Annotated in this window: 215 protein-coding genes, 3 tRNA genes and 4 pseudogenes (1 of these 222 cut by a window edge); 118 read left to right on the top strand and 104 right to left on the bottom strand. The window is 69.8% G+C overall.

The window, feature by feature from the left end:
* Positions 1–754, bottom strand: the 5' portion of a protein-coding gene (locus tag ABT061_RS17880; RefSeq protein WP_350918430.1) for an FAD-dependent oxidoreductase. It extends 569 nt beyond the left edge of the window; the window shows 754 of its 1,323 coding nt (coding positions 1–754); the start codon lies at positions 752–754; its stop codon lies beyond the left edge, outside the window.
* Between the two features lie 49 nt (positions 755–803).
* Entirely contained in the window at positions 804–1,337 is a 534-nt protein-coding gene (locus ABT061_RS17875) for a PadR family transcriptional regulator (protein ID WP_350918427.1), read from the bottom strand.
* A gap of 67 nt (positions 1,338–1,404) precedes the next feature.
* Here ABT061_RS17875 and ABT061_RS17870 point away from each other — a divergent pair, with 67 nt between their 5' ends.
* Positions 1,405–1,890, top strand: coding sequence for a hypothetical protein (locus ABT061_RS17870; RefSeq protein WP_350918424.1), 486 nt, complete (start codon positions 1,405–1,407; stop codon positions 1,888–1,890).
* Between the two features lie 110 nt (positions 1,891–2,000).
* Here the strand turns inward: ABT061_RS17870 and map are convergent, their stop codons facing one another.
* On the bottom strand, positions 2,001–2,783 hold the full coding sequence (gene map, locus ABT061_RS17865; protein ID WP_350918421.1) for a type I methionyl aminopeptidase: 783 nt from the start codon (positions 2,781–2,783) through the stop codon (positions 2,001–2,003).
* 63 nt (positions 2,784–2,846) lie between these two features.
* Between map and ABT061_RS17860 the strand changes: the two genes are divergently transcribed.
* From ABT061_RS17860 to ABT061_RS17845, 4 genes are all read left to right on the top strand, one after another.
* Entirely contained in the window at positions 2,847–3,176 is a 330-nt protein-coding gene (locus ABT061_RS17860; RefSeq protein ID WP_350918418.1) for a helix-turn-helix domain-containing protein, read from the top strand.
* Positions 3,177–3,414: 238 nt separating this feature from the next.
* Positions 3,415–4,050, top strand: a complete 636-nt coding sequence (locus ABT061_RS17855) for a GNAT family N-acetyltransferase (protein WP_350918415.1) — start codon at positions 3,415–3,417, stop codon at positions 4,048–4,050.
* A gap of 64 nt (positions 4,051–4,114) precedes the next feature.
* Positions 4,115–4,693 (top strand): TetR/AcrR family transcriptional regulator, encoded by a 579-nt coding sequence (locus ABT061_RS17850; protein WP_350918412.1) that lies wholly within the window; start codon positions 4,115–4,117, stop codon positions 4,691–4,693.
* A 140-nt stretch (positions 4,694–4,833) separates the two neighbouring features.
* The gene (locus tag ABT061_RS17845) at positions 4,834–5,712 is read left to right on the top strand and encodes an SDR family NAD(P)-dependent oxidoreductase (RefSeq protein ID WP_350918409.1); all 879 of its coding nucleotides are present in this window, start codon (positions 4,834–4,836) and stop codon (positions 5,710–5,712) included.
* Between the two features lie 374 nt (positions 5,713–6,086).
* Here the strand turns inward: ABT061_RS17845 and ABT061_RS17840 are convergent, their stop codons facing one another.
* A complete protein-coding gene (locus tag ABT061_RS17840; protein ID WP_350918406.1) occupies positions 6,087–6,812 on the bottom strand; it encodes a MerR family transcriptional regulator in 726 nt (241 codons plus the stop codon).
* Between the two features lie 62 nt (positions 6,813–6,874).
* Here ABT061_RS17840 and ABT061_RS17835 point away from each other — a divergent pair, with 62 nt between their 5' ends.
* The gene (locus ABT061_RS17835) at positions 6,875–7,537 is read left to right on the top strand and encodes a hypothetical protein (protein WP_350918403.1); all 663 of its coding nucleotides are present in this window, start codon (positions 6,875–6,877) and stop codon (positions 7,535–7,537) included.
* Positions 7,538–8,091: 554 nt separating this feature from the next.
* Here ABT061_RS17835 and ABT061_RS17830 read toward each other — a convergent pair.
* The gene (locus ABT061_RS17830; protein WP_350918400.1) at positions 8,092–8,280 is read right to left on the bottom strand and encodes a hypothetical protein; all 189 of its coding nucleotides are present in this window, start codon (positions 8,278–8,280) and stop codon (positions 8,092–8,094) included.
* 25 nt (positions 8,281–8,305) lie between these two features.
* Between ABT061_RS17830 and ABT061_RS17825 the strand changes: the two genes are divergently transcribed.
* Positions 8,306–8,848: a CGNR zinc finger domain-containing protein gene (locus tag ABT061_RS17825; protein WP_350918397.1), complete on the top strand. Its 543-nt coding sequence runs from the start codon at positions 8,306–8,308 to the stop codon at positions 8,846–8,848.
* Between the two features lie 628 nt (positions 8,849–9,476).
* A complete protein-coding gene (locus ABT061_RS17820; RefSeq protein ID WP_350918394.1) occupies positions 9,477–9,776 on the top strand; it encodes a helix-turn-helix domain-containing protein in 300 nt (99 codons plus the stop codon).
* A 485-nt stretch (positions 9,777–10,261) separates the two neighbouring features.
* On the opposite strand, the gene ABT061_RS17815 is transcribed toward ABT061_RS17820, so the two are convergent.
* The gene (locus ABT061_RS17815) at positions 10,262–10,774 is read right to left on the bottom strand and encodes a hypothetical protein (protein WP_350918391.1); all 513 of its coding nucleotides are present in this window, start codon (positions 10,772–10,774) and stop codon (positions 10,262–10,264) included.
* A 189-nt stretch (positions 10,775–10,963) separates the two neighbouring features.
* On the opposite strand from ABT061_RS17815, the pseudogene ABT061_RS17810 reads away from it, so the two are divergent.
* Both ABT061_RS17810 and ABT061_RS17805 read left to right on the top strand, forming a co-directional pair.
* A pseudogene (locus ABT061_RS17810) lies at positions 10,964–11,365 on the top strand (protein kinase domain-containing protein); the annotation flags it as partial.
* A 106-nt stretch (positions 11,366–11,471) separates the two neighbouring features.
* A complete protein-coding gene (locus ABT061_RS17805) occupies positions 11,472–12,197 on the top strand; it encodes a hypothetical protein (RefSeq protein ID WP_350918696.1) in 726 nt (241 codons plus the stop codon).
* Here the strand turns inward: ABT061_RS17805 and ABT061_RS17800 are convergent.
* Positions 12,116–13,102, bottom strand: coding sequence for an NAD(P)-dependent alcohol dehydrogenase (locus tag ABT061_RS17800; protein ID WP_350918388.1), 987 nt, complete (start codon positions 13,100–13,102; stop codon positions 12,116–12,118). The two genes, ABT061_RS17805 and ABT061_RS17800, sit on opposite strands and share 82 nt — an antisense overlap.
* A 386-nt stretch (positions 13,103–13,488) precedes the next feature.
* Between ABT061_RS17800 and ABT061_RS17795 the strand changes: the two genes are divergently transcribed.
* On the top strand, positions 13,489–14,130 hold the full coding sequence (locus tag ABT061_RS17795) for a DUF2306 domain-containing protein (RefSeq protein WP_350918385.1): 642 nt from the start codon (positions 13,489–13,491) through the stop codon (positions 14,128–14,130).
* A gap of 205 nt (positions 14,131–14,335) precedes the next feature.
* Here ABT061_RS17795 and ABT061_RS17790 read toward each other — a convergent pair whose 3' ends face one another.
* Positions 14,336–14,992 carry a response regulator gene (locus ABT061_RS17790; protein WP_350918382.1) on the bottom strand — a complete coding sequence of 219 codons (657 nt, stop codon included), beginning with the start codon at positions 14,990–14,992 and terminating at the stop codon, positions 14,336–14,338.
* On the bottom strand, positions 14,989–16,128 hold the full coding sequence (locus ABT061_RS17785; protein WP_350918379.1) for a sensor histidine kinase: 1,140 nt from the start codon (positions 16,126–16,128) through the stop codon (positions 14,989–14,991). Before ABT061_RS17785 ends, ABT061_RS17790 begins: the two co-directional genes overlap by 4 nt.
* Before the next feature lie 267 nt (positions 16,129–16,395).
* Between ABT061_RS17785 and ABT061_RS17780 the strand changes: the two genes are divergently transcribed.
* Together ABT061_RS17780 and ABT061_RS17775 are read left to right on the top strand one after the other, a co-directional pair.
* The gene (locus tag ABT061_RS17780; RefSeq protein WP_350918376.1) at positions 16,396–17,088 is read left to right on the top strand and encodes a DUF998 domain-containing protein; all 693 of its coding nucleotides are present in this window, start codon (positions 16,396–16,398) and stop codon (positions 17,086–17,088) included.
* A gap of 56 nt (positions 17,089–17,144) precedes the next feature.
* The gene (locus tag ABT061_RS17775; protein ID WP_350918373.1) at positions 17,145–17,519 is read left to right on the top strand and encodes a YciI family protein; all 375 of its coding nucleotides are present in this window, start codon (positions 17,145–17,147) and stop codon (positions 17,517–17,519) included.
* Between the two features lie 229 nt (positions 17,520–17,748).
* Here ABT061_RS17775 and ABT061_RS17770 read toward each other — a convergent pair whose 3' ends face one another.
* Positions 17,749–18,549: an AfsR/SARP family transcriptional regulator gene (locus tag ABT061_RS17770; RefSeq protein WP_350918370.1), complete on the bottom strand. Its 801-nt coding sequence runs from the start codon at positions 18,547–18,549 to the stop codon at positions 17,749–17,751.
* Positions 18,550–18,754: 205 nt separating this feature from the next.
* Here ABT061_RS17770 and ABT061_RS17765 point away from each other — a divergent pair, with 205 nt between their 5' ends.
* The 4 genes from ABT061_RS17765 to ABT061_RS17750 all read left to right on the top strand — a co-directional run bounded on the left by ABT061_RS17765 (position 18,755) and on the right by ABT061_RS17750 (position 26,377).
* Positions 18,755–20,311, top strand: coding sequence for a hypothetical protein (locus ABT061_RS17765; RefSeq protein WP_350918367.1), 1,557 nt, complete (start codon positions 18,755–18,757; stop codon positions 20,309–20,311).
* Positions 20,312–20,675: 364 nt separating this feature from the next.
* Positions 20,676–22,043 carry a PAS domain-containing protein gene (locus ABT061_RS17760; RefSeq protein ID WP_350918364.1) on the top strand — a complete coding sequence of 456 codons (1,368 nt, stop codon included), beginning with the start codon at positions 20,676–20,678 and terminating at the stop codon, positions 22,041–22,043.
* Between the two features lie 67 nt (positions 22,044–22,110).
* A complete protein-coding gene (locus tag ABT061_RS17755) occupies positions 22,111–25,161 on the top strand; it encodes an AfsR/SARP family transcriptional regulator (protein ID WP_350918361.1) in 3,051 nt (1,016 codons plus the stop codon).
* Positions 25,162–25,213: 52 nt separating this feature from the next.
* Positions 25,214–26,377: an FAD-dependent monooxygenase gene (locus tag ABT061_RS17750; RefSeq protein ID WP_350918358.1), complete on the top strand. Its 1,164-nt coding sequence runs from the start codon at positions 25,214–25,216 to the stop codon at positions 26,375–26,377.
* 39 nt (positions 26,378–26,416) lie between these two features.
* On the opposite strand, the gene ABT061_RS17745 is transcribed toward ABT061_RS17750, so the two are convergent.
* Together ABT061_RS17745 and ABT061_RS17740 are read right to left on the bottom strand one after the other, a co-directional pair.
* On the bottom strand, positions 26,417–27,097 hold the full coding sequence (locus ABT061_RS17745; RefSeq protein ID WP_350918355.1) for a VC0807 family protein: 681 nt from the start codon (positions 27,095–27,097) through the stop codon (positions 26,417–26,419).
* The gene (locus tag ABT061_RS17740; protein WP_350918352.1) at positions 27,094–27,726 is read right to left on the bottom strand and encodes a TetR/AcrR family transcriptional regulator; all 633 of its coding nucleotides are present in this window, start codon (positions 27,724–27,726) and stop codon (positions 27,094–27,096) included. The genes ABT061_RS17745 and ABT061_RS17740 overlap by 4 nt, the downstream gene beginning before the upstream one ends.
* A 198-nt stretch (positions 27,727–27,924) precedes the next feature.
* Here ABT061_RS17740 and ABT061_RS17735 point away from each other — a divergent pair, with 198 nt between their 5' ends.
* Positions 27,925–29,184, top strand: a complete 1,260-nt coding sequence (locus ABT061_RS17735) for an RNA polymerase sigma factor (protein ID WP_350918350.1) — start codon at positions 27,925–27,927, stop codon at positions 29,182–29,184.
* A 236-nt stretch (positions 29,185–29,420) separates the two neighbouring features.
* On the opposite strand, the gene ABT061_RS17730 is transcribed toward ABT061_RS17735, so the two are convergent.
* Positions 29,421–31,967, bottom strand: a complete 2,547-nt coding sequence (locus ABT061_RS17730; RefSeq protein WP_350918348.1) for a pectate lyase-like domain-containing protein — start codon at positions 31,965–31,967, stop codon at positions 29,421–29,423.
* Positions 31,968–32,607: 640 nt separating this feature from the next.
* Positions 32,608–34,008 carry an FAD-binding oxidoreductase gene (locus tag ABT061_RS17725; RefSeq protein WP_350918345.1) on the bottom strand — a complete coding sequence of 467 codons (1,401 nt, stop codon included), beginning with the start codon at positions 34,006–34,008 and terminating at the stop codon, positions 32,608–32,610.
* 219 nt (positions 34,009–34,227) lie between these two features.
* Between ABT061_RS17725 and ABT061_RS17720 the strand changes: the two genes are divergently transcribed.
* Together ABT061_RS17720 and ABT061_RS17715 are read left to right on the top strand one after the other, a co-directional pair.
* The gene (locus ABT061_RS17720) at positions 34,228–34,719 is read left to right on the top strand and encodes a GNAT family N-acetyltransferase (protein WP_350918342.1); all 492 of its coding nucleotides are present in this window, start codon (positions 34,228–34,230) and stop codon (positions 34,717–34,719) included.
* A complete protein-coding gene (locus tag ABT061_RS17715; RefSeq protein WP_350918339.1) occupies positions 34,719–38,264 on the top strand; it encodes an ATP-binding protein in 3,546 nt (1,181 codons plus the stop codon). The genes ABT061_RS17720 and ABT061_RS17715 overlap by 1 nt, the downstream gene beginning before the upstream one ends.
* Before the next feature lie 146 nt (positions 38,265–38,410).
* Here the strand turns inward: ABT061_RS17715 and ABT061_RS17710 are convergent, their stop codons facing one another.
* Positions 38,411–39,040 carry a GNAT family N-acetyltransferase gene (locus ABT061_RS17710; protein WP_350918336.1) on the bottom strand — a complete coding sequence of 210 codons (630 nt, stop codon included), beginning with the start codon at positions 39,038–39,040 and terminating at the stop codon, positions 38,411–38,413.
* 114 nt (positions 39,041–39,154) lie between these two features.
* Here ABT061_RS17710 and ABT061_RS17705 point away from each other — a divergent pair, with 114 nt between their 5' ends.
* The gene (locus ABT061_RS17705; RefSeq protein ID WP_350918333.1) at positions 39,155–39,646 is read left to right on the top strand and encodes a GNAT family N-acetyltransferase; all 492 of its coding nucleotides are present in this window, start codon (positions 39,155–39,157) and stop codon (positions 39,644–39,646) included.
* Between the two features lie 34 nt (positions 39,647–39,680).
* On the opposite strand, the gene ABT061_RS17700 is transcribed toward ABT061_RS17705, so the two are convergent.
* The 3 genes from ABT061_RS17700 to ABT061_RS17690 all read right to left on the bottom strand — a co-directional run bounded on the left by ABT061_RS17700 (position 39,681) and on the right by ABT061_RS17690 (position 42,942).
* A complete protein-coding gene (locus ABT061_RS17700) occupies positions 39,681–40,037 on the bottom strand; it encodes a DUF742 domain-containing protein (RefSeq protein WP_350918330.1) in 357 nt (118 codons plus the stop codon).
* Positions 40,037–42,079 carry a sensor histidine kinase gene (locus ABT061_RS17695; RefSeq protein WP_350918327.1) on the bottom strand — a complete coding sequence of 681 codons (2,043 nt, stop codon included), beginning with the start codon at positions 42,077–42,079 and terminating at the stop codon, positions 40,037–40,039. The genes ABT061_RS17700 and ABT061_RS17695 overlap by 1 nt, the downstream gene beginning before the upstream one ends.
* Before the next feature lie 434 nt (positions 42,080–42,513).
* Positions 42,514–42,942 carry a barstar family protein gene (locus ABT061_RS17690; protein WP_350918324.1) on the bottom strand — a complete coding sequence of 143 codons (429 nt, stop codon included), beginning with the start codon at positions 42,940–42,942 and terminating at the stop codon, positions 42,514–42,516.
* 155 nt (positions 42,943–43,097) lie between these two features.
* Between ABT061_RS17690 and ABT061_RS17685 the strand changes: the two genes are divergently transcribed.
* From ABT061_RS17685 to ABT061_RS17605, 17 genes are all read left to right on the top strand, one after another.
* Positions 43,098–44,012 (top strand): DMT family transporter, encoded by a 915-nt coding sequence (locus ABT061_RS17685; RefSeq protein ID WP_350918321.1) that lies wholly within the window; start codon positions 43,098–43,100, stop codon positions 44,010–44,012.
* Positions 44,009–44,632, top strand: coding sequence for a GntR family transcriptional regulator (locus ABT061_RS17680; RefSeq protein ID WP_350918318.1), 624 nt, complete (start codon positions 44,009–44,011; stop codon positions 44,630–44,632). The genes ABT061_RS17685 and ABT061_RS17680 overlap by 4 nt, the downstream gene beginning before the upstream one ends.
* A gap of 58 nt (positions 44,633–44,690) precedes the next feature.
* Positions 44,691–45,041: a hypothetical protein gene (locus tag ABT061_RS17675; RefSeq protein ID WP_350918315.1), complete on the top strand. Its 351-nt coding sequence runs from the start codon at positions 44,691–44,693 to the stop codon at positions 45,039–45,041.
* A gap of 187 nt (positions 45,042–45,228) precedes the next feature.
* A complete protein-coding gene (locus tag ABT061_RS17670; RefSeq protein ID WP_350918312.1) occupies positions 45,229–46,737 on the top strand; it encodes a sugar transferase in 1,509 nt (502 codons plus the stop codon).
* Positions 46,737–47,804, top strand: a complete 1,068-nt coding sequence (locus tag ABT061_RS17665) for a glucose-1-phosphate thymidylyltransferase (RefSeq protein WP_350918309.1) — start codon at positions 46,737–46,739, stop codon at positions 47,802–47,804. The genes ABT061_RS17670 and ABT061_RS17665 overlap by 1 nt, the downstream gene beginning before the upstream one ends.
* Positions 47,801–49,036, top strand: a complete 1,236-nt coding sequence (locus ABT061_RS17660; protein ID WP_350918306.1) for a class I SAM-dependent methyltransferase — start codon at positions 47,801–47,803, stop codon at positions 49,034–49,036. The genes ABT061_RS17665 and ABT061_RS17660 overlap by 4 nt, the downstream gene beginning before the upstream one ends.
* A complete protein-coding gene (locus ABT061_RS17655; RefSeq protein WP_326634945.1) occupies positions 49,033–49,830 on the top strand; it encodes a sugar phosphate nucleotidyltransferase in 798 nt (265 codons plus the stop codon). Before ABT061_RS17660 ends, ABT061_RS17655 begins: the two co-directional genes overlap by 4 nt.
* Complete coding sequence (locus ABT061_RS17650; RefSeq protein WP_350918303.1) at positions 49,827–50,477, top strand: PIG-L deacetylase family protein; 651 nt, start codon at positions 49,827–49,829, stop codon at positions 50,475–50,477. The genes ABT061_RS17655 and ABT061_RS17650 overlap by 4 nt, the downstream gene beginning before the upstream one ends.
* A 5-nt stretch (positions 50,478–50,482) precedes the next feature.
* Complete coding sequence (locus ABT061_RS17645) at positions 50,483–51,532, top strand: NAD-dependent epimerase/dehydratase family protein (RefSeq protein ID WP_350918300.1); 1,050 nt, start codon at positions 50,483–50,485, stop codon at positions 51,530–51,532.
* Positions 51,522–52,811 (top strand): DUF4910 domain-containing protein, encoded by a 1,290-nt coding sequence (locus ABT061_RS17640; RefSeq protein ID WP_350918297.1) that lies wholly within the window; start codon positions 51,522–51,524, stop codon positions 52,809–52,811. The genes ABT061_RS17645 and ABT061_RS17640 overlap by 11 nt, the downstream gene beginning before the upstream one ends.
* Positions 52,808–53,830 carry a hypothetical protein gene (locus tag ABT061_RS17635; RefSeq protein WP_350918294.1) on the top strand — a complete coding sequence of 341 codons (1,023 nt, stop codon included), beginning with the start codon at positions 52,808–52,810 and terminating at the stop codon, positions 53,828–53,830. The genes ABT061_RS17640 and ABT061_RS17635 overlap by 4 nt, the downstream gene beginning before the upstream one ends.
* Before the next feature lie 34 nt (positions 53,831–53,864).
* A complete protein-coding gene (locus ABT061_RS17630) occupies positions 53,865–55,433 on the top strand; it encodes a lipopolysaccharide biosynthesis protein (protein WP_350918291.1) in 1,569 nt (522 codons plus the stop codon).
* Positions 55,434–55,481: 48 nt separating this feature from the next.
* Positions 55,482–56,393, top strand: a complete 912-nt coding sequence (locus tag ABT061_RS17625; protein WP_350918288.1) for a glycosyltransferase family 2 protein — start codon at positions 55,482–55,484, stop codon at positions 56,391–56,393.
* Positions 56,394–56,414: 21 nt separating this feature from the next.
* Positions 56,415–57,311 (top strand): phytanoyl-CoA dioxygenase family protein, encoded by an 897-nt coding sequence (locus tag ABT061_RS17620; protein ID WP_350918285.1) that lies wholly within the window; start codon positions 56,415–56,417, stop codon positions 57,309–57,311.
* Between the two features lie 115 nt (positions 57,312–57,426).
* A complete protein-coding gene (locus ABT061_RS17615) occupies positions 57,427–58,239 on the top strand; it encodes a YveK family protein (RefSeq protein ID WP_350918283.1) in 813 nt (270 codons plus the stop codon).
* Between the two features lie 125 nt (positions 58,240–58,364).
* A complete protein-coding gene (locus tag ABT061_RS17610) occupies positions 58,365–59,051 on the top strand; it encodes a hypothetical protein (protein WP_350918280.1) in 687 nt (228 codons plus the stop codon).
* Complete coding sequence (locus tag ABT061_RS17605; protein ID WP_350918277.1) at positions 59,048–60,442, top strand: O-antigen ligase family protein; 1,395 nt, start codon at positions 59,048–59,050, stop codon at positions 60,440–60,442. The genes ABT061_RS17610 and ABT061_RS17605 overlap by 4 nt, the downstream gene beginning before the upstream one ends.
* Here ABT061_RS17605 and ABT061_RS17600 read toward each other — a convergent pair.
* Positions 60,381–60,929 (bottom strand): dTDP-4-dehydrorhamnose 3,5-epimerase family protein, encoded by a 549-nt coding sequence (locus tag ABT061_RS17600; protein ID WP_350918274.1) that lies wholly within the window; start codon positions 60,927–60,929, stop codon positions 60,381–60,383. The genes ABT061_RS17605 and ABT061_RS17600 overlap by 62 nt on opposite strands.
* Positions 60,930–61,049: 120 nt before the next feature.
* On the opposite strand from ABT061_RS17600, the gene ABT061_RS17595 reads away from it, so the two are divergent.
* From ABT061_RS17595 to ABT061_RS17585, 3 genes are read left to right on the top strand one after another with little or no spacing between them, the layout of a single operon-like run.
* Positions 61,050–61,874 carry a WecB/TagA/CpsF family glycosyltransferase gene (locus ABT061_RS17595; protein WP_350918271.1) on the top strand — a complete coding sequence of 275 codons (825 nt, stop codon included), beginning with the start codon at positions 61,050–61,052 and terminating at the stop codon, positions 61,872–61,874.
* The gene (locus ABT061_RS17590; RefSeq protein WP_350918268.1) at positions 61,871–64,063 is read left to right on the top strand and encodes a glycosyltransferase; all 2,193 of its coding nucleotides are present in this window, start codon (positions 61,871–61,873) and stop codon (positions 64,061–64,063) included. The genes ABT061_RS17595 and ABT061_RS17590 overlap by 4 nt, the downstream gene beginning before the upstream one ends.
* Positions 64,064–64,100: 37 nt before the next feature.
* Positions 64,101–65,522, top strand: a complete 1,422-nt coding sequence (locus tag ABT061_RS17585) for a hypothetical protein (protein ID WP_350918265.1) — start codon at positions 64,101–64,103, stop codon at positions 65,520–65,522.
* Positions 65,523–65,702: 180 nt separating this feature from the next.
* Here ABT061_RS17585 and ABT061_RS17580 read toward each other — a convergent pair whose 3' ends face one another.
* The 6 genes from ABT061_RS17580 to ABT061_RS17555 form a co-directional block, all read right to left on the bottom strand.
* The gene (locus ABT061_RS17580) at positions 65,703–66,158 is read right to left on the bottom strand and encodes a pyridoxamine 5'-phosphate oxidase family protein (RefSeq protein ID WP_350918262.1); all 456 of its coding nucleotides are present in this window, start codon (positions 66,156–66,158) and stop codon (positions 65,703–65,705) included.
* A 104-nt stretch (positions 66,159–66,262) separates the two neighbouring features.
* On the bottom strand, positions 66,263–66,895 hold the full coding sequence (locus ABT061_RS17575; RefSeq protein ID WP_502991453.1) for a glyoxalase: 633 nt from the start codon (positions 66,893–66,895) through the stop codon (positions 66,263–66,265).
* A complete protein-coding gene (locus tag ABT061_RS17570; RefSeq protein ID WP_350918682.1) occupies positions 66,895–67,359 on the bottom strand; it encodes a helix-turn-helix transcriptional regulator in 465 nt (154 codons plus the stop codon). The genes ABT061_RS17575 and ABT061_RS17570 overlap by 1 nt, the downstream gene beginning before the upstream one ends.
* 179 nt (positions 67,360–67,538) lie before the next feature.
* Positions 67,539–67,949 carry a VOC family protein gene (locus ABT061_RS17565; protein WP_350918256.1) on the bottom strand — a complete coding sequence of 137 codons (411 nt, stop codon included), beginning with the start codon at positions 67,947–67,949 and terminating at the stop codon, positions 67,539–67,541.
* Between the two features lie 156 nt (positions 67,950–68,105).
* Entirely contained in the window at positions 68,106–68,960 is an 855-nt protein-coding gene (locus ABT061_RS17560) for an ATP-binding protein (RefSeq protein WP_350918253.1), read from the bottom strand.
* The gene (locus ABT061_RS17555) at positions 68,957–69,310 is read right to left on the bottom strand and encodes a hypothetical protein (RefSeq protein ID WP_350918250.1); all 354 of its coding nucleotides are present in this window, start codon (positions 69,308–69,310) and stop codon (positions 68,957–68,959) included. The genes ABT061_RS17560 and ABT061_RS17555 overlap by 4 nt, the downstream gene beginning before the upstream one ends.
* Before the next feature lie 638 nt (positions 69,311–69,948).
* Between ABT061_RS17555 and ABT061_RS17550 the strand changes: the two genes are divergently transcribed.
* The 3 genes from ABT061_RS17550 (at position 69,949) to ABT061_RS17540 (ending at position 71,265) form a co-directional block, all read left to right on the top strand.
* Positions 69,949–70,770, top strand: coding sequence for a helix-turn-helix domain-containing protein (locus tag ABT061_RS17550; RefSeq protein ID WP_350918247.1), 822 nt, complete (start codon positions 69,949–69,951; stop codon positions 70,768–70,770).
* The gene (locus ABT061_RS17545) at positions 70,767–70,973 is read left to right on the top strand and encodes a DUF397 domain-containing protein (protein ID WP_350918244.1); all 207 of its coding nucleotides are present in this window, start codon (positions 70,767–70,769) and stop codon (positions 70,971–70,973) included. Before ABT061_RS17550 ends, ABT061_RS17545 begins: the two co-directional genes overlap by 4 nt.
* Positions 70,974–71,052: 79 nt before the next feature.
* A complete protein-coding gene (locus ABT061_RS17540; protein ID WP_350918241.1) occupies positions 71,053–71,265 on the top strand; it encodes a DUF397 domain-containing protein in 213 nt (70 codons plus the stop codon).
* A gap of 63 nt (positions 71,266–71,328) precedes the next feature.
* Here ABT061_RS17540 and ABT061_RS17535 read toward each other — a convergent pair whose 3' ends face one another.
* Together ABT061_RS17535 and ABT061_RS17530 are read right to left on the bottom strand one after the other, a co-directional pair.
* The gene (locus tag ABT061_RS17535) at positions 71,329–71,667 is read right to left on the bottom strand and encodes an XRE family transcriptional regulator (RefSeq protein ID WP_329089275.1); all 339 of its coding nucleotides are present in this window, start codon (positions 71,665–71,667) and stop codon (positions 71,329–71,331) included.
* Positions 71,664–72,023, bottom strand: coding sequence for a type II toxin-antitoxin system RelE/ParE family toxin (locus ABT061_RS17530; RefSeq protein WP_350918239.1), 360 nt, complete (start codon positions 72,021–72,023; stop codon positions 71,664–71,666). The genes ABT061_RS17535 and ABT061_RS17530 overlap by 4 nt, the downstream gene beginning before the upstream one ends.
* A gap of 87 nt (positions 72,024–72,110) precedes the next feature.
* Between ABT061_RS17530 and ABT061_RS17525 the strand changes: the two genes are divergently transcribed.
* Positions 72,111–72,554 carry an HNH endonuclease gene (locus ABT061_RS17525; RefSeq protein ID WP_350918236.1) on the top strand — a complete coding sequence of 148 codons (444 nt, stop codon included), beginning with the start codon at positions 72,111–72,113 and terminating at the stop codon, positions 72,552–72,554.
* 88 nt (positions 72,555–72,642) lie between these two features.
* Entirely contained in the window at positions 72,643–73,005 is a 363-nt protein-coding gene (locus tag ABT061_RS17520; RefSeq protein WP_350918233.1) for a hypothetical protein, read from the top strand.
* 149 nt (positions 73,006–73,154) lie between these two features.
* Here ABT061_RS17520 and ABT061_RS17515 read toward each other — a convergent pair whose 3' ends face one another.
* The 4 genes from ABT061_RS17515 to ABT061_RS17500 all read right to left on the bottom strand — a co-directional run bounded on the left by ABT061_RS17515 (position 73,155) and on the right by ABT061_RS17500 (position 79,006).
* The gene (locus ABT061_RS17515) at positions 73,155–74,099 is read right to left on the bottom strand and encodes an NAD-dependent epimerase/dehydratase family protein (RefSeq protein ID WP_350918230.1); all 945 of its coding nucleotides are present in this window, start codon (positions 74,097–74,099) and stop codon (positions 73,155–73,157) included.
* A gap of 143 nt (positions 74,100–74,242) precedes the next feature.
* Positions 74,243–75,289 (bottom strand): 2-oxoacid:ferredoxin oxidoreductase subunit beta, encoded by a 1,047-nt coding sequence (locus ABT061_RS17510; protein ID WP_350918227.1) that lies wholly within the window; start codon positions 75,287–75,289, stop codon positions 74,243–74,245.
* Between the two features lie 10 nt (positions 75,290–75,299).
* The gene (locus ABT061_RS17505) at positions 75,300–77,153 is read right to left on the bottom strand and encodes a 2-oxoacid:acceptor oxidoreductase subunit alpha (protein ID WP_350918224.1); all 1,854 of its coding nucleotides are present in this window, start codon (positions 77,151–77,153) and stop codon (positions 75,300–75,302) included.
* Positions 77,154–77,530: 377 nt separating this feature from the next.
* Positions 77,531–79,006 (bottom strand): polysaccharide deacetylase family protein, encoded by a 1,476-nt coding sequence (locus ABT061_RS17500; RefSeq protein ID WP_350918222.1) that lies wholly within the window; start codon positions 79,004–79,006, stop codon positions 77,531–77,533.
* A 179-nt stretch (positions 79,007–79,185) separates the two neighbouring features.
* Here ABT061_RS17500 and ABT061_RS17495 point away from each other — a divergent pair, with 179 nt between their 5' ends.
* The 5 genes from ABT061_RS17495 to ABT061_RS17475 all read left to right on the top strand — a co-directional run bounded on the left by ABT061_RS17495 (position 79,186) and on the right by ABT061_RS17475 (position 82,735).
* A complete protein-coding gene (locus tag ABT061_RS17495) occupies positions 79,186–79,557 on the top strand; it encodes an NADH-quinone oxidoreductase subunit A (RefSeq protein WP_350918219.1) in 372 nt (123 codons plus the stop codon).
* A gap of 43 nt (positions 79,558–79,600) precedes the next feature.
* Positions 79,601–80,098 carry an NADH-quinone oxidoreductase subunit B gene (locus ABT061_RS17490; protein ID WP_451934916.1) on the top strand — a complete coding sequence of 166 codons (498 nt, stop codon included), beginning with the start codon at positions 79,601–79,603 and terminating at the stop codon, positions 80,096–80,098.
* The gene (locus tag ABT061_RS17485; protein ID WP_350918216.1) at positions 80,091–80,633 is read left to right on the top strand and encodes an NADH-quinone oxidoreductase subunit C; all 543 of its coding nucleotides are present in this window, start codon (positions 80,091–80,093) and stop codon (positions 80,631–80,633) included. The genes ABT061_RS17490 and ABT061_RS17485 overlap by 8 nt, the downstream gene beginning before the upstream one ends.
* 51 nt (positions 80,634–80,684) lie before the next feature.
* Positions 80,685–81,641 (top strand): NADH-quinone oxidoreductase subunit NuoH, encoded by a 957-nt coding sequence (nuoH, locus tag ABT061_RS17480; protein ID WP_350918213.1) that lies wholly within the window; start codon positions 80,685–80,687, stop codon positions 81,639–81,641.
* Between the two features lie 125 nt (positions 81,642–81,766).
* Positions 81,767–82,735: a hypothetical protein gene (locus tag ABT061_RS17475; protein WP_350918210.1), complete on the top strand. Its 969-nt coding sequence runs from the start codon at positions 81,767–81,769 to the stop codon at positions 82,733–82,735.
* An 18-nt stretch (positions 82,736–82,753) separates the two neighbouring features.
* Here the strand turns inward: ABT061_RS17475 and ABT061_RS17470 are convergent, their stop codons facing one another.
* Positions 82,754–84,181 (bottom strand): serine/threonine-protein kinase, encoded by a 1,428-nt coding sequence (locus ABT061_RS17470; protein ID WP_350918207.1) that lies wholly within the window; start codon positions 84,179–84,181, stop codon positions 82,754–82,756.
* A gap of 247 nt (positions 84,182–84,428) precedes the next feature.
* On the opposite strand from ABT061_RS17470, the gene ABT061_RS17465 reads away from it, so the two are divergent.
* From ABT061_RS17465 to htpX, 7 genes and pseudogenes are all read left to right on the top strand, one after another.
* A complete protein-coding gene (locus ABT061_RS17465) occupies positions 84,429–85,184 on the top strand; it encodes a NuoI/complex I 23 kDa subunit family protein (protein ID WP_350918204.1) in 756 nt (251 codons plus the stop codon).
* Positions 85,181–85,717: an NADH-quinone oxidoreductase subunit J family protein gene (locus ABT061_RS17460; RefSeq protein WP_350918201.1), complete on the top strand. Its 537-nt coding sequence runs from the start codon at positions 85,181–85,183 to the stop codon at positions 85,715–85,717. Before ABT061_RS17465 ends, ABT061_RS17460 begins: the two co-directional genes overlap by 4 nt.
* Positions 85,718–85,719: 2 nt before the next feature.
* Positions 85,720–86,001: pseudogene (gene nuoK / locus ABT061_RS17455) on the top strand (NADH-quinone oxidoreductase subunit NuoK); the annotation flags it as partial.
* 287 nt (positions 86,002–86,288) lie between these two features.
* Positions 86,289–88,247 (top strand): NADH-quinone oxidoreductase subunit 5 family protein, encoded by a 1,959-nt coding sequence (locus ABT061_RS17450; RefSeq protein ID WP_350918198.1) that lies wholly within the window; start codon positions 86,289–86,291, stop codon positions 88,245–88,247.
* A 162-nt stretch (positions 88,248–88,409) separates the two neighbouring features.
* On the top strand, positions 88,410–90,122 hold the full coding sequence (locus ABT061_RS17445; RefSeq protein ID WP_350918195.1) for a complex I subunit 4 family protein: 1,713 nt from the start codon (positions 88,410–88,412) through the stop codon (positions 90,120–90,122).
* Entirely contained in the window at positions 90,119–91,753 is a 1,635-nt protein-coding gene (locus ABT061_RS17440) for an NADH-quinone oxidoreductase subunit N (RefSeq protein ID WP_350918192.1), read from the top strand. The genes ABT061_RS17445 and ABT061_RS17440 overlap by 4 nt, the downstream gene beginning before the upstream one ends.
* A gap of 73 nt (positions 91,754–91,826) precedes the next feature.
* The gene (gene htpX, locus ABT061_RS17435) at positions 91,827–92,678 is read left to right on the top strand and encodes a zinc metalloprotease HtpX (RefSeq protein ID WP_350918189.1); all 852 of its coding nucleotides are present in this window, start codon (positions 91,827–91,829) and stop codon (positions 92,676–92,678) included.
* A gap of 59 nt (positions 92,679–92,737) precedes the next feature.
* On the opposite strand, the gene ABT061_RS17430 is transcribed toward htpX, so the two are convergent.
* The 7 genes from ABT061_RS17430 to ABT061_RS17400 form a co-directional block, all read right to left on the bottom strand.
* Positions 92,738–93,616 (bottom strand): WD40 repeat domain-containing protein, encoded by an 879-nt coding sequence (locus ABT061_RS17430; protein ID WP_350918186.1) that lies wholly within the window; start codon positions 93,614–93,616, stop codon positions 92,738–92,740.
* A gap of 430 nt (positions 93,617–94,046) precedes the next feature.
* Positions 94,047–94,970: an RNA polymerase sigma-70 factor gene (locus tag ABT061_RS17425; RefSeq protein WP_350918183.1), complete on the bottom strand. Its 924-nt coding sequence runs from the start codon at positions 94,968–94,970 to the stop codon at positions 94,047–94,049.
* 147 nt (positions 94,971–95,117) lie between these two features.
* Positions 95,118–95,591, bottom strand: a complete 474-nt coding sequence (locus ABT061_RS17420) for a carboxymuconolactone decarboxylase family protein (protein WP_350918180.1) — start codon at positions 95,589–95,591, stop codon at positions 95,118–95,120.
* A gap of 27 nt (positions 95,592–95,618) precedes the next feature.
* The gene (locus ABT061_RS17415; RefSeq protein ID WP_350918178.1) at positions 95,619–95,882 is read right to left on the bottom strand and encodes a hypothetical protein; all 264 of its coding nucleotides are present in this window, start codon (positions 95,880–95,882) and stop codon (positions 95,619–95,621) included.
* Between the two features lie 187 nt (positions 95,883–96,069).
* A complete protein-coding gene (locus ABT061_RS17410) occupies positions 96,070–96,645 on the bottom strand; it encodes a pyridoxamine 5'-phosphate oxidase family protein (protein ID WP_350918175.1) in 576 nt (191 codons plus the stop codon).
* 21 nt (positions 96,646–96,666) lie between these two features.
* Positions 96,667–97,656, bottom strand: a complete 990-nt coding sequence (locus tag ABT061_RS17405) for a hypothetical protein (protein ID WP_350918173.1) — start codon at positions 97,654–97,656, stop codon at positions 96,667–96,669.
* Between the two features lie 172 nt (positions 97,657–97,828).
* On the bottom strand, positions 97,829–98,437 hold the full coding sequence (locus tag ABT061_RS17400) for a TetR/AcrR family transcriptional regulator (RefSeq protein ID WP_350918170.1): 609 nt from the start codon (positions 98,435–98,437) through the stop codon (positions 97,829–97,831).
* Between the two features lie 332 nt (positions 98,438–98,769).
* On the opposite strand from ABT061_RS17400, the gene ABT061_RS17395 reads away from it, so the two are divergent.
* Positions 98,770–99,432, top strand: coding sequence for an SGNH/GDSL hydrolase family protein (locus ABT061_RS17395; protein WP_350918167.1), 663 nt, complete (start codon positions 98,770–98,772; stop codon positions 99,430–99,432).
* 243 nt (positions 99,433–99,675) lie between these two features.
* Here ABT061_RS17395 and ABT061_RS17390 read toward each other — a convergent pair whose 3' ends face one another.
* Complete coding sequence (locus ABT061_RS17390; protein ID WP_030925087.1) at positions 99,676–100,170, bottom strand: YajQ family cyclic di-GMP-binding protein; 495 nt, start codon at positions 100,168–100,170, stop codon at positions 99,676–99,678.
* A 472-nt stretch (positions 100,171–100,642) separates the two neighbouring features.
* Here ABT061_RS17390 and ABT061_RS17385 point away from each other — a divergent pair.
* Positions 100,643–100,724 (top strand) — tRNA-Tyr (locus ABT061_RS17385).
* A 121-nt stretch (positions 100,725–100,845) separates the two neighbouring features.
* Here the strand turns inward: ABT061_RS17385 and ABT061_RS17380 are convergent.
* Complete coding sequence (locus ABT061_RS17380) at positions 100,846–101,739, bottom strand: tyrosine-type recombinase/integrase (RefSeq protein ID WP_350918164.1); 894 nt, start codon at positions 101,737–101,739, stop codon at positions 100,846–100,848.
* Between ABT061_RS17380 and ABT061_RS17375 the strand changes: the two genes are divergently transcribed.
* Positions 101,690–102,016, top strand: coding sequence for a UTRA domain-containing protein (locus ABT061_RS17375; RefSeq protein ID WP_502991452.1), 327 nt, complete (start codon positions 101,690–101,692; stop codon positions 102,014–102,016). The two genes, ABT061_RS17380 and ABT061_RS17375, sit on opposite strands and share 50 nt — an antisense overlap.
* 103 nt (positions 102,017–102,119) lie before the next feature.
* Complete coding sequence (locus ABT061_RS17370) at positions 102,120–102,656, top strand: hypothetical protein (RefSeq protein WP_350918160.1); 537 nt, start codon at positions 102,120–102,122, stop codon at positions 102,654–102,656.
* 222 nt (positions 102,657–102,878) lie between these two features.
* Here the strand turns inward: ABT061_RS17370 and ABT061_RS17365 are convergent, their stop codons facing one another.
* Both ABT061_RS17365 and ABT061_RS17360 read right to left on the bottom strand, forming a co-directional pair.
* Positions 102,879–103,847 (bottom strand): ankyrin repeat domain-containing protein, encoded by a 969-nt coding sequence (locus ABT061_RS17365; protein WP_350918157.1) that lies wholly within the window; start codon positions 103,845–103,847, stop codon positions 102,879–102,881.
* 694 nt (positions 103,848–104,541) lie between these two features.
* Positions 104,542–105,216 carry an integrase gene (locus tag ABT061_RS17360; protein WP_350918154.1) on the bottom strand — a complete coding sequence of 225 codons (675 nt, stop codon included), beginning with the start codon at positions 105,214–105,216 and terminating at the stop codon, positions 104,542–104,544.
* Positions 105,217–105,436: 220 nt separating this feature from the next.
* Here ABT061_RS17360 and ABT061_RS17355 point away from each other — a divergent pair, with 220 nt between their 5' ends.
* Positions 105,437–105,583 carry a hypothetical protein gene (locus tag ABT061_RS17355; protein WP_350918151.1) on the top strand — a complete coding sequence of 49 codons (147 nt, stop codon included), beginning with the start codon at positions 105,437–105,439 and terminating at the stop codon, positions 105,581–105,583.
* 29 nt (positions 105,584–105,612) lie between these two features.
* On the opposite strand, the gene ABT061_RS17350 is transcribed toward ABT061_RS17355, so the two are convergent.
* Positions 105,613–106,407 carry a hypothetical protein gene (locus ABT061_RS17350; RefSeq protein WP_350918148.1) on the bottom strand — a complete coding sequence of 265 codons (795 nt, stop codon included), beginning with the start codon at positions 106,405–106,407 and terminating at the stop codon, positions 105,613–105,615.
* 166 nt (positions 106,408–106,573) lie between these two features.
* Here ABT061_RS17350 and ABT061_RS17345 point away from each other — a divergent pair, with 166 nt between their 5' ends.
* Positions 106,574–107,353 carry a L,D-transpeptidase gene (locus ABT061_RS17345; protein ID WP_350918145.1) on the top strand — a complete coding sequence of 260 codons (780 nt, stop codon included), beginning with the start codon at positions 106,574–106,576 and terminating at the stop codon, positions 107,351–107,353.
* Here the strand turns inward: ABT061_RS17345 and ABT061_RS17340 are convergent.
* From ABT061_RS17340 to ABT061_RS17330, 3 genes and pseudogenes are all read right to left on the bottom strand, one after another.
* Complete coding sequence (locus ABT061_RS17340) at positions 107,343–107,492, bottom strand: hypothetical protein (protein WP_350918142.1); 150 nt, start codon at positions 107,490–107,492, stop codon at positions 107,343–107,345. The two genes, ABT061_RS17345 and ABT061_RS17340, sit on opposite strands and share 11 nt — an antisense overlap.
* Positions 107,493–107,881: 389 nt before the next feature.
* Positions 107,882–108,016, bottom strand: coding sequence for a hypothetical protein (locus ABT061_RS17335; RefSeq protein WP_350918139.1), 135 nt, complete (start codon positions 108,014–108,016; stop codon positions 107,882–107,884).
* Between the two features lie 98 nt (positions 108,017–108,114).
* A pseudogene (locus ABT061_RS17330) lies at positions 108,115–108,312 on the bottom strand (bifunctional DNA primase/polymerase); the annotation flags it as partial.
* 513 nt (positions 108,313–108,825) lie between these two features.
* On the opposite strand from ABT061_RS17330, the gene ABT061_RS17325 reads away from it, so the two are divergent.
* The 5 genes from ABT061_RS17325 to ABT061_RS17310 all read left to right on the top strand — a co-directional run bounded on the left by ABT061_RS17325 (position 108,826) and on the right by ABT061_RS17310 (position 112,845).
* Complete coding sequence (locus tag ABT061_RS17325; RefSeq protein WP_350918136.1) at positions 108,826–110,817, top strand: WD40 repeat domain-containing protein; 1,992 nt, start codon at positions 108,826–108,828, stop codon at positions 110,815–110,817.
* 613 nt (positions 110,818–111,430) lie between these two features.
* Positions 111,431–111,763: a hypothetical protein gene (locus tag ABT061_RS17320; RefSeq protein WP_350918133.1), complete on the top strand. Its 333-nt coding sequence runs from the start codon at positions 111,431–111,433 to the stop codon at positions 111,761–111,763.
* Positions 111,760–112,212 (top strand): MerR family transcriptional regulator, encoded by a 453-nt coding sequence (locus tag ABT061_RS17315; RefSeq protein WP_350918130.1) that lies wholly within the window; start codon positions 111,760–111,762, stop codon positions 112,210–112,212. The genes ABT061_RS17320 and ABT061_RS17315 overlap by 4 nt, the downstream gene beginning before the upstream one ends.
* Positions 112,190–112,519: a mercuric ion transporter MerT gene (merT, locus tag ABT061_RS48390; RefSeq protein WP_502991451.1), complete on the top strand. Its 330-nt coding sequence runs from the start codon at positions 112,190–112,192 to the stop codon at positions 112,517–112,519. Before ABT061_RS17315 ends, merT begins: the two co-directional genes overlap by 23 nt.
* Positions 112,516–112,845 carry a YnfA family protein gene (locus ABT061_RS17310; protein WP_350918127.1) on the top strand — a complete coding sequence of 110 codons (330 nt, stop codon included), beginning with the start codon at positions 112,516–112,518 and terminating at the stop codon, positions 112,843–112,845. The genes merT and ABT061_RS17310 overlap by 4 nt, the downstream gene beginning before the upstream one ends.
* A gap of 60 nt (positions 112,846–112,905) precedes the next feature.
* Here ABT061_RS17310 and ABT061_RS17305 read toward each other — a convergent pair whose 3' ends face one another.
* Positions 112,906–114,144, bottom strand: a complete 1,239-nt coding sequence (locus ABT061_RS17305; protein ID WP_350918124.1) for an MFS transporter — start codon at positions 114,142–114,144, stop codon at positions 112,906–112,908.
* Positions 114,145–114,418: 274 nt separating this feature from the next.
* Between ABT061_RS17305 and ABT061_RS17300 the strand changes: the two genes are divergently transcribed.
* On the top strand, positions 114,419–115,129 hold the full coding sequence (locus tag ABT061_RS17300; RefSeq protein ID WP_350918121.1) for a hypothetical protein: 711 nt from the start codon (positions 114,419–114,421) through the stop codon (positions 115,127–115,129).
* A 79-nt stretch (positions 115,130–115,208) separates the two neighbouring features.
* On the opposite strand, the gene ABT061_RS17295 is transcribed toward ABT061_RS17300, so the two are convergent.
* Positions 115,209–115,499: a hypothetical protein gene (locus ABT061_RS17295; RefSeq protein WP_350918118.1), complete on the bottom strand. Its 291-nt coding sequence runs from the start codon at positions 115,497–115,499 to the stop codon at positions 115,209–115,211.
* Positions 115,500–116,142: 643 nt separating this feature from the next.
* On the opposite strand from ABT061_RS17295, the gene ABT061_RS17290 reads away from it, so the two are divergent.
* Positions 116,143–116,307: a hypothetical protein gene (locus ABT061_RS17290; RefSeq protein ID WP_350918115.1), complete on the top strand. Its 165-nt coding sequence runs from the start codon at positions 116,143–116,145 to the stop codon at positions 116,305–116,307.
* A gap of 156 nt (positions 116,308–116,463) precedes the next feature.
* Here ABT061_RS17290 and ABT061_RS17285 read toward each other — a convergent pair whose 3' ends face one another.
* A complete protein-coding gene (locus ABT061_RS17285; protein WP_350918112.1) occupies positions 116,464–116,949 on the bottom strand; it encodes a DUF6609 family protein in 486 nt (161 codons plus the stop codon).
* Between the two features lie 163 nt (positions 116,950–117,112).
* On the bottom strand, positions 117,113–117,340 hold the full coding sequence (locus ABT061_RS17280; protein ID WP_350918109.1) for a hypothetical protein: 228 nt from the start codon (positions 117,338–117,340) through the stop codon (positions 117,113–117,115).
* Between ABT061_RS17280 and ABT061_RS17275 the strand changes: the two genes are divergently transcribed.
* Both ABT061_RS17275 and ABT061_RS17270 read left to right on the top strand, forming a co-directional pair.
* Positions 117,323–117,532, top strand: a complete 210-nt coding sequence (locus ABT061_RS17275) for a hypothetical protein (protein WP_350918106.1) — start codon at positions 117,323–117,325, stop codon at positions 117,530–117,532. The genes ABT061_RS17280 and ABT061_RS17275 overlap by 18 nt on opposite strands.
* A 66-nt stretch (positions 117,533–117,598) precedes the next feature.
* Complete coding sequence (locus ABT061_RS17270; RefSeq protein WP_350918104.1) at positions 117,599–117,970, top strand: hypothetical protein; 372 nt, start codon at positions 117,599–117,601, stop codon at positions 117,968–117,970.
* A gap of 335 nt (positions 117,971–118,305) precedes the next feature.
* Here ABT061_RS17270 and tnpA read toward each other — a convergent pair whose 3' ends face one another.
* Positions 118,306–118,734, bottom strand: a complete 429-nt coding sequence (gene tnpA, locus ABT061_RS17265; protein ID WP_350918101.1) for an IS200/IS605 family transposase — start codon at positions 118,732–118,734, stop codon at positions 118,306–118,308.
* A 24-nt stretch (positions 118,735–118,758) separates the two neighbouring features.
* Between tnpA and ABT061_RS17260 the strand changes: the two genes are divergently transcribed.
* Positions 118,759–119,913: an RNA-guided endonuclease InsQ/TnpB family protein gene (locus ABT061_RS17260; RefSeq protein WP_502991450.1), complete on the top strand. Its 1,155-nt coding sequence runs from the start codon at positions 118,759–118,761 to the stop codon at positions 119,911–119,913.
* A gap of 43 nt (positions 119,914–119,956) precedes the next feature.
* On the opposite strand, the gene ABT061_RS17255 is transcribed toward ABT061_RS17260, so the two are convergent.
* From ABT061_RS17255 to ABT061_RS17245, 3 genes are all read right to left on the bottom strand, one after another.
* The gene (locus ABT061_RS17255) at positions 119,957–120,172 is read right to left on the bottom strand and encodes a ferredoxin (RefSeq protein WP_350918095.1); all 216 of its coding nucleotides are present in this window, start codon (positions 120,170–120,172) and stop codon (positions 119,957–119,959) included.
* 73 nt (positions 120,173–120,245) lie between these two features.
* Positions 120,246–121,460: a cytochrome P450 gene (locus ABT061_RS17250; protein WP_350918092.1), complete on the bottom strand. Its 1,215-nt coding sequence runs from the start codon at positions 121,458–121,460 to the stop codon at positions 120,246–120,248.
* A gap of 75 nt (positions 121,461–121,535) precedes the next feature.
* On the bottom strand, positions 121,536–122,711 hold the full coding sequence (locus tag ABT061_RS17245) for an NAD(P)/FAD-dependent oxidoreductase (protein ID WP_350918089.1): 1,176 nt from the start codon (positions 122,709–122,711) through the stop codon (positions 121,536–121,538).
* A gap of 179 nt (positions 122,712–122,890) precedes the next feature.
* Between ABT061_RS17245 and ABT061_RS17240 the strand changes: the two genes are divergently transcribed.
* Entirely contained in the window at positions 122,891–123,442 is a 552-nt protein-coding gene (locus ABT061_RS17240; RefSeq protein ID WP_350918086.1) for a TetR family transcriptional regulator, read from the top strand.
* A gap of 299 nt (positions 123,443–123,741) precedes the next feature.
* Here ABT061_RS17240 and ABT061_RS17235 read toward each other — a convergent pair whose 3' ends face one another.
* Positions 123,742–124,566: a hypothetical protein gene (locus tag ABT061_RS17235; RefSeq protein ID WP_350918083.1), complete on the bottom strand. Its 825-nt coding sequence runs from the start codon at positions 124,564–124,566 to the stop codon at positions 123,742–123,744.
* A 421-nt stretch (positions 124,567–124,987) separates the two neighbouring features.
* Positions 124,988–126,418: an Ig-like domain-containing protein gene (locus tag ABT061_RS17230; RefSeq protein WP_350918080.1), complete on the bottom strand. Its 1,431-nt coding sequence runs from the start codon at positions 126,416–126,418 to the stop codon at positions 124,988–124,990.
* Positions 126,419–126,693: 275 nt separating this feature from the next.
* On the opposite strand from ABT061_RS17230, the gene ABT061_RS17225 reads away from it, so the two are divergent.
* Both ABT061_RS17225 and ABT061_RS17220 read left to right on the top strand, forming a co-directional pair.
* Positions 126,694–127,347 carry a TetR/AcrR family transcriptional regulator gene (locus ABT061_RS17225; RefSeq protein ID WP_350918077.1) on the top strand — a complete coding sequence of 218 codons (654 nt, stop codon included), beginning with the start codon at positions 126,694–126,696 and terminating at the stop codon, positions 127,345–127,347.
* Positions 127,344–127,631 (top strand): DUF6204 family protein, encoded by a 288-nt coding sequence (locus ABT061_RS17220; protein ID WP_350918676.1) that lies wholly within the window; start codon positions 127,344–127,346, stop codon positions 127,629–127,631. The genes ABT061_RS17225 and ABT061_RS17220 overlap by 4 nt, the downstream gene beginning before the upstream one ends.
* A 123-nt stretch (positions 127,632–127,754) precedes the next feature.
* Here the strand turns inward: ABT061_RS17220 and ABT061_RS17215 are convergent, their stop codons facing one another.
* Together ABT061_RS17215 and ABT061_RS17210 are read right to left on the bottom strand one after the other, a co-directional pair.
* Positions 127,755–128,309 (bottom strand): SMI1/KNR4 family protein, encoded by a 555-nt coding sequence (locus ABT061_RS17215; RefSeq protein ID WP_350918074.1) that lies wholly within the window; start codon positions 128,307–128,309, stop codon positions 127,755–127,757.
* Between the two features lie 103 nt (positions 128,310–128,412).
* Positions 128,413–129,705, bottom strand: a complete 1,293-nt coding sequence (locus tag ABT061_RS17210; protein WP_350918071.1) for an MFS transporter — start codon at positions 129,703–129,705, stop codon at positions 128,413–128,415.
* A gap of 69 nt (positions 129,706–129,774) precedes the next feature.
* On the opposite strand from ABT061_RS17210, the gene ABT061_RS17205 reads away from it, so the two are divergent.
* The 3 genes from ABT061_RS17205 (at position 129,775) to ABT061_RS17195 (ending at position 132,386) form a co-directional block, all read left to right on the top strand.
* Positions 129,775–130,737 carry a LysR family transcriptional regulator gene (locus ABT061_RS17205; protein WP_502991449.1) on the top strand — a complete coding sequence of 321 codons (963 nt, stop codon included), beginning with the start codon at positions 129,775–129,777 and terminating at the stop codon, positions 130,735–130,737.
* Between the two features lie 240 nt (positions 130,738–130,977).
* Positions 130,978–132,093 (top strand): WD40/YVTN/BNR-like repeat-containing protein, encoded by a 1,116-nt coding sequence (locus tag ABT061_RS17200; RefSeq protein ID WP_350918065.1) that lies wholly within the window; start codon positions 130,978–130,980, stop codon positions 132,091–132,093.
* The gene (locus ABT061_RS17195; RefSeq protein ID WP_030921820.1) at positions 132,090–132,386 is read left to right on the top strand and encodes a MoaD/ThiS family protein; all 297 of its coding nucleotides are present in this window, start codon (positions 132,090–132,092) and stop codon (positions 132,384–132,386) included. Before ABT061_RS17200 ends, ABT061_RS17195 begins: the two co-directional genes overlap by 4 nt.
* A gap of 225 nt (positions 132,387–132,611) precedes the next feature.
* Here ABT061_RS17195 and ABT061_RS17190 read toward each other — a convergent pair whose 3' ends face one another.
* The 5 genes from ABT061_RS17190 to ABT061_RS17170 all read right to left on the bottom strand — a co-directional run bounded on the left by ABT061_RS17190 (position 132,612) and on the right by ABT061_RS17170 (position 135,497).
* The gene (locus tag ABT061_RS17190; protein ID WP_350918060.1) at positions 132,612–133,460 is read right to left on the bottom strand and encodes a hypothetical protein; all 849 of its coding nucleotides are present in this window, start codon (positions 133,458–133,460) and stop codon (positions 132,612–132,614) included.
* Between the two features lie 108 nt (positions 133,461–133,568).
* Positions 133,569–134,006, bottom strand: a complete 438-nt coding sequence (locus tag ABT061_RS17185) for a DUF8820 family protein (protein ID WP_350918057.1) — start codon at positions 134,004–134,006, stop codon at positions 133,569–133,571.
* A gap of 10 nt (positions 134,007–134,016) precedes the next feature.
* Complete coding sequence (locus tag ABT061_RS17180) at positions 134,017–134,778, bottom strand: DUF6745 domain-containing protein (protein WP_350918054.1); 762 nt, start codon at positions 134,776–134,778, stop codon at positions 134,017–134,019.
* 12 nt (positions 134,779–134,790) lie between these two features.
* On the bottom strand, positions 134,791–135,099 hold the full coding sequence (locus tag ABT061_RS17175) for a hypothetical protein (protein WP_350918051.1): 309 nt from the start codon (positions 135,097–135,099) through the stop codon (positions 134,791–134,793).
* A 134-nt stretch (positions 135,100–135,233) separates the two neighbouring features.
* Positions 135,234–135,497: a hypothetical protein gene (locus ABT061_RS17170; protein WP_350918048.1), complete on the bottom strand. Its 264-nt coding sequence runs from the start codon at positions 135,495–135,497 to the stop codon at positions 135,234–135,236.
* Positions 135,498–135,719: 222 nt separating this feature from the next.
* Here ABT061_RS17170 and ABT061_RS17165 point away from each other — a divergent pair, with 222 nt between their 5' ends.
* A complete protein-coding gene (locus tag ABT061_RS17165) occupies positions 135,720–136,316 on the top strand; it encodes an RDD family protein (protein WP_350918045.1) in 597 nt (198 codons plus the stop codon).
* A 151-nt stretch (positions 136,317–136,467) separates the two neighbouring features.
* On the opposite strand, the gene ABT061_RS17160 is transcribed toward ABT061_RS17165, so the two are convergent.
* The 6 genes from ABT061_RS17160 to ABT061_RS17135 all read right to left on the bottom strand — a co-directional run bounded on the left by ABT061_RS17160 (position 136,468) and on the right by ABT061_RS17135 (position 140,068).
* The gene (locus ABT061_RS17160; RefSeq protein WP_350918042.1) at positions 136,468–136,725 is read right to left on the bottom strand and encodes a hypothetical protein; all 258 of its coding nucleotides are present in this window, start codon (positions 136,723–136,725) and stop codon (positions 136,468–136,470) included.
* A 62-nt stretch (positions 136,726–136,787) separates the two neighbouring features.
* Complete coding sequence (locus ABT061_RS17155) at positions 136,788–137,210, bottom strand: YchJ family protein (RefSeq protein ID WP_350918039.1); 423 nt, start codon at positions 137,208–137,210, stop codon at positions 136,788–136,790.
* Between the two features lie 145 nt (positions 137,211–137,355).
* A complete protein-coding gene (locus ABT061_RS17150) occupies positions 137,356–138,615 on the bottom strand; it encodes an RNA polymerase sigma factor (RefSeq protein WP_350918673.1) in 1,260 nt (419 codons plus the stop codon).
* A 3-nt stretch (positions 138,616–138,618) separates the two neighbouring features.
* Entirely contained in the window at positions 138,619–139,017 is a 399-nt protein-coding gene (locus ABT061_RS17145; RefSeq protein ID WP_350918670.1) for a YciI family protein, read from the bottom strand.
* 228 nt (positions 139,018–139,245) lie between these two features.
* A complete protein-coding gene (locus ABT061_RS17140) occupies positions 139,246–139,494 on the bottom strand; it encodes a hypothetical protein (RefSeq protein ID WP_350918036.1) in 249 nt (82 codons plus the stop codon).
* A gap of 259 nt (positions 139,495–139,753) precedes the next feature.
* The gene (locus ABT061_RS17135) at positions 139,754–140,068 is read right to left on the bottom strand and encodes a hypothetical protein (RefSeq protein WP_343964889.1); all 315 of its coding nucleotides are present in this window, start codon (positions 140,066–140,068) and stop codon (positions 139,754–139,756) included.
* A gap of 55 nt (positions 140,069–140,123) precedes the next feature.
* Here ABT061_RS17135 and ABT061_RS17130 point away from each other — a divergent pair, with 55 nt between their 5' ends.
* The gene (locus ABT061_RS17130; RefSeq protein ID WP_350918033.1) at positions 140,124–143,444 is read left to right on the top strand and encodes an ATP-binding protein; all 3,321 of its coding nucleotides are present in this window, start codon (positions 140,124–140,126) and stop codon (positions 143,442–143,444) included.
* 127 nt (positions 143,445–143,571) lie between these two features.
* Here the strand turns inward: ABT061_RS17130 and ABT061_RS17125 are convergent, their stop codons facing one another.
* Positions 143,572–144,213, bottom strand: coding sequence for a hemerythrin domain-containing protein (locus tag ABT061_RS17125; RefSeq protein ID WP_350918030.1), 642 nt, complete (start codon positions 144,211–144,213; stop codon positions 143,572–143,574).
* 312 nt (positions 144,214–144,525) lie between these two features.
* Between ABT061_RS17125 and ABT061_RS17120 the strand changes: the two genes are divergently transcribed.
* From ABT061_RS17120 to ABT061_RS17085, 8 genes are all read left to right on the top strand, one after another.
* Positions 144,526–144,598: transfer RNA gene (locus ABT061_RS17120), tRNA-Thr, on the top strand.
* A 201-nt stretch (positions 144,599–144,799) separates the two neighbouring features.
* Positions 144,800–144,873, top strand: a tRNA-Met gene (locus ABT061_RS17115).
* A 79-nt stretch (positions 144,874–144,952) separates the two neighbouring features.
* On the top strand, positions 144,953–145,117 hold the full coding sequence (gene rpmG / locus ABT061_RS17110) for a 50S ribosomal protein L33 (protein WP_030921771.1): 165 nt from the start codon (positions 144,953–144,955) through the stop codon (positions 145,115–145,117).
* Between the two features lie 251 nt (positions 145,118–145,368).
* Positions 145,369–145,815: a MaoC family dehydratase N-terminal domain-containing protein gene (locus ABT061_RS17105; RefSeq protein ID WP_350918025.1), complete on the top strand. Its 447-nt coding sequence runs from the start codon at positions 145,369–145,371 to the stop codon at positions 145,813–145,815.
* Between the two features lies 1 nt (position 145,816).
* Positions 145,817–146,245 carry a MaoC family dehydratase gene (locus tag ABT061_RS17100; protein WP_350918022.1) on the top strand — a complete coding sequence of 143 codons (429 nt, stop codon included), beginning with the start codon at positions 145,817–145,819 and terminating at the stop codon, positions 146,243–146,245.
* Between the two features lie 72 nt (positions 146,246–146,317).
* Positions 146,318–147,595, top strand: coding sequence for a CysS/YqeB C-terminal domain-containing protein (locus ABT061_RS17095; RefSeq protein ID WP_350918019.1), 1,278 nt, complete (start codon positions 146,318–146,320; stop codon positions 147,593–147,595).
* 36 nt (positions 147,596–147,631) lie between these two features.
* Positions 147,632–148,669: a UDP-N-acetylmuramate dehydrogenase gene (locus ABT061_RS17090; protein ID WP_350918016.1), complete on the top strand. Its 1,038-nt coding sequence runs from the start codon at positions 147,632–147,634 to the stop codon at positions 148,667–148,669.
* 332 nt (positions 148,670–149,001) lie between these two features.
* Complete coding sequence (locus tag ABT061_RS17085) at positions 149,002–149,571, top strand: TMEM165/GDT1 family protein (protein ID WP_350918013.1); 570 nt, start codon at positions 149,002–149,004, stop codon at positions 149,569–149,571.
* A gap of 31 nt (positions 149,572–149,602) precedes the next feature.
* Here ABT061_RS17085 and ABT061_RS17080 read toward each other — a convergent pair whose 3' ends face one another.
* Positions 149,603–149,839, bottom strand: coding sequence for a glutaredoxin family protein (locus ABT061_RS17080; protein ID WP_030921755.1), 237 nt, complete (start codon positions 149,837–149,839; stop codon positions 149,603–149,605).
* A gap of 127 nt (positions 149,840–149,966) precedes the next feature.
* On the opposite strand from ABT061_RS17080, the gene ABT061_RS17075 reads away from it, so the two are divergent.
* From ABT061_RS17075 to ABT061_RS17055, 5 genes are all read left to right on the top strand, one after another.
* On the top strand, positions 149,967–151,607 hold the full coding sequence (locus ABT061_RS17075; RefSeq protein WP_350918010.1) for an ABC transporter substrate-binding protein: 1,641 nt from the start codon (positions 149,967–149,969) through the stop codon (positions 151,605–151,607).
* Entirely contained in the window at positions 151,604–153,607 is a 2,004-nt protein-coding gene (locus ABT061_RS17070; RefSeq protein ID WP_350918007.1) for an alpha/beta hydrolase family protein, read from the top strand. The genes ABT061_RS17075 and ABT061_RS17070 overlap by 4 nt, the downstream gene beginning before the upstream one ends.
* Complete coding sequence (locus ABT061_RS17065) at positions 153,607–154,569, top strand: ABC transporter permease (RefSeq protein WP_350918004.1); 963 nt, start codon at positions 153,607–153,609, stop codon at positions 154,567–154,569. The genes ABT061_RS17070 and ABT061_RS17065 overlap by 1 nt, the downstream gene beginning before the upstream one ends.
* Before the next feature lie 75 nt (positions 154,570–154,644).
* Positions 154,645–155,484: an ABC transporter permease gene (locus ABT061_RS17060; RefSeq protein WP_350918001.1), complete on the top strand. Its 840-nt coding sequence runs from the start codon at positions 154,645–154,647 to the stop codon at positions 155,482–155,484.
* Position 155,485: 1 nt separating this feature from the next.
* Entirely contained in the window at positions 155,486–157,294 is a 1,809-nt protein-coding gene (locus ABT061_RS17055) for a dipeptide ABC transporter ATP-binding protein (RefSeq protein ID WP_350917998.1), read from the top strand.
* A gap of 41 nt (positions 157,295–157,335) precedes the next feature.
* Here ABT061_RS17055 and ABT061_RS17050 read toward each other — a convergent pair whose 3' ends face one another.
* The 3 genes from ABT061_RS17050 to ABT061_RS17040 all read right to left on the bottom strand — a co-directional run bounded on the left by ABT061_RS17050 (position 157,336) and on the right by ABT061_RS17040 (position 161,124).
* Complete coding sequence (locus ABT061_RS17050) at positions 157,336–157,935, bottom strand: helix-turn-helix domain-containing protein (protein WP_350917995.1); 600 nt, start codon at positions 157,933–157,935, stop codon at positions 157,336–157,338.
* 46 nt (positions 157,936–157,981) lie between these two features.
* Complete coding sequence (locus tag ABT061_RS17045; protein WP_350917992.1) at positions 157,982–160,840, bottom strand: helix-turn-helix transcriptional regulator; 2,859 nt, start codon at positions 160,838–160,840, stop codon at positions 157,982–157,984.
* 122 nt (positions 160,841–160,962) lie between these two features.
* Positions 160,963–161,124 carry a hypothetical protein gene (locus tag ABT061_RS17040; protein WP_350917989.1) on the bottom strand — a complete coding sequence of 54 codons (162 nt, stop codon included), beginning with the start codon at positions 161,122–161,124 and terminating at the stop codon, positions 160,963–160,965.
* Between the two features lie 464 nt (positions 161,125–161,588).
* Between ABT061_RS17040 and deoC the strand changes: the two genes are divergently transcribed.
* From deoC to ABT061_RS17020, 4 genes are read left to right on the top strand one after another with little or no spacing between them, the layout of a single operon-like run.
* Positions 161,589–162,527 (top strand): deoxyribose-phosphate aldolase, encoded by a 939-nt coding sequence (deoC, locus tag ABT061_RS17035; RefSeq protein ID WP_350917986.1) that lies wholly within the window; start codon positions 161,589–161,591, stop codon positions 162,525–162,527.
* Positions 162,528–162,536: 9 nt separating this feature from the next.
* Entirely contained in the window at positions 162,537–163,964 is a 1,428-nt protein-coding gene (locus ABT061_RS17030) for an aldehyde dehydrogenase family protein (protein WP_350917983.1), read from the top strand.
* Positions 163,957–164,154, top strand: a complete 198-nt coding sequence (locus ABT061_RS17025; RefSeq protein ID WP_157594674.1) for a hypothetical protein — start codon at positions 163,957–163,959, stop codon at positions 164,152–164,154. The genes ABT061_RS17030 and ABT061_RS17025 overlap by 8 nt, the downstream gene beginning before the upstream one ends.
* On the top strand, positions 164,147–165,115 hold the full coding sequence (locus tag ABT061_RS17020) for an aldehyde dehydrogenase family protein (protein WP_350917980.1): 969 nt from the start codon (positions 164,147–164,149) through the stop codon (positions 165,113–165,115). The genes ABT061_RS17025 and ABT061_RS17020 overlap by 8 nt, the downstream gene beginning before the upstream one ends.
* A 103-nt stretch (positions 165,116–165,218) precedes the next feature.
* Here the strand turns inward: ABT061_RS17020 and ABT061_RS17015 are convergent, their stop codons facing one another.
* From ABT061_RS17015 to ABT061_RS16990, 6 genes are all read right to left on the bottom strand, one after another.
* The gene (locus ABT061_RS17015) at positions 165,219–166,625 is read right to left on the bottom strand and encodes an amidase (RefSeq protein ID WP_350917977.1); all 1,407 of its coding nucleotides are present in this window, start codon (positions 166,623–166,625) and stop codon (positions 165,219–165,221) included.
* Positions 166,626–166,672: 47 nt separating this feature from the next.
* Positions 166,673–166,870: a type II toxin-antitoxin system antitoxin gene (locus tag ABT061_RS17010; protein WP_326635151.1), complete on the bottom strand. Its 198-nt coding sequence runs from the start codon at positions 166,868–166,870 to the stop codon at positions 166,673–166,675.
* Positions 166,863–167,714: an SPFH domain-containing protein gene (locus ABT061_RS17005; RefSeq protein ID WP_350917973.1), complete on the bottom strand. Its 852-nt coding sequence runs from the start codon at positions 167,712–167,714 to the stop codon at positions 166,863–166,865. The genes ABT061_RS17010 and ABT061_RS17005 overlap by 8 nt, the downstream gene beginning before the upstream one ends.
* 180 nt (positions 167,715–167,894) lie before the next feature.
* Positions 167,895–169,964 carry a sensor histidine kinase gene (locus ABT061_RS17000; protein WP_350917970.1) on the bottom strand — a complete coding sequence of 690 codons (2,070 nt, stop codon included), beginning with the start codon at positions 169,962–169,964 and terminating at the stop codon, positions 167,895–167,897.
* A gap of 235 nt (positions 169,965–170,199) precedes the next feature.
* The gene (gene hrpB, locus ABT061_RS16995; protein WP_350917967.1) at positions 170,200–172,797 is read right to left on the bottom strand and encodes an ATP-dependent helicase HrpB; all 2,598 of its coding nucleotides are present in this window, start codon (positions 172,795–172,797) and stop codon (positions 170,200–170,202) included.
* 182 nt (positions 172,798–172,979) lie between these two features.
* The gene (locus tag ABT061_RS16990; RefSeq protein WP_350917964.1) at positions 172,980–173,609 is read right to left on the bottom strand and encodes a DsbA family protein; all 630 of its coding nucleotides are present in this window, start codon (positions 173,607–173,609) and stop codon (positions 172,980–172,982) included.
* A 166-nt stretch (positions 173,610–173,775) separates the two neighbouring features.
* Between ABT061_RS16990 and ABT061_RS16985 the strand changes: the two genes are divergently transcribed.
* Complete coding sequence (locus tag ABT061_RS16985) at positions 173,776–174,384, top strand: TetR family transcriptional regulator (protein ID WP_350917961.1); 609 nt, start codon at positions 173,776–173,778, stop codon at positions 174,382–174,384.
* A 1-nt stretch (position 174,385) separates the two neighbouring features.
* Positions 174,386–175,348, top strand: coding sequence for a glycoside hydrolase family 113 protein (locus ABT061_RS16980; protein WP_350917958.1), 963 nt, complete (start codon positions 174,386–174,388; stop codon positions 175,346–175,348).
* A 56-nt stretch (positions 175,349–175,404) separates the two neighbouring features.
* On the opposite strand, the gene ABT061_RS16975 is transcribed toward ABT061_RS16980, so the two are convergent.
* The gene (locus tag ABT061_RS16975) at positions 175,405–176,235 is read right to left on the bottom strand and encodes an undecaprenyl-diphosphate phosphatase (protein ID WP_350917956.1); all 831 of its coding nucleotides are present in this window, start codon (positions 176,233–176,235) and stop codon (positions 175,405–175,407) included.
* 327 nt (positions 176,236–176,562) lie between these two features.
* On the opposite strand from ABT061_RS16975, the gene ABT061_RS16970 reads away from it, so the two are divergent.
* The 3 genes from ABT061_RS16970 to ABT061_RS16960 are packed head-to-tail and all read left to right on the top strand — an operon-like array spanning position 176,563 to position 191,848.
* Positions 176,563–180,090, top strand: a complete 3,528-nt coding sequence (locus ABT061_RS16970; protein ID WP_350917953.1) for a non-ribosomal peptide synthetase — start codon at positions 176,563–176,565, stop codon at positions 180,088–180,090.
* Entirely contained in the window at positions 180,087–191,660 is an 11,574-nt protein-coding gene (locus ABT061_RS16965; protein WP_350917950.1) for a non-ribosomal peptide synthetase/type I polyketide synthase, read from the top strand. The genes ABT061_RS16970 and ABT061_RS16965 overlap by 4 nt, the downstream gene beginning before the upstream one ends.
* A complete protein-coding gene (locus ABT061_RS16960; protein WP_350917947.1) occupies positions 191,657–191,848 on the top strand; it encodes an MbtH family protein in 192 nt (63 codons plus the stop codon). Before ABT061_RS16965 ends, ABT061_RS16960 begins: the two co-directional genes overlap by 4 nt.
* 181 nt (positions 191,849–192,029) lie before the next feature.
* Here the strand turns inward: ABT061_RS16960 and ABT061_RS16955 are convergent, their stop codons facing one another.
* Both ABT061_RS16955 and ABT061_RS16950 read right to left on the bottom strand, forming a co-directional pair.
* Positions 192,030–193,535, bottom strand: a complete 1,506-nt coding sequence (locus ABT061_RS16955) for a M28 family peptidase (RefSeq protein ID WP_502991448.1) — start codon at positions 193,533–193,535, stop codon at positions 192,030–192,032.
* Between the two features lie 99 nt (positions 193,536–193,634).
* Positions 193,635–195,167, bottom strand: coding sequence for a M28 family metallopeptidase (locus ABT061_RS16950; protein WP_350917944.1), 1,533 nt, complete (start codon positions 195,165–195,167; stop codon positions 193,635–193,637).
* Between the two features lie 242 nt (positions 195,168–195,409).
* On the opposite strand from ABT061_RS16950, the gene ABT061_RS16945 reads away from it, so the two are divergent.
* On the top strand, positions 195,410–195,595 hold the full coding sequence (locus ABT061_RS16945; RefSeq protein WP_343964802.1) for a PspC domain-containing protein: 186 nt from the start codon (positions 195,410–195,412) through the stop codon (positions 195,593–195,595).
* A 15-nt stretch (positions 195,596–195,610) separates the two neighbouring features.
* Positions 195,611–196,249: a lipoyl(octanoyl) transferase LipB gene (lipB, locus tag ABT061_RS16940; RefSeq protein ID WP_350917940.1), complete on the top strand. Its 639-nt coding sequence runs from the start codon at positions 195,611–195,613 to the stop codon at positions 196,247–196,249.
* A gap of 93 nt (positions 196,250–196,342) precedes the next feature.
* Here the strand turns inward: lipB and ABT061_RS16935 are convergent, their stop codons facing one another.
* Positions 196,343–197,902 (bottom strand): amino acid permease, encoded by a 1,560-nt coding sequence (locus ABT061_RS16935; RefSeq protein ID WP_350917937.1) that lies wholly within the window; start codon positions 197,900–197,902, stop codon positions 196,343–196,345.
* Positions 197,903–197,911: 9 nt separating this feature from the next.
* Positions 197,912–198,850 carry a phosphotransferase gene (locus ABT061_RS16930; RefSeq protein ID WP_350917934.1) on the bottom strand — a complete coding sequence of 313 codons (939 nt, stop codon included), beginning with the start codon at positions 198,848–198,850 and terminating at the stop codon, positions 197,912–197,914.
* Positions 198,851–198,955: 105 nt separating this feature from the next.
* On the opposite strand from ABT061_RS16930, the gene ABT061_RS16925 reads away from it, so the two are divergent.
* On the top strand, positions 198,956–201,490 hold the full coding sequence (locus tag ABT061_RS16925) for a GcvT family protein (protein ID WP_350918665.1): 2,535 nt from the start codon (positions 198,956–198,958) through the stop codon (positions 201,488–201,490).
* A 104-nt stretch (positions 201,491–201,594) separates the two neighbouring features.
* Here the strand turns inward: ABT061_RS16925 and ABT061_RS16920 are convergent, their stop codons facing one another.
* Both ABT061_RS16920 and ABT061_RS16915 read right to left on the bottom strand, forming a co-directional pair.
* Positions 201,595–202,374 carry a hypothetical protein gene (locus ABT061_RS16920; RefSeq protein WP_350917931.1) on the bottom strand — a complete coding sequence of 260 codons (780 nt, stop codon included), beginning with the start codon at positions 202,372–202,374 and terminating at the stop codon, positions 201,595–201,597.
* Positions 202,367–202,885, bottom strand: coding sequence for a SigE family RNA polymerase sigma factor (locus ABT061_RS16915; RefSeq protein ID WP_350917929.1), 519 nt, complete (start codon positions 202,883–202,885; stop codon positions 202,367–202,369). Before ABT061_RS16915 ends, ABT061_RS16920 begins: the two co-directional genes overlap by 8 nt.
* A 218-nt stretch (positions 202,886–203,103) precedes the next feature.
* Here ABT061_RS16915 and ABT061_RS16910 point away from each other — a divergent pair, with 218 nt between their 5' ends.
* On the top strand, positions 203,104–204,093 hold the full coding sequence (locus ABT061_RS16910; RefSeq protein ID WP_350917927.1) for a DUF8832 domain-containing protein: 990 nt from the start codon (positions 203,104–203,106) through the stop codon (positions 204,091–204,093).
* 159 nt (positions 204,094–204,252) lie between these two features.
* Positions 204,253–206,487, top strand: coding sequence for a heavy metal translocating P-type ATPase (locus tag ABT061_RS16905; protein ID WP_350917924.1), 2,235 nt, complete (start codon positions 204,253–204,255; stop codon positions 206,485–206,487).
* A gap of 4 nt (positions 206,488–206,491) precedes the next feature.
* Here ABT061_RS16905 and ABT061_RS16900 read toward each other — a convergent pair whose 3' ends face one another.
* The 3 genes from ABT061_RS16900 to ABT061_RS16890 all read right to left on the bottom strand — a co-directional run bounded on the left by ABT061_RS16900 (position 206,492) and on the right by ABT061_RS16890 (position 208,565).
* The gene (locus tag ABT061_RS16900) at positions 206,492–207,145 is read right to left on the bottom strand and encodes a thymidylate synthase family protein (RefSeq protein ID WP_350917921.1); all 654 of its coding nucleotides are present in this window, start codon (positions 207,143–207,145) and stop codon (positions 206,492–206,494) included.
* Positions 207,146–207,196: 51 nt separating this feature from the next.
* Positions 207,197–207,892, bottom strand: coding sequence for a hypothetical protein (locus ABT061_RS16895; RefSeq protein WP_350917918.1), 696 nt, complete (start codon positions 207,890–207,892; stop codon positions 207,197–207,199).
* A 184-nt stretch (positions 207,893–208,076) separates the two neighbouring features.
* Positions 208,077–208,565, bottom strand: a complete 489-nt coding sequence (locus ABT061_RS16890; RefSeq protein WP_350917915.1) for an STAS domain-containing protein — start codon at positions 208,563–208,565, stop codon at positions 208,077–208,079.
* A 267-nt stretch (positions 208,566–208,832) separates the two neighbouring features.
* Between ABT061_RS16890 and ABT061_RS16885 the strand changes: the two genes are divergently transcribed.
* Complete coding sequence (locus ABT061_RS16885; RefSeq protein ID WP_350917912.1) at positions 208,833–209,315, top strand: MarR family winged helix-turn-helix transcriptional regulator; 483 nt, start codon at positions 208,833–208,835, stop codon at positions 209,313–209,315.
* 180 nt (positions 209,316–209,495) lie between these two features.
* Here ABT061_RS16885 and ABT061_RS16880 read toward each other — a convergent pair whose 3' ends face one another.
* A complete protein-coding gene (locus ABT061_RS16880) occupies positions 209,496–209,780 on the bottom strand; it encodes a YiaA/YiaB family inner membrane protein (RefSeq protein ID WP_350917909.1) in 285 nt (94 codons plus the stop codon).
* 159 nt (positions 209,781–209,939) lie between these two features.
* On the opposite strand from ABT061_RS16880, the gene ABT061_RS16875 reads away from it, so the two are divergent.
* The 4 genes from ABT061_RS16875 (at position 209,940) to ABT061_RS16860 (ending at position 213,385) form a co-directional block, all read left to right on the top strand.
* A complete protein-coding gene (locus tag ABT061_RS16875; RefSeq protein WP_350917906.1) occupies positions 209,940–210,497 on the top strand; it encodes an MFS transporter in 558 nt (185 codons plus the stop codon).
* A 186-nt stretch (positions 210,498–210,683) separates the two neighbouring features.
* Positions 210,684–211,268 (top strand): copper chaperone PCu(A)C, encoded by a 585-nt coding sequence (locus ABT061_RS16870; RefSeq protein WP_350917903.1) that lies wholly within the window; start codon positions 210,684–210,686, stop codon positions 211,266–211,268.
* A gap of 21 nt (positions 211,269–211,289) precedes the next feature.
* A complete protein-coding gene (locus tag ABT061_RS16865; protein WP_350917900.1) occupies positions 211,290–212,504 on the top strand; it encodes a Dyp-type peroxidase in 1,215 nt (404 codons plus the stop codon).
* Between the two features lie 107 nt (positions 212,505–212,611).
* Positions 212,612–213,385 carry an SDR family NAD(P)-dependent oxidoreductase gene (locus ABT061_RS16860; protein WP_350917897.1) on the top strand — a complete coding sequence of 258 codons (774 nt, stop codon included), beginning with the start codon at positions 212,612–212,614 and terminating at the stop codon, positions 213,383–213,385.
* Here the strand turns inward: ABT061_RS16860 and hpnH are convergent.
* From hpnH to ABT061_RS16820, 8 genes are all read right to left on the bottom strand, one after another.
* Positions 213,351–214,355, bottom strand: coding sequence for an adenosyl-hopene transferase HpnH (gene hpnH / locus ABT061_RS16855; protein ID WP_350917894.1), 1,005 nt, complete (start codon positions 214,353–214,355; stop codon positions 213,351–213,353). The genes ABT061_RS16860 and hpnH overlap by 35 nt on opposite strands.
* On the bottom strand, positions 214,258–214,980 hold the full coding sequence (locus ABT061_RS16850) for a phosphorylase family protein (protein ID WP_350917891.1): 723 nt from the start codon (positions 214,978–214,980) through the stop codon (positions 214,258–214,260). Before ABT061_RS16850 ends, hpnH begins: the two co-directional genes overlap by 98 nt.
* Complete coding sequence (shc, locus tag ABT061_RS16845) at positions 214,977–216,878, bottom strand: squalene--hopene cyclase (protein WP_350917888.1); 1,902 nt, start codon at positions 216,876–216,878, stop codon at positions 214,977–214,979. The genes ABT061_RS16850 and shc overlap by 4 nt, the downstream gene beginning before the upstream one ends.
* Before the next feature lies 1 nt (position 216,879).
* Positions 216,880–217,893 carry a polyprenyl synthetase family protein gene (locus tag ABT061_RS16840; protein ID WP_350917885.1) on the bottom strand — a complete coding sequence of 338 codons (1,014 nt, stop codon included), beginning with the start codon at positions 217,891–217,893 and terminating at the stop codon, positions 216,880–216,882.
* Positions 217,890–219,215, bottom strand: coding sequence for a hydroxysqualene dehydroxylase HpnE (hpnE, locus tag ABT061_RS16835; RefSeq protein ID WP_350917882.1), 1,326 nt, complete (start codon positions 219,213–219,215; stop codon positions 217,890–217,892). The genes ABT061_RS16840 and hpnE overlap by 4 nt, the downstream gene beginning before the upstream one ends.
* The gene (gene hpnD, locus ABT061_RS16830; RefSeq protein WP_350917879.1) at positions 219,212–220,099 is read right to left on the bottom strand and encodes a presqualene diphosphate synthase HpnD; all 888 of its coding nucleotides are present in this window, start codon (positions 220,097–220,099) and stop codon (positions 219,212–219,214) included. The genes hpnE and hpnD overlap by 4 nt, the downstream gene beginning before the upstream one ends.
* A complete protein-coding gene (gene hpnC / locus ABT061_RS16825; protein ID WP_350917876.1) occupies positions 220,086–220,913 on the bottom strand; it encodes a squalene synthase HpnC in 828 nt (275 codons plus the stop codon). The genes hpnD and hpnC overlap by 14 nt, the downstream gene beginning before the upstream one ends.
* Positions 220,914–221,149: 236 nt before the next feature.
* The gene (locus ABT061_RS16820; protein ID WP_350917873.1) at positions 221,150–221,899 is read right to left on the bottom strand and encodes a polysaccharide deacetylase family protein; all 750 of its coding nucleotides are present in this window, start codon (positions 221,897–221,899) and stop codon (positions 221,150–221,152) included.
* A 29-nt stretch (positions 221,900–221,928) separates the two neighbouring features.
* Here ABT061_RS16820 and ABT061_RS16815 point away from each other — a divergent pair.
* Positions 221,929–222,399 (top strand): annotated as a pseudogene (locus ABT061_RS16815) (MGDG synthase family glycosyltransferase); the annotation flags it as partial.
* 47 nt (positions 222,400–222,446) lie between these two features.
* Here ABT061_RS16815 and ABT061_RS16810 read toward each other — a convergent pair.
* The gene (locus ABT061_RS16810; protein WP_350917870.1) at positions 222,447–222,794 is read right to left on the bottom strand and encodes a hypothetical protein; all 348 of its coding nucleotides are present in this window, start codon (positions 222,792–222,794) and stop codon (positions 222,447–222,449) included.
* Between the two features lie 208 nt (positions 222,795–223,002).
* Positions 223,003–223,842 (bottom strand): DMT family transporter, encoded by an 840-nt coding sequence (locus ABT061_RS16805; protein WP_350917867.1) that lies wholly within the window; start codon positions 223,840–223,842, stop codon positions 223,003–223,005.
* A 42-nt stretch (positions 223,843–223,884) separates the two neighbouring features.
* On the opposite strand from ABT061_RS16805, the gene ABT061_RS16800 reads away from it, so the two are divergent.
* Together ABT061_RS16800 and ABT061_RS16795 are read left to right on the top strand one after the other, a co-directional pair.
* A complete protein-coding gene (locus tag ABT061_RS16800; RefSeq protein ID WP_350917864.1) occupies positions 223,885–224,055 on the top strand; it encodes a hypothetical protein in 171 nt (56 codons plus the stop codon).
* 280 nt (positions 224,056–224,335) lie between these two features.
* Positions 224,336–224,722 (top strand): nucleoside triphosphate pyrophosphohydrolase family protein, encoded by a 387-nt coding sequence (locus ABT061_RS16795; protein WP_350917861.1) that lies wholly within the window; start codon positions 224,336–224,338, stop codon positions 224,720–224,722.
* Here ABT061_RS16795 and ABT061_RS16790 read toward each other — a convergent pair.
* Positions 224,703–224,927, bottom strand: a complete 225-nt coding sequence (locus ABT061_RS16790; RefSeq protein WP_350917858.1) for a hypothetical protein — start codon at positions 224,925–224,927, stop codon at positions 224,703–224,705. The two genes, ABT061_RS16795 and ABT061_RS16790, sit on opposite strands and share 20 nt — an antisense overlap.
* Positions 224,928–224,998: 71 nt before the next feature.
* Positions 224,999–225,148 carry a hypothetical protein gene (locus ABT061_RS16785; RefSeq protein WP_350917855.1) on the bottom strand — a complete coding sequence of 50 codons (150 nt, stop codon included), beginning with the start codon at positions 225,146–225,148 and terminating at the stop codon, positions 224,999–225,001.
* Positions 225,149–225,470: 322 nt separating this feature from the next.
* On the opposite strand from ABT061_RS16785, the gene ABT061_RS16780 reads away from it, so the two are divergent.
* Complete coding sequence (locus ABT061_RS16780; RefSeq protein ID WP_350917852.1) at positions 225,471–225,836, top strand: iron chaperone; 366 nt, start codon at positions 225,471–225,473, stop codon at positions 225,834–225,836.
* The last annotated feature ends 245 nt before the right edge of the window (positions 225,837–226,081 follow it).

The following is a 226,081-nucleotide window of genomic DNA, read 5'->3' as shown; positions in this document are numbered from 1 at the left end:
GGTCGAGCCCGAGCCCGCGCACCTGATCGCCGAGCCTGGCGATGATCGCTGCGGGGTCCTCGCGCCTGCGGAACACTGCGGTGAACAGGAAGTCCTTGCGCGGCCAGAAGACGTTCTTGCCGGCGAGCAGCCGATGCGGCAGCCATCGGCGGTTCTCCTCGGTGAGGAACAGCTTGCCGGCGACGGCCATGGCCGGTAACGCGGTGCGGCCGAGCGCCGGGTGGAGCTGCGACCACACCCGGGAGTTGGCGCCGTCGGCCGCGACGAGCACGTCGGCGGTCGAGGTGGTGCCGTCGGTGAACTTGGCCGTGACCGTCCCGTCGGTGGCACGGGCGAAGCCGGTGAACTCCTTGCCGAAGCGGACGACGTCGTCCAGCCTGGCGAGCAGCAGTTTGCGCAGGGTGATGCGGCTGACCGCGTGCTCGCCGGTCGCTGGGTCCAGAGGGTCGTGACCGGGGTCGTCCTGGCCGATGTGAATGAGCGGTCGCATCCGCTCGTCGAGGAAGCCGATCCCGGACCCGGCGTCTCCCGCGGTGGCGACCAGCACTTCCCACAGGGCGGGTGGCAGGCAGGCGTGCAGGGCGGTACTTCCGGTCGGTTCGATGTTCAGCCGAAAGCCCTGGAGTCGTGAGTCGGGCGAGAGGTCTCGTTCGTACACGGTGACGTGCACACCGGCGCGGGTCAGGCCTTGGGCAAGGCAGAGCCCGCCGATCCCGCCGCCGATCACGGCGACGTTTAAGAGCCGAGGGGACATGTGAGTTCCACTTTCCGATTGGGGCGCGCCGGCGGGCGAGCCCGTCCCGCTAGGTTTCCGCGAGCACCGCAAGCAGGCGGTCGTGCCAGTTGACCTCTGTCTCCAAGCGCATCAGGGTCTGGTCGAAGGCGACGGCCTCCAGTTTGGTCAGGTGGGGCTCGGCCTCGCCGCGCAGGTTGCGCCAGAAGCCGAGCTGCGCGGCGTAGGAGTCACGCCGCTGCCGGGCCGCCGTGCGCATCTCCTCGGGGCTGATCTCGTCGCAGTGCAGGAGCACGAGCTGGATCGGGTCAGGCCGGAGCGTCGTGTCGGCCAGGACGGACCTGATCGCCGAGAGCAACTCGGCCCGGCCTTTGCCGGTGATCCCGTACACCGTCCGGGCGGGGAGGTTGCCCTCCTGCTCCGTGCGGATGGCCTCGATGGCGCCCTCGTCGGCCATCCGGCGCAGTGCGCCGTACAGCGATCCGGGTTTGATGTCGGCCCACAGCTCGACCCGGTCGACGTGTGCCGAGGATCGGATTTTGTGCCCGTGCATGGGGCCGCCGTCGGCCAGGGCCCCGAGGATGAAGAGGCGGACTGCTCGCATGTGAGTACTCAAACACGAGTACCCGCAAATGTGCAAGAGATGAATCGGCGAAGAACAGGGTGGTGTCGTGACGGAAACAGAGGCCACGGGCTATGACTGCCTGTCGTCTTGCCTGGTTCCGGAGAGCGAGCTGCGGACATTCCTGCTGGACTGTTTTGGGATCGCCGAGTGTGAGTTGTTCGTGGGCCATGACGATCGGGTCGCCGAGCGGTTGCGGGACATCCCGCAGGACGTGGTGTTCTCCGTGTTCTGCACGTACCGGCAGGTCTTCGGCCACTTCGCGATGGGTTTCGACGTCGGCGTCGAGGGCCGGTCGGCCGAGCGAGTCGGCCGCCGGGAGTTCGCCGAACGATTCGCCGCCCACTTCGATACGTACGTGCTGTATGGCGACACCGAACCACCGGGACTGTGGACGGTGATCTTTGCGGACGGTATCCGCCTTCGCGCCGCGATGGATGAGGAAGACAACCGGTATGTGCTCTACGCGGCCACAGCGCCAGTGCCGGGCCTACCCGAGGTCCGCGTGGACGAGGGCCTGTGGCGGCTCCGATAAGCCTTCGCCGGCCGGCGCCTGGATCCGCTGAGAACGCCGCCACAATCCGGTCGGAACCCTCTACCTAGACCAACCTGGCGCTTGTGCTGACCGGGGACGTGGCTCCGACCTCACGAGTGCGCCTGCTTCGGCAGGGTCAGGATTTCGGCTCCATCGTTGGTGATGGCGATCGTGTGCTCACTGTGTGCTGTCCGGCAGCCTGTCGCACTTCGGAGCGTCCACCCGTCGGCATCGGTGACAAGTTCAGCGGTGTCCGCCATGACCCACGGCTCCAGTGCCAGCAGCAGGCCAGGGCGCAGCCTGTATCCACGGCCGGGCCGTCCGGTGTTTGAAACGTGCGGGCCCTGGTGCATCGTTGATCCGATGCCATGACCTCCGAACTCGGTGTTGATCGGGTACCCAGCCTCGCTGAGGACGGAGCCGATGGCATGGGAGATGTCGCCGATGCGAGCTCCGGGTCCGGCAGCGGCTATCCCCGCGCTCAGTGCGCGTTCGGTTGCGCTGATCATCGCGATGCTCTCCGGGGGCTTCGATTCGCCCACGATGAAGCTGATGGCGGAGTCTGCGGCGACTCCGCCTTTGGAGACGGCGAGGTCGAGTGTCAGCAGGTCGCCGTCGGCAAGCGTGTAGTCGTGTGGCATTCCGTGGAGCACGGCGTCGTTGACGGCCGTGCAGATGTAGTGGCCGAACGGCCCGCGCCCGAAGGACGGCTCGTAGTCGACGTAGCAGGACTGCGCTCCGGCCTCGACGATCATGGTCTCGGTCCACCGGTCGATGTCCAGGAGGTTCGTGCCGACCGTGCTACGGCTCTTCAGGGTCTGCAGAATGTCAGCGACCAGGGCGCCTGTGTCCTTTGCTCGGGCCAGTTCGGTGGGGTTCAGGATCTCGATCATGCAGCGTCTTTCTCGCGCAACCAATAACTATCCCGGCCATATTATCCCGGTACACTCGGAGCCATGGTCAGGTTGCCGCTCACTCCCGCAGAGGTCGAGCGCGGACAGCGCCTCGGTGCCCTGTTGCGTCGCGCCAGGGGAGAGCGCTCGATGCTCGAGATCGCGCTCGGTGCACGTGTCTCACCGGAGACCCTCCGAAAGATCGAGTCGGGCCGCGTGGCGACCCCTGCCTTCCCGACCATCGCTGCGATCGCCGATGTCCTCGGTCTCTCCCTCGATGCGGTGTGGGCCGAGATCAACCAGCCCGAACGTGGTGTCGAGCCGACCGGGGCCGGTCGCAACACACGTGAGTGGTCGGCCCGCCAGACGGTCCTGGTTCCGACCGAGGAATAGCTCTTCGGATCTTGCTGTACGGCTCACGCCCACGTCGATCGAAGATGACCAGCAGTGGTTGGGACGGTTACGGCCGGAGAACTACACGTCACATCGGGGTGCCGGCCGAGGTGAACAGGTTGGCCAGGGGCCTCGCCGTCGGGATTATGGAGGAGTGTCGCGGAGTTCCTTGGATCGCGCGTGTCGGCTGTGGGCGAGCTTGGCCCGTGTCCCTGTCACGTTCCCCGTGCGTGGAGACGTGACCGTGGGCGTCTCTCCCGAGTCGTGGTTGTGTCCGCCGGGATGGACGGGCGTCGTCACGTTGGACGGGGCCGCTCTGGTCACGGTGCCCGACGCCGGTTTGATCGAGCCGTTGCGTGACGTCCTGCTCAGCGATCTCCACGAAACCGGCATTGATCTTTCGCGGCTCCCCGCCCGGCTTACGGTCCTCGACGCCCTGGGCCCGGCAACGCTTGCGTACCTCGATGCCGATGACTTCGCTGCGGCCCGCGTCGACGCTGAAGTCGAACGTCTGTCAGCAGGGCATCGCGATATCGACGGCCTGGTGGCCTCGGTGGGCAAGGAGGATGCCGATGAAAGCGGGATGGAGGAGGTCGCTTCGGCGGTCTGGGTGATCCGTGAAGGCCGGAATGTGATCGCCGCCGCCGGGTATCGCCCATGGTTGAATACAGCGGCGCAGCTGTCCGTGTTGACCGCCGCGAAGTATCGCGGCCGTGGCCTGGCTCGCTTGGTGGCCTCGGCGGCGGTGGCTGACGCTCTGGTCAACGGGTTGCTGCCGCAGTGGAGAGCGCGTCCGGAGCCGTCGCGACGAGTCGCCCGAGCTCTCGGTTTCCGGGAGTTCGGCTCGCAGATCAGCCTTCTCATGAAGCACTGACCGCCGGCCCGCGCTCGAATCGGCGCCTCGCGGCTCTTGACCGGCAAGCCGTTAGGCTGTGCCCGTGACACCCAGTGCTGAGCGGGGGACGGCGTTGCGCGCGGACGCCGCACGCAACCGCGCACGGGTGTTGAAGGTCGCCCGCGAGCAGTTGGCCATGGGCGACGACTCGCTCATGCTGAACACCATCGCCCGGCTCGCGGGAGTGGGCGTCGGGACCGTGTACCGGCATTTCCCCAACCGGCACGCGCTGCTGGAGGCGCTGCTGGCGGAACGCTTCCAGCAGCTCGTCGACGAGGCGCAGGCCGCGGCGGCCGACGAGGACGCCCTTTCGGGTCTGCACCGTCTTCTGCGTTTCACTCTCGGACGCATGCTGGACGACGCCGGGTTCGCAGCGGTGCTCGAATCCGCCAGCGACGCCGATGCGCAGACCTCGGCGATGAAGGTCGAGCTGGACCGTGCCGTCGCGGAGCTGCTCGACCGTGCCCGCCGCGCGGGCGCCATCCGGCGGGGCATCGAGGCGGACGATGTCCGTCGTCTGCTCTGCGGCATCGAGCACGCGGTCCGCTCCGGTGGCAACGACGCCGAGCATGCCGAGATCTACCTCGACGTCCTCCTTGAGGGCCTGCGCCCCCCGCGCTGACGGCAGCCTGGAACCCGCAGCTTGGGAGTTCGTTGCCGCACGCCCGCCTCCGCTAAACGGATAGTCATCCGTTTATGCTACGGTGTGAGCCATGAAACGGATGGCTATCCGGTAGCGTTCGACCAGTGGAGGGCGGGACCATGGGCAAACGGGCCGTGGTGACGGCGGGGACCGGAGGAATCGGCCTGGAGACCGCGATGGGGCTGGCGGCGACAGGTCACGCGGTGACCGTGATCGGCCGGAACGCCGAGCGGGGTGCTCGCGCGGTCGAGAGAATCGACGCGGTGGCGACAGGGCAGGGGGCGAGGTTCGTCGCCGCCGACCTCGCATCGCTCGACTCCGTCCGAGGGCTGGCCGCCCGGCTCGCGGGAGAGGGCCCGCTGAACGTCCTGGTCAACAATGTCGGGGCGATGTTCGCAGATCGGCAGCAGACGGTGGACGGGATCGAGGCGTCGTTCGCCGTCAACCACCTTTCCCCGTACCTGCTGACCGAACTGTTGCTGGAGCCGCTCCGGGCCGGAGGACCGAGCCGGATCGTGAATGTCACCTCGGGCGCGGTCCGGACGGCCAAACGCTCCTTCGACACCGTCGAGCCGCCGGGCGGCTACTACGGCTTTCACTGGTACGGCCGAGCGAAGCTCGCCAACCTCGCTTACACGCTGGATCTGGCGGAGCGGCTGCGAGGCACGGGCATCTCGGTTTTCGCGGCCGATCCCGGCGGCGCGGCCACCGCGATGACCGACGGCACCATGCGGTCGCCGAAGATCGTCTCGCCGGGACTGCGGCTGCTTTGGCCGCTGGTCCGGCGTACCTTCGAACGCGCCACGTCCGGCTCCGCGTCACTGGCCGCACGGTCGTCGGTCCTCGCGGCGGCCGACGCCTCACTGGACGGGCGGACCGGCCTGGTCATCGGACCCGAGGCTCGTCCCGTCGCGCCCTTCCGTCCCGTCACCGACTCCCGAATGGCCGAGGCCGTCCTCCGGCTCAGCCGGCGGCTGGCCCCGCTCACCTCGACCTGACCTTCACGCGAGAGGGAACGGCCCAGCCGTGGGATCTGCGGCACCGGCCAGATGAAGGTGAAATCCGCCGCACGGGCCCGTACTCCCGGAGACCCCGGCCTGGTGCCGGTCCTGTGGTTCTGGAGCTCCGCGGGCTCCGGATCCCGCCCTCTGAGGTGCGCGGCCGCGCCCAAGCCCTGAAGGTCACCGCGCCATCGGCGGCACCAACGTCAAGCTGGGTGACCCGTCTCAGTGGGGCGCCTGCCAGACCGGTCTGGTCCCGACCGAGGAGTGGCTCCACAGCGCTCCGCTGTACGGTTCACGCTCAGCTCCTGGGCGTGAGCCGTCCGGTTATCCGGCCCCGGTTCGGTGGGTGGGAGGCGTGTGAGGAGCGGTCAGGCCGAGGGGGTGTGTCGTTGGGGGTGTACGGATACTTCAAGGACGACGGCGTGGGCTCCGTCGGCGTCGACGAGGTGTTCTTCCACGGTGGGGCCGGTGATGGCCAGGTGGTGGCGGTGCAACCAGCCGAACAGGTCCTGCCCGGCGCGGACCACGTCTGTGGAGGGCGGAACGACGGCTCGCACGACGGATCGAGCGGGCAGGGTGAGCTGCTCGCTGTCGCGATCGGTGGTCACCGCCGCCGTGAACCCGCCGGTCGGCTGCCCGCGCAGCCAGGTCAGCAGGGTCGCCGGCGGTGCCGGGCATAGGGCGGCGAGCTCGGATGGATGATCGAGGCGCAAACGGCGTACGCGTAGGCGGCGAGAGCCCAATGTGGTTTCCTGGGGCAGGATCGACATCGGCGTGGCAAGGCGGTCCTCGGCGTGAGCCGCGGCGGCGGCAAGGGCGGCGATGTCCTGCTTGATGCCCGTCACGATCTCGGCCAGGGCCTGTCGCAGCTGTGCCTCGGGGGCGTCCAGCAGATCGGCGATCCGGTGTAACGGCAGGCCCAGGCGCTGTAAGCCGCGGATGCGTTCCAGCCGTGACAGCTCGGCCACGCCGTACCAGCGATAGCCGGTGGATCGGTCCACCGCGGCGGGAGCCAGCAGCCCGATCTTGTCGTAATGGCGCAGGGTCCGTTCGGACACGCCGACCATGTGCGCCAGTTGACCGATCCGCCACACCCTGGCTCCTCTCCCCGGCATGTTGACTTTGCCCCTGCGGCAGGGTCCTACCGTCACCGTCCATGACCGATTCGAACCCTCGGGCCCGGCTTACCGGTGTCCTGCTGTTGACCTCGTTGGTGGCCATGATCGCCGGTGCGGCCATCGTGGTGCCATCGGGGTTGACCCTGAATTCGGCCGACCCTGCCGCCGCGCTGGCCGCGGTGGCTGAGCGGTTCGGACTGCATCTGACCGAGCTGGCATTTGACGTGCTGGGCTGGCTGGCACTGACCGCGGCCGGGCTCGTGATGTCCGCTTGCTCTGCCCAGGCACCCGGATCGCACCTGGAGACGCTGGCCGGCGGGCTGCTGGCTGCCGCCGGGCTTGCGGGCCTGCTTCATGACGCCGGGAACCTGGCACTGACTCAGCTGGCCGCTGACCCCGCCGCCCCGGCGGCCGTCACCGTGGCCTGGGCGGTGCTGCTCACTGCCAAGTGGGCGGTCAACCTGGCCGGGCTGCTGTGGGTCGCCGCCACCGCCGCGGCAGTGGTCGGCGTCCCGATGTCCACCGGGCTCCGCATCACCGGTGCGGTCGCCGCGATCTCAGGTTTGGCCGCGGTCGCGCTTCCGTGGACGACCGGGACCGATGGGCCGACGGTGGCGCTGGAACAGCTCGGGTACGTCCTCCACCTGCCGATCATGATCTGGTACGGGGTGCTGGGCCGGCGGTACCTGCGTAACCGGTGACCGGCGCCCGTGAACTTGTACGCCCTTCTGCCTGGGCGGCTCTGAGCGAGACGCCGGAGATGCCGCCGCGCTATCGGCGGCACCAACGTCAAGCTAGGTGACCCGTCCGAGTGGGGAGCCTGCCAGACTGGCATGCTCCCCACTGAGAAGTAGCTCTTCGCGTGCTGCCCATGGGCTGCGCCGATCTTTATGGCCCGTGAGGATGTGGCGGCACTCGACCTGGAGGAAGCCGTTGATCTCTGGGCGGAGTTTCGCGCGGGGCCACGTTAGCCCGTAGTCGCCGTTCACGGGTTGGAATTGTGCACGGCGAGCGCCATTCGGTGCTGGGTTGCTGCGATATCGGTGGGGCCGGGGTTGCGTGCCCCGTGAGACTGACCTCCGGCGACGCGTAGACCTGCGAAGACAGTCGAAACTTGGCCTAGGTCGGCCCGGTCCATCCGGTGTCGATTTGGGACTGGTGTCGTTTTCGGCGAGGAGTTTCATTACAGGGTTCACCCACCACGCATCGCTCCTACTGCCGGGGGTCCGCGGCCAGGTGGAAAAGAATGCGCCGGTCAGCGGCACGCCTGGCCGGACGGTGAGCTCCGCCGGGCGCTCCACGCCACCACCGCCGCGGCGGGCGGGTTAAGGGCCCCGCACAGCACCCGCCAGGTGCCGCAGCGGCAGGTCTGGTAGCGCACCAGCCCTTCGCTGGTGTGGTGGTGGGAACGGGTGCGCCAGTCATGTCCGTCGTGGTCGTTCATGGGTCCAGCGTGCTGTAATGGCATTGTGCATCTCAACCCTTACGGGGCGGACGCGGTCCTTCTGATGGCGGACCTGGCCAACTTCCCGCCCGCATCCCTCGACGACCTGGTGAAACGGTGCGCGGACGCCGGCCTCGTCATCGACCGCCCCCCGGGGGAGGCGGATCTAGCCGCCGCGCTCAACCTGGCCGAGCAGTGGTGCGAGATCGTCGACATCCGCGACGAGCGCGCACGGGTCGCGCTGCTCAACGACCTGCTGGCCACCTCGGCGGCGTATCCCCGCGTCACTGACCACGCCGGAACCGGCTGGCACCTGCACTATCGCGACGCGGGCCTGTCGCTCGGCGGCGTGCTGCGCGCGCTGGTCGCGGTGGGCACCGCCCTGCATCTGACGGGGCGCGGCATGTCGCGGCTGGCGCGCTGCGCGCGCGACGGCTGCGGGCTGGTTTACGCGGACGTCTCGCGGAGTGGCCGGCAACGCTACTGCTCGCCGCGCTGTGCCAACCGGGACGCGGTGCGGCGGCACCGTGCCCGGCACGCTCCTCCTTCTCCGGTGAATCGACAGTGAACCTCTGCGGGCGGCCACCGACTACTGCGGCCTTAGTGGCACCAACGTCAAGCTAGGTGACCCATCAGGATGGGGCGCCTGCCAGACGGGCCTGCTCCCGACAGAGGAGTAGCCTCCGGGGTCCACTCATACGGCTTCCGCTCATCTTGTGGGCGTGAGCCGTATTCGTTGATCGTCCGGTTTCGCCGTCCTCCTCAGCGAAGATGCTCCTTCGGTAGGCGGCTGTGTTCAGTTGAAAGCAGAGTGCGATGAGGGCGTGGTCCATAGCATCAACGCTATGAGCTGGGGTACCGTAGAACTGGAACCGGAAGTTCAGAAGTGGCTTGAAGGTCTACCTGCGGCATCGTTCGCGAGGGTGGCTTTCTATGTTGACCTGCTTGCGGCGGAAGGGCCCCTGCTGGGGGAGCCCTACACGAAGCAGCTTGATGGCAAGCTAGTGAGCTCCGGTTTCACCTTGACGAGTTCGCCATGCGCATCACCTACTGGATCGCACCTCATCGCCGGATCGTGCTCTTGACCGTGTTTCACAAGACGCGATGCGTGATGACCGTGAGGTTGAGCGGGCTCGGCGAGCCATGCGTCGCTGTGTCGAACTGGCGCACACCGTCGACGAGGAAGAAGAAACAGCATGAGCGAGCAGGGGAGCTGGCGAGAGCTCAGAGATCGTCGGATGACCGAGCCGGGCGCGGCTGAGGCCTATGAGGCCACACGTCTCGCCTACGAACTGGGTAAGACGGTCCGGGGGATGCGTGAGGGGCGAGGCTGGAGTCAGAACGACCTGGCTCGTGCGGCAGGCATGACACAGTCGGCCGTGGCGCGCTTCGAGGCGGGCGGGACCATTCCCACGTTGCCGGTTCTGGAACGTCTGGCGCGTGCCCTGGACGCGGATGTCGAGGTTCGCTTGACACCACGGGCTCCCGCTGCTTGAGCTGAGGCCTCAACGCCGACAGGAAACCTATCGTCATGCTGCCGACACCTCGCGGGTTACTGCAGCGTTGGCGGCACCAACGTCAAGCTGGGTGACCCGTCCGAGTGGGCCGCCTGCCAGACGGGCCTGGTCCCGACCGAGGAGTAGTCTTCATGCTCTGCTCGTGCGGCTCTCGCCTCGTGGGCGTGAGTCGTATTTGCTGACTGTGCGCGCCTCCACCCTCGAACCGTGGAGGCGCTCTCCGACGCTGCGGAACTCGATGTCGATGTCGCCACGCAGGAAGTCATCGCAGGCGGACGGCCGCTCGGATCAAGGCCGACCCCGCGCACCACACCCAGGCCCGTAAGGCCACAGGCGGCGACTTCGGGCCGGTAGAGGTTTCAGCATGAATCCGAAGCGTGGTGACCGGGTCATGGTCCCACCGTGCAGGATGCGCCCCAGCACCACCCGATCCGTAGTCCGGTTGGCGGATCGGATGGCCTGCCCTACTTCCAGATGGCCTGACGGAGGATGGACGACAGGCCAGGCGTCTTCCAGTGGTCGACAACCATTACCTTCTTGGACTTCACGTACCAGACCCGCTGGGTGTAGGAGAGCTTGGTGCCGCACGACACCGTGAACTGGTTGTAGCGCGCGGGCTTCCCGCCGAAGGACACGTTCCGACTGTGGACCAGCTTGGCCCCGCTCTCCAAGTGCTTCTTGTCGGGCACGCACTCCATCACCCCGCTGCTGGGGTGGAAGAGCTGGCCGACCTGGTAGGGGCCGCCCTCGTGGCCGTATTTCACCTGGTCGGAGCCGCCGAGCAGGAAACCCTTGCACTCGGTGGCCTGCTTGGAGCAGGCGCCGGTGATGACACGCAGGCCGGAGCCCTCGGCATTGGTCCGCCAGGTGCTCGGAACCTGGATGGAGAAACCCTGGAAGGACACCGTCTTGACCGAGGTCTGAGCGGGGGCACCGGTCAATAACAGAGACGCGCTGAGCGCGATAGTTATGATCACGGTTGGAGACCATACGGGTCGCCTGCACGGGAGTGTCAACGACTTTCGAGTGTGTACAAAATTACAGCCTTTCGGCAGAACCTATCCGGCGGTCGACGCATCTAAAGTTCCCATGGAAGCTCTGATTTCGGGGGACTCGCAGCGCTTGGGCGGGTATTGGCCGGCCGCTTAGGCGCCAGCGGGCAGGGGGTGGTCTACGAGGCGTACGCCGAGAACGGCACCCGGGTGGCCATCAAGGTCCTGTACGGCGACCAGGCGGCGCAACTGGCCAGGGAGGCGGCGGCAGCTCAGCGGGTCTCCTCGTTCTGCACCGCCCGGGTCATCGAGGCCGAGCTGGACGGGCCGCGACCGTACCTGGTCAGCGAGTACGTCCCGGGTCCCAGTCTGCGCAAGGCCGTCGCCGAGGGCCGCCGCTTCCACGACGGGGACATGTACCGGCTCGCGACCGCGGTGGCCACGGCGCTGACCGCGATCCACGGGGCCGGCGTCGTCCACCGCGACCTCAAACCGGACAACGTGCTGCTTGGGCCCGACGGCCCACGGGTCATCGACTTCGGCATCGCCAGGACGGCCGAGATGTCGCTGACCGCGACCGGGCTGGTCACCGGCACCCCCACCTACATGGCGCCCGAGGTGTTCTCCGGCGGGCGGGCCCGCCCGCCGACGTCTCATCGCGCTGACGGGCGGCGGGCTGGCGGTGTGGCAGGGCAAGGAGGCCGACGCCAAGGCCGAGGAACTGGTGACGGGGTTACGCAACTCGGAGTCGATCCGCCTGGCCGCGCTGGCGGACGCGACCAGGCTCACGGACCCGCGCCTCGGCCTGCTGCTGAGTGTGGCGGCCTGGCGGCTCGCGGGCACGACACAGGCCAGAACGGCGCTGAACGGCGCGCTCGTCCAGCGCGAGCAGGCGATGTTCCGCGACAGCGGTGGCGGGGCGGGCGTGCTGACCTACTTCGCCGCCGACGGGCGCACGCTGGTCAGCCTGCGCGGCGGCCTGGCGCGCCTGCTGGACGTGCGCTCGGGCCGGCAGGTCGCCGCGGTCACAGGGCTCGACCACTGTCTGGGTCGTCTACGCCTCACCTCGTCACCCGAAAGACTCCGACGGCTGAAACCGAGGGCGGGAATCTCATCAGGTGATCTCTCGTCCGAACCGCGACAGCCTCTCGGACCCCAGCGGATACCACGGCCTTGGTGGCACCGGTGTCTCCTGCCCGGTGGGGCTGACGAGTTCTTCGGAGGAGTGACCGAACACGGAGACCCCTTGTGGACGATCAAGGGGTCCTCCGCAGGCGGGACATCGGCCCGGCCGAGCGTCGTGCGTGTGGCGGATCCGGTGGTGCCTCAAACCGTGACGACGACCTTTCCCGGAGCGTGTCCCTCTTCCACATATCCGATGGCCGCCGGGATCTCTTCGAATGGGTAACACCGGTCGATGACCGGAGTGATTTTTCCGCCCTCGATGAGCTCGGTCAGCGTCATCAAGTTCTGTTTGTTCTCCGTGCATCCGACCACGTCCGCCATGATCGTCCTTTGGGACATGAGCCGCGACATGATGAGCGCCGAGAACATGTGGCCAACGGGTTGCAGCCACCGGCCGGCCTGCCCGCCGATGATGACGCGGGCCCCTCTGGGGGCCAACACCCGCCGGCATGCCGACGTCGAGAGGCCTCCCGCGATGTCCAGCAGGAGGTCGTAGCGCTGTCCATTCCGCGTGAAGTCCTCTTTGGTGTAGTCGATGACCTCATCCGCGCCGATCGATCGGACCAGGCCCACGTTCCGCGTACTGCAGACGCCGGTGACCTCCGCGCCGATCGCCCGGGCGATCTGCACGGCGAACGTCCCCACGCCTCCCGATGCGCCGTTGACGAGGACCTTCTGTCCCGGCTGGACTCGTCCCTTGTCGCGCAGGCCCAGCAGGGCGGTGTTGGCGGCCAGCGGTACCGCCGCCGCCTGCTCATACGACAGGTTCTTCGGTTTCGGCGCCAGTTCGGATTCCCGGACGCACACGTATTCGGCGAAGCCGCCCTGCTTGGGCATCGCGAACACCTCGTCGCCGGGGCGGAACTCCGTCACGTCCTTGCCGACCGCCTCGACCTGTCCCGCCATGTCGGCGCCCAGGATGTCGATCCTCGACTTGCGCAGCCCGAGGCCGCCGCTCATCAGCCGCGAGACGTACGGCTCCCCTCTCATGAAGTGCCAGTCATAGGGCTGGACGGAGGTGGCCCGCACCCGGACCAGCACCTCGTCGTCGCCGGGCACGGGCTTGTCGATGTCGGTGAGATCCAGTACGTCGGGTGAGCCGTACGAACGTAGGACGAACGCTTTCATCACATTCTCCTTATCCATCGCGGGTTCGGGTGTCAGCTGTGCCGCAGATTCGTGATCGACGCTGTGGCCCGTATCGATGGGTCGGAGGCATCGCCGGCCGGATGGCGACAAGCGTGTCTCGAGCCACCGAGAATCAGCGTAAAAGGCTGCTACAAAGGGCTCATCGGCCGAAAGTACGCCTGATTGGCGGATGATCGGCTGGCTCAGACCAGGCCGTTCTACCGATGAGCCGCCACTGTCTCAGTCGTCACGATCAGGTCATGACCGATGAGAGCCCGACAGGACACCTTCCGTCTCCACAGTCACCGCGAAACGGCCGGTCGGCGGATGACCGGAACACAGCAGGGACTTCCGCCGTAGCCTTCTCCGCCAGGGCGGACTGGCTCGTGCCCGCCGCGCTGGTCGTGCTCAGCGCTGTTCCGATGGCCGCCGGAGCCGTCCGCCTGACCGAGCTGACGGGCGGCGCGGAAATCACACCGGAGAACGCACGGTTCTTCGCGGCGCCCCTGCCTGTGGTGCTGCACATCCTCAGCGTCGTCCTGTACAGCGTTCTGGGGGCCTTTCAGTTCGCCCCCGGTTTCCGCCGCCGGAGGCCCGCCTGGCACCGCGTCGCCGGGCGGGTTTTGGTCCCATGTGGACTCGTCGCAGCGCTTTCGGGGCTGTGGATGACCCTGTTCTATCCCCGCCCCGTCGGCGACGGCGATCTCCTCGCCGGGTTCCGGCTCGTGTTCGGCACGGCCATGGTCCTGTCCATTCTCCTCGGCCTCGCCGCGATCCGGCGACGGGACGTCGCCAGGCACCGCGCCTGGATGATCCGCGGTTACGCGATCGGTCTGGGCGCGGGCACGCAGGCGCTGACCCATCTGTTCTGGTTCCTGTTCCTCGGCACACCTGGGGAGTTCCCCAGAGCCCTGCTCGTGGGCGCCGGGTGGGTGATCAACCTCGCGGTGGCCGAGTGGTTCATCCGCAGGCGGCCGGTCCGTCCACCCCGTACCCCCGCTCCGCGGGCGGGTCTTACGGGTGGGTGACCGGGACACCTGTGCCCCAGTCGGATTCCCGGGCCGTGGAGGAACGGGGACCCGTCACCGGGAGTAAGGGGGTGTCGTGGAGGCGGTGGGTGAAACCCGGCCCGCGGCCCGCCACGGCGGGAGCGGAGCCGCACCGAGCCGTCGCGGCGAGGGATCCGGCGGCCCGGCCGGTGGTCACGGTACAGGGGGCGTCGCCGTAGCCGGCTCAGTTCCTGACCCGGTTGGTCTCGTAGGCCCACATGGCGATCTCGACGCGGTTGCGGGCGCCCAGCTTGGCCAGCAGGCTGGCGATGTGGGACTTCACCGTGCTGAGAGAGATGTGCAGCTCGTCGGCGATCTCGTTGTTGGTCCGTCCACGTGCCACGGTGGCCAGGATCTGTTCCTCCCGGGCCGTGAGCGCCTCGATGGGGTGTACCGGCGGTGTGGCGGGCACGGTGCGGGCGAAGGTTCCCAGCAGTCGGGCGGTGACGCTCGGGGCGATGAGCGCGTCGCCGTTCGCGGCGGCGTGGACGGCCTGGGAGAGCAGGTCGGCTCCGGCGTTCTTGAGCAGAAAACCCCGGGCACCGGCTCGCAGCGCGGCGTAGACGTACTCGTCGAGGTCGAAGGTGGTGATGACGACGACGGCGAGGGGATCCTCGATGCCCGGCCCGGCGAGGGAGCGGGTGGCTCCGATGCCGTCGAGGCCGGGCATGCGGATGTCGAACAGGCACACGTCAGGGCGTAGGCGCCGCGCGAGCTGGACGGCCCGCCACCCGTCGGCGGCTTCGCCGACGACCTCGATGTCCGGCTGGGCGTCGAGGATCATGGTGAGCCCGGTACGGACGATCTCCTGGTCGTCGGCGACGAGCACCCGGATGCTCATGTCACCGCTCCGGTCCGGGGCAGTACGGCGGTCACGGTCCAGCCCCGATCCGGGGCGGGGCCGGCTTCGCAGGTGCCGCCCAGCAGGTCAGCACGTTCGATCATGCCGATGAGCCCGTATCCCGGTGACCCGGCCGGGCGTACCAGGCCGCTGTCGCCGTCGTCGCTCACCCGCAGGCGCACCGATGTGTCGTCGGCGGCGACGCGAACCTCGATGCGGGTGGCATGACGGGCGTGCCGTCGAGCGTTGGTGACCGACTCCTGGGCGATGCGGTAGATCGCAGCCTCGACCGGCAGGGGAAGGTCACCGATGTCGTCGGAGATCTCCACGTCGACGGACGGGCCGGAGCGGCCTGGGCTCGCGAGCTGTTCGAGGTCGGTGATGCGACGGCCGGGCGCCGACTCCGCGGGTTGGTCCCGGCGCAGGAGGCGGACCAGGGCACGCATCTCGTCGAGGGCGCGTGCCGCCTCGGCCTCGATCACGTGGAGTGCCTCGGTCGCGGAGTTGGGCCGCGACGCCGAGGTGGCGATGCCCGCCTGTGCTCGGATCGCCATCGCCGAGATGTGATGGGCGACGGTGTCGTGCAGGTCGCGGGCCAGCCGTTCGCGTTCGAGCAGCTTGATCTGGTCGAGCTCGCGCATTCTCGCCCCGGCCCGGTAGCGGAACGTCCCGCCCAGGGCGATGGCCGAGAGCGTGACGGCGAACGCGCCGACCGTGTCGCCGGGGGTGAGGCGGCCGAAGAACAGCGAGAGGGAGACCGTGACGAGCATGATCGTCAAACCGATCGCGACCTCGCGTCCCGACCCCCACCGGAACAACGAGTACAGCAGGACCAGCACGTACACCATCGTGTACGTCTCCAGGGCGTCGCCGTCCGTCAGCAGCGGGGCCAGGCTCGTGGTGGCGAAGACGATCACGACCATCAGCAGCGGCCTGGTCCGGCGCCACAACAGCGTGGGCACCAGCCCGACGGTGACGGTCACCGAGACGGCCCGCCATGGAAGATCGGGCCGCAGAACTCCTTCGAGCACCGCGACCGCCACGAGTACTCCCACGAGTGCCCAGTCCCGCCAAGCCCGCGACGGCGGGTTGGGAGGGCGGGGCTCGTCCCACACGGAGCGAAGAAGGGGGAGCACATGACCATGGTACGAAAGCCCACGCGGCTCGGGGCGGCCCAAAGTACAAGACGAACATTTCACTGTCGCGCGGCCCCGACATGTGGGAGCGCGTGTGGCGGTGCGGCCGTACTGCGCCGCTCTGACGAAGCGCCGCACAGTGGCGCTAAAAGATCTTGAAAAAGATTTGAGCGGGCTGTCGAATCGGGGTGGTCTCGTTCGAAGCGTGGTCAGAGGGCCGAGAGGAACACCCGAGAGCCGGCCCGTGACTCGTGAGGAGAACGGCCAATGACCCAGCAGACGACGAGGACCGCGCACCCGGTGACCTGCGACCCGCGTACCAGTGTCACCAGGTCGCTGCTGGGCTACGGGATCATCGCCGGGCCGGTGTACGTCGTGGTGTCCCTGGCCCAGGCGCTGACCCGGGAGGGATTCGACCTCTCCCGCCACGCATGGAGCCTGCTGGCCAACGGCGACCTCGGCTGGATCCAGATCACCAACTTCGTCGCCGCCGGGCTGATGGTCATCGCCTGCGCGGTCGGCCTGGGCCGGGCCCTGGCCGGCGGGCGGGGCGCGACCTGGGCTCCCCGGCTCGTCGGGATGTACGGGGTGAGCCTGATCGGCGCGGGGATCTTCCGGGCGGATCCGGCGATGGGCTTCCCGGTGGGGACGCCGGAGGGGCCCGGGGCGGTGAGCCTGTCCGGGACGCTCCACTTCGCCTGCGGCGCGGTGGGTTTCCTGTGCGTGATCGTGGCCTGCTTCGTCATCGGCCGCAGGTTCGCCGCCGCGGGCCGTACCGGGTGGGTGCTTTACTCTCGGCTCACCGGCGGGTTGTTCCTCGCGGCCTTCGCCGCCATCGCGACCAGTGCGGGTGCCCCGTGGGCCAACCTTGTCTTCGTCTCCGGGGTCGTGATCATCTGGGCCTGGCTCTCGGCCCTGTCCCTGCACCTGTACCGGCACATCACCCCCCAGCACGCCTGAGCGCACCCGATCCCCGCACCACACCGTCAAGAGAACAAGATCGAAGGAGACATCCGATGCGATACATGATCATTCTTAGGGTCACCAACCAGCCCACCACCCCGCCGCCGGCAGAGCTGATGGAGGCCATCGCCAAGCTCGGCGGAGAGGCCACCGCAGCCGGGGCGTTGCTGGACACCGCCGGGCTGGCCCCGAGCGCGCAGGGCGCGCGGGTCGCGATCACCGGGGACAGGCTGAGCGTCACCGACGGCCCGTTCGCCGAGGCGAAGGAGCTGATCAGCTACGCGCTCTACCAGGTCCGCTCGAAGGAGGAGGCCGTCGAGTGGACCTCCCGCTTCCTGAAGATCCACCGGGATCACTGGGCGGGCTGGGAGGGCGAGGCCGACGTGCTGCGCGTCTTCGGCCCCGAGGACTTCGCCGCCCCCGCCTGATCTGATCACCGTGTGTACGGCTCCCGGCCAGAGTTCCTGGCCGGGAGCCGTACACGTTTCCCGGCACTTTCGCATCGAATCGCCTCGGGCCTCATGCCCGGTCGGCCTGATCTCGGATGGTGCGTGGACCTGAGGTTTCAGCCAGGTCCTGGCTCTTGATCGCCCGATGTGTCCGGCGTCGATCTTGAGCCAGAGCCGTTTCCACTGACGAGTATCACCGTGGGGACGGTCACGTCGCTCTGAGTGGGGTTGCCGGAGAGCGCGTCTGCCGTGGGTCCGGTGTCGGCAGCAGGGCCGAGTCGCCGTTGAGTACGGCGGCTTCCATGGCCCGCAGTTCCGGCCCTGGTTCGAGGCCGAGTTCCTTGATCAACACCTGGCGGGCGTTTCGGTAGACCTTGAGTGCCTCAGCTCGTCGGCCGGCGCGGTAGAGGGCGAGCATGAGCTGGGCGTACGGCTTCTCCCGCAGCGGGTTGGCAGTCACCAGATGGCGTAGTTCGCCGACCAGTTCACCGGAGCGGCCAAGGAGAAGCTCGGCCTCTATCCGCGCCTCCGCTACGACCTCGCGTCGCTCGTCGAGCATATTGGCCATCACGCTGACCGCGCCGCGCCGCGGTACCTCCGCAAACGACGCGTCGCCTCGCCACAGCGCCAGTGCGCCGCCGAACAGACGGCTCGCGGCGGCCTGATCGTCGGCGGCACCGGCCACCAGTCCGCGATCGGCCATCTCCCCGAAGTTGTCGGCATCTAGCTCTCCGGACCGGACGTCGAGGGTGTAGCCATACGTGCGCCGGACGATTCTGCCCTCGTCGCCCAGTAGCCGCCGCAGGTGATACACGTAGATCCGGAGGTTGTCGCCGGCCGAGCGGGGTGGGCGATCTCCCCACAGGGCGTCGACGAGGTGGTCGCGTGAGACCGTCTCGTTGGCATGGCACAGCAGTGTCGCGAGAAGCACTCGCTGTTTGGGCGCCGAGATGTCGATGCACCATCCGTCACGCCGTATCTCAAGCCGACCCAGTACGCGAAACTCCACTCCCGGCTCCCCCTGTGAATGTTTCTGCCAGCCCCCCAGCGCCTGGTAATAACGGATTGCTGATAAGAAAAGTTTCCACGGTGAACTTATGCGGGCAATATACGGTTCCCGCAACGGGGTGCGGTCAGCATGAGCATGCGCGGCGATCACAGGGGCGTCTCCGGAGGAACCGGGGGCGGGTCGCAGGCGCTGTTCAGGGGAGAGAATGCTTTTGAAACACTCACGACTACGGGCCGCCCTCGTGGCGCTGATGGCGGTGCTGCCGGTGCTCGTGATCCCGGCGACGGCGGAGGCCGAAGGGGGCACGACCATCCCTCGGTCCCACTGGACCTACGTCTCCTCCAAGCATCAGAACAGGACGCACTGGCAGGAGGACCGGGTCTTCGTCGGTTTCCAGGAGAAGCCCAAGGACATCACCCGGGCGTTCTTCCAGATGGACCTGACTCCGATCGCCGACGTCGAGCGGGTCACCACAGCCTGGTTCGGCGTGGGGCGGGCCAATTCCTGGGAGTGCAGACGCCGAGATGTCGAACTCTGGGAGACCGGGGACATCGACTCCTCGACTAGCTGGAAGAACCAGCCCAAATGGGAGCGACTGCTCCTGGCCGCTCCGGGCGGTACCTGCCTCGATCGGCTGCACTTTCGGATCACCGCGGCTGTCCGGGAAGCGGTGGCCGCCGGAAAAGATCACATCACACTGGGCCTCAAGTCGATCGACGAGACCAACCCGGAGATCAGACACGAACTGTGGAACGACGGCGGCCTGGGGGTCGACCACAATGACCGGCCCGACCTTCCTGCTGAGACCTCGGTGACGTCGGACCATGAATCTTGCCGTACCTTCTCGCAGACCGGGCGGTACGTGAATTCGATCACGCCTTGGCTGGGGGCCAAACTGTCCGACCCGGACAGGAATTCCTATCCGCAGGTCGTAAGGGGTCGTTTCGAGTGGGCGACCCAGGACGGGACCAAACTGGGGGAGAAGGTCACCGACACGGAGTACTCCGGCACCCGGCACTGCGTGATGGTGCCCGCCGGGCAGCTCGTCGCCGACTCGTCGTATCGTTGGCGGGTCCGAGCTGAGGACCCGTACATGGAGGATGGCGAACTGCACTATGACATCGGCGAGTGGGCCCCGTGGCAGGAGTTCACCGTCGACCTGACCGCCCCTGCGCAGCCGCCGCTGGTGTCCTCCACCGACTATCCAAAGGACGTGCCGAGCGGGCACGTCTATCTGCCGGGCGCGTTCACCTTCACACCCAACGGCGCCGATGACATCGTGGCTTACGTATACGGCCTTGACGGAGAGTACAAGCACACGCCGGCGGCCGCGGACGGCTCTGTCACCGTCACGGTGAAACCGACTCGCGACTTCGACAACTGCCTCAAGGTGCGAGGTATCGACCGGGCGGGCAACTTCAGCCCCGATGCCGAATACTGCTTCGAGGTCAACTGGCTGGAGCACCCGCCCACTGTCTCCTCCAGCACATATCCCGAATTCGGTGGCGAGGGCGAGCCGGGTGGCGGCGTCGGGATTCCGGGCGAGTTCGTGTTCGACTCCGGAGATCTGAGGGACATCGTCATGGTCTTCCGTTACTCCTACAACGATGCTCCGACGGAGGAGGCTCCAGTCGAAAACGGGCTGGCAAAGGCGACGATCACTCCCACGACCGACTGGAACACCGTCTACGTCGATGCCCTGGATCGCGACGGCACAGTGGTCTGGACTACCAGCTACTCGTTCGAGGTGAAGACGGGCTGACTCCGTGCGACCCGCGTCCCCGGGACGCGGGTCGCACGGAAAGTCGGCGGATCAGCTCTGGATCCGTGGCGTCCGCCAGCCGACCGTCGCGCCGGGGTCGCCGCAGGCGTCACGGAACTCATCGGCGTGGCGGCCTCCGCCGCGGAGTTCGCCGAGGGCGCCGCGCTGAGTCGACAGCAGGCGCTGACAGCCCTCTCCTGGCTGTCAGCCGGCTGTCTTTCACGGGATTGTCGGCGCCAACGGTGAGTCAGATCGGGCGTCCCCAGAGAAGGAATGCACGGCTCCTCGGGTGGACGGCCGTGACCTTCCTTTGAGGGCCGTGGGGTGCGGTTGGTATCGTCTTCCAAGATCAGAAAGGTGGACGATGGGGTTTGGCGGGTCGATCGTGCCCAATGGATTGGAACAGGTCATCGGTCCGGAGGAGCTCTTCTTCTCCACGACGGATCGGCACGGGTTGATCCGCAGCGGGAACTCCGTCTTCGTCCGGACCTCCCGGTTCTCCCTGGACGAGCTCACCGGGGCATCACACAACATCGTGCGCCACCCCGACATGCCTGCCGGGGTCTTCCGGTTGCTGTGGGACCGCCTGCTCTCCGGGCGTCCGGCGGGAGCCTACGTGCGGAACCTGGCCAAGGACGGCAGCCACTACTGGGTTTTCGCCACCATGACGCCCTCGGCGGAGGGTTTCCTGTCGGTTCGGATGGCGCCGCGGTCCGAGCTGTTCGAGGAGGTCAAGCGCATATACAAGTATGTCGCCGACGTCGAGACCGAGGCGGCCGAGCGCGGTCGGATGAACCGGCGTGACGTGGCGCTGTTCGGTAGGGAACAGATCGAACAGCTGCTGGGAGAGTGCGGATTCGGCTCGCATGACGACTTCCTCACCGAGGCGCTGACCGCCGAGGTCGCGGCGCGCGGCCGGTTGGCTTCCGCGACCTGTGCCCGGCCCTGGGCGCGGGGACCGATCGCGGAGGTGCTGGCCGGGGTCGGAGCGCTGGAAACGCTGCTGACCGGCCTGGTGGAGCGGCTGGAGAGCTATCGGGTGTTCAGCGACCGGCTCATGCGGTCGTCCACCCAGGTGCTCGACGTCGCCCGCCGGCTCGACGAGGTGGTCGCCGGAGCCCAGGTCGCCTCCGAGACGGTCGCCGACACCGTACCGGTGCTGAGCAACGTCGCCCAGGTGATGGCCACGCCGACGCGCACCGCGATGGGCACGCTGGAGCGGCTGGTGCCCAGGCTCGCCGCGCTGCGCTCGTACGTCACGGACCTGCGCTTCCGGATCGTGCTGGCGAGCCTGCACAACGACATGGTCGCCGCGTTCGCCGCCGAGGTCGCGGACGGTCTCGCGCCGCGCACCTCGCTGAGCGAGGTGCCCCAGCTCTGCGATGCCGTGCAGGAGAGCGTGCTGGAGATGTCGGCCAGGGCACAGCAGGTGAACCAGACACTGCGCGAGGTCGTCTCCGAGATCGCCGAGGCGGGCGAGCGGCTCACGGAGTTCCGCTGGTTCCTTGGGAAGTGGCGGATGCTCGTCCTGCGTCACCGGGTCGAGGGCGCACTCGGTGATCTGGTGCGGCCGATCGACGACGAGTTCGCCGCGATCTGGGACGGCCTGGACATGCTGCACGCGCTGGGCAGGGAGTTCGAGGCCTCGGCCGTGCCGTTTGATGTCCGGGAGCTGGAGGCGCAGGTGGACCGGGTCAGGGCCGCGGCCACCGAGTACCGCGACGCGTTCTGAGCCGGGTCCGGCCGCGAGGTTCGCGCTGATCCTCATGAAGTAGGGCGCATAGGCCACAATCGGTCTCGTGCAGTTCGGGATCCTGGGGCCGTTGGAGGTGCGGACGGGGGAGGGGGAACCCGTCTCCGTCGGCGGCCCCCGGTCGCGTGCCCTGCTGGTGCTGCTCCTGCTTGACGCGGGCCGGCTGGTCAGCGTGGACCGGTTGATAGACGGGCAGTACGGTGACGATCCTCCGGCCGGTGCGGCCAACGCGATCCAGGCCCAGGTGTCCCGGCTCCGCCGCGGCCTGCCGCCCGGCCTGATCACGTTTCACCGGGCCGGATACCGGCTCGCGGTCGACCCCGATGACGTCGACGCGCACCGGTTCGAGCGGCTCGCGCGCGAGGGGCACAGGCTGCTGACCGCAGGCCGGCATGAGCATGCCGCGAGGGTGCTCAGCGAAGGACTGGCGCTGTGGCGAGGGCCCGCGCCGGCCGGCATGCCGCAGGCGGCCCGGCTGGAAGAGCTACGGCTGGCGGCGCGGGAGGACCTGGTCGAGGCCGAGCTCGCGCTCCCGGAGGGCACCTCGATAGCCGAGTTGCGGCAGTTGGCGGCCGAGAACCCGTTGCGCGAGCGGCTGTGCGGCCAGCTCATGCGGGCGCTGCACGCCTCCGGGCAGCAGGCCGCGGCGCTGGCCGTCTTCGACGAGGTCAGGCGGCTGCTGGCGGACGAGCTCGGTGCCGACCCGTCGCCGGAACTGGCGGCGCTTCACCTGGCGATCCTGCGCGGCGCGGAGAGGCCCGGGACGGTACGGCATCGGCTGCCCGCGCAGCTCACCGGCTTCGTGGGCCGCGAGGCCGAGCTGGACCGGATCGACTCGCTGCGGGACTCCCGTCTGATCACCCTGACCGGTACGGGCGGCACCGGCAAGACGAGGCTGGCCATCGAGGCGGCCCGCCGCCTGACGCGGGACGTGTGCTTCGTCGATCTGTCCCCGCTCGACGACGGAGGTCAGATCCCCCTGGCGGTGCTCGGCGCGCTCGGTCTGCGCGAGGCAAGGCTGCGGTCACCGGTGCCGGGCCGGCTCGACCCCACGGGCCGGCTCGTGGCGGCTCTGGCAGACCAGGAGCTCCTGCTCGTCCTGGACAACTGCGAGCACGTGATCGCTCCGGCCGCGGCGCTCGTCCGGCGGCTGCTCGACGCCTGCCCGGAACTGGCCGTGCTGGCCACCAGCCGCGAGCCGCTCGGGCTCACCGGCGAGATGCTCGTCCCGCTCTCGCCGCTGGCCGTACCGCCCCCTGGCACGGATCTTGACGACGCACTCGGCTATCCCTCGGTGCGGCTGTTCATGGAGCGAGCCGCCGCCGTACGTCCCGGCTCCGTGATGAGAGCCGAGGTCGCCGAGATCTGCGGCATGCTGGACGGGCTGCCGCTGGCCATCGAGCTGGCGGCGGCGAGGCTGAGGTCGTTCACCGTCAAGGAGATCGTCGCGCGCCTGAGGGAGTACGGCCGGTTCACGCTGCTGTCCCGTGGTGATCGCACCGCGGCGGCACGGCATCGGACGCTGTACGCGGTGGTGGACTGGAGCTGGAGCCTGCTCAGCCCCGAGGAGCAGGCGCTGGCCGCGCGGTTCTCGGTGTTCTCGGGCAGCTCGTCCCTGGAGGCCGTCGAACGGATCTGCGGATCCGGCGAGGTGCTGGCCGGCCTGGTGGACAAGTCGCTCATCGAGGCAGGCGACGGCCGCTACCGGATGCTCGACACGATCCGCCTGTTCTGTGCGGAGCGGCTGGCCGAGGCGGGGGAGCGGGAGCGGGTGCGTGCCGGGCACGCCGCCTACTTCCTGGAGCTGGCACAGCGCGCCGACCCGTGGTTGCGCCGGGCCGAGCAGCTCGAATGGCTGGCCCTGCTCTCCGCCGAGCAGAGCAACCTGCGGGCCGCGCTGGGCCGTGCCGTACCGGATGACCCTGAGACGGCGCTGCGGCTGATCGCGGCCCTGGCGGCGTACCAGTGGCTGAGCGGGCGGCGGGAACAGGCGGTCTCGTCGGCGCGCCGGCTGCTCGAACGGTTCGGCACCGAGCCGCCCGAAGGACTGGAGGAGGAGTACGTCCTGTGCGTGTTGCAGGCCGTACCGCATGTCCTGCCGGCGCAGTGGGCGCGGGCCGAGGAGATCATGCGGTCGCTGGACCGGGAGCTGCGCTACCCCTTCACGTCCGTTCTGTGGGGCATGGTCGCGGGGCCACCGGCTCCCGGGGCCGGCCTGATGCGGGAGCGGCTGCTCGGCTCCGACCCGTGGAGCCGAGCCGTGGTCATGCTCGGGGTGTCCCTGATGCACCTGCTTGACGGCCACGTGGCCGATGCCGAGGGAGAGCTGGAGTCGACACTGGCGAGCTTCCGCTCCGTGGGCGAGCGCTGGGGGATGGCGCAGGGGCTCGAATGGCTGGGAGTGATCGCCGGCTGGCGGGGGGACTGGGCGCGGGCCAGGCGGCTGTGGGGGGAGGCCCTGGATCTGCACGAACAGCTCGGCGCTCTGGACGAGATGGTGGATGTGCTCTGCCGGAGGGCCGACGGGCTGCTGCGCGAGGGCGATGTTCCCGCGGCCCGCGCCGACCTGCGGCGCGCCACCGAGCTGGCGCGCGGGACGAGCGCGTCGCACCGGTCGCCGATCGAGCTGGGCTGGGGTGAACTCGCCCGGCTGTGCCGCGATCACGCACGGGCACGCGAACACTACGCGGCGGCGCTGGACGCCGCCGGCCCAGGCGGTTACGTCACCGAGAGCATCGCGTCGCTCGTGCTCACCGCGCTGGGACGGCTGGCCGAGGCAGAGGGCGACCACACGGAGGCCGGGCGCCGTCACGGCGAGGCGCTCGCGCTGGTGCGCACGTCACCGGCGGTGACGATGGATCTCGCCCAGGTCACCGAGGGGTACGCGGGGCTTGCCCTGCTCGAAGGCGCGGCGGAGCGGGCCGCGTTCCTGCTCGGTGTGGGGGTGGCGTTGCGCGGTGCGGCCGTCACCGGCGACCCTGACGTCGCGAGGGTCGCCGCGGGCGCCACGGAGCTCATCGGCGCGGAGGCCTTCGCCGCGGAGTTCGCCAGGGGCGCCGCGCTGAGCCGGGACGATGCGCTGACAGCCATCTCCTGACTGTCAGCCGGTTGTCACCGGCCTGTCAGCGCTCCCGGTGAGGCTCGGGGACATGAGGAACAGCAACGTCCTGATCTCCGGCGCCAGTATCGGCGGCCCCGCTCTCGCCTACTGGCTCAACCGCTACGGCCACACCGTGACCGTGGTCGAGAAGGCCCCCGCCCTGCGCCTCGGAGGCCAGGCGGTCGACTTCAAAGGCGAGACCCACCTGTCGGTGCTGGAGCGGATGGGCATCCTGGAGGACGTACGGCGGTTGCAGACCGGCGGGAGCGACCAGGAGATCGTTGACGCGAACGGCCGCAGGCTGGCGGTGATGCCCGGCGAGTTCACCGGTGGCGATCTGGAGATCCCGCGCGGGGAGTTGTCCCGGCTGCTGTACGACAGGACGCTCGCCGCCGGGTGCCGGTACGTCTTCGGCGACTCCATCACCTCGCTCACCGAGACCGAGGGCGGCGTCCACGTCACGTTCGAGCACGGTGCTCCGCAGGTCTTCGACCTGGTGGTGGGCGCGGACGGCATCCACTCCAACGTTCGCCGGCTGGCCTTCGGCCCCGAGGCCGACCATGTCCGCTTCCTCGGCCACTACTACGCCCTGGCCGACCTTCCACAGCGCTTCGGGAAGATCGCGAAAATGTACAACGAGCCCGGCAGGCTGGTCGCCATCGGGGGGCCCGGAGCCGATGTCTTCTTCGCCTTCGCCTCGCCGCCGCTCGACTACGACCGCTACGACGTGGAGGCGATGAAGCGGATCGTGATCGACGCCTATGCCGGGATGGGCTGGCAGACCCCCGCGGTCCTCGACGCGGTACGGCAGGCGGACGACTTCTACCTCGACTCGATCAGCCAGGTCCGGATGGAGCGCTACGCCAGGGGCCGCGTCGTGCTGCTCGGTGACGCCGCCTACGGCAACACGCTGGGCGGTTTCGGCACCGGCCTGGCCATGGTCGGCGCGTACGTCCTGGCCGGAGAGCTCGCGGCGGCGGACGGGGACCATCAGGTCGCCTTCCGGCGCTACGAGGAGGGGTTCCGCGGCTACGCCAGGATCGCCAGGAACGGCAACGCCGGTCCCTTCCTCGCCCCCGGCACCCCGGGCCGGATCCGGATGCGCAACTGGATTTTCCGCTACGGATTCCTGCTGAAGCTGATGCTGAGGCTGACCGACAGGTTCGCGACCAACATAACCCTCAAGGACTACCCGTCGATGGTGCGCCGCTGACCCGGCGCGGGTCAGGACGCCGGTCATCGGCGGGCTCCTTCAGGTGGAGGGTGTCGGGGCGCGCTCGCCGTCGAGCGGCGCGTACATCGCGCTCCGCCTGTCGAAGAGCCCCACCGTGACGAAGTAGACGTTGGCGATCACCATGAGCGTGATCGACGTGCCGGCGTACAGAGCGGTGCCGAGCGCGGGGACGGCGTCGACCGGCAGCGTGTAGGCCATGACCACGCGCGCCGCGGAGTCGAGGAGGGTGCCGGCGCCCCACAGGACGGTCGTGACCCGCCAGGCCCTGCGGAAGCGGGGGATCCGCTCCCACAGCACGTCCCACGTCTCGCCGGTGCCGCGGACCGGGAACCTGTGCTCCAGTAGCGGCCGGCTGAACAGGAAGGTGAGCGGCATCCCGACCCGCAGGCTGGCCAGGAACCAGAGCCCGACGGCGGCCGTCAGCCACCCTTCCCTGGCGAGCAGGAACCGCTCGCTGCCGCTGATCAGCGACGCCCCCACGCCCAGCACCATCATGGCCGTCATGAAAACGGAGAGCCCGTCGACCCTGCGCTCCCTGACCAGCGTGTAGGTGCCCATGGCCGCGGGCACCACGCTCGTGACGAGCAGGGACAGGTAGACGCTCATCCCGGCCGAGCGCAGCACGTAGTACAGGGCGGCCGGTACGAGCAGGTCGACCAGCAGGCGCAGCAGCGTGCGCCGCCTGCTCGGGGCGCTCACGGCCCGCTCCTGGTCGCCAGGTCGAACAGCGTCACCAGTTCCTCGGCGCAGGCGGTGAGGTCGAGATCGGGTCTGGCCTCCAGCAGGAACGGCAGGCCGTCCAGGGCGCGCTGTACGGTCGCCGCCATGACGAAGGTGTCGAAGTCGCGGAACTCGCCGCCGCGCTGCCCGTCGCGCAGGATGCGCTGGAGGTGGCCGAGGACCTCGTTCTCGTCGCCCTCGTCGTAGGAGCGGCTCGCTCCGCCCTCGTCGCGGAAGTTGAGGAAGATCTCCATCATCGCCCGCATCCGTGGGCGGTTGTCCGCGATATACGCGACCAGCGCGGTGATGTAGGTGCGCAGCGCGTCACGGGCACAGGTCACGCCGGCCATCCGCCCGGCCATGAACCGTCCGATGTGATCGTAGAACTCGGCGACGGCCGCGCTCATCAGCTCGTCCTTGCCGGCGAAGTGGTACGAGATCAGGCGGGTGCTGCTCAGCCCCGCCCGTTCGGCGATCCTGGCGAAGGACGCCTGGCCGTAGCCGAGCTCGGCGATCGTCTCGATGGTCGCCGCGATGATCTGGGCGCGCCTGGCCGCGCCGGTGAAGGAGCGCTCGGCGGACGTTTCCCTGCCCTGACTTACTTGCATGAGTAAAAAATACGTCATATGAGTAATGCAGGCAAGCGTGCCGGGCCCGGTAAGGCCGGCTGTCCCGTCCGATTCGCGTGCCGCTCGCCGGCCGGTGAGCGGCACGTGGTCCGTGCGCGCCCGCGTCGTGTCCGGGGCCCTCGGGCGACGGGATCGAAAGGTGTCGCGAGTGCGGGCGGGATGGTTGGATCGGGAGGCATGGCGGTTGGTGATCCTCATCGGGTGGTCGAGGCGGTCTGGCGGATCGAGTCCGCGCGGGTGATCGCGGGGCTTGCCCGGATGGTGCGCGATGTCGGCCTGGCCGAGGAACTCGCGCAGGACGCCCTGGTCCTGGCGCTTGAGCAGTGGCCGAAATCCGGCGTACCGGATAATCCAGGAGCCTGGCTCATGCTGACCGCCAAGCACCGGGCGATCGACCTGCTCCGCCGCAGGACCCGCTACGAGCACAAGCTCGAAGAGGTCGGCCGGGACATGGAGATCCGTCAGGAGGCGGCCGAGGCCGAGCTGGACGACGCCCTCGACGACCACATCGGTGACGACGTGCTGCGCCTGCTCTTCACCGCCTGCCATCCGGTGCTGTCCACCGAGGGGCGCCTGGCGCTCACCCTGCGCCTGCTCGGCGGCCTGACCACCGAGGAGATCGCACGTGCCTTCCTGGTGCCGGAACCGACGGTCGGGCAGCGGATCTTCCGGGCCAAGCGCACCCTCGCCGAGAAGCGGGTGCGCATCGAGCTGCCCGCCCCGGCCGAGCTGGGCGAGCGTCTCGCATCGGTGCTGGAGGTCGTCTATCTCATCTTCAACGAGGGCTACTCGGCGACCGCCGGTGACGACTGGATGCGCCCCTCGCTCTGCGAGGAGGCGCTGCGCCTGGGCCGGATCCTGGCGGGTCTGATGCCGCGGGAGGCCGAGGCGCACGGCCTCGTCGCCCTGATGGAGATCCAGGCGTCGCGCCTCCGGGCCAGGACGGGGCCGGACGGTGAGCCGGTCCTGATCCCCGACCAGGACCGGGGGCTGTGGGACCGGCTACTGATCCGCCGGGGGCTGGAGGCGCTCGAACGTGCCGAGGCGCTCGGCACGCTCGGTCCCTACGGCCTGCAGGCCGCGATCGCGGCCTGCCACGCCCGTGCGCGGTCCACCGACGACACCGACTGGGAACGGATGGCCGCCCTCTACCGGGTGCTCGCCCACCTCGCCCCCTCACCCGTGGTGGAGTTGAACCGCGCGGTCGCGGTGAGCAGGGCGTACGGCCCGGCGCGGGGCCTGGAGATCGTGGACGGGCTGGCGGCGGAGCGTGCGCTGAGGGGCTATCCGCAACTGCCCGCCGTACGGGGTGATCTGCTCGTGAGACTGGGCCGTCTCGACGAGGCGCGCGAGGAGTTCGAACGGGCCGCCGAACTCACCCGCAACGAGCGCGAGCGGACCCTCTTCCTCGCCCGGGCGGCCGCCACCCACGGGTGAGCGAAAGCGGCACCCCCGTCGGACGATGTCAGGGGCGGTCCGTGACCTCGAACCCGCTCCTGCCAGGTGGCGAAGGTAGTCGCCGGGCCCTGCTCCGGCCTGACCTCCTCGGCACCGCCGCCCACGCCGAGGCCGTGGGCCTCCCTGCGACAGCGGAGACCCACGGCGTGGGGTGAAACGCCTGATCAGCGAGGAGAGCGCGTTGACCACCGCTGATCAGGCGGGCTCAGAGTGCCTCAGGGGTAGGAGACGAGCTTGGACGGGATCGTGGCCGTGCCGAAGGCGGGGCCGCCGGTGCCGTTGATCACGTGGTTGATCCGCCCGTTGCCGCCGAGGGAGACGGTGAGCAGGCTGTGGAACTTGACGCCGGGCTTCACCGGGGTCTCGAACGCGTTCTCCACCTCGATCGTCGGGTCGACGTTGAAGTAGACGTAGCTGCCGAGGCCCCAGCCCTCATGGGTGTTGACCGCGGGGCCGACCTTGTAGGCGGCCCAGCCCTTGGTGCTGCCGTTCATGTAGGCCGCCTGGTTCGGCGGGTCGTACGCCTTCTCGTTCTGGAAGAAGATCGTCCGGCCGCGCTCGCCGTACCACTCGACGTCGTACTTGCGGTAGTGCTCGACGAACAGGCCGGTCGCCAGGACGTCGTCGCCGTTGACGATCAGGCCGGTCTCGGCGGTGTTGACGTTCCAGCCGATGCCGTCGCCGTGGTCACCGCGCCACAGCCAGGTGTGGTCGATGATCACGTCGTCGCTGTTGACCACCACGCTGGTGGTGGCGTTGCCGGCGAAGGCGCCGCCGATCCGGACGAACACGTCCTGCAGCGTGGTCGGGTTGGCGGCGTGGTCGGCGCTCGACCCCGGCGGGCCGACCTCGATGAGCACGTCGGACTTCTGCGGGCCCGCGTCGACCAGGAAGCCGGCGAGCCGCACGCCGTCCACGTCGGCGACCTTGACCGCGCTGACGCCGCCGTCGGGGATGATCGTGGCCAGGCCGAGACCCAGGACCACGGTGTTCGCCCTGGTCACGTTGATCGGCTGGTTGACGTGGTAGATGCCGGGGGTGAGCAGCAGGTGCAGGCCCTGGCTGAGCGCGGCGTTGATGGTCGCTGCCGTGTCACCGGGCTTGGCGACGTAGAACTGGCTGAGCGGGATCGAGCTTCCGGGGGTGGCGCCGTTCGCCCAGCTCACGCCGCGCGCGTCGGTCCGCTTGGCCGGGACGAACACCCGGTACTCGTTGCCGGAGATGTAGAGGTACGGCTTCTCGCGGCTGATCGGGGTGTTGTCCAGCGTGGTGTAGGACTTGTCGGCGAAGGCGGTGGCGGGAGCGCCCTGCACCCCGGAGAACACCATGTTCCACACGCCGTTGAGCCAGCCGCCGACGGAGCTGTCCCGGGTGTACCACTGCTGCTGCGAGTACGGGCCGACGGCGCCGTCGATCTTGCTGTCGGCGATGTAGCCGCCGCTGGCCCAGCCGTAGCCGGTGGGGGCCAGGTTGAGCGCGCCCTTGATGTGCATGCGACGGAACGGCGCGGCCTGGGAGACGGCCCACTGGTTGGTACCGCCGGGCGGCTGGACCGACAGGTTCTCCGTCGAGCGCCAGAAGTTCTGGGTCGCGTTGCCGCCGAACCAGCCCGCGTCGACGGTCACGCCGTTGACGGTGACGTCGTCGGGGGACTGCCCCAGACCCATGATCGAGGTGTAGAAGCCGACATTGGCGTTCACGTTGTAGGTGCCCGGCTTGAACAGGAAGGCGTGGCGCCCGGTGCCGAACTGGGCCGACTCCTGCTGCTGGAAGACGGTGTCGAGCTGGCCCTGGATGGCGGCGCTGGACATGGACGGGTCGAAGACGTGAACGTTCGGTCCCAGATCCCCGCCGCCGGGGAGCACCGGACCGTCAGACGTGGTGTAAACGGCGAACTCCCACAGTGAGTATCCGTAGCCGGTGGCCCGGGTGGTGCCCTGCATCCGGACGTACCGGGCGGAGCCGCTCACCTCGTGCGACTGAACGCCGCCGGTGGCGCCCGTGACGGTCTTCAGGTCGGTCCAGGTGGTGCCGTTGGTCGACCCCTGGAGCTTGAACGCGCTCGCGTACGCGGCCTCCCAGCGCAGGTCGATCTTGCAGATGGTCTGGGGCGAGCCCAGGTCCACCTGGATCCACTGCGGGTCGCTGGCCGCGCTGGACCAGCGGGTTCCGTTGTTGCCGTCGAAGGCGGCGCTCGCGGGGGTTCCGCCGTTCTCGGTGGACGACGCGGTTGAGGGCTTGTTCAACGCGGCGTTGGTGGTCCCGCACTGGCCCACGGGGTTCGAGCCGCCACCGAAGACCTGGAACTCCCACAGCGAGTATCCGTAGCCGGTGGCCCTCGTGACGCCCTGCATCCGGACATACCGGCCGCTGCCGGTGACGTCCCAGCTGTCGATTCCGCCGTCACCGCCGGTGACGGTCTTCAGGTCCGTCCACGTGGTCCCGTTCTCGGACACCTGGATCTTGTACCCGCTGCCGTACGCGGCCTCCCAGTTCAGCACGACCCTGCTGATGCTGGACGAGGCGCCCAGGTCCACCTGGAGCCACTGGGAGTCGCCGGCCGCGCTGGACCAGCGGGTGCTGGTGTCGCCGTCGACCGCGGCGGCCGGCGGGGTTCCGCCGTTCTCGGTCGAGGAGGCCGTCGCGGTCTTGCCCTGCGACAACAACGTGTCGGCGAAGGCCGGGCTCGACGGTACTGCGAGCAGAGCCGCCACGACTGCCGTGGCAGTCCATAAGGCGGCAGGACGGAACAGACCTCTCATGCTTGTCTCCACAGTGGATCCGGGGGGTGGAAGGTCCGACGGCAGATGAGGCGCGACTACGGCACCCGTAAATCAACGCCTTATTTCTACACTTAATTTAACTCGTCGGAAACATGGGGTCAATAGGTCGTGTGACGCGGATGGGGTGGATCGGGGCCCCGTCCCCGCGTGTGGGAGGCGCCTTGGGCCGCCGGGGTCTGTGCGCCGTCCTCCCGGGGCCCCCCGGGCTCCGCCGGATCCCGCCGCCGTGTCCGATCCCCGCGGACCGGTCTACAAGATCACGTACTGGACGCCGGTCGAGGGCGTCCCGCCGAGCACCCCGCGGTGGCGGACTCCGGGGATGCTGGCTCAATTAATGAGATTAAGCGATATAAGCGCGGATTAATTATTTATCTATGGTAATTCTGATATGCGGAATATTTGTGGTGCTATGAAAGCTTTCGCGTTGTCCACCGCGGCTGTCGCGGTCATCGGCTGCCTGGGGGCCATCGACGTCCGGAGCACCTTCTCCGCCTCCGCCGCGAGTTCCGCCACCGGCGTGGACGGGCAGACGGCCGGGACCGCCGCAACACCGTTTAGGTGGACAGGCGCACGATCGTCACACCGGCAGGCCCCCTCGCCTGCCGGTGAATCGGAGCGTTCAGACGCGGGGCACGACGTGGCCGAAGCGGAACACCCGGGCCGGGTCGTAGTGGTCCTTGAGGGCGTTGAGCCTGCGCAGTGTCGGCTCCGACCAGGCGCGGGCCAGGTCCTCGGGGGCGAGCATCGGCCCGTGGAAGTTGAGCTGCGTCCCGCCGGTCTGCCAGGGAGCCAGGGCGGCGAGCACGGCACCGCCCACGGCCGGGATGACCGTGTCGAGCAGTTCGGGAACGGGGGCGCCGATCACCAGCACGCCGAAGGCGGCGTCCCGCCCGCCCACGGCGTTCGGCCGGCGCGGCTCGCGGCCCAGCGCCCCGCCCAGCTGGCGCACCTCCACGACGGCCAGCGGCACGTCGGCCGTCGGGCCGGCCGCCGCCAGGAGCGCTTCCACGGTCTCCGCGTCGAGCTCGCGCAGCAGGGCACCGCGATCCCAGCTCGGCATGGGGTGCACCGGGTCCTGGTGCACGGAGTCGATCGCGCTGAACGGCATCTGTGCGATCTCGCCGAAGATCGGTTCGGCGACGGCCCGCATCGGGGCGAGGAGGGCCTCCGCCTTGTGGGCGTCGCCGAGGTGGGCGAAGCGCAGGTGGGTCACGAAGCGGCCACGCAGCTGCGGGGGGAGCTCGGGCACCGGGGGCAGGCGCAGCATCGCCACCGAGGTGGTCGTGGCCTCCGGCAGCGTGCCGGCCCAGGTCCGGTAGGCGTGCAGGACGGCGGGGGTGTCCTCGGCGCTGAAGTAGAGGCCGCCCCCGTACAGGGTCGACACCGGGAACAGGTCGATGACCATGGAGGTGACCACGCCGAAGCTGCCCTTGCCACCGCGCAGTCCCCAGAACAGGTCGGGTTCGGTGTCCGGGTCCGTCACCCGGACCATGCCGTCCGCGGTCACCACGGTGATCTCCCGTACGTGGTCGGCGGCGAAGCCGAAGGTCCGTGAGATCGGGCCGATGCCGCCGCCCAGCGTGTAGCCCACCGCCCCCACGCCCGAGGACGAACCGCTCAGGGGCGCCAGGCCGTACGGGGTCGTCTGCGCGATGACGTCCGCCCAGCGGCAGCCCGCGCTGATCCGCGCGGTGCGGCTGGACGAGTCGACGGTGACCTCGCGCATCCTGGAGGTGTTGATCAGCATTGCCCCGTCGGAGGCCTGGACGGCGCCGTGCCCGGTGGCCTGCACGGCGACGGGAAGAGAGTGGTGGACCGCGAAGCGGATCGCCGCCATGACGTCCGCGGTGCGGGTGGCGCCCACGACGACGGCCGGGTGGTGCCGGACCGCGGTGTTGAAACCCGCGGTCTCCTCGTCGTAGCCGTCCTGACCAGGAGACAGGACAGGGCCGGCGACCTGGCCTCGCAGGGCTTCCAGCTCTCCGCCGAGATGCTCGGCCGTGGAAAAGGCGGTACTCATGAGGGTTCTCCCGATGGTGTGAGACGACTCGCGGCGTGGGGCGAGGTCGCAGGGCCTCGATCGGCCCGGTCCTCCAGTTATCGCAGCCGGCACTTGGAGACGGCTGGGTTGTGGCTGCGGGCCGGCGGCCACGGCGATCGGAGTGGTGGCCAGCCGGTCCCGGCCGAGGGCCTAGAGGTCTCCTAGCCGTTTCCTAGACGGCCGTGGGACGCTGCGCGCATGTCTTCGCCACTGGAGTCCCAGCCCTCCAGCACCCTGCTGTTGCGGGAGATCCTGGCATACGCGGGTGTGACGGGTCCCGATCTGCTCGACGAGGCCCTGGCGGAGGCCCTGTCCGAGGTGTCGGTCGCTCGCTGCCGGGCGTACGTGCTGGTCGATCTGGCACGGCCGGTGAACGATCCGCCGGTGGCCGGTGCCCTCGTCGAGGTGGGGCAGCTCGCCCGTGACGCCCGCCTGCGAGCCCTGGTCGTCGCGCTGCCACACCGGGGACGGGGGCTCGGCCGGAGGCTGCTGGGCGACCTGCTGACGGAGATGCGCGCGGACGGCGTCCAACAGGTGCGCTACCGTGTGGCGGCGGCGGATCCGGGAACGTTCTCACTCCTTGGCTCCTCCGGTTTCGTCGCCGCGGACAGAACCCCCATTGCGGCCTGCCGGTACGATGGACCCGCGATCGAGGCATTGGCGGTCGCGTGGCTCGTGCGGGAGTTGTGATGCTCGCGAACGGTGGCGAAGCACCGGATACCGTCCAGGCTGCGGCGTGCCTGGATTTCCGCATTCTCGGACCGGTGGAGGTGGCCGACGGCACCGGTGCGCTCCTCGACCTCGGATCCCGCAAGCAGCGGGCCGTGCTGACGCTCCTGGTGCTCAACGCGCCCCATGTCGCCCCCCTCGACCAGATGATCGACCGGCTCTGGGCCGACGAGCCGCCGTCCAGCGCGACAGGAACGCTCCAGGCGTACATCTCCCAGCTCCGTAGGATCCTCGAACCGCTGCGCAGCCCTCGGTCCCCCGCTCGCGTCCTGCGGACCCGGGAGCCTGGGTACCTGCTGGACATCTCGCCCGATCAGGTGGATGCCAACCGCTTCAGCCGGGCCGTCGAGGAGGCGCAGGCCGCCCTGGCCGATGGGCGGGCGTGGGAGGCCGAGCGATCTCTGGACGCGGCACTCGGCGCCTGGCGAGGTGAGCCGCTCGCCGACTTCTCCGACCGCTCCTTCGTGGGGCCCACCGTGGCCCGCCTCACCGAGGCGCGCCTGTCGGCGCTGTCCACGCGGGCCGAGGCGTGGCTGCTGCTCGGCAGGTTCAGCGAGGCCGCGGTCGAGGCCGGGCATCTGCTCGATCTCGATCCCTACCGGGAGGGGTCCTGGGCGCTGCTCATGCGCGCCCTGTACCGCGACCGCAGGCAGGCCGAGGCGCTGGCCGCCTACCAGCGCTGTCGCACCCTCCTCGGTGACGAACTCGGGCTCGATCCCAGCCTTGAACTGCGCCGTCTCGAACAGGCCATCCTCGACCAGGACGAGTCTCTCGAAGGCTCCTGGCCGTCGATCGCGCGCGGGGAGGAGATCTCGCCCGCGCGCGGGGACGGATCGTCCCGCGGAGAAGACGTCGTGGTTCCCCGGGCGGCAAGGGAGTGGCGCGTCCCCGCTCCGCGTGGGCGCAGGCTCGTGGGCAGGGAGCCCCACCTGCACCGGATCCGGGAGCGGGTGCGGGACACGGCCCGTGGTGCGGGAGGTGTGCTGCTGGTCAGCGGCGAGTCCGGTGTCGGCAAGACCCGTCTGGCGGAGGCCGCGGCCGAGATCGCCGGGGAACTGGGCGTCACCCCGGTGTGGAGCCGGTGCGTCGAAGGGCGTGGCGCGCCCGCGTTCTGGCCGTGGATCCAGGTGCTGACCGCCCTCGAAGAAGAGGCGGAGGCCGGCGCCGGAGGGCTTGAGGCTGTGACCCGGGAGGCAGCGGGGGTCGAGAACGTGATCCGCCGGTTGACGGGCGCGGACGGGGCCTCGGTCGCGGACGATCCCGACACCGCGCGCTTCCTGTTGCACGACGCGGTGGCCAGGGCGCTGTCACGACGGGCGGGCGCGGCACCGGTGCTCATCCTCATGGAGGACGTCCACTGGGCGGACGCCGCATCCCTGAAGCTGCTGACCTTCCTCGGCGGCGACCTGCACCGGGTGCCGTTGCTCGTGCTGGCGACCCTGCGCCCCGAGGCCGCCGAGGCGCGGCCGGCGCTGACGGACGCGCTAGGCGATCTGGTCCGACAGCGCGGTACCGAGCGGATGAACGTCACCGCGTTCACGCGGGAGCAGGTCGCCGACTACCTGGACGACGCGGGCCCTGACGATCCGGGCCGGTCCGGCCGTGCGGACATCGGCCCCGACCCGGCCCTGGCCCGCGCGCTGCACGACCGTACCGGTGGCAACCCCTTCTTCCTCGGCGAGGTGCTCCGCCTGCTGGACAGCGTCTCGCCCCTGGACCAGGTCGCCGCCGCGGACGTCACCTCCCTCTCCGTCCCCGAGGGGGTACGCGACGTCATCACCCAGCGGGTCTCGCGGCTGCCCGAGGACTCCCAGACGCTCCTGCGGGCAGCCGCGGTGATCGGCAGGGACGTCGACGCGGACGTGCTGGAAGCCGCCACCGGGATCGGCGGCGCCCGGATGATGATGCTGCTCGAACCCGCGGTGGCGACCGGCCTGCTCACCGAGGTGGCCGGAGGCTGGGACTATCGCTTCTCGCACGCGCTCGTCCGCGAGGCTCTCTACACGGGGCTGAGCCGGCTGCAGCGGGCGCAGATCCACGGGCGGGTGGGCGAGGCGGTCGAGAATCTTCACCCGGGAAACCTGGAGCCGAGGTTGCCCGTGCTCGCCCACCACTTCGGTATGGCGGCCAGGATCGGCCACTCGGCCAAGGCGACGTCGTACGCCGTCAGGGCGGCGATACAGGCGGCGGCCCGCCTCGCCTATGACGAGGCGGTCATGTTCTGGGAGCAGGCGCTCGCGGCGCTCGATCCGCAGTCCGCAGATTCGGCGTTCAGCCGCGGTGCCCTGCTCATCGAGCTGGGACGGGCGCGCAGGGTGGCCGGCGACGTGATCGCGGCGCACACCGCCCTGGACGAGGCCGTGACCCTCGCCACCCGTATGGGCGACGACGCGGCGGTGATCGAGGCGGCGACGGTCTTCGGCGGGGTGACGCTGTGGAACTGGCGCGCCTACGGCGTGGTGGACACGCGCATGATCGACGTGCTGGAGGACCAGCTGAACCGGCTGCCACCCGGGCGGGAGGCGGTCAGGGCCGAGCTGCTGGGAACCCTCGGGGTGGAGCTCTACTACAGCGAACGGCGGTGGGAGGGAGCGCGTCTCGCGGCCGAGGCGGTCGCGCTCGCCCGGCGGGCCGGTGACCACCGCCTGCTCGCGCGCACGCTCAACAACTTCGTCATCGCCTCATGGACCCCGGAGCACGAGGAGGAGCGCTACCGGGCGACGGAGGAGATCCTGTCCCTCCCCGACCTGCCCCGGGCCGCCGAGATCATCGCCCGCCTGCACCGGATGCCGACCTTCCTGCGCGAGGGAAGGCTGGCCGACTACGACGCCGAGCTGGCCCGCTGCCTGCGCCTGACCGGCGAGGTGCGGATGCCCGAGATCGAGACGCAGGTGACCTACGCCGCGACCGGGCGGGCGATGCTCGACGGCCGCTGGGAGGAGGTGGAGAGGCTTGCCGCGACCGGCGCCGAGAGCTACCGGCGCATCAGCCTCTGGGGCCCGGAGTACATCCATCTCCTCTGCGCCTTCTTCTCGTCCTGGGCACAGGGCCGGCACGGGGTGCTTCTGCCGGAACTGCTTGAGGCCGCCGAGGACGACTCCAACAGCCTGCTGCGCCCCGCCGCCGTACTGGCGGTGATCGAGGCGGGGGACGAGGCGCTCGCCCACCGTCTGATCGACCGGTGGGGCGTCGCCGTCGAGCGTGACTGGGCGTGGCAGTTCGCCACCTGGCAGTGGGGTCTCGTCGCGGCCAGGATCGGCCGTCCCGATCCGTACGGGCTGCTGGAGGAGCTGGAACCCATCGCCGGACAGCTGGTGACGTTGGGAACGGGATGCATCTCCTGGGGGACGGTCCATGATGTGGTCGCCCGGCTGCTCCACAGGATCGGTCGCGCCGAGGACGCCCTGGCGCACGCCGAGCGAGCGCGGGAGACCCACCGCCGCCTCGGGCTGCGGCACCTGGAACACCGCAGCGCCGCGCTGGCCAGGGAGATCCGCGAAAGCTGATCCCTCCGGCCGTCCGTGGCCGAAGCTCTTCCCGGTGAGGTCGCGGCTCTCCGAATCGTCACTTATGGCTGCTGAGTGCCCAGCGGGTTCCAGATCTATCTGGGACTGGACGATTTCCGGACCTCAGAGCGGCGGGCGGGGTCGGGCTACGACTCGCTCGGCGGCGCTGTCCGGTCCGTTCTCCGGCCGAGATAGGTGAGCGGGCCGGAGTCGGCGACCGGGATCTCGTGGAAGCCGAGGCGGTCGTAGAAGGCCCTGGCCGAGGTGTTGACGCTGACCATGCCGAGGTGGACGGCCGGCACCCCCTTGCCGTGCAGCGCGTCGAGGAAGGTGTGCATCAGCGCCCGGCCGTGCCCCCTGCCCTGGTGGTCGGGGAGCAGGTCGATGTGCAGGTGCGCCGGGTACCCGGTCAGCTCCGGCACGACCATGCGCTCGGGACGGTACATCAGGTCGATCATCACCTCGCTCGGCGATGCGGGCGGCCCGTCGAGAGCGGGGAAGCGCTCTCTCATCAGGGGGAGCCACGAGGCCCGGAACGCCCCGGCGAACGCCACGGTGTCCGCGGTGCCGAGGACGTAGCCGACCGCCCGGTCGCCGTCATCGAGGACGAAGGCCAGGTCCGGCTCCAGAAAAACATAGGGAGCTGCGAAGATGCTCGGCATCAGGTCAAGGTCGGGGTAGATGTGCCGGGAGTCGCCGCCCTCGTGAGCGGTCCGCACGCAGATGTCGTAGAGGGCGGCACGGTCGTCGGGATGGTACGGCCGGACAGTCGTCATGGCAGCCATCCTGCCGCGTGTGAAATCGCTCTCACAAGATCTGCCGACGGGGCGGCCCCGTCTCGCCGGTGCCGGCGCATTTCGCGGGACGGTCCCGGGGTTACCCTGCACGGCATGATTGAAGTGGAGTTGCGTGGATGGCGACCCGACGACATGTGGGTCGTGCTCGACGCGTTCAGCTCCCCGGACATGGCCGAGCAGGCGGCCCGGCCCATCGACACGGCTCAGGCGGCGCTGGAGTGGATGGGGGTCTGGGGCTTCCGCGATGACGCGCGGGCGTTCGCCGTGGTGTCCAACGGCGAGGTCGTGGGGAACGTCGCCGTGAGCAACATCGACGCGCACGAGACCGGCTGGGTGTCCTACTGGACGATCCCGCGTGCCAGGGGACGGGGCGTGGCCGTGGCCGCCGCCAGGAAGATGGCCGAGTGGGCCTTCAGGGAACGGGGGCTGTTCCGCCTGGAGCTGGGACACCGGGTCAGCAACGCGGCGTCCTGCGCGGTGGCCACCAGGGCCGGATTCCGGTCCGAGGGGGTCGAGCGGGCCAAGCTGAGTTACCAGGGTGTCCGTTATGACGTGGAGCGGCATGCCCGCCTGGCCACCGACTGAGCGGTGATGTCCGGCGCACCGGTGCAACGCGGGCTCAGAGGGCTTTGAGCCCGGCGAGGAGGTCGCGGAGCAGGTTCTCGCGGGGGATCGCGGCGGGAGCCGCGGGGAGCCGTACGGTGATCAGGTCGTGGTCGCGCAGGTCGCCGAGGAGCACCCGGAGCACTCCGACGGCCAGGCCGGTCTCCCCGGCCAGCTCGGCGACGGAGATCGGCGCGCGGCAGGCGTTCAGGATCGACATGTGCTCGGGCGGCAGGTCCCGGCGCGGGGCCCTGACCGCCACCACCACGGCCATCAGGTCGAAATGAGCCCCCGCGGCCCTGGTCCTGCCGCGGGTCATCGTGTATGGGCGGACGATCGGACCGGCCTCCCGGTCGAGCCAGCGCTCGGTCATCAGGGCCCGCCCTCCTGCCCGGTGCGCCGCCGTTCGTCGCGGAACGACGCGAGCACGCCGCTCGGGACGGCTCTCCTGCTCTCCGGGGCGGCCTCCGCGGGGTCGCCGGAGGCGGCCCGTTCGGCGGGTACGGTCTGGCGCACCCGTTTGGGGAGGCCGTTGCCGGAGGGCAGCCTTTCGACCTCGACCGAGTAGGTGAACCGGGGATCGAGCGGTTCGACCACCAGCTCGCCCGGGAGCAGCACGATCGCCGTGGTGCCGCCGAAGGGGGAGGGGCGCAGGGAGACGCGGATGCCGTGCCGGATGGCGAGCTGCGCGACGACGAACAGGCCGAGCCGGTCGCTGTCGGCCAGGTCGAACTCCGGCGGGTCGGCCAGCCGCGCGTTGAGCCGGGCCATCTCCTCGGCGGGGATGCCGAGCCCCCGATCCTCGACCTCGATGGCGTAGCCCCTGGCGACCGTCTCGCCGTGCACGCGTACCGAGGTGTGCGGGGGAGAGAACATGGCGGCGTTCTCGACCAGCTCGGCGACCAGGTGGATCACGTCGGTGACGACCGCGCCGATCACGGACGGGCCGTGCGGAACGCTGATCGTCACGCGCGGATAGTCCTCGATCTCCTCGACCGCGGCGCGGACCACGTCGTAGATCGTGACCGGGGTCCGCCAGCCCCGTCCGGGGACCGCGCCGGACAGGATGATCAGGCCCTCGGAGTGACGGCGCATCCGGGTGGTCAGGTGGTCCAGGCCGAACAGATCCTCAAGGGTCTCCGGGTCGCGGGCCCGCCCTTCCATGGTCTCCAGCATGGCCAGCTGCCGGTGCAGCAGGGACTGGCTGCGCCTGGCCAGGTTCACGAAGACCTTGTTGACGCCCTTGCGCATCTCGGCCTGCCCGACGGCGGCCTCGACGGCGGTCCGTTGCACGGAGGAGAACGCCTCACCGACCCTGGCGACCTCGGTGGTGCTGCCGACATTGATCTCGGGTGCCTCCGAGCAGACGTCCTCGCCCCGGCGCAGCCGCCGGACCACGTCGGGCAGCCGCCTGTCGGCCAGGTCGAGGGCCGCCTGCTGGAGGTCGACGAGCTCGCCGCCCAGCCGCCGGCCGAACCGTACCGAGACGAAGACGGACAACCCGACTGCGACCAGGCCCAGCCCGCCGGCGAGGCCGATCTGGATCAGGATGCCGGTGGCGAGCGGCGTGGACCGCTCGCTGATGCGTTCGCTGACCTTTCCGGCGCGGCTGTCGAAGTCGTCGGAGAGACGGGTGGCGACCTCGGCCCAGGCGGGGACCGGGACCGCCGACGTGGCGATGGCGTTCTCGATCCCCTCGAACGAGGAGTAGTCGGGGGAGTCGTGCAGGGGGGTGTAGAGGGCCTGGAACTCGGCGTCGAACTGGTCGAAGCCCAGGGAGTAGAGGAGCCTGCGGCCGGTGACCAGCTCGCTGAACCTGGCACGTTCCGAGGGGCTCATGGCCCCCTCGACCACGGCTCCGGAAATCAGGGCGGCCTGCTGGCTGAGGATCTCGCGGCTCCGCCCGACCATGACGACGGCCCGCGCCTGGTCGGTCAACTCGATGTCGGTGGATATCCGCACCTTCTCGTAGACGTCGAAGGCGGCCTCGATGATCCCGGTGTAGGCGTCGAGCGTCTGCAGCCGGGTGTCGGTGCGGGTGTCGACGCCGCTGCGGATCTCGGTGAGCCGGTCCATGGTGCGAAGGAGCCGGTTCAGCTGCTCCCAGGTGCCCGGGACGAGGTCGGAACGGGCCTCGGTGATCAGCCGCTCCAGCTCGGCTCGCGCGGCGTTCGTACGGACGCGCTGGGCGTCCAGTTCCGCACGCGAGACGTCGATGTCTCCCAGGACGGACAGCGACAGCAGCCGTTCGTGCTGGAGCGCGGTGGTCACCTTTCTGGCGGGCAGGACCGCGTACGCGTAGCCGTCGCGGATCTTGAGGAGTTCCTGGCCGCTCTGGACCGTCAGGCTGGCAGCAAACGCCCAAATGGCTACAAGGGATATAATTGGTACCAGAAGTAAGGTAAAAATTTTCACCCTGATTGAGTATTTTCGGCCAGCCATAATACCTCGCACTACTGAGATGCGTGGTTAACAGTCGCCAAACATAGCAATGTGGGTCACTTGGTGCTAGATGTGCATGTGAGTCACGTTGAGATGATTTATCGTGCTGTATCGGTTTGGAACCTTCCATACCTCAGATACGTCTCTTTAGGTAGGAGGGGGCCTTCAATGCAAACGATTGCGGAGCTGGTCAAAGCCGAGGCTGAGCGGGCGGGACAGTCGGCGCGGGCCCAGGGTGGCACGCTGGCGGTGCAGCTGGTCCGTTTCAGCCCGCGGTTGGTGACGGCCGAGGTCGACGAGGGCGCCGCGTGCGTCGAGTTCCGGATCGTCGACGAGACGCTGGACTGGCGCTGCAGCTGTCCCGAGGGTCGTGGCGGTGCCTTCTGCGCGCACTGCGTGGCGACGGCTCAGTCGGTCAGCACGAGAACGGACAGGAAGGACTCTCCGGGCGTGTCATCGGCGACCGCCTCGGTGAGGACGGTCCGGATGGCGTCGTAGGTCTGGCGGTCCTCGCTTCGAAGCGTCGACGGCTCCGACCAGAGCAGCAGGTGCTCGCCCGGTGGCAGCCACGACAGGTCGGTCAGCACGTCATAAAGCGAGTCGAGGGTGTGCCCGAAACGATCGGGCAGGTCGAGGGCCTCGGCGATCGCGTCCATCGCCTCGGCCGAAGTGGTGATCTTCGCGCCGTTCAGCGGGTGCGGCGTCGCGGTGCCGAGCATGGACTCGATCTCCTCCGCCGACCCCTGGCGGAACGTTCCCCTGGGCAACGCGATCATCCCCGCCCGTCGCAGGGGAGGGGCGTGCGGCGGCCGCCGTCCCGGCTCACCGTCGACCACACGCCCTGAGCTGCTGGTTCGCACTGTTTCTCGGACATCTCACCTCGCCGAACTACCCGCGCGCGCCCGCTGGAAAACGGGGCAGCGGCGTGTCTTCCCGCCGCTCGCTGGAATGACATTGTCTGATTGTCAGACAATGTGCCTACAATCGTCCCATGAAACTCGCCGTGATCGGAGCCGCCGTGCTCTGGGGGACCGCGGGAACCGCGGGCCTGCTCGTCGCCGGGGTCGATCCCGTCTCCATGGCCGCCGCGCGCCTGGTGATCGGTGGCCTGGTCCTCGCCGCCGTCACCGGCCCCGCGCGGCTCCTGCGTCTCCCCCGAGGCCCGCTCCCGGCGCGTGGGCGCCGCCTTCCGGCGCACCTCGGCCCGCTCGCGGCGGCCGCGGTGGCCGTGGCGGCGTACCAGTTGTGCTTCTTCGCCGCGGTCAGCAGGACCGGAGTGGCCGTCGGCACGGTGGTCGCCATCGGCAGCGGTCCGGTCTTCACCGGGCTGCTGTCCTGGCTGCTCGACCGCGTGCGGCCCAGCCGCCGCTGGGCGACGGCGACCGCGGTGGCGATCGCCGGCTGTGCCGTACTCACCGGAGGGGGAGGCGAGGTGCGGGCCGACGGGGTCCTGTTCGCGCTGTTCGGCGGCCTGCTGTACGCCTTCTACGCGGTCACCGCCGCGCGGACGATCAGCGCGGGGGCGCCCTCCGACGCGGTGATGGGGCTGATGTTCGGCGGGGCGGCGGTGGTCATGGTGCCCGTCCTGCTGTGGACCGGCACCGGCTGGCTCGCCGAGCCGCGCGGCCTGCTCACCGCCCTCTACCTGGGCTGTGCCACCACCGCGCTGGCCTACCTGCTGTACGGAAGGGGCCTGCGCACCACCCCGGTCGCGACCGCCGCCACCCTCGCGCTGGCCGAGCCCGCGGTGGCGACGCTGCTCGGCGTCGTCGTGCTCGGCGAGCGGCTCGGGCCCGCCTCGGTCACCGGCCTGCTGCTGCTCGGCGCCAGTCTGGTCGCGGTCTCCCTGCCCGAGCGCGTCTCTTCTTCTGGCCGGGACAGAAGGGCAATAGGGTCGTCGGCGTGACCCTCCCGCTCCATCCCGTCTCCGCCGTCGGCGCGCTCGCCGACGCCCTGCGCCGGCGGGTGCTGTCCGGCGAGATCGATCCGGGCACCACGCTGCCGGAACAGGAGCTCTCGGCCCTGTACGGGGTGGCTCGCCCGACGGTCCGCGAGGCGCTCGCCGTGCTCGTGCACGAGGGGCTGCTCAGGCGCGAGCGGCACCGCAGCGCCCAGGTGGCCGAGGTGACCGTGGCCGATCTGGACGACCTGATGTTCGTCCGGCGCCCGCTTGAGGAACTGACGGCCACCGCGCTGGCCGGCCGGCGGGTCGGGGAGGCGGACGCGGCACTGGCGCGGATGGCCGCGCTGCCCGCGGACGCCCCCTGGTCGGACATGGTGGCCGAGCACATGGCGCTGCACCAGGCGCTGGTCGTCGCGGTGGGCAGTCCCCGGCTGGAGCGGCTCTACGGCATGCTGGCCGTGGAGACCAGGCTCGGCCTGGTGAGGCTGCGCGCCGTCTACTCCGACCGGCACGTGCTGGTCGCCGAGCACCGGAACCTGCTTGACGCGATCGGCAGCGGTCCCGCGGAGGCCGCCAGGGAGGCGGTCGCCGCGCATCTCGATCACGGCTGGGGCGATCATTAGGCACTGACTTGCACGGTTCTATTGCACGCGGAGCCCCGGAGTGGTCACAATCGCGCCCATGCACGGCAACTCAGTGCCGGACTCCTACGTGTATGTCACCGAAGAAGGCGTGGCCCGTCACTACGAGGACGGCAGCGTTGACGCCCTCGCGTGGGAGGACGTCGTCGAGGTGCGGGTAGTGGGCGATACGGACTCGGACATCCTGTACATCCTTCTTGATCGAGGGGGCCAGGGGTGCGTGGTGCCCAGTTCGGCGACCGACGCGACCTTCCTCGCCCGTCTCCGGTATCTCCCGGATTTCGATCTCGACCGGCTTGGTGCGGCGGTGGAGGCCGCGCGCGACGACTACGTCGTCGTATGGCGCAGTCCAGAACCACCTTCCGCTCTTCCGGATTTTGAATACGACTAATTTCACATTATTGACAATAATAAGCGGTCAAAGGTACACGTTTGAACCGCTCCGTCAAGATGTCGTCTCCGTTGCGCTTCGGCCAATAGTGGACAGTGGCCGGTATTCCCCTGCCCGATGGTGATCACTAGGATTTCCATGGGTATCCACGCTCCTGATGCATTAGGGAATACTGTCAACTATTGAAATGAGATGCGTGGCACCTTATCCGGACGAGTCGGGGCATCTTGGGTGGGGTGGTATGAGAGTGGGAACTGAGGAGCTCGTCATCGGGCTCCTTAAGAGTCCAGCGCGCACTTCTCCGAGTATTTGGACACGCTCTTATGTCCGTATTCTCCTGGTCGGAGATGTCGCGTGTTCGGTAATCTCCTGCGGGATCGTCCTCGGAGTTCGAATCTGGTTCGGTGCTTTCATTCCCGAGACGGAGGCGCTGCTCGGACTGGGGCTCGCCCTGGTGTGGCCACTGGCCCTGGCCGCGGGGGGCGCCTATCGCAAGCGCACCTACGGTGAGGGAACGGATGAGTTCCGGACGGTCTTCAATGGCGCCGCGGGCCTGACGGCCACCGTCGCGATCGGGGCCTACGTCACGCAGACACCCATTGCCCGCAGCTTCGTCATGGCGATGTTCCCGCTGGCCTTCATCCTCAACGCCGTCTTCCGCCACCGGATGCGCAAGCGGCTCCACCGCAGGCGCATCCGCGGTGACCACATGCGCCAGGTGGTCGCCGTCGGCCACCGGGAGTCGGTGCTCGACCTGGTGATACAGCTGCGCGGGCAGCCGCATCACGGCATGCTCGTCGTCGCCGCGTGCCTGCCCGCGGGCCCCGACATGGTCGATGTCGACGGGATCCCGGTCCTCGGGGGCTTCTCCGACGTCGCCGCGGTGGTGGCCAAGGTCAACGCCGACGCCGTCGCCGTGCTGGCCTGCCCGGAGTTGGACGGCGCTGCGCTGCGCAGGCTCGCCTGGGGTCTGGAGGACGCCCGTACCGACCTGTTCGTGGCACCCGCGCTGATGGACGTGGCCGGCCCGCGCATCAGCATCAGCCCGGTCGCGGGCATGCCGCTCCTGCACGTCGAACACCCCGACTTCCGCGGTGCCAGGAGGCTGGCGAAGAGCCTGTTCGACCGGATGGGGGCGGGCCTGGCCCTCCTGGTGCTGGGCGTGCCCATGCTGGTGATCGCCGCGCTGATCCGCGCGACGAGTCCGGGGCCCGCGCTCTTCCGCCAGGTCAGGGTGGGCAAGGGCGGGATGGAGTTCCAGGTGGTGAAGTTCCGCACGATGGTCGTCGACGCGGAACGGCTCAAGATCGACCTGGAACGTGACAATGAGTTCGACGGTGTCCTGTTCAAGATTAGGAACGATCCAAGGATCACCCGGGTGGGCGCCTTCCTGCGCCGATACTCCATCGACGAGCTGCCACAGCTGCTCAACGTGCTGCGCGGTGAGATGTCCCTGGTCGGCCCTCGGCCGCCACTGCCCGACGAGGTCAGGCAGTACGGCGCCGACGTGCGCCGCCGCCTGGTCGTCCACCCCGGCATGACCGGTCTGTGGCAGGTCAGCGGACGCTCGGACCTGACCTGGGAGGAGTCGGTCCGGCTGGACCTCCGCTACGTGGAGAACTGGTCGCTCTTCCTGGACCTGCAGATCCTCTGGAAGACCTGGAGCGCCGTGATCGGCGGAGAAGGGGCCTACTAGTGAAAGCACTCGTGCTCGCCGGAGGGGCGGGCACCCGGTTGCGGCCGATCACCCACACCTCGGCCAAACAGCTCGTACCGGTGGCCAACAAGCCCGTGCTCTTCTACGGTCTTGAGGCCATCGCCGCCGCGGGCATCCGTGAGATCGGGATCGTGGTGGGCGACACGCACGCCGAGATCGAGGCGGCCGTCGGCGACGGCCGCGCGCTCGGCCTGGAGGTGACCTACATCCGCCAGCGGGCGCCGCTGGGCCTGGCCCACGCGGTGCTCGTCGCCCGTGACTATCTCGGTGCCGACGACTTCGTCATGTATCTCGGCGACAACTTCATCGTCGGCGGCATCAACGGGGTCGTCGAGAGTTTCGCCCGCGAGCGGCCCGCCGCCCACATCATGCTCACCAGGGTCGGCGATCCCCGGCAGTTCGGGGTCGCCGAGCTGGACGAGGCGGGCCGGTTGATCGGGCTTGAGGAGAAGCCACCGGTCCCCAAGAGCGATCTCGCGCTGGTCGGCGTCTACCTGTTCAGCGCCGCGATCCACGAGGCGGTGGCCGAGCTCAAGCCCTCCTGGCGGGGCGAGCTGGAGATCACCGACGCCATCCACTGGCTGATCGCCGACGGGCGGCCGGTCGCCTCCACGGTCATCTCCGGCTACTGGAAGGACACCGGGAACGTCACGGACATGCTGGAGGTCAACCGGCTGGTGCTGGAGTCCCTGGAGCCCCGGGTGGACGGCCTGGTCGACGGCGCCAGCCAGCTGATCGGCCGGGTGGTCGTCGAGGCCGGCGCCGAGATCGAGAGGTCCCGCATCGTCGGGCCGGCGATCATCGGCTCCGGAGCCCGGGTCCGCGACAGCTACATCGGCCCCTTCACCTCGATCGCGACAGGCTGCGCGATCAGCGGCAGCGAGATCGAGTACTCGATCGTCCTGCCCAGGTCCTCGATCGCCGGAGTCTCGCGGATCGAGGCGTCCCTCATCGGCCACGACGTCGAGGTCACCCCCGCCCCCAACACCCCCAGAGCCCACCGCCTCGTGCTGGGCGATCACAGCAAGGTGCAGATCAGCTCATGACAACCTGCAGGCTGTGCGGCTCGACGAGCCTCGCCAGCGTCGTCGACCTCGGGGCGACACCGCCCTGCGAACGATTCCTCACCGAACGGCAGCTGGCGGAGCCGGAGGTCACCTACCCGCTGCACCTGCGGGTCTGCACCGGCTGCTGGCTGGCGCAGATCCCGCCGATGATCACGCCCGAGGAGACCTTCACCGAGTACGCCTACTTCTCCTCGTACTCGACGTCGTGGGTGGAGCACGCGCGGGAGTTCGTGACCGGGGCGGTCGACCGGCTCGGGCTGGGCGATGACTCGTTCGTGGTCGAGGTGGCCAGCAACGACGGGTATCTGCTGCGGCACGTCGTCGAGCGGGGCATCCGCTGCCTGGGCGTCGAGCCTTCCGAGAACGTCGGCCAGGCGGCCAGGGACGCCGGGGTACCGACCCACACGGCCTTCCTCGACGAGCGGACCGGCGCCTCGGTGCGCGCGGAGCACGGGCCGGCCGACCTGGTGGTGGCCAACAACGTCTACGCCCACATCCCGGACGTCATCGGGTTCACCCGGGGGCTGCGCGCCCTGGTGGCCGACGACGGCTGGGTCTCCATCGAGGTCCAGCACCTGCTCACCCTGATGGAGCACAACCAGTACGACACGATCTATCACGAGCACTTCCAGTACTACACGGTCGCCTCCGCGCGGAGTGCCCTGGCGAGCGGCGGCCTCCGTCTCGTGGACGTCGAGTCGCTGCCCACGCACGGCGGCTCGATCCGCCTGTGGGCCCGGCCGGCGGAGATCGCGGGCGAGCCGGGTGAGCGGGTGGCCGCGCTGCTCGCCACGGAGAAGGCCGCGGGCCTGCACGAGCTGTCGGGGTACACCGAGTTCGGCGCGCGGGTGGCGCGGGTGCGAAGGGACCTGCTGACCTTCCTCCTCGACGCCGCCCGCCAGGGCCGGACCGTCGCCGGCTACGGGGCGCCCGGCAAGGGCAACACCCTGCTCAACCACTGCGGGATCCGGCCCGACCTGCTCCCCTTCACCGTCGACCGCAATCCGTACAAGCACGGCAGGTTCACCCCCGGCACCCGCGTACCGGTCCTGCCGCCCGAGCGGCTCGCCGAGGAGCGGCCCGACTACGTGCTGGTCCTGCCGTGGAACCTCCGCGAGGAACTCGTCGAGCAGCTGTCCTTCGTACACGCCTGGGGAGGCCGGCTGGTCTTCCCCATCCCCAACCTGGAGATCGTCGAGGTGAACCCGTGAAGGTCGTCCTCTTCTGCGGCGGATACGGCACCAGGATGCGCACCGGCACCCCCGGTGACGCGCCCAAGCCCATGCAGCTCGTGGGACCTCGGCCGCTCATCTGGCATGTGATGCGCTACTACGCGCACTTCGGGCACACCGAGTTCATCCTCTGCCTCGGCTACGGCGCGCACCACATCAAGGACTTCTTCCTGAACTACCAGGAGACGACCTCCAACGACTTCGTGCTGCGCGGCGGCAGGGTCGAACTGCTGTCCACCGACATCTCCGACTGGTCGATCTCGTTCGTGCAGACCGGGATCGCCTCCCCGATCGGCGAGCGGCTGCGCCGGGTCCGCGACCATCTGGACGGCGAGGAGATGTTCCTGGCCAACTACGCGGACGTGCTCACCGACGCGCCGCTGCCGGAGATCGTCGACCGCTTCACCCTCTCGGGCGCGGGCGCGTCGATGATGGTGGTGCCGCCCTCGGACACCTTCCACTGCATCGAGCTGGGCGAGCGCGGCACGGTCGGCGGGATCACCCCGGTCAGCGAGATGCCGCTCTGGGTCAACGGCGGATACTTCGTGCTCCGCCAGGAGATCTTCGACCACATCCCGGCAGGCGGTGACCTGGTCGCGGACGGCTGCGCCGAGCTGGCCAAGCGCGGCAGGCTGCTGGCCTACCCGCACCGCGGCTACTGGCGGCCGACGGACACGGTCAAGGAGCGGGTCGCCCTCGACGAGGCGTACTCGCGCGGCGACCGCCCCTGGGCGCTCTGGGAGCGCGAGCACCTGGCGGTGCCGGCCACGTGATCCGCTTCAGACCGGCCCAGGCGGGCCGGATCGCGCTGCTCGCCGCGCACTGCGACGACCTCGCCATCGGGGCAGGCGGCAGCCTGCTGACCCTCTGCGCCGCGCGTCCCGGCATCCGGGTGGACGCCCTGGTGCTCTCCGGCGGCGGGACCGAGCGCCAGGACGAGGAGCACGCGGCGCTGACCGCCTTCTGCCCAGGCGCGGACCTGCGGCTCACCGTGCTCAAGCTGCCCGACGGGCGGCTGCCCGCGCGCTGGGAGGAGGCCAAGGAGGCGGTGGAGGAGCTGCGCGCGCGCACCGACCCCGGCCTGCTGTTCGCGCCGCACCCCGCCGACGCCCACCAGGACCACCGGACGCTGGCCGAGCTGGTGCCCACGGCCTTCCGCGACCACCAGGTGCTCGGCTACGAGATCGCCAAATGGGACGGCGACCTCGGGCGCCCCTCGGTCTACCAGCCGCTCGCGCCCGAGGTGGCCGAGGCGAAGGTGAGCCTGCTCCAGCGCCACTACCCCTCGCAGCGCCACCGCCCCTGGTACGACCGCGAGGCGTTCCTCGGGCTGGCCCGCGTCCGCGGGATCGAATGCCACGCCCGCTACGCCGAGGCGTTCCACGTCAACAAGCTGACCCTTGACCTGTCTGGAGGTTGAACCGGATGCGCGTGCTGCTGACCGGGCACCAGGGCTACCTGGGGAGTGTGATGGCCCCGGTGCTCGTCGCCGCGGGCCACGAGGTGACCGGGCTCGACTCCGGGCTCTTCGCCGGATGCCTGCTGGGTCCCGCGCCCGGCGACCCGCCAGGACACGCGGTCGACCTGCGGGACGTCACCCCCGAGCTCCTGGCGGGGGTGGACGCGGTGGTGCACCTCGCCGCGCTCTCCAACGACCCGCTGGGCGCGCTGGCGCCCGAGCTGACCTACGACATCAACCACCGCGCCGCGGTGCGCCTGGCGAGGCTGGCCCGGGACGCGGGCGTGCGCCGGTTCCTGTACGCCTCCACCTGCTCGGTCTACGGCGCCTCAGGCGATGACCTGGTCGACGAGGACGCGCCGCTGCGCCCGGTGACCCCCTACGCCGACTCCAAGGTCAGGGTCGAGAGCGACCTGTTCAAGCTGGCCGACGGGGACTTCAGCCCGGTGTTCCTGCGCAACGCCACCGCCTTCGGGTTCTCGCCCAGGTTGCGCGCGGACATCGTGCTGAACAACCTCGCCGGGCACGCGCTGCTGTCCGGGGAGGTCAGGGTGCTGTCCGACGGCACCCCGTGGCGCCCGCTGGTGCACGCCGCCGACATCGCGAACGCCTTCGCCATGGCGCTGGCCGCCCCGCGCGACGCCGTCCACGCCAGGGCGTTCAACGTCGGCACCGAGGAGAACAACCTGACGGTGGCCCAGATCGCCGCCGAGGTCGCCGAGGCGGTGCCGGAGGCCCGGGTCGTGATCACCGGGGAGACCGGGGCCGACCCGCGCTCCTACCGGGTCGACTTCTCCCGCATCCGCGACGCGCTCCCCGGCTACCAGGCGCTGTGGACGATCAAGGCGGGCGCGCTCCAGCTGGTCGAGGCGTACCGGCGGTTCGGCCTGACGGCGGACGACTTCCAGCGCCGCTTCACCAGGCTGGCCTGGCTGTCCGCCCGGCGCGAGGCGGGCACCGTCGACGGCGCGCTGCGCCCGCGCCAGGTGGCGGGGGCGGTGGACGATGACCGATGACGGCGAGGGGCGCGGGATGCACGCCCTGGTGGAGCGGCTCTATCCGCTCTGCCGGAGCATCACCGGCGACGGCGTGCGCCGCACCCTGGAGATCGTCGCGGAGTCCGTCAGCCTGCAGGTCCACGAGGTGCCGACGGGGACCCAGGTGCTGGACTGGACGGTGCCCAGGGAGTGGAACATCCGCGACGCCTACGTCAAGGACGCCTCCGGTGCCAGGGTCGTCGACTTCGCCGCGTCGAACCTGCACGTGGTCGGCTACAGCGTCCCGGTGTCGGCCACCATGACCCTGGACGAGCTCCGGCCCCACCTGCACACGCTGCCCGAGCAGCCGGGGCTGATCCCGTACCGGACCGGCTACTACGCACAGACGTGGGGTTTCTGCCTGGCCCACGACACCCTTGCGGGCCTGGCCGGCGGGCGGTACGAGGTCATGATCGACTCCACGCTCGCCGACGGCCACCTGACCTACGGCGAGCACGTGGTGCCGGGCCGGGTCGATGAGGAGGTGCTCGTCTCCTGCCACGTGTGCCACCCCTCGCTGGCCAACGACAACCTGGCGGGCGTCGCCGTGGCGGTCGGGCTCGCGCGGCGGCTGGCCGCGGCCGACCCGTGGTACACCTACCGCTTCCTGTTCGCTCCCGGCACCATCGGCGCGATCACCTGGCTGGCGCGCAACCGGGAACGCGCGGGGCGGATCAGGCACGGCCTGGTGCTGGCCTGCGCGGGGGATCGCGGCCCGCTGACCTACAAGCGCAGCAGGCGGGGCGACGCCGAGATCGACCGCGCCGTGCGGCACGTCCTGCGGACCTCGGGGCGTGACCACACGGTCGTGGACTTCTCCCCCTACGGCTACGACGAGCGGCAGTTCTGCTCGCCGGGCTTCGACCTGCCCGTCGGCTCGCTCACCAGGACCCCCTACGCGGGCTACCCGGAATATCACACCTCCGCCGACAATCCGGACTTCGTCTCCCCGGAGGCGATGGCCGACACCCTGCAGACCTGCTGGGAGGTCACCCGGGTGCTTGAGGGCAACCGCGCCTATCTCAACCTCAGCCCCCACGGAGAGCCGCAGCTGGGCAGGCGTGGCCTGTACGGGGCGCTGGGCGGGCGCAGCGACACGCAGGAGGCCCAGATGGCGATGTTGTGGGTGCTGAACCTCTCCGACGGGGAGCACAGCCTCCTGGACATCGCGGAACGATCCGATCTGCCCTTCGCCGCGGTGGCCGACGCGGCACGGGCACTGTGCGGCGCGGGACTGCTCAAGGAGTGCGGGAAATGACACTGCAACGGGCCGGGATGGGTTCTGGAACGCTCAACCTCCGGGTCGGCGAGACGGTGGAGGTGCTCGGCGAGGCCGAGATCATGGCCACCCTGGACGAGCGGGGAGAGCTGGACGCGCTGCCCTTCATGCCGGAGATGCTGGCCTTCTGCGGGCGGCGGCTCACCGTGCACAAGGTGGCGCACAAGCTCTGCGACACGATCAGCGGCAGCGGCATGCGGCGGATGGAACGGGCGGTCCACCTGACCGGGGCCCGCTGCGACGGGCAGGCGCACGGCGGCTGCCAGACGGCCTGCCAGTTCTACTGGAAGGAGTCCTGGCTCAAGCGGGTGGATCCGGACTCCCCCCTCACCCCGGTCACCGAGCACGACCTCGCAGCGGGCCGGCCCCTGCTGCCGATCCTGCAGGCCGCGACCAGGAAGGAGCCGGGGCCGGGCGGGGAGGAGCGCTTCTCCTGCCAGGCGACCGAACTGCTCCGCGCCGCGCCCACCTGCCTGCCGTTCAAGGACGTCGGGCAGTACGTCGCCGACGTGCGGACCGGGAACGTGGGCGTGCCCTGGATGCTGCGCTCGTTCCTCGTCGGGCTGTTCAACCGCTTCCAGCAGGCCAGCAGGCGGGTCCTGCCCAGGTGGCTGTGGATCAGGGGCGGGCTGCGCTGGGGGTTCGTCAGGGGCAAGGCCGGACCCACCACTCCGACGCGGACCCTGGACCTGCGTCCGGGGGAGCTGGTCCGGGTCAGGTCCAAGGAGGAGATCCTCCAGACGCTCAACGACGACCTGCTCAACCGTGGCATGGGGTTCGAGGAGGAGATGTCGCGGTACTGCGGGCACGTCGCGCGGGTGAGCGCCCGCGTCGAGCGGTGCCTGGACGAGAAGACCGGCCGGATGCTGCACATGAAGAACCCCTGCATCGTCCTGGACGGCGTCATCTGCGCGGGCGCGTACAACGTCAGCTGCCCGCGCGAGTTCGTGCCGTTCTGGCGGGAGATCTGGCTCGAACGCGTCGAGGAGCCCAGCTGAGCCGATCACCCCACGAGACAGGCGGAAGGCACGGATGAACCAGCGACAGGGCGGGGACGCCGGTGACCGCGGTGAGACCGGCGCGGTCGGCACGGCCGACGAGACCGGTGCGGACGACGCGACCGACGCGACCGGAACGGCCGGTGAGCAGGTCGGGGCGATCGGCAGGAAGGCCGGCCGCGGGTTGCGCTGGAGTCTGCTGGGCAACCTGGGGACCAAGGTGACGACCTTCGTCATGGGGCTGGTGCTCGCCAGGCTGCTCGTGCCGGAGGACTTCGGCCTCTACGCCATCGCGCTCGCCGCGACCACCTTCGTCATGCACGTCAACGACGTCGGCATCATCGCCGCCACCGTGCAGTGGCGGGGCAGGGTCGAGGAGATGGCGCCGACGGCGACGGTCATGGCCCTGGCGTTCAGCACCGGGATATACGGGATCTTCTGGGTGGTGGCTCCGTACTTCGCGGAGCTGGCGGGCAGCGCGGAGGCCACCCCGGTGGTCCGGCTGCTCACCGCGATCATCCTCATCGACGGTGCCACCGCGGTGCGGGCCGGCTCGCTGATGCGCGGGTTCGGGCACGACAGGCTGACCAAGGCCAACATCGCGGGCTCGCTGGTCAACGCGGCGGTGGCCGTCACGCTCGCCGCGAACGGCGCCGGAGCCTACAGCTTCGCCTGCGGGCAGGTCGCGGCCAACGCGGTCACCGGCGCGCTGGTGCTCGCCTGGGCGGGGCTGCCGTTCCGCCTCGGCTTCGACCGGGAGGTCGCGGCCAGGCTACTGCGGTTCGGCGCGCCGCTGGCCCTGGGCCTCGGCATCGAGGCGGTGCTGATGAACGCCGACTACGTCATCGTCGGCGCCGTGCTCGGCCCCGCCGCGCTCGGCTTCTACCTGCTGGCCTTCAACGTCTCCAGCTGGGTGCCCAGCGTGATCGGGACCGCCCTGCGCTACGTCACGGTGCCCAGCTTCTCCCGGCTGGCCGAGCAGCGGCCCGAGTCGCTCTCGCTGGGGGTGCAGCGCTCGGTGCCGCTGCTGGTCGCGTTCGTGCTCCCGGTCGCCGTCGTGACGGCCACGCTGGCGCCGGAGATCGTGGCGTTCCTCTACGGCGAGAAATGGGCACCGGCCGCCGGGGTCCTGGCGCTGCTCGCGGTCCTGCTGGTCGTGCGGATGCTCACCTCCCTCGCCTTCGACATCCTCACCTCGGCGGGTGCGACCAGGGCCACCGTGTGGATGAACCTCGGCTGGGCCGTGGCGCTGGTGCCCGCGCTGTGGGCGGGGACGCACTGGTACGGCATCCGCGGCGCGGCGATCGGTCACGCGCTGGCGGGCCTCCTGGTCGCCCTGCCGATGGCGGTGCTGATGCTGAGCCGCGCGGGGGTGCGTCTGGCGCCGGTGCTTCCGGCCCTGGTCCGCCCGCTGCTGGGCGCCGTGCTCGCGGCGGCGGTGACCGTGGCGCTCGCCGTGCTGGTCGGCGGACTGACGGCCGCCCCGCTCGTCCGGCTCTGCGTGGCCGGCGCCGGGGGACTGCTCGCCTACGTCCTGCTCGCCGTACCCGCGGCGCGGCTCAGAGAGCTCGGCGCGCGGGCCGTTCCCGCCCGTGCCCGCTGAACCGCCGACCAGAGCCCGCCGAACCATCACCGAGAGGGAGAAGACCGGATGCCGAACTCCGACACGCTGGTGTCCATCGTGCTTCCCGTGCGCGACGGCGCCGGGCGGATCGAGGGCGCGGTCCGCTCGGTCCTCGGCCAGGACCACGAGCGCCTCCAGCTGGTGATCTCCGACAACGCGTCCACGGACGGCACCGAGGAGATCTGCCGTGACCTGGCCGCGGCCGACAGCCGGATCGTCTACCGCAGGCATCCGGAGAACGTGGGCCTGTTCGACAACTTCGTCCGTACCGTCGAGCTGGTCGAGGGCGAGTTCTTCCGCTGGGTCGGCGACGACGACCGGCTGGAGCCCGCGTGCGTCTCCCGCTCCCTGAGGGCCTTCGCCGAGGACGACCGGCTCGTCCTGGTCACCACGCAGGTCGCCTACACCGGGCCCGACGGGATGGCCGCGACCGCACCCCTGGAGGGCTCGGGGCTGGCCTCGGACGACCCGGTCGAGCGGTTCGCCGAGATGCTGCGGCTGCTCAATGAGAGCCACCTGCTCATCGACCCGCTGTACGGCCTGCTGCGGCGCGAGCCGCTGGCGCGAATCCCCCGGCGGAACATGCTCCGCGAGGACGAGGTGTTCGCGGCGAAGCTGGCGCTGGCCGGACCGTGGGGGCACGTTCCCGAGGTCCTCGCCCACCGCAACTGGAAGCACGACACCCTGTCCGCGATCGCCCGCCGCCTCGACGTGCCGCCCTGGCGGGCCCGCTGCTCCACCCTCCTGCAGTGCCGGGAGCTGCTGGGCTGGCTGCGAGGGGCCGGCCTCACCGGCGAGCAGCACCGTCGCGCCCGCGCGGCGGTCCTCGGTATGTACGCGCGCCGCCAGCGGCTCACCGCGGCCCGCCGGGGCCGCAGGCTCGCCCTGATCGCCTCGGGGCTGGTCCCCGGCATCCGCTCCAGTGACCCGCTTCAGTGACTCACAGAAAGGCGAACCACCGTGACCACCGTCTTCTCCAACAGCGTGGTGGACGACGACACTCGCAGGGAACTGCTCTACCAGGGGCAGGTCTTCGTCTACTCGGCGACGCCCGCCTCCACCCTGCTGGCGGCCTTCGCCCGGGAGATGACCGCCGAGGCGTTCGGCGGGCGCGACCCGGAGACCGCACAGTTCGACATGCCGGTCGAGGAGTTCGCCGACCTGCTGGCCCGGCTCAAGCCACGGTTCATCCACCATCCCCGGTGCAAGGAACTGCTGCCCGCGGTGCTGCGGGAGCTGGGCTGCGACCTGGACCGGACCTACTTCGACGTGCCCCGGCTGCGCACCTCCACCTCCCACGACTACCTCACCTCCGGGATCTCCTACGCCTTCCACCCCCATCGGGACTGCTGGTACTCGGCCCCTTTCAACCAGCTCAACTGGTGGATCCCGGTCTACGAGGTGGTCCCGGAGAACGTGATGGCCTTCCATCCCCAGTACTTCGGCAGCCCGGTGCGCAACGGCAGCGCGCGCTACGACTACGCCGAGTGGAACAGGACAAGCCGGCTCACCGCGGCCCGGCACGTGCGCGGCGACACCAGGGAGCAGCCCAGGCCGGAGGAGAGCGTCGTGCTCGACCCGCAGGTGCGGGTGGTGCCCGAGCCGGGGGGCGTCATGGTGTTCTCCGGCGCCCAGCTGCACTCCACGGTGCCCAACACCTCGGGCAGGACCCGCTTCAGCATCGACTTCCGCACCGTGCACATCGACGACGTGCGCGCCCGCCGCGGCGCGCGCAACGTGGACGCGGCGTGCACCGGCACCACCCTGCGCGACTTCGTGCGCTGCGCCGACCTCGACCCGATGCCGGAGGAACTGGCGCTGGAGTACGAGGCGGAGGCGCTGGCCAGGGTCGGGTGAGCGGCGGACTCCCGGCCACCGACACACCGCAGTAGTGACAAGGAGTTCGTGTGCCGCGACCAATACGCATCGTGTCCCGGGCGTCCGGCGCGCTCGGGAGAGCGGGGAAGACGTAGTGGAGTTCTGGAGGACCATTCTCGACCTCGCCAGAAGGAAGCGGGTCGGGCTTCCACTGGTCGGCCTGGCGCTGCTCGGCGCCGCGGCCGTCTTCTTCCTGGTGCCCCCGCGCTACCTGGCGAGCACCTCCATGGTGCTGACCACGCCCCCCGCGGGAGGGACGACGGAACCGGACAAGCCACTGGGGCGGAGCAACCCGCTGCTGCAGTTCAGCGACGGTCTCCGGACCACGGCGGGCATCCTCATCCTGTCCATGAACACCGAGGCGGTCGCGGCCGAGCTGGGCGTCGTGAAGGACGGCCCCATCGAGCTGACGATCAACGACGGGCGGACCAACCCCGGCATGCTGGGCATCCTCATGAACGGCCCGTTCGTGTACGTGGAGGTGCGGAGCGACTCCGCCGACCTCTCCCGTGCCGTCATGGCCAGGACCCAGTCCCGCCTGCGGGCCGAGCTGATCCGCAGGCAGGAGACGCTCGGCGCCCCTGTCTCCACCTTCATCGGGCTCGTCGAGGTGGTGCCGCCCGCCTATCCCGTGGTGGACCGGAGCGGCACCTGGAAGGCCATGGGCGGGGCGGCGTTCCTCGTCGTCGTCCTCGGCCTCGGCGCCGCGTACGCCGTGGAGCGCCGCAGGGTGTTCCGGCAGAGGTCCGGTGGCGGGCGGTCGGAGGAGCCGTCCCCGGCCACGGTGGAGATCCCGGCCGGCCGGGACGGCGGGGCGGACCGCGATGACCACGGCGACCACGGCGAGCGCGGGGGAGAGCCCGAGAGCGGTGAGGGGTGCGAGGGGCGGGAGGAGCAGACGGTGTGAGAAGCGGGCGAGGCAAGCGGTAGAGGACCTGGTCACCGGCCGGGGAACCGTGCGGTTCTCCGGCCAGGCGGCCTCCATCCGGCCAGGAAGGGAAAGGCGTGGACTTCTGGGGGACAGTGCTCATCGTGTTGAGGCGCTGGTACGTCGCCCTGCCGGCGTTCCTGCTCTCCATAGGGGCCGCGGCGGGCGTCTACTCGTCGATTCCGACGCTCTACGTCTCGAACGCGGTGCTCGTGCTGACCATCCCGCCCACCGGCGGAAGCCTGCCGAGCGATCCCGGTCGCCCCAACGGGCTGACCAACCCCCTGCTGAACTTCGACTGGGGCCTGAGCATGTCCGCCTCGATCCTCGTCCAGGTGATCAGCGCGCCGGAGACCGTGGAGTCGCTCGGCGTGCGGCCCGAGGGCGACACCACCTTCACGGTCACCAACGGCAGCACCAACCCGGAGTCGCTGGACGGCGGGCCCTTCGTGTACATCGAGGGCACGAGCAGGTCGCCGTCCGGGGCCCGGGACATCGTGACGCGGGTCAGGGACCGGGCGAGGATCGAGCTGGCCGCTCGCCAGCGGCAGTTGAACGCGCCCCCGGCGACCTACATCACGATGAACGAGATGGTGCCGCCGACGGAGCCGCAACCCCAGCGCACCGGGAAGACCCGGGGGGCCGCCGCGGCCCTGCTGCTCGGGGTGCTCGCCGGCCTCGCCGCGGTGTTCTCCCTGGAGAGCTTCCTCGACGCCCGGAGGCGAAGAAGCCGGGTGTCCCCGGCGCCGGCGCCCGGGCTGCCCGCCGAACCCTCCCTGCTGAGACGTTGAGAGCCCCCGTGGTCCCCGCCTCCCTTGACCGCCCCGGTCTGCGCAGCGCCGACGGGGCGACCCTGGCCGCCGCGTTCGTCGTGGTCCTGATGCTGGTTCCGGCGCGGCTGGTCTTCCGCGGCGTGCCCTTCTCGCTCACACCGGCCGACGCGGTCGGCCTGTTCGCCGCGCTCTGGTGGTTCTGCGCGCACCTCACCACCACGCTCGGCGCGGCCAAGGGCCCCAACCCCGTGCGCACCGCGCTGTTCGGGTACGCGGTCGCGATGCTGGTCACCTACGGGTACGCCGGTGCCGGGTACCTGCCGCCCGACGAGCTCAACATGGCCGACCACGGCATCGTCCTCGTGGTGGCGACGGTGGGCATCGGGCTCGGGGCGTGCGACGGCATCCGGGGCCGGGAGCGGCTCGACTTCGTCCTGAAGTGTCTCGTGGTCTGTGGCGCGGCCGTCGGGGTGATCGCGGCGCTCCAGTTCGTGCTCGAATTCGACCTGACCAAATATCTGGCCCTTCCCGGCTTCCGATTCACCGCGGAGCTGCCCGCGATCCTCGAACGGAACACCCTGCGCCGGGTCGCGGGTACCACGGGGCACCCCATCGAGCTCGGGGTCGTCTGCGCGATGATCACTCCCGTCGCGCTGCACTACGCGTTCGGCGCCCGCGATCGGGGCGAGCCCTCCCTGCGCTGGTGGATCTGCTCCGCGCTGATCGGCGCCGGGCTGATGTTCTCCGTGTCGCGGTCGGCGGTCCTCGGGATAGCCGTCGTCGGCGCGGTGCTCCTCGCGGGCTGGCCCGCACGCAGGCGGCTGTGGGCGGCACTGGGCGGCGCCGGATTCCTGGTGGCGATGAAGGTGGCCGTGCCCGGCCTGCTCAGCGTGTTCCTCGGGTTGTTCACCAGCCTGTCCAGCGATTCGAGCATCCAGTACCGGACCCACGACTACGCGGTGGCGGCCACCGAGATCGGGAACCACCCCTGGGTCGGCAGGGGGCTGGGCACCTGGTACGCGCCGAAGCACCTGATCTTCGACAACCAGTACATCCTGTCGCTGGTGGAGACCGGGATCATCGGCCTGGTCACCTTTTCCGGGATCTTCCTGACCGGTCTCTGGGCGGCGCTGCGGGTCCGCCGCCTCAGCTCCGACCCCGCCGTGCGGGACCTGGGGCTTGCCCTGGCCGCCTGCCTGGTCGTCCCCCTGGTCGGGGCGGCCACGTTCGACCTGCGCTCGTTCGCGACCGTGACCGGCCTGTCGTTCCTGATCATCGGAGCCGCGGGCTCGCTGCTGCGCGGCACGCGGCTGCCCGAGAAGCCCGTCGAGAAGCCCGGTGAGGAGGTCAGCCGACCAGCCGCGCGCGCAGGTCCGCCCAGGAACCCGCGGCCAGATCGCGCTCGCTGATCGCGGTGACCGGCATCGGCCACTGGATGCCGAGATCGGGGTCGTCATAGCGGACCGAGAGGTCCTCGGCGGGGTCGTGCTCCCGGTCGATCCGGTAGCAGACGTCCGCCTGATCGGTCAGTGCCTGATAACCGTGCAACAAGCCAGGAGGAACGTAGAGGTGGACGAACATCTCATCGTCGAGCACCACCGACATGTGGCGGCCGAAGGTCGCCGAGCCCGGCCGGGCGTCGACGAGCACGTCGTGCACGGCGCCCCGGGCGCACCTGACGAGCTTGGCCTCCCCTCGTCCGCTCCGGCCGTGCAGCGCCCGGATCGTTCCCAGGCGGGACCGCGACTGGCTGTCCTGGACGAACTCGGCGGGCCGCAGCCCGTGGGCGGCGGCGAGCGTGGCGTCGAAGGTACGGGTGAACAGCCCGCGGTCGTCCCTGCGCTGGGCCGGGATGAACAACAGGACACCGTCGATCTCGCCTTGTTCCACTCTCATGTGCCCATCTTCCAGATTCCCCCAGCTTCCGGCCATCCAGAAGAGGAAAACGGTGCCGATCGTAATGTGCCGGAGAGCGTACTCTCCGTGGGCGGGCCGTCAGGCTCCGTGGCACCCCCGGTGACACGGGGCCAGAACGGTTCGGCCAAGCCCACGGGCGGCGGCAGGGCCGGGTTCACGCGTGTCAGGGTCGGCGCGGTCGAGGTCATGGCGGTCAGCGAGGCCGAGCTGCTCGACCACGTGGCGGCGGAATGGCGACGGGGACGTGGCGGTGCGATCGTCACCGCGAACGTGGACATCGTCCGCGCCGCCACGCGCGATCCCGGCCTGGCCGACCTGGTCGCCCGCTCCGAGATCGTGGTCGCCGACGGCATGCCGGTGGTCTGGGCCGCCGGGCTCGCCGGACCGGCCCTGCCCTGCCGGATCACCGGGGCCTCGCTCGTGCACTCCCTGGCCGGGCGCGCCGCGCGCGAGAACCGCTCGGTCTACCTGCTCGGTGGAGAGCCCGGCGTACCGGAGGCCGCGGCCCGAGTCCTCGCCGGACGCTGCCCCGGACTGCGCGTGGCGGGCACCTGCTCGCCGCCCTTCGGGTTCGACTCCTCGCCGGAGGGGGTGCGTGAGGTGGTCGCCGAGGTGGTCGCCGCCGCACCGGACCTCGTCCTCGCCGGACTGGGCTTCCCCAAGCAGGAGAGGATCATCGCAGCCCTCCGCACCGAGCTGCCCGACGCCTGGTACCTCGGCTGCGGAGCCGGCATCCCGATGGCGGCCGGGCGGTTTCGCCGCGCCCCGGGGCCGGTCCAGCGGGTGGGCGCCGAGTGGCTGTACCGGCTCGCCCTGGAACCGCGCCGGCTGGCCCGCCGCTACCTGCGGGACGACGCGCCGTTCGCGGTCGCCCTCCTCATCGGTGCCCTGCGCACCCGCCTGACATCGAGGCACCGCGCATGACCGGCGCGACCATCCCTCCCTCCCGCACCGGAAACGGCTCCGACATGGCTGTCCCCGCCCGGCCCCAGCTCGCCGTAGTGATCGTCACGTATTCGAGCGGTCAGGTCGTCGAGGGGTGCCTGCGCTCACTCGACGCGGCGCTGGCCGGCGCCGGTCCGGCACGGGTCGTGGTGGTGGACAACGCCTCGGCGGACGACACCGTCGAGCGGGTACGCGAGGCCGCGCCGGAGGCCAAGGTGATCCAGACCGGGCGCAACGCCGGCTTCGCCGCCGGGGTGAACGCGGGCATCGCCGCCGCGGACGGCTGTGACGTGCTGGTGCTGAACCCGGACATCCGGCTCGCGCCCGGTTCGGTGCTCCTGCTCAGGCAGGCGCTCGCCGTGCCGGGGACCGGGATAGCGGCCCCCCACCTCACCGCCGAGACGGGCGAGCTCCACCTCTCCCTGCGCAGGCGGCCCACCGTGCTGAGGGCGTTGGGCGAGGCGCTGCTCGGCGGCCACCGGGCCGGGCGGTTCCACCCGCTCGGCGAGCTGGTCGTGGAGCCGGCCGCCTACGGCAGGCCGCACACCGTCGACTGGGTGACCGGCGCGGCCTGGCTGGTCTCCCGGGCCTGCCTGGACGCCCTGGGCCCCCTCGACGAGCGCTACTTCCTCTACTCGGAGGAGACCGAGTACATGCTCAGGGCCGGGGAGGCGGGGTTCGCGGTCCGGTACGAGCCCCGGGCCGTGGCCGTGCATCTCGGTGGCGAGCAGTCCACCTCAAGCCGGCTGTGGGCGCTGTCGGCGGCCAACCGGGTCCGGATGCACCGCGAGCGGTACGGTCGCCCGCGCGGGCAGCTGATGCGGCTGGCCGTCGGGCTCAACGAGCTGGTCCGCGTGGTGGCCAGGGGCGGCGCGGGCGGGAGCAGGCACCGGGCCGCGCTGCGCGAGCTGGTCGCGATGCGCGAGTGGCCGCCCAGGCCCGGCGAGGAGGCGGGCTCCCCGGCCCACGGCGCGACCCTGCCCGCCCGGCAGGCCGACCTCCCCGGCTACCTGTGCTTCTCGGCGCAGGACTGGTGGTACCACAACCGGGCGCACTCGGACTTCCAGCTCATGCGCTCGATCGCCGCCCACCGGAAGGTCCTCGTGGTCAACAGCATCGGGATGCGGATGCCGACACCGGGCAGGTCCACGCAGGTGCTGCGGCGCGTCGGGCGCAAGCTGCGCAGCGTCGCGATGCTCGTCAGGAGGCCGCTGCGCGAGCTGCCCGGCTTCTACGTGATGTCCCCGCTGCCGCTGCCCTTCTACGGATCGCCGCTGGCCCGGCGGGTGAACGCGCTACTGGTCCGGGCACAGGTGCTGGCGGTCTCGCGGGCACTGGGGCTGCACCGGCCCGTGATCATGGTGACCATCCCCACGGCGTGGGACGTGGTGCGCCCGATGCGCAGGCAGGCGCTGGTGTTCAACCGTTCCGACCGGCACTCGTCGTTCCCCGAGTCCGACCGGCCGACCATCGAGGCGCTGGAACGCGGCCTGCTGGAGCGTTCCGACCACGTGCTCTACGTCAGCACCGCGCTGATGGACGAGGAGCGCCGGATGACCGGCGACCGCGCCTACTTCCTCGACCACGGTGTGGACACCGACCACTTCCGGCGGCGCCCGGAGAGCGAGCAGCCCGCCGACATTCGCGCGATTCCCGGGCCGAGGGTGGGTTTCTTCGGCGCGCTTGACGACTATCTGGTGGATTTCGACCTTCTCGAACGGATAGCCGGGGAACTGCCTGACGTGTCGCTGGTTCTGATCGGCGACGCGACGGTCCCGATGGAACGGCTCACCCGCCATCCGAATGTGCACTGGCTCGGATTCAGGCCGTACGAAACGATTCCCGGCTATGGATCGGGGTTCGATGTCGCGATCATGCCGTGGCTGGACAATCCATGGATAAAGCATTCGAACCCCATCAAACTCAAGGAATACCTCGCGCTGGGCCTGCCGGTGGTCAGCACCGATTTCCAGGAACTCGTGAACTACGCCGATCGAGTGAGAATCGCCGCGAGCGGTGACCTCTTTCTGGATGCCGTCCGTGCGACATTGCGCGAGGGGGGCCCGCGGCCGGCCGACGACCTGCGGGGGTCCGTGCTCGGTGCGTCCTGGTCGTCGCGTGCGGCACAACTGATGGCGCTCGCCGAGCCGTCATCGGATCCGCGTTGAGGAGGACGAGGTCATGGGGGCTGGAAGGCGCGGACGGGTGAGGGGGCGTCGTCCCGGGCGGTCGCTGCCGGTGCTGGCCGGGGTGGGGGCCGCCTCGGTGACGATGGCGATGCTCGGGTTCTGCTCGGTCGACGCGCCCGCCGACCAGGCCGGACGCCCGCTCGCGGACACGTCGACCGGCGCCCCGCCACGGGGCGACGTGCCGCAGGGGAGGGCACCGGAGGGCTCCGCCCAGTCCGCCGGTCACGCGTGGTCGGCCCAGGGCCCTCCGGTGACGGCCGCGCGGGTGCCGTGGGAGGGCGGTCCCGCCTACTACGGGCGGTTCGCCGCGCCCGCCGCGGCGGGCTGGACGAGCCCGTCGTTCTTCCCGGTCGGCGTCTGGTTCGAGTCCGTGATCAGCCAGGCCGATGTGAACAGGGACAGGGCCGCGGGGATCAACACGTACGTGGAGCTGACCGAGACCAGCGACATGGCACTGGTGCGGAAGAACGGGATGTCGGCGCTGACGAACGTCCCCCTGCCCGGCTACGGCAGCGAGACGGTGGGCTGGCTGCTCGACGACGAGGTGGACATGTGGGCGAAGGCGGGGGACGCGCGGTGGACCGGCAACCACCCCGGCGAGGGCCCCCTGTGCGTCCCGGAGGAGCGGGGATGCGGTTTCACGGTGCTACGCGCTCAGAAAGACCGGCTCCCGAAGGGCGACGGAAGGCTCCACTACGCCAACTACGGCAAGGGCGTGATGATGTGGGAGAAGGACGCGGACGCCGCCGCGTTCGTCAACCGCTTCACCGACGCCGTCTCGGCCGACGTCTACTGGTACACCAGCGCGAGCGTCTGTCTGGACGGGCAGAACTTCCTGGCACTGCCGGTCGCCAGGTGCCGCAGGGCCGCCAACTACGGCGCCGTCATCGACCGCCAGCGCGAGCTGGACGCGCTGGACGGCCGCCGCCAGCCGATCTACGGCTTCGTCGAGGTCGGCTGGCCGGCCGAGAACGACACCCGGGCGATCCAGCCGGACCAGGTGACGGGCGCGGTGATGAACTCGCTGATCCACGAGGCTCGGGGCATCATCTACTTCAACCACAACTTCGGCGGCCCCTGCCACTCCCAGCACGTGCTGCGCGAGGGGTGCGGGAAGGAGGTCAGGCCCGCGGTGGCCGAGATCAACCGGCGGATCAGGAAGCTGGCCCCCGTGCTGAACACCCAGTCCTACGCGCACCGCTTCGGCACCGGCCTCGACACCATGCTGAAATACCACCGGGGCTCGTACTACGTCTTCGCGATGCCCGGCGGGAAGACGGCGCCGGGCAGGCGCACGTTCACGCTGCCGCGCGGGGTGCGGGCCGCGCGCGCCGAGGTCCTCTTCGAGAACCGGACGGTCCGCGTCGACGGCAAGGGCCGCTTCACCGACTCCTTCGCCGCCGAGTACTCCCACCACATCTATCGGATCACCCCCTGAGCCCCGTCACGGTCGCCGGGTTCGCGGAGGGTTCTCGCCGGGACTCCGCTGCGATCGGACGGCCGGCTCACCATCAGGTCCCTCGCCGAGGAAGCCGGCCTCAGGCGCAACAAGCCGGCGCATGAGCCACTCGGATGAATGTCCTCGTGAAGGCGCAGGACTCCCGGCCTGTTGCGGCGGTCAGCCGAGCCAGCGGCCGTCGCGCATGAGGTCGCGTCCGCGCAGCTCGTTCGCCTCCCGCCAGGCCTGGATGCGCCGCGGCCGGATCAGGAAGTACTGGTAGGGCTCGTCGAGCTCGCGCGGGTCGAAACCGGTCTTGGCCGCGAACGCGTCACCCGTCTTGGGGGCGAGGTCGGCGAGGTCCACCGGCTCGGCGGTGCCCTCGACGACGACGACGTCGCGGGTCGGCCCGAGGCTGAGGCGCACCCGGCCGTCCGCCAGCAGGTTGCGGCCGGTGACCGAGGCGCGCGGCGTCGAGATGAGGAACGCGGTCCCGTCCCAGAGGTACGAGAGCGGGATGAGGTGGACGCCGTCCGAGGAACCCGACGTCGCGACCCAGAGATCGACGTCGCTCTCCAGTTTCGCGCGAGTGTCCCGCAGCCTCTCCTCAAGTCCACGCGGCGGCGCGCCCGTCATGCTTCCTCCAGTCACTTCGTGGCGAGCCCTTCCTGCAGGGGACGGGCTCCGTCGGTCATCGGCCGGTTCACCGGGGCCGCGGGCTTCCAGGCAGCAGCGACACATCAGGGCGTGGGTGCCGGCGATGCGGCCTCCCATGCAAACCCGTCCGGGTCGGTGAAAGACCCGGCATCGCCACCGATCATGAGCCGGTGCGATCCGGTGCCGTCGGGAGAGACGCCGACATCCTTGGCAAGGGCACGGCGCCGGTACAGCGCCAGCTTGACGGGACTCGACCCAGCGGCGAACTCGACGTACATGCGGCCGAAGCTCTTCGCCACAGCAAGGCCCTGGTCGAGGTAGAACCGCTTGCTCGCGGCCACGTCCGCGACTCCCAGCAGGAGCACGATCTCGTCGATCTGCCGGGTGGCCGGGCCGGTGTCCTTCTTCGCCGAGGTCGCGATCTTCCAGATCGCCCCGTCCGGGGCCTGTACGACACCGCCGTAGCCCCAGAGCGACTTCGCGGCAGGCTTCAGCGTCGTGGCGCCGGCGTCGAGGGCGGTGTCGATGAGGCTGTTGACGGTGGCCGGCTGGGACACCGTGAGCGCCAGCGTGAACCCACGGAAGCCGGTTGTGGGTGCCTCCGAGGCCCGCAGGCGTATCTGCGTGTCCAGGCCGAAAGCGGCGGTGTAGAAGCGGTCGGCGGCTGTGGGGTCGGCCACGTCGAGGGTGACGGATTCGATGGATGCCATGGCCATCACGCTAGTTGCGGCTCTGCGACCGGCGCTTCTTGATTCCTGACCGGTCTGGTCACCTGTTTCGCCACGCACGGCGGCATCCCCGCCGTCGCGTGCGCCGCGTGGTGCCGGTAGGTGCTGGGCGGCATGCCGACCAGTTCGGTGAAGCGGGTGCTGAAGGTGCCCAGCGACGAGCAGCCGACCGTGAAGCAGACCTCGGTGACGCTGAGGTCGCCACGACGCAGCAGCGTCATCGCGCGCTCGATGCGCCGCGTCATCAGGTACGAGTACGGCGACTCGCCGTAGGCCAGCCGGAACTGGCGGCTGAGGTGCCCGGCGGACATGTTCACGCCGCGGGCGAGCGCCTCGACGTTCAGCGGCTGCGCGTACTCCCGGTCGATCCGGTCGCGGACGCGGCGCAGCCGCGCGAGGTCGCTCAGGCGCTGCGCCGCGGCGCGTGCGCGCCCCCACGAGGGGTGACACATGGGAGAACTCCTTTTCGTCGATGTCCGTGAGCGGCTGGGCCGCATGCCGGGGCAGGCGGCGAGGTGCTCGATGACCGGCTTGCCGGAGTCGACGAGTCGGTCGAGCAACTGCTCGGTGGCGGGATGGAGGCCGGTGGTCGCGACGCCGGCCATCGTGGCCGAATCGATGACCGGACGGCTCAGCGAAGCTCCTGGATGCGGACCAGGTTGCCCGCGGGATCGCGGAAGGCGCAGTCGCGGACGCCGTACGGCTGCTCGACCAGCTCCTGGACGACCTCGGCGTCGCCGGCCTGCAGCTTCTCGAAAGTGCCGTCGAGGTCGGGGGTGGCCAGCAGGATCCAGCCGTAGGTGCCCTTGGCCATCATCTCGGCGATGGTGCGGCGCTCGTCGTCGGTGATCCCGGGGTCGGCGGCCGGCGGCGCCAGGAGGATGGACGTGCCGGGCTGGCCGACGGGGCCGACCGTGATCCAGCGCATCTTGCCCTGTCCGACGTCGCTGCGGACCTCGAAGCCGAGGGCGTCACGGTAGAAGGCCAGGGACGCGTCCGGGTCGTCATGCGGGAGGAAGCTCGTGTGAATGGTGATGTCCATGACAATCAGGCTAGCTGCGGCTTTGTGACCCGCGCTTCTCGATTCCTGATCGATCGGGCGATCTGTCTCGCCCGTCGCGCGCACCGCCTGGCGTCGCGTCGCCCAGGATCTCCTCAACCGTCCCCAGTGATCACAGACCGGGGCAGCGCCTCCTGCTCAGCCACCAGCCGCCGGTTCGGCTCCGCGTTCTGCTCCCGGGAGCGCTCCACCCACTCCCGGGCCGTAGCCTCCCGACCGGACGGCTCCTCCTGCAGCGATGCCCGGATAGCCGGGCGGGCGGGTTCGAAGGGGAAGGCGCCAGCGGGCCCAGATGGTTTTGCCCGGATGGTTGGGGAGGGGGGTGACGCCGGTGTCGTGGGCGAGGGCTCTGACGATGGTCAGGCCGCGGCCGTGGATGGCTTCGACGCCGAGGGCGAGGTGCCGGGGCCGTCCTGGACCCCGGTCGGTGACCTGGATCTGGAACTCGTCCGCGCCGGTCCACAGGGAGAGCCTGACCACGGGCTCGCCGTGGATGATCGCGTTGGCGAGCAGCTCGCCGACCACCAGGACGGCGTCGTCGACGAGGTGGTGGAGCGCCCAGGCGGCGAGGGTCTCGCGCACCATGGCGCGGGTCTTGCCGATGATCGGCAGGTCATGTGGCAGGTCCCAGCAGACGGTGCGCGGGCCGACTGGAGTCCGCGAGTCGTCCAGGGCCGGTGGGGTGTCCGGGGTCTCGGGCATGGGCCCTCCTTGGGGTGACGGTGTGCTGTGTTCGGCCTCGCGCATCAGGTCGCGTAGCTCGTCGGCGGTGTCGGCCTGGACGATCAGGGGTTCGGGGGCGGGCCAGCCGGCGACGGCGTGGAAGCGCCGGGTGCCGGGGCCGTACCAGACGGTCCAGGCGGGCTCGATCTGGTCGAGCCGCTCGGCGCGGGCTCGCTCGGCCAGGTCCCAGGGCCGGGAGACGACCTGCGCGGTGGCCGTTCCTCGCCGGTGCCGCCCGCTCTGCCGGGCCTGGGGGTCGCGTCCGTTCATGCCGTCGCTCCCTGCCGGTATGGGGTGTGCTTACCGGAGGGGGTACGGGTGCCCAGTGGCCTTCCACGCCGGTACGGCACGGCGGCCGTGGTCACGGCCGACTCCGGTCGCCGGTGCCGGCCGGGGGATGGTGTGTGCCCGGAGGGGAGCATCGGAACCTGCTCGGTGGAGAGCAACGGAGGGTGTTCGGGGGAGGTTGCCGGAACCTCCTTGGTAGGGGTCATCGGGGGGTGTTCGGGGAAGGCCGTGGTCTGGCCGGGGGAGGTGATCGGGGGTGGCGGGGTGAGGGGGCGGTGGGTGGGGTGGGCCGCCGGGTGGCCGGAGAGGCCGAGGCGGCGGCGGGTGGTCATTCGGGCGTGTACCTGGGTGGGGGTGGGCTGCTCCCAGTGATGGTGCGCGCGGTGCGGGAGGCTGGCGGCCTCGTGTGCGTATGGGGGATGGCCGCACCAGCGGCAGCCGAGGGGCATCGGCGGCCGGTTCGCGTGCCAACGTACCCGGATCGGCCTGGGGTTTCCTCTAGGGTTGTGCATCAGATCGGACCTCCGTAGTCCGGTCGAGGGGCTTGTCGTGGCGTGCCGTGCCGTGGCAGGCCCCGCTCTGTTTGGGGATTAAGGGCGATATGGCCCGGTATTTCCGTCTTGCGCGAAGTGGCTTCCGTCCACCCGGCGTGGCTTACTCGGTGGTGACAGGTGTGTGTCCGGAAGAGGCATGAGCCGCGACCGATGGTGCGTTTTCCGCTGAATCGACGGACATTTCCACTCCCTTTATCCAGACATATGCGGCGATTTTTTCGACGGCCGTAGAGGGTTGCTCTCCGCGTGCAAGAGAGGGTCGCTCCGGCGGCGTTTCCGCTCTCCCGGATCTCTTCACAGAGTGCCCCTGGGTGACTACTTTGGGTATCGAAAGTCGAGGCACATCAGTGTGACAGTTTGTAGAAAAGCTGCTCTGCTTGTGTCGTGTGTGGAATCCCCCGCTGGACGGAGCCGAAATGTCCAAGAACCCCAAACCCAACCCGAAAAACGAAAAATGGGCTCTCTTCGGCGCGGAACTCCGCAAGTACCGGAAAAAGGCAAAAATGACCCAGGACGACCTGGCCGAGGTGACTCAGTTCAGCAGGAGCCTGCTGAGCTTCACCGAGAGAGGCGAGCGCAATCCCAGCCGCAACCTGGCGCAACGCTGCGACGACGCTCTGGGCGCGAACGGAGAACTCATCCAGTACTGGACGTACATCACCCACGCGGCGAGCCCTCGATGGTTCCGCGACTGGCTCGACATCGAACCGGAAGCGCACGCCCTGCATACCTGGCAACCGATCGTCGTGCCCGGCCTTCTCCAGACCGAGGAGTACGCGCGGGCGGTTATTCGCGGAGAGCCCGGCATAACTGACGAGCAGGTGGGAAAGGCCGTCGCGGCTCGCATGGAGCGACAGAAGATCTTGTTGCGATCTACACCGCCTATGCTCTGGGTCATCCTCGACGAAGGAGTCCTACATCGCCCGATCGGCGGAGAAGAGGTCATGCAACACCAACTCCAGCATCTTCTGGAAATGGTCGAGCGACCTCGGATCGGTATCCAGATCCTTCCTTTGATGCGTGGATCGACTACGGGAACTTCGGGAGGCTTCGTGATTGCTCAGCTTCCAGGAAACCCGGATATGGTATATGTCGAGTCTGTAACGCACGGACATGTGACAAATCGGCCAGAGGATGTCGGGGCTGTCTGCGCCCGATACGACACCATCCGAGCTGAGGCAAGCCCTCAGTATGTCTCGATCGAATTGATCAGAGAGGCAGAGAGGCTATGGACATGAGCGATGAGCTGAAGAGCGCGGCCTGGCGTAAGGCCACCAAGAGTGCGTCAAACCAGGGCGATTGCCTGGAGGTAGCTCCGCTGTCGGGTGGTCGGGTGGGTTTGCGGGACACCGAGGCTCCCGAGCGGGCGCCGTTCGTGGTGAGCGCGAGTGTCTGGGACGCCTTCATTGACGGCGCCAAGAAGGGCGAGTTCGACTTCTAGCCCCAACCTCGGAACACGGGAAGGTTCTCGCCAGGGGCTTTCCCGTCCGTACCGCCAACAGCGGAGAGGCGGAGAAACCGTGGACCTGAGTGATGAGCTGAAGAGCGCGGCCTGGCGCAAGGCCACCAAGAGCGGGCCCAATGGTGGGGACTGCCTGGAGGTGGCTCCGCTGTCGGGTGGCCAGGTGGGCCTGCGGGACACCGAGGCTCCCGAGCGGGCGCCGTTCGTGGTGAGCGCGAGTGTCTGGGACGCCTTCATTGACGGCGCCAAGAAGGGCGAGTTCGACTTCTGACTCCACTCCCGGAAACAGGGAAGCCCTCGACCAAGTGGCCGAGGGCTTCTGGCGTCGTACGGGCTATGCCACGGTGTATTCGACGTCGCCGAAGTCGGCCACCACGCGCAGCCGCCCGCCGAGAGCCTCGACGTAGGAGCGCAGGGTCGCCACCTCGACGCGGTCGACCTCCCCGTGTTCGATGGCCGAGACCCTTGGGCCGGAGACCCCCATGGTGGTGGCCACGTCGCGCTGGGTCAGATCCTGCTCACGCCTGATCTCCGCGAGCTTGTGCGCCCTGACCTCCGCGGCGAGCTGCTCCATCGCGGCGGACTTCTCGGCATCCGATTGCACGGGCAGTCCCGCAGCCTGGCGCCGCTCCCGCGCCCGCTGCTTCACCTCGTCCCAGTTGACCGCGCTCATTCGTACTCCCTGCTAGCCAGCTCCGCTATGTGCTCGGCGTACCGCTTCTCTGCCATCGGTACGTTCGTGTCATACCAATGGTCCCAGTTGCCGGCCTTGTCGCCCGCGACCAGAAGCACTGCCCGGCGAACCGGGTCGAATGCGAACAGAATGCGGATCTCGCTTCCTTTCGACGAGCCAGGTCGCAACTCTTTCAGATGGTGGTTATCGGCTCCCTTGATGCGATCCACCAGCGGTCGGCCCAGTGTCGGCCCGACCTGCGCCAGCATGTCTATGGCGTTTTCAACCTGCTCGGCGCTGTCCCAGTCGTCCTGGCATAGCCGGTCGTACCAGTCGGCGACCTCGGCAACCAGCACGACCTGCCACCCAGCTCCATCCATAGCTTAACCCTGGCATTAAGACAGCAGCAAGGAGGCACTTTTCTGATCAGAGGAGCAAGCCGCTTGCTCTGCTCCTACCAGCTCGTCCTTTTGCGGCTGTTTGCGGGTGCGGACCGTCCCCGGTGGCGCCAAGCGCGGCTCGGCCAGCAGGCGTTCCGGGCCGTCGTGCTGAATGCCTACGACCGGCGCTGCGCCATCACCGGCGACAGGATCCGTCCCGTCCTGCAGGCCGCCCACATCCGTCCCGTCTCCGCCGGGGGTGAGCACCGTCTGGACAATGGGCTGCTGCTGCGCTCGGATATCCACACCCTCTTCGACCGCGGTTACCTGGCGCTCGATCCCACGTATCGGCTGCGGGTCAGCCCACGGCTTCGCGAGGAGTTCGGCAACGGCGAGCAGTTCTATCGGCGTGCCGGAAGCCAGATAGCCCTTCCTCGGCACCGCCGTGACCGCCCCGACCCCGAGACCCTCGAATGGCACCTGGACGAGGTGTTCCTGGCGTCCTGAGTCACGAGGCCTGCCAGGTTCTCCCAGCAGGAGAAGATGGCGAGAATCGCCCCTTTCGCCTCCACATGCCAGCTAACATGCTAGCTAAGTGGAGTCGCTGATCACACGGCTGAGAGTCAGCCGGCCGTACGCTTTCAAGGACCTTGACCGCAGCGGGGCACGGAGATGGGCCCGCTACGAGCTGCCCCCGCGCCTGCTCCGGTCGGCTGCCGTCGGGACGCCCGCGTCATCACGAGCAGACCGACGCCCTCAGCTGCTGGAAGCACTCGGTGACGAAACCCTGTCCCGTGCCGAGTTGGCAACGCGCACCGGCCTGGGCGACCAGACCGTACGCCGCTGGCTGTCGATCATGCGAGAGGAGGGCGTCGTCGAACTGGTGGGAAGCTCACCCAGGAGCAGAGACGCGCGATACCGGCGGGTCCAGCAGGGCTCCCTGTTCTCGCCTTCGTGAAGGAGCGCACCCATGGAAGTACCGCCGACTCACCAAATGAGTCAACGTCGCTCCTGGAACGAGAGAAGCCCTCGGCAACCTGGCCGAGGGCTTCCGTCGTCGTATTACGCCTGTTTGCGGGCGCGGGGTGGCTCAGTCAAGCCACTCGCTCAGCCGTTTTCGCGGGCGAACCAGGCGACGGTCCGCCGTAGCCCCTCCTCAAGGCCGACGGTGGGCCGCCAGTCGAGGATCTCGGCGGCGGGGGCCGGGTCGGCGATCCTGGCGCTGTCCAGTGGTCTGTCGGTGAGCGCGCCGTAGCGGGGGCCGATCCGGCCGCCGATGATCCGGGAGAGCAGGTCCACCGTGTCGCGGATCGAGGTGCCCGTCCCCGTACCGATGTCGAAGGCCCGGCCCGCCGCGTCCGGGGTCTCGCCCGCCGCGAGGAAGGCGTCGACCACGTCGTCCACGTACACCCAGTCGAGCTCGCGCGTCCCGCTGCCCAGCTCGGGCTCCTGGCCGCGCAGCAGTGACAGCGCCACGTAGGGGACCAGCTTGCGGGTGTCCTGGCGGCCCGGCCCGTAGACCATGCCGATCCGCAGGTTGCTGACCTGGACGCCCCACAGGTGGTGGAACATCCGCGCGTAGCCGTCCGCGGCCCACTTGGAGACCGCATAGGGCGAGGACGGCGCCCTGTCCCCCTCCTCCGGCCTGGGCTCCTCCAGCGAGCCCGCCAGCACCACCCGGGTCCCCGGGGCGCCGGCGACCGCCGTGAGCAGGTTGACCACACCGGTGAGGTTGCTGTGCAGCATTGGCAGCACGAGCCGGGGGTCCCTGGCCCCGGCTACCTCGCTGGCCAGGTGGAACACGACGGTCGGCTGGACGGAGTCGAGGAGTCCGTTGACCGCGTCCACGTCGGCGACGTCGGCGACGTGCCAGGTCTCGCCGTCCGTGCTCTCCCTGACCCGGCGGCCGACCGCGTGCACCCGTGCGCCGAGCGTGCCCAGGCGTCGCACCAGGTGGGCCCCGATGAAGCCGCCCGCCCCCGTCACCAGCACCCGTCTCCCACGCCAGTGATCCTCTGCTCCGTGCACGGGGACCGGTACCGGGCTTCGCATGTGAGCTCTCCCTGTTCGAGCGGGGTTCTCGGGGAAGGACCGGATAATTCATACCTCGCGACGTCGGATATCGGCAGGCATTGCCGAGAATCCAGGGAAAAGCGAAAAGGCCCGCTCCGAGGAGCGGGCCTTGCCGTGTGCTGTCAGCCGATACGCCAGGTGTCTCCGCCGAGCAGCAGGTCGTTCAGGTCACCGGGACCCCGCTCGTCGACGGCCTCCTGGAGTTGCTCGGTCATGAGCTCGTCGTAGGAGGGGCGGGCGACGCTGCGGAAGACGCCGATCGGGACGTGCTCGAAGGCGGGCTCGTCCAGCCGGGAGAGCGCGAAGGCCAGCGAGGGGTCGGCGCGGTGGGCGTCGTGCACGAGGATCTCGTCCTCGCTCACCGACGACCTCGGGACGACCTCGATACCGCCGTCGGCCGCCCGGCGCACCGCCTTGGAAGCCGAGGCGATGGGCCGGCCGTGCTCCAGGCGGAGCGTGATGTCGTCCCGCCGCTCCGGGTCCTTCAACTGCTCGAAGGCGTTGTCGTTGAAGATGTTGCAGTTCTGGTAGATCTCGACCAGGGAGGTGCCCCGGTGCTCGGCGGCCTCGCGCAGCACCGACTGCAGGTGCTTGCGGTCGGAGTCGATGGTCCTGGCCACGAAGGAGGCCTCGGCGCCGATGGCCAGCGAGATCGGGTTGAACGGCTTGTCCAGCGAGCCCATCGGGGTGGACTTCGTGATCTTGCCGACCTCGGAGGTCGGGGAGTACTGCCCCTTGGTGAGACCGTAGATCCTGTTGTTGAACAGCAGGATGTTCAGGTTGACGTTGCGGCGCAGCGCGTGGATGAGGTGGTTGCCGCCGATGGACAGCGAGTCGCCGTCACCGGTGATCACCCAGACCGACAGGTCGGGACGCGAGGCGGCCAGGCCGGTCGCGATCGCCGGGGCGCGGCCGTGGATCGAGTGGAACCCGTAGGTGTCCATGTAGTACGGGAACCGCGAGGAGCAGCCGATGCCCGAGACGAACACCATGTTCTCGCGCTTGAGGCCGAGCTCGGGCACGAACGACTGGACCGCGGCCAGGATGGCGTAGTCACCGCATCCGGGGCACCAGCGGACCTCCTGGTCGGTCTTGAAGTCCTTCATGCCGAGCTTGACCTCGGACTTCGGGACCAGCGAAAGTCCCCCGCCGGATCCGGGGACGGACAATTCGGTACCACTACTCACTGTCGATCACGTCCTGGATCACGCCGGCAAGTTCTTCGGCCTTGAACGGAAGTCCACGCACTCGGTTGTAGCTGATGATGTCGACCAGGAAGCGGGCACGGAGCAGCAGCGCGAGCTGGCCGAGGTTGATCTCCGGCAGGAGCACCTTGTCGTACGCGCGCAGGACCTCGCCGGTGTTGGCGGGCAGCGGGTTGACGTGCCGCAGGTGGGCCTGGGCGACCTTGCCGCCGGCCTTCCTGATGCGCCGCGCGGCCGCCGCGATCGGTCCGTAGGTGGACCCCCAGCCGAGCACCAGCACGCGGGCGTCGCCGTCGGGATCGTCCACCTCAAGCGCCGGGATGTCGTGGGCGATCCCGTCGATCTTGGCCTGGCGGATCCTGACCATCCGGTCGTGGTTGTCGGGATCGTAGGAGATGTTCCCGGTGCCCTCGGCCTTCTCGATACCGCCGATCCGGTGCTCCAGGCCGGCGGTGCCGGGAATCGCCCAGGGGCGGGCGAGGGTCTCGGGGTCGCGCTTGAACGGCAGGAAGGTCACGCCGTCCTCGGCGTTCGGCCCGGAGGCGAACTCGGTGGAGATGTCGGGCAGATCGGCGGCGTCGGGCACCTTCCACGGCTCGGAGCCGTTGGCGAGGTAGCCGTCGGAGAGCAGCATGACCGGGGTGCGGTACTTCACCGCGATCCTGGCCGCCTCCACCGCCGCGTCGAAGCAGTCGGAGGGGGTCGAGGGGGCGATGATCGGCAGCGGCGACTCGCCGTTGCGGCCGTACATGGCCATCAGGAGGTCGGTCTGCTCGGTCTTGGTGGGCATGCCGGTGCTGGGACCCGCACGCTGCACGTCGACCACGATGAGCGGCAGCTCGGTGGTCACCGCGAGGCCGACGGTCTCGGCCTTCAGCGCGACACCGGGCCCGGAGGTCGTCGTGATGCCCAGGGCGCCGCCGAAGGAGGCGCCGAGCGCCGCGCCGACGCCCGCGATCTCGTCCTCGGCCTGGAAGGTGCGGATGCCGAACCGCTTGTGCTTGGAGAGCTCGTGCAGGATGTCGCTGGCCGGGGTGATCGGGTAGGACCCGAGGAAGAGCGGCAGCCTCGACTGCACCGAGGCCGCGATCAGGCCGTAGGCGAGCGCCTGGTTGCCGGAGATGTTGCGGTACACGCCAGGAGGCAGCTTGGCCGGCTTGACCTCGTAGGAGACCGAGAAGGACTCGGTGGTCTCGCCGTAGTTCCAGCCCGCCTGGAAGGCGGCGATGTTGGCCTTGGCGATGTCGGGCTTCTTGGCGAACTTGGTCTCCAGGAACTGGATCGTCGCCTCGGTGGGCCGGTGGTAGAGCCAGCTCAGCAGCCCGAGGGCGAACATGTTCTTGGAGCGCTCGGCGTCCTTCTTGGACAGCGCGAAGCCTTCGAGGGCCTTGACGGTCAGCGAGGTCAGCGGCACCGAGTGGACCCGCCACGCGGCGAGCGAGTCGTCCTCGAGCGGGCTGACGGCGTAGCCCACCTTCTGCAGGTTGCGCTTGGTGAACTCGTCGGTGTTGGCGATGATGTCGGCGCCACGCGGCAGGTCCGAGAGGTTCGCCTTCAGCGCGGCGGGGTTCATCGCGACCAGGACGTTGGGCGCGTCACCCGGGGTGAGGATGTCGTGGTCGGCGAAGTGGAGCTGAAAACTCGACACGCCCGGCAGGGTGCCTGCGGGGGCGCGGATCTCGGCGGGGAAGTTGGGGAGTGTCGACAGGTCGTTGCCGAACTCAGCCGTCCCGGCGGTGAAACGGTCGCCGGTCAGCTGCATGCCGTCGCCGGAGTCCCCGGCAAAACGGATGATCACGCGTTCGAGTTGCTGAACCTGCTTGGTCACAGCTCAGTCCTCCTCGACGCGACAGGGCGCCGTTGTTCGTGGCACATTCTTTTTTCCATGCTAGATCCTCGGGGGTCACGCGTAGGCTTTTCGCGTTCCACTCGGCGGAGAAGGGCGACCCGTGTCGCGCATCCTCTGCGGCCGCTGAGTCGAAACCTGGGGCGCGGATGTCGCGTTTTGCGGCCGGATCACGGCCTACGTGGAGGTCACGATCGCGGACGGCCGTCCCGACACAGCCCCGCCGCGAGCCGGCACAGGTCAACGTGCAGGCGGGCGAAGAGGACAGTTGAGGTCACGCTGCCCAACTATATGTCCCGTCGCGGCCGCGTTCTCATCGCCTCAGGCTATGGCCCCATAGCTCCAGGTTATGACATCGGCTACCGGTCCGGCGCCGTCGAAACGCCCCCGGAGTCGTAGGTCCGGCCGGGCACCATCTCGTGCGATCCGTACAGCTCGGGGACGGTGACAAAGGTATAGCCCGCCGCGGAGAGCCGGCGCAGGATTTCCGGGGCCGCGTCGACCGTCGCGGGGTGGGAGTCGTGCAGGAGGACGATCGCTCCGGGCTCGACCCGGGCGACGGTCCGGCCGGCGATCGCCCGGGGGTCGGGGTCCCAGCGGTCCTCGGGGTCCACGTTCCAGCGCACCACGGCCATGTTCAGGCGGCCCGCGACGGAGGCCACCTGAATGTCGCTGCCGCCGTACGGCGGGCGCATCAGGGTGGGGACCTGGCCGATGATCTGGGCGATCGAGTGCTGCGCGCGGGTGAGCTGGTCGGCGATCCTGGTGGGGGGCAGCATGGTGAGATCGCGGTGGGACCAGGTGTGGTTGGCCACCAGGTGTCCCTCGTCGCGCATCCGCCTGAGCAGGTCGGGCCGGGCGGAGGCGTTGGAACCGAGGGTGAAGAAGGTCGCCCTCGCCCCGTGGGCGCGGAGGGTGTCGAGCAGCCGCGCGGTCTCGGGGCCCGGCCCGTCGTCGTAGGTCAGCGCCACGCACTTGAGCTTCGCGCAGTCCACGCTGCCCGCCATGGAGCTGCGCGCCGGCGGCTTGTCGGTGCTCGCGGCCTTGATCTCCTCCCGCGACGTGGGGGCCGGAGCCTTCTTCGCCTGCACGGCCGAGCGCTGTGCCCGCAGCCCGATCTCCGACAGCAGCGGCGCCGCGGTCGCGGACGGTACGGCGACCGCCACCCGGCCGGCGACCCCCAGCCCCACCTGCTCGTCGTCGAACTCCACGACGAGGTCGCCACGCGGGTTGAAACCGAGGGAGTCGAACATCTCCCGGTCCGGCCTGAGCGCGTTCGGGGTCACCAGCGGTCCCCGCAGCCTCAGCTCGCCCCTGACGATCCCGGCCAGCGTGACCAGCGCGGGACGGCCGGTGAGCAGGTCGGCGGAGTCGAGGACGCGCCCCTTCACCCGGTCGTACCAGACGGTGGTGCGCGCCTCGCTCCAGCCCGACTCCATGGAGTGACCGATGCGCAGCCGTACCCCCAGGACCTCGGGGGACGCGGCGGCGAGCTGCCAGTCCACGTTGAACTCGGGCTTGGGCAGGGCGTCGGCGGGGGCGCTGTGCCGGGTGAACCCGTCGAGCTCTTCGCGCACGGTCCCGCGGAGCTTCTCGGTGAGGCGGGGGGCGCCGGGGACGGCCGGATAGACGGCGTGCACGTGCCGGTTTCCCGTCTCTCCGGAGAACAGGGTCCGTGTGTTCAGGCCCTGGACCACGGAGGGGTCCACATAATTGATCAATGTGGGCTCCGAGGGCATGGGGGCCTTCGCGGAAGAGGGGGTGACGGCTGCGCCGCAACCGGCGATCGTCACGGCCATCCAGGCGATTCCTCCGGCGAATCGCAGGTTGAGCATGAAGTCACCTTAGGTGCGGTAACAGTGCATTTACCCTGATTTGAGGTTAAGTGCACGGAGGCTTTAGTGGTCTTGGGTACGTGGGCTTCGCCGCATGACGGGAAGGACGGATACTGCTATAGGTAGGGCGTACGGCAGATCGGACGAGGCCGTGCGGCAGGCCCCGAAGAGGAGAGGCCATGAGCGGATATTTCGGCTCTTATGTGGTGGTCCTCGCGCTGTTCGCGATCGGCCTGCTGATCGTCGCCGGGGCGCTGCTCGTCAACCGGGCGCTCCGTCCCAACCGCCCCACCGCCGAGAAGCTGCTCACCTACGAGTGCGGCGTCGACCCGGTCGGCGACGGCTGGGCCCAGTCCCAGGTCCGCTACTACGTGTTCACCTACCTTTATGTGATCTTCGCGGTTGACGCGGTCTTCCTCTTCCCCTGGGCGACGATCTTCGCCGAGCCGGGCTTCGGGACGACCACCCTGGCCGAGATGTTCGTCTTCCTCGGCTTCATCGCGCTCGGCATCCTGTACGCCTGGCGCAAGCGCGTGCTCACCTGGACCTGAACCGGGCGAGCGCGAGCACCGACCCTGAAGGAGAATGCGTGCCATGGCAGATCTCCCGATGCCCACGGTGGGCCCGGCATCACGGCTCGCCCCCAAACCCATGCGCTTCATCCTCAACTGGGGGCGTCGCTACTCGCTGTGGGCGTTCAACTTCGGCCTGGCCTGCTGCGCCATCGAGTTCATCGCGACCTCGATGAGCAGGCACGACTTCATCAGGTTCGGGGTCATCCCGTTCGCCAACGGTCCCCGGCAGGCGGATCTGATGATCGTCTCGGGCACAGTGACCGACAAGATGGCCCCCGCGGTCAAGCGGCTCTACGAGCAGATGCCCGAGCCCAAGTACGTGATCTCCTTCGGTGCCTGCTCCAACTCCGGCGGTCCTTACTGGGACTCCTACTGCGTGACCAAGGGCGTCGACCAGATCATCCCGGTGGACGTCTACGTCCCCGGCTGCCCTCCCCGCCCCGAGGCGCTGCTCCACGGCATCATGATGCTCCAGGAGAAGATCGCCGCCGAGAACCTGGGTGACCGCTATGCCTGACCTGCACCCCTTCACCCACGGCGAGGGCGCCCGGGTGTCGGAGTCCTTCGGTTACCGGACCGTCGACGTGGACGCCGACGACTGGATCGCCCTGCTGGAATCCGCCAGATCCCAGGGGTACGAGTTCTTCGACTGGCTGACCGCGGTGGACGAGCCGCCGGAGGCCTTCGCGGTCGTCGCGCACCTGTTCGCCCCGGCCTCTCACGCCCACCTGCTGCTGCGCACCAGGGTGGCGCGCGAGGACCCCCGGCTGCCCAGCGCGGTCGGCGTCTTCCGCGGAGCCGACTGGCACGAGCGCGAGACCTTCGAGATGTTCGGCGTCGTCTTCGAGGGCCACCCGAACCTCGTCCCGCTGCTGCTCCCCGAGGGCTTCGAGGGGTTCCCGCTGCGCAAGGACTTCGTACTGGCCGCCAGGGTCGCCAAGGCATGGCCGGGAGCCAAGGAACCCGGCGAGTCCGACCACGGCTCGCCGAGCCGCCGCAAGACGCTCCCGCCGGGGGTGCCCACCGACTGGGGGCGCGAGCGTGGCGGCTGAGACATTCCGGCGACCCGGCAGGCTTCTCCCCCCGAAGGACCGGAGGTAAGCATGATCGCCGAGGTGCTCGACGTCGCGGTCCGGCTGGTCGTGATCGTCGCGGTCTTCCTGGTGCTGCCGCTGGTCGCCGGGCAGATGGAGCACAAGGTCATGGCGCACATGCAGGCGCGCCTCGGCCCCATGTACGCCGGAGGCTTTCACGGCTGGGCGCAGCTGATCGCCGACGGGGTCAAGTTCATGCAGAAGGAGCAGGTGATCCCGGCCGCCGCCGACCGCAGGGTCTTCACCCTGGCCCCCGGCGTGGCGCTGGTCCCCTATCTCCTGGTGATGGTCGTCATCCCGGTCGGGCCGGGGCTGGTCGGGGTCGACCTGGACGCCGGGCTGTTCTTCGTCCTCGCCGTGATGGGGGTCGGCGTGCTCGGCTCGATCATGGCCGGTTGGTCGTCGGGCAACAAGTACTCGGTCCTGGGCGGAGTGCGCTCGGCGGCCCAGCTCATGTCGTACGAGCTGCCGCTGGTCCTCGCGGCCTCCAGCGTCGCGATGGCGGCGGGCACGCTCTCCCTGCCGGGCATCGTGGAGGCCTGGCAGTGGTGGTGGCTGCCCTGGCAGGCGATCGGCGGCGTGGTCTTCTTCGTCGCGGGACTCGCCGAGCTCCGGCGCCCGCCGTTCGACATGCCGATCGCCGACTCCGAGCTCATCATGGGCCCGATGACCGAGTACACGGGCATCAGGTTCGCCCTGTTCATGCTGGCCGAGTACGCGGGGATCATCGTGGTCTCCGCGCTGACCAGCGTGCTGTTCCTGGGCGGCTGGCACGGCCCCCTCCTGCCGGGGCCGGTGTGGATGCTCATCAAGGTCTTCCTGCTGGTCTTCGTGGTCATCTGGCTGAGGGTGAGCTATCCCAGGCTCCGCGAGGACCAGCTGCAGAGGCTCGCCTGGGTCGGTCTGGTGCCGCTGGCGCTGGTCCAGCTCGCGCTGACGGGGGTCGTCAGGGTCATCGCCGGGTAACCTCGCACCGCGCGCCCGCACCGGTTTCCCGCTCGGCCCACCGTACGGATGATCTGACGTTCGAAGCGCTCACCCTGGGCAGGGAGCAGTGCACCCTGCGACATCACTTGCCAAGGACGGAACGGATGACCCTCGCGCTTGCCGTGGAAAACGACGAACTGGTCGTCGATGTGCCGGAGCACTCACCGGTGCGGTTGCCGCTCGCCGGTGCGGGCCGGGCGAGCAGGTTGCTGATCTTCGGCTACCCCGGCCGGGGCAGGACGAGATACGGCCTGGCGGTGCTCGACGAGTCCGGCCTGGTCATGCTGGAGGCTCCGGGGTCCCGGTCGAGGAGAGCGGTGGAGGCGTTCGCCGCGGGCAACGGGCTGGAGTTCGAGTTCCGGGCGTTCGACACCCCGCAGCAGGCCAGGGTCGCGCTGGCCCGCAGGTCGCCGAGGTGGCGCGCGGTGACCTGGCGCAGGGCGCCCGCGCCCCTGCCGCGGCTGCGCGTGCCCGGTGCGAGAAGCCTCAGGCCGCCGCTGAGCTCGCCGAAGGTGTGGTGGCGCGAGCAGTTGCTGTACGTGCTCATGTGGGCGGTGCTCGCCTACGGGGCGGCCTTCGTGGCGCTGGTGCTCCTCAACCTGACCAATACCCGCGCCGACGTCACCAGGGGAGACGTCACTCAGGGAGACGTCACCTGGGGAATGGAGCCGCTCGGGGTCGCCGCCCTGGTGCTGGCCGGGCTGACGGTCGTCGGGGCCGTCGTCGTGATCGGGGTCGGCCGCCGCAGGTCCCGCGACCAGACCGCCCAGGGGCGCGTGCTCAGGCGCGGGGGCCAGCCGCACTGCCGCCTGATGGTCGTCCACGGCCGCCTGCTGCTGGAGACCGCGCGCAGGACCCGCGAGCTGGACGCCTCCGAGCTGCTGCTCTACTCGGCGGAGTCCGGCGTGACCGGCCTGCTGGTGGGCGGGGGGCTGTTCCACCTGCCGGGGCGTTGGAACGCGGGGGACGTCGAGCGCTTCGCCGCGGGCAACGGCCTTGGGTTCCAGGCTCGCTCGCTGACCCACCAGGAGTACCTGGACCTGACGGCGGAGGCGAAGGACGCGGTCCCCTGACCTGCCGGCCGGGAACGTCTACTGCACGATCCGCAGCATGATGTCGGAGGCCGTGGGCCGGTTGCGGGGCTGCTTGTCCAGGCAGGCCGCGGCCAGCGGGCGCAGTGACTGGGGCAGGGCAGTCAGGTCCGGCTGGTGGTTGATCACCCGGTTCAGGATCGCGGGGATGGTGTCCTCGCCGAAGGCCACCCGGCCGGAGGCGGCGAAGATCATGGTCGAGGCCCAGCTGAACACGTCGGTCTCCGGGCCGATCGTCTCGCCCGCGAGCTGCTCGGGCGACATGTAGGCGGGGGTGCCCATGATGTTGCCCGATGTCGCGGTGACCTGGTCGAGGGCCCGGGCGATGCCGAAATCGATCACGCGGGGTCCGTCGGCGCCGATCAGCACGTTGGCCGGTTTGAAATCCCGGTGCACCACGCCGGCCCGGTGGATCGCGGCCAGCGCGCCCGCCGTGGCCAGGGCCAGCCGGGTCAGCCCGTCCTCGTCGCGCGGACCCTTGTCGCGGACCAGCTGCTCCAGGGAGACGCCCTCCACGTACTCGCTGACGACGTACGCCTGGTCCTCGTTGATGTTCACGTCCAGCACCCGGGCCGTGGAGAAGGTCGCCACCCTGCGCGTCGCCTCCACCTCCCGCAGGAATCGCTCCCTGACCACCTGGTTGCCGTTGAAGTGCTCGTGCAGCACCTTGATCGCGACCTTCTGCCCCTGCGGGGTGAGCGCGAGGTGGACCGTTCCCTGACCGCCCTTCCCCAGGCTGCCGATCAGGCGGTAGGGCCCCAGCCAGCCCTGGGGGGCCGGGGTGTTCTGCGGGCTTTGGGGGGTCTGGCCCGGTACGGCGTGGGTGGGCGGGCCCTGCGGGAATTGGCCCTGGGTGAATTGGCCCTGCGTGAAGTGGCTCTGCACGTACTGGGGCGGCCGGTCGTCACGCTGATGGTGCTGTGCCTGCTGGTATCCGCCGTGCTGCGCGGGCCCCGGGTGCCGCTGCGCCGGCCGTTGCGCGGGCGGGTGCTGGACCGAGACCACCGTGGGGCCGGTCTGGTGGGGCACCGGCTGGGGCGGGCGCCCGTACTCCGGGGCCGGCCGCGGGTGGAACTCCTGGAACGGCCGCGGCCGGAACACCTCTCCCCTGAGGATCAGCGCGTGGCCCAGCCCGCCGAGCCAGCTGCCGAACAGGCCGATCATCCCGATGGCGTCCAGCCAGACCGGGATGAGATCGGAGCTCCCGTAGATCCCGGCGGCGATCACGAAGGTGCCGATGCCGAGGGCGTAGAGGGCGGCGGCGAGGGCCAGCAACGGGCTCCGCAGCCGGCGCGCGGCGTGGCCGATGACGAACGGCGTCCCGACACCGCAGGTCAACAGGGGCACCAGCGCCCACACCACGCTCCACGCGGTGTTGGATCGTGCCGGTGGTCGCGGCTGCCAGGCCGGTCCGTACTGGTGGGACATGTGCCGAACAATACGATTTTTTCAGGATGTCCGCAGTCTCTTCGGTGTTGGCTCGGTGGTTGGGGGGTGATTATCGAACACACAGTCTGTGGATAACTTCTGTGGATAACCCGGGTGATCTCTGTGTTGTGACGGTCTGGAGGGCCCACCGCATTCCCGAGCGCCCCACTGTGCGTCATGATGTTGAGTTGTGGCACGGATACCAGGAGTGGGGTTGGTGAAGGGACTCTCCGTCACCCTTCGCCACATGCTGAGCAGATCGGTGACTCAGCAGTACCCCGAAGTCCGGCCGGATCTGCCCCCGAGGAGCAGGGGGGTGATCGCGCTGGTCGAGGAGAACTGCACGGTGTGCATGCTCTGCGCTCGCGAGTGCCCCGACTGGTGCATCTACATCGACTCCCACAAGGAGACCCTCCCCGCCCCGGAGGGGGGCCGTCCCCGCGCCCGCAACATGCTCGACCGGTTCGCGATCGACTTCTCCCTCTGCATGTACTGCGGGATCTGCATCGAGGTCTGCCCGTTCGACGCGCTGTTCTGGTCTCCGGAGTTCGAGTACGCCGAGGGCGACATCCGCAACCTCCTTCACGAGAAGGACAAGCTGTCCGCCTGGGCCCAGACCGTCCCGCCGCCCCCGGCCCACGAGCCGGGCGCCGAGCCGCCGAAGGAACTGGCGGCCACCTCCCGCCCGGTCCGCCCCCGTCCCACGCCGGCTCCCCAGGCTGCCGCGACTCCCGCGCCCGAGGCCCCGGGAGTTCCCGAGGAGCCAGCCGCGCGACGTGTTCCGTCACCCGGCAGACCGGCCAGGACAGGTCCCTCGGCGGGACACGCGAGCGTCCGGGCCATCCGGCCGCCGGGTGCCCTCCCCAAGAAGGACACTCCGTCCACAGGCGAGTCGTCCACCGAGAAGTTATCCACAGGCAAGGGTGACGTTCCTCCTAAGGCGGCCCCGCCGGAGCAGACTTCTTCCACGGATCCGAGTGGAGAGCCCGAGGAGGAGACATGACCGAGGCGCCGTCCTATCTGTCGCCGACCGGGCAGGAGATCGTCTTTCTCCTGCTGGGCGCGGTGGCCGTCGGGTCGGCGCTGCTTACCGTGACCACCAGACAACTCGTCCACGCCGCCCTGTGGCTGGTGGTCTGCTTCGGCGCGCTGGCCGGGGGCTACCTGGTCCTCACCGCCGAGTTCGTCGCCTGGGTCCAGGTGCTGATCTACGTCGGCGCGATCGTCGTCCTGCTGCTGTTCGGCATCATGCTCACCCGCGCTCCGATCGGCAGGAGCGCCGACCTCGACAGCCCGAACCGGCCGACCGCCGTGATCGTGGCGATCGCCACCGCGGCCGTGCTGGTCACCGTCGTCGTCGACGGCTTCCGGATGGCCTACGTCCCGCTTGAGCCCGGCGGCGGTTCGGCCGGGGAACTCGGCGCGAGCATCTTCCGCAACTGGGTGCTCCCGTTCGAAGTGCTCTCGGTCCTGCTGCTGGCGGCACTGATCGGCGCCATCGTCCTGTCCCGCACCGACATTCGCGGGAGGGACTGAAGGTGCACGTCGTCTACCCCCTGGTCGTCTCGGCACTGCTCTTCTCCATCGGCGTGTACGGCGTGCTCGCCCGGCGCAACACGATCCTCGTGCTGATGTCCGTCGAGATCATGCTCAACGCCGTCAACCTCAACCTGGTCGTCTTCGACGTCTGGTTACGCGACCGGCTGCACAGCGGGCAGGTGCTCACCCTGTTCGTCATCGTGATCGCCGCCGCCGAGGTCGGTCTCGGTCTCGCGATCGTTCTCGCGCTCTACCGCAACCGCCGGACCATCGACCTCGACCGCCTCCGCTCCCTGGCCGAGCCCACCGACCCCGGGGCCACGAGCCCCGGGCCGGTCGACCCCGGACCCGATGGCATCCAGCCCACCGATCCCGGATCCACCGGCCCCGCCGGAGAGGCACTCCCCGGCGAGGCCGGTGCCCACTCCCCACCTCGGCCCCAGAGCCCGGAGCAGACCCCGGCCGAGACCCGGAGCCTGCCCCAGGGCCACACCCGGACCGCGACCCGCACGCGGCAGTCCCGGTTTCCCGCCGGATCCGAGACGGACACCAGGCCGGGTGACGCGTCATGATCACTGTCGCCTCGCTCGTGATCCTGCTGCCCTTCCTCGCCGCGGCCACCGGGCTTCTCGGCTCCCGCTTCCCCCGGGGGCTTCGCGGCGCGACGTCCCGCACCCCCCCCGGCACAGACCTCAACGCCGGCGCCAACCGCCGGGCCGCCTGGATCGCCGTGCTGCCCACCGCGATCTCCACCGCCCTGGCGATCTGGCTGGCCTACGCCACCTGGGCGGCCACCGGCCAGGGCGGAATCGAGCCGCGGGTCCCGATCGGGAGCGGGGGCCAGGTCGCGGCCGACGGCGTCACCGCGACGTTCACCGTCATCGAGACGGGGTCGGTGCCGATCTCGGTCGGGCTGCTCGTCGACGGCCTCGCCGCGTCGATCGCGGTGCTGGTCACCGTGGTCGCGCTGGCCGTGCAGGTCTACTCCATCGGCTACCTGCGCGGTGACCGGCGCTACCCGTCCTACAGCTCCTTCATCAGCCTGTTCACCAGCGCCATGCTGCTGGTCGTCTACGCGGCGGACCTCCTGGTCCTCTACGTGGGCTGGGAGATCATGGGCCTGTGCTCGTACCTGCTGGTCGGGCACTGGTGGGAGGAGCGGGCCAACTCGCGAGCGGCGATCAAGGCGTTCCTCGTCACCCGGATCGGCGACGTCGGCTTCCTGTTCGGCATCTTCGTCCTCGGGACGGCGGCCGGCAGCTTCAGGATCGCCGACGTCATCGCCGGGGTCCCCGAGATGTCGTCCGGCACCCTCATCGCCGCCACCATGCTGCTGCTGGCCGGGGTCGCGGGCAAGAGCGCCCAGGTTCCGCTGCACGTCTGGCTCCCCGACGCGATGGCAGGACCGACACCGATCAGCGCCCTCATCCACGCGGCAACCATGGTCGCCGCCGGGATCTTCGTCGTCGCCCGGCTCTATCCCGCCTTCCTCGGTGCCCGGCCCACCCTGGACGTGCTCGCGGTCCTGGCCGCCCTCGGCATGCTCGGCGCGGCCCTCGCCGCCCTGGCCCAGGACGATCTCAAGCGCGTCCTCGCCTACTCCACGATCAGCCAGCTCGCCTACATGGCGGGTGCCCTGGCCGCAGGCTCACGGGACGCCGCGATCTTCCACCTGATCACCCACGGGGCTTTCAAGGCACTGCTCTTCCTCTGCGCCGGAGCGGTGATCCACGCGGTCGGCTCCAACCTGATGAGCACGATGGGAGGTCTCCGCAGGGGGCTTCCGGTCACCTTCGCCGCGATGACGATCGGCTTCGCCGCCCTGATGGGCCTGCCTCCGGCCAGTGGCTTCTTCAGCAAGGACGAGATGCTGACGGGCATCGAGCACTCCCTGTCCGCGGGCCCGCTGACCGATGCCGCGGCCCTGCTGCTCTACGGCTGCGCCCTCGCCACGATCGCGGTGACCGGCGCCTACGCCACCCGCGCGTGGCTGCGCACCTTCTTCGGGCAGCGTGCCCCGCGGCCCGAGCCCGTGGCGGGCGAGGCCCACGCCGCCGTACCCGCCGTACATGAGGCGCCGGCCAGCATGCGCTGGCCCATCGTCGTGCTGGCCGTTCCGGCCCTGCTCCTCGGCTTCGTCCGCGTCGGCGACGTCCACTGGGGCACCGCCGCCCTCAGCCTCACGGTGGCACTGCTGGGTGCGGGGGCGGTCTACGCGGTGTGGCGCTCCGCGCCCCAGACCGACCCGGCCCGCATGCTCGGCCCCTTCCGCGTCCCCTGCGAGCGGGCCTTCTACGTCGACTCCGTCTACACCGGGCTCCTCGTCCGGCCCGTGCTGCTCCTCGCGCGCCTCGTCGTCCGCACGGACAACCGCGTGGTGGACGGCACGGTACGCGGCTCGGGCCGGACGACCCTGAGACTGGCGGGGCTGGTCCGCCTGGTGCAGAACGGCAACGCCCAGCTCTACGTCACCGGCCTGCTGGCGGGCGTCCTCCTGATCGCGGCCGGGGCGGTGATCTTCGGGTGAGCTCTCTGTCCCTCCGGGGCGGCGTGGGCGCCGCCGTACCGCTCTCCACCCGTCTGGCGGTGACGCGCCGTTGACCTCTCCCCGGCGACCGAACTCAGTGCCGAACCTGGAAGCGAACCCAGCGCCGAATCCGGGGCCGAATTTCTGTGAGGTGGCCGCGCCATGAGCTGGCTCCTGATCGCACTTCTCGGCGTGCCGCTCGCCGGAGCCACCGTGCTGCTCGTGCCGTCCGGTGCGGATACGGCGGCAAGGAAGCGGCTGCTCAGGGTGCACGGGCCGGTCGTCTCCGGGGTCACCTTCGCACTGTCGGTGGTGCTGGCCGCCGCGTTCGACCACGGTGACGCCGCCCGCGTGCAGTTCGTGACCGACCTGGCCTGGATCCCCGGCCTGGACCTCAGGTTCCACCTCGGCGTGGACGGGATCTCACTGCCGTTGGTCGTGCTGACCACGCTGCTGACCTTTCTCTGCTTCGTCTACCTGTGCCGGGGCCGCGCCGACGGCCCCGGGCAGTTGCTGAGCCCCGGACGCGGCGGTAACCGGCCACGGGCACTGGTGTTCACGCTGCTCGTCCTCGAAGTGGGCATGATCGGCACGTTCCTCGCGCTCGACCTGCTGCTGTTCTTCGTGTTCTTCGAGGTCGTCCTCATCCCGATGTACTTCGTGATCGCCATCTGGGGAGGACGTGCCCGCCGGGCGGCGGCGATCAAGTTCATCCTCTACACCCTGCTGGGCTCGGTGGTCCTCCTGCTCGGCCTACTGATCATCTGGTCGCAGACCGGCACCCTGGACATGACCGCTCTGGCCCAGGCGCGGGGGACGGGCATGTCCCGCCCGGTGCAGATCATCGCCTTCCTGGCCGTCGGCATCGGTCTCGCGGTCAAGACCCCGATGTGGCCGCTGCACACCTGGCTGCCCGACGCCCACACCGAGGCGCCCACCGTCGGCTCGGTGCTTCTGGCGGGGGTGCTGCTCAAGATGGGGACGTACGGTTTCGCCAGAATCGCGATCCCGGTCCTGCCCGACGGGGCCGCCGCTGTGGCACCCTGGCTCGGAGCCTTCGCGGTGATCGGCATCATCTACGGCTCGTTGGCCTGCCTCGCCCAGCGCGACCTCAAAAGGATGATCGCCTACTCCTCGGTCGGCCACATGGGTTTCGTGCTCCTCGGTTTCGCCACGCTGACCCCCGTCGGGATCAACGGCGCGCTGTTCGGCAACATCGCCCACGGCCTGATCACCGCCCTGCTGTTCTTCGTCGCCGGGGCGATCAAGGAGCGCTACGGCACCTCGGACATGCCCGCCCTCGGTGGCGGCATGCTGACCCGCCTTCCCCGCCTCGGTTCCCTGCTCACCTTCGCCTGCGTCGCCTCACTCGGGCTGCCGGGGCTGGCGGGTTTCTGGGGTGAGATGCTGGCCCTCCTCGGCGCCTTCGAACCGGCCCCGGGCCTGTCCGGCCCCCTCTACCTGGTCTTCATGGCTCTCGGAGGTCTCGGCACCGTGCTGACCGCCGCCTACTTCCTGCTCATGCTCTCCCGCGTCACCCACGGCCGGAGCACCGAGACCGTCCACGTCCCGATCCTCGCCGCGGCCGGCACGGATGCTCTCCCCTCCACGGGCCCGGCCGGATCCGAGGACGACGCCCTCGGACCCAGGGCGGACGGGGAGGACCTCCCCGCGGCCGCGGTGGCCGCAGGTGGGGGAGGCACGCACCCGCCGGGAGCGGCGAGCGCGGGCAGGCTGCGGATGCCCGACGTCATGGGCTACGAGCTGGCCGCCTGGGTGCCGCTGATCGCGTTGATCCTGCTGTTCGGGCTCTGGCCCAAGGCGCTCCTCCTGCTCACCGATCCGGTGGTCCGGACCCTGGTGGGGGCACCGTGATCCAGTCGATCGACTACTACGCGGTCGCGCCGCTGCTGATCCTCGCCCTCACCGCCGGGCTGGTGCTGCTCCTGGACGCCTTCCTGCCCCGCAGGCCGTACGTTCGGCCGGCGCTCGGCGCGGTCACCCTGGCCGGGGTGATCGGTGCCCTGGCGGTGGTGATCTCGCAGGCACTGCGCACCGGAGACCCGCTGCGGACCTTCTGCGTGCCGGAGGGGTTGCTCGGCTCCCCTCGCGCGGTGATCGGTGCCATCGCCCCCCTGAACACCGAACAGGCGGTGAATCCGGCCGCCGCGGCGCCGTGCTCGTTCGTGGTCGACGACTTCACACTGGTCTTCGCGGGACTCGCACTGGCGGCCGGAATCGTCGTGGTGCTGCTCTCGGCGGCAGAGCTCTCCTTCGGGGACATCCCCGTCGGCGAGTGGTACTTCCTGCTGCTCTGCACGCTGGCGGGTGCCGTCGCCCTGCCCGCCTCCCGTGACCTGATCATGCTGGTGGTCGCCCTGGAGCTCGTCTCGCTGCCGGTGTTCGCGCTCACCGCGCTCAGACGCTACGACGGCCGGAGCTCCGAGGCCGCGGTCAAGCTCTTCCTGGTCTCCGTGGTCTCCACGGCGGTGATGCTCTTCGGGGTCTCCCTGCTGTACGGGACGACCGGAACCGTCTACCTCAGCCGGATCGCCCAGGCTCTGCAGCAGCGTGTTCTCGGGGCGCCAGGCCTGAGGCTCGTCCTGGACGGTGCCGACACCGCCTACAGCTCCTCGCTGGAGATCGGCTACGACCTGCCCGCCGTGGTCACCGTGGCGATGGTGCTGCTCCTCGCCGGGTTCGCCTTCAAGATCGCGGCGGTGCCGTTCCACGCGTGGGCGGGCGATGTCTACCAGGGTGCGCCCATCCCCGTCGCGGCCCTGCTCTCCGTCATCTCCAAGGCTGCCGGGTTCGCCGGACTGATCCTCATCCTGGTCGTCGCCCTGGACGGCCAGGGCGCCATCTGGGTCCCGCTGATCGCGATCATCGCCGCGCTCACCATGACCGTGGGCAACCTCCTGGCCATGCGCCAGCGCCATGCCGTGCGGCTGCTCGCCTGGTCGTCCGTCGCCCAGTCGGGCTACATCCTCGCTCCCCTCGGCGCCGGACGCCACGAGGCGGTGAACGCTTCGATCGCCTACCTGGTCTTCTACGCGGCGATGAACCTTGGGGCGTTCGCCGTGGTCACGCTGGTGTCGAGGCGCTCCGGCAGGGGGGAGTTGGACGACTACCGGGGCCTGGCGTTCCGGAACCCGGCGGCCGGGCTGGCACTGGCCTTCTTCCTGATCTGCCTGGCGGGCCTGCCCCCGGGGCTGGCCGGGCTCTTCGCCAAGATCGTGGTGTTCCGGGAGCTCCTCAGCGGTGGCGGCGGCTGGCTGGCCCTGGTGATGGCGGTCAACACGGTCGCGGGCCTCTACTACTACATCGCCTGGGTGGTGCGGATCTTCACTCCGGCCACCGAGGGCACGGAAACGGCCGGCCGCGCCGCCGGATGGATGCCCGCCGGTGTGGCGATCGCGGTGGCCGGGATCGTCGCGGTCGCGTTCTCGGTCGCCCCCCAACTGGTCCTCGACCTCGTCCCCGGAGCACTGATCGCCGCGGGCTGAAACACCTGGGAACGTTTGTCCTGGCTGGAAACGTTGTCACAGGTGAATCGGCATCAACCGAAAGGGGGGTGTAGTGCACCACAACGGTCTGCGTACCGCGGTCCTTCTCGGCGCACTGTCCGCGGTGATCATCGCGGTGGGGGCGTGGTTCGGAGGCGGCGCAGGCGTGCAGATCGCGGTTCTGGTCGCGCTGGTGACCAACGGTGCCGCCTATTTCTTCTCCGACCGCATCGCGCTGTCGGCCATGCGCGCCCGGCCGGTGAGTGAGGTCGAGCAGCCGCTGCTCTACCGGATCGTGCGCGAGCTCTCCACGCAGGCCCGCCAGCCCATGCCCCGGCTCTACGTCTCGCCGACCATGCAGCCCAACGCCTTCGCGACGGGGCGCAACCCTCGTAACGCCGCCGTCTGCGTCACCTACGGGATCACTCAGATACTCGACGAGCGCGAGCTGCGCGGTGTCATCGGGCACGAGCTCTCCCATGTCTACAACCGCGACATCCTGATCTCCTCGGTGGCCGGAGCGCTCGCCACCATGATCACTTATCTCGGCTACGTCGGGTTGTTCTTCGGCGGCGGAGAGGACGACGAGGGTCCCGGATTCATCGGCGCACTCCTCATGATCGTGCTGGGCCCGGTCGCGGCCGGGATGATCCAGATGGCCATCTCCCGCTCCCGCGAATACCAGGCGGACGAGTCAGGGGCTCGGCTGACCGGCGATCCGCTGGCACTCGCCTCGGCATTGAGAAAGATCGAGATGGGCACCCGCCATCTGCCCCTCCCGGAGAACGGGCGGATCGCCTCCGCCTCCCACCTGATGATCGCCAACCCCTTCCGCGGTGCGGGGCTCGGCCGGATGTTCTCCACCCACCCGCCCACCGCCGAGCGCGTCGCCCGCCTGGAGCGCATGGCCGGGTACCGCCGCTGACCGCTTGACACGAGAGCCCCTGACAGGTTGCCGCCGCCGACCCCGCCGGATGAGGCGGGTCAGGGCGTCAGACCGGTGATGATCGGGTTGTGGACGGATCCGGGCACGATGAAGCCGCCGATCCGCTCCGTACGGCCTGACTCCGGGTCGACCCGGTACCAGGCGTAGCGAGTGCCTCCCCCTCTCCTCAACCTGCGCGAGGTGACCGTCTGCAGGTCGAGGTGGCCCTTGCTGTTCCAACGCAGCCTGGTAGGGGTCCTGCCACGGGGTACGGGGATGGGGCCGCGCCTCAGCGCGCTGCCCGCGGACACGTCCCACAGGCCGATCCCCGCGTCACGCGCCGTGAAATGGGCCACGGTCTCCCCGTCAGGACCGAGCGCGCCTCCCACCGGGACGCGTCCCCACTCGGCGAAGGGCGACATCGAGTAGATCCCCGCCTGGAACGAGTCATCCACCACCAGCACGAACCTCGCGTCGGGGCTGAAGCTCCAAGGCCGCAGTCCCGGCGGCACCGGGACACTCTTACCGCTGTACGTGTCCAGGATCCGGTGCCCCCACCGGATGCCCAGCACCACGTACCGCCCGCCGGGAGAGAGTTCGATCCGCGCCGCGCGCATGGCGCTCGACCACTTCACGCCGGGCACCGTGCGTATCTCGCCGGTCGTCATCTCCCGTACCACCAGCGCCCCGTCGCCGAGTTGGAAATAAGTGACATACCTCCCGTTGGGCGACAGGGCCAGCGGAGCCCGTTGCCTGCCCCTGGAGAACACCCGGGCGTCGGTGAGGCTGACCACCCTGCCGCCGCGTACCCAGAGCTTCCACGGAGCACAGACACATCCGTCGAGCCCCGCGTACCGGACCGGAGATCTCGCGCCCCCGGCCTGGGCGGGGACGCCCGCCCCCATGACCACGACGACCACGACGACGCAAACACTCAAGCGGCGGAACAATCCCACTGAGGCCCCCCCGAGTCTTCCGGACATTCGGGGGGCGTCCGTTACGTACGGGCTACTGTACGCCTCGGTCAAGGCTGGCCGGCGGTGCCGTCATGTGCCAAGCGACACGGGAGTGTCAGCGGGCGTGCTCGCCACCGCGGCATGGTGGCGCAGGGCCGACCACAACCGCTGACAGCCGATACCGCCGACGCGCGCAGCAGGGTACGGGCGAACGCCGGCTTTTGGAAACACGCTCGTTGTGCCTGGTGACACACCGACTCACGATGATCATGTCAACGAATGTGACGCCAAGCCGGACTCACCGTTCTGTTCCCACCGGACCCTCGGTGTCAGCGGCGGTGCGGCAGCGTGCACTCCGGCCGGTCCTTGCCCCTCATCCCCGGGATGGCGAAATGCCCTGCCGGTGTTGCGGTCATTTCGTGCGCCGGCGTGCCTGTCTTACTTCACGGTCGATTGCCCAGGCGTCCGCTACCGGGCCCACGTGCCCGAGCTTGTCGGGATTGATCACCGAGCGGATCGTCTGGATCTGCCCGTCGAGTACATCGAGCGCCAGGATGTGGAGCACCTTGCCGTCCCGGTCGTGGAAGATCGCGCCCGGCTGGCCGTTGACCTCGTGCGGCTCGAACGTCACGTCGATCCGGGCCATCTGGGGAAAGAGGGAGGCGAGCAGCCGGGCCACGTTCTCGGCGCCGATGACGGCCCTGGCCAGCTGCGGGGCCTTGCCGCCGCCGTCACCGACCATCGATACGTCGGCGGCGAGCAGTTCCCGCAGGCCGGCGACGTCGCCTTCGCGGAGGGCGTCGAAGAACCGCGACGCCAGTTCCTCCCGCTCTTTGCGGACCGCTTCGAAGCGCGGCCGCCCGGCCTCCATATGCCGCCGCGCCCGCACCAGCAGCTGCCGGCACGCCGCCTCCGACCGCCCCACCGCCGCGGCGACCTCGTCAAACCCGAAGCCGAACACCTCCCGCAGCACGAACACCGCACGCTCCAGCGGGCTGAGCCGCTCCAACAGCAGCAACGCCGCCATCGACACCGAGTCGGCCAGCTCCACCGACCGCGCCGGATCCTGATACGGATCGCTCAGCAGCGGCTCGGGAAACCACGGGCCCACGTACGCCTCCCGCCGCACTCGCGCGGAGCGCAGCACATCGATCGAGATCCGCGTCACCGCGGCCGACAGAAGAGCCTTGGTCGACGTGGGCCGGGTCGCCAAGCCGTCATAGCGCAGCCATGTCTCCTGCACCGCGTCCTCGGCCTCACCCACACTGCCCAGAATCCGATAGGCGATCGAAAACAGCAGCGGCCGCAGCTCCTCGAACTCCTCGACCTTGCTCACGCCGAATCTCCTCCCCTTGAACCCCTCTCACCCGGCCGTACTCGCTGGCGCAGGCATCTTCTGGTGATCATCCGAGCCACCGGCACACGCCCCGAGCCCGGGGGCTCGGAGCCCGCAGCCGGACCCCGAGCCGGTTGCCGATGCCGTTCAGTGGAACTGCCCGGGCACGTAGTCGCCGGCCGGCTGCCGGGTGATGATGTTCAGCCGGTTCGCCGTGTTCATGAAGGAGACCAGGAGCACCAGGGCGGCGAGCTGCCCCTCGTCGTAGTGCTTGGCGGCGTACGCCCACACCTCGTCGCTGACCCCACCGGCCGCATCCGCGACCCGGGTCCCCTCCTCCGCCAGCTCCAGCGCGGCACGCTCGGCCTCGGTGAAGACCGTGGCCTCCCGCCACGCGGCGACCAGGTTCAGCCGCACCGAGGTCTCACCGGCAGCGACGGCCTCTTTGGTGTGCATGTCGATGCAGACGGCGCAGCCGTTGATCTGACTTACCCGAAGCGCCACCAGTTCCTGCGTGGCGGTCGGCAGTGGCGAGTCCTTGAGCGCCTTTCCCGCCGACATGAAGTACTTGAGGACCTTGCCGGCGGTCGGGTCGGCGAAGTAGTTGAGTCGCGCGTCCATGGTGTGCTCCTCTGTGGTCGTTGATGGCTACACCCCCTGAGACGGGGTAGCCCGACCCCCTGTGACATAGACGAATGTGACCTGCGTCTCCCGGCCGCCGAGCCCGGCCGGCTCGGCGTCGATCCGCTGAGCGCGCTCGCGCAGGGCCAGGTCCGGGCGGGTCGGCAACGCCTCCATTTCGGCCCGAGGCAGCGCCCGGGTCCGGTCCGGTGCGCGCGCCCGGCGGCGGAGGCGGCGCAGTGGGTCACCGGTCAGCCAGTCCTGATCGCGCCACCACCCGCACGCCGTCATCTACGGCTTCCGCCAAAATCCGGTCCGACCCTCCCCGAAGGCCCCTTCTGACACCACGCACAGCCCCACCCGCAGGTCTGGGAGCATCAGGCACGACGAGCCGAACGCCCGCGCACTGACACCCTCGTGTCGCTTGGCATCACGGGTGTCACCCGACCTCGGAGAAAGCCCGGCTGGGCCCGTGGTCTCAGGAGTGCTGGGTGACCGGGTCGGTCTCCTCGGAGGAGAGACCGGGGATGCCGTCGATGCTCTCGCGGTTCTTCTTCGCCCGGTAGGCACGCCGCTCCTGGACATCCTTGCGGCCCGCCCACTCGTCCAGCAGCGTCCGGTCACTGTCGAAGGACATGAACGGCACGGAGAAGCCGCAGGAGTCGGCGATGCGGTCACAGTCGACGACGATGATCGACCGCACACCCGGGTGCGGGCCGAAGTTCTTGATCAGCGTGGCGAAGTCAGGGCTCTCCGGTACGACGACCCGGCCGGTGCCGTACAGGCGAAGAATGTTGGGAGGGCCGGAGAAGGCGCAGAACATGACCGTGATCCGGCCGTTCTGGCGGAGGTGGGAGATGGTCTCCACCCCGCTGCCGTCCAGGTCCAGGTAGGCGATGGTGGTGTCGTCGAGAACGGCGAAGGTGTCGGCGTATCCCTTGGGGGACATGTTGACGTGACCGCCCTGCTCGGGAGCCGTCGCCACGAAATAGACCGGCTGCGCTTTGATGAACTCGCGCAGCCGGTCATTGATCTTGTCATGAATTTTCCCCATAAAAGCGAAGATAATTCACGGTCACTCGCCGGGCAGCCACCAGACCCACACGTTCTTCCTGAGTCTGAAGGAGTCCAGCTTGCGAGTGCTCCCGGTCTCGGCGTTCAGCGTTCGCTTCACGGCGGAGCCCAGCTCGCCCTCCTGGTCGCTGCGGCTGGTCCAGAGGGTGAGCGAGCCGGCCGTGTCCCAGGAGAGACGCTGCGCGGCCTCGCCCTTGGGCATGCCGATTCCGATCGCCTCGGAGACGGTGTCAGAGGACAGGTCATAGGTACGCAGGCGTGGCCCGCTTGATTCGCTGGAGATGACCAGGGCCACGGTGTTCCCGTCGTCGGCCAGTGCGACAGGCGCGTTGTTGGACACGATCTGCGGGATGATCTGGCTCGCCGTCTTATTGCCTTCGGCGTCGAAGACCACGAACTCGGTGGTGTTGTCATCGGTGAACCGGGAGGTGAGCAGGTATTTCCCGCTGGGGCTGAAACCCATCAGGCTGTTCTTCGGCGGCAGCTTGGCCGTCTCGCCGGTCTTCAGGTTGATGACCAGGGTCGGCAGCCTGTTCGCGGCGTCATAGTAGTCGACCACGATGGCCGAGCCGTCAGGAGAGAGCGTCGTGTCCACGTCGCTCTGGCCGATCCCCTTGGGCAGGCTCGCGGTACCGCCCGGCAGCGGGCGGACCTTTCCACTGCTCACTTCACGGACGACGAGTTCGCCGCCCTTGAAGTAGTTCACGAAGCGGCCGTCGTCGCTGATGGAGATCGAGTTGCTGGCGGTCCTGTCCACCTTGCCACCTGCGGACCTGGGGTGGACCTGCGCGTCGGGCAGCGTGACGGTCTTCCCGCTGCGCAGGGTCAGCATCCACGAGCCGCAGGGGACGCTGCTGTCTCCCTTGGGGCAGCTCTTGAGCCAGGCGTACCTGGCCGGGTTGTCCGTCTTCGCCACTGCCGGAGTGGCGATCATGCCGGTGGCCGCTACGGCGGCGACTGCGAGTACGGCGAATCCGTGTGAGGGTCTCATCGGTTTTTCCTTCCGTCCCCCTGATAGATGGGGCCCCGGCGGGAAAAGTTGCGTCAAGAGCCGGCGAAAGATCCGGGGAGACGGTCGCATCGCTGAAGCGGAAGGGGGCCCGGGGCCGGTTCTCGGCCACCGGCATTTCAGGTAACCCGGACCGGGCCTCGCTGTGGAGTCGTCAGGGAACCTCTTCCGGCCGGGTGGCCAGGGCGCGCAGCCGGGTACGGATCCCGGCGCGCGAGCGCTGGTACGCCGAGGTGTCGTCGAGCAGCAGCGCGGCCGAGTTCGCCGCGGTGGCGAGCGCGTCGAACTCGAACGCCAGCTGGGCCGGTTCGACATCCGCGTCGAGCTGGCCGAGTTGCTGGGCGTCCCGGATGGTCTGCTCGTACAGGCACAGCCAGTCGCGGCGTGCCTGGGCCAGTAGATCGCGGATCCGGCCAGGTCGTGAGTCGAACTCCGCACCCGCCGCGTAGAAGAAGCAACCGCCGGGGAAGACCCGCCGCTCTGAGTAGTCGAGCCAGCCCCCGCACAGCTCGACCAGGCGTGGCAGGCCGGGCGCGGTCCGCAGCGCCGGCTTGACCACCTCGCGGGTGAAGACCTCCTCGGCAGCCCGTACGACCGCGATCTGCAACTCCTCCTTCGAGCCGAAGTGTGCGAACAGCCCGCTCTTGCTCACCCCGAGGTCGGTGGCGAGGCTCCCGATCGACAGCCCTTCGAGCCCGTCCTGGGACGCGATGGCCATCGCGCGGTCCAGGATTCGCTGCCGGGTCTGATCCCCGCGCACCACACGCCCGTCCTGTGTCATCTCAACCGTTCCCGTCCAAGCGGCTCGCCACTGATCGGCGACAGCCGGTGCGGAGACCATACGCGGTGGGCTGCCCGAGCCGTGCTCCCCGGCGCGACCGGCCCGCCGTGGCCCGGAGCCGAGCAGCGCCGGAACAGCCGTCGGCTGTCGAACATGTCCTTCGCGAATCAAACTTTAAGCACGAGCGTTCTGTTAAATCAACCAGATAACTTCCAGCTTGATGGATATTGATAGCACGATCGTTCGTTCTTATGCTGTCGGCAGGCGGATCGGCCCCCAGCTGGGCCGGACCGATGCCCAGAAAGGCAGTGAACGTGACCGAAGACGTCTCGACCGATGATTTCCACCTCCCGGCGAAGGAGGCCGACAGGCTCCTCGCCACCGCCCCGTGGAAGCGGTTCGCGGTGCTCGGCGACAGCCTCGCCGAAGGGCTGGGCGAGCCTGCCCCCGGCTACCGCACCCTGCCCTGGGCGGACCGGACCCAGGAGGCGCTGGCCCGGCGCCGGCCCGACCTGGCCTATGTGAACCTCGGCCTGCGCGGCTTGGTCGCCGCCGAGGTGCGGGAACAGCAGCTCGGCCGGGCACTGGAGTTCGGGCCCGACCTCGCGGCCGTGATCTGCGGGGGCAACGACCTGTTCCGCCCGGTGGTCGACATGGACGCGGTCGAGGGCGAGCTGGACGCCATCATCGGCGGATTACGGGCGGCCGGTGCGACAGTGATCACGTACCGCCTCATGAACATCGCCTCGGCCATCCCTCAGCTTGAGGCGCTCAGTCCTAAACTGCTGCGGTTGAACGAGCGGGTGAGCGCGGTCTCCGCCAGGCACGGCGCGCTGGTCGTCGACATGTGGAGCCACCCTGCCTGCGCCGACATCTCGACGTACAGCTCAGACATGATCCATGCCTCGATGCGGGGCCACGCCCTGCTCGCCGCGGAGACCATCAGACGACTGGGCCGTCACCTCGCCTCGGCCTGAAGGGCGCGTGCGTCCATCGCTGGAACCGTCGCGGGCATCCGCTGAGCATGGCGGTGCGTTTTCGGGGTCACGGTGGACCATCCGATGCCGGGTGGCTCTGGGCCACTCAAGCCTCATGATCGCTCTGAACGCGTCCGGAGGAGAGTGGCCCGAAGCGCCTGTCGTCGACTCCACTCTCGGCAGCGTGCATCCGAGAGCGGAGGGCGGTAACCGTGCGAGTCACGGCTCCGCCCGGCCCTCGGTCTACCGGTAGTTGGTGAACTGGAGGGCGACCTCCAGGTCCTTGCCCTTGAGAAGGGCGATGACCTCCTGCAGCTCGTCCCTCTTCTTGGAACTCACCCGCAGCTCATCACCCTGGATCTGGGCCTTGACCCCCTTGGGCCCCTCATCCCGGATGATCTTCGAGATCTTCTTGGCCTGCTCCTGGTCGATGCCCTCCTTGAGGGTGATCAGAAGGCGGTACTCCTTGCCGGACAGCTTGGGCTCGTCCGCGTCAAGAATCTTGAGCGACAGGCCACGCTTGATCAGCTTGTCCTTGAACACGTCGAGGACCGCGTTGGCGCGCTCCTCGCTGTTGGCCCTGATCTCAACGGCCTTCTGACCACCCGACCAGGCGATCGTCGCGCCGGTACCCTTGAAGTCGAACCGGTGCCCGACCTCCTTGACCGTCTGGTTCAGTGCGTTGTCGGCCTCCTGATGATCGATCTTGCTAACGATGTCGAACGATGAATCCGCCAAAGCCCAATCCCCTTTGAACTGCTGGAACTATCACCCGCTGCCCGGCTCCCGAATATCGCGGTCCGCGAACCGCGGCGGCGTCCGCGAGCAGGTTCGGTAGACGCGTACGTAACGGATCAGCCTATCCAGCATCTCCTGTCAATGCTGGGGCGGCAGTGTGTCCCGCCTCGCTCACAGCGTGTCGTCCCACTCCGTTACCCCGCTCCGCCGTCCCACTCCACGGCCGGCTCTCCCTCAGGTCACCCCCGGCCCACCCGCCTCACCCGCCCGATACCCGCCGCCGAACCCCGCATCACGCCCGTATCGCGACGCCCCTCCTGCCTCGCCCGCCCCGCTCAAGACCGGCACGAGCGACAACGCTCGCCCCAAAAGTCCCAGTGCGCCCATCTATCGGTGGGTGCCCTCCGCGGATGTCACGTCACCCCTGGAAGTCCGCTATTCTTTTCCTGTCGCCGCGGTACGCGGAGGACGCGGCAGGTTGCCCGAGTGGTCAAAGGGAGCGGTCTGTAAAACCGTCGGCTCAGCCTACGCAGGTTCAAGTCCTGCACCTGCCACACCAGCAGAAACAGCCCTCTCACCAGCGAAAACGCGGTGCGGGGGCTGTTCTCGTATGTCCGGCTGTCCATGGTCATCAACGGCGATCTACGGGTGCCCGCGTCGTATGCGCGTCGGCGATCAGCCGGGGTTTTGCAAGGGGCTCAGGGCTTCGGCGATCAGCTTCCGGGCGAGATCGTCTTGGCCGACGATGCACTTGGCGTAGACCCGTAGGAGCACGTTCACGCTGTGCCCCGCCCACTCGGCGACCTGGGGAGCCGGGACGCCGGCGTTGAGCCACGTGGAGACGCAGGCATGCCGTAGGTCGTACGGTCTCGCGCTGCGAGCGGTGAGGCTGCCTCTGCCTTGCTCAGGGCCGCCGTACGGGCCTTCTGCCAGACACGGCCAGACGCTCTCTGACAGTGGGCCGCCACGCTCCCCGACAAATAGGTGCCCGTCCGGGCTTACCCCGTACTCGGCGAGGTGGCCTCGAAGAATGGCCACCAGGGGCGGCGGGATCGGCACCGGCCGGACTGCCTTACGTGCCCGGTGCTTCAGCTCCCGCGACTCCCGGCGCTTCTCGTTGCCTGTCCAGTCGGCCCCCACTGCCAGCGCGGAACCGCCGAGACAGAGCCATCCCCACTCATCACCGTTCTCGGCCTCGGGAAGGTCGATTTCATCAGCGGTCAGGTCTACGGCTTCCGCAGGGCGTAGGGCCGAGTAGTACATGACCGCGAAGAACGCCGTCAGTTGATCCATTGCTTTTTCAACTGAGGTCAACAGCGCCGCGGCTTGCTGCGGGTTGACCACGCGGCGGGGAGAGACTTCCTCGGCAACCTTCGGGGTCTTCCATTTCACGCTGATCAGCGGGTTACTGGTCAAGAGCTTTGCCGGGCTCACCGCGTAGTCCAGGATGTTGTAGAAGACCGCACGTTTGCGGGCAATCGTGGTCCCCGACACGGTCTTTCCCGTCAGGGTTCTGGAGATGCCTTTCAGCGTTCCCAGCACCACGGCCTCATCGGCAAGCGCGGACACGGGAACCGTGCCGGAGGATGGGCCGCTGGCTGGCCATGGGGTGACGCACCGGATGGCCGAGATCGGTGTGATTGTCGATGATTGGGTTGAGGATGTCAGCGCACGCGCTGCTCTTCCAGGAGAGGCCAAAAGTCTCGGCATCTCGCCAGGGTCCATCGTGCTGACGATCCAGCGGGCCTATCTCGCCGATGGCCGGCCGGTCGAGATCGCCGACATCGTGGTCCCGGCGGAGACCTCGCAACTCGGGTACTCCGGGCCGGTATCCGACCGCACCTGATCAGCCCTACTCAAGAACGGGCCCCGAGTGGTCTGCGGGTTGGCTTCCCGGCACTGATGGTGGGGCCGATGCGCTTGGTCTTGGTATCGGGAAAGATCACCCCATGCGCCTGACTCGCAACCCCCTCGCCCTGCTCTTCACCGGGGCCGTCGGACTCGCCTCGCTCCTGGCGCTCATTGAGGCGAGCACTCCCGGCCTGTCCTACTGGGCATTGGCGCTGGCGCTGTACTGGCTGGTGCTCGCCATCGCCATGGCCTGGTTCGTACGGGTGTTGGGCCCTGGCGAGCGGCGGCGGGCGTGGGAGCCCTGGATGTTCGTCCCAGTCGGACTGGCGCTGGGCACCGTGCTGCTGGTCAAACTCGACGCGCCCCTTCATGCGCGCTTCGCCCTGTCGGAGTCGAGCCTGGAGAGCTACGCCCGGTCGGTGCGCGACGACTATGTCAGCCGTCGGTGGTGGGGCCTGTATCGGGTGGACGACGTGGAGAAGATCCCCGGGGGAGCGAGGTTCATGGTCACCTCGCTCACGATGAATTGGAAGAGCTACGGCTTCGCCTACATCCCGGATCGGGCACCGGACCCAGAAGAGGGAAGGTATGAACACTTCAAGGGCCCCTGGTACATCTGGACCGACGGACCCTGAACCCCTGATGCATGACCTCCCAGTTCCACGCCGATGCGTGCCGCACGCAGAGCGCTATCAGTACCTGAAAGCGCCGAACAGCTGGGAAACGATCAGTCATGTTGCGGGAAGCGATCATCACCATGACCGACTCGGTGCAGGCCATCCCTATTCGTGAACACCCCACAAGATGAAAGGCCCGATTCCAGATCATGGAGGCGGGCCTTTCGCTATGTTGCTCGGTCAGCGCCGCCAGTAGTGTTCGGGCAGCCTCAGCCACATGTCGGCTTGGCCGACGATCGCTCGGGCGTCGGTCGGACGGAGGCCCGCGCCGGAGCAGCAGTAGGCCACGGCCTCGCCGTGGTAGAGGTAGGTGGCAAGGATTTCCTCGGCTGATTCGTCGTCGGACACGCTGCCACCGCCGGGATGGGTGTCCCATTCTTCGATGACGCCGTCGCGGGTGATACTTCCCTGGTTGCCGCTCTTGGGATTGGCGTACAGCCCGTAGCAGACGGTGCCCGCCGACAAACGCTCGTTGACGCTGGACCTGGCCGGGATATATCCCCACGGCTGGCTGACGACGCATCCGCCGGGCACATCCGTGACACCGACGACGGCCAGGCCCTCATCGTCATCCGACCAGGGATCCTCCATGATCGCTTCCATGTCGTCGTCATCAGCTCGCGTGGCTTCCAGACGTTGTGCCGCCTCGGCCGCGCTGATGCCGGCCACGCATGCCAGGCCGAGGCCGTCGTAGTCGAAGTCTCCCAATGCGGCGATCAAGCGCCTGGCTTCCGACACTGCGGCGGCCTCGGTGGTGGACAGGCCGATCTCCCGGGAGGGGATGGTGAACAGGTCGGGGGTGGGAGTGGCCAGGCTGAGTCGTCCAGGGGACCAGCCGTTCATCATCGGCCGCCATGGGTCCGCTCCGGCGGCGACCAGGGCGCGGGCGTTGTTGGGGCGGTTGGCGAAGACGGCGAGCCAGAGTGCGGTGCGGCCCTCATCCTCCGCGTCGACGTCGTTGACGCGCCGGGCCAGTTCCGCGACCACTTCCGGCGAGCCTTCCTCGGCTGCTTGATGGAGGGGCCGTCCATGGAAGTCCGTGCCCGAATTCGGGTCGGCACCCGCGTCGAGTCGAGCACGGATCAGAGCGAGATCCGTCCAGGCGTTCCAGCCCATGCCGGACCATCCGGCTCCGTCGGTGACAGCCATGGCACTCCTTGAGAGGATGTACGGGATATGAGCGCTGATCATGGCGGACAAGGCCGACAAATTCGGGCCGGTCACGGGAAGCCCCGCAAGCAGGGCGGAGCTTCCCGTGCTCATGGTCACCCCGGCCATCGGGCAGTTGAGCGGAGTCAACGAAAAGGCAGCGGACCCGCTGACACGGGAGCGCAGCCGAGATCGACGGACATCATCGTCACGCACCTGACGGCACTGTCTAGCATCCGTTGATCGGAAGCGGTGCGCTCCACCGGGGTTCGCATCAAAGGGGTCGAGGCCGCCACGTCAGTTGGATACAGGCGGGAGAGAAGGGCTCGCGTCGTATGCGCGTCGCCATGCGCGTCCGGTGAGCTATCGAGATGACGTTTCTGCAGGCCAAATGCTATGTGTTGATCTGCCGGGCAGGGTTCTGTAAAACCGTCGGCTCAGCCTACGCAGGTTCAAGTCCTGCACCTGCCACACTGGATTTTCCCAGCTCAGAGCCCCGCGAGGGGCTCTTTTGCTTTTTCGGGGTATGCCGCCCTGAGCGGCCCAACGTCGGTGGTCGCGCAATGATCTTGAGGTCGTTTTCCCCGGTGGCACCGGGCTTTCCAGGCATCGCGCGGGCGAGAACCGGCCCTGGAACGACGAAGGGCCCCGGTGGTGTCCGGGACCTCGGTCGTACGGCGTGCGTCTCATGCGGTCAGCACGCCACTGATCCGCTGGGTCGACGAAATTTCCAGAGTGCCGCAGTGGCGTCGTTATGGATCTTGCCCCGAGGCCAGCGGGAGCTGTCCGGATCGCCGTGTTCGGCCTCTCGGACACGGCGGATCAGTTCATTGGGGCCGCCCTGGCCGAGGAGGTCGAGGAGCTGCCGCCAGGACGCCAGGGCGAAGCGGTCGACGAGACGGGAGGCGCCGTCGCTCAACAACGCCACCGCCCGCACCTGATCCACCGGGGCGGTGCCGGTGAGGGCCTGTTCTGCGGCGAGGGGATCAACGGAGGCCACCCAGAAACCGCCGTCCCGATTACGATGATCACGTAAAGTATCGACGTAGCCGCGAAACGCCTCAGCATGCTCGGGACTTCCGCCCGGCAGGCTGTCCATCAGCGCCCGGTAGCGCGCCCCGATGCGGCTCACCCGATCGTCACAGATCACCGTCGGCTCTGTCGTACCGGTGTCGAGGACAACGGCGGAGTCGGCCAGCACCAGCCATTCCAGGGCGTCACCCGTACGGCGCACCATCGAGACCGTTGCTGAAGGGGATCCCGCATGCACCAGGTCACAGGTGAAGTCGTGTAACGAGGCGACGTTCTTGATCGACTCGGCCAGGATCTCGGTCAGGGTGCCGGCGCTTTGGGTGACCGCGGCCAGCAAGGTTGAGCCGAGCGTGTGGGCCTACCAGGCGACGCCATAGGAGCAGCCCCTCTTCAGCCCCGCCGGAGTAATGAAACACCCCCACCCGACGCGCCGACCGCAGCCGAGCAGCATTGGCCGCCTCCCGGCCGGCAAGCCCGCCCTGAGACGAGACACCTCGTCGCGCAGCCGCACAAGCAGAGCATCCAGCTCCCCGCGGCCCTCGGGAACGCCGCTGGCCATGCCCAGCATCAAGAACAGATTGATCAACCTGCGCTGCTTCTTCACCCGGATCATCGAATGGGGCTATCTGGGGGCGGTGCTCGCGGATCCGCTGCGCATGCTCGTTTGGAACCGAGAAGACGACGGAGGGCCCGGATCGCGTTGATCCGGGCCCTCCGTTTTCGGTGTCGCGTGTCAGCCAGTGACCGGGATGTTGGTCTTCACCGGTGTCGGGGTGGGCGCGGGCTTGGGCTTGGGCCCGTCCTGCGTCTGTGTGACGTTCTCGTCCCACTTGGTCCAGTCGCGGATCACTGTCCCGTGATCACTCTTACCGGGGTGGGTGGGGGTCGGCGTGTTGCTTGGCGTCGGCGTCGAGGTGGGAGTGTTGCTCGGCGTCGGCGTCGAGGTGGGCGTCCGCGTGGGGGTGGGCGTCGCAGTGGGCGTGGAAGTCGGAGTGACCGTCGGCGTCGGCGTCTGGGAGGGCGTCACCGTCGGCGTCGGCGTCTGGGAGGGCGTCACCGTAGGCGTGGGCGTCGGGGTGGACGTAGGCTCACACTCGACCCAGAACACCTTCTGCTTGGCCGCGCCATGCTCCCCTGCGAAGGTCCAGAACAGCTTGTAGTGCCCGTTCGGCAGGGTCATGTCGACGGTACGACCATGCCCGTCCTCATCGAGCACGAGGGTGCCGCTCTTCACCGTGGTCTGGTCGCCCGTGGGCGGCCAGGACTTGATCTCCCAGCTCACCTGCTCGGCCGCGTCGAAGTTGAACCCGACCAGATAGAACACGCAGACATGCGGCTCGTTGCGCTGGTCGTCCTCCGGCGTCGTCCACTTGTGGATCTTGACATCGCCGTTGTCGCCGGGCGGCTTCCCCTGGACCGCTCCAGCGGAGGCCGTATTGGAGATGGCGAACACCGCGAACGCTGCCATCGCGAGCATGAGTGCCGCCGCTGTCCAGCGACGGACTGAAGAGAGTCTGGGGACTGTCACGACCGCACCTCGGGATGTATGAAAGAGCTTGAGCCTCCCTGGGCTCATCTGTGTAAAAATGTCACACGCGCTGATTAATGGCCTTCAAACGTTCCAAAACGTTATCTAGTGGGGTCGGATGGTTATGCGTTCGCGTCGTATGTGTCATAAACCTCAGGAGCCGATCGTGCCGCTCGATGCCTCCCGCCGACTCATCGGCGCCGCGCTCGTCGCCATGAGCCTTGTCGCCTCGACCCCTGCCAGCGTCGCCGCGTCGCCTGTCACCCTCGCCGCCGGCGCCTCGGCCACGGCGATCGCACTCCCCGAGGCCACCACGTTCACGGAGTTGAGAGGCCTTCCGCAGGACACCGACACGTACGGCAAGCTGAGCGGCGTCGTGGTCCACCCCGCGCGTACGGTGGCCGTCTACGCCCTGCCCGGCGGCAAACCCATGGCCACCCTCCCGGCGAAGCAACTCGGCAGCCAGACCTGGGTGCCGGTGGTGGAGGTACGCAAGGGCTGGTACCGCGTGCTCCTGCCCAGCAAGCCCAACCACGTGACCGGCTGGATCAAGGCCAAGGGCCTGAAGCAGGCGCGCAGTCGCCACCGCGCCATCGTGAAGCTGGGCACCAGGCAGCTGACCGTGATGAACGCGAGCAAGAAGCTCGGCACCTGGACGGTGGCCGTCGGCGGCCCTGAGACGCCCACCCCGGTGGGCAGGACCTTCCTGCTGGCCCTGATGTCGCCGAAGGAGAAGACTTACAGTCCGCTGATCCTGCCGCTCGGCACGCACTCGCAGACGCTCGACACTTTCGGCGGTGGTCCCGGCACGGTCGCCTTCCACGGCTGGCCGGACCGGAAGGTGTTCGGCAAAGCGGTCACGCACGGCTGCATCAGGGTGCCTGCTGGCGCGCTCAAGGTGCTGGCAAGACTGCCTCTGGGGACTCCGGTTCTGATCATTCCCTGAGGATGAGGGCGGCGGCCAACGGGTCCTCGCCATGCACCAACACGAGCTTGTGCATGTGCCGGAAAGAGACGACGGCGGCGTCAGCGACGAGCAGGACGCTCGCGGTCACGGTGTGCCGGATCCAGCGGTCGGAGCGCATGTCACGCTCCCACGGCTCCGGCGAGGAACTCGGTGGTCGAAGACCATGAGGATTTGGTCGAAGTCCCCTCCGACACAACCAAGGCACATGTGACCGGAGGCAGGACCCCTCATGAAGAGCGCTCCGGCTCCGGGATGTCTTGAAAGAGCGGCGCAGTCGACGCGAGTTGTTTGGGGCTGAAGTGGAGTCTGCTCATCCCGCCCGCCATCGATCCGGGACAAGCCGAGCAGGCCAGGGCCGTGGGTGCCAGATCGTTCGTCCAGTGGGACGCTCCACCTGGCGCCCTGGCCCGTTTCCCCTATAGGCGGGTCGACGACAGGCGGGATGAGCAGGGGGCGGGATGTTCTTTCTGGCCTCGTGGAAGACCTTCAGGTAAGCCCGATCGGTCATCAGTCCGCCACGGGGGCCGATGAAGACGCGCCCCTCGGGGCGGTGGCCACACGTTCCAGTTCGCGGGTGATCGCGGCGTGCAGGTAGGCGCCGTGCCGGGTGTCGGGCAGGGCCAGGCGCACCGGTTGCGGCACCGGTCGGGGCGGGAGTGAAAGCTGCTGGAACAACCAGGGGGCAGCGGGGCCGGGGTCGTGTTGTGAACTACCTCGTAGGTGCCGGTGCCGTCCGGGAGGTCCACGTAGCTGCCGGGGCCGAGGACGTAGCCACCGTTGGCGCGGGTGTCGATCAACCATCCCAGCCCGCCCCAGGCGCCTTCGGTGTTGCGCAGGGCGGACCCATCCGGCGTGGTGAAGTACAGGTGCAGCCCGCCGCGGCGGGTGCGGACGGTGAAGGTCTCGAACGGGAGGGGTTGCCCGGCGCGTTCGCACAGTACGGCCAGCGCATCGGCGCCCTCGTTGACCCCCCGGCAGGTCCCAGGAAGGCGGGGGGCTTTGCCCCTCCTTTTTTCGTCCGCCTCGGGGCTTGAGCGACAACGGAACGGCCAGTGGCGTTAGCGAGCCGACACGGGCGGAGTTGCCGCCGTACACCGTTCCGATGTCGCTCAAGGCCCGGCCCCAATCCAGTCCGGCCTTCTCCTCAATGTGCTGGAGTGATCTACAAGCCGTTTCCCAGTACCGGTCCCTAACCTCGTCATGGGCTCTGGTATCTGGCGCGACCAGGGCCAAGCCTGCAGACGCCGGTAACGACGAAGGGGAGAGATGGTGAGCCCCGAAGACAGCCGGTCGGCCACCACCGCGCGGATCAGCGATTGCCTGCGGGGCGGATCGTGTCCGATCTCCGTATGGAGAGGCTTGAGCGAGCGATTCGGGGCGGGCGGCTGGATGCGTTCCTGTGGAACGGTGCTCGCCCTTTGATCCATGCCGATCCCGATCGGTTGTTCCCGATGCTGGACAAGGCCGGTGGCCAGTGGGCCGAGTGCTACCGCACGGCCTACCTGGCCTCGGGAGAGGAGTTCTCCCGGGCCGTTCCCGATGTTCGCAGGTGGCTGCTGCAGGTGCACGCGGCCCGCTACGGCGCGACCGGTGAGCCGCGCCTGGAGTCGGAGCACGACGCCTGGCGGGTCGCCTGGGCTGACGGCAGGCAGTGGAACAAGCAGGTACGCCCCTCTTGGGACAACCAGACGGGTGGGGTGCGCAGCGTGGCCGCGGGAATGGTGGACGGGATGCCCGTCGCGATCACCGGCAGCGACAACGGCGTGCTGCGTTCTTGGGATCTGCGTACGGCCCGGCCGCTGTGTGAGAGGCGGCTCGGGCGGTACCCGGTGGAGACGGTGGCGCTCATGGGCGACATCGTTCTCGTGCCCTACTCCGATCGCCTGGAGGCGTGGAATCCGGTCACCGGCGAGTCATGGACGTTTGACGCCATTCCCCAGGCCTGGCCCCTGGCGACGGTCAAGGATGCCGGGAGGTTCCTCGTCCTGGCCGTGCGCTACGACACGGTGTGGGTCCGCGGTGGGCGGAAGGCGTGGACGGTCAGGCACGGTGCCGCAGTCAACGGCGTGGCCACGGTACGGCTGGACGGCCGTAAGCGAATCGTCACCTGCGGCGACGACGCAACGGTGCAGATCTTCGACCTCCGCACCGGGAAGCGGTATGGCGAGCCGCTGACCGGCCACGTCGGACCGGTGCGCGCGGTGGCGACCGCTCATGTGGCCGGGCGCCCCGTCGCCGTTACCTCCGGTGAGGATGACACGTTGCGGATCTGGGACCTGCGTACCGGCAGACAGCGTGGGAGATCCGTGCCCGGCCGGGTCACGGCTGTGGCCACCGCCGAGGTGAACGGTCGTTCCGTCGCGGTCGCCGGGGCCGCCGGAAGGCGGGGGCGGGTGTGGGACCTACGCACGGGCGAGGAGTGGGGCAAGCCGCTCGGCGAGTCCGGCCGGGGCGTCGCCACGGTGGGGCATCTGGCCGTTACCTGCGCCTCCTCCGGGGCCGTACAAGTATGGGACCTGCGCACCCGCCGGAGCAGGCCGCTCCCTGGCAACCCCCGGGTCGGGGCCGTCGCGCTCGGTGTCGCCTACGGGCGGCCCGTCGTCGTCTTCGCGTACGAGGAAGGCCGCTGGTTCGGCGTCAAAGATCTGGCCGATGGCACGCGCCATTCCGGAAAGTTCACACGCCAGGGCTCCTTGATCACGACGGTGGCAACCGCCACGGTCGATGGCCGGTGTATCGTCCTCGCCGCCGGAGGGAACGACGGCTTGATCCGGACATGGGGCGTGGAAACCGGGGAAATCCAGGTCCTATCCGGCCACGTCGGTGCCGTACACGCGCTGGCGGCCACCGGCTCCACCGCCGTCAGCGGCGGGGAGGACGGCCTGGTCGGCATCTGGGACCTGCGGACCGGCGAGTCACGATGCGCGGTGTCCCCCTGCGCGATCGACGTGGTCGCCGTCACGGGCCGGACGATCCTCACCGGCGGCTCCGACGGGACGACCCGGCTATGGGACGTGCGCACCGGCGAGCGGCTGGGGAGTCTGCCCACCGGCGTGGTCCACGCGATCGCGGTAGAGGGTGACCTCGCCCTCGTCGGAGGCGGAGGCCTGCGGCTGTGGGACCTGCGTGACGGCCGGGACCGGCCGTTGGCGGGCCACGCGGGCGCGGTGACAGCGGTGGCGATCCGAGGGCGGCAGGCCGTATCCGGAGGCTGGGACCGGACCCTCAGAATGTGGGACCTACGGACCGGGAAGCAGATGGCGCCCCCGGTGCGCTTCCCCTGGCCGATCTCCGCTCTGGCCTGGCATCCGGACGGACGGCTCGTAGTGGGCATCTCCTGGGAGATCGCTGTCCTTGAGCCCGGCCCGGCCGCTGCTCCTGGCGAGCGAGCCGGAAGCCGGTTGATCAGCCGACCGAGCGGTTCGGATGGATACAAACAGTGATGCCCGAGTTTCATCTGCACCGGACCATCCAGGGCGCCGAGCCCGCCCAGGAGCAGGGTGCGGCGAGATAGTGATCGGCACCCCTACACGGCTCCAAAGTAAGATTTTCAGTGATCTTCTAGGGGATTGTGAAGTGTGATTCTGCGGGGCTCATGGGCCTGATCATGCCGAATGCCTGCCGAAACTACCCTTCGAAAGGGTAGTTCTGCTGGTCGGAGTTGTTTCACGGTGGGTCTGTAAAACCGTCGGCTCAGCCTACGCAGGTTCAAGTCCTGCACCTGCCACACCAGCAGAAACAGCCCTCTCGCCAGCGGAAACGCGGTGCGGGGGCTTCTTCGTTTCTGATCTACGGCTCCCCGTGATTCCCCGCCGTTCCCGTGAGGTCTGGCACGCCCGTGGCACGCGATCAAGCTCCGGATCATGCGCGAACGCGCACACTTCCACCCCACCCACTTACGGCCTTCGTGGTCGGAACATCGATCATCCCGGAGCCGAAGTGCCCCGCCGGAGGCATGGTTTCAGGGGTTGCATCCTGTACCGGGGTACAGGCTTACCGTCGGACTGTAGGGATCGCTCGCATAAGGGACGGGCGGTCTTGATACATGGAGGGCTCATGGAATGGGCGCCGGCTGAATGCACGCTTCCGACCGAGGAACGGCCATTGCGAGTGGCGGAGTTCGATGAACTGTTCGCTTCCGCACTGCGTGGACTGGAACGCGTGGGACCGGCTCACCTGCGGCTCACACTCGATGATGGAGCGGAAGTAGAGAGGACCGCGCGTGACCTGACGGCCCGTGAGACGGGTTGCTGCTCGTTCTTCGCCTTCGCGCTTACTCCTGGTGGTGATGGCCTGGCCCTGGATATCGAGGTCCCGGCGGTGCACGCGAAGGTGCTCGACGGGCTGGCGGTCCGGGCGATCAAAATGGCTCCCCGGGTCGCGTCGTGAACGGGGAGTGGCTGCGTACCGGAGAGGTCGCCGAAGCGGCGGGGGTCAACACTCAGACGCTGCGCTACTACCACCGGCGGGGACTGCTGCAAGAGCCGCAGCGTAGCAACGGGGGACATCGGCTGTATCCGCCGGAAACCGTGACCGTCCTGCGTGTGATCAAGGTGGCGCAACGGCTGGGCTTCACACTGGAGGAGGTGGCCGATCTGGTTGAGGCGGCTGCGCATCGTCACGGTACGTCGGACAACGGTTTGCAGGCACGGGCGACAGCCAAGCTCGCCGAGGTGGAACAGAAGATCGCCGACCTTCAGACGATCCGCGACACGCTGGTTCAAGCGGTGGACGCCGGGTGTGATGACCTAGTGGCGTGTGCGGTGAGTTCGTGCTGCCCGTTGCCGTTCTCCGGCCCGGCGGACGGGGGCCGGCATGTCGACCTCAACCGATCCTGATCAGCGTAAGCGCCTGCTCCCAGCTGGTCTGACGGGCTTGGCCGCGTTGGCCTGTGCCGCGTGCTGTGCGCTTCCTGTGCTGCTGGCCGCCGGGGTGATCGGGGGCACCGGGGCTGTCGCGCTTACGGGCGTTATGCCGACAGTGGCGCTGATCCTGGGGGGCGTGGCCGTGCTGGCTTGGGGGCTGGTGTGGTTCCTGCGCAGGCGGAAGCAAACTACTGGATGCGCGGGTGGAACTGGCTGCGGCTGCCAGAGTACGGGCGCTCATCGGCTCGCCGAAAGCGATCCCCTACAGTCGCAGCTGTGACTGTCGCTCGTTCCCTCCTGCTGTTCGTGGTGGCCGCGCTCGCCGAGATCGGCGGTGCCTGGTTGGTCTGGCAGGGAGTGAGAGAACAACGTGGGCTGTTGTGGGTCGGGGCTGGATTCATTGCCCTGGGCCTGTACGGCTTTGTGGCCACCTTGCAACCGGATGCCAACTTCGGCCGCATCCTGGCCGCCTACGGTGGCGTCTTCGTGGCCGGATCCCTGGCCTGGGGCATGCTCATCGACGGGTTCCGCCCTGATCGATGGGACGTCATCGGCGCCGTGGTGTGCCTGATCGGCGTCGCCGTCATCATGTACGCCCCGCGTTGATAGTCAGAGTTGAGCCAGGCCATGGCACCTCGAACGGCGGCATAGCGGGCATCCGGCTGATCAGACCTCAGCAGCTCGTCCGGTACGGGTGAACAGCATCCCGATGAGGGCGATACCCATCCATGCGGCGAGGTAGGCCCATGCGGCGTTCGGTGAGACCAGGGTCCACAGCAGTCCGGCAATGGCGCTGGCGGCGAAGTTGCCCAGAGATTGGACAGTGGCCAGCAGGCCGAAGGCTGATCCACGTAGGTCGGTAGGGGCCAGGGCTGCGACGGCTGCGTGTTCGGCGGTCTCCACGCATCCGATGGCCAGACCGGCGGCGATGAAGGGCAGGGCCAGCAGGAGGTAGCCGGCGGTGTCGAAGGCCAAGGCGGCGTAGGCGATGCCGAACAGGGTGATTCCTGCGGTCATGACGAGGACGGGGCCGCGCTTGCCGAGTCGGTCGGAGGTGTGTCCGGCGAGGATGGATGCCAGGGTCGCGGCGATGTTGTAGGCGACGTACAGGCCCAGGGCGATGCTGGTTGCTGCTTCGATGCCGTGGGCGGGGGTGAGAAGCTCTGTGGCTCGCAGGATGAGCAGGGTGGCGGCGACGTTGCCCACCTCGAAAGCGGTGATCGCTCCGAGGAGACGGCCCAGGTCCCCGCGTAGAACGGGCCGGATACGCAGCCTGATCGGGATGCGTTCGCGTACGGCCGGCTGGGCGGCTTTTCGGATGGCGTAGATGATGGCCAGGGCGGCGAGGATGCCGGGAATGACGGAGATGAGGATTGCGGTCCGGACGTTGAAGACGGCGACCAGGCCCAGGGCGAGAAGTGGTCCGCCGATGGCTCCAAGGTTGTCCATCGCGCGCTCGAACCCGTATGCCCGGCCGTAGGCATTGGCTGGAACCAGGTCGGCCAACAGGGCGTTGCGAGCGGGGACGCGTAGCCCTCGGGCGAACCAGGCTCCCGCGCGTAGGGCTCCGGCCTGCCAGATGTTGGTGGTCACTCCCAGCAGGGAGGAGAGAACCGCGGTGGTGGTGTATCCGCCGACTGCTACGGTCCGTCGTCGTTGAGGGTCGTCGGCGAGTGCGCCACCTGTCAGGCGGCCGACTCCGGCCAGAGCATCGGCGAGACCTTCGATGAGGCCCAGTGCTGCGGCGGGCGCTCCCAGCGTGGTGGTGAGCAGGCTGGGCAGGAGAGCTGTGGGAACTTCGTGGCCGACGTCGGCGAGGAAGCTGGCGCTTCCGATTCCGGCGACTCCGGGGTTCATCCAGCGCTGCTCTGGGGGGTTGGGCTCATTCGCCGAGGGCTCAGGCATGAGCGTCAGTGTGCCGTAAGCCGGTGTGCTGTTCTTCGGCATGATTCTTGCGGTGAGCGGAGCGACCGGTGCCAATGCGAAGCATCCCGAAGGGGCCGCGAAGCGGTTGGGGTTGTCGGCTTCCGGGGCCCATCGTGGCGGGCAAGCCGGCGGCCCGGGTACCGGGTCACCGTGTCCGGCCGGGGAGACCTCGCTTCACGTCGGCGCCAGCCACCGCGCTCCCACCTGGAAACCGTGACGCCGTCCACGAGTGACGAGAAGTAACCTCTTGCCCATGGATGCGGATTCTGATCTTGATACGGCGCTGGAGAACCTCTACAGGACTTTTTCTCGCTACCCGCTCCCGGAAGACAGCTCCATATGCGATCACTGTGTTTCCCCGGAAAGCATCCAAGCGGCACGCGTGGCACCGCTTCGCGCGCTCTCTGCGTCGGCCCTGAAGCCCTATGCGGCGAACGCCTTGTCCACGTGGGGCGACATCAGGGATTTCAAGCATTACCTTCCCCGCCTGCTGGAGCTCCTGATCAGCGAGGAACTCGACGGCTTCTACGGTGACATGTTCGCACGCGTGCTCGGCGGTCGCTGGCGAAGCTGGCCGCAGGACGAGCAGGACACCTTCGTGGCCGCCATCGATGCCTGGTGGCGGTTCACCCTGCATCACTATCCGCGTGGCATTGATGTCCTGGAGGTGCTCAAAATCATCGTGGGTGAGTTCGGCCTCGACCTCCGTACTTACCTGGCCGCGTGGGAGGGGAGCGCGGGCGACGAAGCCGCAGCACTGCATATGGCGTGGCTCGTCTGGTGGTTCCAATATGAGCTGGATCTTGATACGGACTGGCATCGTTCGTTGGAGAGCTGGATCACCAGTCCCGCTTCCGCCCGCATCATCGAGAGCGCGCTGGCCTCCGCCGGCTCAACCGAGGTAATGGAGAAGTTGCGACATGGTCTGAGGGAGTACGAATGGTGGGACTGGGCGCAGAAGTAGCCCCACTGATCCCGAGCTGTTGCCCCTCCAGGGGGGACGAGGCGGATGGGAAGATCCGGCAGGTGGGTGATGTCGGTTGTCACCGGTTGAAGTCGCTGCTGAGGTAGCCCTGGAACAGGGAGAACGGACTGTATCGCGTCCGCTGCTCTTCGCGGAGAAACAGGTAATCCGCGACGACGTGGCCGGTGAAGCCACTGCCCCTGACCGTGAAGACGGGGCTCCCGGAATTGATGCGGATGTCGGCATCTTTCCGGGCAGCGCTCGCCGTGGGGTGGTCCGCGATGTCGACGACAAGGCCGCCGTCCATGGAGATGGGCAGCTTGATCGCGGCTACCGACTGGAACAGGTGAGCCGCGCAGGGGCACGCCACACCCTAATCAGAGAGCTCGGCGGCTCGACATCCGATCAGCGGTTCGTGGCCCCAGCCGGCCGCAGGCCCGCGCTCTGCGCAAGGGCTCGGCGGCCCCGGTGAATACGAGCGGTGTCTCCTGCGGCTGGCTCACGCCACGATCGTGCCGAATCGCACGGACCGGCGGGTGAGGGTCGGCAGGGGCCGAGGCGCACGGCCTTAGCAGAGGACTCCAGGCCCGGGTATCAGCGCAGGCGTTCACTCGGCCCCTGCCGACCGCCACCCGCCGGTCGCTCACCCTCACCGCGTACGGCCTGCGATGAGAAGTCCAAGCTCCAGTTCAAGTCGAGACGTCAGCGGGATGAACTCCCGAGTCGGGAAACTCGGGGTCGTACAGAGTCATTAGGTTCGAGTCCTGCACCTGCCACACTGGATTTTCCCAGTTCAGAGCCCCGTGAGGGGCTCTTCTGCTTTTCCGGGACATGCAGCCGCAGGCAGCCGGAAGCAGCCGCATGTCACCACTCCATCAATATGCGTGCAATGATCTTGAAGGCGTTTTCCCAGGTCGTTCCGGGCTTTCCGAGCGGTTCACGAGCGGAAGGCGACCCAGGGAACGCCAGAGGGTCCCGGACGGCTTCCGGGACCCTCTCTGGAGGCGCGACTCTTGGACCTCGACGCCGATCTGGCCGCGACTGCGGAGTTCCTGCCCCGGCTCTTCCTCGTGGAGTCCGAATACCAGCGGGCCATGGTCATGGCCGAGCTGAACTACGTCCGAGGTCTCGCCGACGATCCGCGCGCGGGCCGGCTCGACTGGGACCATCGCCGCTGACCCGCTCCCAGCTTGAAGACGGGAGCGCTCTCCGGTGGGACCCAGGATCCGGCACCCGGGCCGGGCGGAAGATGATGTCCCGCCCGGCCCGTACGCGCGTCGGCTCCAGGTCATGTTGATCTCACGATGCCGGGATTCCCGTACCCACGGGCGACGTCAGCTGAAGGTCAGGGCCGGGTAGGCGAAGAGCATCACGGCGCCGAAGCCGAGCTTGAGCACCGCGTCGACGACCCCGAACACGGGGGTTGGCACCTCGCGCGCCAGTCGCAGTCCGACGAACGCGTTGATCGCCGTCAGGACGCCCAGGATCGTGATCAGCGGACCGTGGGCGAGACCCATCGGCAGGAAGTGTAGGCCGACGACGAAAAGGATGCTGAGGATCAGCGTCCGCTCGTCCGCGTCCTTGTTCTTTGTGAGGACCAGATAGATCAGGCCCCCCTCGATGACGAAGGAGCCGACGAGCCCGGCGATGTGCGCGAACGACGGGCTGCCGAGGCTTGGGAGCAGCGCGCTGAGGCCACTCGCGGTGAATCCCGTGATGAACCCGCCGATGAGGAACTGGATCCAGTACTTGTTGAACGCCCAGCTTCCCAGGAAGCCCAGGCCGACGAAGACCAGGAAGAGGCCGCCTCCGCGGATCAACGGATATGGATGATCTGCGATGAATACCACAATTGACGGCATGTAGTCTCTAACCTTCCCCAAAGGTAAAGATCAGACATTATTGCAGAACGATGATCATTGATGAGGCCGCCAGCCGGGCGCGCCTCCGGGGCCTGATGTTCACGTGCGAGATCCGTCGGAGTCACCAGGGCTGCCCGGCGGGGGACTTCGACCACGGCGGCGATCGCACCGGCCGGTACCGCCTTCTGGCGGAGTGGGCGGCCGGGGTGGCGCTCACCGTCGTGACCGGGATCGCGCTCGCGGTGCGGATGGCGGCCACGGCCGACTGGGCCGGGGCGGGTGCCTGGGCGGGGGCGCGCTCCTGGTTCCCGCGCTCGCGCTGGTTCTCGGCGTGGCCTGCCGTACCCACCGGGTCTTCCAGGTCGTCTACCTCGGCCTGTGGTACCTGGCCGTCAACGGCGTCGCGGCGCTGGACTACATGGGCGTGGTCAAGTCGGGAGGGCTTCCGGCCGGGCCGTCGCCGCTCGCCGTGGGCGGCCTCGCCCTACTCCTGGTGTGCGCCGCCCTGGCGGTCCGTACGGCACGGCACGCCGTGAGGTGATCCGGCATCCCACCTGGTCACGCGATATGGGCGGAATGTAACGTTAGGTAGCAGTGGGGGTGCGCTATGAATAAGATCATCTGTGTTGCGGCGCTCGCCGTGATGACCACGCTCGCCACCGCCGGCGCCGGACACCCGATGGACGGCGTGGGCAAACAACAGGTCAGCCGGGAACAATATCGGATCCTCCTCAACCAGTGCAGGTACGCCGATACCAGCGCCGCCCGGCGGGAGTGCCGCGCGGAGGTCCGGCGGACCTACACCATCGGGGCGAGAAACCCCGGCCTCGACTGCCGGACGTACTCCAGCATCACCGTGTGTGGCGAGCTCAAGCTGAGCAAGAGCGAGAAGCAGTGCGTGCAGGACTCCGTGCGGGGCGGCCTCACCTATCGCCGCTCCGAGGTGGAGTGCTACGCGCTGTACAGGGGCGGCAACTGAACCGGCGGCGGGACGGTCGCACATCACCTGCGTGGGGTTGCGTCCGGCCGCATGTACCGGTAGAGATCAGCAGGAACAAAACCCAGCTCAGAGCCTTGATTCCCGGTCAGGAGTGGTGGAGCGGCTGGACTCGAACCCGGAACCTGCGGATTAGCCTGGTGCTGCGGCCTCTCGTTGTGGCAAGCGGGGAAGCCGCAGCATCGACGTCACGTCCGGAAAGAACGTTCAGCGTGATCTGGCGTGGAACCCCGGGCGTTCACGCCCGGGAGGAAACGACAGCGCGGGAGGGCCGCCAAGGCCCGAGCGGTGCGGTGACCGGTAGGCCGTCGAGCGGCTCAGCCCGGGCGTTTCTGGTGTTCGATGTACTCCTTGGTGGTCGATAGGGGTGCGCCGCCGCAGGAGGCGGCGAAGTACGACGGCGACCAGAAATGCCCGCCCCACAGATACTTGCCGATATGTGCCGGATACTCCTTGCGCAGTAGCCGGGCGGACACGCCCTTGAGGCTGTTCACCAGCGTCGAGAGGGCGACTTTGGGTGGGTAGTGCACGAGCAGGTGCACGTGATCTTCCTCGCCGTTGAACTCGACCAGTTCGGCCCCGAAACCGTCGCACACCTCGATCATGACGTCCTCGCAGCGACGCAGAACCTCGTCGGTGAACACACCCCGCCGATACCTCGGGATGAAGACCAAATGCGCATGAAGCGTACAGACAACGCTTCGGCCTCTTCTTATATCGGGGTTCGGTTCCCATCTCGGTGACATGGACCTAACGCTAAAGTGTTCGAGGTGAAGCTGGTGGTGCAGGTGAGACTCCTGCCGACGCCCGAGCAGGCGGCGGCGCTGCAGGCGACCCTGCACGCGGTCAACGACGCGGCCACCTGGGTGGCGGCGCTCGCCCACCACCAGCGGGTGTTTCGCAATTACGACCTGCGCAGGCACGTCTACGGGCAGATCAAGGACGACTACGGGCTGGCGGCTCAGGCCGCGCAGCATGTCATCAAGAAGGTCACCGACGCCTACGCCACGCTGCACGCCAATCTCCGCAACGGCAATATGGGCAGGCCCGGCTCCGCGCGGCGCGAGCGGGCCTTGGCCAAGCCGATCGTCTTTCGCCCCGGCGCGGCCCAGCCGTTCGACGACCGCTGTTTGTCCTGGCGGATGGACGCGCGGACGGTGTCGATCTGGACCACGTGCGGGCGGATGAAGAGCGTGGCGTTCACCGCCTCGGCCGATCAGCTTCAGACGTTGGCCGCCTACCGCAAGGGCGAATCGGACCTTCTGTACCGCGATGGCATGTGGTTCCTCATCGCCACCTGCGACGTTCCCGACCGGCCGGTCGCCGCCCCGAACGGATTCCTGGGGGTGGACCTGGGGATCGCCAACATCGCGACCACCAGTGGCGGGGTTCGCCACAGCGGCAAGGGCCTGAACGCGGTCCGCCACCGCCACCGGGAACTGCGCCGCCGCCTGCAGGCCAAGCAGACCAAATCCGCCAAACGGCTGCTGAGGAAACGCCGCCGCAAAGAAGCGCGCTTCGCCGCGAACACCAACCACACCATCGCCAAACGCATCGTGACCGAGGCTGCACGCACCGGGCAAGGGGTCGCCCTGGAAGATCTCCAGGGCATCCGTGGCCGGGTACGGCTCCGTAAGCCCCAGCGGGTCACGTTGCATTCGTGGAGCTTCCATCAACTGGGAGGCTTCATCGCCTACAAGGCCGCCCGCCAAGGCGTCGCCGTTGTGCACGTCGATCCGGCCTACACCTCGCAAGCCTGCTCATCGTGCGGGCACGTGGACAAGAAGAACCGGCCCGACCAGGCGACCTTCTCCTGTACGTCGTGCGGTTTCGCTGAGCATGCCGACGTCAACGCGGCCCGCAACATCGCCTCGCGCGGTGTGGCGGGCTGGGCAGTGAGTCACGCTGCCGACGACGCGGCCTGAACCATCGAACCCATCGACGGCGAGGAGCTGCACGCTCGGTCGTTTACGGCCGAGAAGCTGACGCACTCTCGCTTACCTCGATGGCGGCCGCGGGGCAGACGGCGGCGGCTTCACGCACCGCGGCGTGCAGGTTCCCGGCCGGTTCGGACTCCAGCAGGATGATGATGCCGTCGTCCTCGCGCTGGTCGAACACCTCTGGTGCGATCAGCACACACTGGCCCGCGCCGCAGCACTTGGCCTCGTCCACGGTGACTTTCATGCAAGGTTCCCTTCTGGCCGGCCGGGTGTCACCGGCATTCGTACGCGCGTCGTGTTGGCTCGCAGGGGCGGCGTCACCAGTGCACCGGGACTTCGCGCAGGCCGCCGACCACCAGGCCGTCCACCCGCTGCAATTCCTCCGCCGGGACGGCCAGTCGCAGGGACGGCAGTTTGCGCAGCAGCACCTCGAGCACGACCTGCAGTTCGGTGCGGGCCAGCGACTGGCCCAGGCAGGAGTGCGCGCCGGAGCCGAAGGCCAGGTGGGGGTTCGGGGTGCGGCTCAGGTCCATGTCGCCGGCGCCGTCGAAGACGCTCTCGTCGCGGTTGGCAGCGGCCATGCTGCAGATCACCGTGGTGCCGCGCGGCAGCACCGTCCCGTCGACCTCGGTCTCCTCCTTCAGGTAGCGCGGCAGGCCGAAGCCGGAGTTGGCGTCAAACCGTAGCGACTCCTCCACCGCCGAACGCACCAGCGACGGGTCGGCCAGCAGTCGTTCCCAGCGGGTGCGGTCGACCAGCAGCATGGAGACCATCTTGCCGATCATGTTCGCGGTGGTCTCGTGCCCGGCCACCAGCAGCGCCATCCCGGTGACCAGTAGTTCGACGTCGGTCAGACCTTGCCCCTCGGCGGCGCTCTCCTTGATCAGCGCGCTGAGCAGGTCGTCGCCCGGCCGCTCCCGCTTGGCGGTGACATGGTCGGACATGTACTGGACGAACTCGGCCTGCGCCGCGTCCATTTCCGCCTGGCTGTAGCGGGTGAGGTTGAGCAGCGCGTCGGACCAGTGGGCGAAGCGGTCCCGGTCGGCGGCGGGAACTCCGAGCAGGTCGCAGATCATGTACACGGGCAGCGGGAAACCCAGGGACGCCTTGAGGTCGCCGGGCCCGCCGCGCTTGACCATGTCGTCGATGAGCCGCTCGGCGATCTCCGCCATGACGGGCCGCAGCGCGGCCATGCGCTTGGCGGTGAAGTACTTGCCGACCAGACGCCGCCACCGCTGGTGACCCTCCCCGCTGTCGGGGATGATCTGGGCCATCTCGGTGTTGAACACCCCGCCGGATTCGTTGTCCGACAGCCGGGCCGCGTCGGGCGCGTTCAGCAGGCGGGTGAAGCGCGGGTCGGCCAGCACCTGCTTGACGTCCTCGTAACGGGTCAGCAGCTTCGCCTCGTCACCGCTGGGCAGCGTGATCCGCGCGACCGGGCACTGCCGGCGCAGCTCCGCCCACTCCGCCGGCGGCTCCAACGCCGCCTCACTGGGCATGGGATAGCTCAGGACCTGCTCGTTCTGGCTCATCGGCTTCTCCTCGGAAGGGCGTTCTTGTTGTCGTTGACGGGGTGTGACCTTGCTTCGGCATCGGGTCGCGAGCGCTCACAGCCGTGCGAGAGCTTCGACCACGTTCTGGCGGTGCACCCGGGCGGCCTTGGCCATGTTCCAGCCGAGCACTCCGGTGATGTGGCCGCCGACGCTGTAGTGGGCGACGAATCGGTTCTCCTCGGGGGCGCCTTCGATCACGTTCAGCTGAGCTTCGGGGGTGAGGAAGCCGTGTGCTTGGATCTTGACGTCGTACTGGTCGGTCCAGAAGTAGGGGATGGGGACATACGGGCGGTCCTCGCCCAGGATGTTGGCCGCCACGATCTGCGCCTGCTCGACGGCGTTGGTGCGGTTCTCCAGTCGCAATCGCCTGCCCAGCCCTTCGTGGTGCCAGGAGGCCACGTCGCCGACGGCGTAGACGCCTGGGGCGGCGCGGCAGCGTGAGTCGCATTCGACGCCGTCGCCGATGGCCAGCCCGCTGCCGTCGAGCCAGCCCGTGGCCGGGCGGGATCCGATCGCCACCACGACGGCGTCGGCGGGTAGCGATTCGCCGGAGGCCAGCCGCACTCCGGTGACGCGGCCGTCGTCGCCCGTGAGGGCCTCGGCGGCGACGCCGAGCCGGAGCCGGACGCCGCGACTGGCGTGCAGCGATGTGAGCGCCGTGCCGACCAGGCCGCCGAGCTGGTCGGCCATGACGGCGTGGCCGAGGCCGGCGAGGGTGACGTCGAGTCCCATGCCGCAGGCGGTGGCGGCGATCTCCGCGCCCAGCACGCCCTCGCCGATGACGACGAGCTTGTCCACCGTGGTCAGGCTCCGGCGCAGGGCGAGGGCGTCGTCGAGGGTACGCAGGACGTGCACGCCCGCCAGGTCGTCCTGACCGGGGAGCCGGTGGGAGACCAGGCCGGTGGCCAAAACCACGGTCTGCGCGCGCAGTACGCGGCCGGAGGCGGTCCGGACCTCGCGGGCGGCGGCGTCCAGTCCGGTCGCCGGATCGCCGAGCACGAACTCCGCCTCCAGCCTGGCGAGGTCGTCTCGGGAGCGCAGGTGCGCCTTCTCACTCTCCCAGGTGCCCGCCAGCACCTGCTTCGACAGCGGCGGCCGGTCATAGGGAGGGTGCCGTTCAGCGCCCACGACGGTGAGTTCGCCGCGGTAGCCCTTGCGCCGAAGTGCCTCCGTCACGGCGAGGCCGCCTGCCGAAGCGCCCACGATCAGGACGTTCTCAGGGCTGGTCAAGCGTGGTTCCTTTCGATCGAAGCGGGCGATGGCGGCGCGCCGTGGTGGTGAAGTGCCACCACAACCGGACTGAATCGTCCGGTTGCTACCGTAGACCCTGTCATTGACATGTGTCGAGAGGTGTCGAAATCTGGAGTCAACAAACCGGATGATACAGTCCGGTTGCTACGGTAGGTGTCATGTTCAGCGCACGGCGACCCAACAGAGGCCCCAGTGCCGCGGCGGAGAACCGGGCGGCGCTGATCGCGGCAGCCCGCGAGGTGTTCGCCGCCGATGGATACGATGCGCCGCTCACCTCGATCGCACGTGCGGCCGGAGTCGGCCAGGGCAGCCTGTACCGGCACTTCCCCGATCGCGTCAGTCTCGCGCTGGCCGTGTTCGAGGATGGCGTCAGGGAGATCGAAGCGCTCGCCGCCGAGCCCGGCACCACCCTCGACGACATGCTGGCGCTGATGACCGAGCGAGCCATCACCTCGACCGCGTTCATCGACGTGGTCAGCGCCTCGGCCGACGCGCGCCTCATCCATGTGCGCGGCCGGGTGTCGGAGTTGCTGGAGGGCCTGCTCTCCGAAGCGCGGGAGAGCGGCCGGGTACGCGAGCACGTCACCGCCGACGACCTGGTCACGGCCATCGGCATGATCGCGGCGCTCCTGGCCAAGATACCGGCGGACACCCGGCGTGAGACCGCCGACCGTGCTTGGCTGCTCCTGCGCAAGGGCATCGACGTCTGATCGTCACGTGTCGTCGGCGGGGTGCGTTGCCGGAACAGATGGCGACCGCCACCCGCGACGCACGGTTCGAGCCGCTAACGGGCGCGTAGTCCGGCAGAGACGTCACGGGTTGCGTCCACGGAGGTGGTGTGGCGACACCTTCATGGCCCCGGCTTCCCGGGTGGCCTGACCCGCCGTCGCCGTTCCCCGCCGGGGAGATCGCTCCGGCCTTCCGCACCCCGGCGAGATCGGGGCGGGCCCGGTGGAGAACGGCTACGCCTGGTGCACCGGCGATCTTGGCTCAAGCCGGGTTCCGGGACCTACCCCCGGCTGCCGCCCCGGACGGTCGGTTCGCGCTTCCCCATGTTGTCCACCTTGCTCGCCGGAGGCGCCTTGACGGTCACCCGGCTGCCCCACCCGGTGTACCGGGTCTCAACGCTGAGCTGCCTGTCCTCGCCCACTGCCGCGCTGACGTGGGTACTCCCCGGATAAACAGTGATCAGTCGCTGGGGGAGCTGATCGGAGCCCAGGGTGAGCCTGAAGCGCAGCACCGCGGCCTTACTGTTCCCGGACAGCCTGTTCAGGCTGACGTTCCGCAGCCAGGGGGAGATCTTCTCAAGCGCGCCGAAGCTGATCGTGCCCGAGTAGGTGCGCCCCGTTCGCTTCCCCTTCGTGATCAGGGCCTTCAGGGTCGCCGGTTCGGCCACGTTCACCAGCTGGCCGTACCAGCCACTGAAGCCGGCGTTCATGCCGTTCGGGTGCTTGATCCAGGTCTTGCCCTTCGACGGCGCCCAGGGGCCGCCGGAGTAGTAGCTGGTGGTGCCGATCCTGATCGTCCGCTCCGGCCTGCCCAGGCTCCACACGATGCCGCTGGGTATCCCAGGGTCGTCAGTGGTGCGCTTCGCGCTGACGTCGGAGGCGACGATCCCGGTCCTGCCGAACTGGAAGGAACCGGTGCGCTTGAGGTAGGGCGTGTTCCCGGCGAACTCGACCAGGGTGACGACGTCGGTGAACTTCACCCCCTTGCCCGCGACGAACTGGCTCTTCAACGCCTTGACCGGATCCGCGGCGGCGGCCTGGACAGGTGTCGCGGCCACGAACGTGGTGACCGTGGCCACGGCGACGCCCGCGATCACTCGCTTCACGGTGATTTCCTCTCAGCCCGGTACGGGAAGGGAAATCCTGCCGGACCTTGATCACGAACGTGTCTCGCAACGTGTCCCTCGACGGCCGATGCGGGCCAAGCCGGTCGGGTGGAGTCCCGGACTCCTCCGGGAGCCGAGTCGTGGCCTTCCTGGCGGTGCAGGCGGCGGTCGGCCACGGCATCGGCGTGCTGGAGTCGGTGCTCAACGCCTCTCGACTGGCACGCTGCTCGGCCCGTTGACGGCCGCCTGGAGACGTGCCAGGTGCCGGTTCGCCTCGAAGAGGTCAGGACCGTTTCGGCGGGCAACCGCCCGCTACCCCTGCCACACCGCAGAAGAGCCCCGTCGTCAGCGGAAACGCTGCGGCGGGGCTCCTCTAGGTATGTCCGGCTGTCACCGGGGAACTGTGGATGCGCGTCGGCGGTCAGCCGGCCTTTCGCGCAGGACAGGTCGGCGCCTCGAACACCACGCCGTCCAGGAAGTTGCCGGCCGTCGGGGTGCCTCCCGCAGCCGACACCGACTCGAAAGCGAATCGTGTGGTGGTCTGTCCCGGAGGTACGACGTACACCCCGGTGTAGTGGCCCCAGGCGGTGTTGTCGTCGGAGATGTCCGGGGAGGAGGCCCCGGTGGGGATTTGAGCCACGGTTGCGCCCGGTGCGCCGATGAGCACCCGCATCACGTCGGTACCGAGGCGGCCTCGGTGATACAGCGACCAGGTCATCGGTGTTCCCGGAACGGTGGGCAGATCCTGGTAGAGCGTGGAGACCTGGGTGGCGTTGAGCTCGGCGAACTGCTGGCCGTCGGCTGCCGGGACTCCGCTCGCGCCGCCGCGCCAGAACTCCAGCTTGTTGTCGGTGGCGGTGGTGTGCCAGCCGACGCTCGGGTTGGTGGAGGCGTCGGAGATGGACCAGTCGACCGTGGCCACCGGTGGCGCCTCGAAGCTGCCGTTGACCAGGTTGACCGGTGTGTAGTCGCAGATGACGGTGACGGTGACCGTGGCGGTGCTGGTTCCGCAGGCGGTGGTGATGGTGTAGGTGAAGGTGTCGGTGCCGCTGAAGCCCGCGGCGGGTGTGTAGATCACATTGCTACCGGAGATCGTCGCGGTGCCGTTGCCGGGCTTGGTGACGCTGCTGATCGTCGGTGCGGTCGCGGTGTCGTTGGCCAGGACGGGCACGCTGACGGGTGTGCCCCGGGTGACGGTGGTGCTGGCGGTGTCGTCTACGGCCCTGGTGGGCGAGATGGACTGCCCGCCGACGATCTGGATCGGGGGAGCGGGTGTGTTGCCTCCGAGCTGGCCCGGAGCGGCGATGACGCTGCTGATCCCGGTCGGCCGGATGGTCATGCCGCTCCCGATGGTGCCCTGCCTGACCCGGAAGGTGATGACCTTCGCAGGTGGGTCGGTCTTGGTACCCGGCGAGGTGATCGACAGGGTGTTGCCGCTGATGGTGCCGGTCCCCGACTGGCCGACGACATCTGCGTTGGCCAGCAGTGACGACAGGTCCCACGTGGTGGTGTAGCTCCTGACCAGCAGCGGCCACTGGGTCGTGCGGTGCGCCAGTGTGAGGGTGAAGGTGTCGCCCGGTGTGATCTGCCCGCCCCACAGGGACGGGGAGGTGTCGACCGAGACCGACCCGCTGCCCAGCCTCATGCCGAACGCGTTCTTCCAGTAGTAGTCCACGGGGTAGGTCGTCTGCCCTGGCCGGATACAGGGCGCGGCGGCTTGCGTGACAGCCTGCCGTGCGGTGGTGGCGGCGTGCGTGTCGGCACTGGCCGCCACCTGCGTTCCCGATGTGGCCAGCAGTGTCAACAGGGCGCAGGCCAGCGCGGTGAGCGCGGATCCGGATCGTTGTGACATCAACGCTGAACTCCCAGTCTGTCCTAGGGATGTCTTCGTAGATCGACTTCACAGTGAAGCTACTCTCTGTGTTCGATTCATCGCGTCAGGTGATGGGCTGCGTGATCTTCGTGTCGCAGACAGGGCCTGCGGTGCTCGCCGCGCATCGGGGAGGTGGAACGTCCAGGGGGAAGCCTCCGGCGCGGATGAACTGGGAGGACGGGTCGAGGTAAGAACGTAGTCCATGTCAAAATTGCACTCGACTTCATATTTGGAGTGAAGTTAGACTTCCGGCCATGTCTGAAGGGCTGCGGGAACGGAAGAAGCGGCAGACGCGGCAGCGCATCTCCGATGTGGCCGTCGGCCTGTTCGTGCAGCGGGGCTTCGAGCGCGTCACGATCGCCGAGGTCGCCGCTGCCGCGGAGGTGTCCGTGAACACCCTCTACAACTACTTCCCGGCCAAGGAGGACCTCGTCCTGCCGCCGGACCAGGCCTCCCCGCAGCGGCTCGCCGACATCGTGCGGCAGCGCCCGTCCGGTGCCTCCGCCGTGCGGGCGGTGCTGACCGGGCTGCGTGAGGAGGTGCGGCGGCGCGACCGCAAGCTGGGGCTGACCGACGGGTTCGGCCGCGTCCTCGAGATGATGCTGGCCGCCCCCACGCTTACCGCCCGGCTGGGCGATCTCGCCCAGCAGATGACCGACGCCCTCGCCGACACCCTCGCCGAGGAGACCGGGACCGCGCCGGACGACCCACTGCCCCGGATGGTGGCCTGGCAACTCGGCTGTCTCCACTCGCTGGTCTACGCCGAGATCGGCAGACGCACCACGGCGGGAGAGAACCCCGACGCGATCGCCGAGGCCGTGCTGGACCTCCTGGACGCCTTCGAGGACCTGCTAGGCGAACGCGTTCTCCGCTATGCCGTACGAAAGGAACAACCTTGTTCAGAGTGATGATCCGCGGCAAGTTCGACGGGCTGAACGACGCCGGTCGCGCCGCCGTCCTGGCCGCGGGTGGCGCCGCCTTCACCGAGGCGGGAGCCTTCACCCACGACTCGAGTCTTTCGGCCTTCACCTTCCGCTGCCAGGTGCCCGCGGGCCCGGATGACGGCGAGAACGATGCCGTCCGGAAGGCGACGGCGGCGTTGGACGCGCATGGCCACCCGTATCAGGTTCTCCACGTCGCGGTGACGGACATGCGCCATATCAAGATCCGCCGGAAAGGCCGACGGGAGTGAGCCGTTGAACCGCGCCGCCCTTGTCACGTCGGCCCCTGCCTTACCCGGCAGGTGTGATCCGCCGCCACCGAACATCCCCTCGGCTTCGGGCTACCGATCCAGGCGCACCCCCGCCATGTCCACCTAGCCGATGACATCGCTCTCTGACAGCCGCTGCCGAGCCGTCTCCCATCGCCGCATCTCACCGTCCTCGTCGGCGTCCTCCTCGTACCAACCCGTTTCCGCGACCCAGGCCTCCAGCCAGCCGGCCAGACTCTCGGTGTCGACGTACCACGCGTCGTGCCAGTCGTCCTCGATCCCGTTCGGCTCGAAGAGCAGCACGGTGCCCTCGGGGCTCCGGCAGTCCACGGCGGCGTACATGCCGCATCCCCAGTCCAGGATCGGCAGGACATCCACCGGCCAGTGCGCCTTCTCGCCACGTTCTGATGTCGCGCGTTCCTCGTGATAGACGCCCACGGCGGTACGCCCTTCTCCCCGGAGCGGGAAGAGCTGGTAGTCCGGGCCGAAACCGCCGTTGGCCACATCGCGATAGAGCCGTGCGAGCAGCGGGGGAAGCTCGAACCCCAGGATGCTCTCCGCCTGTGCCACCTCTTCCGCCGTCGCGGTGTGAGGCAGTCGTTCCTCGGTCGCACTCGCCTTCACGGACACGCGCCGGAGGAGATCATCGATGTCTGTCATGGCGAGGATCCTGCCAGCCGCCTACGACGGACTCGCACGCATCCCGAGGAGCGACAGGCCGCTCAGCCGGGCGACACCGCCGACGTGTGTGCGGGGGTGGTGCTCATGCGAGTGTTCGCCTTTCCCGCGGCGCCCGGTCGGCGTTCTTGTGTTGGGGGGTGCGGTCGTGCCGAGGGAGGAGGAGTGAGGTCGCCAGAAGGAGGAGACCGGCGATCGCGATCGCGGTGCGGGGGCTGGTGAGGTCGGCCAGCAGGCCCCACAGTCCGGTCATGGCCGCGACGGTGGCTTTACTGGTGATCGACCAGGCGGACAGCGTGCGGACGACCCGGTCCGACGGGAGCTGTTCGAGCCGGTAGGTAGCGAATACCGGGTTGAACACGCCCATGCAGGTGATCAGCCCGAGTTCGACGGCGATGACGAGGACGAGCCCGGCAGGGCCGGGGCTGACGAAGGCCAATCCGAGTGACCAGCACGCGCGCAGCGTCCCGGCGGTGAGCATGACCTTGTGCCGTCCGAACCGGGCGAGGAGCGGGCGGGCCAGTCGCGAGCCGATGAGGCCGCCGACGCAGGGGACGCCGAAGGCGAGGCCGTACTGCCAGGGGGCGAACCCGAGGTCACCGAGCATGAGGACGGCGAGCAACGGCGAGGCTGCCATGATCAGGCCGCTGACCAGGACCGTGTTGAAGAACAACGGGCGCAGCGCCGGGCTGGCGAGGATGTACCGCCATCCCTCCAGCAGGTCGCCGGCTCCGGGCCGGGGTGGTGCGGCGGTTCGCGCGGGACGTGGCTCCCGCCCGCCGATGGCGCGGATCCCTGCGGCCGAGAGGAGGAAACTGACCGCGTTGGCCGCCACGCTCGTCACCGGGCCCACCAGCCCGATCGCGGCGGTACCGAGCGGTGGCCCGAGCGCGGTGGCGGTCCAGGCCGTGGCCTCGAACCGCCCGTTCGCGACGAGCAGGTCCTCGGACCGGACGAGCGCCTTCAGACATGCTCCGCTCGCAGCGGTGAAGGCGATGTCGGCCGCGCCGACAACGACCGCCACGATCAGAAGTTGGGCGAAGCTCAGCCAGCCGAGCACGTAGGCGGCGGGAACGCTCATCAGCGCCGCGAACCGGATCAGGTCCATCGTGATCATCACCGGCCGTTTGCGCCGGAACTCCACCCACGGCCCGAGCGGCACCGCGACCACCGCCCCGACCGCGAGCCCCGCGGCGGCCAGCACCGACACCTCGGTGGGCCCTGCGTCCAGAGCGAGAATCGCGATCAGGGCGAACGCGTCGAACGCGAGCCATGTGCCGAACGTGCTGACCGCATACGCGGCCCAGAACCACCTGAACCGCCGCCCCAGCGACCTTCCCAACGCGCACCCCGCCATCTCCAGGGAACAACCATCCATTGATTTGAGAGATCAAAACGCGCAGCTAGTAGGCAGGTCAAACAACCAGAAGAGCGGAGTCACACAACCATGAGTTGTGCACTAAGGTCGGTCGGTGTGGACCTCGATGCTGTGCGCACGTTCGTCGCCGTCGTAGACACCGGCCAGTTCCAGGACGCCGCCGCAGGTCTGTCGATCACCCAGCAGGCCGTTTCCAAGCGCATCGCCGGGCTGGAGAAGGACCTCGCCGTGCGGCTGTTCACCCGCACCGCGCGCGGGGCCCGGCTCACCATCGACGGGCAGGCGTTCCTGCCCCACGCGCGCGAGCTGCTGCGCGTCGCCGAGCGCGCGGTCGCGTCCGTGCGCCCCGGCAGCCGTCCGCTGCGCGTCGACGTGATCGCCTCGCGCAGCGCGGCATCGGGCCTGATGCGCGGTTTCCACCGCGCGCACCCCGAGATCGAGCTCGACGTGGTGATGCTGTTCGATGTCGAGACGGCCCTCGCCGCCATTCGGTCCGGGGCGATCGACGCGTCCTTCCGTGCCGTCGCCGTGCCCGGCCGGCCCCTTCCCGAGGACGTCGAGTCCGTCTGGGTGCTCGACGAGGTGCTCCAGCTCCTCACCGGGCCCGCCCACGCGCTGGCCGGTGCCCGGTCGGTGACCGTCGCTCAGCTCGCCGGGCACCGGATCTGGATGCCCGGCATCGTCCCCGGAACCGAGTGGGCCGCCTACTACGACGATCTCGTCGCCGAGTTCGGCCTCACCATCGAGGCGACCGGCCCCAACTTCGGCTCCGACGCGCTCCTCGACACCATCGCCGACACCCCGGCCTTGGCCACTTTCATGGGCGAGCAGACCCGCCTGGTCTGGCCCGCCGACCACGGCCTGCGCCGCATCCCGGTGACCGACCCGACGCCCGTCTACCCGCACTCGCTCCTGTGGCGCCGCGACAACCCCCACCCGGCGCTGGCCACCCTCCGTGCCCACCTCGCCGCCGCAGCGGCCGGCCACGACGCCGCCGGGACCTGGGCGCCGGGCTGGGTGATTCGGCGCTGAACGCCGCCGCGTCTGCGATCGTCGATGACGGGCCGACTTCCGGCGCCGGGAACCTTTACCATCACGCCGCTGGTCCGTCGCCGCGGCGTGCGGCGATTTTGTCGGGGGGCTGCCGTAGCGTCGTGGCCACGACCGTGGCGGGCATGTCGTGAATGGAGTCGACTCCGAGTCCGGTCAGCCGATCAGGAGCGTGGCCGCAGTGCCGACACAGCTTGGCACCAAGGTCGGAAAGGAACGCCGATGAGTGGTGTACGAGTACTGGTTGGCACGCGCAAAGGCGCGTTCATCCTGACGTCGGACGGCAGGCGCGAGCGGTGGGACATCAGTGGCCCTCATTTCGGGGGCTGGGAGATCTACCACCTCACGGGTTCTCCCGCTGATCCGTCCCGGCTGTACATGTCGCAGTCCGGTGGCTGGTTCGGGCAGTTGATCCAGCGTTCCGACAACGGCGGTGCCACGTGGGAACCGGTCGGTAACCAGTTCCAGTACGCGAGTGTCCCCGGCACGCACCAGTGGTACGACGGCACGCCGCATCCATGGGAGTTCGCACGAGTCTGGCATCTCGAACCCTCGCTGACCGATCCGGACACGGTTTATGCCGGGGTTGAAGACGCCGCTCTGTTCCGCTCGGTGGACGGCGGGCAGACCTGGCAGGAACTGCCTGGGCTGCGCGACCATCGCTCAGGGCCTTCCTGGCAACCGGGCGCCGGTGGGATGTGTCTGCACACGATCATTTCAGACCCGCACGATCCCGGGCGTATCGTCGTGGCGATCTCGGCTGCGGGTGTGTTCAGAACGGACGACGCCGGCAAGAGCTGGCAGCCGATGAATCGCGGCCTGCGATCCGAAGGTATTCCTGACCCGGATGCCGAGGTCGGTCACTGCGTCCACCACATCGCGATGCACCGGTCGCGTCCAGAGGTGCTCTTCATGCAGAAACACTGGGACGTCATGCGCAGTGACAACGCCGGTGAGTCGTGGTACGAGATCAGCGGCGACCTGCCCAGCGACTTCGGATTCCCGATCGCTGTCCACGCGCACGAGCCGGACACCGTCTATGTCGTTCCGATCAAGAGCGACTCGGAACATTACCCGCCCGAAGGAAAGCTCCGTGTGTACCGCAGCAGGACGGGCGGAAACGAATGGGAGCCGCTCACGAAGGGGTTGCCGCAGAGCCACTGTTACGTCAACGTGCTGCGGGACGCGATGGCCGTCGACTCGCTGGATTCGTGCGGCGTGTACTTCGGTACGACCGGCGGACAGGTGTACGCATCGGCCGATGCCGGCGACAGCTGGGCGCCCATCGCCCGGGACCTTCCGGCCGTGTTGTCGGTCGAAGTCCAAACGTTGACATGATCCGTGTCGTGCTCCCGGCGCATCTGCGGAACCTCGCACGTGCCGAAAGCGAGGTGAGGATCGACGTTCAGGGGCAGGTCACGCAGCGCTCGGTCCTCGACGCGCTTGAGGCCCGCTATCCGATGCTGCGCGGGACGATCCGTGATCACGTCACGCAGCGGCGTCGACCGTTCGTGAGGTTCTTCGCCTGCGAACAGGATCTGTCCCACGAACTGCCGGACACCCCGTTGCCCGAGCCGGTCGCAACGGGGGCCGAGCCGTTCATGGTCGTGGGAGCCATGGCGGGCGGGTAGGCGGTACGGACGACGAGAAGCCCAGGCAGGGACGAATCTCTGACCTGGGCTTCCAGGGTGCGAAGAGCCGCAGCAACTCCGCTTGTTCGGGGCGTACGGGAAGTGCCGGGTTGCCGGCACGCGGATAGATCTCGGCTGCTGCCCACTGCGCGGCTCGAACGCTGGACGCGGTTCCGATTCTGACTCCACGCGCACGCCGTTCGATGATTAACCGGCTCTTCGATTTTAGTGAGCGTCCTTTTCCGGCAGTACCGGCAGTCCGGTTCCGGAGTCGAGCAGGAGTCGGTTGCCCAGGGGTTTGTCGAGCGTGATGGTGATCCGGGCGATAAGAAGCATCAGGTTGCAGAGTCGGTCGCTGGTTTCCTCGTCCACGTCGACCACCACCAGGTCTTCGGTCTCGTAGGCGCGGGCGCCGTGGATCTGGTCGCAGGTGCCGTGACCGTACCGGAGAAGCAGGTCCCGGGGCTTCGCCGGGGTGAGGTCGAAGGCCATCACCTCTTCGTGCTCACCTTCTTTCAGGGCCGGGCGCGGGCTGATCCGCGATGGGTGGACCGCCACCCGGCTGAACCTTTCCTTGACGCCCTGCACCGTGAAGTGCCAGGCGGGCACCTGAATCGTCCCTCGGCTGGTGCGCAGCGGCACCTCGCCGAGCTCGGCGCCGGTGACCCGGAGAGGGGTGCAGCCGTCCGGCGGGCACTCCTCGTCGATGAAGTCGGCGGCCTTGCTCCGCTCCGCGTACGCCGTCGCAGCCGTGACCAGCGGAACCGTCAGCGTGGAGCCGTCCGGCCAGCTCATTCGCCTGCTGGGCGGGGTATCCGCGGGCAGATCGACGTCAAGGGACCACGCGCCGTTGTGCACGCTCAGGGGCACCCAGTCAGGAATCCGTTCGCGCGGCTGGATGTCGAGATCGTCCAGTGGGACGAAGCCTGTCCGCCATGCGCGGTCCTCCTTGGAGCCATGCCAGCGCTCCGCCACCTCACGGGCGCGATCCTGGAACTCTCCCGGCGACATGCCGTTATAACCGCATGCGGACAGCAGCAGCACCAACGAGAGGAACCAAATCGTTTTTCGCAAGACGGCTCCTGAGTCATGGAGAAGAGGGGCCACCGTAGCAGCGAGGGGCGGGCACGGCGGCCCCATTCCTTCCCCGGCCTGGTCCGCCGTGCCTTCGACCTGCGTTGTTCAGTCCGCCACGAGGCGGGCCCGCTGTCCCTCGTGCTCGCGTTGCCGCCGGATGACGTAGCTGCCCGGTGGGCAGCCGGTGGCGCCGTGCTCGGGGTGGAGCAGGTAGGCGACGGCCGAGGTCTCGAAGACGCCGATCGCCAGCCGGTCGGAGTCCAGCACGTGGGTCGTCCACCGGCAGGTGCCCGGGTCGGCGACGAGGGTGTGCGGGTTGCCCCCGGCCGCGCCGCGGAGCAGTTCGACCCCCTCGGCGGGCACGTCCGTCCAGCGAGAGTCGGGCCAGACCCGCACGGAGGAGGCGATGACGGGGAGCGGGATGACGATGAGGTCGCCCTGGGCCTGGAGCCCGTGGACGACGGGGATGCTTGCCGACCGCTCAAGGTGGTCGAGCACGGCGAGTCCGGTCTGCCGGGAGAGCGAAGCGAGAGTCACGGTCATGGAAGTCACCTCAGGTTCGGCGGAGAAGAAGGGAGTACTGCTCGGCGGAGAGCCCGTAGGTCCAGCCGGCGGCGGCGATCGGATCGTCGAGGAAACCCGGCACGGTCAGCCCGTACCGGCGGCGGCGTCCGTCGCGTTCGACGGACCCGTTGACCGCGAGGAGCACCCTGGTCTCCCTGCGCATGTCGTAGAGCCGCAGTTCCGAACCGGGATTGCCGGGGTCCGGTGCGGAGGCGACCAGCCGCAGCCCGGCCCGGTCGATGTAGGACGCCCAGCCGATGCGCTCGATCGCGCACCGCCTGACCTCGACGTTGGCCTCCCGCGCGATCCGCTGGACGCTCGGATCGGTGATCACCCAGGAGGGCACCCGTGTCCCGTGCCAGGCGTGCACGTCCCACCCGTCGGCGTACCGCACCGCGGGGCCGTCCGCGCTGTGCAGCCGTACCTCGCCGTCGTCGCCGCACACCTCCGTGCGCATGGTGACGGGGCGCTCGGAGATGACGCACGCACCTTCACGAGGCCACCACCAGCCACCTGACCGGGCCACCGCCGCCCACAGGTCGAGCCGCCGGTTCTGCTCGGGAGTGAAGGGCACGCCGGCCGCCCGGCGGAGAGCGTCGTAGTGGGCGATCCAGGAGACGCACTGGGTGTCGTACCAGGTGTCCCGAAAGCGGTGTCGCGAGTCGTGCGCCGCCAGCAGCGGCATGCGGAGTGAACCTTCGGTGGACAGTGCGAGCGGGCTGCGAACCTTCTGGCGGATCAGTTGGTCCATCGACTGATGGCCCTATCTGACCTGGGCGTCGAGTGCTAGGCACAGCTGTCTCATCAGCGAGGAGAACCGTGACGGCAGTGGCCACGCGGACACCTGGTCGGCGGTCTCCGAGGGCCGGGTACGTATCCCCGGTGGGACGGTTGTCAGGGCCGTGACCGGCGAGGGGACCCAGTGGAAACGTGGTGGAGCGACCCCGATCAGGCGGTACAGCTCGGAGATGGCGGCCTCTGCGGCCGGACGGTCGGCGGGCAGCGTCGACAACGCCCGGCCCAGCCATTCTTCACGAATGTCGGCAGCTTCCCGCTGCACGAGAACGCTCACCGGATGAGGGTGGCGTCGTCCTTTCTTACGATCATGTCCGGAATGGTGACAGATCGACGCGGTGCCTGTCCACCGCGTACGAGGCCGGACGCCGCGCGGCAGGCGTGACGTTTCCAGGTACGCGGGCCGGGTCGTCAGCGCAGTGGGATGGGATCCGGAGCGGAAGGGCGATGCTTCCACCGGTAGGTGCCGGACGGCCCGTCCGCCACCTCGTAGCCAGGCAGGTCTTTGATGCCCACGGTACGGAAAGGCCGGCCATTGTCGTCGATGGTCGCGGTTCCCTTCCTGCCTTGACTGCTCCAGTCCACGAGGATCCGCCAGCGGCAGTCGCAGTCACGGGTGGCGCCGAAGATGTGAAAGATCTCGGCATCGCTGTCCGAAACGCTGCCGCCACCCATATCCGCGAGCTTTCCAGTCGCGCTGTTCGGGGCCGTGTGAGCGGCGGATCGGACGGTTCCTGTTCGTGGTCATCGATCACCGGCCATGGGTTTGGTGGCGCCACAACATGCCAATACGAGGGAACTGCTGAACCTACAGAATGATGCCATGCCGGAAAGTGCTTCGCGGGTCGTCCAGGTCACCGTTTGAGGACCGGTGGGTCGTGCGACACACTGATCGGCATGACAACCACCCCCCATGCTCCGACAACGTGGACTCTCGCCGCGAGACGTCACCGTTTGGTGGCCGCGATCATAGACGGTTTGATTTTTGCCGCAGTGGTATTACCGGTCCGCGCGCTGTTCAGTACTGATTACGAGGTGTCCGATGAATCGACTCTCGTTGGTTATCTCAACCCCTATGCGGGAAACCCTTATTGGCCGATCGACGTCTCGGTCACGGTCCTTCTCGCGGTCTACTTCTGGCTGCAGCACGCGCTGTGGGGGCAGACGCTCGGCAAGCGGCTCTGGCGTCTGAAGGTGGTGTCCGGCGTGACCGGAGAGCCGCCCGGCTTCCGTCAGGCGGGAATGCGCGCTCTTGTCTACCCCGTCCTGACCTTGGTGCCCTACCTCGGCGTGCTGATCAGCCTGGTCGATCCGCTGTGTGTGTTCGGTGCGAAGCGCCGATGCCTGCATGACGTGATCGCTGAAACCGTCGTGGTCGACCTCGGCAGCCCCGCCCGGGAAAAGTCCGGAGGATCCGGATCCCTGTTCGGCCTGGGCGTCGTCCTCATCCTTCTCGCTGTCCTCATAATCGTCTCCGCGCTGGTGTGGATGTAGCCCGCCACGGCGAATACGGGCCTGATCCGCGCACAGGTCACGGGAACGGGCTATGTGGAGCCCCTGCCGTTTTGTTGAAGATAAGTGGATGAAAAGCGGTAATCCTCCCTCGGGATGCCGAGCTCCTTGCCGGTTGGGATGAGCGGGTTTCTTATGATTTCGGCGTCGGCGAAAGTCGTGCGGAGGCATGGGCGCGCGCGGAGGTGCGGGTGAGGCGGCGCACTCCTCGGAAAGCGAGGCGGACAAGCCCGAAGAGAAACGCCAGCCGGCACAGCAGGGCGGACATGATCATGGTCTCGCCGAGCAGCTCCTGGTGGTTCTGGTACGCCCACTGGCCCAGTACGGTCGCGGCGAGGGCGCCCAGCACGTACCCGAGCATCGCCAGTGCCGTGCTGTGTCCCGATCGCATGAAGCGATCATATGGATTTGCCGCGGTTTTTTCGGATAACTCGGGATCTTGATGATGTCTGGTTATTTACCGACGTTGCCGTCGAGGTAGACCCAGGCGTAGTCGTGGCGTACGAAACGGCTGTTCTCCCGGAGTTCGCCCGGACGGCCGCGTTCGGTGTAGTGGGCGCGGAACTCGACGGTGCCCGCGGTGGAGAACGGGCCGCCCTCGGTGCCGCCGAGGATGTCCAGGCGCACCCAGCGCAGCCCGGGGTCGAAGTCGATGCCGGGCGGCCTGGTCGTGGGGTGCCAGCTGCGGAGCAGGTACGCCTCGTCGTGAACGGCGAACGCGCTGAAGCGGGAGCGCATCAGCTGCTCGGCGGTGCTCGCCTTGATCTCCCCGCGGTGCAGCCGGCCGCAGCAGTCGTCGTAGGCCGAGGGCAGCCCGCAGGGGCAGGTCGCCGGAGTGGCGCGGACCGGTCGCGGGCGTGGCGTGCGCGGGGACATGGCTCCATCATGTTCAGTGCGGGGACTGCCGAGCTTACCCGGCAGGTGAATCGCTTGTTTGAAACGGTCAGGGCCTGGCCGTCGTCCACCTCGGCCGAGGGAGGCGAGAAGCCGCTCCCCTCGGGGGCGGAGGAGTCACCGTGGCTCAGGCCCGCCGGTCCGGGGGGTCCGCGGCGCTGAGCCGGGCGGCGCGGGTGGTGAGGTAGTCGCGCTCCGGGGCGCTCGTCGTGCGGCTCGCCGCCGCGCGGTAGTCGTCGACGGCCGCCCGCAGGTCACCGGCCATCTCCAGCAGGTGGGCCCGGGCGGTGTGGAAGCGGTGGTGTCCCGACAGGCGGTCTTCGAGTTCGCCGAGCATCTCCAGGCCGGTCGCGGGGCCGTGCGCCATGGCGGCGGCGACGGTGCGGTTGAGCGAGACCATCGGGTTGTCGGACATGCGTTCCAGCAGGCCGTACAGGGCCAGGATCTGTGGCCAGTCGGTCTCCTCGGCCGTCGGCGCCTCGTCGTGGACCGCGGCTATCGCCGCCTGGAGCTGGTAGGGGCCGACCGCACCCCTGGCCAGGGTGTCGGTGATGAGCGCGATCCCCTCGGCGACCGCCTTGCCGTCCCACAGGCTCCGGTCCTGCTCCGCCAGCGGGATCGGGGTGCCGTCCGCGCCGGTCCGCGCCGGGCGCCGGGCGTCGGTGAGCAGCATCAGCGCGAGCAGCCCGGCCACCTCGCGGTCGTCGGGGAGCAGGTCGTGAGCCGTCCTGGTCAGCCTGATCGCCTCGCGGGACAGCTCCACGCGCTGCAGGTCGGGGCCGGCGCTGCTGGCGTAGCCCTCGTTGAAGATGAGGTACAGCACATGCAGCACCGAGCCGAGTCTCCGCGCCCGTTCCTGGGGAGCGGGCATGCCGAAGGGGATGCCGGATGCCTTGATGCGCTGCTTGGCCCGGCTGATCCGCTGCGCCATGGTCGCCTCGGGCACCAGGAAGGCCCTGGCGATCTCGGCGGTGGTCAGGCCGCCCACGGACCGCAGGGTGAGGGCGATCGCCGAGGCCGGGGTCAGTGCGGGGTGACAGCAGAGGAACAGCGTGGTCAGCGTGTCGTCCCGATCCCTCGCGCGCGCGTCGTCCGCCGGCGGGGCGGTACGCGGCTCGGAGGGCGCCTGCGAGGCCACCAGCTCCTCCCGGCGGCGGCGGGCCTGCTCGTTGCGCACCTGCTCGGTCATCCGGCGGTACGCGACCTGGATGAGCCATCCTCGCGGGTTGGCGGGTACGCCCTCCGCCGGCCACTGGGCGATGGCGTCGAGCAGCGCCTCCTGGACCGCGTCCTCGGCGGCGGCGAAGTCTCCGAAGCGGCGGGTGAGCACGCCGACGACCTGCGGCACCAGCTGGCGCAGCAGGTCGTCGATGGCCGGGCTGTCCAGTGGTCACAGCTCCTCGGGCGGGGCTGCCGACATCACCTCGCGCACCTCGATCGGCATGTTCAGCGGCTTGCCGCCGGGGCCGGGCGCGGCCGAGACGTACGCGGCGAGATCGACGGCGCGCTCGGGGCTGTCGCAGTCGATGATCCAGTAGCCGATCAGGAACTCCTTCGTCTCGGGGAACGGGCCGTCCGTGACGACGGCGGCGCCGCCCTCGCCTGCCCGGACGATCCTGGCCTGGTCCGGGGCCGCCAGTCCCTGCGCGTCCACGAACTCCCCGGCCTCGGTGAGCTTCCTGTTCGTGTCGTGCATGAACTCGATGTGGGCCCGGACGTCCTCGACGGGCCAGGTGTGCATCGGCGGGACCTCGTCCTTCAGCTGCCCGCTGAACTGCATCAACATCATGTACTTCACGTCTTCGCTCCTCACGTTCGAGCGCCGTTCTCGGTGCTCTCACCCACAGGTAGAAGCAGACCCAGCCGTTCTCGACATTCTGCCGGACATCCGTGCGGAAAAATCTGCCGGAGTTCACCCGGCACACCCCGGCGAGCCGCTACGGGGTGGGTGTCCAGCACCGCAGGCGGGGTCCCGGTCCCGCTCGTCGCGGTGGCCGGAGGTGGGGAGCGGGCGGGACTACAGGCCCATCTCGCGGGTCAGCAGCCGGTGTGCCTGCTCGATGTCGGCGTGGGTGTAGCCGGGGACGCTCCGGTCGAGCTGCTGGAGGAGGTCCATCAGGGCCTGCTTCTGTGCCAGGTGCTGGACGGGGATCTGGTCAAGGTCCACGTTGATGAGCCAGTCGAACAGCACCACCGCGTCGGCGGTCCACAGGCTCAGCGCGGTCATGTCCGAGGCTGCCATTCTCAGGCCGGGCGTTCCGCTCATGCGAGCAACCTACCCCCATGCCCATATGCGAAATAACCCGCTTTGTCATCTCAATGTGCCGGACTTACGGCGGGGCCGGAACTACTACCGAGTAGTGATCGAAAACATTCGAAAATCAATAGAAAGAGATGTTGTATGCGCTTTTTGGCCGTTAGCTTCGCGTGTAGTCGGTAAATGTCCGGATTTGAGCTCACTCGACAGCTCCGGCCACCCCGAGGGCCCTGCCCGGGCGGCGGGAGGAGCCCTCCAGGGGAAGATCTCATCGCCCGCTGAGCGCGGCCCACAGGGTTTCGAACTCCTCGGAGGTCAAGGAGTTCAGGCCGAAGTCGCCGGGATAGATCGGGCCCTCGGCCAGGAAGCCGTGCTCGTCCTCGATATGGTTCCACGAGTACGTGCGGGCCACGCCGTCCGAGCCCAGCTCGGCGTGGCGCACGGGCCAGTACTCCCCGCCGCTGTCGATGACGGTCTCGAACAGCCATACGTGGCCGTCGCCGTCCACCCCGTGCCAGTACAGGTGCGGCCGGTCGCTCTCGTCGAGCGCCCGGATCGTTTCCTTGCGACGGTCTTGCAGCATTCTGCTCCTAATGTTCACCAAACGCGGTCCGAGGGCGCTTATCCTGCCCTTTGCTATGTTGCGAGTTCTTGGTCCGCTTCAGGCGGAGATCAACGGCCATCCGGTCGACCTCGGCACCTCCCGGCAGCGGGCCGTGGTGGCCAGGCTCGTCGCGGCGGGTGGGCACGTGGTCTCCACCGATCGTTTCATCGATGACCTGTGGCGCGGGCAACCCCCGCCCAAGGCGCTGGCCGCCCTCCAGGTCTACGTGTCCAACCTGCGGCGGGTGCTCGAACCCGGACGGCTGCCGCGCACGCCCGCCACGGTGCTGGTCAGTGCCGCACCCGGTTACCGCCTCCGGCTGGAGCCCGAACGGGTGGACGCCTGGCTGTTCCCCCGCCTGGTCGACGCCGCCGGGGCCGCGCTCGCCGCGGGAGACGGGGCGCGGGCACTGGAGGCGGTGGACCGGGCACTCGCGCTCTGGCAGGGGCCCGCCTACGCGGAGTTCGCCGACGACGAATGGGCGGAGCCCGAGGCCGTACGGCTGGACGAGTTGCGGCTGGTCGCCGTGGAGCACCGGGCGGAGGCGCTGCTGGTGCTCGGCCGCAACGCCGAGATCGAGCTTGAGCAGCACGTCCGAGCCCATCCGCTCAGGGAGAACGCCGTCCGGCTGCTCGCCCTGGCCTACTACCGGGCCGGTCGGCAGGCCGATGCCCTGGCCACGATCAGGAAGGCCCGTGAGACCCTCGCCGACGAGCTGGGGGTGGACCCCGGTCCCGCGCTGCGCGCGCTGGAGGGCGACATCCTCGCCCACGCCGACTCACTGAACCGCCCGGCCACGCCCGCCTCCGGTGCCGATGGGGTCGCCGTGGGGGAGCCGGAACAGGACAGGTCTGAGCGAGACCTGGACGCGCCGGACCTGGCCACCGCCCCCGTACCCGACCTCGTGGGCCGTACCGAGGAGATGGCGACGCTGCAGGCGGTCGCCGACCGGGGCAGGCTGCGCACGGTCTGGCTGGGCGGAGACCCCGGGGCGGGCAAGAGCGCGCTGGCCGCGGCCTTCGCCAGGCGGCAGGCGGCACGTGGCTGGCTGACCGCGACCGGGCAGTGCCCGGAGACCGAGGGCGGGGCGCCGCCCGCCTGGGCGTGGAGCGAGGTGCTGCGCGCCCTGGCCGCGGACCGGCCGCCCCGGGACGACCTGGCCGCCCGGCTGGCGCCGCTGCTGGACGACGACGCCCCGCCGGCGGGACTGTTCCTACTGGCCCGGGCGGTGGGTGACTACCTGTCCCAGATCGTCGGGCAGGGCACCCGGCTGCTGGTGGTCATGGAGGACGTGCACCGGGCCGACAGCGAGACGCTCCAGCTCCTGCGCCACCTCGCCACGGGCGTCGCCGAGGCCGACATCATGATCGTCGCGACCTACCGGCCCACCGAGGCCGTCGACCACCTGGGGACGACCTGGGCGGCCCTGGCCGGGCGCGACACCCACCGGCTCGACCTGCACGGGCTCGGTGACGAGGACGTGGCGCTGCTGCTGCGTGAGCGCTCGGGCCGGGAGGTGGACGCGGTGACCGCGCGGACCGTGGCCGAGCGCACCGGCGGCAACCCGCTGTTCGTCTGCGAGACCGCGCGGCTGATCACCACGGACGGCACCTCGGCCGCCCGCGCGCTGCCGCCGGGCGTGCGCGACCTGATCAGGCGCAGGATCGCCAGGCTGCCCGCGATGGCGCAGAGAACCCTGCGGGACGCGGCCATCATCGGGCGGGACGTCGACGTCGACGTGCTGCTCGCCCTGGACGGCTCCGATGAGGACACCGTGCTCGAAGGGCTGGAGGCGGGCGTGCTGACCGGGCTGCTGACCGAGCCCGCGCCGGGCCGGGTGCGTTTCGCCCACGTGCTGGTCAGGGAGACGCTGTACGAGGACACGCCGGGACTGCGCCGCATGCGCCTGCACGGCAGGACCGTCGGCGCACTGGAACGGGTCCGGCCGGGAGAGGTCACCGCGCTGGGTTACCACGCGCTCGCCGCGGCCACCGCGGCCTCGGCGGGGCGGGCGGTCTTCTACGCCAGGGCGGCGGCCGAGCAGGCGCGCGGCATGCACTCCTACCGGGAGGCCGGGGCGTTCTACCGGGGGGCGCTGGATCTCGCCGACGACGACGCGCTCCGGCTCGACCTGCTCTGCTCTCTGGTGCAGGTCCAGGCGCACGAGGGCAACGTGCTGGCCGCCAGGGAGAACCGGGAGCGGGCCATCGCCCTCGCGCGGCGGCTGGGCGGCGGCCTGAACCGGGCGCTGACCGCCTACGACGCCCCGGTGACCTGGTCGATCCAGCCCAACAGGCAGGTGGACCAGCCGCTCGTCGACGCGCTGGTGCAGGCGCTGGACGGCGCCGACGACGAGACCCGCTGCCGGCTGCTGGCCACGCTCGTCTTCGAGCTGGAGGGGCACGACGACGAGCGCTGCCTGGCCTACAGCGCCGAGGCGGTTGTGATCGCCCGGCGGCTGGGCCGCAGCGACCTCGTCCGCCTAGCCCTGAACGCCCGCTACTTCGTGCTGCTGATCCCGGACCGCCGTGACGAGCTGGAGGTGCTGGGCCGGGAGCTGGTCAAGCTGGGCGACCGCGACGGGCTGCCCGGGTACGCCATGCAGGGGCACCACGCCCTGTCCATGGTCAGCCTGGGCCGCTGCGACCTGGCCGCGGCCAGGCGGCACGCGGACCGCGCCCTGGAGCACTCCACCACCGGCCAGCTCGGACTGGCGCTGAGCGTGCTGTCCATGATCGACGCACTGGTCATGCTGGTCAAGGGCGACTTCGAGGGCGCGGAACGGTCCTACCTGGCGATCGGCGAGCGGATGATGGCCGCGGGCGGGACCAGCGGCCACATCATCGGCGCCCTGGGCCGGTTCGTGGCCCGGCTGGCGGGTGGCGTGCCGCACGACATGGCGGAGCTGCTGACGCTGCACTCCTCCCTTCCCGAGGAGATGGCGGACATCGTCGTGCGGGCGCTGGTCGCCGACGGCAGGGTGGACGAGGCGCGCGCCTACTGGGCACCAGCTCTGGAGCCCCGTCTGGACTACTACTGGCTCCTATGGCAGGGACTGCGCGGGGAGAGCGCGATCGCGCTGGGCGACCGGGCGGTGGCCGAAGGCTGCTACCGGACGCTGCTGCCCTGGGACGGCGAGCTGGCCGGGATGCACTCCGGGTCGATCACGCTGGGGCCGGTCGCCCTGATCCTGGGCGACCTGGCGGCCTTCCTCGGACACGACGCGAGTACCCACTACAAGCAGGCGGTGCGGGTCGCCGAGCGGGTCGGCTCGCCGCACTGGGCGCGCAGGGCGGCGGAGGCACTCGCGGGGAGTGGGGGCCAGAGCTCGGCGGGAGGCTCGAACCAGGCGTAGACGGCCCGCTCGGGGCGGAAGCGGGCACACCGGGCCCGGCCGCCGGATCACACATGGATCTGTGGGCATGATCCGGCTCATGCCGCGCAGGCAGGCGCTCCGGGACGGCCATGTAGTGCGGCCCGGATCAGAGACCGGCGAGAGGGCCGAAGACGAGCCGCTGACGGCGCCGGTGGCCGCGCCGGAACAGGGAGAGCATCAGCGTCAGCATGGGACCGGCGAGCTTGCGCAGCCGGGCCAGCTCGTCGGGCCTGGCGTACTGCTCGATCCTCGGCAGATCGATCTTGATGTTCCCGCCCTTGCGTACCGCCGTCTCGACCGTCTCCCAGTCGGCGACGGACACGTACTTCTTGATGATCGGGAAGAGCAGCCGCTCCTCTTCGGTGATGTGCTCGTCGAGCATGTCGGCCAGCCGGGTGAGGGACTTGGCGAGTGCGGAGGCGTCGCCGGTCGAGGCGAACGCGGCGGCCTGGCCGTTGATCTCGGTCAGCAGCGGGTCGAGGTCGGCGTGGTCGTCACTGAGGTCGCGCAGGTCCACCTCGACTCCGGCGGACCGTTCGAGGACGGGCCAGAGCACCTCGTCCTCCATCGTGTGGTGATGGTGGATGCCGTGGTTCATGGTCGTGATGAATTCGGCGATGGCGCGGGCGCGGGCCGGATCGGCTACCTGCCGTCCCTCGGTCAGCTGGGTCGCGAGGTCGGCGAGGCGGCGGGCGTCGGCGCGCATGGCGCGGTGGGTGATCTGGAATCCCAGTAGTTCCGGGGTCATTTCGGAGGGCTCCTTGAGCGGTGCGGTCGCTTACCCGACCACGATGCGGCAGCCCTCTTATGAGCTACTTGGCGGCTACTTGGTAGGACGAGGCCCCTCGGCGTGGGGAGGCGCCCTTTCCGCCGCCCGGTGCCCGTCGGGGTGGCCGCCGGGGGCTCCCGGGCGGAGGCCGGATCCGGGGCGCCGGCGGCGGTTCGCGGGGATCCTCGGGGGAGGGCGTGTGGTGATCCGGACGGTCCTCGATTGATTTCGCATCCCGCTCCGGAGCCGTGTATGGTTACACCTGTCCGCAAGCGAGAGCGACACGGACAGGCCCCTTTAGCTCAGTCGGCAGAGCGTCTCCATGGTAAGGAGAAGGTCTACGGTTCGATTCCGTAAAGGGGCTCAACAGCCTAAAAGCCCTGACCTTCGGGTTGGGGCTTTCGGCTTGGTTGACCTTTAGGTCAGCCAGAAAACACTCAAGGTTCCCGACGCGCGAACGGGCATACTGGGGTAACCCAGAAGAGATCGCCCTGACCTGCACAAGTACGTAGGCACTCAGCGGGTCGGGTATCCTTGCGAGGTCGGTCGATTTCATCGGCCTCAAGGCGGAGTAGCTCAGTCAGGCAGAGCAAACGGCTCATAATCGTTGTGTCGCCGGTTCAAGTCCGGCCTCCGCTACTACCCACCGGGGTCCCCTCCCACAGAGGGGCTCTGCCGTGGGTTGTCCACTGTCCCGAACGTAGAAAGGCACTCCCAAGTGGCTGCCACCGACGTTAGGCCGAAGATCACGCTGGCCTGCCAGGAGTGCAAGCACCGCAACTACATCACGCGGAAGAACCGGCGCAACGACCCGGATCGGCTTGAGCTGAAGAAGTACTGCCCGAACTGCAAGACGCACCAGGCGCACCGCGAGACCCGCTAGTCCGCGAAGCCTCCCGCTCCGGTGGGAGATGAGTGTCTGATGGGCACGCACATACTCCACGAAAACCGGCGTCCTCAGGCGGGCGCCGGTTTGTCGTATCCGCACAGCTTTTCCGCTCGGCTGTTGACCGCGGCGGACAGGTGGGGCCGTAGTGGCTTCGGGCTACGGTTTCCTGGTGGCCCCGAGGGCACACCCTGGAATCTTGTTCTGTTACTGTCGGCCTGACCCACCGGTATCCGCAAAGGAGCACGATGGCCTTGAACCGTGACTTCGTCGGGCGGGCGTCCGCGCCCTCCTCGCCGTACGAGGTCAGCCGCGTGAAGATCAAAGAGTTCGCCGCCGCGATCGGCGACGACAACCCGATCTACCGGGACAGGGAGGCCGCCCAGGCGGCCGGGCACCCCGACGTGATCGCCCCGCCGACCTTTCCCATCGTGTTCAGCCTGGCCGGGGGGTCGATCCTGGCCGACCCCGAGCTCGGGCTGAACTTCGCCATGGTGGTCCACGGCGAGCAGCGTTTCGAGTACCGGCGGCCGATCCACGCCGGGGACGAGCTGGTCAGCGTCTCCACCGTGACCGACATCCGCAGCGCCGGCCGCAATGAGCTGATCACCGTCAAGAGCGAGGTCAGCACCGTCGACGGCGAGTCCGTGTGCACGACCTACAACACCATCGTCGAGCGTGGAGGGGCGGGCTGAGATGGCCGCGACTGTCAAGTACGACGAGGTCGAGACGGGTCAGGAGATCCCGCCCGCCGACTACCCGGTGCGCCGCGCCAGCCTGGTGATGTACGCCGGGGCGTCCGGTGACTTCAACCCCATCCACTGGAACGAGCGCTTCGCCAAGACCGTCGGGCTGCCGGACGTCATCGCCCACGGCATGTTCACCATGGCCCAGGGCGGACGGTTCGTCACCGACTGGGCGGGCGACCCGGGCGCGGTCGTCGACTACGGGGTGCGCTTCTCCTCCATGGTCGTCGTCCCGGATGACGACCAGGGCGCCGTCATCACGGTGAGCGGGATCATCGAGGAGAAGCTCGAGGACAAGCGCGTGGTGGTCGCCCTGACCGCCAGGTCCAACGACTCCCGGGTCCTGTCCAAGGCCCGCGCGGTGGTCCAGCTGTCGTAGTGGTCGCCGGGCGAGGGCATGCTCGCGGGCCGGGGCCGAATCTTCTCCCGGTCCGTGGGTAGCGTCCCCAGCATGAGCGAAGTACCACCTGAGGTGACCAGCCTGGCCGAGCGATGGGCCAGGGCGCGAGCCGAGCACGACCATGCCATGGCCGACGCGCTCCGCGACGAGATCAGAGCCGAGGGCTGGCTCGTCCAGGACACCGCGGTCGGCTTCGAGCTCATCCCCGTACCCCCCTTCGAGGCGTGGCCCACGCTCCGTTCCCTGCCCGAGAACGCCTCGGCTGCCGGGAGGCGCGAGGGTTCCCCAGCGGCCGGGCGGGACGGTTCCGGTGCGCGGCCGGGTACCTCCGCGGACACCGGCACCGAAGACGCAGCCCGCGGGCGGGACGGATCCGCCGATGCCGGACAGGTCGCCGAGACCGCGGATCCGGGGCGTCACCCCGGGCGGCTCGGAGCCCTGGACGCGGAGCGGGTCGCCGAGACCGAGGCGGCACCCCGGCCGAGGCCCGAGGGCTCCGAGCTGGTCGGCCGGTCGGACGATCTCCACGGTCATCCCGAGTGGATGGTCTCCTCCCAGTTGCTCTGGGACGCCAGCCTGTCGGTCTCCCGGCTCGACGAGACCATCGTCGCCCCCGCCGAGGTCGAGGAGCCGAGGGCCGCGCACTCGACGGTGACCGTCGCGCTGCTGGTCGACGGCCGGCCAGAAGAGCTGCGCGAGTGCGTACGCGCCCTGGTCGCCCGTACGGAGGCCAGGATCCTCGCCCTCGACCTGGGGAACCTGGACGGAGCCGGAGCCGTCCTGCAGGAGCTGGTGCGGGAGTTCCCCCATCGGGTGGAGGCATGGCACGTGGCCGAGCTCCCGCACTGGAGGGGCGGCTCCGCCGGGTGGGGGGAGAGCCGTGACAAGCTACTCCGTCTCGACACCTCTGACGTGCACGTCGTCATGGACACCTCGATGATCCTGGCAGGCGACGCCATCACCCCGCTGGTCAAGGCGCTGGACGACGACATCACCGCGGCGGGCTGGAAGGGCGTGAACCCTCGCGAGGACGGTCAGGAGTGGCTGGAGGCCGAGCCGGGCGAGGTCCGGGCACTGCTCGGCCACCTGATCGCGGTCAGGCGCGACACGGCGCTCGCCGCGGGCGGCTTCCCCGCCGAGGCTCGTTACTACCGCAACGCCGACCTGGAGTTCTCGCTCGGGCTCCCCGGCATCCTGGTCGGCCTGGGCAAGGACCTCCCGGTCCATCAGGAGCGGCACCGCGGTCAGGACGACGTCGACCCCGAATATCGCGACAGGGAGTCGCGGCGGACCTACGACCGGGTGCTGAGGCTGCTGCGCTCCCCGTAGGCTGGTCGCGGATTTCTGCCGGGTGTGGGGAAGCGTATGACGGAGCGGGTGGCAGGGGTACGGCTGGCGCCGTACACGACGCTTGGGCTGGGCGGAGCGGCCAGGGCGTTCGTGGAGGCCAGGTCGGCCGAGGAGATCGTCGAGCTGGTGGCCGAGGCCGACCGGGCGGGCGAGCCGGTGCTCGTGCTCGGCGGCGGCAGCAACCTGGTCGTCTCCGACGAGGGGTTCGACGGCCTGGTCGTGCGTGTCGCCTCCCAGGGCGTTGAGATCGACGGGGACCGGGTCACCGCGCAGGCGGGCGAGGACTGGGACTCACTGGTCGAGCGCATGGGGGCGGAGGGCCGCTCGGGAGTGGAGTGCCTGTCCGGCATCCCCGGGTTGGTCGGGTCCACACCGATCCAGAACGTCGGCGCCTACGGGCAGGACGTCTCCCAGACGATCATCGCTGTCCGGGTCTACGACCGCCGGAGCGGCGAGGTGCGGGACCTGACCGCGCGGGAGTGCGGGTTCGCCTACCGGCACAGCGCGTTCAAGGAGGAACTCGGGCGGCACGTCGTGCTCGCGGTCACCTACGAGCTGGCCGGCGACGCGCTGTCCGGTCCGATCGCCTACCGGGAGCTGGCGGTCCGGCTGGATGTCGCGCTGGGCGATCGGGTACCGCTGGCGCGGGCTCGCGCGGCGGTGCTGGAGCTGCGCGCGGGCAAGGGCATGGTCCTGGACGCGGCCGACCCGGACACCCGCAGCGCGGGGTCGTTCTTCACCAACCCGATCCTGACCGGCGGACAGGCCGCCGAGCTGGAGCTGCGGGCGCCGGGGTTCCCCCGCTGGGACATGCCGGACGGGGCGGTCAAGGTCCCGGCGGCATGGTTGATCGAGAACGCCGGGTTCCCGAAGGGATACCGGCGCGGCCCGGCACGCATCTCCACCAAGCACACCCTTGCAATGACAAATCCGGAGATGTCGGCCTCGACCGAGGAGCTTCTCGATCTCGCCCGCGAGGTCAGGGACGGGGTCTTCGAGAAATTCGGCGTCACCCTCGTCAACGAGCCCGTGATGGTCGGCACTCGCCTCTGAGCTCTGAGGAGCCGGATTGCCCGGGGGTCGACCTGCGAAGGCGTCGGCCTCCGGGGCCGGGGCAGGACCCGGGAATGAGCATCCTGCCCCGGCTGCTATGGTCTGATGGAAACACCCGAAGGGGAGTAGTCCCAATCGCGTGATCGACATACTGGCGCTCCAGGGCGCCCGGTCGCGCGGGCCTCGGATTCGGCCGTTCTCTCACGGCTCCGGGGCGGACGAGACCTTCGGCCTGGTAGGCAATCATCGATGCCGCCGGGCCGAAGTCGTGCCCGAAACTCCCCGGGTGCCCCCCTTCAGCCCGGCCGCACGCGCGGGAAGGGCACCCTCCATTGGAAGCGTTCTGGATCAGTCTTGTTGTGATCTTCGTCGCGGAGTTGGGCGACAAGAGCCAGCTCATGGCCATGACCTTCGCCACCCGGTTCAAGCCGTGGCCGGTCCTCGCCGGAATCACCCTGGCCACCGCGGTGGTCCACCTGGTCAGTGTCGGTCTCGGCGGGCTGGCCGGTGACCTTCTCCCCACCACGGCGATCACGATCATCGCCGGAATCGCCTTCCTCGGCTTCGCCCTGTGGACGCTGCGCGGGGACGAGCTGACGGACGAGGAGGCCCAGAAGGCGCAGCGCACCACCCGATCGGCGATCATCGCCGTGACCGTCGCCTTCTTCCTCGCCGAGCTGGGCGACAAGACCATGCTCGCCACCATCACCCTCGCCACCCAGCACGGCTGGTTCGGCACCTGGATCGGCTCGACCGTCGGCATGGTCGCCGCCGACGCCCTGGCCATCCTGGTCGGACGGATGCTCGGCAAGCACCTGCCGGAGAAGGTCATCAGGTACGGCGCCGCCGCCGCGTTCGCCGTCTTCGGCGTGATCCTGCTGCTCGAACCCCTGCTGGCCTGACCGTGCTCCTCCCCGACGGAGCGGCGACCGGTCAGGCCAGCCGGGCTTCGATCTCCCGCACGCTGGGATTGACCAGCGCGGATCCGTCAGGGAGGAGCACGGTGGGGATCAGCCAGGAGCCGCCGCCGAGGTCGGTGATGAGCTCGATCGCGCCGGGCGTCCGGTCGACGTCCACCTCGACGAAGGGGATCTCCGCGCGGGTGAGCGCGGCCTTCAGCCGGTGGCAGTGACCGCACCACGGAGCGCTGTAGACGGTGAGGGAGGACATGGATTCCCTATTCGAAAGGTGGGTTTGACGTGAACGACGACCAGTGAATATTCTCACTCGCCAAGTGGATGTTAATGGTAGACACAGCAGCTGAGCGGGCTGGCTGGTCGCACGAAAGTGGGTCCCTGTGACCGAGCTCCCCGACGTCGCCCTCACCCGACGGTCCCTGCTGAGATCCATCGCCATCGTGAGCGGCCTGGCCGCCGTCCCCGGCCTCGCCGCGGCCTGCGGGTCGCCCGAACCGGCGGCCGGGGGCTCGGCTGGGGCGGCGAAGTCCCTTGACGTCCTCAAGGTCGCGCTGCCCTCCTCCCTCGGCTCGCTCGATGCGAGCAAGGAGGCGGGCATCATGAACTACGTCGTCGCGCTCCTGTGCCAGGAGGCGCTCGTCGGGGTGGGGCGCGACGGCAGCCTCCAGCCATCGCTCGCCGAGTCCTGGACCAGGAAGGACGCGACGACCTATGTCTACGCCATCCGCCAGGGCGTGACCTTCTCCGACGGGACGCCGCTGACCGCGGACGACGTCGTGGCCAGCCTCGACCTGCACGCGCGAAAGGGCTCCACCTCGGCCTTCGCGTACGCGTACGCCAACGTGAAGAAGATCGACGCGAGCGGGCCGGCCGAGGTCACGATCACGCTGAAGCGGCCCGACGCCTCGTTCGCCTGGACGCCCTCGCCAGGCACCCTCATGGTCACGAGCAGGAAGTTCATCGAGGTCTCCGGCGACGGCATCGGCACTCCCACCGCGAAGATCCTGGGCACGGGCCCGTACCGGGTGACGGAGTTCGCCCCCGACTCGCACGTGACGCTGGAGCGCAACGATGCCTGGTGGGGAGGCAAGGCCCCGTACCGCCGGATTGAAATCGACTTCGTTCCCGAGGAGTCGACCAGGCTCCTCGCCATGCGCGGCGGGTCCGTTGACGTGGCGCTGAACGTGCCCGCCGAGCAGATCGACCAGTGGAAGGGGCTGCCCGGTGTCGAGGTGAAGGCGGCGAGTGATCGCTCCCTCGTCACGCTCGCCTTCAACACCGCCAAGAAGCCGTGGGACGACGTCCACGTCCGCAGGGCGGTCGCCCACGCCGTCGACAGGGAGGGAATCCTCCGCAGCGTGCTGCGCGGTCACGGCAGGGTGGCCACCACGCTCACCGACCCCGCCCAGTGGGGCGGTGTGCTCGGTGAGGCGGAGGTGGAGAACCTGTACGCGAGCATTCCGCAGTACGGGTTCGACCTGGCCAAGGCACGTGCCGAACTGGCCGCCTCCTCGATGCCCGGCGGCTTCGCCGACGTGCTGACCTACCCGAACAGCGGGCCGCAACTCGGCAGGGCCGCACTGACCCTCGCCGAGAACCTCAAGGGCATCGGCATCACCCTTGAGGTCAAGGAGGTCCCGCTGGAGCAGTGGATCGCCGAGCTCGGCAAGCACGCCTCCGGCGTCTACCTGGGATGGTACTTCGCCACCACGGGCGACCCCGCGGAGTACATCCAGCAGCTCCTGAACGGTGCCGCCACCGGTGTGAACGGCACGAACATCGCCGAGTATGCCAATGCCGAGGTGACCGGGCTGCTCGACGAGGCGAAGACCGGAACCGACGACACGGCACGCGGCAGGCTTCTCGGGGAGGCGCTGGTCAAGGCCGCGGGTGACGTCCCGTACCAGCCGCTCTGGTGGGGAGAGGCGGCGACGGCCTTCGGCCCCGGCGTGGGGACCGGCGAGTTCGGGCCCTACTTCTTCGTTGGTCCCTGGGCCACCGAGATCACCACCCGCTCATGACCGCGGCGCTGGAGGCGTACGCCGCACTCGCCGGTCTGCGCGTGCCCGAAGCCGTGGTGCTGGATCCGGAGGGGGCCCGCGTCGCCTGCGTTCTTCCGCGCCCGGACGGCCGTCCCGTCGCACACGTACTCGACCTGTCCGGAGCCGAGAGCGGGAGCCGAGGACCGGTCCCGGTGCCCGTTCCCGTGGCGGGCACGGGGACGGAATGGCACGCGTTGACGCGGTGGCTGCCGGACGGGAGGCTGCTGCTCGCCGCCGGTGACGGCCCTGACCTCGACCACGTCGAGGTCCGTTCCCCCGGCGATCCGGTCCCCGCCTGGCGGGTCCGGGTGGGAGGGGAGATCGAGGACCTCGTCCCCGGTGGTGACGGTACCGTGCTCGTGCGGTTCGCCGACCCCGGCAGCGAGCGTGACGGCAGCCACCTCGGCCTCCGGGTCCGTGACGAGACCGATCCCTTCGTCCGCACGCCGGGCGACAGGCGCAGGCGGCTCGCGTGGGCACGGGTGGGCGACGGGGAGCTGCGGCCGGTGCCGCTGCGCGGCCTGACCGTGTGGGACGCCGATTGGCGGGACGGCGTCGTACTGGCCGTCACCTCGGCCGACGAGACGCCCGCCGGGTACTACCGGCCCGCCCTCGACCTGGTCGATCCCGAGAGCGGTGAACCCCGGACCCTGCTGCGCACCTCCTGGCAGCTCAGCCGCCCCCGGCTGGCGCCCGGCGGGCGTACCGCCGTCGTGGTCGAGGGGCTCTCCATCGTCTCCGGGCGGATCATCCGCGTCGACCTCGTCACCGGGGAGGCGACGCCACTGGCCGCCGTCGACGACGTCACCGATCTGGGCTGGTTGGATGAGGACACCCTGTGGTTCGCCGGGTGGTCGGGTACCGGCACGCACGGCGGTACCCTGACCGCCGACGGCCGCCCGCTGACCCGCTGGACCTCCTGGGGAACCCTGGGCGGGCGCGACGGGCAACCGTCACTCTCGGTGGATCGCACCGGTGCGCTCGCCGTCGCCGTCTGGGAGACGGCCGAATGCCCCCCAGAGGTGGCGGTCGCCCAGGTGGCCAAGGGCGACTGGCGCCAGGTCACCGATCTCAACGCCGCGCTGGCGCCGCTCGCCGTGCACCAGGAGGAGGTCTCCTGGACCGGCCAGGACGGCCTCGCCGTCCAAGGTCTCCTGCTGCGGAGGTCGCCGATCTCACCCGCCGTCACCGTCGATCCCGCCGTTTCCCCGAACCTCTCCCCTTCCAGCGGTCCCGCCGGCCCCACGGGAACCGGCGGGACCGGGGCGGGGCCGTCGCCGCTGGTGGTGATCGTGCATGGAGGGCCGACCTGGCTGTGGTCCACTGCCTTCGCGCCGGCCGAGTCCGGCGGGCTCGCCGCCGCGCTCGCGCACGCGGGGGCGGCCGTACTGCTGCCGAACCCGCGCGGGAGCAGCGGGCGCGGCCAGGAGTACGCGCGCCGGGTCATCGGGCGATTCGGCGAGGACGACTTGGGCGACGTCCTCGCGGGGGTGGACCACCTCGTCGCGGCCGGAGTCGCGGACCCGGAGCGGATGGCGGTCATGGGGCTCAGCTACGGCGGCTACCTGAGCGCGTGGGCGGTGACCCGAACCGGCCGGTTCCGGGCAGCCGTGGTGATGTCCGGGGTGAGCGACTGGCTCAGCTTCGCCACCGCGAGCAACCTCGGTGGCGGCTTCGACCTCCTCTACCACCGAGGGGCCGACCCCGCCACGCCCCAGGGCAGGGAGTTTCTCGCCGCCCGCTCGCCGGTGTGCCACGCGGCCGGGGTCACCACACCGACGCTGATCCTGCACGGCGCCGAGGATCGCACCACCCCCGTCGGGCAGGCGGAGCAGCTCTATCGTGCCTGGTCTGCGGCCGGCGTCCGGACCCAGCTGGTCGTCTACCCTCGGGAGGGCCACGAGCTGACGGAGGGAGCGCACCGCGGGGACGCGGCGGAGCGCGTGGTCGCGTGGCTGACAGGGAACGGGGTGCTCTGATGGCGGGGCGTGACCGGGTTCTCTTCCTGCTGCGCAGGTTCGCGGGCACCGTCGTCGTCGTCGCGTTGCTGTCGGTCGGCATGTTCGGTCTGCTCTACCTCGCCCCCGGCTCGGTCCAGCAGACCCTGCTGGGCACCCGCCCCGCCACCCCGGAGACCATCGCGGCGATCCAGGCCCGCTACCACCTCGACGAGCCGCTGCCCGCGCAGTACCTGCGCTGGCTCGGCGGCGTCCTCCACGGCGACCTCGGGACCTCGGTCAGGACCGGGATGCCGGTCGCCGACATGATCGGCCAGCGGCTGCCGCTCACCCTGGCGCTCGTCGGGTACGGCGCGCTGCTCGCCCTGCTCGTGGGGGTTCCGCTGGGCGTGGTCGGGGCGCTGCGGCGGGGCCGGGCCGCCGATCGCCTCGTCGTCACCGCCGGTGTGGTGGGGTTGAGCGCCCCGCCCTTCGCGGTCGGGCTGCTGTTGCTCGTGGTGTTCGCCGCGGGGCTCGGCTGGTTTCCCGTGTACGGGACGGGCGAGGGCCTGGCCGACCAGGCGTGGCACCTCACGCTGCCCGCGGTCGCGCTGGCCGTCGGCGCCGTGGGCATGTTCGTCCGCTTCAGCAGGGCGGCGCTCATCCGCGAGCTTGACCAGGACTACGTGGTCTTCGCCCGCGCGCGTGGCCTGGGCGGCGCGGCCGTCCTCGGATACGCGCTGCGCAACTCGCTGGTCCCCATCCTCACCGCGGCCGGGCTCATCGTGACCGGCATGCTGGCCGGGACCGTGCTGGTCGAGGTGACGTTCGCGCTTCCCGGTCTCGGATCGCTGCTCGTCGACTCGGTCACCTTCAAGGACGTCCCGGCCGTCCAGGCGCTCGGGCTGCTGTTCACCCTGCTCATCGTCGCAGTCAATCTGCTGGTGGACATCGGCTACTCGGTGGCCGACCCCCGGGTCCGGTTCGGCGGGAGGACATCGTGAGCCCCACGGGCGGGCACGCTGTCGTGTCGGGTGGGAGGCTGCCGTGATTCGCTGTATCTCGCCTGAGGGGGCACCGTGAGAGGCCGTTTTCCGGCGGTCGCGCGGCGCCGTCCCCAGGTGGCCGTGGCCGGCGCGCTGGCCGTCCTGCTCGCCGTGGCCGTGGCCGCGGTGCTCTCGCCCTGGCTGGTGCCCGGCGCGACCGACCAGGACCTCGTGCTCGGCATCACCGGCCCCGCGCCAGGTCATCCGCTCGGCACCGACGACCTTGGCCGCGACGTGCTGGAACTACTCGTCGCGGGAGCCCGTACGGCCGTTCCCGGCGCGCTGTGCGTCGCCGCCGGGTCGATGCTGATCGGCAACCTCATCGGGTTGCCCGCCGGATACTTCGGCGGCTGGGCCGACGCGCTGGCCATGCGCTGGGCGGACCTGATGTTCTCCCTGCCCGCCCTGCTGGTGGCGATCGTCGTCGCCGGGGTACTGGGCGGAGGGTACGGCCTGGCGGTCGCCGTGCTCGTCGTGCTGTTCGCCCCCACCGACACGAGGGTGGTGCGCGGGGCCGTGCTCGAACAGCGGCACCGCCCCTACGTCGAGGCGGCACTGCTCAAGAACCTCTCCGCGTGGCGGATCATGACGAGGCAGATCTGGCCCAACATCGCCTCGGTCACGCTGGCCAACGGGTTTCTCAACTTCGCCTACGCCCTGGTGTCCCTGGCCTCGCTGTCCTTCCTCGGCCTGGGGGTGCCCGCGGGCTCGCCCGACTGGGGGCGCACCCTGGCGGACAATCGGGCCCAACTGCTCGTCAACCCCTGGGCAGTGGTCGCCCCCGGCCTCGCCATCATCCTCACGGCCGCCGCGCTGAACATCGTCGGTGACTGGCTCCACGAACGCGTCGATCGCCGGGGAAGGGCACGTTGAGATGAAGGAGTCCACCGGAACCGGGGCGACCGCCGAGCCCGCGATCCGGGTCGAGGGAATCAAGGTCCGGCAACCCTCCACCGGGCGGACCCTCCTGTCGGAGGTGTCGTTCGAGGTAGCGGCCGGAGAGTCGGTCGCCATCGTGGGGGAGTCGGGTTCGGGCAAGTCCCTCACGGTCCGTGCGATGCTCGGCCTGCTGCCTCAGGGGCTGGAGGCCACGGGGCAGGTGCGCATCGCGGGCGAGCGGGTGGACGACGACCCGCGTGCCCGGCGGCGGCAGCGCGGCGGCGTGGTCTCCCTCCTCATGCAGGACCCGTTCACCCTGCTCAACCCGTTGCGCCGGGCCGGGCGCCAGATCGCCGACGGGTTGCCGAAGGGCGCGGACGCGGCCGTCGAGGTGCCGCGGCTGCTGGCGGAGGTGGGTCTGCCGGCGAATGTCGCGGGGCGCTACCCCTTCCAGCTGTCCGGCGGCATGCGCCAGCGGATCGGGCTGGCCGCCGCGCTGGCCGGAGGGCCGCGGGTGCTGGTCGCCGACGAGCCGACGACCGCGCTCGACGCCACCACCCAGCGCGAGGTTCTCTCCCTCATCCGGCGTGTCCAGCGCGAACGGGACATGGCGTTCGTCCTCATCACCCACGACCTGCGCCTGGCCTTCTCCACCTGTGACCGGGTCATGGTGATGTACGCGGGACGGGTCATGGAGACCGGCAGTGCGGCGGCCGTGCGGCATGAGCAGTTCCACCCGTACACCAGGGCGCTGCTGGCGGCCGAGCCGCCCGCGGACCGGCGGCTCGCGGTGATCCCCTCAGTGCCGGGGGCCGTCCCCGCGCACGACGCGGCGGCAGGGCGGTGCGGGTTCGCCGACCGGTGCTCGCTGGCCGTGCCGGAGTGCTGCGCGGGAGTGCCGGAGCCACGTCCCGTACGCGTGTCGGGGCGCGTCCGCGAAGGGCGGCTGTCGGCGTGCCTGCGGGCAGCCGAGCTGCCTGCGCCGCCCGCGCCGGAACCGGGGGTCGTCTCCAGAGCGCCGGTCGCGGCCGAGCCGGTGCTGGAGGTGCGTGACCTGCGCCGGTGGTTCGCCGGGAGCCCGCACCCGGCGCTGGCGGGCGTGAGCCTGACGGTCGCTCCGGGCGAGGTCGTCGGTGTGGTCGGCGAGTCCGGATCGGGCAAGACCACGCTGGCCCGATGCGTCGCCGGGCTGGAGCGTCCGGACGGGGGTGCGATCCTGCTTGGCGGCGCGGATTGCTCCGACTACGGGCGGATGGGGCGCGCGGCCGTGCGCCAGGCCCGCCGGATCTCACAAATGATCTTCCAGGACCCCTATTCGACGCTCAACCCCGCCCGGACCGTGGGGGCGACCCTGCGGGAGGCGCTGTGGGCCGACGGCCGTCCCGCCGGGCCGGACGACCTCGCCCGGCTCCTGGAGTCGGTCGGCCTGGCCCGCGACATGGCCGGGATGCGCCCGGCAGGGTTGTCCGGCGGTGAGCGGCAGCGGGTGGCGATCGCCCGCGCGGTGGCGGGCGAGCCCCGCCTGCTGATCTGCGACGAGCCGGTGTCGGCGCTCGACGTCTCGGTCCAGGCTCAGGTGCTGGGTCTCCTCGCCGAGCTGCGGGAACGACTGTCCATGGCGATGCTGTTCATCACCCACGATCTGGCCGTGGTCCGCCAGATCGCCGATCGGCTCTACGTGCTGGAGTCGGGGACGTGCGTGGAGACCGGCCTCGCCGACCGGGTGCTCGACGCGCCCGAGCATCCCTACACCCGGGCGTTGCTGGCCAGCGTCCCCGACGGCTCCGGCGACTGGCTGGACTGACCGGCTCGCGCGCTCCGGCGGAGAACCGCCCGTGACGGTCGTCAGTCCTCGGAGAACGAGATCAGGGTCAGAACGCGGCAGGCGGCGGAGCCGGTGGCGTAGACGTGGTCGGACTCGGCGGCGAAGCGCACGGCGTCGCCTGCGGCGATGGTGACCGACCACTCCTCGGTCTCGACGGTCACCTCGCCGGAGACGACGTAGGCGTGTTCCACCGAGCCGCGGCCGTGGGAGCTCTTGGCGCTGCGGGTGTCCGACGGGATGTGGCCCTCGGCCAGTTCGAAGCGGCGCCGGTCGGGGGCCGCGAACAAGGCGCGGACCGTCGTGTCCCCGGCGGGGAGGACGAGTCCCTCGTCGTGGCGGATCACCTCCGGGCCGGTCAGGTGGACCCGGGTCAGCTCGCCGAAGGTCAGTTCCAGGGAGGCCGCGAGCCGCGACAGCACCTCGACCGTGGGGTTGGCCACGCCGCGCTCGACCTGGGAGATGAGCGCCTTGCTCACGCCGGTCACCTCGGCCAGCTCGCGAACGCTGAACCCTCGGGCTAGGCGGGTGCGGCGCAGGTTGGCGGCGATCGCTCCGCGCACCCCCGAAGACTCAGGGGGAGCGGGTGTCATGCCGACGGCGATGCCATTCTCGCGCTGCACGTCTGTCTCCTCTTCCCGATCCGATCGGTATCCATGATGCAGGAGGTCAGCCGATCAGGGCGAGGCGGTGGGCGGCAGCGGCCGCCTCGCCCCGGGTGGAGACGCCCAGCTTGCCGAGGATGTTGGAGACATGGACGCTCACGGTCTTGGCCGAGATGAACAACTCGGCGGCGATCTCGCGGTTGGACCGTCCCTGGGCGACCAGCCGGAGCACCTCCAGTTCGCGCGGGGTCAGCAGCTGCTCCCCGCTCCCCGTCCGGTCGATGAGGGAGATCCCCACCCGGCGGGCGAGCGAGGAGATCTCGCCCGCCAGTGGCCGGGCGGAGATCGCCACGGCGATCGGATGGGCGGTGCGCAGCCGGTCGGCGGCACCGTCGCGATCGCCTGCACCGGCCGCCGCCCGTCCGGCGTGCAGCAGTGACCTCGCCTGCGGGAGGGGACGGTCCAGTCGTTCCCAGGCCGCGGCCGCGGCGTCGTGGTCGCGGGCGACACCGAGCCGGTAGGCCTCGGAGACGGGGTTGTCCACGGTCATCGCGGCCGCCGCCTCCTCGACGCGGGCGCGCAGCGCCGCCACCCGTTCGGGGGCGAACGCCCCGATCGTCTCGCAGACCCCTCCGAGCAGGTCGAGCATCCGCCAGCCCAGCATGGGCTTGCTCATGATCCGTTCCTCCCGGGCCACCCGCTCGGCGACCTCCAGCGCAGCCAGCGGCTCCCCGTCGAGCATGTGCAGGCCGATCAGGAGCCGGGAGTTGGTGGTCAGCTCCTGGGTGAACTCCTCCGAGGCGGCGTCGAAGGCGCCCACCTCGTTCAGGACGGACCTGAGCACGTCCGTCTCGCCCCGGGCGAGCGCCACGTCGGCGCGGATCCGCCGCAGGTGGTGGCGGGTACGCAGGATGGGGTCCATGCCCAGGGCCTGCTCGGCCAGCTGGGCCGCCTCCTCGAACCTGCCCAGCGCGTCCAGCGCCTCGGCCCGGTTGTTGGCGATGAAGGTGCCCTGGACCCGGTAGAGGCCGTACTTCCTGGCCAGTCGCTCCCCTTCGAGCGCCAGCTCGATCGCCTCGGCGGAGCGGCCCATGTTGTTCAGCGCGTCCACGTTGTTGGCGAGGGCGCGCAGCACGCTGCCGCCGGAGCCGACGCGCTCGCCGATCGCCTGCGCTCTCGCGTTGAGCCGGGCCATGGCGTCGATGCGTCCCGCGATCGAGTCGCCCAGCGCGAGGTTGAGCAGCAGCTCGGCCTCCAGGGGCTCCTCGCCGTACTCGCGCACGATCCGCAGCGCCTCCTCGGTGAGCGCCGTCCCCTCGTCCAGTTCGCCGCTGAACATCAGGTACGACCCCAGCTTGGACAGCACCTCGGCGCGGTCCAGCCCCGGTTCGGGGACCAGCCGCTCGGCGTAGCGGAGATCGTCGAGCACCCCCGGCTTCCGTTTGGCCTTCTTGAACTGCGACCTTCGTACCAGCAGGTCCGCCACCCGCGCGGGCTCGGTCCGCTCGTCGAGCTCGTCCAGTGCGGCCTTGACGAACTTGCTGCCCCTGTCGACCTCCCCGCACGCGCTCGCGGCCTCCGAGGCGCGCTCCAGGACCGTGGTGTGGTCGACACCGATGCGTTCGGCGGCGTCGGGGACCTTGCTCCACAGCGTGAGCACCCGCTCAAGCAGCTGCATCATCTCCTTGTAGGCGAAGGTCTTCGCGGCCTTGCCCGCGGCCTCCCAGGCGGAGATGAGGGCCCAGAGGTCGTTTCTGGCGGAGTGCCAGTGGTGGGCGATCTCGATGGCGGCCCGGCCGGGCGGGACGAGCGCGCGGTCGTTGCCGATCTCCTCGGCGAAGCGGGCGTGCAGCCGTACGTGCTCACCCGGCAGGAGCTCGTCGTGCACGGCCTCGCGGATCAGCGCGTGCCGGAAGACATAGGCGTGGCCGTCGGTGACCTGCAGCACGTTGGCCGCGATCGCGGTGCGCAGCGCGTCGTCGAGGTCGACGTCGGACAGGCCGCTGACCGCGGCGAGCAGGGCGTGGCCCACCCGGATGCCGCCGGCCGCGGCGATGCGCAGCACTCGCTGGGTCTCCTCGGGGAGCCGCTCGACGGAGCCGATGATCAGGTCGTGCAGGGAGTCGGGGAAGGTGCAGTCGCCGCCGCACTCCATCAGCGCCTCGACGAAGAGCGGGATGCCCTCGCTGCGCTGGAAAACCCTGTTCACCTGGGCGAGCTCGGGTGCGGTGCCGAGGATGCCGGCCATCTGGGCCGCCACCTCCGGCAGGGTGAGCCGGGGCAGGTCCATCCGGAGGACCCCGTCCAGCCGGCCGAGCTCGGCGAGCACCGGCCTGAGCGGGTGCTGGCGATGGAGCTCGTCGGAGCGGTAGGTGAGGACCATCAGCACGGGTGCGGCGCGAAGGTTCCGGCTGAGGAAGGCGATCAGGTCGCGGCTGGAGCTGTCGGCCCAGTGGACGTCCTCGATGAGAAGGATCACCGGCCGGCTCTCGGCGAGCCGTTCCAGCAGGGTGAGAACCTGCTCGAAGAGCCGAGCCCGGGCGGTGTCGCTCTCCGTGTCGCCGCTCGGCTCGCCGAACTCGGGCAGCAGCCGGGCCAGGTCGCGCGCCCCTCCCTCGGGGAGCAGCGCCGCGACCTCCTCGGCACCGCACTCGCGGACGAGCTGGCGGATCGCCGCGGTGAACGGCGCGTAGGCGAGGCCCTCGGTCGACAGCTCCACGCAGCCCCCGTTAAGCACGTGGGCGCTGTCGGCCGAGGCCCGTTCCGCGAAACACCCGATCAGCCGTGACTTGCCGACGCCGGCCTCGCCGCCGAGCAGCACCGTCGTCGCCGCGTTCTTCTGTGTCTGTTCGAATGCCTCGGTCAGATCCGCAAGCTCCGCCTCCCGTCCTACAAAGACGGGGCTTACCGCCCGACCCACCATGTCCGTCAGCATGTCATGCCTTACAGGTAGCACTCTCCTTATTTTTCGCTCGGTGAAATCGATCTTCTATGGGGGCAGAGAGGCCCGGCCGGACAGCAGGCGGCCGGGCTCTCGGGACGTGGTCATGCCGGAATGATCTTGCCGAGGAGGCCCTTGCGGCGCTTGCCGCCCGAGCGGGCCTTCCTGGCCTGCTGGGCTTCGCGGGCGAGGCGGTGGCTGTCGGCCTGCTCGCGGAGCTCGGCGGTCCTCTGGGTGATCATCTGGAGGTGAAGCTCGGGACCCATGGGGGTTCCTTCCTGGTGTGGCGCTTTCCTTACACACTCAAGATTCGTCCTAAGGCCCCCGGTCCCACATCGGGAGGATGTCCTATATCCGGGCCGCTCCGCGCCCCACCCCATACCTAGACCCTGTTTCGGCCACCGCGGATCGCGCCTGCCGGCTCGCCCGGAGAAGGCCGCCGAGCGGCGCCGATCCGAGCCTGGCCTCCCTCACCCCGCTCGCGTTCGCCGTGGGCGTGCTCGCCGGGGAGGTGGTTCCAGGTGCTGTCCGGCAATCCGGTGGAGTGATCCACCGGTGGGGAGGCTCCGGATTTCCGGCCGCCTCATCCGCGAACGGTTCCGTGTCGCCGGCCCCCGCGCGACACGGAGAGCCCGGACCCGGCGGATGTTGACGAAAACCGACGGGAGGGCTGTGCAAGGTCCAGTTTGGAACTAATCACACCAGTGGGCATGCTGGAGAGGTGTCAACTATGACTACCTCGCTCGCGGACGTGGCCACGTCCAACGCCACGCTGCGAACCTTCCTGCACGGCCTGCCCGGTGTCGATCGCGTGGGCGCCGACCAGCGCGCCGCGATGCTCGGCACCCGATCCATCAAGACGACCGCCAAGGCCCAGGCCATCGATCTGGCCATCGGCATGGTGGACCTGACGACCCTGGAGGGAGCCGACACCCCGGGTAAGGTCCGCGCGATGTGCGCCAAGGCCCTCCACCCCGACCCGGCCGACCCCTCGGTACCCAGGGTGGCCGCGGTGTGCGTCTATCCCGACCTGGTCGCCGAAGCCGCGACGGCGCTGAAGGGCACCGGTGTCAAGGTGGCCAGCGTCGCGACCGCCTTCCCCAGCGGACGCTCCTCGCTCGACGTCAAGGTCGCCGACACCGTCTTCGCGGTGGCGGCCGGAGCCGACGAGATCGACATGGTCATCGACAGGGGCGCGTTCCTCGCGGGTGACTACGTCAAGGTCTTCGAGGAGATCGTCGCGATCAAGGCCGCCTGCGGCGCCGCCCACCTGAAGGTGATCCTGGAGACCGGAGAGCTGTCCACGTACGACAACGTGCGCCGCGCGTCCTGGCTGGCCATGCTGGCCGGGGGCGACTTCATCAAGACCTCCACCGGAAAGGTGCAGCCCGCCGCGACCCTTCCGGTGACGCTGATCATGCTGGAGGCGGTTCGCGACTTCCTGGCCGTGACCGGCCGGAAGGTCGGGGTGAAGCCCGCGGGCGGCATCCGGACCACCAAGGACGCGATCAAGATGCTCGTCCTGGTCAACGAGACCGTCGGCGAGGGCTGGCTCAGCCCCGACTGGTTCCGGCTCGGCGCCTCCACACTCCTCAACGACCTGCTGATGCAGCGCCAGAAGATGGCCACCGGCAGGTACGCGGGTCCCGACTACTTCACCCTCGACTAAGGCGTTCACATGTTTGAGTACGCACCGGCGCCCGAGTCGCGTGACGTCGTCGACATCAGGCCGTCCTACGGCCTGTTCATCGACGGTGAGTGGGTCGACTCCCAGGGCGGGGATCTTCACAAGACCGTCAACCCGGCGTCCGAGGAGGTCCTGGCGGAGGTCGCCTGGGCGACGGAGGCCGATGTCGATCGGGCGGTCTCGGCCGCCCGCAAGGCGTTCGGCGTCTGGTCGGCGCTGCCCGGCTCGGAAAGGGCCAAGTACCTCTTCAGAATCGCGCGGATCATCCAGGAGCGCTCGCGCGAGCTGGCCGTCCTGGAGTCCCTGGACAACGGCAAGCCCATCCGCGAGTCCCGCGACGTGGACCTGCCCCTGGTGGCGGCCCACTTCTTCTACTACGCGGGCTGGGCGGACAAGCTGGGATACGCCGGGTACGGCCCCGGTCCGCGTCCGCTCGGGGTGGCCGGCCAGGTCATCCCGTGGAACTTCCCGCTGCTCATGCTCGCCTGGAAGATCGCCCCTGCCCTGGCCTGCGGTAACACCGTGGTCCTCAAGCCCGCCGAGACCACCCCGCTGACCGCGCTGCTGTTCGCGGAGATCTGCGCGCAGGCCGACCTGCCGCCCGGCGTGGTCAACATCGTGACCGGTGCCGGACAGACCGGCGCCGCCCTGGTCGACCACCCCGACGTCGACAAGGTGGCCTTCACCGGCTCCACCGAGGTCGGCCGCCAGATCGCCAGGTCGGTCGCGGGCTCCGGTAAGAAGGTCACCCTGGAGCTCGGCGGCAAGGCCGCGAACATCGTGTTCGAGGACGCCGCGCTGGACCAGGCGGTCGAGGGCATCGTCAACGGGATCTTCTTCAACCAGGGCCATGTCTGCTGTGCGGGCTCCCGGCTGCTGGTGCAGGAGTCGATCGAGACGGAACTGCTCGACGCGCTGAAGCGGCGGCTCGGCACGCTCAGGCTGGGCGACCCGCTGGACAAGAACACCGACATCGGCGCGATCAACTCCGCGGCCCAGCTCGCCAGGATCCGCGAGCTGTCGGACCTGGGGGAGGCGGAGGGCGCCGAGCGCTGGTCCCCGGCCTGCTCGCTGCCCGACAAGGGGTTCTGGTTCCCGCCGACCATCTTCACCGGTGTCGCCCAGTCACACCGGATCGCCCGCGAGGAGGTCTTCGGCCCCGTGCTGTCCGTGCTGACCTTCCGCACCCCGGCCGAGGCGGTGGAGAAGGCCAACAACACCCCGTTCGGCCTCTCGGCGGGCGTGTGGACGGAGAAGGGTTCGCGCATCCTGTGGATGGCGAGCAGGCTCCGCGCCGGCGTCGTCTGGGCCAACACCTTCAACCGGTTCGACCCCACCTCGCCGTTCGGCGGCTACAAGGAGTCGGGATACGGGCGAGAGGGCGGACGGCACGGGCTGGAGGCGTACCTCGATGTGTGAGCATCAGCGCCTCAGGCGCCGTCGCCGTCGTGCCCAGAGCACCCGGGGGCACGGCTTCGCCCGCGCCGGACGGCCGGTGCTGCGCGGCTGGTTCGCCCACCGGTGCGGCGTGAGCCGCTGCGGTCAGGTCTTCGTGCCGGCCCGGCTGGCGCAGCAGGAGAGCTCGTGGAGAGGGCTGGGAAATGAGTAAGGCGGAGAAGCCGGGCCGGGCGCGGGCGACCAAGCAGGCCCCGGAGCAGGCCCCGGAGCAGGCCACTGATCAGGCCCCGGGGCAGGCCACGGACCCCGGGGACGGACGTCAGCCCGCACGGCTCGCCGTGCGCAAGACGTACAAGCTGTACATCGGCGGGGCGTTCCCGCGCTCCGAGAGCGGAAGGTCCTACCCGGTGACCTCCTCCAGCGGCGACTTCCTCGCCAACGCCGCCAAGGCCTCCCGCAAGGACGCCCGCGACGCGGTGACGGCCGCGCGCAAGGCCTTCGGCGGCTGGTCGGGTGCCACCGCGTACAACCGGGGACAGGTCCTCTACCGCGTCGCCGAGATGCTGGAGAGTCGCCGGGCCCAGTTCATCGCCGAGCTGGCCGAGTCCGGGACGAAGAACGCGCGGGAGGTCGTGGACGCGAGCGTCGACCGGCTGGTCTGGTACGCCGGATGGTCGGACAAGATCGCCGCGGTCGCCGGGTCCGCCAACCCCGTCGCCGGTCCCTACTTCAACATCTCCTCGCCGGAGCCGACCGGCGTGGTCGCGGTGGTCGCCCCCGACAAGCCGCTGCTCGGGCTCGTCTCGGTGATCGCCCCGGTGATCGTCACGGGCAACACCTGCGTGGTGATCGCGAGCGAGCGCGCCCCGCTGCCCGCGATCACCCTGGCCGAGGTGTTCGCCACCTCGGACCTGCCCGGTGGGGTGGTCAACATCCTCACCGGCTCCGTCGCCGAGATCGCTCCCCATCTGGCCGCGCACATGGACGTCAACGCCCTCGACCTGGCCGGGGTCACCGACAGGGCCGTGGCGGTCGCGTGCGAGGAGGCGGCGGCGGCGAACCTCAAGCGGGTCCTCCGTCCCGCCGAGACCGACTGGTTCGCAGACCCGGGCACCGGACGGATGACCGCCTTCCTGGAGACCAAGACGGTCTGGCACCCCACCGGCGTCTGACCCGTACGGGGCCGCCCGCGCGGGTCTCTCCCGCAGGCGGCCCCGGCGCCGCGCCGGCCGGTTGCCCGGCGCGGCGGTAGGCGGCGGCCAGACGGAAAGCCGATCAGGCGGGCAGGGCGTGGCGGGTCCAGGGGCGGGCGGTCTCCAGCTGGCCGGCCAGGGCCAGGAGCTGCGCCTCACCCCCCGGGGCGGCGACGAGCTGGACGCCGATCGGCATGCCGCTGGAGTGCCGGCCGTACGGGACGGTCATGGCGGGCCAGCCGGCCATGTTCCAGGCCGCGGTGGCGGGCGCGTACGTCAGGTTGGCGCGGGCGTTCGCCAGGAGCCCGCGCCGGCCCCAGCGCTCGGCGGCCGGTGGCAGGGCGGCGAGCGTCGGCGTGACGAGCACGTCGGCGTTGCCGAACCACTGGTCGGCGCCGTACGCGCGCCAGCGGTCACGGCCCGTCGTGCCGTCCGCCCCGAACCTGGCGAGCAGCCGTCCGGCTCTCGCCAGGGCCCTGGTGCGCCGTTCGAGACGGCGCGGGTCGAGGCCGTCCACGTCGCCCCTGGCGCACCCGAACCAGGTGGCGACAGCGGCCGCACCGACCCCGAAGGGCATCCGCTGGGGGTGCTCCACCACGGTGTGCCCCGCCGCGCCCAGGACCTCCGCCGCCCCGGTCACCGCCCGCTGGAACTCGGCGTCCACCGAGAGCCCGGAGGGCAGCGGCATCGGCGCGACCGCGATCCGCAGCCTCAGCGGTTCCGACAGGGTCAGCCCGCCCGGGTAGTCGTCGATGGCGCTGTCCACGCCGAGTGTCTCGCTCTCGTCGGGCGTCGCCAGTGACATGTCATCCGCCATGACGGCCAGGGCCAGGGCGAGATCGGCCACGGTCGTGGCCAGCGGGCCGTTCTCCGACATCCCGTACCAGTCGTGCTCGGGCGGCGGGACCACCCCGTGACCCGGCTTGATCGAGACCAGGCCGCAGCAGGCAGCCGGGATGCGCAGCGAGCCCAGCCCGTCGTTGCCGTGGGCCAGCGGGACCATGCCCGCCGCCACGGCGGCGGCGCTCCCGCCCGACGACCCGCCGGGGGTGCGCCCGAGGTCCCACGGGTTGCGCGTCACGCCGTACACGCTGTCGGAGAATCCGACCAGGCAGAGCTCCGGCACGTTGGTGATGCCGACGACCACCGCGCCCGCGGCCCTGAGCCTGGCCACCACGGGATGGTCCTCGTCCGCGGGCGCGTCCGGCGTCGCCGCGGAACCGTTGCGGGACGCCTCGCCCCTGATCGGCACATTGTCCTTGATCGCGATCGGCACCCCGGCGAGCGGCAGCCCGGACAGGTCCGCCCGCTCCTGTAGTGCCCGCGCCTCGGCCAGCGCCCGCTCGGCGAGGACCGTGCGGAACGCCCCGACGCGCCCGTCACGCTCGGCGATGGCGTCGAGGTGCTCCTCGACGACCATGGGCGCGGTGACCTTCCCCCGTCGCACGGCCTCCGCGATCTCCACTGCGGAACTTCCCACCCACGACATGAACCGAGTGTGGTCCGGCGAGTCCGTCAGGGGAAGCGTCCCACGTCTCAATCAGATGACTTGTCCGGCTCATCGGTGTTATTCCGTTCGCCCCGCCGGGGCTCGCGACCCGCCGCCTTGAGTGCCAGGCGGAGCGCGTACTCCAGCTGGGCGTTGACACTTCGCAGGTCGTCGGCCGCCCACTTGGCGATCACCTCGTAGACGGCCGGGTCGAGTCTCAGCAGGATCTTCTTGCGCTCAGCCATAGAGGCTGCCGGCGTTGACCACCGGCTGCGTCGCCTTGTCACCGCAGAGGACGACCAGCAGGTTGGAGACCATCTGCGCCTTGCGCTCCTCGTCGAGTTCCACCACCTCATCCTCCCGCAACTTGGTCAGCGCGAGCTGGACCATGCCGACCGCGCCGGCGACGATGTGGGTGCGCGCCGCGACCACCTGGGCGGCCTGCTGCCGGACCAGCATCGCCTGGGCGATCTCCGGAGCGTAGGCGAGGTGGGTGATCCGCGCCTCCAGCACCTCCACCCCGGCGAGCTGGGTGCGGTCGCTCAGCTCGGTGGTGAGCTCGGCGGCCACCTCGGCGCCGTCGCGCAGGCTGGTGCGGCCCTCCTCGTGGGCGTCGTACGGGTGGCTGGTGGCCAGGTGCCTGACGGCGGCCTCGGACTGGATCGCCACGTACTGCTCGTAGTCGTCCACGGAGAACGTCGCCTTGGCGGTGTCGGCGACCTTGTAGACGACGACGGCGGCGATCTCCACGGGGTTGCCGTCGGCGTCGTTCACCTTGAGCTTGGTCGTCTCGAAGTTGCGCACCCGGAGGGTGACGCGCTCCTTGCTGGTGAACGGCAGCACCCACTGGAACCCGGCCTGGTTCACCGTCCCGATGTAGCGGCCGAAGAACTGCACGACCTTCGCCTCGTTCGGGTTGATCACCGTGAACCCGGTGGCCATGATCGCCGCGACGATCCCCCATCCGATCGCCGCGGCAATCAGCTGCGTTTCCCCCGCCGTCCACCCGGCCCAGGCCAGGACGGCCCCGAGCGCCAGGAGTCCGACCAGGACGCCGAATCCGCTCATCCGGAAAGCACGTCGTTCCATGTACGCCACCTTTGCTATCGAAGTGATATCACTACGATAGCTCATAAAGGCCGGCCGTGCGCCGGTCGTCGGGTGAGGTGCGGAGACGGCCGCAACACGCCAGAAAGGGGCCGCGGACTGGTGTGGCCCCAGGTGAGCAGCGCCGGCGCGAAGAAGGGTCTCCGTGCGATATCCCCGGATTCAGGGGGCCGATTGCCCGCCAACAGGAGCCGTCCGGTGTTGCCGTACCGGCGGCGCAACGGTCGCGGGAACGGGGAGCATCACCTCCACCGTGGTGCCCTCCCCAGGCTCGCCGTTGACGAGGCAGAGTCCGCCCAGCTCTGCGGTGCGCTCGCGCATGGAGGCCAGGCCGACGCCCGAGTGGCGCTTCGGCGGCAGGCCCACGCCGTCGTCGGCGATCAGCAGGCGCAGCGCCTCGGGCTCGCGGTGCAGCTCGACACGGACGCGAGTGGCACGCGCGTGCCGCCGGACGTTGGTCAGCGCCTCCTGCGCGATCCGGTAGACGGCCACCTCGACGGCGGCGGGCAGGTCGGTCAGGTCGCCCTCGGCGCTCACCTCCGTGGCGGGGCCTTCGGGGGCGGCCGGCCCGGCCAGCGCCTGTACGGCGGCGGCCAGGCCCAGATCGTCCAAGGCGGGCGGGCGCAGGCCGTAGACGAGCTGCCGGATGTCGCCTGTGACCGTGTCCATGCCGGAACGCAACTCGCGCAGCAGCCCGTCCGCCGCCTCCGGGGAGGTCTTCAGGCTGAGGCGGGCCATGTTGATGGTCATGGCCATCCCGCTGAGCGTCTGGCCCAGGCCGTCGTGCAGGTCGCGGCGCAGCCGCCGCCGCTCCTCCTCCCGGGCGGTCAGGATGCGCTGCCGGGAGCGCTGCAGGTCGGCCGCCATCCGCAGCGCGTGCGCCACGTCGGCCGCGTACGGGGCCAACGTGGCCAGCACCCGCTCGTCGTGTGCGGCGGGGAAGCGGCGCGGGGTGGGCGGGCCGACCAGCAGCCGCCCCACCTGCTCGCCGTGCCAGATCAGCGGCACCTCGCGCGGGGAGTCGCCGACCTGCCCGCTGACCGTGCTCGCCACGCTGACCTGGTGCCCCGGCTCGCCGCCGGTCACCTCCACCGTGACCCCCTGTACCGCCAGGCCCTCGCGCAGCACGCCGATCACCGAAGCCAGCGCCTGCGCCGGATCTCCCCGGCGCACCTCCTGGACCAGCCGCTCGGCGAGCACGCGTGGGTCGCCGACCGGGCCGTAGAGCAGGTGGTCGACGGCACGTTGCAGCATCCGGCGCAACGGCTGGAAGAACGCGCCGGTGAACAGGGCGGTGACCAGCCCGGCGATCTGGTCGAACCCGGACACCATCAGGCTCGACAGCGCGGCCACACCGAAGTAGACCCCGCCGACCACGGCCAGCAGCCCCGCGGCGACGAAGGTCCGGCTGATGATGGTGTCGATGCCGTACAGCCGGTAGCGCATCACCGAGAACACCATCGCGACGGGGATGAGCGCCGCCCAGAGGACCGACAGCCAGTACAGCTCCGGCGCGACCAGGCTCATGAGCATGAACACGATGTACCCGGCGAACGCCGACAGCGGCCAGCCGATCTGCCGCCTGCCCGCCGGGTCCGCCCGGCGAAAACGCGGCAGCAGGGACAGCGCCGCCAGCGGGATCGCCACGAGGATCCCCGTCCAGATCAGCACCCCCATCACCGAGTCGTACGGCGCCAGAGCGGGGATCTGCAGCGGGTTGGGGATGACGGCCGGAAACGGGGAGTCCTCGAGCGGCGGAGCCGGCCGCACGAACTTGCGCGCGGTCTCGGCGCCGACGGACACCACACCCAGCAGCACCACCGCTCGCCAGCGCCGCGAGGGCAACCTGCCATCCGGGGAGTACAGCGGCAGCAGTATCTCCAGCGCGAGCGTGCACGCTGCCCAGCCCACCTGCGCCGGGAATCTCAGGAGCCCCGCCAGCGCGAGATCCCCGCGCGCCGCGGACTCCAGCGCCGTCGCCTGGGAGAAGTCGAAGACGGCACCGCCGAGCCCGCCCGCGCACATCAGCCATGCCAGCTTGAGCCGAGGCCGATGCGCGATGAGGAAAGCGCCGACCGCGGGAAAGGTCACCCCCGCCGCCGTCAGCGGCGTGACCGTCACCGGCAGCCGCCACTCCTCCGGAAGCCCCGCGAAGATCAGCATGGCCGCGACCACCAGCGCCGGAGACAGCACGGCCAGGACGACGGCGACCGTCCGGGCTGCCCACGCCATCCCGCCCCTGCTTTCCGGCTCCCGTTCCTGCCTAACCCCAGTGTGCCTGCGGAACGGCACAAAGGATGCGATTTACCACCATCGTGGCAGGGGTGTTACCAACTGGTCTGAGATGCGTCGTGCGAGGCCTTCGCGGCGGCGCCGGCGTATTCCCCCAGGTGAGGTTTCCGGCCTTGTCTCCGGGAGTGCCTGGTATGGCTCCCGGGCCGGCAGGGGAGGTGGGCGGAGCCCGAAGTCAGCGCCGTGGGTTGGTGCGGCGGGTGGCGGTGGCCGACATGGGGTCGTCCGGCCAGGGATGCCGGGGGTAGCGGCCGCGGAGCTCGGCGCGGACCGCGCGGTAGCCCTCGCGCCAGAACGAGGCCAGGTCGGCGGTGACCGCGGCCGGACGGCCCGCGGGGGAGAGCAGGTGGATCACCAGCGGGACTCCCGCGACGCGCGGGGTCTCGGCCCAGCCGAACAGTTCCTGCAGCTTGGCCGCCAGTACTGGCTGCTCGCCCGAGTAGTCGATCCTGATCCGCGACCCGCTCGGCACCTCGACCCGTTCCGGGGCCGTCTCCGCCAGCCGGGCGTTCCACGGGACCAGGCGGTGCAGCGCGGAGACCACGTCGAGGCGCTCCAGGTCGGACCGGCGGCGGGCCCGCGACAGCTCGGGCTCCAGCCAGCGGTCGGCCGCCTCGATCAGCGCGTCGTCGTCCGTCGCGGGCCAGGGGTCGCCGAGCGTGCGCCGGCAGAAGGCCAGGCGCTCGCGCAGGGCCACGGCCTCGGGCGTCCAGCGCAGGATCGACAGGCCCTCGGCGCGCAGACCCTCCAGGACGGCGGGTCGTACGTCGGCGCCGCGGAGCACGCTGTCGGCCAGCTCGATCGCGCCCAGCCGTTCCACCCGGCGAGCCGACACATCGCCACGCCGCTCTCCCGGCGGTACGCGCCAGATGATCTCCTCGTCGGAGCCGTACAGGGGAGCCGCGGCGAGCCTGGCGATCTCCTCGTCGATCACCACCGCCTGCCTGATCCTGGCGGACGCCACCCCGGCGGGCCGGTCCGCGACCGCGATGGCCAGCCACTCCGCCGTCCCCAGCCGCGACCCGCGTGGCAACTCGGCGGCCGTTCCCGAGGCCATCAGGTACGACCCGCCCCGCCGCCGCGCCACCCGCTCGGGGTAGGCCAGCGCCACGACGATCCCGGCCACGGCATCGTCGTCCCAGGCCGTCTCGTCTTTCTTCGCCGTCCTGCCGCCCCGGGGCGTGACGTCGGCGGACAGTGGCCGTCCCTGACGCCGGTCGGGGCCGGGGACGGCGCGAGCCAGGCGCCCGGCCTCCTGACGCCACCGGGCGGAGAAGCCGTCCCCGCCCCGGCGCGCGGCGCGCCAGACCGCCACCAGGTCGTCACCCGCGTCCCGGGGCAACTGCTCCGACAGCAGCGCCACGACCTCGGCGACCCGGGACCTCGCGTTGCTCCCGGTACCGGTCCCGGGGCCGGTCAGGGGATCGGTCCCGGCATCGATCAGGGCCCGTGCCAGACGCGGATGGACCCCGGCTCCGGCCATCCGCCGTCCCCGCTCGGTCACCCGGCCCATGGTGAGACCCGGCGCGCCAGGGGAGTCCAGGGCGCCCAGGGCGTGCAGGGTGCGGCGGGCGGCGTCCATCGCGGCGGCCGGGGGCGGGTCGAGCAGGGCCAGGCCGGTGGCGGTGGGGTCGCCCCAGCAGGCGGCCTGGAGGGCGAAGCCGGTCAGGTCGGCGAGCGCGATCTCGGGCCGCGCGTGCTCGGGCAACCGCTCGTGCTCGGCCCGCGACCAGCAGCGGTAGACCACGCCCGGTGCCTCGCGGCCCGCCCGCCCCGCCCGCTGGGTGGCCGAGGCCCGGGACGCGCGGACCGTGGTGAGCGAGCCGAGGCCGCGGGCGTGGTCGGTCCGGGGCTCCCTGGCCAGGCCGGAGTCGACCACCACCCGTACGCCGGGCACGGTCAGGCTCGACTCGGCGACCGAGGTGGCGAGAACCACCCTGCGCCCCTCACCCGGGGAGAGAACCGCGTCCTGGACCCGGGCCGGCGCCTGGCCGTGCACCTGGAGGACGTCGACGCCGGGAAGCATCGCGGCCACCCGGCCGATCTCGCCGACGCCCGGCAGGAAGCAGAGCACGTCCCCCTCGTGCTCGGCCAGCGCACGCCGTACGACGGCTGCGACATGGGCCAGGAACGCCGGGTCCACCCGCATGCCGTGGGGCGGCGCGACCTTCCCTGAGGGCGGGGCCCAGACGGGCGTGACGGGATGCGCGGTGCCGGCCGCGTGCACGATCGGCGCGGGGTCGCCCGAGCCGAGGAGGCGGGCCCAGGGGGCGGCGTCGGCGGTGGCGGAGGTAGCGACGATCCGCAGGTCGGGACGGAGCGTGGCGCGGACGTCGAGCAGGAAGGCCAGCGCGGTGTCGGCATCCAGGTGGCGCTCGTGGCACTCGTCCAGCAGGACCGTGTCCACGCCTTCGAGGTCGGGGTCGCGCTGGAGTCGCTGGAGGAGGACCCCCGTGGTGACGACCTCGACGACGGTCCTCGCACCGGCCCTGCGCTCGCCGCGGACGGAGAACCCGACCTCCGCGCCCACCTCCGACTCCAGCAGCCATGCCATCCGCCTGGCCGCCGCCCGTACCGCCATCCGCCTCGGCTCGGCCACGATCACCCGCTTCGCCACCGGGCCGTCGAGGAGCCCGGCCAGCGCGAGCGGGACGAGCGTGGTCTTGCCGGTGCCCGGGGGCGCGGTGAGCACGGCGACGCCCCGCTCACCCAGCGCCGCGAGCAACTCGGGCAGGGCATGGCGGACGGGCAGGTCGGACCAGTCGGAACGCACCCGTCCAGTGTCCACGAGCCCGTCCCGCCACGAGACGCGCCCCCGGCACGCGCTGTCGCCTTCCGCCGGCGAAGTCAGCCGGGCGGGGCATGTCCCGCCGCCGGTGTGATCCACAACACGGGGGCGAAGAGGCGCGTGAGGGCGAGCGGCCAAGCGCACACCGCGGGGGCCGGCATGACCTGTCAGCTCGGGTCGTCGAGCCGGGGCTCCTCGTGCGAGACGCCCTTGAGCTCGTGAAAGCCCGGCGTCCCCGCCACCAGCAGCGTCCCGTCCCACAGGCGGCCCGCCCGCTCTCCCACGGGAATCCGGGAGATCACCGGGCCGAAGAACACCACGCGCTCGCCACCGGTGGCGGGGCCGGTGGCGGCGACCACCGGGGTGCCGACGTGTTCGCCGATCAGGCCGATGCCCTCGGCATGGGAGGCCCGTACCGCCTCGTCGTAGGCCGTCGACATCCCGGCTCCGGCCAGCTCCGCCGGCAGCCCCGCGGCGGCCAGGGCGGCGTCGAGAGCACCGGCCCAGTCCGCCCCAGGTGCGCGCGCGACGGTCCACATCGCGGTGTACAGCCTGCCGAGCGCCTGCTGCCCGTACTCCTGTCGTACGGCGGCGCAGACGCGTACGGGCACCCACAGGTAGCCCTCGGTGTCGCCCTCCGGATCCTCGTCACGGCCCTCGTTGAGCACCGACAGGCTCATCACGTGCCAGCGCACCTCGACCGGCCGTACCTTCTCCACCTCCACCAGCCATCGTGAGGTGATCCAGGTGTACGGGCAGGAGGGGTCGAACCAGAAGTCCGCGATCGTCTTGTCCATCCTGCCCGTCCTTCCCGGCTCTCCGATCATCATCCCCGGTCGTGCCCGGGCAGCGTGCCACCTTCACCGGATCGCGCGCCACAACCGACCCGCACGGCCTTTCCCACCCGCCATAAAAAGCGAACTGGGTTTGCTTTTGAACCCGGTTCAGTTTTATCGTGCTCGTATGGCGGGACTGCGAGAGCGGAAGAAGGAACAGACGCAACGGCGGATCGCCGCGGTGGCGCTGCGGCTGTTCGCCGAGCGCGGCTTCGACGCGGTGACCGTCAACGAGATCGCCGAGGCCGCCGAGGTGGCGAAGGTGACGCTGTTCAAGTACTTCCCGACCAAGGAGTCGCTCGTCCTGCGGGGCGTGGGGCAGGAGGACCTGGCGGGGATCGTCACCGCGCGGCCCGCCGGGCAGTCGCCGCTGGAGGCCCTGCGGGCGCACTACCGCGCGTTCGCCGCCGAGCCGGCGACGGCCGTGGACAGGGACGCCCTGATCACCCAGATGCGGGTGATCTTCGCCAGTCCCGCGCTCAGCAGCGGCGCGAACGACCTGCTCCACGGGCAGCGCCAGGCGCTGGCGCTGGCACTGGCCGAAGAGCACGACGAGTTGACGGCCGCTCTGATGGCCGCCCAGATCACCGCCTCCGTGCTGACCCTGCAGGAGAGGTTCTTCCGCCTCCTGGTCTCCGGCGCCTCGCCGGAAGAGGCGGGCCACGACCTGTGCGGAGACGTCGAACTCGCCTTCGACCTGCTGGAGTACGGCATCAACCGACAAGGGAGACAGTGACGTGCGCGCGCGAGGAATCAACTACGACACCGGGTTCCTGCCCGGTCGCGACAACAGCCGCAAGGTGTTCGATCCCGACGCCGTCCGGCATGACATGGGCGTCATCGCCGATGAGCTGCACTGCGACGCGGTACGGATCTCCGGCGGAGATCCCGCGCGGCTGAGCGTCGCAGCCGAGCACGCCGCCGCCGCGGGGCTGGAGATCTGGTTCGCCCCCTTCCCCGTCGACCTCCCGCCCGAGGCGATGCTCTCGACCTTCGCCGACTGTGCGGAGCGGGCCGAGGCCGTGCGAGGCGGCGGGGCCGAGGTGGTGCTCGTGACCGGATGCGAGATCAGCGGGTTCGGCGCCGGGTTCATCCCCGGTGCCACGTACCGCGATCGCCTGCAGACGATAAGCACCGCCGACATGGAGTGGTGGGCTTCGCTCGGCCCCGTCCTGGAGCGGCTCAACGGTTTCCTGGCCGAGAGCGCGGACGTTGTCAGGACCCGTTTCGGCGGGCCCGTCACCTACGCGGCGGCCCCGTGGGAGTTCGTCGACTGGGCCCCGTTCGACATCATCGGCGCCGACGCCTACCGGGCCGCCTACAACGCCGCCACCTTCCAGGAGGAACTGCGCGACAAGTTCAAGCACGGCAAACCGGTCGCGGTGACCGAGTTCGGCACCTGCGCCTACCGGGGGGCGGGCGAGCGCGGTGGCATGGCCTGGCAGCCGCCGGAGGGCGCCGTACGGGACGAGGGCGAGCAGGTGCGCTACTTCACCGAGCTGCTGGACGTCTTCGAGAAGGAGGGGGTGGACACCGCTCTCTGGTTCACCTTCGCGGGCTTCAGCCACATCGGGGACGGGGACATCGCCTCCTACGGCGTGGTCAGGATGCTCGACGAGAGGCGCTGGGCACCGAAGGAGGTGTTCCACACGATGGCGGCCAGATACGCCCGCGACCGAGCCGTCCGGCGAGACTCATGAGTCACCGGGGAGGCCCAGGAGGGGGACGGACGGTCTGAGCCGCCGATGCCGGGACTTCAGGCCGACGGGTCGAGGACTCCGGTGCTCACCAGGGCGATGATGAGGACGCCGAGGGCGATCCGGTAGATCACGAAGCCGGTGAAGCGGTGGGTGCTGATGTACTTCAGGAACCACGAGACGGCCAGGTAGCCCACGATGAAGGAGATCACGGTGGCCAGGATCGTGGGCCCCCAGTCGGGGGCGCTGCCATCGCCGATCTTGAACAGCTCCAGGAAGCCCGAGCCGAGCACGGCCGGGATGGCCAGCAGGAAGGAGTACTTCGCGGCCTCCTCCCTGCGGTAGTCCAGCAGCAGCCCGGCGCTGATCGTGCCGCCGGAGCGGGAGACGCCGGGAACCAGGGCGAGCGACTGGGCGAAGCCGTAGATCAGGGCATGGGTGAAGCTGAGGTGCCGCTCCAGGGTGAGCTTGTTGCGGGCGGTGTGGTCGGCGAACCACAGCACCAGCCCGAAGACGATCAGGGTCGTGCCGATCAGGCGCAGGTCGCGGAAGACGCTCTCGATGGAGTCCTTGAAGAGCAGGCCGAGCACCACGATCGGAATGGTGCCCACGATGACGTACCAGCCCATCCGGGCGGAGTGGTGGCCGCGCAGGTCGGGTGTCCACAGGGACCGCGTCCAGGTGGAGATGATCTCCCAGATCTCCTTGCGGAAGTAGATCAGCACCGCGGCCTCGGTGCCGAGCTGGATGACCGCGGTGAACGCGGCTCCGGGGTCCTGCCAGCCGAAGAACGCCGAGACGACCCGGATGTGGGCGCTGGAGGAGATCGGCAGAAACTCCGTCAGTCCCTGAATCAGTCCGAGGACCACGGCTTCGAACCAGCTGATCACTTGAGCGCCTTTCGTACCAGCACGTGCGTAGCGTACGCGAGGCTAGCGCAGGGACGGGCCGACTGTGACCCGGTCAGCAGGCTGAGATGTGTCATCGGTCGTGAACCGGCCGTGCCCGCCGCCGGAGGGGCCGGCATGGTGACCGCGGAATATCGGAGCGGCTCCCTGGACATTTTGAGCAGGCATAAAACTTAGTGCCGCTTAAGCCGTTGCCAAGTTGGACGCAAGAGGGGTTCACATACTCCGACCTAAGGAGTTTGCCTAACGAAACGGCGTCATATGGCACCGCAGTCCCCTCTGACCGTCCTACATCTGTTTCGTGAGCGCGTGCGAGCCGCACCCCAGGCGATCGCGCTGATCACATCGGACGGCGTTCTCACTTACCAGGCGCTGGACGCCCTGTCGACTCGGTTGGCGAAGCGGATCGCTGAGCTCGGAGCGGCTCCGGAGTCTCTCGTCGGTGTTCTCGCGGATCGCTCCGTGCTTCTCATCGCGGCCCAGCTCGCCGTGTTGAAGACAGGCTCCGCTTTCGTGCCGCTCGATCCGGCGACTCCGGCCGAACGCCTCCACACCATGTTGGACGACGCCCGGGTCGTCGCCGTGGTGACCGACTCGAACTGGTCGGAGCGACTGACGTACCCCGACGCTCCTCCCCTGATCCTCATCGAGGACCTCGAAGGCGGGGTTCTCGAAGGCGGGGAAACGGAAGGCGGGGTCCTCGAAGGCGAGGAGACCACTCGGGCACACCTCGACAGGCTTGCCTACACCATTTACACGTCCGGTTCGACCGGGCGCCCGAAGGGGGTCCTGGTACCGCACGGTGGGCTGCTCAACCTGGTGCGATGGCACCACGAGGAGTTCGGTACCACGGCGGAGGACCGGACCGCAATCATCGCCGGCCCTGCCTTCGACGTCAGCGTCTGGGAGATCTGGAGCTACCTGACGGTGGGGGCGAGCATCGCGATACCGGACGCCGACACCCGGGGTTCCCTGACCTCCCTGCGCGACTGGGTCGTGGCACAGGAGATCACCGCGTGCTTCTTTCCCACGGCCGTCGTCGAAGCCCTCGTCGACCTTGACTGGCCGCCTGCGACGAAGCTCCGGATCATGTTCACCGCCGGGGACCGCCTCACCCGCTACCCGCCCCCGGGGCTTCCCTTCCGTCTGGTGAACGGCTACGGGCCCACGGAATGCTCAGTCCTCGCCACCGTCGCCGAGATACCCGCCCACGCCGAGAACACCGGCGCGCCCTCGATCGGCAAGGCCATCGGCAACGTGGACGTCCACCTGCTCGACGAGCACCTCGAACCGGTGCCGCCCGGCGAGGCCGGCGAGGTCTACATCGGCGGAGTCGGACTGGCCAGAGGCTACCTGGGGCGTCCCGAGCTGACGGCTGAGGCTTTCGTCCCGGACCCGTTCGGTGGATCGGCGGGCGCGCGGCTCTACAAAACGGGTGACTTCGCCAGGGCCAGGCCCGACGGCCAGCTTGATTTCATCGGCCGCGCCGACCACCAGGTGAAACTCCGGGGTTACCGGATCGAGCTCGGCGAGATCGAGGCGGTGCTCAGCCGGCACCCCCACGTGCAGTCCGCCACGGTGCTCCTCCAGCAGGACCGGCTCGTCGCCTATGTCGTCATGAGCGGTGGGGCGGTCGAGGAGTTGCGGGCGTTTCTCGGTGCCAAGCTCCCCGAGTACATGGTTCCCGCGCGCTTCGTCCCGCTCACGGAGATGCCACTCACCCTCAACGGGAAGGTCGACCGCCGTGCACTGCCCTCGGTCCGAGGCGCCGACGCGGTCCGTGACTCGGCATCACCTCGGACACCCACCGAAGCGGCCGTCGCCAAGGCGTGGCGGCGCGTCCTCAACCTGGAGCGGGTCGGCGTCCACGACGACTTCTTCGCATTGGGAGGTCATTCGCTCGCCGCGATGCGGATGGCCGTGCAACTGGAGGACGCCCTGCGCAGGCCGGTCCAGTCGAGGATCTTCTTCGAGCATCCCACCGTCGCGGCCGTCGCCCGAGAGATCGACGGCGACGTGAAGAAAGTGTCGCGGCCTCTCGTCCTCGGCTCGGTGAGCGAGTGGTCGCCACTCTCGCCCGCACAGCAGCGGCTGTGGTTCATCGACCGCCTGGTTCCCGACAGCGCTCTCTACAACGTGCCGATCTCCTACACGATCGACGGCGACCTGGACGCCGCCGCGCTCGAACGCGCGGTGAACGAGATCGTCAAGCGGCACGAACCCCTGCGCACCCGCTATGACGAGCGGGCGGGCCTGCCCGTCCAGCACGTGGCCACCTGGCGGCCCGTTCCCTTCGTCACCGCCGACCTGCGCGGGCTCCCGGGGGAGAGGCGCGCCGAACTCGTCGACGCCGACGCTCGGGCCCCCTTCGACCTCCGTACCGGCTCGCTGCTGCGGGGGCTGCTCCTGCGGCTCGCCGACGACCGTCACGAGCTCCTGCTGACCGTGCACCACATCGCGTTCGACGGCTGGTCGACGAACGTCCTCCTCGCCGAGCTGGGCGAGCTGTACGAGGCGTTCGTCACCGGACGTCCCCCGGCACTGCCCACGCTCACCGCCCGCTACGCCGACCTCACCGCCTGGTCGTCGGGGCGGCTGCAGAGCGTCGCCGAGGAGCAGCTGGTGTTCTGGGGCAGGCGCCTGGAGCGACTGCCCGAATCCCTGGCACTTCCCTACGACCGCCCTCGCTCCCCGGCCAGGAGTCATCGCGGCGCGAAGCTTCGCCGTCCGTTGCCCGCCGGGCTCGTCTCCACCCTGGAGTCGGTGGGCGTGCAGGCGCGGGCCAGCCTGTTCATGGTGATGTTCGCCGCCTTCCAGGTGCTGCTCCGCCGCTACACGGGCCAGGAGGACATCGTGGTGGGGGTGCCCGTCGCGGGACGTGACCATCCGGCGGCGGAACAGCTGGTCGGCTTCTTCACGAACACCCTTCCCCTAAGGGTCGATCTGCCGGGGGACCCCCTGTTCGCCGACCTGCTCCGCGAGGTGCGGCGGACGGCTCTCGACGCGTCGGCCAACGCCGACGTCCCCTTCGAGCGGATCGTCGAGAGCCTCGGCCTCGGCGGGGGAGCCGCCCACAACCCGCTCGTCCAGGTCCTGTTCGTGATGCAGCAGGAGGTGCCCGCCGCGCACGCCGCCGGAATCCGCGTCGCGACGAACGGGGAGATCGACAACGGCTGCGCCAAGTTCGACCTTCTGACGTTCGTCGACTTCCTGCCGGACGGTCCCGTCCTGATCGCCGAGTACAGCACCGACCTGTTCGACACCGAGACGATGGAGCTGTTTCTCGCGCACTACGAGAAGGTGTTGTGGGGGGTCGCGGAGAACCCGCTCCGCCGGATCTCCGAGCTGCCGCCGGCGGCAGGGACCGAGCCGCTGAGCGGCCCCCGTCCGGAGCCTGTCGACGCCTGCCTGAACACACTGGTCGAGGAGCAGGCGGAGAGGACGCCCTCCAACCAGGTGGACCGCCGCGCGCTCCCCGCGCCCGTACCGGAGGGCGAGGTGTTCATCGCCCCGACAACGGCACTGGAGAGGGTCATCGCCACGACCTGGGGCGAGTTCCTCGGGGCGGAGGAGGTGGGGCTCCATGACGACTTCTTCGCACTGGGCGGTCACTCCCTCCTCGCCATGCGCGCGGCCTCAGCCCTTCGGGAGGCGCTGGAGGTCGACATCCCGCTGAAGGTCCTGTTCGAGAAACCCACCGTCGCGACGCTGGCGAGGACGCTGCTCGACGAGCACGGCCCCGCCCTGGAGGAGGCGGCCGAGCTGTTCCTAATGGTCGCCACCTCCTCCGACAGCGACATGGAAGTACTTCTGCGAGAGATCGAGGACACCAGGTGAACGGGGATCAGTTGTCGCCTCGCCGGCGTGAGCTGCTGGAGGCGCTGAGAAGGAAGCGGCGGCTACCGGCCCGCTCCGGCGGCATCCCCCGGCGCGAGCCGTCGGACCGGGCGCCGATGTCGTTCTCCCAGCAACGGCTCTGGTACCTGGACCGGATGCTGCCGGACACGAGCCTGTACCTGCTGCCCGTCGCCTACCGGCTTCAGGGGCCGCTCGACCGCGAGGCGCTGGTCAAGGCGCTGAACGAGCTGGTCACTCGGCACGAGAGCCTGCGGACGACCTTCGCCATGGACGGCGCCGAGCCGGTGCAGCTCATCGCGGCGGACCTGCGCCTGGACCTGCCCGTCGTCGACTGCGACGGCGAGGACGAGCTGCGGTCGCGGCTGGCGGCACTGGCCGTGGAGCCGATGGACCTCGGCCGCGGGCCCCTGCTGCGCGGGCGGCTGCTGCGGCGCGGTCCCGAGGAGCACGTCCTGCTGCTGACCTTCCACCACGCCGTCGCCGACGAATGGTCGCTTGAGGTGTTCAACCGCGAGCTGGGTGAGCTGTACACGGCTCATCGCGCCCGTCGGCCGGCAGAACTGCCCGAGCCGGTCATCCAGTACCCGGACTTCGCGGTCTGGCAGCGGGAGTGGCCGGCGGGTCCCGAGTACGACGCCCAGCTTTCCCACTGGCGGCGGGCCCTCGAAGGCGCCCCCCAGGTGCTGGAACTCCTCCCCGACCGGCCGCGCCCGCCGGCCCAGTCGTTCGAGGGCAGGTCGCTGCCGTTCCGCGTCGAAGGATCGGTGGAGGAGTTCCACGCTTTCTGCCGCGGCCTGGGCGCCACCCCGGCCATGGTGCTGCTGGCCGCCTTTCAGATCCTGCTGGCCCGCTACACCGGGCACACCGACATCGTCGTCGGCACCCCGATCGCCAACCGCGACCGCGCGGAGCTGGAAGGTCTCATCGGGTTCCTCACCAACACCGTCGTGATCCGTACGGACGTCTCCGGGAACCCCTCCTTCGCGGCGGTCGTGGCGCGCGTGCGCGAGGCGATGCTGGACGCGCACGCCAACCAGGGCCTGCCCTTCGAGAAGCTGGTCGAGGCGCTGCGCCCGGAACGTCACCTCAGCCGCAGCCCGCTCTTCCAGATGATGTTCATCTACCAGCAGGGAGCCGAGTCCCGGCCGGACCTGGACGAGCTGACCGTCACCCCGGTCCAGGTGCCCTGCGAGACGTCGAAGTTCGATCTGACACTCGCCGTGCGGGACGGCGAGGACGGTATCGAGGGGTCCGTCGAGTACAGCACCGACCTGTTCGACGAGGTCTCCATCCGCCGTCTCAGCCGTCACTTCGGCACACTCCTGGCCGGCGCCGTGGCCGACGCGACGACGCCGGTCTGGGAACTGCCGATCCTGTCGCCCGTGGAACGCGAGCGGATTCTCGTCGGGTGGAACCAGACCGACCAGCCGATCGGTGAGAACCTCGTCCACCAGATGTTCACCCTGCGCGCCCGGTCCGTCCCGGACGCCGTGGCCGTCGTGGACGAAGGCGGGGAGCTGACCTACCGGGAGCTCGACGCCGCTTCCGACGAGTGGGCGCGGGCTCTCCAGGCGCTGGGAGTCGGCCGCGGCAGCCTGGTCGGAATCTGCCTGGAACGCTCCGTCGAGTTCGCCGTCGCCTTCCTCGCCGTGCTCAAGGCGGGCGGGGCGTACGTACCGCTCGACCCCGCACAGCCGAAGGACCGGCTGGCCTTCGTGCTCGACGACACACAGGCGGCTCTGCTGCTGACCTCGGGGCGGCTCGCCGACCGGTTCGCCGGCTCGTCGGCCCGGGTGGTCGAGGTGGAGACGCTCGACGGCTCCGGGGCGCCCCCGTTGCGGGAGAGCGGGACCGGCCACGACGACCTGGCCTACGTCATCTACACCTCCGGCTCGACCGGACGGCCCAAGGGCGTGATGGTCACGCATCGCGGCATCGCCAACTACGCGGCCTGGGCCCGCGATGAGTACGTCCCCGTCGGCGGCGCGCCGGTCCACTCCTCCGTCGGGTTCGACCTGACCGTCACGAGCATGTTGGTGCCGCTGCTCGCCGGTGGCACGGTACACCTGCTGCCCGAGGGCGTGGGGGCCGAGGGGCTCGGCGAGGCGCTCCTGGCCAGGCGGGCGCCGTACGGCCTCACGAAGATCACCCCTGCGCACCTGGAGGTCGTGGCACACCAGCTCCCGCCACCCGAGGCCGCGGGGAGGACCAGGAGTTTCGTGATCGGCGGGGAGAGCCTGCTCGCCGAGAACATCGCGTTCTGGCGCCGGCACGCTCCGGACACCCGCCTGATCAACGAGTACGGTCCGACGGAGACCGTGGTCGGATGCGCCACCTACGAGGTCTGGGAGCAGACGCCGACCACCGGGGCGGTCCCGATCGGCCGTCCCATCGCCAACACCAGGCTGTACGTCCTCGACCCCCTGCTGAACCCGGTCCCCGTCGGGGTGGCCGGTGAACTCCACGTCGGCGGGGCGGGCGTCGCCCGCGGCTACCTGAACCGCCCGGGGCTGACCGCCGAGCGGTTCCTGCCCGACCCGTTCTCGGCGTCGGGCGGCGAGCGCATGTACCGGACGGGGGACATCGTCCGCTACCGCGCCGACGGCAACCTGGAATATCTCGGCCGGCAGGACACCCAGGTGAAGCTGCGCGGGTTCCGCGTCGAGCTGGGCGAGATCGAGGCCGTGATGACGCGCCTGCCGGCCGTCGCCGACGTGGCGGTGACGCTCAGGGAGGACACCCCCGGCGACAGACGCCTCGTCGCCTACGTCGTGAAGTCCGGCGACGGTGACGGTGACGGTGACCAGGGCGGTGCCGGCGCGCTGCGCGAGGCGCTCAGAGCCGAACTGCCCGACTACATGGTCCCCTCCGCGTTCGTCGTCCTGGACGCGCTGCCGCTGACGGCGAACGGCAAGGTCGACAGGGCCGCGCTGCCCGCCCCGTCCTCCGGGCCGGTCCCCGAGCCCGCGCGCGACAACGATGTGGAGGGGGTCGTCGCGGGCGTGTGGAGAACGCTGCTCGGTCGGGACGACATCGGGGCGCACGACAACTTCTTCGAGGCCGGCGGCCATTCACTGCTGCTGCTCGCCGTCCACGGGAAGCTGGTGGAGCTGTTCGGCGACCGGATCACCGTCACCGACCTGTTCCGCCATCCCACGATCCGCTCGCTGGCCGACTTCCTCGTCGCGGGGGAACCCGCCAAGGCCGCCGCGGCGGTGAAGGCCGCCGTGCCCTCCGGCGGCGCCATCGCCGTCATCGGGATGGCCTGCCGTTTCCCCGGCGCCCGTACGCCGGAGGAGTTCTGGAGGAACATCGACGAGGGGGTGGAGGCAGTCCGGTCCTTCTCCGACGAGGAGATCCTCTCCGACGGAGGCGATCCCGCCCTGCTCGGCGACCCCGCCTACGTCAAGGCCGGCACCGTGCTCGACGACATCGACCGGTTCGACGCGGGGTTCTTCGACTTCACTCCCCGCGAGGCGGAGATCCTCGACCCGCAGCACCGCCTGTTCCTGGAATGCTCCTGGGAGGCGCTGGAGTACGCGGGCTACGACCCGCACCGGTATTCCGGGCAGATCGGGGTGTTCGCCGGGTCCGGGCAGAGCACCTACCTGACCGACAACCTCCTCCACGCTCCCGAGATCGTTCGCGCGGTCGGTGAGTATCAGCTGATGCTCAGCACCGAGAAGGACTTCCTGCCCACCCGTGTCTCCTACAAGTTCGACCTGCGCGGTCCGAGCATCAGTGTGAACACGGCCTGCTCGACCTCGCTGGTGGCGATCCACCTCGCGGGAGCGAGCCTGCTGTCGGGCGAGTGCGACATCGCGCTGGCCGGCGGGGCGAGAGTCGAAGCGGCGCAGCGCCGCGGGTACCTCTACCAGGTGGGCGGCATCGAGTCCCCGGACGGCCACTGCCGTCCGTTCGACGTGGACGCGCAGGGCACGTTGGGCTCCAGCGGCGTCGGGGTGGTGGCGCTCAAGCGGCTTGAGGACGCGATCGCCGACGGCGACGTCATCCACGCGGTCATCCGCGGCTCCGCGGTGAACAACGACGGCGCGCGCAAGGTGGGCTACGTCGCCCCCGCCGTCGACGGTCAGGCGGAGGTGATCGAGCGGGCGCTGGCCGTGGCCGGCGTCTCCCCGGGCACGATCGACTACATCGAGACGCACGGCACGGCGACGCCGCTCGGCGACCCGATCGAGGTCGCCGCACTGGCCCAGGTCTACGGGCGCGAGGAGGAGGACACCTCGCGGCCCTGCGCCCTCGGCTCGGTGAAGTCCAACATCGGCCACACCGACGCGGCCGCCGGCGTCGCGGGACTGATCAAGACGGTCATGGCGCTCAAGGACGGCACACTGCCCGCGAGCCTCAACTTCAGCGCGCCCAACCCCAAAATCGACTTCGGCGGCACGCGCTTCTACGTCAACACCGAATCGCGTGCCTGGCCCACCGGTGACGGCCCCCGCCGGGCCGCGGTCAGCTCGTTCGGAATGGGAGGCACGAACGCCCACGTCATCCTTGAGGAGGCGCCGCGGATCCCGCCCAGGGACACCTCCGGCGACCCGGAGCTTCTCGTCCTGTCCGCCAGGACGCCCTCCGCTCTCGACGCCGTGACCGAGCGGCTCGGCGACCACCTGCGCGACCACCCCGAGGTGAGCCTCGCGAGCGCGGCCACGACGCTGCGGCTGGGACGGCGCGAGCTGGACCACCGGCGGACGCTCGTCTCCGCCGACCGCAAGGCCGCCGTCGAGATCCTGACCGCGAAGGACGCCCAGCGGCTCCGTTCGGGAACGGCCCGGCGAGAGCGTGGCGTGGCATTCGTCTTCCCAGGGCAGGGATCCCAGTACCCGGCCATGGGCGCGGGCCTGTACCTGCGGGAGGGCGTGTTCCGCGCGACCGTCGACCTCTGCTCGGAGTTCCTGCGTCCGCACCTCGGCCTGGACCTGCGCGACGCCCTCTACGCCGGTGACGGCTCGACGCTGCAGCAGACCTGGCTGACCCAGCCCGCCCTGTTCGTCACCGAGTACGCCCTCGCCCGCCATCTGATGGAGTGGGGGGTGCGGCCCGACGCCATGGCGGGACACAGCGTCGGCGAGTACGTCGCCGCCTGCCTGGCCGGGGTCTTCTCCGTCGAGGACGCGCTGAGACTGGTCAGCGCGAGGGGCCGCCTGGTCCAGGACCTCCCCTCGGGAGCCATGCTCGCCGTGCCCCTGCCCGAGACGGAGGTGCGCTGGCTGCTGGACGAGGAGCTGTCGCTGGCCGCGGTCAACGGCCCCGCGCTCTGCGTGGTGGCGGGCCCGCATCCGGCCGTCGCCGCGCTCGAGGAGCGGCTGCTGCGGCGCGGCGTCACCTGCCGGCAGCTGCGGACCTCCCACGCGTTCCACTCCTCGATGCTGGACCCCGTCCTGGACGCCTTCGCCGCCGAGGTGGGCCGGGTGTCCCTCCAGCCGCCCCGGCTCCCCTACCTGTCGAACGTCACCGGCTCGTGGGTCACCGCCGAGGAGGCGACCGACCCGGCCTTCTGGGCACGGCACCTGCGGGAGACCGTGCGGTTCGGCGACTGCGCCCGGATCCTCCTGGAGGAGGGCCACGCCGTCGCCGAGGTGGGACCCGGCCGTACGCTCGCCACGTTCCTGCGGAACCGGGACGGCGGCCGACCGGACCGGCGGGAGGAGGGCGGACCGGAGACCCCGGCGAACGCCGTCGTCACGCTGATGCGGCATCCGGCCGACGACACGGACGACCTCGCCCACATGCTCGACGGGGTGGGCCGGCTCTGGCTCGCCGGCGTGCCGGTCGACTGGGCCCGCTTTCCCGAGGGCGGGCCGCGCGTGCCCCTGCCCACCTACCCGTTCGAGCGGAAAAGGCACTGGGTCCAGGGGCGGGGCATGCCCGCCCCGTCGACGGAGGAGCCCGCCGACGGCCCTTCCCCCGACTCCCCCTTCTCCTCGCCGGAACTCGCACCCGGTGACGCGACGCGGGCACGCATCGCCGCGGTGTGGGAGGAAATCCTCGGCATCACTCCCATCGGAGACCACGACGACTTCTTCGAACTGGGCGGTCACTCGCTGCTGGCCACCCAGCTCGTGGCCAGACTCCGCTCGGTCCTCGGTGAGGAGGTCCCGATCGAGGCCGTGTTCGAGCACCCCACCGTGGCCCGTCTGGCCGCGACGCTCCCGCAGTCCGGGACCGTCACCGGGGAGCGTCCCGAGGGTGCCTCCGGGGAACCTCTGGGCGAGGCTCCGGAGGAACCGGCGGGGGAACCGGACGACGGCCCCCTACCGCTCTCCTACGCGCAGCGGCGCATCTGGTTCATGGACCAGATGTACCCCGACCAGCACGCGTACACGATCGCCGTGTCGCTGGAGCTGGAGGGCGAGCTGGACGAGCGCGCCCTGCGCGCCGCCGTACAGGAGATCGTCCACCGGCACGAGGCGCTTCGCACGACCTTCCCGGCGTCCGGCGGGGAACCGGTCCAGATGGTCGCCGCGCCCGGCCCGGTCGAGCTGCCGGTGATCGAGGTTCCCGATATGACGGCCGCCGAACAGGTCGCGTCCGAGCTGGCGCGGACCCGGTTCGACCTGGCGGAGGGGCCCGTGTTCCTGCCCACCCTGCTGCGGCTGGGACCGACGCACCACGTCCTGTCCCTGGCCATGCACCACATCGTCTCCGACGGGTGGTCGCTCGGGGTCATCGCCAGGGAGCTGGGCGTCCTCTACAACGCGTTCGCCGCGAACCGCGAATCGCCGCTGGGCGACCTGCCTCTGAGCTACGGCGACTACACGCTGTGGCAGCGTGAACGGCTACAGGAGGTCCTGGAACCCGATCTCGCCTACTGGAGGGGGCAGCTGGCGGACGCGCCGCCGGCCCTGGAACTGCCGACGGACAAACCCCGGCCGCCGCTGCAGACCTTCGACGGCGCGGTCTCCGCCCGGCTGCTTTCCGTGGATCTGGCGGACCGGCTGCGCGGGCTCAGCAGGGAGCGCGGGCTGACCCTCTACATGACGCTGCTCGGCGCGCTGCAGACACTCCTGTACCGCTACACCGGGCAGTCCGACATCTGTGTCGGCTCGCCGGTGGCCGGGCGCACCCGGTCCGAGCAGGAGGAACTGATCGGGTGTTTCCTGAACACCCTCGTACTGCGCACCCGGCTCGACGGCCAGATGGCTTTTGGCGACCTCCTTCCCCAGGTCCGTGAGACGGCCCTGAACGCGTACGCGCGCCAGGACGTCCCGTTCGAGCGGCTGGTCGACGCGCTCAACCTGCCCAGGGACCCCAGCAGAAACCCCCTCTTCCAGGTCATGTTCAACCTGATGAACCTGCCCCCGGACGAGTGGCGGTTGGACGGGCTGCGGACCCGCAGACTGCCCGTCGACGCGAGAGCCGCCCAGGTCGACCTGGCGCTCTACGTCTACGACGTGAACGGCGGGCTCGACTGCCGCCTGGAGTACAACACCGACCTCTTCGAGGAGCACACCGCCGAGCGCATGCTCGGCCACTTCGAGACGCTGCTGGAGGCGTTCGCCGCGGATCCCTCGATCCGGCTCGCCGACGTCGAGTTCCTGACCCCCGCCGAGCGCCACGAACAGCTCGTCGAGTGGAACGCCTCGGCGGATGACCAGGTGCCCACCTGCCGTATCCACGAACTGGTCGAGCGGCAGGCGGACCGCACCCCCGAGGCGATCGCGATCACCTTCGACGGGCTCTCGCTGACCTATCGCCGGCTCGACCGGCGGGCGAACCGGCTGGCCCACCGTCTCCGCTCGCTCGGCGTCGGCCCCGACGTGCTGGTGGGGGTGGCCGTCGAACGCTCGCAGACGATGATGGTGGCACTGCTGGCGGTGCTCAAGGCCGGCGGGGCGTACGTACCGCTCGACCCGATGTACCCGCGCGACCGCCGGACGTACATGCTGGAGCACTCCGGGGCCGCTGTCCTGATCACCCAGGAGGGGCTCCTGGACGACTACGGCGACTACGAGGGGCAGACGGTGCTGCTGGGCGCCGACATCGAGCAGGAGAGCGCCGACAGACCCGAGGTGCCGGCTCCCGCCTCAAGCCTCGCCTACATCATCTACACCTCGGGATCGACCGGCCGCCCCAAGGGCGTGGCCGTCCCGCACTCGGCGGCCGTCAACCTCCTGTACTCCGTGGGGCGCGCGCCGGGGCTGAAACCGTCGGACACGCTCGTGGCCGTGGCGACCTTCGCCTTCGACATCTCGGTCCTGGACATGTTCCTCCCGCTCTGCGTCGGAGCCCGGGTGGTGATCGCGACCCGCGACCAGGCATATGACGCGACGAGCCTGGCCGCCCTGATGGCCGCCGAGAACGCGACGTTCCTGCAGGTCACGCCCGCCACCTGGCACCTGCTGGTGTCGTCGGGGTGGCAGGGGATACCCGGGCTCAAGGCCGTGACCGGCGGGGATGCGCTGCCCGCCGCGCTGGCCGCCGACCTGCTCGACCGGACCGGCGAGCTGTGGAACATGTACGGCCCGACGGAAACGACGATCTACTCGACCGGGGCGCGGGTCCACAAGGACGGCGGTCCCATCACGATCGGCCCCCCGATCGCGAACACCCAGGTCTACGTGCTCGACAGCGCGATGCGGCTCCTTCCCGTCGGCGCCGTCGGCGAGATTCACATCGGCGGCCTGGGAGTCACCCGGGGCTATCTCGGACAGCCCGACGTCACCGCCGACCGGTTCGTGCCCGATCCCTACGGGCCCGTTCCGGGGGCGCGGCTCTACCGCAGCGGGGACCTCGGCCGGTTCCGGCCGGACGGCACCGTCGAGTTCGCCGGGCGCAATGACGCGCAGGTGAAGGTGCGCGGCTTCCGGATCGAGCTGGGCGAGATCGAAACCCAACTGCTGGCGCATCCCGCAGTGCTCGACGCGGTGGTGGTCATCCGCGAGGAGGACGGCGCCAAGGAGATCGTCGCCTATCTGCGGCCGCACCCCGGACAGGAGCCGGTCGATGCCGGTGAATGGCGGACTTACCTGCGCAGGAACCTGCCCGACTACATGGTGCCCACGGCGTTCGTGACGATGGCGGACTTCCCGCTCACTCCGAACGGCAAGGTGAACCGGCGGGCCCTGCCCGCTCCCGACCGTAACCGCTCCTTCGACGACAGTGGCTACGTCGCGCCGAGGACCCCGCTGGAGATGACTCTGGCCACGCAGTGGGCGCAGGTACTGGGCGTGGAACGTCTCGGGATCGACGACAACTTCTTCGACCTGGGCGGCGACTCGTTCAAAGCCGTGCGTGCCGTCAGGGGGAACGGCCTTTCCGCCGGTGTGCTGGACCTTTTCAAGAACCCGACCGTCCGCTCGTTCGCCGAGCACGCCGGAGGGCGGAGTACGAGGCTCTTCCACGAGCTGACGCCTCCCCGTCCCAAGGGGGACTCCCCCATGACGATCGTCTGCCTGCCGTTCGCCGGCGCGGGTGCCATCACCTACCAGTCGCTCGCCGCCGCCGCCGTCCCGGCCGGCGTCTCCCTGTACGCGCTGGAACCTCCAGGCCACGACGTCAACCGGCCGGACGAACCGATGCTCCCGATGGACGAGCTCCTGAGCCGCTGCGTCGAGGAGATCAAGGAGCGGATCACCGGCCCGCTCGTCCTCTACGGGCACTGCATGGGGGGCGCGATGACCGTCGCGCTGGCCGAGCGGCTGGAGGCCGAGGGGATCGACTTCGCCCGGATCTTCATCGGCGGCCATTTCCCGGTGCCACGCCTGCCGGGAAGGCTGGCCGACCTGCTGCACAGGATGTTCCCGACGGAGCGCCGTACCTCCAAGCGCGCCCAGCTGGAGTTCCTGCGCGCCATGGGATTCTTCACCGACGCCCTCACCGACGAGGAACAGGCGTTCCTGATGCGGGTGTTCTTCAGGGACGTCAAGAATGGTGAGGACTACTACACCGCCCGGTACCGGGACGGCGGGGCCTGCAAGCTCGCGGCGCCGATCGTCTCCGTGATCGGAACCGCCGACCGGGCCACCGAGCTGTACCAGGAACGGTTCAGGGAGTGGGAGGAGTTCTCGGACTCGGTGTCCCTGGAGCTCATCGAGGGGGCGGGTCACTACTTCCAGAAACACCAGGCAGCCGAGCTCATGGACATCATCACCTCCTACCATGGGCGGCGGCCCGACGGCCGGAGCGGGAACGAACAGGCCCCAGATGATCACGTGGAGAACGGCCGGGCCCGGGAGGACCAGGCCGAAACCCCGCCGAAGCGGACTGCGCAGCCGAGTCTGCGGACGTTCTCCCTCGTCGCGGCGGGGCAGCTCGTCTCGGTCATCGGCACAGGTCTGACCACGTTCGCCATGGGTCTGTGGGTCTACCAGCGGTCCGGGTCGATCTCACTGTTCGCGCTCACCACGGTCCTGGCCCTGCTGCCCGCCGTCGTGCTGGCACCGGTCGCCGGAACGCTGGCGGACCGCTGGGACCGGCGAAAGATCATGATCTTCGCCGACACCTTCGCCGCCACGGGGACCCTCAGCCTCGGTGCCCTCTACATGTTCGGCCACCTTGAGCTCTGGCACATCTTCACCGCCGTCACCATCAGCGCCTGCGCCAACGCGTTCCAGCAACCGGCCTATCTGGCCGCCGTCACCCAGCTCGTGCCCAAGCGGTACTACGGGAGGGCGAACGGCATCACCCAGCTCGGCAGCGCCGTCGGCACGACCCTGGCCCCCCTGCTGGGGGGCGCGCTCGCCGCCGCCATCGGATTGCAGGGCATCCTGCTCATCGACCTGGTCTCGTTCCTGTTCGCCGTCACGATCAATCTCACCATCCGGTTCCCCGACACGCTCTTCGTCAGGAAGGAGGAGCCGTTCGGCAAGGAGCTCATCGGCGGCTGGCGTTACATCTCGCGGCGGCACGGCCTGGTGGCCATCATCGGCTTCACCACCGTGCTGAACTTCATGATGGGAATGGTCGAGTTGCTGGCGACCCCCCTCGCGCTGTCGCTGGGCGACACTTCCGTGCTCGGCATGATCCTCGCCGCGAGCGGTGTCGGGCTGCTGGTGGGCAGCGCTCTCATGGCCGTGACAGGCGGTCTGCCCCGTCGCACCACGGGCATCCTCGGCAGCTTCGTCCTGATCGGCCTGTCGATGGTCGTCATGGGGCTCTGGCCGCACCCGGTCTTCCCGGCTCTCGGCCTGTTCGGCATAGGCCTGGCCACCGCCGTGCTCAACACGCACTGGCTCTCCATCGTCCAGGCCAAGGTCGGGCTCGAACTTCAGGGCCGTGTGATCGCGACCACTCTCATGCTCAGCTGGATGATGGTGCCCGCCGGATTCCTGTTGTCCGGGCCGCTCGCGGAGCACGTCTTCGAGCCGCTCGCGACCAGTCCGGGGCGAGGCATCGCACTTCTCATGATCACCGCCGGTGTCTGCACGATGCTGCTCGGTCTCGCCGCCTACCGCTACCGGCCGGTCCGCCTTCTCGAAGACGACCTGCCGGACGTCATTCCCGACGCGAAGATCATAACCGACAAGGACGTACTCCAGGAGCTGGCCGACCGCCGGCTCGTCAAGGAAGAAAGGGCCACCCGATGACCACCGACCTCTACACCGTTGTGGTGAACCACGAGGAGCAGTACTCCATCTGGGCCGCCGGCCGGGCGATTCCCAACGGCTGGCGCGAGGTGGGAAAGACCGGTTCCAAGGAGGACTGCCTGGCCTACATCCAGGCGGAGTGGACCGACATGCGCCCGCTGAGCCTCCGCGGCGAACTCGGCGGATGAGCGTTCGTCGCGTTCGGGCCACGCTCCCGCCCGGCATGTGCACGGTGCCCGCGAGGGGCACCCGGTCATCGGCGGGCACCCGGGAGCGAGGCTGAGCCGGCCGCCCGTGGAGACGGGCGGCGGACGATGAGGCCGGGCGGTCGAGGTCTGCGACCGCCCGGCCTCCTGACCTTGCTCCGGTCTACTGCCGGGTTATCTTGACGTCGTCCACCCCAGCCTCGACCAGGGAGGCGGTCGAGGCGTCGGCGGCCTCGACGAGGATCCGGACGCTCTGCCCGGCGAAGGCGGAGATGTCGACGTCGGCCGCGCCCCAGGCACCGTTGCGATTGGCGGCCGCGCCGAGCTGCTGGAACACCTGGGTGGTGGTGGAGCCGACGACCTTCACCCGCAGGAAGTCGGCGGTGGAGGAGTTGGAACCGTGCGCCAGGTACCAGGAGAACGCCAGCTTGAGCGTTCCCGTCGACGGCAGGGTGACGGCCGGTGACTGGACGCTGGTGACTCCTCCGTCGATGTCGTAGTCGCCCGCCGCGGTGCCCGCGAGCCTGCCGGTGACCAGGTCGTTGGTGCCGCTGACCGTGGTGCCGAGCTGCTTGGCGCCGCTGGAGGTGGTGGCCTGCGGGACGCCGCGCTCCCACTGGCCCGAGGTGGCGGTGTCGGTGCCCGAGGGGTTGGTCGTCCAGCCGGTCGAGGTCTCGAAGGTGTCCTGCCAGACGACCGTCGGCGGCGTGGCGGTGGCGGTGGTCCACACCGCGTAGGCGATGGCGTCGGCGTTACGGTTCAGCGCGGTGTCGCTGATGTTGGCCGTGGTGTCGCAGGCCCGGTGATAGCAGGGATCGAACGCCTGGCCCGCCGTACCGCCCCAGAGGGTGGCCTGGGCGCTGGTCTTGACACCCTCGGCGCCGGTGAAGGTGCCTCCGGCCGGGATGCCGACGGCGATGAAGGGCCCGTAGTCGGAGCGGCCGTCGAAGTCGGTGCCCCGGGTGGCCACGCCGATCGAGGTGAAGTACGCCTGGAGCGTCGCCTCCAGCTGCGCCGAGCCCGCCGGGCCGGGGCCCGAGCCGACGCCGTCGGAGTTGTCGCCGTCGTAGATGAAGTAGCCGGCGTTGGGCGAGCCGACCATGTCGAAGTTGTAGTAGCCCTTGATCTTGGCCCGCTCGGTGGCCGAGAGGCTGTTCACGTAGGCCTGCGAGCCGCGCAGACCCAGCTCTTCCGCGCCCCACCAGGCGAAGCGCAGATGCTTGGTGGGAGCCAGCGACTGGCGGGAGACCTCCAGGGCGGTCTCCAGGATGGCGGCGCTGCCCGAGCCGTTGTCGTTGATGCCGGGGCCCGCGGTCACGCTGTCGAGGTGGGCGCCGACCATGAGGATGTCGTTCGGGTCGCCTCCGGGCCAGTCGGCGATGACGTTGTAGCCGGTCGCGCCGCCGTAGGTGAACGACTGCAGGGTGGTGGTGAACCCCGCGCCGTCCAGCAGGCCCTTGACGTAGTTGGCCGAGGCCAGATAGCCGGGGCGGCCGTGCGCGCGGTTGCCGCCGTTGGCGGTGGCGATGGACTGGAGTTGGGTGAGGTGTGCCTTCACGGCGGTCAGCGAGATGTCCGGTGGGACGGCGGCCGACGCCGATGGTGCGGTGAATGCCAGAGGGATGGCCAGGATCGCCGCCATGCCCATGGTCCACAGACTGCGCATCATGCTCCTCGGGTTTGAGGGTGTGGGGGTCCCCCGAGCGGCGCGCACCCGTGGTGGGTGCGCGCCGTACAGCGTGGTGGTGCGCTTTGCTGGACTTTGTTGTTAGCGGGCCGCGTCCTCAGGAGCCGTCGCGGTCTGCGCCGCGGTCCTGGCGAGCGTCGCGGCGTTGCGGTCGGGGATGCCCGTCAGGTCGTAGGCGAAGAACGTGGTGGCGTAGCCGACGGCCTTGGAGTTGCGGTCGAGCGCGGCGGCGTCGATGTTGCCGATGCCGTCGCAGGCGGCGTGGTAGCAGGGGTCGTAGGCGACACCGGCGGTCCCGCCGAACTTGGCGGCCTGCTCGGCGGTCTTGAGGACCTCGGCGCCGCTGAAGATGCCTCCGGCCGGGATGTCGTTGGCGATGAAGGCGCCGTAGTCGGAGCGGCCGGTGAAGTCGGTGCCCTCGAAGGGCAGGCCGCGCTTGCCGTAGAACCTCTCCAGGCGCTTCTCGATCTCGGCCGATCCCGCCGGACCGGCAGGGGCGCCCTCGGCGTCGGAGTCGTCACCGTCGTACAGGAAGGTGCCGCCGTTCGGCGAGGCGATCATGTCGAAGTTCAGGTAGAGCCTGATCTTGTCCCGTTCGGCCTGGGACAGGCCCGCGACGTACTGCTCGGAGCCGAGCAGGCCCAGTTCCTCGGCGCCCCACCAGGCGAAGCGGAGCTTGTACTTGGTCGGCACCTTGGCCAGCTTCAGCGCGGTCTCCAGGACGGCGGCGCTGCCGGAGCCGTTGTCGTTGATGCCGGGGCCCTCGGGAACGCTGTCCAGGTGCGCGCCGACCGCCACGATCTCGCCGGACTTGCCCCAGCGGGAGTCGGCGATCAGGTTCTTGGTACGGCCGACCGTGGTCTTGGCGTCCACCTTCAGGCGGACCGTGGTGTTCGGGTTGGCGGCCAGGTCCAGGCCGACGGCCGTGCTCGCCATCACGATGGGGAAGCCGAAGCGCCATTCGACGATGTCGAAGAGGAGCGGGTCGGTACGGCCGGGCTGGCCCTCGTTGAAGAAGATCACACCGGCCGCGCCGGCCGCCTTGGCGTTGGTGGCCTTGTCGACGAACGGGCAGGTGCCGCGCTGGAGCAGGGCGATCCGGCCGGGGACGAACCCGGCGAAGTCGGCGGCCTCGCAACCCGCGGTCGAGGTGTTCGGGTTCGGCGGCGTCGGGATGATCGCGTCGACGACCTGGATCTGGGCGGTGACGTCGCCAGGGCTGGAGGAGATCACCGTCACGAAGTCGGCCGGGTTGGCGTAGGTCTTCGCCTCGGGGGCCGTCTTCTGGAGGACCGACGGGCTGAACTCCTCCCAGTTGATCGGGAACTCGACGTCGGTCGTGGAGGTCTTGTATCCGGCCTTGTTCAGCTTGTCCTGCACGTAGGCCAGGGAGGCGTCGTAGCCGGACGTGCCCGCCGCCCGGTTGCCGCCGTTGGCGGTCGCGATCTGCTGGAACTTGTCCAGGTGTTTCTTGACGTTGCTGCCCTTGATCTGTGTCGCGAACGCGTTGGCGAGGACGTCCGGGACACTGGGGGCCGCGACGGTGGCACTCGCCGGTGCGGTGAAGGCGAGGGGGAGAGCGATGGCCGTGACCAGGGTGGCGGTCTGGACCATGCTGCGTCGTAACCTCAGGCGCATAACGCTCCTAGGGGGTGGAACGGAGGGAGACTCCCTATAGGTACATGGCGGAACGTACCGGTATCAACCGCGTTCGCCTAGGGATGTATCGACGCTGACTGGCAAGAAAAGTTATCAAGTTCGACCCTGTCAGGGTTTTCTCAGGGATGCCTCGGGAACGTGGCGGTTCCGGCCGTTCGTTTGACCGGACAAAGAACACCGATTCGGGGAGAGGCACCGTGTACCGTTCGAGAAACCACAAGATAATCGCCGGAGTCTGTGGCGGGATCGCGGACAGTCTCAACCTGCCGCCCACCCTCGTCCGGGTGCTGTGGCTGCTGCTCTCGCTCATTCCCGGGCCGCTCTGGGTCGTCTACGTGCTCATGTGGATCTTCATACCCAAGGCGCCGGAGGCTCGTTACTGAAAATAAGCTGGGGGCATGAGGCAACGCCCCCTGACCCTGGTCCAGGACGACCTGGTCGACTACGAGAAGGCGATGGAGCGGATGACCGACCTGGTCGGTCAGCGGCAACGCGACGAGCGCCCCGACACGCTCTGGCTGCTCAGCCACCCGCAGGTGTACACCGCGGGCCGGCGGACCCTTGAGCAGCACCTGCCCGATCCGGCTCACGGCATCCCGGTCGTGAGCACGGGTCGCGGCGGCCAGCTCACCTACCACGGCCCCGGCCAGCTGGTCGGGTACCTGATCGTCAAGCTCGGCGAGGACGAGGGGATCGTCGACTACGTCCGAGAGGTCGAGCTGAGGCTCGTCGCGGCGCTCGGCGCGCTGGGAGTCGCGGCCGAGCGCCGCGACACCCCGCCGGGCTCGGAGTTGCTGACCGGTGTGTGGACCGTCGAGACGGGACGCAAGATCGTCTCGATCGGCATGCGGCAGAGCCGGGGCGTCACCAGCCACGGGTTCGCCCTCAACGTCGACGGTGACCTGACCCCGTGGGGCTGGGCGGTGGCCTGTGGCATGCCCGAGGTCGACATGACCTCGATGCGGCGGGAGGCCCCCGCCACCGCGGCCATGGAGCAGGTCCGGGCCGCGGTGGCGGAGGCGTTCGAGGCGAGCTGACCGATTTCTCGGCCTTCCGGGGTGACCCGGATTCGCGCCGGCCGATCCTCGGGCGGTGACCGGCACGGGTCTGGGGAAGCCGGCCGGGGCCGGTCAGCCGATCGGCTCCTTGCCGACCGGGTCGACCGGATCGATCGGGTCGAGCTCGTCGATCGTGCGGCGCGGGCCGGTGAACCAGTGCCTGGCCGACAGCGCCCACCACAGGCCCACGCCCAGCACCATCACGCCGACCACGATCGGCGCGTAGTTCACCGCGGCCGGTGTGAAGTCGTCACTGAACGGTACGGCCGCCGGGACCAGCGGCATGACGAAGTAGATCGAGACGATGACGATCTCGACGATGGCGATCCAGCACATGACCCGGTACTTCGATCCCAGCGTCCAGGGCCCCGGCTCGAACCGGTCGCCCATCCGCAGCCGGAGCCAGATCGGGATCGCGAAGGCGATGTAGAGGCCGATGACCGCCACCGAGACGACCGCGTAGAAGGCCAGCGGCAACCCGCCGGGGGCCTCGTACAGCGCGGGCAGGGTGAGGACCAGCGCGGCCGCACAGCCGAAGATGATCGCGTTGACCGGGGTCCTGTTGCCGTCCACCTTCGACCACAGGCGCCAGCCGGGGACGGCGCCGTCGCGGGAGAACGCGTAGGTCATCCGGGACATCGAGGTCACGCAGCTCATCCCGCAGAAGAACTGGCCGATGGTGGAGATCGTGAAGATCGCCGTGGCCAGGTTGCCGGGGAGCGCGCTGTCGAAGATGGCGCCGACGAAGCCACCCGCCTCGTTGACCGCGTTCACGTCGGTGGCCGCGAACAGGAAGGCCAGCAGCAGGATCCAGCCGCCGATCGCCGAGTAGAAGATCGACTGCCACAGTCCCCTGGCGGCGGCGGTGGAGGCGCCCTGGGTCTCCTCGGACACGTGCGCGCACGCGTCGAACCCGGTGATCGTGTACTGGGTCAGCAGGAATCCGAGGGGCAGCACGTAGAACCAGTAGGACGAGTCGGAGAAGCCGGAGTTGTTGATCGTCTCGGTGAAGACGAACGACATCGACTGGTGCGAGTCGGGACCGAAGATCAGGATCAGCACGACCGCCGCCGCGCCGAACACGTGCCACCACACCGAGACGTTCTGCAGCAGCGAGATCAGCCGGTGGCTGAAGATGTTGATCAGCGCGTGCAGCACCAGGACGATCGCGAACAGGATGAACGTGTTGGTCAGGGTGGGATTCCAGCCGAGGAAGAACCGGTCGAGGGTGATGTTCAGGAAGGTCGCGCAACCGTAGTCGACCGAGGCCGTCGCGGCGATCAGGCCGATGAGGTTGAACCAGCCGGTGAACCAGCCGTGGATGGGCTTGCCCATCTTCGCGGCCCACCAGTAGATGCCGCCGGCGGTCGGGTAGGCCGACACCAGCTCTGACATGCAGAGCCCGATGATCAGGATGAAGATCGAGATCAGCGGCCACCCCCATGAGATCGCGATGGGGCCGCCGTTGTTCCAGGCCTGGCCGAACGTGGTGAAGCAACCGGCCAGGATGGAGATGATCGAGAAGGAGATGGCGAAGTTCGAGAAACCGCTCCAGGTTCTGGAGAGCTCCTGTTTGTAACCGAGTTCGGCGAGTCGCCTCGCGTCCTCGTCGACCGACGTTGGCTTGGTCACGCAAGCCTCCTAGCGTGGTGGTGCGGGGGGTGGGAATCCGGTGCTCGCGCCCCGGACGTCATCGACGAGCCGCCCGAACTCCGGGTCGTCCAGATCTCGTACGGCCTGTGAGAACTTGTCGGCCGCCTCGGCCTCGTAGTCGAAGTCGGCGTCGGCGGCCCGCTCCTTCAGCAGCCCGTGGTGCACGGCGAACCAGAGCGTCCAGGTCAGGTTGGACATGATCAGGTTGAGCCGGACCCTGGAGGTGAGCCGCCGGTCGTCGGTGCCGAAGTAGGCGCGGGCCAGCCGGGTGGTCAGGTCCGGGTCGTAGTCCGCCTCGGCGGCGATGTCGCCCAGCTCGAAGGCGGGGTCGTTGTTCCCGGAGAGCTGGTAGTCGACGATCCTGACCTCGGCGCCGCAGCGGATGAAGTTCTCCGGTAGCAGGTCGTTGTGGCACGGCACCTTGGGCAGCGGGTCGGCGGCCAGCGCCCGCTCGATCTCCGTCACCGTGGCAAGACGGTCCTGGTAGCCGTCGGGTGTGCCCAGTTCGTGGGTACGGCAGAGGGCGAGGAACTCGTCGAGCTTGCGGAAGATGGAGAAGTCGTTGACGAACCGGGGCCCGGCGTGCAGCCGGCGGCAGGCCGCCGCGATGGGGCCGGGAAGTGTCCGTACGGTGTGCGCGTCCAGGGTGACGCCGTCGAGATACTCCAGCACCAGCGCGCCGGGCAGCCGGTGCAGCACCCTGGGGCCGACCCCCGCGTCCGCCGCGTGGACGGTGTTGGCGATCTCCTCATCGAGTGGTATGCCCAGGCCGGCGGCCGACACCCGGGGATCGAGCACCCGCAGCAGCCAGCGCTGTCCGTCGGCGGCGTCGAGCCTGGCGATCCGATGGCTGAGCCCGCCCTTGATCGGTGTCTCGGTCACGGGCTGTCCGGCCCATTTACGGACATCCCCTAGAGGATCTGGCATGCCGCTCTCCTTTGGCCTACCTTCAGACCATTGATCCGATTCTGCGGACGAGGTGTTACAGAGGGGTTGCGGACTTTGAAACTTCCCGGCTCTGCACGGGCCCTCGTGATCGGTGGCGGGGTGGCCGGGTGCAGTGTGGCCTATCATCTGGCAAGGCTTGGCTGGACCGAGGTGATACTCGTCGAGCGACACGAACTCACCGAGGGGACCACCTGGCATTCGGCCGGGTTCGTGGGCCAGCTCCGCTCCACGGTCACCCAGACCAAGATGATTATGTATTCGGCCGGTCTCTATCCCGAGCTGGCCGAGCTCACCGGCCTGGACCCGGGGTGGCACGGGGTCGGTGGACTCCGCCTGGCGACCACGCCCGAGCGGGTGGAGGAGTCCCTGCGCCTGGCCGGGGCCGGGGAGACCTACGGGCTGGGTCTTGAGGTGCTGTCCGGCGCCGAGGCCGGGGAGATGTCCCCGCTGTTGTACACCGACGACGTGCGGGCCGCGCTCTGGCTGCCCGGGGACGGCTGGCTGGATCCGGCGCTGCTGGCCAGGGCGCTGGCGGCCGGGGCGCGGAAGCTGGGCGTGCGGATCCTCACCGGGACTCGCGCGGTGGGGCTCGACGTGGCGGGCGGGGCGATCACCGGCGTACGGCTCGCTTCGGGCACCGAGGGAGCCGAGGATTTCGAGGAGTGGTCGGTCCGGACGGAGACCGTGGTCGTCGCGGCGGGTGCGGCCAGCGGGCGGGTCGGGCGGTTGGCCGGGGTGGACATTCCGGTTGTGCCGATCAAACACCAATATGTGGTCACCGAGCCTTTCGGGGTTCCTTCCTCCACGCCCACGGTGCGGGATCCGGACAACATTGTCTATTTCCGGGAAGAAAATGGCGGGATTCTGGTCGGTGGGTATATCCGAAACCCGGAGATCTGGTCAACGTCTGCCCCGCTTGAGGAGCCTCGGACCGTCTTTCCCCCCGATATGCCGAAATTCCAGGAATCGTGGGAGTCTGCGGTGCGGCGGGTCCCCGCCCTGGCCGACACCGAGATCACGAAGGTCGTCCACGGCCCCGAGGCGTTCACTCCCGACGGGGAGTTCCTCCTCGGCGAGACCTCGGTCCGCGGGTTGTGGGCGGCGGCGGGCTTCTGCGTCCACGGCCTGGCCGCGGCCGGCGGCGTGGGCAAGGTCATGGCCGAGTGGATCGTGGATGGCTCGCCCGAGTACGACGTGTTCGGCATGGATCTGCGACGCTTCGGGCTGCACGCCCGTTCCGCGGCGTGGAGCCGCGCCAAGGCCCTGGACTCCTACTCGAAGTACTACGACATCGTCTACCCGGGCGAGGAACGGACCGCCGCCCGGCCGCTCCGCCGCTCTCCCGCCTGGGGCCGGCACGCGGAGCTCGGGGCGGCGTTCGGCGAGAAGGCCGGCTGGGAGCGGGTGAACTGGTTCGAGTCCAACGCCCGCCCGGCCGCGGAGCCCGACCGGGACCCTCCCCTGGGCGACGGGGATGTCCGCTCGGAAGGCCAGGGCCCCCGGAGGGGCGGCCGGGGCCTCCGCCCGGACGGGTGGGCCGGCCGGATCTGGTCGCCGGCCGTCCGAGAGGAGTGCCTGACCACCCGCGACGCCGCGGGCCTGTTCGACCAGACCTCGTTCGCCAAGCTGGAGGTGGCGGGAGCAGGCGCACTGGAAGGGTTGCAGCGGGCGTGCGCCGGGCAGCTCGACAGGCCGGTGGGCTCGATCGTCTACACCCAGCTCCTCAACGCGCGCGGCGGCGTCGAGGCCGACCTGACCGTCACCCGCCTGGCCGACGACCGCTTCCGGTTGGTCACCGGCACCGCCTTCGGCGTCCACGACGCCGCCTGGCTCCGTGGCCGGGGACTCGACGTCCGTGACGTCACCTCGGCCCATGCCTGCTACTGCCTGTGGGGCCCGCGAGCGCTCGACATCCTCGGCTCCGTCTCCGATGACGACCTGACCTTCGGCTACCTGAAGGCCAGGGAGATCAGTGTCGGAGGAGTCCCGGTGCTGGCCCAGCGGGTGACGTTCGTGGGCGAGTTCGGCTGGGAGCTGTACTGCCCTTCGGAGTACGGCCTGACGCTCTGGGACACGCTCATGGAGGCGGGAACGCCGCATGGCATGCGCCCGGCCGGGTACCGTGCGATCGACTCGATGCGCCTGGAGAAGGGTTACCGAGTCTGGGGCCTGGACGTCACCCCGGAGACCACCCCGTACGAGGCGGGCCTGGGCTTCGCGGTCGCCGGGGACAAGGACTTCCTCGGCCGCGCCGCCCTGGACGCCGCCCACCGCCCAGCCGGCGACCGTCCCGCACCGGCCTCCTCGGCCGTGTCCGCCGCGGGTCCAACGGCCCCGGTGTCCGCGCGGAGCCTGTTCTGCCTGGTCCTGGACGACCCGCGTCAGGTCTGTCTCGGTGGCGAGCCGGTCCGCTCCGGCGGCCTGCCCGCCTCGCGGGTGACCAGCGGCGGGTACGGCCACCGGGTCGACCGCTCGATCGCCTACGCCTACCTGCCCGAGGGCACCGCACCGGGTGACCGCGTCGAGGTCGGCGTGACCGGCACCTGGGTGGGCGCCGCCGTCGCCGCCGAACCCCTCTACGACCCGTCCTCGGAACGCGTCCGTCGCCTGCCGTCCTGACCGTCCGGCCGAGGGAGCGGTGCCGTACCGGAGCCTTGGAAAGACGCGCGCTCACCGCCAGGGCTCCGGAGAGCGCGCCGTCCGGGGCCCGTCCCCCCGCCGGTTCAATCGTCCGATGTGAGACCGGCGGCGATCGCGGTCAGCTCGCGCTCGACCGCCCGCCTGCCGCCGAGATCCTTCACGTAATCAGGACTGATCATCACCTCGACCGCCCGTTCCTCGCCCACCTGCAGGAAGATGCTCGGGGTCCCCTTCCCGCCGTCCTCGCCGACCCACCGGTTGACGACATAACCGGTCCGGCCATTGCCGAGGGGCACCTGTTTCCCCTTGTTCAAAACGCGGTAGCTCTGCCACTGCTCGTCGGCGCGTGCGGCGGCCAGACCCTCGAAGACGAAGATCTGGACACGGTAGGAGCCCTCGCCGTCGTCCGGATAGCTCCACGTCGTGGAGTACTCGTCGCCTCGGTTCACCGCCCAGGCGTTCCGTACCAGGCCGCCGGTCATGTATCCCACGTGGACGCGCCCCAGGGTGTTCCCGGTGCCGATGCCGACGGGCGTACGGAAGACGCGCGGGGTGGCCGTGGGCGTCGGCGTGGGCATCGGGGGTTCGGTGAACAGGGGCTGTGGCGCGTCCCGGTCGCCGGTGTCAGGCTCCGGCGTCCCGGAGGTCGCGACCTGGTCGTGCGGTGCGGGAGCCGGGTTCAGCGCCAGCTGGACGGGGGCCGCGATCCCCGCGACGGCCGCCGCGGCGACCACGGCGGTGATCCTGATCCGCCTGGCGCTCCTGCGCCGCGAGGACCGGATCACCCGCTCGGCCAGGCCGGGGGCCGCGCGCAGCCGCGCGGTCTCGTCCGCCATGATCTGGCGGATCTCCTGCTCAAGCATGGGCACTCCTGATCGCCTCCTCCAACGGCTCCCCGCCGATCGCCGGCCGCAGCTTGGCGAGCGCCTTGGACGCCTGGCTCTTGACTGTTCCCGTCGAGCAACCGAGGATCTCCGCGGTCTGCGCCTCGCTGAGGTCCTCCCAGTAGCGCAGGACGACCACCGCGCGCTGCCGGGGCGGCAGCTCGCGCAGCGCGTCCATGAGCGCGTGGCGGAGCGGGATGTCGGTCTCCCGCGACGGCCGTTCCGGCGGGGTGCCGGTCGGGATGATCCTCAGGACCGCCCTGCGCCGGGCACGGCTGATGGCGGTGTTCACGATGATGCGGCGGACGTAGGGTTCCGGATCGCTGTCGCTCCGGACCCGGCCCCAGTTGCGGTACGCCCGCTCCAGGGCCGTCTGCAGCAGGTCCTCGGCGTCCTCGGTGGCATCGCAGGCGAGATGGGCGATCCTCAGCAGGCTCGTGCCGCGTGCGGCGACGAAAGCTGAGAATCCAGCATCATCTCGGCCGGTCACCTCAGTTCATCCGATCTCATACCTCTCCATACGCCTGAGCGGAGAGAAGGGTTGCCCGCCGCCGATTTTCGGTAAAACCCGTCACCGACCTGCGCATCGGCGATCCTGGGCTCCGGAGACCGGCTCCAGGTATACCCCCGGGGGGTTGCTGGAAAGGGGGGTGGTGTGGCACTGTGGTGGAGTCGATAGATACCCCCCGAGGGTATTGAGGAGGAGTGATGAACGGCGCGATCAAGGTGGGTGCGTACGTGGTCGGCCTGGCGGCGGTGTTCGGCGGCGCGCTGGGGGTCGGCCGGGTGGTCGGGCCCGTTGGAGGCGCGGTGGCCGAGGCCACTCGCGATGCGGGCCACGGCGCCGAGCCGGGCGCCGGCCATGCCACCGGGGCGGGCGCGGGGCACGACGAGGGGCCGGGGGCGGTGCGGGCACCGGCCGTTCCCGGCGGGCTCCAGGTCTCCCAGGGGGGATACACGCTCCTGCCGGAGACCGACGAGGTCAAGGCGGGCAAGCGGACCGACTTCCGCTTCTCGGTGATCGGTCCCGGCGGCCAGCCGGTCACCGGGTTCACCACCCAGCATGACAAGAAGCTGCACCTCATCGTGGTCCGCCGCGACCTGACCGGCTTCCAGCACCTGCACCCCACCCAGAAGGGCGGGGTCTGGTCGGTCCCGCTGGAGCTTCCCGCCGCCGGGGAGTACCGGGCGTTCGCCGACTTCGCCCCGGAGGGGGCGGAGGCCATGACGCTCGGCATGGACCTGTCGGTGGCGGGTGACTACCGGCCCGAGCCGCCGGCCGTCCCGGCGGAGACCGTGAAGGTGGGCGACTACACCGTCACCCTGGCCGGCGACCTGGTGCCCGGCCGTACCAGCATGCTCACGCTGTCGATCTCCAAGGACGGGAAACCGGTCACCGACCTGGAGCCCTACCTGGCCGCGTACGGTCACCTGGTCGCGCTCCGTGACGGTGACCTGGCCTACCTGCACGTGCACCCCGACGGCGCGCCCGATGACGGGCGCACCGCGCCCGGCCCGGACATCACCTTCTACGCCGAGGTGCCGAGCGCGGGGACCTACGGGCTCTACCTGGACTTCAAGCACGCCGGCACCGTGCACACCGCCGCCTTCACCGCCGCCACCAGCCCGGATTCCGAGGCCGGTGGGGCCACGGCGCCGACCGGGGACGGTCACGGCTCCCACGAGCACGGACAGTAGCCGTGAAATACCCCAAGGGGGTTACGTGTTCCCAGGGTGAGAGGGCAGAGCATGTCCGCCCCCACCCGCGGCGGGGACGACCGCCCGAACGGGCCGGTGCCCAGCCCCCGACGAGGCGCACGGCCGAGTACGACGACAGACGAGACACAAGGAGAGGACATGACGTCCATGACCACCGGTAGGCCGCCCGCCGGCGGCGAGATCGAGCTTGCCATCGGTGGCATGACCTGTGCCTCCTGCGCGGCACGCATCGAGCGCAAGCTCAACAAGCTGGACGGGGTGACCGCGACCGTCAACTACGCCACCGAGAAGGCGAAGGTCGCCTACCCCGGTGACGTCACCCCCGAGGACCTGGTCGCGGAGGTCGAGAAGGCCGGATACACCGCCGAGCTGCCCGCCGCGCCGTCCCCCGAGGGGACGGAGGAGCCGGTCGAGCCGGACGTGCTCACGCCGCTCAGGCAGCGCCTGATCATCTCCATCGTGCTGTCGGTGCCGGTCGTCGCGATGGCGATGATCCCGGCGCTGCAGTTCGACAACTGGCAGTGGCTCTCCCTGGCCCTGGCGGGACCCGTCGTGGTCTACGGCGGCTGGCCCTTCCACCGGGCGGCCTGGACCAACCTGCGGCACGGCGCCGCGACCATGGACACGCTGGTCTCGATGGGGACGATCGCCGCATTCGCCTGGTCCCTCTGGGCCCTGTTCTTCGGTACGGCCGGGATGCCGGGCATGCGGCACGGCTTCGAGTTCACCCTCTCCAGGGGCGACGGCTCGGGGAACATCTACTTCGAGGCCGCCGCCGGAGTGATCACCTTCATCCTCGCGGGCCGCTACTTCGAGGCCCGTTCCAAGCGCCGCGCCGGTGCCGCGCTCCGCGCGCTGCTGTCGATGGGCGCCAAGGAGGTCACGCTGGCCTCCGGGGAACTCGTTCCCGTCGACAGCCTCAAGGTGGGAGATCTCTTCCTGGTACGGCCGGGGGAGAAGATCGCGACCGATGGCGTGGTCGAGGAGGGTTCCTCGGCCGTGGACACCTCCATGCTGACCGGTGAGTCGGTTCCCGTCGAGGTGCGGCCGGGGGACACCGTGGTCGGCGCCACCGTGAACGCCGGGGGACGGCTCGTGGTCAGGGCCACCCGGGTCGGGTCGGACACCCAGCTCGCCCAGATGGCCAGGCTGGTGGAGGACGCGCAGAACGGCAAGGCCGCCGTACAGCGGCTGGCCGACCGGATCTCCGCGGTGTTCGTGCCGATCGTGATCGCCCTGTCCGTGGTCACCCTGGGCTTCTGGCTCGGCACCGGTTCCGGAGCCGCCGCGGCCTTCACCGCCGCCGTGGCGGTGCTCATCATCGCCTGCCCCTGCGCCCTGGGCCTCGCCACGCCGACCGCGCTGATGGTCGGCACCGGTCGCGGCGCCCAGCTGGGCATCCTGATCAAGGGGCCCGAGGCGCTGGAGTCGACCCACGGCATCGACACCGTCGTGCTGGACAAGACCGGCACCGTGACGTCGGGCACGATGACCCTCAAGGACGTCTTCACCGCGGAGGGGCAGGATCGCGACGAGGTGCTCCGGCTGGCCGGGGCGCTGGAGGCGGCCTCCGAGCACCCCATCGCCCGCGCCGTCGCCCGCGCCGCGGACTCCACCGCCAAGGTCGAGGACTTCGCGAACATCGAGGGCCTGGGCGTCCAGGGTGTCGTCGACGGGCACGCCGTCCTCGTCGGGCGCCCCCAACTGCTCGCCGAATGGTCGCAGCACCTGCCGGCCGACCTTTCTGAGGAGCTGGACCGGGCGTGGGCGCGCGGGGAGACCGCCATCGCGGTCGGCTGGGACGGCAAGGCCCGCGCGGTGCTCACCGTCGCCGACGCGATCAAGCCCACCTCGGCCGAGGCGATCGCCGCGCTGCGCGCGCTCGGCCTGCGCCCGATCCTGCTGACCGGCGACAACGAGACGGTGGCCCGTACGGTCGCCGAGGCCGTCGGCATCAACGCCGTCGACGACGTCATCGCCGACGTGCTGCCCGCGGACAAGGTGGAGGTCGTCAAGCGTCTCCAGGCCGAGGGCCGTACCGTGGCCATGATCGGCGACGGGGTCAACGACGCCGCCGCGCTCGCCCAGGCCGACCTCGGCATGGCGATGGGCACCGGCACCGACGTCGCGATCGAGGCCTCCGACCTCACCCTGGTCCGCGGCGACCTGCGGGTGGCCGCGGACGCGATCCGGTTGTCCCGCCGCACGCTGCGCACCATCAAGGGCAACCTGTTCTGGGCCTTCGCCTACAACGTGGCCGCCCTCCCACTGGCCGCGTTCGGGCTGCTCACCCCGATGATCGCCGGAGGCGCGATGGCGCTCTCCTCGGTCTTCGTGGTCAGCAACAGCCTCCGGCTGCGCCGCTTCAGGTGACCGGTCACCGTACCGGCACCGCCAGGTCGGCGGAGGGTGCGGGTTCGACGTCAGGGCTCGGTGCGGGGTCTCCCGCGCCGAGCCCGTCGCGTTCCGACAGCCGGAGGATCCTGCCGACCGCCGCTGAGTCCGCGGCGTAGATGTGCGGCACGTCGACGAAGATCCTCATCGACCCGCAGCCCACCGTGAGGCCGTCCGCCACCTCGCTCTGGACACCGCGCAGCGGCACGTAGTTCAGGTAGCTGGTGAACGCGTTCTGGGACCGGAAGGCGGCGGTCATGGCCAGCCGCCCGGCACGGAGCCTGAAGGCGAGGCTGGTCAGGCAGGGCACCGCGTCGGGCTGCTCGCCGGGAACGGTCAGCGAGATCCAACCGCTCTTGGTGTACGGCTTGGAGCGGAGCACGTCGACGATCCAGCCGAGCTGGTCGACACCGAGCAACTGGCGGAGCCGCCCTCCGTAACTGTACTTGAAGGGCGGCACGATCGACCGCTCGCTGAACTTGCTGGCGTACAGCGGGATCTTCCCCGCGTCGCCATAGCACTTCAGGACCGGATCGTCCCAGGCCAGAGTGGTGATCTCGAACAGTACCGCCGGTGCCTCGATGATCGGGCCGCGGTCGTCCAGGGCGGGCCGGCCGTTGTTCGTCACGTGTCGCATCAGCCAGATCCACGTCTCCCCACAAGACGCGAATCTGAGGAGGTCGGGCATTCAGGTCTCCACGTTGGGGAAATGGAAGGGATTGTGTGGGAGTCGGCGTTGCCGGGAAACGTTGGCGCGGACGTAGTAGACGAAGTAGTGGATCATTGCGAGCAGTCCGATGATCACCAGGAGCAGGGCTGTGGTGGGCACGACCCCGATCATCCCGAGCACGCCGACCGCGATGTAGGAACTGTTGACCAGGGCCAGCATCATCACGTTGATCCCCGGCCAGGCCAACGGCGCGTACGTCTCCGGATAGCGGGGGTCCACCGGCAGGTTGGGAGTCCAGCCGAGGGCCGAGAACTGGTCCTTGAGGTGGACGACGTAGAGCAGACGGAAATTGTTGAGCGCCCGCGCGGTTCTCATGTGCGCGTTCACCGCCTCGATCAGCCGCAGGAAGGGCAGTACGCTGAGCAGCCCGAACGCGGCGACCGTCGCGAACAGGTACCAGGGCACGCCCTGCCATGAGGTCAGCATGTTCGGGCTGATCACTTTCGCGCCGGTCAGCGCGATCGCGGCGGCGAACGGGGCGGACAGCAGGCTCATGGAGAGCCTGGTCATCTTGATGCGCTCGTCCTTGGCGGCCAGGTAGACCTGGTACGTCCCGGTGAAGTCCACGGACACGAGGGCAAGGAATTCCCTGGGTGCCACTGGCAGCCCGTCCAGGGTCTCGGGCAGTGCTTCCGCGGTCGCCCGCGGTGACATCTTCCGCATCGGGACCCCACTTTCGACGAAGAGTGGATTTTCCCGTAGGAAGATATTGACTCACTTGTCAGGCTAATGAGTGTGTTTTGACGACATATATCTCAGGACTTCTGCGGGCACGTCACCCACGGGGCGCGGCCGGCCGTTCACGGCGGCAGGGCAGGGCAGGGCCCGCCGGTGTCCTTCAGCCTTCCGCCGTCCCGGTCTCACCGGCCAGCAGTGCCTCCTCCACGGAGGCGGCCATCGTGAAGTAGCTCAGCAGCCCGGTGGTGGCGAGCATGTGGCGCAGCGTCCGGCTCGCCCCGGTCACCACCAGGCGGGTCCGTGCCTCCTGGCTCTGGCGCAGGATCCACAGCAGCTCCGCGAGCCCGGTGGAGTCGCAGAAGGTGAGCCCCGCCAGATCGAGGATGAGCAGGGGGGTGGCCTCGGCCCGTGTACCCGGAGCCGTCTCGAAGGGGGGCGGGACCAGCGGGGACGAGGAGGGCGGGTTCTCCGGGAGGAGCGGCGGGGGAGAGAGCGGAGAGCCGTCGGTGCTCGTGCCCCAGAAGCGGGCGAGTTCCCTCCGGAAGACCGGTGCGTAGTCGTAGTCGAGTTCGCCGATCGCCCGGACCACGATGGCGCCCTCGTACGCGCCGGTCGAGACGGAGAGCGCGTTCACACCTTCGGGTGGCATGGAAAGACTCCTCAATCCCGCGGTTCACAGGGCGGGCGTTCCCTCCGTCTTACCAGGTATGTGGAGCCGGCTGCCCCACCGGAGGGCGGAATCACCTGTCTCCGCCAGCTCCGCGAGGTCTTTTCTTATCCCCATGCGCTCTCCTCCGTCCGGATCGCCGCCTGCCGCGGGCCGCGGTGTGGCACCGGACGGCGGGCGGCTAAGTTGGACCCGCCCGCATCATTTATCTCACGAGCTAAATCTCTTAGATGGTAAGGAGAATTCGCGATGGAAGGCAAGTCCGGCCCCGGGGTCTCGCCGCTGGACGTCCTGGGCCGGATGGACCAGCTGATCGCGTTGAGTATGGTCGGGCAGCACGCGCTCGCCGAGCGCCTTGGCATCAACGTCACGGACCTGACGTGTCTCGGCTTCATCCTCGGCGCGAAAGGCGAGGCGCTCACCGCGGGGCGCCTCGCCGAACTGGCGGGTCTCACCACCGGGGCCGTCACCGGGGTGGTCAACCGCCTGGAGAGCGCGGGCTACGCCCGGCGCGTCCCCGACCCCCACGACCGCCGTCGCATCCGGATCGTCCCCGAGGGGGACCCGGCCGCCCGCATCGCGGTGGCGTACGAACCCACCTACCGGCGGCTCATCGAGCTCTTCGAGAGCTACGGCCCGGACGAGCTGGCCGCCATCTCCGACTGGTTCACCCGCGCCGCCGACGCCATGCGGATCTCGTTGGCCGAGATCCGCGAGTCTCCGGCGCCCTAGGCCCTGTCCTGCGGATCTTGCCGTGGCGAGGATCGGTCAGGTGGTGTCTCGCAAGGCGGAGGAGGGAGCCGCAGCGTGCTGCGGTGACCGACGACAACGCGGCGAGGCGCCGCCTGACCGACCGCGGTAGGCAAAAGATCCGCAGGACAGGGCCTGGCCCCGCCCGGCGGCGCGGGTGCGTCAGTCGTTCCTGAAGGGGTCGTGCTCCGCCAGCAGCTTGTCCAGCCTGGCCTGGTCGACGCGGTTGACGACCGCGGCCTCCTCGGTGCGGTCCCGGACGCACTTGGCGAGAGTGAACGTCGACGTCACCACGTAGAGCAGCCCGATGCCCATGAAGGACCGGACCCAGGTGGTCACGGGCAGGTAGGCGATACCGATCGCCATCGCCGCCACCGACAGTCCGAACGAGATGACGGCCTGCAGGTAGAAGGCAGGGGTCGTGGTGCTCTTCACCGGTCGTGTCATGCCTTCCATCGTCGGGACCGTCCGCCTTTCGAGGCATGAGTGCGGCTACTTAGTTACCGGTGAGTACGGCAGTGCGGCGACCGGCCTGAGGTGCTGAAAGCCCGCTTCGCCAAGGGGGGTCCGTGAACCGCCGTGGCGACATGGGATGATTGCCGGACCATGCCCGCGACCTGGCCTTTCCGTATCGCCCGCGCCGCCGCTTTCGCCGCGGTCTGCCTGGGTCTGAGCGTGATGGCGCATGTCCTGGCGGGAGGCTCGGTCTCCGCGCCGAGCGCGGCCGCCGCCCTGGCCCTCGCCTTTGGCGCGGCCCTCGCCGCCTCGGGGCGCGAGCGCACGCTGGCGGTGATCCTGCCGCTGCTGGCGGGCGTGCAGGCCGGGGTGCACGTGCTGTTCTCCCTCTCCCATGTCGCGTCCCCGGCCGAGATGATCGGGCATGTCCACTCGGGGTTGCTGCCCGGTCTGGGCATGCTGGTGGCGCACGGGTGGGCCGCCGGGCTGACCGCGCTCTGGCTGGCGCGCGGCGAGGCGGCGCTGTGGGCGCTGCTGCGACGGCTCGGTGCGCGGCTAGGCCGCGTGCTCATCGTGCCCGTGACCCCGGCGTACGTCTCCTTCCTCGCCCCGCCCGCGATCGAACCGGGCGTTCTCCGCTCCGCCGTGCTGCGCCATGTTCTCAGCCGGCGTGGCCCTCCCCGGACCGTCACCGCCGCCTCCGGCTGACCGCACGGGTCACCCGGGGGCATCACCCGTTCCCGAGCCCGCACGCGCGGGCCTGCGCCGATGCGGCCTTCCTGCCGCCCGGCGGACCGAACCAGCGTGACAGTTCCAGGCTGCCTGCCCGGCATGGCCATCGAGCGGCGATCGACCGCGGCCTGTCGGCCGGCCGGCCAGAAGAGAGGCATCATCATGTCCGTTCGTCGTATCACCCCTGCCGGAATCCTGGTCGCGGCCGCGGTGGCCCTGGCCGGGTGCGGCTCCCAGAGCACCGTCGCCCCGGCAGCGGCCCCCGCCGAGGCCCCCGCCCCCGCCGCGGCCCCCGCCACCTCCGCCGCTCCCGCGTTGACGATCACCGACCCATGGGTGAAGACCGCCAAGAAGGGGATGAGCGCCGCCTTCGGCACCCTGGTCAACAACACCGACGCCGAGGTGACGGTCGTCTCCGTCGCCTCGCCGCTGTCGCCGAAGGTCGAGCTGCACGAGGTCGTCGACTCCAAGGGAAAGATGATCATGCGACCCAAGGAGGGCGGGATCGTGATCCCGCCGAAGGGCACCCACCAGCTCCAGCCCGGCGGTGACCACATCATGCTGATGGGCGTCACCGAAGCGGTGAAGCCCGGAGCTGAGATCCCCTTCACCCTCCATCTCAAGGACGGCGGGACCCTTGAGTTCACCGCGGTCGGCAAGGACTTCGCCGGAGGCCAGGAGAACTACCAGCCCGGCACGGACCCGGAGGGCCACGAGGGCATGGGCACGGGCGAGAGCCACGGCTGAGCGGGAAGCGGAGTAGAACTCATGCCAGATCCCCGAATCAGCCGTAGGGGACTGCTCGCGGGGGGCGCCGTCACCGCGGCCGGTGCCCTCGCCGCGTGCGCTCCCGACCAGGCTGTCCCCCCGGCCGCTCCCCGGCCCGCTCCGGCCGTCCCCGTCTCCGGTGGTTCCGCGGTGGAACCCTTCGACGGGGTCCACCAGGCGGGCATCGCGACCCCGCCACAGGCGTACGGGGTGTTCGTCGGCTTCGACCTGCTGCCGGGCACCGACCGCGAGACGCTAGGGCGGATGATGCGGCTGCTCACCGACGACGCCAGGCGGCTGACCCAGGGCAGGCCCGCCCTGGCCGACACCGAGCCCGAGCTGGCCCTGCTGCCCGCCAGGCTGACCGTGACCTTCGGATTCGGCCCCGGCCTCTTCGCGGCGGCCGGACTGGCCGACCGCAGGCCCAAGACCGTGGCGCCACTGCCCGCCTTCACCATCGACAGGCTCCAGAAGGAGTGGAGCGGCGGGGACCTGCTGCTGCAGATCTGCGCCGACGACGCCCTCGCCCTCGCCCACGCCCTGCGCATGCTCGTCAAGGACGCCCGCTCCTTCGCCAAGGTGCGCTGGACCCAGCGGGGCTTCCGGCGTGCCGCCGGCACCCACGCCGCCGAGGCGACCCAGCGCAACGTGATGGGCCAGCTCGACGGGACCGTCAACCTCTCACCCGGCACCCCCGAGTTCGACCGGGCCGTGTGGGTGAACGAGGGACCGGCCTGGCTGCGCGGCGGCACCACGCTGGTGCTGCGGCGCATCCGGGCGGAGATGGAGACCTGGGACGCCGTCGACCGGGTCGCCAAGGAGTTCACCGTGGGCCGCCGTCTGGACAACGGCGCCCCGCTCACCGGGCGCGACGAGCACGACGCGGCCGACTTCACCAAGCTCAACGCGATCGGCTTCCCGGTCATCTCCGAGCAGGCCCACATCCGCCGGGCCCACGTCGCCGATGCGGGAATGCGGATCCTGCGCCGGGTCTACAACTACGACGAGGGGCTCACCCCGGACGGGCACGCCGACTCCGGGCTGCTGTTCGCCTCCTACCAGGCCGACATCGCCCGGCAGTTCATCCCCATCCAGCGCAGGCTGGACGAGGCCGACCTGCTCAACGAGTGGACGACCCCGATCGGCTCGGCGGTCTTCGCCATCCCGCCAGGCTGCTCCCCGAACGGCTGGATCGGAGACACCCTCCTCACCTGACGGAATCCGTGCGGTAAAGAACGGTCTCAAAGGCCATTCCCTCCCCGGGATGCGGGACGGACAGGAGCACCATGGGCTCCTGACATCCGCACACCGGAGGGATCGAGATGAGACTCGCGGGCGCTCGTGTGCTGATCACCGGTGCGTCGTCCGGCATAGGGGCCGCGACCGCGCGGGCGATGGCCGCCGCGGGGGCCCGCCTCGTCCTGTCGGGGCGCGATCGGGGCAGGCTTGAGGCCGTCGCCTCGGAGACCGGCGGCCAGGCACTCGCCGGTGATCTCACGACGGACCTCGCGGGTCTCGCCGAGCGCGCGGGGCCGGTCGACGTGCTGGTCGGCAACGCCGGGTGCGGGTGGGCGGGGCCGTTCCCGGCGATGCCGGACGGTACCGTCGAGCGCCTGGTCGCGGGGAACCTGACCGCTCCCATCCTGCTGACCCGGTCGCTGCTGCCCGCCATGATCGAGCGCGGCCGGGGACACCTCGTCTTCGTGGCCTCGATCGCCGGAGCGATCGGGGTGCGGGACGAGGCGGTGTACGCCGCCACCAAGGCGGGCCTCCTCGGCTTCGCCGAGAGCCTGCGGTACGAGTCGCGCGGGATCGGCGTGTCCGTCGTGCTGCCCGGCGTGGTGGAGACCCCGTTCTTCGAGCGGCGCGGCGCCCCCTACACACGGCGATGGCCCGTGCCGATCCCCGCGGAACGGGTCGCCCAGGCGATCGTGTCCGCCGTCGAGTGCGGCAGGCCCGAGTCGTACGTGCCGGGCTGGCTGCGGCTGCCGGCCAGGCTGAAGGGCGTGGCACCCGGCCCCTTCCGCACCCTCGCCGGGATATTCGGCGGGCAGCCGGAGCTCAGCCGCCGCCCAGAGCCCGGATCGACTCCTTGAGGGAGGTGAGCGTGGCGAAGACGGCGGTCGGCTCGTATCCACAGTGGGCCATGCAGTTGGCGCACCGGTCATCGCGCCCCCGGCCGTAGGCGTCCCAGTCGGTCTCGGTGACCAGTTCCCGATAGGTGGCCGCGTAGCCGTCGGACATGAGGTAGCAGGGGCGCTGCCAGCCGAAGAGCGAGTACGAGGGGATGGCCCACGCCGTGCACGGGAAGTCGATCTTCCCTTCGAGGAAGTCGAGGAAGAGCGGGGTGTGGTTGAAGCGCCACCGCCGCCGGTTCCCGCCGGAGAACGCCTTGCGGAACAGCTCCCGGGTCTCCCGCACGCCGAGGAAGTGCTCCTGGTCGGGCGCCTTCTCGTACGCGTACCCGGGAGAGATCATCATCGCGTCGACGCGAAGATCGTCGTTGAGATAGTCGAGCACGTCGACGACCGTCTGCGGGCTGTCGGTGTTGAAGAACGTCGTGTTCGTGGTGACCCGGAAACCACGGCGCCGGCACTCCCGGACCGCGGCGACGGCCTCGTCGAACACGCCCTCCTTGCACACCGACTCGTCGTGGCGCTCGCGCATGCCGTCCAGGTGGATCGCCCACGCGAAGTACCGCGAGGGCTTGAACTGGTCGATCTTCTTGGGGATCAGCAGCGCGTTGGTGCACAGGAACACGTACTTCTTCCTGGCGACCAGCTCCCGGACCAGTTCCCCTATCTGCGGGTGCATGAGCGGTTCCCCGCCCGCGATCGAGACCATGGGTGCGCCGCACTCCTCGATGGCGGCCAGGGCCTGCTCGACCGGCATGCGCTGTTTCAGCACGTCGGCGGGGTGCTGGATCTTTCCGCAGCCGGCACAGTGCAGGTTGCAGGCGAACAAGGGCTCAAGTTCCACCAGAAGGGGGAACTTCGTCCGCCCGCGCAGCTTCTGGCGGAGGATGTAGCCGCCGATGCGAAGACTCTGACGGATCGGTGTCGGCATCTGGGTTGCATCTCCTTGGGTAATGGAACGGGACGGACTCCTCGGGGAGAGAGGGTGAGATCGCGGCGGCCCAGCGGGCCAGGACCGGGCCGAGCCGGCGCAGCACGCGGTACGCCACGGCGCCGCCGCGTATCGTGGCCGGGCGCAACAGCGCGGCACCGGCGATGTCGGCGACGACGCGCAGCGCGGCGAACGGCAGGCCGGGCACCGCGCCCGCCAGCGGCCCGGTCTCCATGTCGACGGCCGCCGCCCCCTCGGCGGCGAGCCTGCGGCGTTCGGCCCCCGTCACGATGTGATCGGAGGTGACCAGCGGTCCGGTACGCGCGGACAGGCCGGCCCGAGCCAGTTCCTCGGCCAGCGGCCACGCCGAGGGACAGGGCACCATCCGGCCCTCGAAGCGGATCTCGCTCGCCACCAGCACGTCTCCCGGGCGCAGGCCCTCGTCGAGCGCCCCGCAGAAACCGGTCACCGCCAGCGCGCCCGCCGGCGGGAGCCGCGCCGCCGCGCTCGCGGCGCGGCGCGGGCCCATCCCGGTCCGGATCACCCGCACCTCCTCGGTCGGCAGGCCGCTCCGTACGGCCCGCGCCTCGACGGCCAGGGCGGTGCAGATCAGCAGGCCGGTCACCCGGCGTCCACGGTGACCGCCTCGTCCCTCAGCGCGGGGCTGGGGTGCGAGGACACCTCTTGGGAGCGCACGTAACGGCCCAGCGCGCTGATCGGGAAGACGAGGCGGTAGAGGTGGTAGTTGATGTAGAAGGCGCCGGGGAAGCCGGTCCCGGTGAAGTACGGCTCGTCCCAGCCGCCGTCCGGGCGCTGGTGGCCGACCAGCCACTCCACGCCGCGCTCCACCGCCGGTGACCGCTCCCCGGCGGCGAGCAGCGCCATCAGGGCCCACGCCGTCTGCGAGGGAGTGGAGTGGCCGCGCCCGATCCAGCGGGGATCGGTGTAGGAGCGCAGATCCTCCCCCCAGCCGCCGTCGTCGTTCTGGTGCCTCTCCAGCCAGGCGACAGCACGTCTTATGCACGGCTTGCCGGGCCGTACGCCGGCCGCGATGAGCGCGGGGAGCACGGCGCCGGTGCCGTAGACGTGGTTGGCCCCCCAGCGGCCGAACCACGATCCGTCCGTCTCCTGCGCCTTCAGCAGCCAGACGACGGCACGTCGCACGACGGGGGAGTCCGGCCGCTCCTGAGCCAGCGCCTCGACGACGTGGGCGGTGACGTCGGCGGACGGCGGGTCGATGACCGCGCCGAAGTCGCAGAACGGCAGCTTCTTACACATCTCGCGGGTGTTGTCGGCGTCGAAGGCCCCGAAGCCGCCGTCGCGGGACGCCATGCCGATGATCCAGCGCACCCCGCGGTCGATGGCCGGCCTGGCGTCCGGATGACGCACCCGGCGCAGGGCGAGAATCGCCTCCGCCGTGTCGTCGATGTCCGGGTAGCCGTCGTTGTCGAACTCGAAGGCCCAGCCACCGGGTGCCAGCGAAGGGCGCCGTACGGACCAGTCGCCCCGGCCCCGGATCTCCTCGGTGAGCACCCAGCCGGAGGAGGCGACGAGGGCGGGATGGTCGGCGGGCAGGCCCGCGTCGAGAAGGCCGTTGATCGCGAGCACCGTGTCCCACACGGGGGACTGGCAGGCCTCCAGCCTGCGCCCCTTCTCGTCCCGGATGGTGAACCTGTCGAATCCCTCGATGCCCTTCCTCATCACCGGATGGTCGAGAGGGTAGCCGTGCAGGCTCAGCGCGATCAGCGAGTACACCCACGGCGGCTGGATGCCGCCCCAGGACCCGTCCGCCTCCTGCCTGGCCACGACCCACTCGGCGGCCCGCCTCAGCGCGGCCCGCCGCAGGCCGGGGACGGGACGTCGCTGGTAGCGGTGCAGGACGCGGTCGAGCACGGTGAACGGCCCGTGGGGGTGCGGCGGTGCGGGGCGTCCGGTACGCAGTTCGGCCAGGTCGAACGGGAGCGGCCGGACCGGGCGGTGCGCGCTCACGATGGTGAGCGGGACGATCGTCTGCCTGGCCCAGCAGGCCCAGTCGTAGACGTTGAGCGGGAACCAGCGCGGCAGGAACATCATCTCGGGGGGCAGCACCGGGAGGTCCTCCCATCGCCACTGCCCGAACAGCGCCAGCCAGATCCGGGTGAACACCCGGCTGGCCTCGATCCCACCGGATTCCCGTACGAACCGGGCCGCGGCTCGCATGTGCGGGGCGTCGGTCCGGTCACCGGCGAGCCGTAGCGCGGCGTACGCCTCGATCGTGGTGGACAGGTCGCCGGGGCCGTCGTGGAAGTTGGCCCAGGTCCCGTCGTCGCGCTGCTCGGAGCGGATCCAACGGGCCGCCTGGGCGGTGTCCTGCTCGGTGCGGATACCGAGGAACTCCCTGAGCAGCAGGTCTTCGGCGTCCATGGTCACGTTCGTCTGCAACTCGCCCTTCCACCACCCCTCGGGCGCCTGGAGGCCGAGCAGGTGGTCGCATGCCGCGTCGAGGGTGAGTTCGGCGGAAGTGGAAGCGGCGACGGTGGTCATGTCAGTGGCCCCTGGATGTGAGGAAGCGGACGATGTCCAGGAATTCGGCGCGGACGTCCGGGGGCATGTCCGCGCCGGTGAGATGATCTTCGGCGGCGTCGAGCCGGTGCTTGGCCTCGCTCTCGGCCCACGCCCGGCCACCGGCCTCCTCGACGAGCCGGGCGGCGTCGTGCAGGTCGGATTCGGACAGCGGCAGGGGATCGGCCAGCAGGCGGGCGAGCCGTTCACCGGCCGGCGTGTCGCTGGTGAGCGCGGCGACGATCGGCAGCGACTTCTTGCGGGCACGCAGGTCGGAAAGGACTGGTTTGCCGGTCGTCTCGGGGCTGCCCCAGATGCCCAGCAGGTCGTCGACGAGCTGGAAGGCCAGACCGGCCTCGGTTCCGAAGGCCGTCAGGGCGACGACCAGCGGAGCGGGGCCGTTCACCACGGTCGCACCGATCGAGCAGGCACAGGCCAGCAGGGAGCCGGTCTTCTGCGTGGACATCCGCCGGCACTCCGCCAGGCTCACGTCCGTGAGCTGTTCGAACTCCAGGTCGAGCGCCTGACCGGCGATCAGCTCCCGGGTGGCGACGGCCAGGTGCCGGGCGGCCCGCAGGCCGGGGAGGCCGCCCTCCTCAAGCAGCAACTCCCCCGCGAGCGAGAGCAGGGCGTCGCCGGCGAGGATGGCCGCGGAGCAGCCGAAGACGGTCCACGCGGCCGGTCGGTGCCGCCGCATCCGGTCGCCGTCCATGATGTCGTCGTGCAGCAGTGAGAACGCGTGCACGAGTTCCACCGCGGCGGCGACCTGCAGGCCCTGCTCCTGGCTTCCCCCCGCCGCTCTCGCCGACAGGATGGCCAGCGCCGGCCGTAGCGCCTTGCCGCCGGAGGCGGCGGGCAGGCCCGCCGGGTCGGCCCAGCCGAGGTGGTAGGCGGCGACGCGCGAGGTCAGTGGGTCGAGCCTGGCCACGGCGTCCCGGAGCACGGGTTCCACGAGCCCGCGGGCGACCACGACCGAGGGCGGGATGACCGCCGTCACCGGGGACGTTCCCTCTCCAGATGACGCCTGACCAGGAAGGTCGCGTTGAGTCCGCTACGCACGGCAGCCTCCATCGTGTCGGGCCAGCCCGTGTCGGTCCACGCGCCGGCGAGAAACAGTCCGGGCCACCGGGTGGCGGCCTCGGGGCGGAGCGCGCCACTGCCGGGGCACTGGCGGAAGGTGGCGCGACGTTCCCTCGTGACGAAGAAATCGATGATCCGTGCCTGCCGCGCTCCCGGGAAGATCTGCTCAAGCGCGGGTACGAACGTGGCTCGCACCCGCGCGGTGGGTACGTCGATCCACTGGTCCGCCGCGGAGACCGAGACCGCGAGGTACTGGCCTTCGCGCAGTCCCGCGGCGCCGGTCTTGTCGAACACCCACTGCACGGGCGAGTCCACGACCGCCGCGAACGGCATCCGGGTGACCCGCCGGTCGTAGACGACGTGCACGTTGACGATCGGACTCGCGTCCAGGCCGCGCCAGCGCTCCCTGCCGGGAGCGGCCTGTTCGGGGACCAGGGCCGCGGCCTGCTCGTGCGCCGTGGCGACGATGACGGCGGGCGCCTCGACCCGGCTGCCGTCCACGATCACGGAGCCTCGCTCGATGGCGGTGACCTTCGCCGCCAGGCGTACGGCACCGCCGCGCCGTTCGATGGCGGCCCGTGCCGCGTCGCCGTGCAGCTCGCCGAGGGGCACGGCGGGAACGCCGATGTCGGCGGCTCCCGCCCGGCCGAGCAGCGCGGTCTTGAAGACCATCGCCGCGGGCCCCAGGGCCGCGCCCTCGACCCCGACGTTCAGGGCCGCCATCGCGAACAGCTCCCAGAGGGCGTGTCGCGCGCGCTCGCGCTGCCCGTGGGCGGTCAGCCAGCTCCCGAGGTCGGTCAGGTCCAGCGCGGGGTCGGCCGGGTCGAGCCGGCGAAGGGCGAGTGAGACCCGCATCGCGCGCAGCCGGTCGGCGGGCTTGAGCAGCCGGTATCCGGCCAGCGCCGGCAGCAGGTGGAACGGTCCCGGCAGCATCCCGCGTCTCAGCCGCCCGTACCGCCCCGCGGGGGTGAGCACCCGTACGTCGAACCGGTCCTGCAGGTGTACGCGCCCGGCGACGCCGAGCCGGTCGAGCAGGCCGCGGTAGGCCGTGCAGCAGCGGAGGAACACGTGCTGGCCGTTGTCGACGCTCAGCCCGTTCCTGACGAAGGAGTGGGTGGCGCCGCCCAGCCTCGGCCGGGCCTCGTACAGGGTCACGCGGTGACCGGCCTCCCCGAGCGCGACGGCGGCGGCGATGCCCGCCAGCCCGCCGCCGACGATCGCGACCGGAGCGCCGTTCATCGGGCGGCCCCCGCCAGGGCGCGCGCCGCCACCATCGCCTTCTGCCACGGAGGCAGTGACAGCCGCGAGGCCAGTGCCTCGGCGGGATCCGCGGCGATGCGGCCGAGCAGGCACCGGTAGATGCCGGCCATCGCCGCGGTGCACGCCGCGCTGCGCACGTCGAGTGCGGTCAGCAGGCGCATGCCGTCGTCGAACCAGTCGCGCGCCCGGTCGGCCTCGAACCGCATCAGCGCGGCGAGCCGGTCGGGAGGGTCGGTGAACCTGCCGGAGGAGTCGATGTTCAGGGTGCATCCGAATTGCCTGAGGTCCTCGGCGGGGAGGTAGGTCCGCCCGGCCAGCCGGTCCTCGCGCACGTCCCGCAGGATGTTCGTGATCTGCAGGGCCACTCCCAGCGCGTCCGCCAGGTGCGCCACCCTCGCCGCGTCCCTGCCGTCGCTCTTGCCGTCTCCGGTGCCCGCGGTGCCGAAGACTCCGAGGGAGAGCCGCCCGATCGACCCGGCGACGCATCGGCAGTAGGAGAGCAGCTCGTCGAAGTGCTCGTAGGTCTCCCCGCGTACGTCCGCGGCGCAACCGTCGATCAGCTCCTCGAACGCCGACAGCGGCAGTGGGTAGCGGAGGGCGGTGTCGTGCAGCGCGACCAGCACCGGGTCCTCGGGGTCGGGCCGTGCCGCGCCGAGTGCGGCGCGCGCGGCGGCCAGCTCGGTCAGGCGCTGCCCGTCGGGGCCGTCCCCGTCGGCGATGTCGTCGATCCGGCGGGCGAACGCGTAGACCGCGCTGAGCGCGCGGCGCTTGGGAGTCGGCAGCAGCCGGAGACCGTAGGAGAAGTTCCGCGCCTGACCGCGGACGATCTGTTCGCAGTGCCGGTAGGCGTCAGCGGTGTCCACGGTCGTACCCCCCGCTCGTGAGGATCCGCAGCCAGGCCGTCAGGAACCGCGCGCCGCGCGGGCGTACGGCGCGGCCGAGAACGTCGTAACCGGCCTGGGCGAGTGCCGCGCTGGTGGCCCGGCCGCCCGCGATGTAGCCCGCGATGGCGAGGCGGGCGAACCCCGTCGCCGATCGGGCGAGCCGGTCCCCCTCGTCGAGCAGCCGGTCGGCCCGCCGCGTCTGGAGCGCGACGACATCGCGCAACCGCGCCGAGGCGGTGGCCGCGGCGAGATCGTCCTCGCCGCAGCCGAACCGGCGCAGATCCTCTCCTGGCAGGTAGACGCGGCCTCGGGTGTAGTCCTCCCCGACGTCCTGGCAGTGTTCGATGATCTGCAGCGCCGTGCACACGCGGTCGGACAGGGCCAGGCGGGAGGGGGTGACCATGTCGAACACGTGCAGCACGATGTGCCCGACGGGGTTCGCGGACAGCTCGCAGTAGGAGAGCAGGTCGTCGAAGGTGTCGTACCGGCTGACCGTCTGGTCGCGCCGGTTGGCCTCGATCAGCCGGTGAAAGGGCTCGGCCGGGACGGAGCAGGTCTCGACGGTACCCGCGAGCGCGCGGATGGCCGGCAGGCGGGGAGCCCGGCCGGCGTACAGGCGGGCGAGGTCGTCGTCGACGGTGTCGAGCAGCCGGAGCGGATCCTCGCTCTGCGCCTCGTCCCCGATGTCGTCGACGGTCCGTGCGAAGCCGTACACCGCGAGGAGGTGGCGGCGATGGGTACGCGGCAGTAAACATGAGGCGACCGGGAAGTTCTCCCTGCGCGCTTTGAGCATGACGCTCCGCGTATCGGCTCCCCTCAAATTCATAAATTGAGGTTGTCCCCGGCGGGCTGTTATAAACGCGGATGAACGATCTGCTGGTTTTTATCGGTGAGAGCTGGGAAAATATTTAGTATCGCGTTATATCTCTACCTTTGGAAAAATGGTTGTTATTTTGCCGGGAGGTGAGTCGGGTCGGGTTGGGGTAAAAGCCGTCACAAAAAGCGGTACGGCTTTTGCGGCAGGTTTTTTCAAGGAGCGGTGATCTCACGAACGTCATGAAGGGGCGTGCGGCCGCCGGAGACGCCGTGGTCCCGGAGCGGTCCGATCCGCAGACCCGCGGCGCGGCAGCGGTTCACCAGTTCGGGCAGGGCACCGAGTCCCGACCGCCAAGAGCCGGGGGCCGAGGTGTGGTCGGAGTCGTGCAGCAGGAGCGTCGCCCCGCCCCGCAGGCCGGATGCCAGCGTGGCCAGCACCGAGGCCGGGCTCGCCGAGCGTGTCCAGTCCCTGCCCCAGGCGGTCCACAGGACGGGACGCAGTCCCCGCAGACGGGCGGCGAGCAGTGTCTCGGCGCTGAGGACGCCGTAGGGCGGCCGGTACCACGTGGGATCGACGCCGGTGACGGCGGCGACCAGATCGGCCGCCCTGTGCGTCTCGGCCGCCATCCGGCCGGGGCGGGTCGTCAGGGCGTTCTCGTGCGACCAGCCGTGCACCGCGATCTCATGGCCCTCCGCGACGATGCGGCGGCCCAGCGCGGGGTGACGTTGGAGCATCTCGCCGAGGACGAAGAAGGTGGCCCGGCATTCGAGCCGCTCCAGCTCCGCGAGGAAACGCGGTGTGGATCGCGGGTCGGGCCCGTCGTCGAAGGTCAGCGCGACATGGTCGGCGAGGCCCACCCCGGCGAGGCCGGGCAGCAGTCGGCGCACGGAGGGCAGCCAGGTCGCCGCGGGCCCCACGTGCAGAACGGCCAGACCGGCGAGGGCCAACGCGGCACGGTTCACCGTGTCAAGTCTGGGTCACGGGGGCCGTGATGCCAACGCGACGCACGGTGCTGATCGTCAGTGCCGGTATGGGGGCCGGGCACGACGCGGTCGCGGTGGAGCTGGCCAGGCGGCTCGCCGCCGAGGGCGTCGAAGCGGAGATCGTCGATGTCCTGAAGCTGCTGCCGTTCCGGCTGGGAGTGGCGCTGCGCGGTTGGTACGGCTGGATGATGCGCTCCGCGCCCTGGCTGTACGCGCTGATCTACCGGGTCTTCTTCGTGTCGGACCGGGCGCCGCCGGCCTCGCCGCTGACGATAATGGCCGCGGCACGGCTGCGCGGGCTCATCCGCCGCCGGATGCCGGCCGAGGTCGTCTCGACCTTCCACCTGGCCGCGCAGGCGGTCGGCCACCTGAGGCTACATGGCCGCCTGCCGGTTCCCAGTACCGTCCTGCTGACCGACTTCGCGGCGCATCGGCTCTGGTTGCATCCGGGCAACGACCGGTACCTGTGCTCGGATCAGGCGACCGCGCGCGTCGTGCACGCCGCGACCGGCCGCCCGGCGTTCTGTCACGCGCCCCTGGTACGCCCGGAGTTCCGGCGGTCAGCGGCCGACACGGCGTCGGTGCGTGCCCGGATCGGTGCCCGCGCCGGGGAGCGGCTGGTCCTCGTCTCGGCCGGCGCGTGGGGGGTGGGCGGAGTCGAGGAGACGGCTCGCGTGCTGGCGCGCTCGGGACGGTACCTGCCCGTCGTCCTCTGCGGGCACAACCGCGAGCTGCGCCACCTGCTGCGGCACACCGGTGTCGCCCTCGGCTGGTGCGACGACATGCCGGACCTGATGGCCGCCGCGTACGCGCTGGTGGACAACGCGGCGGGCCTGACCTGCCGGGAGGCGATGGCCGCCGGAGTGCCGGTCATCTCCTACCGGCCGATTCCCGGCCACGGCAGGGACGGCGCGCGGGCCATGGCGCGGGCCGGGCTGAGCGTGTACGCGGATGACGCCGGGGAACTGCTCACCGCGCTGGATCGCCTCGGGTGCGGGGCGGAACGGATGCGGCGGATCGCCAGGGGAGCCGCCCTGTTCGACGCCGCGCCCGCGGAGTCCTTCCTCACCTCCGCGAGGCCCCTACCGGACGAGCGGCGACCGGCTCAGCCGGACACTGCCGTAGAAGATCAACCCCACCCCGATGAGCTCCGGGACGACCCACCAGCCAAGCCGGATGTTCTCGCCGAACAGCGCGACGCCGTACATGATGCTGACGACGGGGTCGGCGATGTTGAGCGTCGGCTGCACGACCACCAGGGACGCGCTGCTCAGCGCGCTCTGCAGCACGAAGACGCTGAACAGGCCGGCCACGATCATGGCGTACAGCGACCAGCTGGTCAGTACGGCGGCGTCCTCCGCGGCGAAGATCTCGGTGTTCTCCTTTATCAGCGCGGCGGTGAAGGCGAATCCCAGGGCGGAGGTGATCCCGAGCAGGGCACCACGGGACGGACCGCTGCGGATCTTCGCCATCGCGACCAGACCGGCGGCGACGCCGACCGTCACGACCACGGTGATCAGCCAGATGTCCGTGGTCGGGGACCGGGTTGCGCTCTGTCCCGGATCGGCGGAGATGAGGAAGACGGCCAGCCCGACGGTCAGGATGCCGATGGCCAGCCATGACCCCCGGTCCAGATGGACGTGCAGGATGAGCGAGACGAGGATCATCGTGAAGGGCAGCTCGGTGACGAGAATGGGCTGTACCAGAGCGAGGGCGCCGAAGTTCAGCGCGGCCGCCTGCAGCAGGAAGCCCCCGATCAGCGCAGCCATGCCGCCCAGCCATGAGGGTTGCCGGATCAGGTATCCGATCAGCGCCAGCTTGAACACACGGCTCTGCGGTGCGGTTCGCGCCGCCTGCCGCTGCAGCACCGAGGAGAGGGCGTTGCAGGCGGCGGTGAGCACGGCCAGGATCGCCGCGGTCACCGGCGCACGGCTTTCCGGCTCCCGATGGTGTGCCGTCCGGCAATGAAGATCATCGAGCGCGTCACCTTTTCCGCGATGTCATGGTGCCTCGGCACCGTTCCGGCGACAGAGACGTGGGCGGGCTATGGCGTGTTGACCGGCAGAACGCATCCCGTGGCGACGGCGTGTCCGCGGGACATGGATTCCTCCTCGACCTTGGCTTTCAGGGTCTGAGGGGAAGATCGCCCCCTGTCACGGGTTGATCACGTGATGCGGGCAATGTCACCTTAATTCAGTGGCGGAGGGCCTGGCGGTAAATGCCGCGCGCCACGCGGGCGGCGGTTCGGCACCGATCCGCCGCGAAGAATTCACCGGGGTTCTGGGGCCTTAGGGTTTTCTACGGCATTTGGCTGATATTTGTGGATTTGCGGGATAGCGGCGGTCGTCATCCGGAATGAGACCGCGACGGGTTCGCCGGAGAACGGTTGTCGGAGCTGCCTCCTACACTCCCGGCATGGATCTGAGACGGCTCACGGACGAGGTCGAGGCGGTGTCGAGCACCTATGCGCGCAGGCACGGGATCACCCGGGACGACACCTGGTTCCTGCTGAAGCTCCAGGAGGAGGTCGGCGAGTTGACGCAGGCGTTCCTGATGCGCTCCGGCCAGGCCAGGGACAAGGGGCACTCCGCCGACGAGTTGGAGCTGGGCTTCCGGTCCGAGCTCGCGGACGTCCTGTCGCAGCTCCTGGTCATGGCACGACATCACGGGGTCGACCTGGAGGCGGAGGTCGAGCGAAAGTGGATGCCCTGGCACCCCGACCGGCTTCCCGCCGACGGCAGCGGGACGACCGGCGCCGGTCTGCACGAGGCGGCAGGTCCCGCTAGCGGCCACGCTCCCTGATCGCCGCTTCGATCCGCAGGCCAACGCCGATCACCGTCAGGATCAGCATTCCGGTGAGGGCCTGGTCTGGCAGTTCCCAGTCGTTGGCGACAAAGAGCAGGAGAGCCTGAGCCACCCCAAGAACGAAGGCCACATTTCCGGCGGCCCTCACGCTCTCCGCGTCATGGTTCGTCTTACGGGAGGCGGTGTTCTCCGGCTCGTTCACGGTGAGGATCATCCCATCTCGGTAGAGCACGGTTTTTCTCCGCTCTGGGCCATTGGCTCCCGCCGAGAGCGTCAGGAGTCGCGGAGCAGTTTGATCAGCAGGACGAGGATCAGAATGGCGACGGCCACGGCGGCGAAGAGGACTCCGAGGGCGACGACACCGATCATGATTAGTTCGGGTGTTTCGGGGAGGATGGGGTCGCTTCCCGCGTAGGCCGGCACGGTGACTCCTGGTCAGATATGGATTTTTGAGGATATGTGATGTCGCCAGGGCCGGAAAGCCAGTCTGGCGCAAAAGGGTCGTACCTCTCACAGGCGGAGGTCTTGGCGCGGCCGACCGTCGTCCGTGCTCCCATACGACGACATGGGTCAGGTTGAGGTGGCCGGGATTCCCGTCTGAGTTGCGTATATGAGGACCATGGCGGGCGACGTCCGTGCTTCGGGCAGGGCACGTCGCGTCGATGTCGTCTGCTGTGCCCGTGCACCCGCGGTTACGACAAGGTCGTGCACGGTACGGGGTTCAAATGCGACATACGCTCTGAGTATGGTGCAAAGCAATGCGGAAAGCGTGGACGGCTACCTCGCCGAGGTGTCTGACGAGCGCAGGGCGGTCCTGACCGACCTACGCGAACTGTGCCGTACGGAGCTCAAGGGCTTCACCGAGGTCATGGCGTATGGAATGCCCGCGTACCAGCGGGACGGCACCGTTGAAATCGCCTTCGCAAGCCAGAAGCAGTACATCTCCTTCTATCTCCTGCGCAGCGATGTCCGCGAGGCCTTCGAGCAGCGCCTGGCCGGGCAGGACATGGGCAAGGGCTGCCTGCGCTTCCGTAAGCCGGAAAAGATCGATCTCGGCCTCGTACGGGATCTGCTGACGGCCACCGCGGCCGAGCCGGGCAAGATCTGCTGACGCGGAGGGGCGCTGGACCGGGTTGCGATACCCGGGTGGTACGAACCGCGGGAGACACACGCGACGGGTGGTGGGTGGGGACAACGGCAGCGCTCCGGGATGCGCCGCTGCCGCTCGGGGTGCGGGCTGAACCGTGCGACGACGACGGCGCGCCGATGGCTCCCCGGCCACAGGCGGGCGCTCGTTCGACGAGTGTGCTGAGAGTCCTGTCGTCCGCACCGCCGGAACAACCGTTCCGGCGGTGC

The organism is Streptosporangium sp. NPDC002544, assembly GCF_040295965.1.
Taxonomy (GTDB): Bacteria; Actinomycetota; Actinomycetes; order Streptosporangiales; family Streptosporangiaceae; genus Streptosporangium.
The sequence above is the reverse complement of the archived record's forward strand: the minus strand, read 5'-3'. Positions and strand labels throughout refer to the sequence as shown.

Bases quoted from the DNA above. Each gene is read 5' to 3' on its own strand.
- ABT061_RS17875 (WP_350918427.1), bottom strand. From the start codon at position 1,337: ATGCGAGCAGTCCGCCTCTTCATCCTCGGGGCCCTGGCCGACGGCGGC.
- map (WP_350918421.1), bottom strand. From the start codon at position 2,783: ATGATCGAGATCCTGAACCCCACCGAACTGGCCCGAGCAAAGGACACA.
- ABT061_RS17860 (WP_350918418.1), top strand. From the start codon at position 2,847: ATGGTCAGGTTGCCGCTCACTCCCGCAGAGGTCGAGCGCGGACAGCGC.
- ABT061_RS17845 (WP_350918409.1), top strand. From the start codon at position 4,834: ATGGGCAAACGGGCCGTGGTGACGGCGGGGACCGGAGGAATCGGCCTG.
- ABT061_RS17835 (WP_350918403.1), top strand. From the start codon at position 6,875: ATGACCGATTCGAACCCTCGGGCCCGGCTTACCGGTGTCCTGCTGTTG.
- ABT061_RS17830 (WP_350918400.1), bottom strand. From the start codon at position 8,280: ATGAACGACCACGACGGACATGACTGGCGCACCCGTTCCCACCACCAC.
- ABT061_RS17820 (WP_350918394.1), top strand. From the start codon at position 9,477: ATGAGCGAGCAGGGGAGCTGGCGAGAGCTCAGAGATCGTCGGATGACC.
- ABT061_RS17800 (WP_350918388.1), bottom strand. From the start codon at position 13,102: ATGAAAGCGTTCGTCCTACGTTCGTACGGCTCACCCGACGTACTGGAT.
- ABT061_RS17790 (WP_350918382.1), bottom strand. From the start codon at position 14,992: ATGAGCATCCGGGTGCTCGTCGCCGACGACCAGGAGATCGTCCGTACC.
- ABT061_RS17780 (WP_350918376.1), top strand. From the start codon at position 16,396: ATGACCCAGCAGACGACGAGGACCGCGCACCCGGTGACCTGCGACCCG.
- ABT061_RS17775 (WP_350918373.1), top strand. From the start codon at position 17,145: ATGCGATACATGATCATTCTTAGGGTCACCAACCAGCCCACCACCCCG.
- ABT061_RS17765 (WP_350918367.1), top strand. From the start codon at position 18,755: ATGCTTTTGAAACACTCACGACTACGGGCCGCCCTCGTGGCGCTGATG.
- ABT061_RS17760 (WP_350918364.1), top strand. From the start codon at position 20,676: ATGGGGTTTGGCGGGTCGATCGTGCCCAATGGATTGGAACAGGTCATC.
- ABT061_RS17750 (WP_350918358.1), top strand. From the start codon at position 25,214: ATGAGGAACAGCAACGTCCTGATCTCCGGCGCCAGTATCGGCGGCCCC.
- ABT061_RS17740 (WP_350918352.1), bottom strand. From the start codon at position 27,726: ATGCAAGTAAGTCAGGGCAGGGAAACGTCCGCCGAGCGCTCCTTCACC.
- ABT061_RS17735 (WP_350918350.1), top strand. From the start codon at position 27,925: ATGGCGGTTGGTGATCCTCATCGGGTGGTCGAGGCGGTCTGGCGGATC.
- ABT061_RS17730 (WP_350918348.1), bottom strand. From the start codon at position 31,967: ATGAGAGGTCTGTTCCGTCCTGCCGCCTTATGGACTGCCACGGCAGTC.
- ABT061_RS17725 (WP_350918345.1), bottom strand. From the start codon at position 34,008: ATGAGTACCGCCTTTTCCACGGCCGAGCATCTCGGCGGAGAGCTGGAA.
- ABT061_RS17720 (WP_350918342.1), top strand. From the start codon at position 34,228: ATGTCTTCGCCACTGGAGTCCCAGCCCTCCAGCACCCTGCTGTTGCGG.
- ABT061_RS17715 (WP_350918339.1), top strand. From the start codon at position 34,719: ATGCTCGCGAACGGTGGCGAAGCACCGGATACCGTCCAGGCTGCGGCG.
- ABT061_RS17710 (WP_350918336.1), bottom strand. From the start codon at position 39,040: ATGACGACTGTCCGGCCGTACCATCCCGACGACCGTGCCGCCCTCTAC.
- ABT061_RS17705 (WP_350918333.1), top strand. From the start codon at position 39,155: ATGATTGAAGTGGAGTTGCGTGGATGGCGACCCGACGACATGTGGGTC.
- ABT061_RS17700 (WP_350918330.1), bottom strand. From the start codon at position 40,037: ATGACCGAGCGCTGGCTCGACCGGGAGGCCGGTCCGATCGTCCGCCCA.
- ABT061_RS17685 (WP_350918321.1), top strand. From the start codon at position 43,098: ATGAAACTCGCCGTGATCGGAGCCGCCGTGCTCTGGGGGACCGCGGGA.
- ABT061_RS17675 (WP_350918315.1), top strand. From the start codon at position 44,691: ATGCACGGCAACTCAGTGCCGGACTCCTACGTGTATGTCACCGAAGAA.
- ABT061_RS17670 (WP_350918312.1), top strand. From the start codon at position 45,229: ATGAGATGCGTGGCACCTTATCCGGACGAGTCGGGGCATCTTGGGTGG.
- ABT061_RS17660 (WP_350918306.1), top strand. From the start codon at position 47,801: ATGACAACCTGCAGGCTGTGCGGCTCGACGAGCCTCGCCAGCGTCGTC.
- ABT061_RS17645 (WP_350918300.1), top strand. From the start codon at position 50,483: ATGCGCGTGCTGCTGACCGGGCACCAGGGCTACCTGGGGAGTGTGATG.
- ABT061_RS17640 (WP_350918297.1), top strand. From the start codon at position 51,522: ATGACCGATGACGGCGAGGGGCGCGGGATGCACGCCCTGGTGGAGCGG.
- ABT061_RS17635 (WP_350918294.1), top strand. From the start codon at position 52,808: ATGACACTGCAACGGGCCGGGATGGGTTCTGGAACGCTCAACCTCCGG.
- ABT061_RS17630 (WP_350918291.1), top strand. From the start codon at position 53,865: ATGAACCAGCGACAGGGCGGGGACGCCGGTGACCGCGGTGAGACCGGC.
- ABT061_RS17625 (WP_350918288.1), top strand. From the start codon at position 55,482: ATGCCGAACTCCGACACGCTGGTGTCCATCGTGCTTCCCGTGCGCGAC.
- ABT061_RS17600 (WP_350918274.1), bottom strand. From the start codon at position 60,929: ATGAGAGTGGAACAAGGCGAGATCGACGGTGTCCTGTTGTTCATCCCG.
- ABT061_RS17590 (WP_350918268.1), top strand. From the start codon at position 61,871: ATGACCGGCGCGACCATCCCTCCCTCCCGCACCGGAAACGGCTCCGAC.
- ABT061_RS17580 (WP_350918262.1), bottom strand. From the start codon at position 66,158: ATGACGGGCGCGCCGCCGCGTGGACTTGAGGAGAGGCTGCGGGACACT.
- ABT061_RS17575 (WP_502991453.1), bottom strand. From the start codon at position 66,895: ATGGCCATGGCATCCATCGAATCCGTCACCCTCGACGTGGCCGACCCC.
- ABT061_RS17570 (WP_350918682.1), bottom strand. From the start codon at position 67,359: ATGTGTCACCCCTCGTGGGGGCGCGCACGCGCCGCGGCGCAGCGCCTG.
- ABT061_RS17565 (WP_350918256.1), bottom strand. From the start codon at position 67,949: ATGGACATCACCATTCACACGAGCTTCCTCCCGCATGACGACCCGGAC.
- ABT061_RS17560 (WP_350918253.1), bottom strand. From the start codon at position 68,960: ATGAACGGACGCGACCCCCAGGCCCGGCAGAGCGGGCGGCACCGGCGA.
- ABT061_RS17555 (WP_350918250.1), bottom strand. From the start codon at position 69,310: ATGACCACCCGCCGCCGCCTCGGCCTCTCCGGCCACCCGGCGGCCCAC.
- ABT061_RS17550 (WP_350918247.1), top strand. From the start codon at position 69,949: ATGTCCAAGAACCCCAAACCCAACCCGAAAAACGAAAAATGGGCTCTC.
- ABT061_RS17545 (WP_350918244.1), top strand. From the start codon at position 70,767: ATGAGCGATGAGCTGAAGAGCGCGGCCTGGCGTAAGGCCACCAAGAGT.
- ABT061_RS17535 (WP_329089275.1), bottom strand. From the start codon at position 71,667: ATGAGCGCGGTCAACTGGGACGAGGTGAAGCAGCGGGCGCGGGAGCGG.
- ABT061_RS17515 (WP_350918230.1), bottom strand. From the start codon at position 74,099: ATGCGAAGCCCGGTACCGGTCCCCGTGCACGGAGCAGAGGATCACTGG.
- ABT061_RS17500 (WP_350918222.1), bottom strand. From the start codon at position 79,006: ATGCTCAACCTGCGATTCGCCGGAGGAATCGCCTGGATGGCCGTGACG.
- ABT061_RS17495 (WP_350918219.1), top strand. From the start codon at position 79,186: ATGAGCGGATATTTCGGCTCTTATGTGGTGGTCCTCGCGCTGTTCGCG.
- ABT061_RS17490 (WP_451934916.1), top strand. From the start codon at position 79,601: ATGGCAGATCTCCCGATGCCCACGGTGGGCCCGGCATCACGGCTCGCC.
- ABT061_RS17485 (WP_350918216.1), top strand. From the start codon at position 80,091: ATGCCTGACCTGCACCCCTTCACCCACGGCGAGGGCGCCCGGGTGTCG.
- nuoH (WP_350918213.1), top strand. From the start codon at position 80,685: ATGATCGCCGAGGTGCTCGACGTCGCGGTCCGGCTGGTCGTGATCGTC.
- ABT061_RS17475 (WP_350918210.1), top strand. From the start codon at position 81,767: ATGACCCTCGCGCTTGCCGTGGAAAACGACGAACTGGTCGTCGATGTG.
- ABT061_RS17470 (WP_350918207.1), bottom strand. From the start codon at position 84,181: ATGTCCCACCAGTACGGACCGGCCTGGCAGCCGCGACCACCGGCACGA.
- ABT061_RS17465 (WP_350918204.1), top strand. From the start codon at position 84,429: ATGCTGAGCAGATCGGTGACTCAGCAGTACCCCGAAGTCCGGCCGGAT.
- ABT061_RS17460 (WP_350918201.1), top strand. From the start codon at position 85,181: ATGACCGAGGCGCCGTCCTATCTGTCGCCGACCGGGCAGGAGATCGTC.
- ABT061_RS17450 (WP_350918198.1), top strand. From the start codon at position 86,289: ATGATCACTGTCGCCTCGCTCGTGATCCTGCTGCCCTTCCTCGCCGCG.
- ABT061_RS17445 (WP_350918195.1), top strand. From the start codon at position 88,410: ATGAGCTGGCTCCTGATCGCACTTCTCGGCGTGCCGCTCGCCGGAGCC.
- ABT061_RS17420 (WP_350918180.1), bottom strand. From the start codon at position 95,591: ATGGACGCGCGACTCAACTACTTCGCCGACCCGACCGCCGGCAAGGTC.
- ABT061_RS17415 (WP_350918178.1), bottom strand. From the start codon at position 95,882: ATGACGGCGTGCGGGTGGTGGCGCGATCAGGACTGGCTGACCGGTGAC.
- ABT061_RS17410 (WP_350918175.1), bottom strand. From the start codon at position 96,645: ATGGGGAAAATTCATGACAAGATCAATGACCGGCTGCGCGAGTTCATC.
- ABT061_RS17405 (WP_350918173.1), bottom strand. From the start codon at position 97,656: ATGAGACCCTCACACGGATTCGCCGTACTCGCAGTCGCCGCCGTAGCG.
- ABT061_RS17375 (WP_502991452.1), top strand. From the start codon at position 101,690: ATGCCTTTCAGCGTTCCCAGCACCACGGCCTCATCGGCAAGCGCGGAC.
- ABT061_RS17370 (WP_350918160.1), top strand. From the start codon at position 102,120: ATGCGCCTGACTCGCAACCCCCTCGCCCTGCTCTTCACCGGGGCCGTC.
- ABT061_RS17365 (WP_350918157.1), bottom strand. From the start codon at position 103,847: ATGGCTGTCACCGACGGAGCCGGATGGTCCGGCATGGGCTGGAACGCC.
- ABT061_RS17355 (WP_350918151.1), top strand. From the start codon at position 105,437: ATGCCCAGCATCAAGAACAGATTGATCAACCTGCGCTGCTTCTTCACC.
- ABT061_RS17340 (WP_350918142.1), bottom strand. From the start codon at position 107,492: ATGCGCTCCGACCGCTGGATCCGGCACACCGTGACCGCGAGCGTCCTG.
- ABT061_RS17325 (WP_350918136.1), top strand. From the start codon at position 108,826: ATGCTGGACAAGGCCGGTGGCCAGTGGGCCGAGTGCTACCGCACGGCC.
- ABT061_RS17320 (WP_350918133.1), top strand. From the start codon at position 111,431: ATGGAATGGGCGCCGGCTGAATGCACGCTTCCGACCGAGGAACGGCCA.
- merT (WP_502991451.1), top strand. From the start codon at position 112,190: ATGTCGACCTCAACCGATCCTGATCAGCGTAAGCGCCTGCTCCCAGCT.
- ABT061_RS17305 (WP_350918124.1), bottom strand. From the start codon at position 114,144: ATGCCTGAGCCCTCGGCGAATGAGCCCAACCCCCCAGAGCAGCGCTGG.
- ABT061_RS17300 (WP_350918121.1), top strand. From the start codon at position 114,419: ATGGATGCGGATTCTGATCTTGATACGGCGCTGGAGAACCTCTACAGG.
- ABT061_RS17270 (WP_350918104.1), top strand. From the start codon at position 117,599: ATGAATAAGATCATCTGTGTTGCGGCGCTCGCCGTGATGACCACGCTC.
- tnpA (WP_350918101.1), bottom strand. From the start codon at position 118,734: ATGTCACCGAGATGGGAACCGAACCCCGATATAAGAAGAGGCCGAAGC.
- ABT061_RS17255 (WP_350918095.1), bottom strand. From the start codon at position 120,172: ATGAAAGTCACCGTGGACGAGGCCAAGTGCTGCGGCGCGGGCCAGTGT.
- ABT061_RS17250 (WP_350918092.1), bottom strand. From the start codon at position 121,460: ATGAGCCAGAACGAGCAGGTCCTGAGCTATCCCATGCCCAGTGAGGCG.
- ABT061_RS17240 (WP_350918086.1), top strand. From the start codon at position 122,891: ATGTTCAGCGCACGGCGACCCAACAGAGGCCCCAGTGCCGCGGCGGAG.
- ABT061_RS17230 (WP_350918080.1), bottom strand. From the start codon at position 126,418: ATGTCACAACGATCCGGATCCGCGCTCACCGCGCTGGCCTGCGCCCTG.
- ABT061_RS17225 (WP_350918077.1), top strand. From the start codon at position 126,694: ATGTCTGAAGGGCTGCGGGAACGGAAGAAGCGGCAGACGCGGCAGCGC.
- ABT061_RS17215 (WP_350918074.1), bottom strand. From the start codon at position 128,309: ATGACAGACATCGATGATCTCCTCCGGCGCGTGTCCGTGAAGGCGAGT.
- ABT061_RS17210 (WP_350918071.1), bottom strand. From the start codon at position 129,705: ATGGATGGTTGTTCCCTGGAGATGGCGGGGTGCGCGTTGGGAAGGTCG.
- ABT061_RS17205 (WP_502991449.1), top strand. From the start codon at position 129,775: ATGAGTTGTGCACTAAGGTCGGTCGGTGTGGACCTCGATGCTGTGCGC.
- ABT061_RS17200 (WP_350918065.1), top strand. From the start codon at position 130,978: ATGAGTGGTGTACGAGTACTGGTTGGCACGCGCAAAGGCGCGTTCATC.
- ABT061_RS17195 (WP_030921820.1), top strand. From the start codon at position 132,090: ATGATCCGTGTCGTGCTCCCGGCGCATCTGCGGAACCTCGCACGTGCC.
- ABT061_RS17185 (WP_350918057.1), bottom strand. From the start codon at position 134,006: ATGACCGTGACTCTCGCTTCGCTCTCCCGGCAGACCGGACTCGCCGTG.
- ABT061_RS17180 (WP_350918054.1), bottom strand. From the start codon at position 134,778: ATGGACCAACTGATCCGCCAGAAGGTTCGCAGCCCGCTCGCACTGTCC.
- ABT061_RS17170 (WP_350918048.1), bottom strand. From the start codon at position 135,497: ATGGGTGGCGGCAGCGTTTCGGACAGCGATGCCGAGATCTTTCACATC.
- ABT061_RS17165 (WP_350918045.1), top strand. From the start codon at position 135,720: ATGACAACCACCCCCCATGCTCCGACAACGTGGACTCTCGCCGCGAGA.
- ABT061_RS17160 (WP_350918042.1), bottom strand. From the start codon at position 136,725: ATGCGATCGGGACACAGCACGGCACTGGCGATGCTCGGGTACGTGCTG.
- ABT061_RS17155 (WP_350918039.1), bottom strand. From the start codon at position 137,210: ATGTCCCCGCGCACGCCACGCCCGCGACCGGTCCGCGCCACTCCGGCG.
- ABT061_RS17145 (WP_350918670.1), bottom strand. From the start codon at position 139,017: ATGATGTTGATGCAGTTCAGCGGGCAGCTGAAGGACGAGGTCCCGCCG.
- ABT061_RS17140 (WP_350918036.1), bottom strand. From the start codon at position 139,494: ATGAGCGGAACGCCCGGCCTGAGAATGGCAGCCTCGGACATGACCGCG.
- ABT061_RS17135 (WP_343964889.1), bottom strand. From the start codon at position 140,068: ATGCTGCAAGACCGTCGCAAGGAAACGATCCGGGCGCTCGACGAGAGC.
- ABT061_RS17130 (WP_350918033.1), top strand. From the start codon at position 140,124: ATGTTGCGAGTTCTTGGTCCGCTTCAGGCGGAGATCAACGGCCATCCG.
- ABT061_RS17125 (WP_350918030.1), bottom strand. From the start codon at position 144,213: ATGACCCCGGAACTACTGGGATTCCAGATCACCCACCGCGCCATGCGC.
- ABT061_RS17105 (WP_350918025.1), top strand. From the start codon at position 145,369: ATGGCCTTGAACCGTGACTTCGTCGGGCGGGCGTCCGCGCCCTCCTCG.
- ABT061_RS17100 (WP_350918022.1), top strand. From the start codon at position 145,817: ATGGCCGCGACTGTCAAGTACGACGAGGTCGAGACGGGTCAGGAGATC.
- ABT061_RS17095 (WP_350918019.1), top strand. From the start codon at position 146,318: ATGAGCGAAGTACCACCTGAGGTGACCAGCCTGGCCGAGCGATGGGCC.
- ABT061_RS17090 (WP_350918016.1), top strand. From the start codon at position 147,632: ATGACGGAGCGGGTGGCAGGGGTACGGCTGGCGCCGTACACGACGCTT.
- ABT061_RS17080 (WP_030921755.1), bottom strand. From the start codon at position 149,839: ATGTCCTCCCTCACCGTCTACAGCGCTCCGTGGTGCGGTCACTGCCAC.
- ABT061_RS17070 (WP_350918007.1), top strand. From the start codon at position 151,604: ATGACCGCGGCGCTGGAGGCGTACGCCGCACTCGCCGGTCTGCGCGTG.
- ABT061_RS17065 (WP_350918004.1), top strand. From the start codon at position 153,607: ATGGCGGGGCGTGACCGGGTTCTCTTCCTGCTGCGCAGGTTCGCGGGC.
- ABT061_RS17055 (WP_350917998.1), top strand. From the start codon at position 155,486: ATGAAGGAGTCCACCGGAACCGGGGCGACCGCCGAGCCCGCGATCCGG.
- ABT061_RS17045 (WP_350917992.1), bottom strand. From the start codon at position 160,840: ATGGTGGGTCGGGCGGTAAGCCCCGTCTTTGTAGGACGGGAGGCGGAG.
- ABT061_RS17040 (WP_350917989.1), bottom strand. From the start codon at position 161,124: ATGGGTCCCGAGCTTCACCTCCAGATGATCACCCAGAGGACCGCCGAG.
- deoC (WP_350917986.1), top strand. From the start codon at position 161,589: ATGACTACCTCGCTCGCGGACGTGGCCACGTCCAACGCCACGCTGCGA.
- ABT061_RS17030 (WP_350917983.1), top strand. From the start codon at position 162,537: ATGTTTGAGTACGCACCGGCGCCCGAGTCGCGTGACGTCGTCGACATC.
- ABT061_RS17025 (WP_157594674.1), top strand. From the start codon at position 163,957: ATGTGTGAGCATCAGCGCCTCAGGCGCCGTCGCCGTCGTGCCCAGAGC.
- ABT061_RS17020 (WP_350917980.1), top strand. From the start codon at position 164,147: ATGAGTAAGGCGGAGAAGCCGGGCCGGGCGCGGGCGACCAAGCAGGCC.
- ABT061_RS17015 (WP_350917977.1), bottom strand. From the start codon at position 166,625: ATGTCGTGGGTGGGAAGTTCCGCAGTGGAGATCGCGGAGGCCGTGCGA.
- ABT061_RS17010 (WP_326635151.1), bottom strand. From the start codon at position 166,870: ATGGCTGAGCGCAAGAAGATCCTGCTGAGACTCGACCCGGCCGTCTAC.
- ABT061_RS17005 (WP_350917973.1), bottom strand. From the start codon at position 167,714: ATGGAACGACGTGCTTTCCGGATGAGCGGATTCGGCGTCCTGGTCGGA.
- ABT061_RS17000 (WP_350917970.1), bottom strand. From the start codon at position 169,964: ATGGCGTGGGCAGCCCGGACGGTCGCCGTCGTCCTGGCCGTGCTGTCT.
- ABT061_RS16990 (WP_350917964.1), bottom strand. From the start codon at position 173,609: ATGGACAAGACGATCGCGGACTTCTGGTTCGACCCCTCCTGCCCGTAC.
- ABT061_RS16985 (WP_350917961.1), top strand. From the start codon at position 173,776: ATGGCGGGACTGCGAGAGCGGAAGAAGGAACAGACGCAACGGCGGATC.
- ABT061_RS16960 (WP_350917947.1), top strand. From the start codon at position 191,657: ATGACCACCGACCTCTACACCGTTGTGGTGAACCACGAGGAGCAGTAC.
- ABT061_RS16955 (WP_502991448.1), bottom strand. From the start codon at position 193,535: ATGATGCGCAGTCTGTGGACCATGGGCATGGCGGCGATCCTGGCCATC.
- ABT061_RS16950 (WP_350917944.1), bottom strand. From the start codon at position 195,167: ATGGTCCAGACCGCCACCCTGGTCACGGCCATCGCTCTCCCCCTCGCC.
- lipB (WP_350917940.1), top strand. From the start codon at position 195,611: ATGAGGCAACGCCCCCTGACCCTGGTCCAGGACGACCTGGTCGACTAC.
- ABT061_RS16930 (WP_350917934.1), bottom strand. From the start codon at position 198,850: ATGCCAGATCCTCTAGGGGATGTCCGTAAATGGGCCGGACAGCCCGTG.
- ABT061_RS16920 (WP_350917931.1), bottom strand. From the start codon at position 202,374: ATGCTTGAGCAGGAGATCCGCCAGATCATGGCGGACGAGACCGCGCGG.
- ABT061_RS16910 (WP_350917927.1), top strand. From the start codon at position 203,104: ATGAACGGCGCGATCAAGGTGGGTGCGTACGTGGTCGGCCTGGCGGCG.
- ABT061_RS16905 (WP_350917924.1), top strand. From the start codon at position 204,253: ATGACGTCCATGACCACCGGTAGGCCGCCCGCCGGCGGCGAGATCGAG.
- ABT061_RS16900 (WP_350917921.1), bottom strand. From the start codon at position 207,145: ATGCGACACGTGACGAACAACGGCCGGCCCGCCCTGGACGACCGCGGC.
- ABT061_RS16895 (WP_350917918.1), bottom strand. From the start codon at position 207,892: ATGTCACCGCGGGCGACCGCGGAAGCACTGCCCGAGACCCTGGACGGG.
- ABT061_RS16890 (WP_350917915.1), bottom strand. From the start codon at position 208,565: ATGCCACCCGAAGGTGTGAACGCGCTCTCCGTCTCGACCGGCGCGTAC.
- ABT061_RS16885 (WP_350917912.1), top strand. From the start codon at position 208,833: ATGGAAGGCAAGTCCGGCCCCGGGGTCTCGCCGCTGGACGTCCTGGGC.
- ABT061_RS16880 (WP_350917909.1), bottom strand. From the start codon at position 209,780: ATGACACGACCGGTGAAGAGCACCACGACCCCTGCCTTCTACCTGCAG.
- ABT061_RS16875 (WP_350917906.1), top strand. From the start codon at position 209,940: ATGCCCGCGACCTGGCCTTTCCGTATCGCCCGCGCCGCCGCTTTCGCC.
- ABT061_RS16870 (WP_350917903.1), top strand. From the start codon at position 210,684: ATGTCCGTTCGTCGTATCACCCCTGCCGGAATCCTGGTCGCGGCCGCG.
- ABT061_RS16865 (WP_350917900.1), top strand. From the start codon at position 211,290: ATGCCAGATCCCCGAATCAGCCGTAGGGGACTGCTCGCGGGGGGCGCC.
- ABT061_RS16860 (WP_350917897.1), top strand. From the start codon at position 212,612: ATGAGACTCGCGGGCGCTCGTGTGCTGATCACCGGTGCGTCGTCCGGC.
- hpnH (WP_350917894.1), bottom strand. From the start codon at position 214,355: ATGCCGACACCGATCCGTCAGAGTCTTCGCATCGGCGGCTACATCCTC.
- shc (WP_350917888.1), bottom strand. From the start codon at position 216,878: ATGACCACCGTCGCCGCTTCCACTTCCGCCGAACTCACCCTCGACGCG.
- hpnE (WP_350917882.1), bottom strand. From the start codon at position 219,215: ATGAACGGCGCTCCGGTCGCGATCGTCGGCGGCGGGCTGGCGGGCATC.
- hpnC (WP_350917876.1), bottom strand. From the start codon at position 220,913: ATGCTCAAAGCGCGCAGGGAGAACTTCCCGGTCGCCTCATGTTTACTG.
- ABT061_RS16810 (WP_350917870.1), bottom strand. From the start codon at position 222,794: ATGACCGGCACTCCGGCGGCCATCGCCTCCCGGCAGGTCAGGCCCGCC.
- ABT061_RS16800 (WP_350917864.1), top strand. From the start codon at position 223,885: ATGAAGATCATCGAGCGCGTCACCTTTTCCGCGATGTCATGGTGCCTC.
- ABT061_RS16795 (WP_350917861.1), top strand. From the start codon at position 224,336: ATGGATCTGAGACGGCTCACGGACGAGGTCGAGGCGGTGTCGAGCACC.
- ABT061_RS16780 (WP_350917852.1), top strand. From the start codon at position 225,471: ATGGTGCAAAGCAATGCGGAAAGCGTGGACGGCTACCTCGCCGAGGTG.